The organism is Laceyella sacchari (genome assembly GCF_024927925.1).
Classification (GTDB): domain Bacteria; phylum Bacillota; class Bacilli; order Thermoactinomycetales; family Thermoactinomycetaceae; genus Laceyella; species Laceyella sacchari.
In genome coordinates this window covers 1,129,559-1,360,244 of sequence record NZ_CP103866.1, presented here as the reverse complement: position 1 = coordinate 1,360,244, position 230,686 = coordinate 1,129,559, and the positions used below count along the sequence as shown (strand labels likewise).

The 230,686-nt window shown below is 50.0% G+C and carries 224 protein-coding genes, 1 tRNA gene, 2 pseudogenes, 1 riboswitch and 2 other annotated features (2 of these 230 cut by a window edge); of the genes and pseudogenes, 49 read left to right on the top strand and 178 right to left on the bottom strand.

Annotated elements, in window-relative coordinates; all coding sequences use genetic code 11:
- Positions 1–1,136 carry the 5' portion of an endonuclease Q family protein gene (locus NYR52_RS06765; protein ID WP_246026844.1) on the bottom strand. 70 nt of this gene lie to the left of the window's left edge, so the window shows 1,136 of its 1,206 coding nt (coding positions 1–1,136); it begins with the start codon at positions 1,134–1,136; its stop codon lies off the left edge, out of view.
- Entirely contained in the window at positions 1,106–1,651 is a 546-nt protein-coding gene (locus NYR52_RS06760; RefSeq protein WP_132220135.1) for an NUDIX domain-containing protein, read from the bottom strand. The genes NYR52_RS06765 and NYR52_RS06760 overlap by 31 nt, the downstream gene beginning before the upstream one ends.
- Before the next feature lie 151 nt (positions 1,652–1,802).
- Between NYR52_RS06760 and NYR52_RS06755 the strand changes: the two genes are divergently transcribed.
- The gene (locus tag NYR52_RS06755; protein WP_259436551.1) at positions 1,803–2,003 is read left to right on the top strand and encodes a hypothetical protein; all 201 of its coding nucleotides are present in this window, start codon (positions 1,803–1,805) and stop codon (positions 2,001–2,003) included.
- A gap of 20 nt (positions 2,004–2,023) precedes the next feature.
- Here NYR52_RS06755 and NYR52_RS06750 read toward each other — a convergent pair whose 3' ends face one another.
- From NYR52_RS06750 to NYR52_RS06740, 3 genes are read right to left on the bottom strand one after another with little or no spacing between them, the layout of a single operon-like run.
- Positions 2,024–3,478 carry a reverse transcriptase family protein gene (locus tag NYR52_RS06750; RefSeq protein WP_022736206.1) on the bottom strand — a complete coding sequence of 485 codons (1,455 nt, stop codon included), beginning with the start codon at positions 3,476–3,478 and terminating at the stop codon, positions 2,024–2,026.
- A gap of 21 nt (positions 3,479–3,499) precedes the next feature.
- Positions 3,500–5,134, bottom strand: a complete 1,635-nt coding sequence (locus NYR52_RS06745; protein ID WP_054095387.1) for an SWIM zinc finger family protein — start codon at positions 5,132–5,134, stop codon at positions 3,500–3,502.
- Positions 5,135–5,156: 22 nt separating this feature from the next.
- The gene (locus NYR52_RS06740; RefSeq protein ID WP_259436550.1) at positions 5,157–7,718 is read right to left on the bottom strand and encodes a hypothetical protein; all 2,562 of its coding nucleotides are present in this window, start codon (positions 7,716–7,718) and stop codon (positions 5,157–5,159) included.
- A gap of 480 nt (positions 7,719–8,198) precedes the next feature.
- On the opposite strand from NYR52_RS06740, the gene NYR52_RS06735 reads away from it, so the two are divergent.
- Together NYR52_RS06735 and NYR52_RS06730 are read left to right on the top strand one after the other, a co-directional pair.
- Positions 8,199–8,741, top strand: coding sequence for a hypothetical protein (locus NYR52_RS06735; RefSeq protein WP_132220133.1), 543 nt, complete (start codon positions 8,199–8,201; stop codon positions 8,739–8,741).
- A 31-nt stretch (positions 8,742–8,772) separates the two neighbouring features.
- A complete protein-coding gene (locus NYR52_RS06730; RefSeq protein ID WP_132220132.1) occupies positions 8,773–9,603 on the top strand; it encodes an EcsC family protein in 831 nt (276 codons plus the stop codon).
- Positions 9,604–9,751: 148 nt separating this feature from the next.
- On the opposite strand, the gene NYR52_RS06725 is transcribed toward NYR52_RS06730, so the two are convergent.
- The 5 genes from NYR52_RS06725 to NYR52_RS06705 all read right to left on the bottom strand — a co-directional run bounded on the left by NYR52_RS06725 (position 9,752) and on the right by NYR52_RS06705 (position 15,475).
- Entirely contained in the window at positions 9,752–10,909 is a 1,158-nt protein-coding gene (locus NYR52_RS06725; RefSeq protein WP_132220131.1) for a M20/M25/M40 family metallo-hydrolase, read from the bottom strand.
- Between the two features lie 534 nt (positions 10,910–11,443).
- Positions 11,444–12,988, bottom strand: coding sequence for an acyl-CoA carboxylase subunit beta (locus tag NYR52_RS06720; RefSeq protein WP_259436733.1), 1,545 nt, complete (start codon positions 12,986–12,988; stop codon positions 11,444–11,446).
- Between the two features lie 19 nt (positions 12,989–13,007).
- Complete coding sequence (mce, locus tag NYR52_RS06715) at positions 13,008–13,430, bottom strand: methylmalonyl-CoA epimerase (RefSeq protein ID WP_132220129.1); 423 nt, start codon at positions 13,428–13,430, stop codon at positions 13,008–13,010.
- A complete protein-coding gene (locus NYR52_RS06710; RefSeq protein ID WP_029071794.1) occupies positions 13,427–13,837 on the bottom strand; it encodes a cobalamin B12-binding domain-containing protein in 411 nt (136 codons plus the stop codon). The genes mce and NYR52_RS06710 overlap by 4 nt, the downstream gene beginning before the upstream one ends.
- 12 nt (positions 13,838–13,849) lie before the next feature.
- Positions 13,850–15,475 carry an acyl-CoA mutase large subunit family protein gene (locus NYR52_RS06705; protein ID WP_132220128.1) on the bottom strand — a complete coding sequence of 542 codons (1,626 nt, stop codon included), beginning with the start codon at positions 15,473–15,475 and terminating at the stop codon, positions 13,850–13,852.
- A gap of 152 nt (positions 15,476–15,627) precedes the next feature.
- On the opposite strand from NYR52_RS06705, the gene prli42 reads away from it, so the two are divergent.
- The 3 genes from prli42 (at position 15,628) to NYR52_RS06690 (ending at position 17,556) form a co-directional block, all read left to right on the top strand.
- Positions 15,628–15,720 carry a stressosome-associated protein Prli42 gene (gene prli42 / locus NYR52_RS06700; RefSeq protein ID WP_154987287.1) on the top strand — a complete coding sequence of 31 codons (93 nt, stop codon included), beginning with the start codon at positions 15,628–15,630 and terminating at the stop codon, positions 15,718–15,720.
- A gap of 103 nt (positions 15,721–15,823) precedes the next feature.
- Complete coding sequence (locus NYR52_RS06695; RefSeq protein WP_022736197.1) at positions 15,824–16,000, top strand: hypothetical protein; 177 nt, start codon at positions 15,824–15,826, stop codon at positions 15,998–16,000.
- 410 nt (positions 16,001–16,410) lie between these two features.
- Entirely contained in the window at positions 16,411–17,556 is a 1,146-nt protein-coding gene (locus NYR52_RS06690; RefSeq protein ID WP_132220127.1) for a hypothetical protein, read from the top strand.
- A gap of 58 nt (positions 17,557–17,614) precedes the next feature.
- On the opposite strand, the gene lipB is transcribed toward NYR52_RS06690, so the two are convergent.
- The 9 genes from lipB to NYR52_RS06645 form a co-directional block, all read right to left on the bottom strand.
- Positions 17,615–18,292, bottom strand: a complete 678-nt coding sequence (gene lipB / locus NYR52_RS06685; RefSeq protein WP_246026843.1) for a lipoyl(octanoyl) transferase LipB — start codon at positions 18,290–18,292, stop codon at positions 17,615–17,617.
- 107 nt (positions 18,293–18,399) lie between these two features.
- Positions 18,400–19,722, bottom strand: a complete 1,323-nt coding sequence (locus NYR52_RS06680) for a dihydrolipoamide acetyltransferase family protein (protein ID WP_259436549.1) — start codon at positions 19,720–19,722, stop codon at positions 18,400–18,402.
- A 23-nt stretch (positions 19,723–19,745) separates the two neighbouring features.
- Positions 19,746–20,729 (bottom strand): alpha-ketoacid dehydrogenase subunit beta, encoded by a 984-nt coding sequence (locus tag NYR52_RS06675; protein WP_132220125.1) that lies wholly within the window; start codon positions 20,727–20,729, stop codon positions 19,746–19,748.
- 17 nt (positions 20,730–20,746) lie between these two features.
- Positions 20,747–21,736 (bottom strand): thiamine pyrophosphate-dependent dehydrogenase E1 component subunit alpha, encoded by a 990-nt coding sequence (locus NYR52_RS06670; RefSeq protein ID WP_022736191.1) that lies wholly within the window; start codon positions 21,734–21,736, stop codon positions 20,747–20,749.
- A 17-nt stretch (positions 21,737–21,753) separates the two neighbouring features.
- Positions 21,754–23,178: a dihydrolipoyl dehydrogenase gene (lpdA, locus tag NYR52_RS06665; protein ID WP_259436548.1), complete on the bottom strand. Its 1,425-nt coding sequence runs from the start codon at positions 23,176–23,178 to the stop codon at positions 21,754–21,756.
- Complete coding sequence (buk, locus tag NYR52_RS06660) at positions 23,171–24,280, bottom strand: butyrate kinase (protein ID WP_132220954.1); 1,110 nt, start codon at positions 24,278–24,280, stop codon at positions 23,171–23,173. Before buk ends, lpdA begins: the two co-directional genes overlap by 8 nt.
- 24 nt (positions 24,281–24,304) lie before the next feature.
- Positions 24,305–25,399 carry a Glu/Leu/Phe/Val family dehydrogenase gene (locus NYR52_RS06655; RefSeq protein WP_054095392.1) on the bottom strand — a complete coding sequence of 365 codons (1,095 nt, stop codon included), beginning with the start codon at positions 25,397–25,399 and terminating at the stop codon, positions 24,305–24,307.
- 17 nt (positions 25,400–25,416) lie between these two features.
- Complete coding sequence (ptb, locus tag NYR52_RS06650) at positions 25,417–26,331, bottom strand: phosphate butyryltransferase (RefSeq protein ID WP_022736187.1); 915 nt, start codon at positions 26,329–26,331, stop codon at positions 25,417–25,419.
- Positions 26,332–26,557: 226 nt separating this feature from the next.
- A complete protein-coding gene (locus tag NYR52_RS06645) occupies positions 26,558–28,597 on the bottom strand; it encodes a sigma-54 interaction domain-containing protein (RefSeq protein WP_132220123.1) in 2,040 nt (679 codons plus the stop codon).
- Positions 28,598–28,747: 150 nt separating this feature from the next.
- Between NYR52_RS06645 and NYR52_RS06640 the strand changes: the two genes are divergently transcribed.
- The 3 genes from NYR52_RS06640 to NYR52_RS06630 all read left to right on the top strand — a co-directional run bounded on the left by NYR52_RS06640 (position 28,748) and on the right by NYR52_RS06630 (position 30,391).
- Positions 28,748–29,029, top strand: a complete 282-nt coding sequence (locus tag NYR52_RS06640; RefSeq protein WP_132220122.1) for a DUF2627 domain-containing protein — start codon at positions 28,748–28,750, stop codon at positions 29,027–29,029.
- Between the two features lie 134 nt (positions 29,030–29,163).
- The gene (locus tag NYR52_RS06635; RefSeq protein WP_259436547.1) at positions 29,164–30,129 is read left to right on the top strand and encodes a superoxide dismutase; all 966 of its coding nucleotides are present in this window, start codon (positions 29,164–29,166) and stop codon (positions 30,127–30,129) included.
- Between the two features lie 22 nt (positions 30,130–30,151).
- Positions 30,152–30,391 (top strand): hypothetical protein, encoded by a 240-nt coding sequence (locus NYR52_RS06630; protein WP_259436546.1) that lies wholly within the window; start codon positions 30,152–30,154, stop codon positions 30,389–30,391.
- Between the two features lie 271 nt (positions 30,392–30,662).
- Here NYR52_RS06630 and spo0A read toward each other — a convergent pair whose 3' ends face one another.
- Complete coding sequence (gene spo0A / locus NYR52_RS06625; protein ID WP_022736181.1) at positions 30,663–31,448, bottom strand: sporulation transcription factor Spo0A; 786 nt, start codon at positions 31,446–31,448, stop codon at positions 30,663–30,665.
- Positions 31,449–31,652: 204 nt separating this feature from the next.
- Here spo0A and NYR52_RS06620 point away from each other — a divergent pair, with 204 nt between their 5' ends.
- Both NYR52_RS06620 and gltP read left to right on the top strand, forming a co-directional pair.
- On the top strand, positions 31,653–31,796 hold the full coding sequence (locus NYR52_RS06620) for a hypothetical protein (RefSeq protein WP_022736180.1): 144 nt from the start codon (positions 31,653–31,655) through the stop codon (positions 31,794–31,796).
- Between the two features lie 235 nt (positions 31,797–32,031).
- Positions 32,032–33,297, top strand: a complete 1,266-nt coding sequence (gene gltP, locus NYR52_RS06615; RefSeq protein WP_259436732.1) for a glutamate/aspartate:proton symporter GltP — start codon at positions 32,032–32,034, stop codon at positions 33,295–33,297.
- A 27-nt stretch (positions 33,298–33,324) separates the two neighbouring features.
- Here gltP and NYR52_RS06610 read toward each other — a convergent pair whose 3' ends face one another.
- The 26 genes from NYR52_RS06610 to NYR52_RS06485 all read right to left on the bottom strand — a co-directional run bounded on the left by NYR52_RS06610 (position 33,325) and on the right by NYR52_RS06485 (position 56,164).
- Positions 33,325–34,062, bottom strand: a complete 738-nt coding sequence (locus tag NYR52_RS06610; RefSeq protein ID WP_054095396.1) for an NAD-dependent deacylase — start codon at positions 34,060–34,062, stop codon at positions 33,325–33,327.
- Positions 34,059–35,438, bottom strand: a complete 1,380-nt coding sequence (gene spoIVB / locus NYR52_RS06605) for a SpoIVB peptidase (protein ID WP_259436545.1) — start codon at positions 35,436–35,438, stop codon at positions 34,059–34,061. Before spoIVB ends, NYR52_RS06610 begins: the two co-directional genes overlap by 4 nt.
- A gap of 175 nt (positions 35,439–35,613) precedes the next feature.
- Positions 35,614–37,314 carry a DNA repair protein RecN gene (gene recN / locus NYR52_RS06600; RefSeq protein WP_259436544.1) on the bottom strand — a complete coding sequence of 567 codons (1,701 nt, stop codon included), beginning with the start codon at positions 37,312–37,314 and terminating at the stop codon, positions 35,614–35,616.
- Between the two features lie 16 nt (positions 37,315–37,330).
- Entirely contained in the window at positions 37,331–37,783 is a 453-nt protein-coding gene (ahrC, locus tag NYR52_RS06595; RefSeq protein WP_029071792.1) for a transcriptional regulator AhrC/ArgR, read from the bottom strand.
- The gene (locus NYR52_RS06590; RefSeq protein ID WP_132220950.1) at positions 37,780–38,658 is read right to left on the bottom strand and encodes an NAD(+)/NADH kinase; all 879 of its coding nucleotides are present in this window, start codon (positions 38,656–38,658) and stop codon (positions 37,780–37,782) included. The genes ahrC and NYR52_RS06590 overlap by 4 nt, the downstream gene beginning before the upstream one ends.
- A 27-nt stretch (positions 38,659–38,685) precedes the next feature.
- The gene (locus NYR52_RS06585; protein ID WP_259436543.1) at positions 38,686–39,213 is read right to left on the bottom strand and encodes a hypothetical protein; all 528 of its coding nucleotides are present in this window, start codon (positions 39,211–39,213) and stop codon (positions 38,686–38,688) included.
- A 107-nt stretch (positions 39,214–39,320) separates the two neighbouring features.
- The gene (locus NYR52_RS06580; RefSeq protein ID WP_259436542.1) at positions 39,321–40,133 is read right to left on the bottom strand and encodes a TlyA family RNA methyltransferase; all 813 of its coding nucleotides are present in this window, start codon (positions 40,131–40,133) and stop codon (positions 39,321–39,323) included.
- A 3-nt stretch (positions 40,134–40,136) separates the two neighbouring features.
- Positions 40,137–42,023 (bottom strand): 1-deoxy-D-xylulose-5-phosphate synthase, encoded by a 1,887-nt coding sequence (gene dxs / locus NYR52_RS06575; protein ID WP_259436541.1) that lies wholly within the window; start codon positions 42,021–42,023, stop codon positions 40,137–40,139.
- A complete protein-coding gene (locus tag NYR52_RS06570) occupies positions 42,004–42,627 on the bottom strand; it encodes a hypothetical protein (RefSeq protein ID WP_246026842.1) in 624 nt (207 codons plus the stop codon). Before NYR52_RS06570 ends, dxs begins: the two co-directional genes overlap by 20 nt.
- Positions 42,628–43,380: 753 nt before the next feature.
- On the bottom strand, positions 43,381–44,274 hold the full coding sequence (locus NYR52_RS06565) for a polyprenyl synthetase family protein (RefSeq protein ID WP_246026841.1): 894 nt from the start codon (positions 44,272–44,274) through the stop codon (positions 43,381–43,383).
- Positions 44,275–44,535 carry an exodeoxyribonuclease VII small subunit gene (xseB, locus tag NYR52_RS06560; RefSeq protein ID WP_246026840.1) on the bottom strand — a complete coding sequence of 87 codons (261 nt, stop codon included), beginning with the start codon at positions 44,533–44,535 and terminating at the stop codon, positions 44,275–44,277. It lies immediately after the preceding gene.
- Positions 44,528–45,889 (bottom strand): exodeoxyribonuclease VII large subunit, encoded by a 1,362-nt coding sequence (gene xseA / locus NYR52_RS06555; protein ID WP_132220112.1) that lies wholly within the window; start codon positions 45,887–45,889, stop codon positions 44,528–44,530. The genes xseB and xseA overlap by 8 nt, the downstream gene beginning before the upstream one ends.
- Before the next feature lie 74 nt (positions 45,890–45,963).
- Entirely contained in the window at positions 45,964–46,812 is an 849-nt protein-coding gene (gene folD, locus NYR52_RS06550; protein ID WP_259436540.1) for a bifunctional methylenetetrahydrofolate dehydrogenase/methenyltetrahydrofolate cyclohydrolase FolD, read from the bottom strand.
- Positions 46,813–46,926: 114 nt separating this feature from the next.
- Complete coding sequence (gene nusB / locus NYR52_RS06545; protein ID WP_022736168.1) at positions 46,927–47,361, bottom strand: transcription antitermination factor NusB; 435 nt, start codon at positions 47,359–47,361, stop codon at positions 46,927–46,929.
- Between the two features lie 194 nt (positions 47,362–47,555).
- The gene (locus NYR52_RS06540; protein WP_022736167.1) at positions 47,556–47,927 is read right to left on the bottom strand and encodes an Asp23/Gls24 family envelope stress response protein; all 372 of its coding nucleotides are present in this window, start codon (positions 47,925–47,927) and stop codon (positions 47,556–47,558) included.
- The gene (accC, locus tag NYR52_RS06535; protein ID WP_022736166.1) at positions 47,920–49,281 is read right to left on the bottom strand and encodes an acetyl-CoA carboxylase biotin carboxylase subunit; all 1,362 of its coding nucleotides are present in this window, start codon (positions 49,279–49,281) and stop codon (positions 47,920–47,922) included. The genes NYR52_RS06540 and accC overlap by 8 nt, the downstream gene beginning before the upstream one ends.
- Before the next feature lie 22 nt (positions 49,282–49,303).
- Positions 49,304–49,807 carry an acetyl-CoA carboxylase biotin carboxyl carrier protein gene (accB, locus tag NYR52_RS06530; protein ID WP_132220110.1) on the bottom strand — a complete coding sequence of 168 codons (504 nt, stop codon included), beginning with the start codon at positions 49,805–49,807 and terminating at the stop codon, positions 49,304–49,306.
- Between the two features lie 403 nt (positions 49,808–50,210).
- Positions 50,211–50,771, bottom strand: a complete 561-nt coding sequence (locus tag NYR52_RS06525; protein ID WP_132220109.1) for a SpoIIIAH-like family protein — start codon at positions 50,769–50,771, stop codon at positions 50,211–50,213.
- A gap of 13 nt (positions 50,772–50,784) precedes the next feature.
- On the bottom strand, positions 50,785–51,399 hold the full coding sequence (gene spoIIIAG / locus NYR52_RS06520) for a stage III sporulation protein AG (protein WP_132220108.1): 615 nt from the start codon (positions 51,397–51,399) through the stop codon (positions 50,785–50,787).
- Positions 51,400–51,416: 17 nt separating this feature from the next.
- The gene (spoIIIAF, locus tag NYR52_RS06515; RefSeq protein ID WP_259436539.1) at positions 51,417–52,046 is read right to left on the bottom strand and encodes a stage III sporulation protein AF; all 630 of its coding nucleotides are present in this window, start codon (positions 52,044–52,046) and stop codon (positions 51,417–51,419) included.
- A 10-nt stretch (positions 52,047–52,056) separates the two neighbouring features.
- Positions 52,057–53,247 (bottom strand): stage III sporulation protein AE, encoded by a 1,191-nt coding sequence (spoIIIAE, locus tag NYR52_RS06510; protein WP_132220106.1) that lies wholly within the window; start codon positions 53,245–53,247, stop codon positions 52,057–52,059.
- A 12-nt stretch (positions 53,248–53,259) separates the two neighbouring features.
- The gene (gene spoIIIAD / locus NYR52_RS06505; protein WP_132220105.1) at positions 53,260–53,649 is read right to left on the bottom strand and encodes a stage III sporulation protein AD; all 390 of its coding nucleotides are present in this window, start codon (positions 53,647–53,649) and stop codon (positions 53,260–53,262) included.
- 15 nt (positions 53,650–53,664) lie between these two features.
- Positions 53,665–53,871 carry a stage III sporulation protein AC gene (spoIIIAC, locus tag NYR52_RS06500; RefSeq protein ID WP_022736159.1) on the bottom strand — a complete coding sequence of 69 codons (207 nt, stop codon included), beginning with the start codon at positions 53,869–53,871 and terminating at the stop codon, positions 53,665–53,667.
- Positions 53,872–53,897: 26 nt separating this feature from the next.
- On the bottom strand, positions 53,898–54,416 hold the full coding sequence (spoIIIAB, locus tag NYR52_RS06495; RefSeq protein ID WP_246026880.1) for a stage III sporulation protein SpoIIIAB: 519 nt from the start codon (positions 54,414–54,416) through the stop codon (positions 53,898–53,900).
- Positions 54,416–55,387, bottom strand: a complete 972-nt coding sequence (gene spoIIIAA, locus NYR52_RS06490) for a stage III sporulation protein AA (protein WP_259436538.1) — start codon at positions 55,385–55,387, stop codon at positions 54,416–54,418. Before spoIIIAA ends, spoIIIAB begins: the two co-directional genes overlap by 1 nt.
- Positions 55,388–55,747: 360 nt before the next feature.
- A complete protein-coding gene (locus NYR52_RS06485; RefSeq protein WP_132220102.1) occupies positions 55,748–56,164 on the bottom strand; it encodes a CD1247 N-terminal domain-containing protein in 417 nt (138 codons plus the stop codon).
- Positions 56,165–56,305: 141 nt separating this feature from the next.
- Here NYR52_RS06485 and NYR52_RS06480 point away from each other — a divergent pair, with 141 nt between their 5' ends.
- The 5 genes from NYR52_RS06480 to NYR52_RS06460 all read left to right on the top strand — a co-directional run bounded on the left by NYR52_RS06480 (position 56,306) and on the right by NYR52_RS06460 (position 61,221).
- Complete coding sequence (locus tag NYR52_RS06480) at positions 56,306–57,580, top strand: MFS transporter (protein ID WP_259436537.1); 1,275 nt, start codon at positions 56,306–56,308, stop codon at positions 57,578–57,580.
- Positions 57,581–57,653: 73 nt separating this feature from the next.
- Entirely contained in the window at positions 57,654–58,451 is a 798-nt protein-coding gene (gene comA, locus NYR52_RS06475; RefSeq protein WP_246026879.1) for a phosphosulfolactate synthase, read from the top strand.
- A 119-nt stretch (positions 58,452–58,570) separates the two neighbouring features.
- Positions 58,571–59,026 (top strand): DUF441 domain-containing protein, encoded by a 456-nt coding sequence (locus NYR52_RS06470; RefSeq protein ID WP_132220100.1) that lies wholly within the window; start codon positions 58,571–58,573, stop codon positions 59,024–59,026.
- A 115-nt stretch (positions 59,027–59,141) separates the two neighbouring features.
- Positions 59,142–59,723 carry a DUF1700 domain-containing protein gene (locus tag NYR52_RS06465; protein WP_259436536.1) on the top strand — a complete coding sequence of 194 codons (582 nt, stop codon included), beginning with the start codon at positions 59,142–59,144 and terminating at the stop codon, positions 59,721–59,723.
- 160 nt (positions 59,724–59,883) lie between these two features.
- A complete protein-coding gene (locus tag NYR52_RS06460; RefSeq protein ID WP_259436535.1) occupies positions 59,884–61,221 on the top strand; it encodes a S8 family serine peptidase in 1,338 nt (445 codons plus the stop codon).
- A 75-nt stretch (positions 61,222–61,296) separates the two neighbouring features.
- Here NYR52_RS06460 and NYR52_RS06455 read toward each other — a convergent pair whose 3' ends face one another.
- The 4 genes from NYR52_RS06455 to aroQ all read right to left on the bottom strand — a co-directional run bounded on the left by NYR52_RS06455 (position 61,297) and on the right by aroQ (position 64,625).
- A complete protein-coding gene (locus tag NYR52_RS06455; protein WP_259436534.1) occupies positions 61,297–62,445 on the bottom strand; it encodes a conserved virulence factor C family protein in 1,149 nt (382 codons plus the stop codon).
- 72 nt (positions 62,446–62,517) lie between these two features.
- Entirely contained in the window at positions 62,518–63,075 is a 558-nt protein-coding gene (gene efp / locus NYR52_RS06450) for an elongation factor P (RefSeq protein WP_022736148.1), read from the bottom strand.
- A gap of 21 nt (positions 63,076–63,096) precedes the next feature.
- Positions 63,097–64,167, bottom strand: coding sequence for a M24 family metallopeptidase (locus tag NYR52_RS06445; RefSeq protein ID WP_259436533.1), 1,071 nt, complete (start codon positions 64,165–64,167; stop codon positions 63,097–63,099).
- Between the two features lie 2 nt (positions 64,168–64,169).
- Positions 64,170–64,625 carry a type II 3-dehydroquinate dehydratase gene (aroQ, locus tag NYR52_RS06440; RefSeq protein ID WP_132220942.1) on the bottom strand — a complete coding sequence of 152 codons (456 nt, stop codon included), beginning with the start codon at positions 64,623–64,625 and terminating at the stop codon, positions 64,170–64,172.
- A gap of 343 nt (positions 64,626–64,968) precedes the next feature.
- On the opposite strand from aroQ, the gene NYR52_RS06435 reads away from it, so the two are divergent.
- Both NYR52_RS06435 and NYR52_RS06430 read left to right on the top strand, forming a co-directional pair.
- On the top strand, positions 64,969–65,886 hold the full coding sequence (locus NYR52_RS06435; RefSeq protein ID WP_246026878.1) for a DUF1385 domain-containing protein: 918 nt from the start codon (positions 64,969–64,971) through the stop codon (positions 65,884–65,886).
- A 24-nt stretch (positions 65,887–65,910) separates the two neighbouring features.
- On the top strand, positions 65,911–66,192 hold the full coding sequence (locus NYR52_RS06430; RefSeq protein WP_022736144.1) for a hypothetical protein: 282 nt from the start codon (positions 65,911–65,913) through the stop codon (positions 66,190–66,192).
- A gap of 128 nt (positions 66,193–66,320) precedes the next feature.
- Here the strand turns inward: NYR52_RS06430 and NYR52_RS06425 are convergent, their stop codons facing one another.
- The 3 genes from NYR52_RS06425 to NYR52_RS06415 all read right to left on the bottom strand — a co-directional run bounded on the left by NYR52_RS06425 (position 66,321) and on the right by NYR52_RS06415 (position 68,447).
- Positions 66,321–67,280: a patatin-like phospholipase family protein gene (locus NYR52_RS06425; RefSeq protein WP_132220095.1), complete on the bottom strand. Its 960-nt coding sequence runs from the start codon at positions 67,278–67,280 to the stop codon at positions 66,321–66,323.
- 83 nt (positions 67,281–67,363) lie between these two features.
- Positions 67,364–67,801: a transcriptional regulator MntR gene (mntR, locus tag NYR52_RS06420; RefSeq protein WP_022736142.1), complete on the bottom strand. Its 438-nt coding sequence runs from the start codon at positions 67,799–67,801 to the stop codon at positions 67,364–67,366.
- A gap of 79 nt (positions 67,802–67,880) precedes the next feature.
- The gene (locus NYR52_RS06415; RefSeq protein WP_132220094.1) at positions 67,881–68,447 is read right to left on the bottom strand and encodes an NADPH-dependent FMN reductase; all 567 of its coding nucleotides are present in this window, start codon (positions 68,445–68,447) and stop codon (positions 67,881–67,883) included.
- Between the two features lie 265 nt (positions 68,448–68,712).
- Here NYR52_RS06415 and NYR52_RS16825 point away from each other — a divergent pair.
- Positions 68,713–68,823 (top strand): annotated as a pseudogene (locus NYR52_RS16825) (DivIVA domain-containing protein); the annotation flags it as partial.
- 419 nt (positions 68,824–69,242) lie between these two features.
- Here the strand turns inward: NYR52_RS16825 and NYR52_RS06405 are convergent.
- The gene (locus NYR52_RS06405; protein WP_259436532.1) at positions 69,243–69,974 is read right to left on the bottom strand and encodes a metallophosphoesterase; all 732 of its coding nucleotides are present in this window, start codon (positions 69,972–69,974) and stop codon (positions 69,243–69,245) included.
- Positions 69,975–70,159: 185 nt separating this feature from the next.
- Between NYR52_RS06405 and dat the strand changes: the two genes are divergently transcribed.
- Both dat and NYR52_RS06395 read left to right on the top strand, forming a co-directional pair.
- Positions 70,160–71,014: a D-amino-acid transaminase gene (dat, locus tag NYR52_RS06400; protein ID WP_259436531.1), complete on the top strand. Its 855-nt coding sequence runs from the start codon at positions 70,160–70,162 to the stop codon at positions 71,012–71,014.
- A gap of 189 nt (positions 71,015–71,203) precedes the next feature.
- Entirely contained in the window at positions 71,204–72,037 is an 834-nt protein-coding gene (locus NYR52_RS06395; RefSeq protein WP_259436530.1) for an SDR family oxidoreductase, read from the top strand.
- Between the two features lie 57 nt (positions 72,038–72,094).
- Here the strand turns inward: NYR52_RS06395 and NYR52_RS06390 are convergent, their stop codons facing one another.
- From NYR52_RS06390 to gcvT, 13 genes are all read right to left on the bottom strand, one after another.
- Complete coding sequence (locus NYR52_RS06390) at positions 72,095–73,939, bottom strand: hypothetical protein (protein ID WP_132220089.1); 1,845 nt, start codon at positions 73,937–73,939, stop codon at positions 72,095–72,097.
- A 234-nt stretch (positions 73,940–74,173) separates the two neighbouring features.
- On the bottom strand, positions 74,174–74,986 hold the full coding sequence (gene lipM / locus NYR52_RS06385; RefSeq protein WP_132220088.1) for an octanoyltransferase LipM: 813 nt from the start codon (positions 74,984–74,986) through the stop codon (positions 74,174–74,176).
- A gap of 62 nt (positions 74,987–75,048) precedes the next feature.
- Positions 75,049–76,035 (bottom strand): NAD-dependent epimerase/dehydratase family protein, encoded by a 987-nt coding sequence (locus NYR52_RS06380; protein ID WP_132220087.1) that lies wholly within the window; start codon positions 76,033–76,035, stop codon positions 75,049–75,051.
- Positions 76,036–76,156: 121 nt separating this feature from the next.
- The gene (gene nagZ / locus NYR52_RS06375) at positions 76,157–77,893 is read right to left on the bottom strand and encodes a beta-N-acetylhexosaminidase (protein WP_259436529.1); all 1,737 of its coding nucleotides are present in this window, start codon (positions 77,891–77,893) and stop codon (positions 76,157–76,159) included.
- Positions 77,894–78,113: 220 nt separating this feature from the next.
- Complete coding sequence (gene ptsG / locus NYR52_RS06370; protein WP_259436528.1) at positions 78,114–80,042, bottom strand: glucose-specific PTS transporter subunit IIBC; 1,929 nt, start codon at positions 80,040–80,042, stop codon at positions 78,114–78,116.
- 294 nt (positions 80,043–80,336) lie between these two features.
- Positions 80,337–81,176: a glucose PTS transporter transcription antiterminator GlcT gene (gene glcT / locus NYR52_RS06365; RefSeq protein ID WP_029071785.1), complete on the bottom strand. Its 840-nt coding sequence runs from the start codon at positions 81,174–81,176 to the stop codon at positions 80,337–80,339.
- Between the two features lie 367 nt (positions 81,177–81,543).
- Positions 81,544–82,308, bottom strand: a complete 765-nt coding sequence (gene fadH / locus NYR52_RS06360) for a 2,4-dienoyl-CoA reductase (RefSeq protein WP_132220084.1) — start codon at positions 82,306–82,308, stop codon at positions 81,544–81,546.
- A gap of 93 nt (positions 82,309–82,401) precedes the next feature.
- Entirely contained in the window at positions 82,402–83,889 is a 1,488-nt protein-coding gene (locus NYR52_RS06355) for an IS1182 family transposase (protein WP_375163182.1), read from the bottom strand.
- Between the two features lie 117 nt (positions 83,890–84,006).
- A complete protein-coding gene (locus tag NYR52_RS06350; RefSeq protein ID WP_132220083.1) occupies positions 84,007–84,543 on the bottom strand; it encodes a chromate transporter in 537 nt (178 codons plus the stop codon).
- Between the two features lie 19 nt (positions 84,544–84,562).
- Positions 84,563–85,213, bottom strand: coding sequence for a chromate transporter (locus tag NYR52_RS06345; RefSeq protein ID WP_259436527.1), 651 nt, complete (start codon positions 85,211–85,213; stop codon positions 84,563–84,565).
- 237 nt (positions 85,214–85,450) lie between these two features.
- Entirely contained in the window at positions 85,451–86,911 is a 1,461-nt protein-coding gene (gcvPB, locus tag NYR52_RS06340; RefSeq protein ID WP_259436731.1) for an aminomethyl-transferring glycine dehydrogenase subunit GcvPB, read from the bottom strand.
- The gene (gene gcvPA / locus NYR52_RS06335) at positions 86,911–88,257 is read right to left on the bottom strand and encodes an aminomethyl-transferring glycine dehydrogenase subunit GcvPA (RefSeq protein ID WP_259436526.1); all 1,347 of its coding nucleotides are present in this window, start codon (positions 88,255–88,257) and stop codon (positions 86,911–86,913) included. Before gcvPA ends, gcvPB begins: the two co-directional genes overlap by 1 nt.
- A 38-nt stretch (positions 88,258–88,295) precedes the next feature.
- The gene (gene gcvT / locus NYR52_RS06330) at positions 88,296–89,390 is read right to left on the bottom strand and encodes a glycine cleavage system aminomethyltransferase GcvT (RefSeq protein WP_259436525.1); all 1,095 of its coding nucleotides are present in this window, start codon (positions 89,388–89,390) and stop codon (positions 88,296–88,298) included.
- 164 nt (positions 89,391–89,554) lie between these two features.
- A riboswitch (glycine riboswitch) is annotated at positions 89,555–89,650 on the bottom strand.
- A gap of 167 nt (positions 89,651–89,817) precedes the next feature.
- On the opposite strand from gcvT, the gene NYR52_RS06325 reads away from it, so the two are divergent.
- Positions 89,818–91,542, top strand: a complete 1,725-nt coding sequence (locus NYR52_RS06325) for a DEAD/DEAH box helicase (protein WP_259436524.1) — start codon at positions 89,818–89,820, stop codon at positions 91,540–91,542.
- Positions 91,523–92,335 carry a YqhG family protein gene (locus tag NYR52_RS06320; protein WP_259436523.1) on the top strand — a complete coding sequence of 271 codons (813 nt, stop codon included), beginning with the start codon at positions 91,523–91,525 and terminating at the stop codon, positions 92,333–92,335. Before NYR52_RS06325 ends, NYR52_RS06320 begins: the two co-directional genes overlap by 20 nt.
- Before the next feature lie 91 nt (positions 92,336–92,426).
- Here NYR52_RS06320 and NYR52_RS06315 read toward each other — a convergent pair whose 3' ends face one another.
- From NYR52_RS06315 to NYR52_RS06265, 11 genes are all read right to left on the bottom strand, one after another.
- On the bottom strand, positions 92,427–92,864 hold the full coding sequence (locus NYR52_RS06315; RefSeq protein ID WP_022736122.1) for a helix-turn-helix domain-containing protein: 438 nt from the start codon (positions 92,862–92,864) through the stop codon (positions 92,427–92,429).
- 5 nt (positions 92,865–92,869) lie between these two features.
- Positions 92,870–93,406, bottom strand: coding sequence for a DUF6932 family protein (locus tag NYR52_RS06310; RefSeq protein WP_259436522.1), 537 nt, complete (start codon positions 93,404–93,406; stop codon positions 92,870–92,872).
- 181 nt (positions 93,407–93,587) lie between these two features.
- Positions 93,588–94,334: an amino acid ABC transporter ATP-binding protein gene (locus NYR52_RS06305; RefSeq protein ID WP_259436521.1), complete on the bottom strand. Its 747-nt coding sequence runs from the start codon at positions 94,332–94,334 to the stop codon at positions 93,588–93,590.
- A 16-nt stretch (positions 94,335–94,350) separates the two neighbouring features.
- Positions 94,351–95,040, bottom strand: coding sequence for an amino acid ABC transporter permease (locus NYR52_RS06300; RefSeq protein ID WP_211341886.1), 690 nt, complete (start codon positions 95,038–95,040; stop codon positions 94,351–94,353).
- 134 nt (positions 95,041–95,174) lie between these two features.
- Positions 95,175–95,804, bottom strand: coding sequence for a cyclase family protein (locus NYR52_RS06295; protein ID WP_132220073.1), 630 nt, complete (start codon positions 95,802–95,804; stop codon positions 95,175–95,177).
- A gap of 20 nt (positions 95,805–95,824) precedes the next feature.
- Complete coding sequence (zwf, locus tag NYR52_RS06290) at positions 95,825–97,363, bottom strand: glucose-6-phosphate dehydrogenase (RefSeq protein WP_310795335.1); 1,539 nt, start codon at positions 97,361–97,363, stop codon at positions 95,825–95,827.
- A 274-nt stretch (positions 97,364–97,637) separates the two neighbouring features.
- Positions 97,638–98,432, bottom strand: coding sequence for a transporter substrate-binding domain-containing protein (locus NYR52_RS06285; protein WP_132220072.1), 795 nt, complete (start codon positions 98,430–98,432; stop codon positions 97,638–97,640).
- Between the two features lie 240 nt (positions 98,433–98,672).
- Positions 98,673–100,001 carry an anti-phage deoxyguanosine triphosphatase gene (locus NYR52_RS06280; protein ID WP_259436520.1) on the bottom strand — a complete coding sequence of 443 codons (1,329 nt, stop codon included), beginning with the start codon at positions 99,999–100,001 and terminating at the stop codon, positions 98,673–98,675.
- 814 nt (positions 100,002–100,815) lie between these two features.
- Positions 100,816–102,561: an ABC transporter ATP-binding protein gene (locus NYR52_RS06275; RefSeq protein WP_259436519.1), complete on the bottom strand. Its 1,746-nt coding sequence runs from the start codon at positions 102,559–102,561 to the stop codon at positions 100,816–100,818.
- Positions 102,530–104,314, bottom strand: coding sequence for an ABC transporter transmembrane domain-containing protein (locus NYR52_RS06270; RefSeq protein ID WP_259436518.1), 1,785 nt, complete (start codon positions 104,312–104,314; stop codon positions 102,530–102,532). The genes NYR52_RS06275 and NYR52_RS06270 overlap by 32 nt, the downstream gene beginning before the upstream one ends.
- A 214-nt stretch (positions 104,315–104,528) precedes the next feature.
- A complete protein-coding gene (locus NYR52_RS06265) occupies positions 104,529–105,431 on the bottom strand; it encodes a LysR family transcriptional regulator (protein ID WP_022736111.1) in 903 nt (300 codons plus the stop codon).
- 117 nt (positions 105,432–105,548) lie between these two features.
- Between NYR52_RS06265 and NYR52_RS06260 the strand changes: the two genes are divergently transcribed.
- From NYR52_RS06260 to NYR52_RS06250, 3 genes and pseudogenes are all read left to right on the top strand, one after another.
- On the top strand, positions 105,549–106,808 hold the full coding sequence (locus NYR52_RS06260) for an amino acid permease (protein ID WP_022736110.1): 1,260 nt from the start codon (positions 105,549–105,551) through the stop codon (positions 106,806–106,808).
- Positions 106,809–106,890: 82 nt separating this feature from the next.
- Complete coding sequence (gene typA / locus NYR52_RS06255) at positions 106,891–108,723, top strand: translational GTPase TypA (RefSeq protein WP_132220934.1); 1,833 nt, start codon at positions 106,891–106,893, stop codon at positions 108,721–108,723.
- A 131-nt stretch (positions 108,724–108,854) separates the two neighbouring features.
- A pseudogene (locus tag NYR52_RS06250) lies at positions 108,855–110,204 on the top strand (IS1182 family transposase); the annotation flags it as partial.
- Positions 110,205–110,412: 208 nt separating this feature from the next.
- Here the strand turns inward: NYR52_RS06250 and NYR52_RS06245 are convergent.
- Positions 110,413–111,054, bottom strand: coding sequence for a flavin reductase family protein (locus NYR52_RS06245; RefSeq protein ID WP_259436517.1), 642 nt, complete (start codon positions 111,052–111,054; stop codon positions 110,413–110,415).
- Position 111,055: 1 nt separating this feature from the next.
- Positions 111,056–112,225 (bottom strand): homogentisate 1,2-dioxygenase, encoded by a 1,170-nt coding sequence (locus tag NYR52_RS06240; protein ID WP_259436516.1) that lies wholly within the window; start codon positions 112,223–112,225, stop codon positions 111,056–111,058.
- A 250-nt stretch (positions 112,226–112,475) separates the two neighbouring features.
- Between NYR52_RS06240 and lepB the strand changes: the two genes are divergently transcribed.
- Positions 112,476–113,024, top strand: a complete 549-nt coding sequence (lepB, locus tag NYR52_RS06235) for a signal peptidase I (RefSeq protein ID WP_022736106.1) — start codon at positions 112,476–112,478, stop codon at positions 113,022–113,024.
- A 98-nt stretch (positions 113,025–113,122) separates the two neighbouring features.
- On the opposite strand, the gene NYR52_RS06230 is transcribed toward lepB, so the two are convergent.
- The 9 genes from NYR52_RS06230 to NYR52_RS06190 all read right to left on the bottom strand — a co-directional run bounded on the left by NYR52_RS06230 (position 113,123) and on the right by NYR52_RS06190 (position 123,328).
- The gene (locus NYR52_RS06230) at positions 113,123–113,755 is read right to left on the bottom strand and encodes an FMN-dependent NADH-azoreductase (RefSeq protein ID WP_102992093.1); all 633 of its coding nucleotides are present in this window, start codon (positions 113,753–113,755) and stop codon (positions 113,123–113,125) included.
- 125 nt (positions 113,756–113,880) lie between these two features.
- A complete protein-coding gene (locus tag NYR52_RS06225) occupies positions 113,881–114,513 on the bottom strand; it encodes an FMN-dependent NADH-azoreductase (protein WP_022736104.1) in 633 nt (210 codons plus the stop codon).
- 281 nt (positions 114,514–114,794) lie between these two features.
- Entirely contained in the window at positions 114,795–117,059 is a 2,265-nt protein-coding gene (locus NYR52_RS06220) for a right-handed parallel beta-helix repeat-containing protein (RefSeq protein WP_259436515.1), read from the bottom strand.
- Between the two features lie 90 nt (positions 117,060–117,149).
- On the bottom strand, positions 117,150–117,296 hold the full coding sequence (locus NYR52_RS06215) for a hypothetical protein (RefSeq protein ID WP_259436514.1): 147 nt from the start codon (positions 117,294–117,296) through the stop codon (positions 117,150–117,152).
- 375 nt (positions 117,297–117,671) lie between these two features.
- Entirely contained in the window at positions 117,672–118,187 is a 516-nt protein-coding gene (locus NYR52_RS06210) for an adenine phosphoribosyltransferase (RefSeq protein ID WP_102992091.1), read from the bottom strand.
- A complete protein-coding gene (gene recJ / locus NYR52_RS06205; protein WP_259436513.1) occupies positions 118,126–120,546 on the bottom strand; it encodes a single-stranded-DNA-specific exonuclease RecJ in 2,421 nt (806 codons plus the stop codon). Before recJ ends, NYR52_RS06210 begins: the two co-directional genes overlap by 62 nt.
- A 125-nt stretch (positions 120,547–120,671) precedes the next feature.
- Positions 120,672–121,580, bottom strand: coding sequence for a protein translocase subunit SecF (gene secF, locus NYR52_RS06200; protein WP_259436512.1), 909 nt, complete (start codon positions 121,578–121,580; stop codon positions 120,672–120,674).
- Positions 121,570–122,799 carry a protein translocase subunit SecD gene (secD, locus tag NYR52_RS06195; protein WP_259436511.1) on the bottom strand — a complete coding sequence of 410 codons (1,230 nt, stop codon included), beginning with the start codon at positions 122,797–122,799 and terminating at the stop codon, positions 121,570–121,572. Before secD ends, secF begins: the two co-directional genes overlap by 11 nt.
- 229 nt (positions 122,800–123,028) lie before the next feature.
- Positions 123,029–123,328, bottom strand: coding sequence for a post-transcriptional regulator (locus NYR52_RS06190; protein WP_022736099.1), 300 nt, complete (start codon positions 123,326–123,328; stop codon positions 123,029–123,031).
- Positions 123,329–123,492: 164 nt separating this feature from the next.
- On the opposite strand from NYR52_RS06190, the gene spoVB reads away from it, so the two are divergent.
- On the top strand, positions 123,493–125,067 hold the full coding sequence (spoVB, locus tag NYR52_RS06185; RefSeq protein WP_259436510.1) for a stage V sporulation protein B: 1,575 nt from the start codon (positions 123,493–123,495) through the stop codon (positions 125,065–125,067).
- On the opposite strand, the gene NYR52_RS06180 is transcribed toward spoVB, so the two are convergent.
- The gene (locus tag NYR52_RS06180; RefSeq protein ID WP_022736097.1) at positions 125,064–125,747 is read right to left on the bottom strand and encodes a DUF421 domain-containing protein; all 684 of its coding nucleotides are present in this window, start codon (positions 125,745–125,747) and stop codon (positions 125,064–125,066) included. The two genes, spoVB and NYR52_RS06180, sit on opposite strands and share 4 nt — an antisense overlap.
- A gap of 173 nt (positions 125,748–125,920) precedes the next feature.
- Here NYR52_RS06180 and NYR52_RS06175 point away from each other — a divergent pair, with 173 nt between their 5' ends.
- Positions 125,921–126,313, top strand: coding sequence for a TIGR04086 family membrane protein (locus tag NYR52_RS06175; protein WP_259436509.1), 393 nt, complete (start codon positions 125,921–125,923; stop codon positions 126,311–126,313).
- Positions 126,314–126,373: 60 nt separating this feature from the next.
- Here NYR52_RS06175 and leuD read toward each other — a convergent pair whose 3' ends face one another.
- From leuD to NYR52_RS06100, 15 genes are all read right to left on the bottom strand, one after another.
- Entirely contained in the window at positions 126,374–127,000 is a 627-nt protein-coding gene (leuD, locus tag NYR52_RS06170; RefSeq protein WP_259436508.1) for a 3-isopropylmalate dehydratase small subunit, read from the bottom strand.
- Complete coding sequence (gene leuC, locus NYR52_RS06165; protein ID WP_054095500.1) at positions 127,000–128,403, bottom strand: 3-isopropylmalate dehydratase large subunit; 1,404 nt, start codon at positions 128,401–128,403, stop codon at positions 127,000–127,002. Before leuC ends, leuD begins: the two co-directional genes overlap by 1 nt.
- Positions 128,404–128,407: 4 nt before the next feature.
- Complete coding sequence (leuB, locus tag NYR52_RS06160) at positions 128,408–129,520, bottom strand: 3-isopropylmalate dehydrogenase (RefSeq protein ID WP_054095501.1); 1,113 nt, start codon at positions 129,518–129,520, stop codon at positions 128,408–128,410.
- Positions 129,521–129,530: 10 nt separating this feature from the next.
- Positions 129,531–131,078, bottom strand: a complete 1,548-nt coding sequence (locus NYR52_RS06155) for a 2-isopropylmalate synthase (protein WP_259436507.1) — start codon at positions 131,076–131,078, stop codon at positions 129,531–129,533.
- Between the two features lie 82 nt (positions 131,079–131,160).
- Positions 131,161–132,060 carry a branched-chain-amino-acid transaminase gene (gene ilvE / locus NYR52_RS06150; RefSeq protein ID WP_132220061.1) on the bottom strand — a complete coding sequence of 300 codons (900 nt, stop codon included), beginning with the start codon at positions 132,058–132,060 and terminating at the stop codon, positions 131,161–131,163.
- A 98-nt stretch (positions 132,061–132,158) separates the two neighbouring features.
- Positions 132,159–132,404, bottom strand: a binding site (T-box leader).
- Positions 132,405–132,875: 471 nt separating this feature from the next.
- Positions 132,876–133,169, bottom strand: a complete 294-nt coding sequence (gene yajC / locus NYR52_RS06145; RefSeq protein WP_022736090.1) for a preprotein translocase subunit YajC — start codon at positions 133,167–133,169, stop codon at positions 132,876–132,878.
- A gap of 19 nt (positions 133,170–133,188) precedes the next feature.
- Positions 133,189–134,364, bottom strand: a complete 1,176-nt coding sequence (gene tgt, locus NYR52_RS06140; protein WP_054095428.1) for a tRNA guanosine(34) transglycosylase Tgt — start codon at positions 134,362–134,364, stop codon at positions 133,189–133,191.
- 16 nt (positions 134,365–134,380) lie between these two features.
- Positions 134,381–135,415 carry a tRNA preQ1(34) S-adenosylmethionine ribosyltransferase-isomerase QueA gene (queA, locus tag NYR52_RS06135; protein ID WP_132220060.1) on the bottom strand — a complete coding sequence of 345 codons (1,035 nt, stop codon included), beginning with the start codon at positions 135,413–135,415 and terminating at the stop codon, positions 134,381–134,383.
- 188 nt (positions 135,416–135,603) lie between these two features.
- Positions 135,604–135,822, bottom strand: coding sequence for a DUF2905 domain-containing protein (locus NYR52_RS06130; RefSeq protein WP_022736087.1), 219 nt, complete (start codon positions 135,820–135,822; stop codon positions 135,604–135,606).
- Positions 135,819–136,820 carry a Holliday junction branch migration DNA helicase RuvB gene (gene ruvB / locus NYR52_RS06125; RefSeq protein WP_054095429.1) on the bottom strand — a complete coding sequence of 334 codons (1,002 nt, stop codon included), beginning with the start codon at positions 136,818–136,820 and terminating at the stop codon, positions 135,819–135,821. Before ruvB ends, NYR52_RS06130 begins: the two co-directional genes overlap by 4 nt.
- A 13-nt stretch (positions 136,821–136,833) precedes the next feature.
- Positions 136,834–137,445, bottom strand: a complete 612-nt coding sequence (gene ruvA, locus NYR52_RS06120) for a Holliday junction branch migration protein RuvA (protein ID WP_054095430.1) — start codon at positions 137,443–137,445, stop codon at positions 136,834–136,836.
- The gene (gene ruvC, locus NYR52_RS06115) at positions 137,442–137,948 is read right to left on the bottom strand and encodes a crossover junction endodeoxyribonuclease RuvC (RefSeq protein WP_054095431.1); all 507 of its coding nucleotides are present in this window, start codon (positions 137,946–137,948) and stop codon (positions 137,442–137,444) included. The genes ruvA and ruvC overlap by 4 nt, the downstream gene beginning before the upstream one ends.
- A gap of 102 nt (positions 137,949–138,050) precedes the next feature.
- Positions 138,051–138,911, bottom strand: coding sequence for a YitT family protein (locus tag NYR52_RS06110; protein WP_259436506.1), 861 nt, complete (start codon positions 138,909–138,911; stop codon positions 138,051–138,053).
- Positions 138,912–138,996: 85 nt separating this feature from the next.
- Positions 138,997–139,872 (bottom strand): polysaccharide deacetylase family protein, encoded by an 876-nt coding sequence (locus tag NYR52_RS06105; RefSeq protein WP_132220059.1) that lies wholly within the window; start codon positions 139,870–139,872, stop codon positions 138,997–138,999.
- 35 nt (positions 139,873–139,907) lie between these two features.
- Positions 139,908–140,546 (bottom strand): class I SAM-dependent methyltransferase, encoded by a 639-nt coding sequence (locus NYR52_RS06100; protein WP_259436505.1) that lies wholly within the window; start codon positions 140,544–140,546, stop codon positions 139,908–139,910.
- A 228-nt stretch (positions 140,547–140,774) separates the two neighbouring features.
- Here NYR52_RS06100 and NYR52_RS06095 point away from each other — a divergent pair, with 228 nt between their 5' ends.
- The 5 genes from NYR52_RS06095 to NYR52_RS06075 all read left to right on the top strand — a co-directional run bounded on the left by NYR52_RS06095 (position 140,775) and on the right by NYR52_RS06075 (position 145,820).
- The gene (locus NYR52_RS06095; RefSeq protein ID WP_259436504.1) at positions 140,775–141,695 is read left to right on the top strand and encodes a DMT family transporter; all 921 of its coding nucleotides are present in this window, start codon (positions 140,775–140,777) and stop codon (positions 141,693–141,695) included.
- Between the two features lie 246 nt (positions 141,696–141,941).
- A complete protein-coding gene (locus NYR52_RS06090) occupies positions 141,942–142,865 on the top strand; it encodes a metal ABC transporter solute-binding protein, Zn/Mn family (protein WP_132220057.1) in 924 nt (307 codons plus the stop codon).
- A 21-nt stretch (positions 142,866–142,886) separates the two neighbouring features.
- On the top strand, positions 142,887–143,651 hold the full coding sequence (locus NYR52_RS06085) for a metal ABC transporter ATP-binding protein (RefSeq protein WP_054095436.1): 765 nt from the start codon (positions 142,887–142,889) through the stop codon (positions 143,649–143,651).
- 4 nt (positions 143,652–143,655) lie between these two features.
- Positions 143,656–144,930: a metal ABC transporter permease gene (locus NYR52_RS06080; protein ID WP_259436503.1), complete on the top strand. Its 1,275-nt coding sequence runs from the start codon at positions 143,656–143,658 to the stop codon at positions 144,928–144,930.
- Positions 144,927–145,820 carry a metal ABC transporter permease gene (locus NYR52_RS06075; protein ID WP_132220055.1) on the top strand — a complete coding sequence of 298 codons (894 nt, stop codon included), beginning with the start codon at positions 144,927–144,929 and terminating at the stop codon, positions 145,818–145,820. The genes NYR52_RS06080 and NYR52_RS06075 overlap by 4 nt, the downstream gene beginning before the upstream one ends.
- A 77-nt stretch (positions 145,821–145,897) precedes the next feature.
- Here NYR52_RS06075 and NYR52_RS06070 read toward each other — a convergent pair whose 3' ends face one another.
- The 6 genes from NYR52_RS06070 to NYR52_RS06045 form a co-directional block, all read right to left on the bottom strand.
- Entirely contained in the window at positions 145,898–146,452 is a 555-nt protein-coding gene (locus NYR52_RS06070; RefSeq protein WP_132220054.1) for a DUF1572 family protein, read from the bottom strand.
- A 118-nt stretch (positions 146,453–146,570) separates the two neighbouring features.
- Positions 146,571–147,326 carry a YebC/PmpR family DNA-binding transcriptional regulator gene (locus NYR52_RS06065; protein WP_132220053.1) on the bottom strand — a complete coding sequence of 252 codons (756 nt, stop codon included), beginning with the start codon at positions 147,324–147,326 and terminating at the stop codon, positions 146,571–146,573.
- Positions 147,327–147,349: 23 nt separating this feature from the next.
- On the bottom strand, positions 147,350–148,201 hold the full coding sequence (locus NYR52_RS06060; RefSeq protein ID WP_246026833.1) for an NAD+ synthase: 852 nt from the start codon (positions 148,199–148,201) through the stop codon (positions 147,350–147,352).
- Positions 148,198–149,055: a nitrilase-related carbon-nitrogen hydrolase gene (locus NYR52_RS06055; RefSeq protein ID WP_022736072.1), complete on the bottom strand. Its 858-nt coding sequence runs from the start codon at positions 149,053–149,055 to the stop codon at positions 148,198–148,200. The genes NYR52_RS06060 and NYR52_RS06055 overlap by 4 nt, the downstream gene beginning before the upstream one ends.
- Positions 149,056–149,124: 69 nt before the next feature.
- Positions 149,125–150,069 (bottom strand): phosphotransferase, encoded by a 945-nt coding sequence (locus NYR52_RS06050; RefSeq protein WP_132220052.1) that lies wholly within the window; start codon positions 150,067–150,069, stop codon positions 149,125–149,127.
- An 18-nt stretch (positions 150,070–150,087) separates the two neighbouring features.
- Positions 150,088–150,882 carry a LysM peptidoglycan-binding domain-containing protein gene (locus NYR52_RS06045; RefSeq protein ID WP_259436502.1) on the bottom strand — a complete coding sequence of 265 codons (795 nt, stop codon included), beginning with the start codon at positions 150,880–150,882 and terminating at the stop codon, positions 150,088–150,090.
- Between the two features lie 160 nt (positions 150,883–151,042).
- Between NYR52_RS06045 and NYR52_RS06040 the strand changes: the two genes are divergently transcribed.
- From NYR52_RS06040 to NYR52_RS06030, 3 genes are read left to right on the top strand one after another with little or no spacing between them, the layout of a single operon-like run.
- Positions 151,043–151,861, top strand: coding sequence for a GDSL-type esterase/lipase family protein (locus NYR52_RS06040; RefSeq protein ID WP_132220050.1), 819 nt, complete (start codon positions 151,043–151,045; stop codon positions 151,859–151,861).
- Positions 151,845–152,786, top strand: coding sequence for an ABC transporter ATP-binding protein (locus tag NYR52_RS06035; protein WP_132220049.1), 942 nt, complete (start codon positions 151,845–151,847; stop codon positions 152,784–152,786). Before NYR52_RS06040 ends, NYR52_RS06035 begins: the two co-directional genes overlap by 17 nt.
- Positions 152,767–153,750 carry an ABC transporter permease gene (locus NYR52_RS06030; RefSeq protein ID WP_259436501.1) on the top strand — a complete coding sequence of 328 codons (984 nt, stop codon included), beginning with the start codon at positions 152,767–152,769 and terminating at the stop codon, positions 153,748–153,750. The genes NYR52_RS06035 and NYR52_RS06030 overlap by 20 nt, the downstream gene beginning before the upstream one ends.
- Positions 153,751–153,924: 174 nt before the next feature.
- Here NYR52_RS06030 and pheA read toward each other — a convergent pair whose 3' ends face one another.
- The 7 genes from pheA to NYR52_RS05995 form a co-directional block, all read right to left on the bottom strand.
- Positions 153,925–154,806 carry a prephenate dehydratase gene (pheA, locus tag NYR52_RS06025; protein ID WP_259436500.1) on the bottom strand — a complete coding sequence of 294 codons (882 nt, stop codon included), beginning with the start codon at positions 154,804–154,806 and terminating at the stop codon, positions 153,925–153,927.
- The gene (locus NYR52_RS06020) at positions 154,806–155,267 is read right to left on the bottom strand and encodes an ACT domain-containing protein (RefSeq protein ID WP_029071772.1); all 462 of its coding nucleotides are present in this window, start codon (positions 155,265–155,267) and stop codon (positions 154,806–154,808) included. The genes pheA and NYR52_RS06020 overlap by 1 nt, the downstream gene beginning before the upstream one ends.
- Before the next feature lie 164 nt (positions 155,268–155,431).
- Positions 155,432–156,349, bottom strand: a complete 918-nt coding sequence (gene rbsB, locus NYR52_RS06015) for a ribose ABC transporter substrate-binding protein RbsB (protein ID WP_132220046.1) — start codon at positions 156,347–156,349, stop codon at positions 155,432–155,434.
- Between the two features lie 11 nt (positions 156,350–156,360).
- Positions 156,361–157,296, bottom strand: coding sequence for a ribose ABC transporter permease RbsC (gene rbsC / locus NYR52_RS06010; protein WP_375163197.1), 936 nt, complete (start codon positions 157,294–157,296; stop codon positions 156,361–156,363).
- 37 nt (positions 157,297–157,333) lie between these two features.
- Positions 157,334–158,815 (bottom strand): sugar ABC transporter ATP-binding protein, encoded by a 1,482-nt coding sequence (locus NYR52_RS06005; RefSeq protein WP_132220044.1) that lies wholly within the window; start codon positions 158,813–158,815, stop codon positions 157,334–157,336.
- An 85-nt stretch (positions 158,816–158,900) separates the two neighbouring features.
- Positions 158,901–159,779, bottom strand: coding sequence for a ribokinase (gene rbsK, locus NYR52_RS06000; protein ID WP_132220043.1), 879 nt, complete (start codon positions 159,777–159,779; stop codon positions 158,901–158,903).
- The gene (locus NYR52_RS05995; protein WP_132220042.1) at positions 159,772–160,761 is read right to left on the bottom strand and encodes a LacI family DNA-binding transcriptional regulator; all 990 of its coding nucleotides are present in this window, start codon (positions 160,759–160,761) and stop codon (positions 159,772–159,774) included. Before NYR52_RS05995 ends, rbsK begins: the two co-directional genes overlap by 8 nt.
- A 155-nt stretch (positions 160,762–160,916) precedes the next feature.
- On the opposite strand from NYR52_RS05995, the gene NYR52_RS05990 reads away from it, so the two are divergent.
- Positions 160,917–161,420, top strand: a complete 504-nt coding sequence (locus NYR52_RS05990; RefSeq protein ID WP_132220041.1) for a low molecular weight protein-tyrosine-phosphatase — start codon at positions 160,917–160,919, stop codon at positions 161,418–161,420.
- A gap of 59 nt (positions 161,421–161,479) precedes the next feature.
- On the opposite strand, the gene obgE is transcribed toward NYR52_RS05990, so the two are convergent.
- The 17 genes from obgE to NYR52_RS05905 form a co-directional block, all read right to left on the bottom strand.
- Positions 161,480–162,784: a GTPase ObgE gene (gene obgE / locus NYR52_RS05985; protein WP_132220040.1), complete on the bottom strand. Its 1,305-nt coding sequence runs from the start codon at positions 162,782–162,784 to the stop codon at positions 161,480–161,482.
- 25 nt (positions 162,785–162,809) lie between these two features.
- Positions 162,810–163,553 (bottom strand): Spo0B domain-containing protein, encoded by a 744-nt coding sequence (locus tag NYR52_RS05980; RefSeq protein WP_259436499.1) that lies wholly within the window; start codon positions 163,551–163,553, stop codon positions 162,810–162,812.
- A 115-nt stretch (positions 163,554–163,668) separates the two neighbouring features.
- A complete protein-coding gene (gene rpmA / locus NYR52_RS05975; RefSeq protein WP_022736056.1) occupies positions 163,669–163,977 on the bottom strand; it encodes a 50S ribosomal protein L27 in 309 nt (102 codons plus the stop codon).
- Between the two features lie 15 nt (positions 163,978–163,992).
- On the bottom strand, positions 163,993–164,334 hold the full coding sequence (locus NYR52_RS05970; protein WP_132220038.1) for a ribosomal-processing cysteine protease Prp: 342 nt from the start codon (positions 164,332–164,334) through the stop codon (positions 163,993–163,995).
- Positions 164,334–164,645: a 50S ribosomal protein L21 gene (gene rplU, locus NYR52_RS05965; protein WP_022736054.1), complete on the bottom strand. Its 312-nt coding sequence runs from the start codon at positions 164,643–164,645 to the stop codon at positions 164,334–164,336. The genes NYR52_RS05970 and rplU overlap by 1 nt, the downstream gene beginning before the upstream one ends.
- Before the next feature lie 118 nt (positions 164,646–164,763).
- Positions 164,764–165,702, bottom strand: a complete 939-nt coding sequence (locus NYR52_RS05960) for a M50 family metallopeptidase (RefSeq protein WP_259436498.1) — start codon at positions 165,700–165,702, stop codon at positions 164,764–164,766.
- Positions 165,695–166,465, bottom strand: coding sequence for a M23 family metallopeptidase (locus NYR52_RS05955; RefSeq protein WP_259436497.1), 771 nt, complete (start codon positions 166,463–166,465; stop codon positions 165,695–165,697). Before NYR52_RS05955 ends, NYR52_RS05960 begins: the two co-directional genes overlap by 8 nt.
- 203 nt (positions 166,466–166,668) lie before the next feature.
- Positions 166,669–167,463 (bottom strand): septum site-determining protein MinD, encoded by a 795-nt coding sequence (gene minD, locus NYR52_RS05950; protein ID WP_022736051.1) that lies wholly within the window; start codon positions 167,461–167,463, stop codon positions 166,669–166,671.
- Between the two features lie 74 nt (positions 167,464–167,537).
- On the bottom strand, positions 167,538–168,227 hold the full coding sequence (locus NYR52_RS05945; protein WP_246026832.1) for a septum site-determining protein MinC: 690 nt from the start codon (positions 168,225–168,227) through the stop codon (positions 167,538–167,540).
- A gap of 68 nt (positions 168,228–168,295) precedes the next feature.
- Entirely contained in the window at positions 168,296–168,826 is a 531-nt protein-coding gene (mreD, locus tag NYR52_RS05940; RefSeq protein ID WP_158283214.1) for a rod shape-determining protein MreD, read from the bottom strand.
- A complete protein-coding gene (gene mreC, locus NYR52_RS05935) occupies positions 168,823–169,680 on the bottom strand; it encodes a rod shape-determining protein MreC (protein WP_132220034.1) in 858 nt (285 codons plus the stop codon). The genes mreD and mreC overlap by 4 nt, the downstream gene beginning before the upstream one ends.
- Positions 169,681–169,774: 94 nt before the next feature.
- Entirely contained in the window at positions 169,775–170,821 is a 1,047-nt protein-coding gene (locus tag NYR52_RS05930; RefSeq protein WP_022736047.1) for a rod shape-determining protein, read from the bottom strand.
- Between the two features lie 187 nt (positions 170,822–171,008).
- Positions 171,009–171,713, bottom strand: a complete 705-nt coding sequence (gene radC / locus NYR52_RS05925; RefSeq protein WP_132220033.1) for a RadC family protein — start codon at positions 171,711–171,713, stop codon at positions 171,009–171,011.
- 92 nt (positions 171,714–171,805) lie between these two features.
- Positions 171,806–172,396 carry a Maf family protein gene (locus NYR52_RS05920; RefSeq protein ID WP_132220032.1) on the bottom strand — a complete coding sequence of 197 codons (591 nt, stop codon included), beginning with the start codon at positions 172,394–172,396 and terminating at the stop codon, positions 171,806–171,808.
- A 176-nt stretch (positions 172,397–172,572) separates the two neighbouring features.
- Complete coding sequence (locus tag NYR52_RS05915; protein WP_132220031.1) at positions 172,573–173,796, bottom strand: hypothetical protein; 1,224 nt, start codon at positions 173,794–173,796, stop codon at positions 172,573–172,575.
- Positions 173,797–173,842: 46 nt separating this feature from the next.
- A complete protein-coding gene (locus tag NYR52_RS05910) occupies positions 173,843–174,586 on the bottom strand; it encodes a prepilin peptidase (RefSeq protein ID WP_132220030.1) in 744 nt (247 codons plus the stop codon).
- Positions 174,579–175,592, bottom strand: a complete 1,014-nt coding sequence (locus NYR52_RS05905; protein ID WP_132220029.1) for a type IV pilus twitching motility protein PilT — start codon at positions 175,590–175,592, stop codon at positions 174,579–174,581. The genes NYR52_RS05910 and NYR52_RS05905 overlap by 8 nt, the downstream gene beginning before the upstream one ends.
- A gap of 171 nt (positions 175,593–175,763) precedes the next feature.
- On the opposite strand from NYR52_RS05905, the gene NYR52_RS05900 reads away from it, so the two are divergent.
- Positions 175,764–176,489 (top strand): ABC transporter ATP-binding protein, encoded by a 726-nt coding sequence (locus tag NYR52_RS05900; RefSeq protein WP_132220028.1) that lies wholly within the window; start codon positions 175,764–175,766, stop codon positions 176,487–176,489.
- A complete protein-coding gene (locus NYR52_RS05895) occupies positions 176,486–177,694 on the top strand; it encodes an ABC transporter permease (protein WP_259436496.1) in 1,209 nt (402 codons plus the stop codon). The genes NYR52_RS05900 and NYR52_RS05895 overlap by 4 nt, the downstream gene beginning before the upstream one ends.
- A gap of 81 nt (positions 177,695–177,775) precedes the next feature.
- Here the strand turns inward: NYR52_RS05895 and NYR52_RS05890 are convergent, their stop codons facing one another.
- The 15 genes from NYR52_RS05890 to hemA form a co-directional block, all read right to left on the bottom strand.
- The gene (locus NYR52_RS05890) at positions 177,776–178,354 is read right to left on the bottom strand and encodes an SCO family protein (protein WP_132220926.1); all 579 of its coding nucleotides are present in this window, start codon (positions 178,352–178,354) and stop codon (positions 177,776–177,778) included.
- A 256-nt stretch (positions 178,355–178,610) separates the two neighbouring features.
- Complete coding sequence (murC, locus tag NYR52_RS05885; protein ID WP_132220924.1) at positions 178,611–179,999, bottom strand: UDP-N-acetylmuramate--L-alanine ligase; 1,389 nt, start codon at positions 179,997–179,999, stop codon at positions 178,611–178,613.
- Between the two features lie 20 nt (positions 180,000–180,019).
- Complete coding sequence (locus tag NYR52_RS05880; protein WP_259436495.1) at positions 180,020–181,357, bottom strand: bifunctional folylpolyglutamate synthase/dihydrofolate synthase; 1,338 nt, start codon at positions 181,355–181,357, stop codon at positions 180,020–180,022.
- A gap of 123 nt (positions 181,358–181,480) precedes the next feature.
- A complete protein-coding gene (locus NYR52_RS05875; RefSeq protein WP_132220025.1) occupies positions 181,481–184,138 on the bottom strand; it encodes a valine--tRNA ligase in 2,658 nt (885 codons plus the stop codon).
- Positions 184,139–184,186: 48 nt separating this feature from the next.
- Positions 184,187–184,424, bottom strand: a binding site (T-box leader).
- A 125-nt stretch (positions 184,425–184,549) separates the two neighbouring features.
- Complete coding sequence (locus NYR52_RS05870; RefSeq protein WP_154986126.1) at positions 184,550–184,708, bottom strand: hypothetical protein; 159 nt, start codon at positions 184,706–184,708, stop codon at positions 184,550–184,552.
- Positions 184,709–185,049: 341 nt separating this feature from the next.
- Positions 185,050–186,114, bottom strand: a complete 1,065-nt coding sequence (locus tag NYR52_RS05865; RefSeq protein ID WP_132220024.1) for a YutH/CotS family kinase-like spore coat protein — start codon at positions 186,112–186,114, stop codon at positions 185,050–185,052.
- Between the two features lie 24 nt (positions 186,115–186,138).
- Complete coding sequence (locus NYR52_RS05860; RefSeq protein WP_259436494.1) at positions 186,139–187,239, bottom strand: LysM peptidoglycan-binding domain-containing protein; 1,101 nt, start codon at positions 187,237–187,239, stop codon at positions 186,139–186,141.
- A 242-nt stretch (positions 187,240–187,481) separates the two neighbouring features.
- The gene (gene hemL / locus NYR52_RS05855) at positions 187,482–188,774 is read right to left on the bottom strand and encodes a glutamate-1-semialdehyde 2,1-aminomutase (RefSeq protein ID WP_022736032.1); all 1,293 of its coding nucleotides are present in this window, start codon (positions 188,772–188,774) and stop codon (positions 187,482–187,484) included.
- A gap of 182 nt (positions 188,775–188,956) precedes the next feature.
- A complete protein-coding gene (locus NYR52_RS05850; RefSeq protein WP_132220022.1) occupies positions 188,957–190,186 on the bottom strand; it encodes a pyridoxal phosphate-dependent aminotransferase in 1,230 nt (409 codons plus the stop codon).
- A 298-nt stretch (positions 190,187–190,484) separates the two neighbouring features.
- Positions 190,485–191,459: a porphobilinogen synthase gene (hemB, locus tag NYR52_RS05845; protein WP_132220021.1), complete on the bottom strand. Its 975-nt coding sequence runs from the start codon at positions 191,457–191,459 to the stop codon at positions 190,485–190,487.
- Between the two features lie 57 nt (positions 191,460–191,516).
- Positions 191,517–193,031: a uroporphyrinogen-III C-methyltransferase gene (gene cobA / locus NYR52_RS05840; RefSeq protein ID WP_132220020.1), complete on the bottom strand. Its 1,515-nt coding sequence runs from the start codon at positions 193,029–193,031 to the stop codon at positions 191,517–191,519.
- Positions 193,028–193,954, bottom strand: a complete 927-nt coding sequence (gene hemC, locus NYR52_RS05835) for a hydroxymethylbilane synthase (RefSeq protein ID WP_022736028.1) — start codon at positions 193,952–193,954, stop codon at positions 193,028–193,030. The genes cobA and hemC overlap by 4 nt, the downstream gene beginning before the upstream one ends.
- Before the next feature lie 16 nt (positions 193,955–193,970).
- Positions 193,971–194,618, bottom strand: a complete 648-nt coding sequence (locus tag NYR52_RS05830) for a precorrin-2 dehydrogenase/sirohydrochlorin ferrochelatase family protein (RefSeq protein WP_132220019.1) — start codon at positions 194,616–194,618, stop codon at positions 193,971–193,973.
- A gap of 24 nt (positions 194,619–194,642) precedes the next feature.
- Complete coding sequence (locus tag NYR52_RS05825) at positions 194,643–195,458, bottom strand: cytochrome C assembly family protein (RefSeq protein ID WP_132220018.1); 816 nt, start codon at positions 195,456–195,458, stop codon at positions 194,643–194,645.
- Positions 195,459–195,472: 14 nt separating this feature from the next.
- Complete coding sequence (hemA, locus tag NYR52_RS05820) at positions 195,473–196,816, bottom strand: glutamyl-tRNA reductase (RefSeq protein WP_132220017.1); 1,344 nt, start codon at positions 196,814–196,816, stop codon at positions 195,473–195,475.
- Between the two features lie 262 nt (positions 196,817–197,078).
- On the opposite strand from hemA, the gene NYR52_RS05815 reads away from it, so the two are divergent.
- From NYR52_RS05815 to map, 6 genes are all read left to right on the top strand, one after another.
- Complete coding sequence (locus tag NYR52_RS05815; RefSeq protein WP_132220016.1) at positions 197,079–197,792, top strand: glycoside hydrolase family 25 protein; 714 nt, start codon at positions 197,079–197,081, stop codon at positions 197,790–197,792.
- A 174-nt stretch (positions 197,793–197,966) separates the two neighbouring features.
- Positions 197,967–198,971: an ABC transporter substrate-binding protein gene (locus NYR52_RS05810; protein WP_132220015.1), complete on the top strand. Its 1,005-nt coding sequence runs from the start codon at positions 197,967–197,969 to the stop codon at positions 198,969–198,971.
- 3 nt (positions 198,972–198,974) lie between these two features.
- Positions 198,975–199,757: an ABC transporter ATP-binding protein gene (locus NYR52_RS05805; protein ID WP_132220014.1), complete on the top strand. Its 783-nt coding sequence runs from the start codon at positions 198,975–198,977 to the stop codon at positions 199,755–199,757.
- The gene (locus NYR52_RS05800) at positions 199,741–200,565 is read left to right on the top strand and encodes an ABC transporter permease (RefSeq protein WP_132220013.1); all 825 of its coding nucleotides are present in this window, start codon (positions 199,741–199,743) and stop codon (positions 200,563–200,565) included. The genes NYR52_RS05805 and NYR52_RS05800 overlap by 17 nt, the downstream gene beginning before the upstream one ends.
- A gap of 157 nt (positions 200,566–200,722) precedes the next feature.
- Positions 200,723–201,193 carry a hypothetical protein gene (locus tag NYR52_RS05795; protein ID WP_132220012.1) on the top strand — a complete coding sequence of 157 codons (471 nt, stop codon included), beginning with the start codon at positions 200,723–200,725 and terminating at the stop codon, positions 201,191–201,193.
- Positions 201,194–201,210: 17 nt separating this feature from the next.
- Positions 201,211–201,966 (top strand): type I methionyl aminopeptidase, encoded by a 756-nt coding sequence (map, locus tag NYR52_RS05790; RefSeq protein WP_259436493.1) that lies wholly within the window; start codon positions 201,211–201,213, stop codon positions 201,964–201,966.
- 16 nt (positions 201,967–201,982) lie between these two features.
- Here the strand turns inward: map and NYR52_RS05785 are convergent, their stop codons facing one another.
- The 14 genes from NYR52_RS05785 to NYR52_RS05720 form a co-directional block, all read right to left on the bottom strand.
- Positions 201,983–202,915, bottom strand: coding sequence for an ABC transporter permease (locus NYR52_RS05785; protein WP_259436492.1), 933 nt, complete (start codon positions 202,913–202,915; stop codon positions 201,983–201,985).
- Positions 202,908–203,510: an ABC transporter permease subunit gene (locus NYR52_RS05780; protein ID WP_259436491.1), complete on the bottom strand. Its 603-nt coding sequence runs from the start codon at positions 203,508–203,510 to the stop codon at positions 202,908–202,910. The genes NYR52_RS05785 and NYR52_RS05780 overlap by 8 nt, the downstream gene beginning before the upstream one ends.
- Before the next feature lie 60 nt (positions 203,511–203,570).
- Entirely contained in the window at positions 203,571–203,801 is a 231-nt protein-coding gene (locus NYR52_RS05775; protein WP_259436490.1) for a hypothetical protein, read from the bottom strand.
- Positions 203,802–203,970: 169 nt separating this feature from the next.
- The gene (locus NYR52_RS05770) at positions 203,971–205,068 is read right to left on the bottom strand and encodes a D-alanine--D-alanine ligase (protein ID WP_259436489.1); all 1,098 of its coding nucleotides are present in this window, start codon (positions 205,066–205,068) and stop codon (positions 203,971–203,973) included.
- A 34-nt stretch (positions 205,069–205,102) separates the two neighbouring features.
- Positions 205,103–205,711 (bottom strand): ribosome biogenesis GTP-binding protein YihA/YsxC, encoded by a 609-nt coding sequence (gene yihA / locus NYR52_RS05765; protein ID WP_022736015.1) that lies wholly within the window; start codon positions 205,709–205,711, stop codon positions 205,103–205,105.
- The gene (lon, locus tag NYR52_RS05760; RefSeq protein ID WP_022736014.1) at positions 205,692–208,037 is read right to left on the bottom strand and encodes an endopeptidase La; all 2,346 of its coding nucleotides are present in this window, start codon (positions 208,035–208,037) and stop codon (positions 205,692–205,694) included. The genes yihA and lon overlap by 20 nt, the downstream gene beginning before the upstream one ends.
- Before the next feature lie 151 nt (positions 208,038–208,188).
- Positions 208,189–209,865 carry an ATP-dependent protease LonB gene (gene lonB, locus NYR52_RS05755; protein WP_132220007.1) on the bottom strand — a complete coding sequence of 559 codons (1,677 nt, stop codon included), beginning with the start codon at positions 209,863–209,865 and terminating at the stop codon, positions 208,189–208,191.
- A 106-nt stretch (positions 209,866–209,971) separates the two neighbouring features.
- Positions 209,972–211,108, bottom strand: a complete 1,137-nt coding sequence (locus tag NYR52_RS05750; RefSeq protein WP_246026830.1) for a lipid II:glycine glycyltransferase FemX — start codon at positions 211,106–211,108, stop codon at positions 209,972–209,974.
- Positions 211,109–211,268: 160 nt separating this feature from the next.
- A complete protein-coding gene (gene clpX, locus NYR52_RS05745) occupies positions 211,269–212,537 on the bottom strand; it encodes an ATP-dependent protease ATP-binding subunit ClpX (RefSeq protein WP_022736011.1) in 1,269 nt (422 codons plus the stop codon).
- Positions 212,538–212,553: 16 nt separating this feature from the next.
- On the bottom strand, positions 212,554–213,135 hold the full coding sequence (gene clpP, locus NYR52_RS05740; protein WP_022736010.1) for an ATP-dependent Clp endopeptidase proteolytic subunit ClpP: 582 nt from the start codon (positions 213,133–213,135) through the stop codon (positions 212,554–212,556).
- A gap of 83 nt (positions 213,136–213,218) precedes the next feature.
- A complete protein-coding gene (tig, locus tag NYR52_RS05735) occupies positions 213,219–214,511 on the bottom strand; it encodes a trigger factor (protein WP_022736009.1) in 1,293 nt (430 codons plus the stop codon).
- A gap of 284 nt (positions 214,512–214,795) precedes the next feature.
- On the bottom strand, positions 214,796–215,335 hold the full coding sequence (locus tag NYR52_RS05730) for a hypothetical protein (RefSeq protein ID WP_132220006.1): 540 nt from the start codon (positions 215,333–215,335) through the stop codon (positions 214,796–214,798).
- 466 nt (positions 215,336–215,801) lie between these two features.
- Positions 215,802–216,092: a hypothetical protein gene (locus tag NYR52_RS05725; RefSeq protein ID WP_132220005.1), complete on the bottom strand. Its 291-nt coding sequence runs from the start codon at positions 216,090–216,092 to the stop codon at positions 215,802–215,804.
- A gap of 16 nt (positions 216,093–216,108) precedes the next feature.
- Positions 216,109–216,399, bottom strand: a complete 291-nt coding sequence (locus NYR52_RS05720; RefSeq protein ID WP_132220004.1) for a hypothetical protein — start codon at positions 216,397–216,399, stop codon at positions 216,109–216,111.
- Between the two features lie 289 nt (positions 216,400–216,688).
- On the opposite strand from NYR52_RS05720, the gene NYR52_RS05715 reads away from it, so the two are divergent.
- Positions 216,689–218,029, top strand: coding sequence for a helix-turn-helix domain-containing protein (locus NYR52_RS05715; protein ID WP_158283212.1), 1,341 nt, complete (start codon positions 216,689–216,691; stop codon positions 218,027–218,029).
- A 319-nt stretch (positions 218,030–218,348) separates the two neighbouring features.
- On the opposite strand, the gene NYR52_RS16730 is transcribed toward NYR52_RS05715, so the two are convergent.
- From NYR52_RS16730 to NYR52_RS05670, 10 genes are all read right to left on the bottom strand, one after another.
- A complete protein-coding gene (locus NYR52_RS16730; RefSeq protein ID WP_375163180.1) occupies positions 218,349–218,495 on the bottom strand; it encodes a GNAT family N-acetyltransferase in 147 nt (48 codons plus the stop codon).
- A gap of 44 nt (positions 218,496–218,539) precedes the next feature.
- Positions 218,540–218,698, bottom strand: a complete 159-nt coding sequence (locus tag NYR52_RS05710; RefSeq protein ID WP_259436488.1) for a hypothetical protein — start codon at positions 218,696–218,698, stop codon at positions 218,540–218,542.
- A 310-nt stretch (positions 218,699–219,008) separates the two neighbouring features.
- Positions 219,009–219,085 (bottom strand) — tRNA-Arg (locus tag NYR52_RS05705).
- Positions 219,086–219,241: 156 nt separating this feature from the next.
- Positions 219,242–219,745 carry a metallophosphoesterase family protein gene (locus tag NYR52_RS05700; RefSeq protein ID WP_022736003.1) on the bottom strand — a complete coding sequence of 168 codons (504 nt, stop codon included), beginning with the start codon at positions 219,743–219,745 and terminating at the stop codon, positions 219,242–219,244.
- 5 nt (positions 219,746–219,750) lie between these two features.
- On the bottom strand, positions 219,751–220,383 hold the full coding sequence (locus NYR52_RS05695; RefSeq protein ID WP_246026829.1) for an XTP/dITP diphosphatase: 633 nt from the start codon (positions 220,381–220,383) through the stop codon (positions 219,751–219,753).
- 212 nt (positions 220,384–220,595) lie between these two features.
- Entirely contained in the window at positions 220,596–221,351 is a 756-nt protein-coding gene (gene rph, locus NYR52_RS05690) for a ribonuclease PH (RefSeq protein ID WP_132220001.1), read from the bottom strand.
- A 127-nt stretch (positions 221,352–221,478) separates the two neighbouring features.
- Positions 221,479–222,513: a GerMN domain-containing protein gene (locus tag NYR52_RS05685; protein ID WP_259436487.1), complete on the bottom strand. Its 1,035-nt coding sequence runs from the start codon at positions 222,511–222,513 to the stop codon at positions 221,479–221,481.
- A gap of 112 nt (positions 222,514–222,625) precedes the next feature.
- A complete protein-coding gene (gene racE, locus NYR52_RS05680; protein ID WP_132219999.1) occupies positions 222,626–223,468 on the bottom strand; it encodes a glutamate racemase in 843 nt (280 codons plus the stop codon).
- Positions 223,469–223,632: 164 nt separating this feature from the next.
- Positions 223,633–224,082, bottom strand: coding sequence for a MarR family winged helix-turn-helix transcriptional regulator (locus tag NYR52_RS05675; protein WP_022735998.1), 450 nt, complete (start codon positions 224,080–224,082; stop codon positions 223,633–223,635).
- A gap of 265 nt (positions 224,083–224,347) precedes the next feature.
- On the bottom strand, positions 224,348–224,743 hold the full coding sequence (locus NYR52_RS05670; protein ID WP_132219998.1) for a gamma-glutamylcyclotransferase family protein: 396 nt from the start codon (positions 224,741–224,743) through the stop codon (positions 224,348–224,350).
- Positions 224,744–224,855: 112 nt separating this feature from the next.
- Here NYR52_RS05670 and speE point away from each other — a divergent pair, with 112 nt between their 5' ends.
- Positions 224,856–225,704 carry a polyamine aminopropyltransferase gene (speE, locus tag NYR52_RS05665; RefSeq protein WP_259436486.1) on the top strand — a complete coding sequence of 283 codons (849 nt, stop codon included), beginning with the start codon at positions 224,856–224,858 and terminating at the stop codon, positions 225,702–225,704.
- Between the two features lie 195 nt (positions 225,705–225,899).
- The gene (locus tag NYR52_RS05660; protein ID WP_259436485.1) at positions 225,900–227,054 is read left to right on the top strand and encodes a C39 family peptidase; all 1,155 of its coding nucleotides are present in this window, start codon (positions 225,900–225,902) and stop codon (positions 227,052–227,054) included.
- A gap of 65 nt (positions 227,055–227,119) precedes the next feature.
- Here NYR52_RS05660 and fni read toward each other — a convergent pair whose 3' ends face one another.
- From fni to NYR52_RS05640, 4 genes are all read right to left on the bottom strand, one after another.
- A complete protein-coding gene (fni, locus tag NYR52_RS05655; RefSeq protein ID WP_132219995.1) occupies positions 227,120–228,166 on the bottom strand; it encodes a type 2 isopentenyl-diphosphate Delta-isomerase in 1,047 nt (348 codons plus the stop codon).
- Between the two features lie 166 nt (positions 228,167–228,332).
- Positions 228,333–229,154, bottom strand: coding sequence for a DUF5412 family protein (locus NYR52_RS05650; RefSeq protein WP_259436484.1), 822 nt, complete (start codon positions 229,152–229,154; stop codon positions 228,333–228,335).
- Positions 229,155–229,329: 175 nt separating this feature from the next.
- Positions 229,330–230,142 carry a YitT family protein gene (locus NYR52_RS05645; RefSeq protein ID WP_211341900.1) on the bottom strand — a complete coding sequence of 271 codons (813 nt, stop codon included), beginning with the start codon at positions 230,140–230,142 and terminating at the stop codon, positions 229,330–229,332.
- A 298-nt stretch (positions 230,143–230,440) separates the two neighbouring features.
- Positions 230,441–230,686: the 3' portion of a B12-binding domain-containing radical SAM protein gene (locus NYR52_RS05640; RefSeq protein ID WP_132219993.1), read on the bottom strand. It continues 1,512 nt past the right edge of the window; 246 of the gene's 1,758 nt are visible here — the last part of the coding sequence; its start codon lies off the right edge, out of view — the gene reads right to left on this strand; the stop codon is at positions 230,441–230,443.

The window sequence follows — 230,686 nt, the reverse complement described above, 5'->3', positions numbered from 1 at the left end:
TCGCGCGCCAATTGAATATAATGGGCGATAGCCGCGCCAGCTACTTGGCGGATTTCTTCCACCTCCGCATGATGAAGAACATTCATCTCTGTTCCAAATGCCTGCAATAATTTATCCAGGGTTTTGGGGCCCAGTTTGGGAATGAATTCAAGCGGCACTTGATAAACATAAGGGGGACGGTGTGCCGGGTGGCGACTTGGTTGATCGGCGATCTCCTCGATCCGGTCCTTCACGCCTTTCACCTTTTTCAAGCTGCCGCAGTGTGGGCAACAAGCAACTTGGCTTGACGGCCACAATTCATCACAATTCAAGCAACGGGTTCGATAGTATTTTCCCAGCTTGGGGTTTAAGCCGTAATTAGCCAGGACGCGCCTGCCCCCCTCTCTGGCGAGTGCCCGTTTCAATTCTTGAAAACTAGCATCTCGCACCAACAATTGATTGTATTCGCGACCGATTTTGGGTAGAGAGTGAGCGTCCGAATTGGTGACAAATGTAAAAGGTGCCAACTCAGATAGTTGATCGGCCAAATCCGAATCGGAGCTCAACCCGAGTTCCACTGCCGATACCTTCTTCATGTCAAACAATTGCTCCATGCGAGGTGCGGCATTGCCGTAAACACTTTTAAACGGGGTGAATACATGGGCGGGAATAAACAAACCACCCCACTCCCATACTTTTTCTTGCAGGGCCAATGCCGATTGCCGCAACCGCTGGGTGCTTAACTGGACATTTTTCATATATCTCTTTAACCAGGCGGTAAGTTCTCGCATCTGTTCCAAACCGGGCAGGTACACCAGGACGTGAAACGCACCGGCTCCCTCCCTAAGCTCGATCTCTGCCCCCAACACGCAAGTCGTATCCCCATACGTAATGCCACCGTCCGGATGTTCGCGGTAAAGCCCTTTGTCCAATCCTGCCTGAATCTCTTCCTGTACTGGAGGGGACTGAGCGTCGATGATTCCGATCAGCTGGATGCCTTTGCGGTGAAACGCTTCCTTTATAATCGCTTCAAACGTCATGTTTTTCGCCGCTGTGATTTTTACAGGGAGATTTCCCTGGGTTCTGCCAATATGGATATGCAAGTCGGCGAAAATCTCTTGCAACTTCATCTCCCGCTCGACACCCGGGCTTGCCATAAGTAGACTGCGGCCACCGTTTTGGCGTCCATGATATCGCCACTTTGAATTCGCTCCAAGCACTCATCCAGCGTGCATTCAACCAATTCCACAAATTCATCCTCATCGGGGTTCACTTCCCCTTTTGTTAAACCCTCAGCTTGATAAATGTGCAAACATTCGTCTGAAAATCCGGGTGAGGTGTAAAAGGAAACCACATGCGTCAAGCCCGTAGCCCGGTAACCCGTTTCTTCTTCCAACTCTCGTGCCGCGCAATCCCCGGGGTCTTCTCCCGCTTCCAATTTGCCCGCCGGGATTTCCAGGATCGTCTTTTCCAACGGCTTCCTGAATTGCCGCACCAGCACCATTTTCCCCTCATCCGTAATAGCCAGAACGGCGACGGCACCTGGGTGTTTCACAATTTCGCGTTTGGCAGCGCGGCCATCGGGCAATTGAACGTCATCTACTTGCAGCTGAACCACTTTGCCCGTATATATCGTTCGACTCGCAATCGTTTTTTCTTCAAAATTTCGCATTGTTGTCACTCCTGTCTCAATCTATTCCTTATTATAACTCACATCCATCTCCAAACCGACCATTCTCGTACAAATGGAGACAGCTTTACGCATATGGATAAGATGATGTGTCAATGCTGGTTAAGACAAATAATCTCCGGTGGTGATCCAGATGAAATGCACCTGGCGACAATCAAGTTTCTGCGTGAGCGGCAAAGGCTGGCAAGTGCGTGCCTATCTGCGCCAATTGACCAACCATCCGCTAACCGTAAAACAGCTCATCGAACGAAAACATCGTTTGTTCCGTCCACTGCGGAAAGAGAAGTCCCTCCATCGACTCTTTCCCAATCAACGCACAAAGGCCGAGCCTTGATCGGCTCGACCCCGATACCTTTATGATTGAACCGTTTTTCCAGCCCATCCAGGCAGAGATAAGCGATGTTTCACCGCAATAGCTTGCAACTGCCGAATCAGCTTCTCTTCTAAATCGGGCCGCACCATGCGCACAAAGTTGGCGTACCCTTTGATGTAATCCCAATAATGTGGGTGACCTGTACGATTTTCCGCTTCTAGTCCGTTTTTTTCAACGTTGTGCAACAACGCCCGAAACTGTTTCCATTCTCGGCGGTTGACATTGATCTTCTCGTTAACTACAATGCCCGTCACTGTCTGTCGATTGGTCCGCTTCAACACTCTCGTTTTATCTTCATTGACGGTGAATCCTTCAAATGCCACAATCCGACGTACTTGGTTTATGACGGTGCCGATTTGGCCGATTCCATCCTCTGAACAGGAGAACGTCATGTCATCAGCATAGCGAGAATATTGAAAGCCATACTTTTGCGCTAACCCTGACAACCGCTCATCCAAGCGACGACACAAAAGATTCGTTATGGACGGACTGGTGCAGGCCCCTTGTGGAAGCTGGCGTTCCCCGATCGCCACATGATACACACGGCCTCCAAGCGTAACAGCGCGGCGCGGCGGTTCGGTACACAACAGCGCCAACAGCGTACTGATCATCTCACTGTACCCAAATGATTGAAACAAGCCTCGAACCCGGTAGAAATGAATGCTCGGAAAAAAATCTCGCAAATCCATCTTAATGACTGCCGCTTGGCCAACATGCCGTTTCGCGTTGTCCACGATACTTTTCCCCGGCACAAACCCTTGCGCCGCAGGGTGTACCGGCAGGCGGTCGAGAAGATGAGTCTTAATCCAAGCCTGTGCTTGCCTGAGCGTTTGTTTGGGAGCGGAAATTTCCCTTTCTTCCCCATTTTGTTTGGGGATGGTGAATCGGAAATAATGGGACAGTGTCGCCGTGTTGCGATGATATGTAAGCCATTTGAGCTTGCTTACGGAGATTCCTATCGCCTCTGCTAACTCTTCCGCGGTGGTTACGATGGGCAAGCCAGCTTGGCGCAACATCTCCGTCTGAGTTTCCTTGTTTTCCAATCCGCCTGAAACCCCTTCTCCTGCATACACAACATGGCGAGCGCGGTGCTGTTCCCACGCTTCTTTGGCCTCGCGGCGCTTCTGTTCTCGCTCTGCCTTTTGTACCTCTCGCCTTTTTCTGCTGGCTTCAATCCGTTTTTGGCGCACTTCTTTTAACAGTTGCTGCACCTTGGGCATGCTCATGCCTTTGGACTGCAACCGCCGCAATTCCGCCGCCAAGCGGGCGCGCTCCTCATCCTCTGCTTGTTGCTGCTTCTTCTCTTCCTCTGTCAATGAATCGTTGCTCCAGAAGCCCAAGCGGATCATCTCTTCACGAATGGTCGCTTCCCGCCCATTTGCACTCACTTTTTGAATCCACTCTTCCCTGGTTAAGGGACGTTTTTCCTCCGACATCCTGATCTCCCTCCTCCTTGCTCAGTCGCGGGCTATGGCCACAAGCGCCATCATGTGCTCGCACGGTCCTTGCATCAGCTTGTTCTGTTTGTAGAAATAACACGTGCATTCACCTTGCTCAATCCGCCCGTCATGATCAAGAACCACTTGGGGTTCCACCGACCGGTTGCTCGTCCGGACACTGCCATAGAGCGTTACGCCGCTAGCCGACGCTTCTTTTCGTGAGAGGCTCACATGTCCTTGTTGCACCAATTTTTTCGCTTTTTCCTCACGCGGATTAGCGTACCGCAACTGATCCACTGGCAAGGGGTCGCGCGTCAATTCACGCAGGCGGTAGCGGCCGATCTCCAAATCGAACATCACCCTGCCGGCACTACACAGCTGGCGTAATGCCGCTTGCACCGTAGGCACTGGCAAGCCAGTCCACTCTGCCAATGATTCTGCTGTCGCCGTCTTTTTCCATTTCATCTTGGAAAAAACTTGTTTGCTCTCTTCGGGCGTCACCTGCGCCGAACTGCCGATCAGCAAATCGAAGTTACCGGCACCAGCCCAGTCATTGCGAGTCCAACCAGACAAGCCCAACGTGAAACTGAGATTGCCCAAGTCAGCCACATAAAAACTAGGCAATCCCGTGCCCAACAGGTTGACGGTGATCTTGCGGGACAGCGGCAACAACCTTTCCAATAAGAAGAGGCGGCGGCGCCCCCAAGTGCGAATCTCTTGCTCGGTATCTCCCAGATAAACGGAATCGCTAAAGGTCATCACTTCGTTCCACGGCTCGATGACCACTTGCACCGGTTGACCCGGCTTGAGCAAAAACTTGAGCGAACGAGGGCTGTGCCGTTCTTTGTGCCGTCGCAAAAAGGTGCAGAGATTATACAGATCGATCGGCTTCACATCGAAGGTGACCGCTGGCATCGTCATTGCTGATTGAACTTGGAGAAAACCGCGAATCCAGCTGACAGGCACATCGATTTTCTTCTCTTTGTACACTTCCCGTCCTTCCGTCGCCACTTCAAAGCCCGATGGGTCCACTTGAAATTCAGTGGGACGGTACGAGCGGATGCGTTGGATTTCATTGAGCAACGCATCCGAAAAATCGATGTTGGTCGTACCATAGGCGAAATCCTTCACATCGTCAAACAGTTCGGAATGAACCGCCAACCGTCCGTAGGAGGACTCGTCCAACGAAAAGGCTTCAAAAAAAACTTGATCAGGCGCCACGGTAATGACAGGATCGAGAACAAACCAAGCGTCAGGATCGTTATGATACAACCAATTGAAATACCGGGCCCGCGCTTTGTAATAAGGTCCCATGCGTTTAGTGCGGAGGCGATCCAATTCTTGTATGCGTTCACGGATAAGCAGCATCCTCGCCGCTTCACCCGACTCTTTACCCATCGTGTCGATCAGGTCAAGCACATACTGTTGTTGCACCCACTCTTGATAAGCTCGATGATCCTTCGGTTTAACATTCAAATCTGAAACAACGACATCGCGCAGCGCAATCATGGCGTCGCGGTAGCGGATGGAGTCTTTGATTCGGCCTTGGAAAAACGTAGGCTCCCGACCCAGATCCGGGGCAAAGTCAACCAGTGTACGACCGCCTACATGACTGATGTTGCTTGCTTTGGCATAGGTCTGTTGAAATTGCATGCGTTCTCCTCCTTGCTGTGAATTATTCCAACGCCAACGGTGTCTGAATGTGTGGATAGCGCATTTTGATCTGTGTGAGCAGATGGACGATCCGTTCAAAATCCTGCCGCCCGAAATTGCGTACCATATCATTCAACAGAGGCACCATCGCTTCTGCGCATTCCTGTTTCTCCAATGCCAGTCTCTCCAACAGTGCGAAAGCCATGTTTTTGGCACGCCGTCCCCGATGCACGCGGAAAAACACAGTCCGAAAAAACAACTCTAACTCAGTCATGCGTTGAGCCGTCCAGGTCAGCCGGTCGCCAATAGCTAAAGCGAACTCCTGAACCTCCAAATATGGACTTTCACTGGCTCGCATCATGAGTTCCGTCAAGTCGAGCCGTGTCAGATGGCGGTCAATCAACTCCATGGCCAAAGCACGGATATCCCGGCGGGCGGTGTCCAACAAGCCGTAGATCAATTCCGGGGTCTGTTCGTCAGTGGGAAGAGCGGTCACGATGCACATTGCCCACTCCCGCGTGTCATCCCAATCGGTCTCCATTACATTGACCAACAAATCGGGGGACCAAATCAACCGCAATTTTTCAAGCATCTTCCGCGCTGCCGCACGAACCTCCGCCAAGGGGCGATGTGCGAGATCGACCAGTTGTTGCAATGTGAAATCGTGCGGTTTCGGTTCGATCAGAGCCAGCAGTTGCGCACCGAAAGCCTGCATGGCATGCTCTTGATGCTGTAACAAAGCAAGCGCTTGACTGATTGGGGTCTTCCGTAATTCCTCAAAGAACAATTTCCCCAACAACACGTCACGGATATAATTACGTACCAGCGCACTTTCATTTTCATCCAGCATCATTTCCCACAAGCGGGGCAAAAGAGCGGGATAAAAAGGTACGACCCAAAGTAAACGATCTGACATAAAGCGAGTAGTAAACGCTTGCACTCGGCTGTTCGGTGTTTTGATCAGAGCGAGCAAAAAGTCCAAATCCAGCTTCAGTTTTTCGAAATGCTTCTCAAACAGCGCCTCTGTCTGCTGCTGCACTTCATTATTGGCTGAAGAGAGGAGCGGGAGCAACTCGACACCTGTGACCTCCTGTTGTTCCACATCCAACTCTTCCAACAGCAACGCCAACAAATCTTCCTTCATTCTATACATGTAAGACCAACGGCTACCGCTGTCTTGCAATTGCTTGATCAATGCCATAGTCGCAAATTCACTCACATAGGGCCGGCAATGGCTCCGCAACAAATCGATACAACCCGTAGCCCGCCAATAATCACTTCCATCTTTAATGATGTCGATGATCCGCCGGGTGATTTTCAGGTTAAACTCGCGAGGCAGTTTCTGTGCATTTTCCCCGAACCAATCGGCCGCTTTTTCACGCACCGTTTGATCTATATGGAACAGCAGTTCCTCCAGCAAGACAAGATCCGCCTCGCCGTTGTCCGCCAAGATTTCGTTCTCCAATAGCCATGCCAGTGCGGCTCTGTTGCGTTGATTATGCTCATCATCCAAAAGTTTCATCCATTTTTCACGCGGCACCCTATTCAGATAATCCCGATTTCCATGCAGGAGCGCATTCCAAGCAAAGCTGATCACTGTGCCTGACGAAGCTTTGTTGAATAACCGCCACAATTCGTCCGCATGTTGATCCCAGAGATTGGGGAACGCTTCTTCCCTGCGGTCAAGCCCGTCATACGGCACAAACACATCCTCCCACTGCAAACGCTTAGGCTTAAACGTTTGGCTGCGGTGAAACAGCAGATGGTTGAACAGCCAAAGATGATTGTACTTTTTGCCGACCAACCACTCACCGTTTTCGTACTTTGACACGTACCGGGCATCTTGGTCTTCATATTGCAACAACGCTTCCACGGCAAAGCGAATGTACGCCGGATTCCCCTTTTCCCCAAGTTCTCGCAAATAACGCCAACAGCGGCGACGCAAGTAATAATGCGTTTTATCGGAGTAAACCTCCACTTCTTGTCCAGCGGCGGTTTGAAGCCGGTTATTCCCTTTTCGCTCCAGGTCAAAGCGATGCGCGAGGATCGCCCACGTTTCGGCGTCTCCCTTTTTTTCTGCCAGCTTGAAGATTGCTTTTACATAGCGGAAATACACTGCATCAAATGGTATCAGCGCATTCCGTCTGCCCCCGTGCCATTTCACCTGCAGTTTCCTGGAGATCATATGTCTCTGATATTTAAAAAATCGACGTTGCAGATCATAGATATCGGACTGATAACTCAATAGTTTGCGCACTGCTTTCCGTGCCAGGGGATGCCCCGATACGTACAACGTCCACAACCAAGAGCCGTCTTGCGGATCAAGCTGTGCCATATCTTCTTCTGGCAAACTGAGCTTTTGCCAACCTCCTTTGTTGTAATCCCAAACTTGCACCTCTCCATTCAACAGAAAAGCGAACTTAAGCAGTTCATCAATCACCGCCGGATCATTCCGGTTCAGCATCGCTTGGATTCTTGCGGGTAGCGGGGCCTTGGGTTCTTCTTTTTCCCACCAAGTGTCATGGGTTGCAAATTCTCGCTCTGCTTGGGCTAACATCAAATTCTTTTTCTCCTGGTCAGCCATTCCCCATCCTCCTTAAGTAAAAAGAATGCCCGACTCGGACACTACCCGAGTCAGGCATGAATCACTTTGTCTACTAACAGTCTTCGGATCTGGGTTCGCACTGAAAAAGCCCTAGTGCACCCCTTAGTCGTTAGGTCCGGCTACGCCTGCTTAGGCAGAACCTAACGCACTAAGGGGTGCACTAGGGCTGACTAAGTAACGCGGAGCCGGGTGATGTTTGTTTGCCATCATGTCCCGCACAGCGTATCACCGTGCAATTGGCTAGACAAAGCCTTCTTATATGTACAAATAGTATTATGAATTAATAGAATTGAAATGTCAATGCAAAATTATTTAAGCGATGCAAATCCTTACAATCCTTCATCTATCCCGGCACTTCCTCCAGCGCCCACGCTGGGTTAAAATGATGATGCAACCCAGATTGCGCCAAATCGACACACCTACGACCCATTCGGCTTATAACATCAAGGGAGTGACAACATGAAAGTTCAGCCTTATCAGGCCAAGCTGGACCAACTCACTCCACGTGAGAGGCAAACCTATTTTGAATTGGTCCGGTTGGCTGCTCCGGAGGAAATGATCCATCCAGAGTACCAAGTTCTCATTCCCAAAGGGGCCTGCATCATTTCCTACCGGCAATTGGAAAAATACCTCGACCTGACGCGATCGACCATCCGGCGTGCCTTGGTTCGGTTGGCAGACCGCGATTTCATCGAATTGACCCATTTGGGGCAACTCAAAGGAAAAGACGGAGTACACTATCGCTCCATGGTGAAAATCAAACATTATAAACCACTCCCGGCACACACCGAGGTAAGCGAGCAGGAGCCTTCCCTGGTAGAAGGGCTAATCAAGTTGGAATATGATCATCTCACCCAACGGTTCGACAGCTTGCAAACTTACCTGGCACAGAACCGGACACGCCTCACACTTACGGAGCGGGCCCAATTGGACCGAATCATCGCGGCCTACCAAGCCGCGCTCAATGTAGTTGGCAGCAACAAAGAGACTTTTCAACGGTAACAAGCATTAGTGAATGAGGGATGGAAGTATTATGGAAAACCAGGAAATGCTATTGGAAGCATTAAAAGAAATAGAAAAATGGGAACAAGATCAGAAGGATTTGTGGTTTTGGGAAAAGTTAGGCAGAATTCCCTTCACTCTGCTCGACCGCATCACTCCCAACATCGTGCATGAATGGCTAGGCAAAATTCTCGATGAATTGGGAGGCTACATCCAAACAGGCGGGCAGTATTTGATCAGCGAAAAAGAAATCCTCACTCAACTGGCCAAAGAAGCCCAACTTCGTCCTGATTACCTCACTTTGGATAAAGTGCCGGCTCTTCCGCTTCACACGATGGATAAAGTGGCAGAGGAATTGAAAGAATCACGCAAGCAATTCGCCACCATGCAAGGAGCAACAACGGGCTTTGGCGGAGTATTCACCCTAGCGATTGACATTCCCGCCCTTTTGGGCCTTTCACTGAAGGTTCTGCAAGAGATGGCGCTAAGTTACGGCTACAATCCCAAGGACAAACATGAGCGCATTTTTATCGTCAAATGCCTGCAATTCGCTTCCAGTGACTTCGTCGGTAAGCAAGCGATCATCAAAGAACTAGCGTCGGCCGAAACAGCACAAGTTGGCGAATCCATCTCCAAATTGGAGGGGTGGCGCGAAGTAATCTATACTTACCGGGACAACTATGGATGGAAAAAACTGTTCCAGCTCGTTCCCGTCGTAGGAATCATCTTCGGCGCCTATATCAACCGTTCCACCATCGATGAAGTGTCGGAAGCAGGACAAATGCTCTACCGCAAACGCCGGGTCTTGGAAAAATTAGCCCGCATGGACAGCGATGATGGATTGGCAAAATACAATATATAAAAGCAAACGGCCTCCGACGGGAGACCGTTTTTTGTTCACGTGACTGGGATTGGCCATTTAATGGCCACTTCGATTTTTTCAACAGACAAGGAATATTTTTCAACCCAACCATCCAGAATAATGATTGCGTCAAAAACGGGCTAACAACCTATTTCCCCAAAGAACCGCTACCCGTAGCAGCCACTTCTACCTTCGCCGATTCTTCGATCAAAGCCACCACTAACTCCGCCGCTTTCACCAACTCTTTGATTGGCATCCGTTCACTGGTGGTGTGGATGTTCTGGTAACCGATGCCCAAATTCACTGTGGGAATACCGTGCCCGGCAATCACGTTAGCATCGCTTCCTCCACCGCTGGCGCCAATGCGGGGCGTGCGGCCAATGCGCATAACTGCTTCTTTGGCTTTTTGCACCACCAGATCCTCTTCGGAGAAGTGGAAGGAAGGGTACAAGGTACGTGTTTCCACTTCGGCTTTGGCGTTGAATTCCTCAGCCGCTTCATGAAATGCTTGTACCATGCTGTCCACTTGCCGGCGCAATTTCTCCGGATTGCGGCTGCGCGCTTCAGCCAAGATTTCGACCCGCTCCGGAATCACGTTGGAAGCAGTGCCCCCTTGGAAGCGACCGATGTTGGCCGTCGTCTCTTCGTCAATCCGCCCCAAGCGCATTTTGGAGATAGCCCGACTCGCTACTTGGATGGCGCTAATCCCATCTTCAGGGTTCACACCTGCATGTGCTGCTTTGCCATAAATGGTTGCCAGCACTTTTACTTGCGACGGAGCCGACGTGATGATTTCACCCACCTCTCCATCGGAATCCATAGCAAACCCGAAATCGGCGTCTACCAGAGACATATCCAAATGGCGCGACCCAATCAAACCAGATTCTTCTCCGGCAGTAATGAGCAATTGGATTTGTCCGTGAGGAAGCCCTTTTTCTTTCAACAGGCGGATTCCCTCCAAAAGGGCGGCCAAGCCAGCTTTATCATCCGCACCAAGGATGGTGGTGCCGTCTGACTCAATCACATCGCCGTTGATTTGCGGCTTGATCCCTTTGCCCGGAGCGACGGTGTCCATATGGCAGGTAAAATAGATCTTAGGTGCCCCCGGAACCGTTCCTTTCAGTGTCGCCACCAAATTGCCCGCGCCATGTCCCGTCAATTGAGCAGAGCCATCCTCAACCACATCCAACCCCAATTCTGTCAGTTTTTGGGTCAGAAGGTCACAAATGGCTCTTTCGTCACCTGTCTCACTATCCGTTTTTACTAATTCTATAAATTCATCGATTAAACGCTGTTGGTCTACCACCGTTACTCCTCCAATCACCCGATAAAATTACTACCTATTTTACCATGACTCAATTCAACTTGTTGGCAACCAAAGACCTAAAATCAGGCAAAAAACGTGGATCTTTGGTTATTGACAGCGGTTTGGCGAAAAAAGCCTGTACAAAGCTATAAAATTTGCCATTTTTTTGCCAGTTGTTCGCTTTGTAATCCGAAATTTTTCAGCAACTCCTCATTACTCATTCTATATTTAAATGAAACAATTTTCTAGAGCGTGTCTGATGCATAGGCCAGCGGCTCCAAAACCATTTTCTCATTCGCTTCACGCGTGACGAGGCGCTCCTCGAGAAAAGGTTTTTCCGCCGCTTCTTCCCTACCAACTTGATATGCCAGACACACCCTAGTGCTATTTTCCTCCACTCCGGTAGTTAGAAGATTGCCACATCATGGGAAAACTGGCTTTGCCCCTATTATGTCCAATTTAATTTTTTTTATTCACATACAATAGAAAAAGCACCGGGGCCAGAGACGGCCTCGCCAGTGCTTCTCATCCCTATCACAAAGGGATGTTTCCATGCTTTTTAGCTGGACGGCTTTCCTGTTTCTGTTCCAGCATTTCCAGAGCGCTGATCAGTTTTTGTCTGGTGGCGCGCGGATCGATCACATCATCCACCATGCCATGCGCCGCGGCCACATAGGGGTTGGAAAACTTTTCGCGATATTCCGCGATCCGCCGCTGTCTGGTCTCTTCCGGCTGTTCACTGTCCGCAATCTCACGTTGGAAGATGATATTGGCCGCGCCTTCCGCGCCCATCACCGCAATTTCGGCACAGGGCCAGGCGTACACCAGATCAGCCCCAATCGCCTTACTGTTCAGCGCCACATAAGCGCCGCCAAATGCTTTGCGCAGGATCACTGTAATCTTAGGTACAGTAGCCTCCGAATATGCGTACAAGATCTTGGCGCCGTGCCGGATGATGCCATGGTGCTCCTGATTTACGCCTGGGAAAAAGCCAGTGACGTCGACAAACGTGATCAACGGGATGTTGAAGCAATCGCAAAAACGGATAAAGCGGCTCAGCTTATCCGACGAATCAATATCCAAACTTCCCGCCATCACTTTCGGCTGATTGGCAACAAGGCCCACGGTGCGTCCCGCGATCCGACCAAAACCGACGACGATGTTACGGGCGAAATGACGATGCACTTCCATAAAATCTCCTTGATCCACCACCGCTTGAATCACTTCCCGCACATCATAAACGCGCGTTCCTTCCACCGGCACCTTGTCGGCCAGCTCTTCTACCCAGTCATCTCCTTGCTCCTCCCATTCCCGACGAGGTGGATTCTCCCGGTTGCTCTGTGGCAGATAAGTACACAGACGCCGCACCTCCTCAAGCACTTCCGCTTCCGTAGGCGCAGTGAAATGGACATTGCCGCTCGTAGTAGCGTGCATTTTTGCTCCACCCAATTCCTCCGCCGTGATCTTCTCCTTGGTGACAGCCTCGATCACCTTGGGACCGGTGATAAACATCTGACTCGTATCCTCTACCATAAACACGAAGTCGGTGATTGCGGGGGAATAGACCGCACCGCCCGCACATGGTCCCAAGATCACCGATATCTGCGGAATCACGCCAGAATAAATCGAATTCCGATAGAAGATATGTCCATAGCCATCCAACGATACGACTCCTTCTTGGATACGTGCTCCTCCCGAGTCGTTCAGGCCGATGATCGGCGCTCCGTTTTTCGCCGCCAAATCCATCACTTTGGCAATTTTCAAAGCATGCATTTCTCCCAGCGCCCCACCAAACACAGTGAAGTCCTGGGCAAATACATACACAAGCCGTCCGTGGATCTTTCCATAGCCCGTCACCACCCCTTCGCCGGGAGCTTCCGTGTGCTCCATGCCAAAGTGCGTGGCGCGGTGTTCCACAAACGCATTTAATTCAACAAATGAACCCTCGTCCAGCAAAAGGTCGAGCCGTTCTCGAGCCGTCAGTTTCCCGCGCTTGTGTTGCGACCGAATCCGCAGTTCTCCTCCGCCTAGCTCCACTTTGCTCCGTTTGGCTTCCATCTCTTCAATTTTCTTGTACATATCCATTTATGTCACATCCTCATTCTGCGTTTTCCCGCGCTTCGCACAATTCCAGCAATACGCCGCCCGTTGATTTTGGATGAAGAAATGCGATGTTCATCTGGTGCGCACCGGGTTTGGGCTCTTCATTGATCAGTCGAACCCCTTGCTCGGCCACTTCCCGCAACCTGGTTTTGATGTCACTCACTTCAAGGGCAATATGATGGATGCCCTCGCCGTGCCGCACCAGATATTTGTGAATAGCACTCTCTTCGGACATCGGCTCAAGCAGTTCAATTCGGCTTTCCCCGATGCGCAAGAAACCGACCCGCACCTGTTCACTTTCCACCTCCTCCATGCCTTCCAAAGTTAACCCCAACACTTCTTGATACCAAGCGCACGCCTTTTGCAAATCCCAAACCGCAATGCCGATATGACTGATTTTTTTTGGGGGACACTTCATGCCTGAACCCCCTTTTCCTTGACCACTCGCCGGATGAATTCAGCGGTTTCTGTCGTTGTTGTGCCGGATGTGAACACTTCGGCCACACCTTGCTCTTTCAGGTACGCAATATCTTCTTGCGGAATGACTCCACCCCCGACAACCACTATGTCGTCGGCCTGTTGTTCCCTGAGCAACCGCACCACTTCAGGAAACAGTTCATTATGGGCTCCAGACAAACAGGATAATCCGATCACATCTACATCTTCTTGAATCGCGGTGGCGACGATTTGCGCCGGTGTCTGTCGCAAACCGGTGTAAATCACTTCCATCCCTTCATCCCGCAAAGCTTGGGCAATAATCAGCGCCCCGCGATCATGCCCGTCTAAGCCAGGCTTGGCTATAAGTACGCGAATTGGTCGATTCATATCCGTTTCCCCCTAGACTGGTTTATATTCACCAAACACCGCTCTCAATGTGTTGCAGATTTCACCCACTGTGGCATACGCTTTGACTGCCTCCAGTATGCTAGGCATCACATTTTCCGTTCCCTCCGCAGCCTGTTTGAGCCGCGCCAACGCCTGATTCACCGCTTCTTGATTTCGCGTCGCCCGCAATTCTTTCAACGCCGCAATCTGTTCTTTGGCAAAGGCCGGGTTGACCCGCAACAGTGGCGGTTGCGTTTCATTCTCCAAGGTGAACTTGTTCACCCCCACCACCACTTCTTCACCGCGCTCGATTTTCCGCTGTGTTTCCAGCGCTACCCGGCGAATTTCCCGTTGCATAAACCCTTGCTCCACGGCATGCACAGCTCCCCCCAACTCATCAATCCGCTTGATTAGCGCTTCAGCCTCTTGCTCGATCTGGTCTGTCAGCGTCTCGATGTAGTGGGAACCGCCCAACGGGTCCACTGTGTCAGCCACGCCGCTTTCGTAAGCGATAATCTGTTGCGTGCGCAGAGCGATCCGCGCCGACTCTTCCGTGGGCAAAGCCAAAGCTTCATCCCGCGCGTTGGTGTGCAAACTCTGTGTTCCCCCAAGCACTGCCGCCAACGCTTGCAAGGTGACCCGCACAATGTTGTTGTCCGGCTGTTGCGCGGTCAATGTCGACCCACCCGTCTGGGTATGGAAGCGAAGCTGTAACGAGCGCTCGTTCGACGCATGGAAACGATGTTTCATGATTTTAGCCCATAACCTTCTTGCAGCACGGAATTTGGCGATTTCTTCAAAAAAGTGATTGTGTGCGTTGAAGAAAAATGAGAGTCGCGGCGCAAATTGGTCTACTTCCAAGCCCGCATCCAGTGCTGCTTCCACATATTGAATGCCGTTGGCCAAAGTGAAAGCGACTTCTTGCACGGCGGTGGAGCCAGCTTCGCGAATGTGGTAGCCGCTGATGCTGATTGTGTTCCACTTGGGTACATGCTCCGCACAATACTGAAAAATGTCAGTGATCAGGCGCATCGACGGTTGGGGCGGAAAAATGTAGGTGCCCCGCGCAATGTACTCTTTGAGGATGTCGTTTTGAATGGTGCCGCGCAACTGCTCCGGCCTAACACCTTGCTTTTCGCCAACGGCAATCACCATCGCTAACAAAATCGCTGCCGGGGCATTGATGGTCATCGACGTGCTGACTTGATCCAAAGGAATCCCCGCAAACAATTGTTCCATGTCCCGGAGGGAATCGATCGCTACCCCTACTTTCCCCACTTCTCCCATCGCCATGGGATCATCAGAGTCATAGCCAATTTGGGTCGGAAGATCAAAAGCAACGCTCAAACCCGATTGCCCCTGTTGCAACAAATATCGAAACCGCTCATTTGTTTCTTTGGCTGAACCGAACCCGGCGTACTGGCGCATCGTCCAAAGGCGGCTGCGGTACATGGTCGGGTGTATCCCGCGCGTATAAGGGAATTCACCGGGCCACTCTTCCCGCGCTTCGTGTTCGGTGTATAAGCGTTCCACTTCAATGCCAGAGAGGGTGGTGAATGTTTGCTTGCGTTCTGGCGCTTTCTCTAACCAACGAACAGTTTTTTCTTCCCATCGACTTTTTGCGCTTTTATTTTCCATATGAATGCTATCCCCCTCATCATAATAAAACGCTTTCACTTCTTAATATATCAAATATTACGTTTGTTTGAACGAAGTTTTCGCAAAGAGGTGATTTCATGGACTTTATCCCAAAGGTTGGATACAATAGGATGTTGTGAGGTGAATCAATCGTGAAGCCAAAATGGATCAAAGTGACGGTATATGTGCTTGTCCTCTCGCTTCTCGTTTCAACCCTTGCCACCGGAGCCTATCTCTTTCTATAATTCATAAAGGGTGCGTATGTTAATCAGGAAATGAATCGATTATACTATGTAATGATGAGTGCGCAAGCCCAAGCGCAAACAACAGAAGGCAGGTGAATATGCAATGGAATACTTCATGGTACCTCTTCTTGTCATCATTTCGATCCTGTCGATCCGCGGTGTCATAGACAATAAAAAGATCGGCAACAAACCAGGCGTTATTATCGGGGGCGTCTTCACACTCGCTTTGGTTGGTGTCACCCTGCTGTCCCTGTATGACTTGTTTGTAGGTATTCAGTAATCCCTACATATGCCAAGCTCCCATCTATTGGGGGCTTTTTTCTTCAAAAAGGGGCTACGGTTTTCTGATTTTCATTTATAATAATATTTGGGAACGGTTTATTCAGACTATTTCGCGGAAGGGGGATATCCTGCTTGGATTCTTTCTTTTACCGCCGGAGGAGTCCGAAACAAAAAAAAGGCCGTAGCGTGCCGCCCAGTCCCCGGATCCCCGCAAGGGCTCATCGCAAGCATCCAATCAAAGACGCTAACCGTCGGCTTTTCGTACCAAACGGTAAGCATTCCTTTCTTTTGACTGTGCCCGCATCGCAAAACGAGTGGAGACCCGATGGAAGTTATACTTGGCAAAGGGAGGAACAAATCCGATGGATGGCTTGGCTTCAAGCCGTGTTTACCAGGACGAAGCTCCACATGTTCAAAGAAACAACGGCTTATCAAATCACGTGCGCAGACGGGACTAGCATCCCCCTCCATCGTTTCATCCACAGGATGGACAACCCCAATCTTCCTGCCACTTCCGGCCAGCTCATCACCTTGATCGGACAAGTAACCCGAATTCACAACACTCGCAACACTCACCGTCTCACCCTTTCCGGAAACCACGCCAACCAATCCTGCGAGCTCATTCTTTCCCGCTTCACCCATGCCGAAACCACGATACGTCAATTGCAAGGACGATGGATCGCTTGTTGTGGATACCTGCACACGAAAGAAAATCATCGCCAGATGAATATCCACTCTCTGCCGCACCAACTGACATTGCTCAGCGGCGATCCCTCTATCCCATTACCCTTGCCGTGCATCCAACCGGATGCCATCACGCAAGCAATGATGCGGCACACTCCTTATAAACCGCTTACCCACTCACTTGTTCGGCACACCTATGCCACCGGCTGGCGTTCCCTCGTTTCCGACCTGAACCAAGATATCCGCATTCTCAAAGGAAAATTGGCTCAATTGCAAAAATTAGGCGCCTCCACCGAACGTGAATGGCGGAAGCAACAAGCCAAATACAAAGCGTCCAAAGGAAAGTGGAATCCACAGACCCCTCTGTCGCTATGGTCCAAATTGGGTCTGACCTGTATGCGTAAAAACGCATGCCACGAGCGGGATCAAGCCTTTTTCCACACCTTCGCCCACGAGATTTTGTCCTTGTCCCGGAAACGACGCTTTGTTCAGGAGAAAATCGAGATACTTAAAGAGCAGCTGGCACACAAAGAAGCGGAGTGGATTGAGCTGAACAAGCTAACATGGTTGGAGAAAGATTTTGTCCCTCCTGCTGATGCCATATTGCACCTTCTTCCGCTCACCTCGCAAACCGTCGCGATTGTGGCCACTTGCGTCACCGTGACTGCGGAAGAGATTTCTTTGCGGAGCGAACTGTATGTGTACAAATACCACGGCGATGTGCCCTGCCCTTGCGCCAAACTGTCCGGGCCTTCCGTCAAGTTGACTCACGCCTCGTTCCCGGCTCAACTCCATAGCTACTGGAGCAAAGTCCAGGCGCAATTGCGCTGTTACCGGTACCCAGAACCTCAGCATAAACGCGTCCTTTAACAACGACAAGGAGCCACCCGGCGCGCCGGAGGCTCCTTGCTGTGCAACCATCTTCCGATCATTCCATTTTATCGCCAAACACCTCGTGCGTGCAGGCGATGACTTGCTCCATCACTTCATTCATATCAACGGGTTTTCCCAACTGTTCCTGCATCGAAGTGACCCCATACTCCTTAATTCCACATGGGACAATCATCTGGAAATAACGCAAATCAGTATTTACGTTTAACGCAAACCCATGGCTAGTGATATAGCCGCGACGGTTGCGGCCTCGGTTAAATTTGACGCCGATCGCCGCGATTTTCACATCCCCCACCCACGCACCGGTGTAAGCTTCTTTCCGTCCAGCTTCAATCCCGAACCGCTTCAGGGTACGAATCAATACTTCCTCTAGATCCCGCAAATATCCATGGGCGTTGTTTCCCCGTTCCCCCAAGTGGAACAATGGATAACCCACCAACTGGCCCGGTCCGTGGTAAGTAACGTCGCCGCCACGGTCAATTTCAACCAACTGAACACCTTGCTGTTGATAATAATCAGGCGAAAAAATAATGTTTTCCTGATGGGAACCGCGTCCCAGCGTGATGGTATGAGGGTGTTCCAACAATAGCAATTGGTTGCCTAGTCGCCCCTGATCAATCGCTTGCACGAGTTCTTTCTGTTTGTCCCAGGCCTCCATGTATGGAAACATGCCTAACCGTTGCACCGCAAAGTCCATCTGTGTCACCTTCTCCATGTCGAAAAGGCATCCCCTTACAGGATGCCGTTTATCGTTTGCTGCAAGGAGACAGACGCAACCGTCCGCTCCTTCCAGCTATTGTATCACAAGAAAACGTGGGAATGTCAGATTTGGCTGTCTGGCCCATACGCTTCCAAACGCTCTTTTACACGCTTCAGGAAGCGGCCGGCCATCAGGCCATCCAAGATCCGGTGGTCAAGCGACATACAGATGTTCATCATATCCCGCACTGCGAACATGTTGTCCCCAAACACCACTGGCCGTTTCACGATCGACTCGAACGAGAGAATAGCCGCTTGTGGGGCGTTGATGATCGGTGCTGACAAGACCGAACCAAACGAGCCGGTGTTGTTGACCGTAAACGTGCCGCCCTGCATGTCTTTCAGCTCCAGTTTGCCGGCGCGGGTCTTTTCGGCCAATTGGTTCACTGCTTTGGTCAGCCCCAAAATGCTTTTCTCATCCGCGTTATGAATTACCGGAACATACAAGGCGTCGTCCGTGGCCACGGCGATGGAAATGTTGATATTTTTCTTCAGAATGATCCGGTCTCCATCCCAAACGGAGTTCAGCTGTGGAAACTCTTTCAGGGAGTCAACCACCGCTTTGATGAAGAATGGCATAAAGGTGAGGTTAACACCTTCACGTTGTTTAAACTCATGTTTTAACCGATTGCGCAGGGCAACCAAACCAGTAACATCCACTTCCATCATCGTCCAAGCATGCGGAGCCTCGTGTTTGCTCTGCACCATGCGTTGTGCGATCGTTTTCCGCACTCCCGTCACCGGAATTTCACGGTCGCCATTTTCCAAGACAACGCCCGTTTTTGCCGGAGCCGCCGGGGTGGTGGAAGCAGTCACAGCTTCACGTGCCGGAGCGGCCGCTGGTGTTGCCGGTGCGACAGGGGCCTCTGGCACTGGTACTTGGGCAGCAGTGGCAACAGCTGGTTGTGTACCGCCTTGCTCAATGGCCTTAAGCACATCTTTTCTGGTAATGCGGCCTCCTTTGCCCGTCCCCTGAAGTTGAGTCAAATCAATGCCATGCTCTTGGGACAAGCGCAAAACGGCCGGAGAATAACGATGCTTGTTGGAGTTGTCGCCGGCGGTGTCTGCTTTCGCTTTTGGCGTCTCCTGAGCGGCCGGAGCAACGGAATCAGCGGATGCGGCGGGCTTATTTTCCACAGCACCTTCGCCTTCTGTTTCGATACGACAAATCAATTGGCCAACTTCAACCGTTTCGCCTTCTTGGGCGATAATCTCCACCATCACGCCATCAAACGTCGATGGCACTTCTGCATTCACTTTGTCCGTGGACACTTCGCAGATCGGTTCATATTTTTCTACCCGGTCCCCCGGTTGTTTCAGCCACTTCGCAATGGTGCCTTCCACGACACTCTCGCCGAGTTGCGGCATTTTGATATCAGTTGCCATAATTGTCCTCCTCTGTAGCCAGCCTAGAATTCTGCCAGTTCACGAATCGCCGTTGCGATTTTATCTGGATTCAGCATAAATTCTTTTTCAAGCGGTGGGCTGTATGGCATAGCAGGCACATCAGGGCCACACAGACGCTTAATCGGCGCGTCCAACTCAAAGAAAGCTTCTTCCGCGATAATGGAAGCAACTTCTCCCCCAAAGCCCCCTGTTTTGTTGTCTTCATGAACGATCAAGACTTTACCGGTTTTCGCCACCGCTTCCAGAATGGCTTCCTTGTCCAACGGCACCAAGGTACGCAAATCAAGCACATGCACGCTGATTCCTTCTTGGGCCAATTGTTCTGCTGCTTGCAGGGCGAAGTGCAAAGTCAAGCCGTAAGAGATGACCGTGACATCCGTTCCTTCCCGTTTCACGTCGGCTTTGCCGATCGGAACCGTATAATCTTCTACAGGCACTTCCCCTTTAATCAGCCGGTAACAACGCTTATGTTCAAAGAAGAGCACCGGATCTTCATCCCGAATAGCCGCTTTCAACAAGCCTTTCACATCGTAAGGGGTAGAAGGCATGACGATCTTCAATCCCGGCACACCCGTGAAAATCTTCTCCACACTTTGCGAATGATAAAGCGCACCGTGGACACCACCACCGTATGGAGCCCGAATCACGAGCGGACATTGCCAGTCCCCATTGGAACGGTAACGGATTTTTGCCGCTTCACTAATGATTTGGTTCACGGCAGGCATAATAAAATCAGCGAATTGCATTTCGGCAACTGGGCGCAAGCCGTAAGCGGCAGCACCGATCGACACGCCGGCGATAGCCGATTCTGTCAATGGCGTATCCAAAACCCGGTCAGCGCCAAACTCTTCAATCAAGCCAGCAGTCGCGCGGAACACCCCGCCGCGTACCCCAACGTCTTCCCCCAGCACAAACACGCGTGAATCGCGCTTCATCTCTTCCATCAGAGCCTGCGTTACGGCATCAATATATGAAATAACGGGCATATCTCTCTCCTCCTGCCTTAAGCATAAACATGCTTATACGTTTCTTGCGGATCCGGATACGGCGCCTGCTCCGCGTAATCGGTCGCCTCATCCACTTCGCGATTGATTTCGGCCAAGAGCGCCTGCTCTTTCTCTTCCGTCAACACACCATGTTGCAGCAAGTAATCTTTGAATTGGAGCAAGGAATCTTTCTTTTTCGCTTCTTCCACTTCTTCCCGGCTGCGGTAGGTGCGATCATCGTCGTCACTGGAATGGGGCACCAACCGATAAGCCACCGCTTCGATCAAGGTTGGACCATCCCCGCGCCGTGCACGTTCGACGGCCTCTTTCATCGCTTTGTATACTTCCAGCGGGTTGTTTCCGTCAACGCGTACTCCTGGGAATCCGTAACCTTCGGCGCGTTTCCAGATTTCTCCGCCCGCCACTTGCTTATCCAGCGGAACAGAAATGGCGTATTTATTGTTCTCCACCATGAAGATGACCGGCAAATTGTGTACGCCTGCAAAGTTGCAAGCTTCATGCCAATCGCCTTGGTTGCTGGACCCTTCCCCGCAGGTGGTCAACACAACATGGTCTTTCTTTTCCAATTTTCCAGCGTACGCAATGCCCACTGCGTGCAATACCTGGGTTGTCACAGGGCTGGAGCCGGTCAAAATGCGGAAACGTTTGTCACCGTAATGCCCGGGCATTTGGCGCCCGCCGCTGTTTGGATCTTCCGCCTTGGCAAAAGCGGACAGCATTTGATCTTTAGCCGACTGCCCGAAAGTCAGCACCATCCCCAAATCGCGGTAGTACGGGCAAAGCCAGTCTTTCTCACGATCCAACGCAAAGGCCGCGCCTACCTGAATCGCTTCTTGCCCTTGGCAGGAGATCACAAACGGGATTTTACCCGCACGGTTCAACTTCCACATGCGTTCGTCAATTTTGCGGGCCAAAAGCATCGTGCGGTACATTTCCAGCACTTGCTCATCGCTTAACCCCAATTCTTTATGATTCAATTCGCTCATTGCGGTTCCTCCTTTGATTACCCATGGATTGCTTTGCCGTCAACGGCCAATGCCGCTTCCAGATAAGCTTCGGACAAGGTCGGATGTGGGTGAATCACTTGTGAGATTTCCCAAGCGGTGGCATCAAGCACTTTGGCCAAACCAGCTTCTGAAATCATGTCAGTAGCGTGCGGACCGATGATGTGCACACCCAGCAAGTCGTCCGTCTTCGCATCGGACACGATTTTGATGAAACCATCCGGTTCACCATAAACCAATGCTTTTCCGGCACCGCGGAATGGGAATTTGCCTACTTTTACTTCATATCCTTGTTCCTTCGCTTCCGCTTCGGTGAGTCCGATGCTGCCCACTTCCGGACGGCTATAGGTACAACGCGGAACCTCTTGCGGATTCAACGGATGTACGTCCAATCCAGCCATATGCTCAACAGCCAGAATTCCTTCATGGGAAGCCACATGAGCCAATTGGTAACCGCCGACCACATCGCCGATCGCATAGATGTGCTTCTCCTTGGTTTGCATAAACTCATTGACCTTGATGACGCCTTTTTCGGTTTCAATCGCTGTGTTGTGCAAACCGATGTCTTCAATATTGGCTTGCCGGCCCACGGAAACGAGCATTTTTTCCGCTGTCAAAGTAATAACCTCAGAGCCCGATTCCGCCTGCAATGTGACTACGCCGTCCGCTTTGGATACGCTTTCAGGCAAGACCTTAGTATTGGTCAACACTCTCACTTTGCGCTTTTTCATCAGACGTGCCATCTCTTTGCTGACATCTTCATCTTCAAACGGCAAGATCCGATTGGCGAATTCAACTACAGTCACTTCGACACCAAAGTCGCTCAACATAGATGCCCATTCAATTCCGATAACGCCACCGCCAACGATGATGATCGATTTTGGCAATTCTTGCATCTGTAGGGCGTGATCCGAATTCATCACATACGTGCCGTCTACATCCAACCCTGGCAATATACGCGGCCGGGAACCCGTTGCAATCAGCACATATTGCGGAACCAACATCACCGGATCGCCACCATCTTCGGACTCCACCGAAATCGTTCCCGGTTGCGGCGAGAAAATCGACGGGCCCAAAATGCGGCCGACTCCTTTATACACATCTACTTTGTTTTTTTTGAGCAATCCTTCCACACCTTTGTGGAGTTGGCTGACCACTTTTTCTTTTCTGGCCTGTACGCCGGCAAAGTCAAGGGTGACATCCCCCACGCGGATACCATATTCCTCTCCATGTTTTGCATGCTGGTAGATCTCCGCGCTTCTGAGCAGAGTTTTGGAAGGAATGCATCCTTTATGAAGACATACCCCACCTACTTTTTCCTTCTCGACTACGGCTACCTTCATTCCCAATTGAGCAGCGCGAACTGCGGCTACGTAGCCTCCAGGTCCCGCTCCCAACACTACCAAATCTACGTTTTCAGCCATGCGTTACCCCCACTTTTTCTGCGACAGGTGGATAGTTTTTGGCCGTCTCTTCGCCACGCACAACGCGAAGTGCCCCTTCCACAAGCGCTTGTAGTTCATTTTCTCCCGGCACAAGGTGGACAGGGGCGATCCATTCCACCCGCTCTTGGATCATTTGGGTGAAACTTTTCCCATAAGCCAGCCCGCCGGTCAAAATGATGCCGTCCACTTTTCCTTTCAACACTGCGGCGCACGACCCGATTTCCTTCGCCACTTGGTAAGCCATCGCTTCATAGACGCTTTTGGCTTTCTCATCGCCCTGTGCAATGCGCTCTTCCACTTCGCGCGCATCCGTCGTGCCCAAATATCCCATAAGACCACCGCGGCCCACGATCATGCGCATGATTTCGCTGGCGAAATATTTGCCCGAGAAGCAGAGGGACACCAAATCCCCAACCGGAATGCTTCCCGCCCGTTCAGGGGAAAAGGGGCCATCCCCGTGCAATCCGTTATTCACATCAATCACACGGCCCTTTGCATGCACGCCGACGGTGATGCCGCCTCCCATATGAGCGACAATGTAGTTCACTTGCTCATAGCTGGTTCCGTTCTGTTTGGCGACACGGCGAGCAACCGCCTTTTGGTTTAGCGCATGAAAAATGCTACGCCGTTCGATGGCGGGCATGCCCGAGATCTTGGCAATCGGTTCCATTTCATCGACCACCACCGGGTCGACGATAAACGAAGGGATGTTTAACTGGGACGCAATCTCATGTGCGATCACCGCTCCGAGGTTGGAAGCGTGCATGCCGTATTCACCGGAACGCAAATCGTCCAGCATCGGCCCGTTTACTTCATAAGTGCCTCCTGGAATGGGGCGCAACAACCCACCGCGCGCCACCACTGCATCCAACCGTGTCAAGTTCATCCCTTCCCGATCAAGGGTGTCCAAGATCACTTGTTTTCGAAATGGATATTGCTCAAACAAATCATTAAACTTCGCGATTTCATCTGGGTCATGACGCAACGTTTCAACCAAAATCGCTTTTTCATCATCAAACACACCGATTTTGGTTGAAGTTGACCCTGGGTTAATCGCTAGAACCCGAATCGGCTCCACCATAAACACTCCGTTTCTTCCACGCTTTTATCTGTGACTCAAAATGCTTTGGCCGTTAACGAGGAATGTGCTTCTCGTTTTGCGCATAGCTGCGATCCGCTCTTCTGCCATCCGGTCAGCTGCCTTATAGCTTGGGATGCCGTCGCGCTTTGCAATTTCAAATACTTTAAGCATGTTGTCATAAATGGTTTCTACTCTTTTCATCGCCCGGTCACGATTGTATCCGTACAGTTCATCAGCAACGTTAATCACGCCGCCCGCATTGATAACATAATCAGGTGCGTAGATGATTCCTTTCTGTTCCAACATCTCTCCGTGCTTCTCTTCTTTGAGCTGGTTATTGGCAGCACCGGCTACTACTTTACAAGTCAGGCGCTCAATCGTCTCATCGTTAATGATGGCGCCAAGTGCACATGGGGAAAAGATGTCGCAATCAACGTCGTAGATTTTGTCAGGGCTTACCGCTTCCGCTCCGAATTCTTGCACGGCACGATCCACGTTTGCTTGGTTGATGTCGGTCACGATCAGCTTAGCGCCTTCGGCATGCAGGTGTTTACACAGGTTGTAAGCGACATGGCCAACTCCTTGCACCGCCACAACCTTGCCTTTGAGAGAGTCTTCACCAAAGGCCACTTTAGAAGCCGCTTTCATTCCTTTGTATACGCCATAGGCGGTCACAGGGGATGGATTTCCGCTGGAACCGAATGCTGGGGAAACACCGGTGACGTATTTCGTCTCTTCACGAATGATATCCATGTCTTCCACCGTGGTTCCCACATCTTCTGCAGTGATATAACGACCGTTCAACCCTTGAATGTAACGTCCCAACGCTCTAAACAGTGCTTCGCTTTTATCCTTTTTGGGATCGCCGATGACAACAGTCTTTCCGCCGCCGAGGTTGAGTCCGGCTGCTGCGTTTTTGTAAGTCATACCACGGGCCAGGCGCAATGCGTCTTCAATCGCCGCATCTTCGCTGTCATATGTCCACATCCGGGTCCCGCCAAGCGCAGGCCCCAGAGTGGTATCATGGATGCAAATGATCGCTTTCAAACCAGATTGTTCATCATGGCACAGCACCAACTGCTCATAATCGTATTTCCCCATGTATTCAAAGATTTTCATGTGTAGTTCCCCCTAAACTATGCGCGTTTTTGATTGGCTGCTTGCAGTACCGCCAGAGCGATCGAGTACAGTTTCGCTTCAGGAGAGTCCGCACGGGAGGTTAAAACGACTGGAGCGGCAGCTCCCAGCACCAAAGCCCCAACCTTGCTTTTGCCAAAGTAAACAAGTGACTTGTACAACATGTTGCCTGCTTCAATATCAGGAACAAGCAAGACATCCGCTTGGCCGGCAACCGGGCTTTGGATCCCTTTGTGTTCCGCCGCATGGACAGAGACTGCGTTGTCCAAAGCGAACGGCCCGTCGATGATGCCACCTTTGATTTGCCCACGCCTGTTCATCTGTGTCAATGCCGCCGCGTCCAATGTGGGAGGCATGTTGGGATTAACTACTTCCACTGCACCCAGCACAGCCACTTTTGGTTCTTGGTTACCCAGCGAATGGCAATAGCCGATCACGTTTTGGACGATTTGGGCCTTCTCTGGTAATGTCGGCGCCACATTCAAAGCTGGGTCAGTCACGTGGATGAGACGATCATAACCGTCGACTTCATGCGTTGACACATGGCTTAACACTTTTCCCGTACGCAATCCATACTCTTTGTTGAGAACCGCACGCAAGAAATCAGATGTTTGAATCATGCCTTTCATCACAACATCTGCTTTGCCTTCACGCACGGCGGATACTGCCATTTGAGCGGCTTTAACGTCAGAATCGGCATGACCGATTGCAGCCGCATCGATCTCCAAGCCAACTTTTTGGCTTAAGGAGATGATGGTATCTTTATCTCCAAACAGAAGAAAATCTGCAATGTTGCGCTCTTTTGCCTCGCGTACCGCCTCCAGCACATCCTCATCGGCAGCTTGGGCCACAGCTACGGTGACAGATGGCAAGGTTTCCGCTTTTTTTACTACTTCCTCAAATGTTTTAATCATCCTACACACCTCTTTTTTCCGACTGTATTTGTCTGTTATCAAATCAGATTAAAAATAGTTTTCTCGGATTAGTCGGTCGCAATACCATATATGCAAATGCAGTGCCAACTCATCGACAAATCCGCAAAAGCAAGATGCTTCCTGTTTTTTATTTAAATTGTAAATAAAACTATTTGCAACGGATTGCAAAATATCTGCAATTCTCTTCATGCAAAAAATTGCAGTGTCACAGCACTCCATACCGCTCCAATTTGTAATAAAGGCTGCGGATGGAGATGCCCAACCTCCGCGCCGCTTCCGTTTTGTTTTGGCCACATGCCGCAACCACCTGCAAAATGTAATCCCGTTCCGTTTGTGCCAAAACTTCTTTCAGCGGTTTGCCGACAATTGCATCGGGAACAGAGGGTGTCGCCGTCGGCTGTATCATGCGGGAAAGGTCCAGTGGTGGAATATGTTCGCGCCGCATGCGTCTTTCATTGAACGCCATATTGATCATAGCCCGACCCAGCACATTCTCCAATTCACGCACATTTCCAGGCCAATCGTACTGGGATAGCACATGAATAGCGTCCTCTCCGATGTCTTCAACTTGCCGGCCGTACTCTTGATTAAACTTTTTGATTAAATGCAGGGATAAATCATACAAATCTTCTTTGCGCATGCGAAGCGGGGCGATATGTATAGGCAATACATTCAACCGGTAATACAGATCTTCACGGAAGCGTTTTTCCTGAATTGCTTTTTCCAGATACACATTTGTCGCCGCTATGACGCGCACATCGACAGGAATTGATTTGGTTCCTCCGACCCGAAGCACTTCTTTCTCTTGCAACACTCGCAACAGCTTGGCTTGGGTGCTTAAACTCAATTCTCCGATCTCATCCAGGAAAATCGTGCCTCCACTCGCCTCTTCAAACAAGCCTTTTTTTCCGCCCCGTTTGGCTCCGGTAAATGCCCCTTCTTCATACCCGAACAATTCACTCTCTAATAGCGACTCGGACAAGGTGGCACAATTGACACGCACAAACTGGTTGTATTTACGGTCGCTCGCATTGTGAATCGCATGGGCAAACAACTCCTTGCCTGTGCCGGATTCCCCGCGTAGCAGCACCGTCGCCCGCGTCTGTGCCGCTTGCTTCGCTTGTGCCAGGGAGTGGCACATCGGCTCACTGTTGCCGATGATGTCCTCAAATGTGTATTTCGCCTCCAAGGTGCGAATAATGCGGCGCGCCCGTTCCAAGTCGCGACTCAATTGTTTCAACTCGGTAACATCGTGGATGATGCCCACACTTCCCTTCAACTCATCACCGATGATGATGGGAGCTGCATTTACCACCACTTCTTTGTGGTGCGGACCTACTTTCATGTGCACCCCTCGAGCTGGTTGACGCGTTTTCAACACTTTTTTGTGCAGGCTCTCCCCTTCGGAAATGTCCGTTTCAGCCGGTTTCCCGATCACCTGTTCAGGCGTTAGTCCCGTCAGCCGGGTGTAGGCGGGATTAATCAGTATGCCCATACCATCTTGATCCACGACGGAAATAGCGTCATCAGAAGAGTTGATAATCGCCTGTAACATGCTTTTCATACTCTCCAAATCAAGCACTTGCTGTGTGAGCTGTTTGATCTCGCTGATGTCACGAAAGACGGCGACGGCTCCGATCACTTTGCCGTCCGGCGCCTTGACCGGCACACGGCTGGTGATTATTTCCAATCCATTTTCCAGCGTTTGCCGGCGATTCAATTCACTGATCCCCTCCTTAATGACCACACCCAAACGCGTGTTGGGGATGACTTCAGTAACTGGTTTTCCCAAAGACTTTGCCGGATCAACGCCGGTCATTCGCCCTGCCGCCTTATTGAACAGCGTCACTTCTCCGTGTTGGTTAACGGCAATCATCCCGTCATGTGTCGAATTGACGACCGCTTCCAATTCATTTTGCCGCCGCTTCCACGCTTCTCCTACCAGCTTAACCATCAATCGGGCCACAACACCGGAAATCACATGTGTTTGAGGTGATGCTATTTCTTTCAGCCGCCCCTCCACCTCATCTGTATCCGTCACGTCCAAAATCACATCCGGAGGGGGAGCAAGGAACGTTTGCACATCCGTGGAAGTTGGAATCCCCCGCTTACGTGCCTCCACCATACCGGGGGCATCCGGCGCTGCATCCACCATGCCGACCACAGTAATAAAGTCGACTGAAGCCAACATGTCCAACACCGTTTTGCCGTCTTCTCCGCCTCCAACGATCAAAAAAGTTTGCAACTTGCACCCTCCTTTCAACCATCCGCCCCTTATCTTACCACACTAGGTAGGGACGATTAACTTGTGCTCGGGGCTAATTGGAACGCAGGCTAGCCATCGGCGTCAAAATAAGGTACTATTAGCCTTGACCACAGAAAGGACGGATGCGACATGAAACCGGTATACCAACGGATTATCGCCATCATTATCATGTGCGTGCCCGGCGCTTTGGCCATTTACGGTTGGACCTTGATGCGGGACGTCTTGTTCAACTATTTTGGTGGCCAAGGGATGGCTTGGCTTCCTTTCATTGGCGGACTCGTCTTGCTCATCGCAGGATTAGCACTGATCGGCGGCTTCCTCTTCCACCATGACCGCAAACGGAAACGAATCCAGCCACGCCTGATCGGCAAACAAAACGATCCCACCTACCGCAACAAGCCGGGTTATTGACACACAGGCGTCTTTTCGCCTCATAACTCAAACTTAGTCATCCGCACAACCTGCGGATGTTTTTTTGTGCCGCCATTCACCCTTTACCAACTGGGCACATATCTTGAGAGTGAAGACGCGAGGAGGGAAAACACATGACTTACCCACCATCATTCTGGCTTCCTAGCTTGTCCCGCGAACCGATGGCCTCATCTTTTTCCTTTTTTCGCAAACTGCTCAATCAAATAGAAAAGGCAGCAACAGATCCTGCGCAACGGGAAACCTCGGTTCGGCTTCGAGAACAACTTACGCAAATCGAACACACGCTGTTCAGCCCAGATCCTTATCTCGCGGCAGCGGGGGAACAACAATGGCGGCATTGGTTGCGATCGTTTGCTCGCTTGTTGGAACCGATCGAAACGATAACCACTTCCGCTCGACAACCCGAAGAATCACCGTATAAGGAAGAGACATCTGCTGTCTCCGCTTACCAGCCGGTGCCAATTGGTCAACATCAACTCCCACCGCTTCCCTATCCATATGATGCCCTTGAACCCTACATCGATGAAACCACCATGCGCATCCATCATCAAGAACATCACAGGAAATATGTAGAAGACTTAAATAAAGCAGAAACCCAATTGGCGCACGCGAGACAAACCGGTGATTTCTCATTGATCAAGCATTGGGAAAGAGAATTGGCTTTCAACGGCGCCGGCCATTATCTCCACACGCTTTTTTGGGAATCAATGAGTCCGCGTGGCGGCGGCGAACCCAGCGGAGCGCTTAAAAAGCAAATCATTCACGACTTTGGTAGCGTTGAAGCCTTTAAAAAACAATTTTCTGAAGCAGCCGAAAAAGTGGAAGGAGGAGGCTGGGCCATGCTCGTCTGGAGCCCTCGTGCCCACCGACTCGAAATCCTGCAAGCCGAAAAGCATCAAAACTTGTCACAACAGGACATCGTTCCCTTGTTGCCGCTGGATGTGTGGGAACACGCCTATTACCTTAAGTACCCCAACAAGCGAAGGCAGTATATCGACGCTTGGTGGCATGTTGTCAATTGGCCTCAAGTCTATGAACGCTATTGCAAAGCCCGCCAACTCCGCTGGCACCCCTACTAAATGTTTGAGGCAGGTGGTTCGCATGGTCAAACATAAGGCTTACAACAAAGAGAAAAAACCAAACAATCCTCCAAAACCCCGTTACACCAATCAGGCCAATCTCTTCCATCGAGATGTGATCGCCCCCCTGGAAAGGCGATACCGCCAATGTCTGCAAGCGCGGGAATATGAAAGCGCGCGCGCCCTCCTGCGAGAACTGGAAACAGCACGCCGCGAACATCGAATTTTGATTCACCGCAACGAACGAGTCAAAATCAATTGAACTTGCAAACCGCCTACTGACATTGCACCTTTCCTATGATTACACTCCTGGCATATCAATCGTATAATGCAAGAGGCATCCAGTTGGTATCCTGGTCTTAGTACCAGGTATTATGACCTTATCATAAAACCTTGCACAAATGAAGCCCTCTACATCTACTTCCTTTTTCATCACCAAAAGAAAATAAGCCGCTGATGTTGCCAAAGAATCCTCTCCGGCAACATCAGCGGCTTTAGAACATTGGTAGAATGTTAGTTTTCGAGTACCATCCCTATCCGACCTTGTGCTCGATCCGCAATTTGTCGGCTACCATCGCAATAAATTCACTGTTGGTCGGCTTCGCTTTGGACACATTGATGGTGTAACCGAACAGACTGCGGATGGAATCCATATTCCCCCGACTCCAAGCCACTTCAATCGCATGGCGAATCGCTCGCTCCACCCGGCTTGGGGTAGTATTGTATTTTTCAGCAATCCGCGGATACAAAGACTTGGTAATCGCCCCCAACAGATCGACCTCATTGTAGACCATGGATATCGCTTCCCGCAAATACAAGTATCCTTTAATATGTGCCGGCACGCCGATTTCATGAATTACATTGGTGATGTTGGCGTCCAGGTTGTTTGCCCGTGGTGAAGGCATGCTTACCTGCGACGTTTTCACAAACGACGCCTTGCCGCTGATCCCTTTCATTTGCCGGATGCGATGTGTAAGAACGTCAAGATCAAACGGTTTGAGTATGTAATAAGAAGCACCCAACTCGACCGCCCGCTGAGTGATGTTTTCCTGACCAAACGCGGTCAGCATGATCACTTTGGGCACAGGTTGCAAATTCATCTGCTGAATCTGCTCCAACACGCCCAACCCGTCCAAATGTGGCATGATAATATCCAACACGAGCACGTCTGGCACCCGCTGTTTAATCATGTCTATCACTTCGCCACCGTGATGGGCGACCCCGATCACTTCAATGTCTCCTTGGCTCATAAGATGTTCCTTCAAAAGCTCGGCAAATTCCCGATTGTCATCCGCTAATATGACTCGGATCTGATTCAATGAAAGACCCTCCTAATCATCCATACCAGTTTCCTTTTTTGCATTCGACAAACGTAAAAATCTTCCTGCAATTCCCGGTACTAATTGCGGAAAATTTGTAAATGTCGTGAAAATGAACGTTTGGTTTTTAAAAGATTCCATTTATGTATTCTAGAATATTCATCACCCTATTGAAGAACCCTATATAAAAAGGAGGTGATAACAATGAGACACCAAACTGACGAGCGTAGCTTGGAACAACGGCAAAAAGAGCGGAAAAACAGACAAAGCTCGCCAGAGCAACCCACCGTAGGACCCACCCATGCTGGCAACAAGAAATTGACAAGTCCTGACCGTCCCTCTACATAATCTCACCGGCCGAATGGTATCTCCATTCGGTTTTATTTTACCGAAACAATGATACCATATATTTTCCGATTAATATTATAATTGTTATTCCAGTTGAATTACAACGTAAAATAATTTAACATATTAAGCATGTCAATTATTGACTTAGTCAAATGTTTTGCCTTGCCACCTAAATTTATAAACAAATGATGATCTATCCCTTATATCAGTCATAGCGTGAGGTGATTATATGAAGATGAAAAAAATTGGCTTAGCTTGGCAAATTTTAATCGGACTCATCCTGGGGATCGCGGTTGGTGCCGTCTTTTATGGTAACCCCAGTATTGAACAATACTTACAACCAATCGGCGACATCTTCTTACGGCTGATCAAGATGATCGTCATTCCCATCGTCGTCGCAAGCATCATTGTCGGCGTCGCTGGTGTAGGGGATATTAAGAAACTTGGCAAAATCGGCGGCAAAACCATTCTCTACTTCGAGATCATCACCACCATCGCCCTCTTGGTCGGGCTTTTGGCAGCCAACATTTTCCAACCCGGCGCCGGGGTCGATATGAAAGCGATTCAAAAAACAGATATCCAAAAATATGTGGATACCACCCATGAAGTGGAAAACCATGGCATGGTTGACACTTTCGTCAACATTGTCCCAACGAACCTGTTCACTTCTCTGGCTGAAGGGGACATGCTGGCCATCATCTTCTTCTCGGTGATGTTCGGTCTCGGGGTTGCCGCCATCGGCGAACGGGGCCAACCGGTATTGCAATTCTTCCAAGGTGTAGCTGACGCGATGTTCTATGTGACCAACACCATTATGAAGTTCGCACCATTCGGCGTATTCGCCCTGATTGGTGTAACCGTATCCAAGTTTGGTTTGCAGTCGCTCATCCCGCTCAGCAAACTGGTCATTTTGGTATATGCAGCAATGCTGTTCTTCGTGCTCGTCGTACTTGGTCTGACAGCCAAATTGTTCGGCATCAATATCTTCTCAATGATTCGCATCCTGAAAGACGAACTGATCTTGGCGTACTCTACATCCAGCTCGGAAACCGTGTTGCCGAAACTGATTGAAAAAATGGAGAAATTCGGTTGCCCCAAAGCGATCACTTCCTTTGTGATTCCGACCGGATACTCCTTCAACTTGGACGGCTCTACATTATATCAAGCGATCGCAGCCATTTTCATCGCGCAAATGTATGGAATCGATCTCACCTTGACCCAACAAGTTACCTTGTTGCTCACCCTGATGGTTACTTCAAAAGGGATTGCAGGGGTGCCTGGCGTTTCTTTCGTCGTACTCTTGGCCACGCTCCATGTAGTGGGAATTCCGCCTCAAGGTCTGGCCTTCATCGCTGGCGTCGACCGCATCATGGACATGGCCCGGACCGTGGTAAACGTCATTGGTAACTCCCTTGCAGCAGTGGTAATGTCCAAATGGGAAAAACAATATGATGAGAAACAAGGCCAATCCTATCTGGCTGAAATAAAACAAGCTGCATAATAAATGTACAAGCCCGTTGCGTTAAGTTTAACCAACGGGCTTGTTTTTTATTAACAGTTCGGCATGCACTTGCTGTAGCCAAGCACCAATCTTCTCCCCGTTTACCACCAAATCGGCCTCAGCGTCAAAATCAGTGGGCTCCCAATTGATGATGACCAGCTTGGCCCCTTGTTCCTTTGCACGAACGGGAAAGAAGTTGGCCGGACTCACTTGCAAGGAAGAACCCAGTACAATCAACAATTCCACTCCGTCAATCAGCGCTTCGGCCCGCGCTACCTCCTGCTCCGGCAAATTTTCCCCAAACAGCACCACCTTCGGGCGGATAAAACCTCCACAAACACACATTGTGCCGGCGTCTGTCTCATACTTTTGCGCGGGGTAGGTCTTCTGGCACTCCATGCAAACGAGCTCCCGCAAGCTACCGTGCAACGCAGCCACCCGCTTGCTGCCCGCCGCTTGATGAAGCCCATCGACATTCTGCGTGACAATCCCATCGATCCAACCTTTCTTTTCCCATTCAGCCAACACCGTATGCCCTTCGTGAGGCTTTACCTTGAGCAAGCCTTTGATCCGCTGGCGATAAAACTGGATAAATGGGTCACGGTGATGAGTCAGCGCATAGGTACTGGCATAATAGGTTGGATCTTTGTCCCGCCACATTCCTTGCTTAGCAGAACGAAAATCCGGCAACCCGCTTTCCGTCGACATTCCCGCACCTGTAAAAATCACCGTTTTGTTCGATTGTCTGATCCACTCGCTGATCAATTTCCTCCGCCTTCCTTTCCCAATTTTCCGTTATTGTAACACAAAAACACAGCGGAACCCGAAAGGGTACCCGCTGAAGTTTGCATCACGCCCGCATCCTGCAACATCCATTCGATAAACGTTCCATAACCAGAAGTCGGATCATTGACGAACACATGAGTTACAGCTCCGACTAATTTACCATTTTGAAGGATCGGGCTACCGCTCATCCCTTGTACAATGCCCCCGGTTTTTTTCAATAAACGCGGGTCAGTTACTTTGATGATTAAGCCTTTGGTTGCCGGATACTTTTGCCGTAGCGCATGCAGGATTTGTATATCAAACGCTTCCACCTTTTGCCCTTCAACGACCGTTAAGATTTTGGCCGGCCCTTCTTTCACCTGATCGGCCAAGGCGACAGGAATCGCCTGTTTTGCTTCGCCTGCTCCGGGCATGTCGCCCAATTGCCCGAATATCCCGAATGGCGTGTTCTTCTTGATATTGCCCAAGACCTGATGCTCCTGGAAGAATATCGCCCGTTTTTCTCCAGGCTCCCCTGATTCCCCTTTTTGAATCGATGTCACACTCGATTGCACGATTTTTCCATCACCCACCCGAATCGGCTGGCCGGTGTCCATGTCGGTGATAACATGTCCCAACGCGCCATATACCTGATGAGCCGGGTCGTAAAAAGTGAGTGTTCCCACTCCCGCCGCGGAATCCCTGATGTAAAGACCCAAACGATACATCTGCTCTTTTTCGTCAAACACAGGTCGAATCGACACGGTTCTCTTCTTCCCATCACGCATGACAACCATGTTTAGCACCCGCTTCTCTTTGCCGGCCTGATTGACGGCATCAGCCACATCCCTGATTTCCTTCACCGGTTTGCCATTCATGCGTACCAAATAATCCCCGACGCGAATATCGGCTTGTTCGGCCGGAGATTTCACTTCTTTATTTTTGGTATGCACCACATGATGCCCCACGACCAATGCCCCATCTGAACGCAATTTGACGCCGATGGATTGTCCTCCCGGTACCACTTTTAACTGGGGATAGACCTGGACATCCACCTGTTTAATCGGCAGCTTCCCAAACAACTTCAAAGTCAGTTGCGTCTTGCCGACCGCTTGCGGCGACAAGGTCATTGGCTGCTTGAGATCAAGCGGCACGCGGGCGTTTGCCGCACCATTCACATGAAGAACAGCTGGATTGGAAACATTAGCCGTAGCTGTTACAGGCATGGAGAGCTGAAGCTTGCGCCATTCTCCCTGAAGGAGACGAATTTCCCGGGGAAAGTTGGTAAATTGACGAAATGTCGTGGTGGTACTTCCCAACATGATGAGAAGCACGAGGAGAAAGCCAAAGAACTTTTTTGCTGAAATCCTGTTCATTTTCATCATCACTCTCCTCAAGCTTCCCGCCTACCCCTCCGCCTAATTCGTGGTCTTTACTAACTTTAAGTTAACCGCGCCCTTGGGCTTTTATGTTCGACAAATGCTTCCTCCCCAACATAAAAAATGCCTTTGACCGACCAAAGGCATCCCCCTTGAATTCGATCAACGGCATTTATCCATAACGCTTCACTTTTTCAGCCAAACGGATCATCTCTTCCGCGTGTTGCATCGTGCGGTTGGTCACTTCCACTCCACCTAACAACCGGGCCAACTCCATGGTGCGGCCGCGACGGTCGAGGCGATCCACTTTGGTACACGTTTTATCCTCTTTTAGCTCTTTGGAAATATAAAAATGATGATCTGCCATACAGGCCACTTGCGGCAGGTGGGTAACGCACAAGACTTGATTTTGTCTGGCGACCACCGCGATTTTCTCAGCAATCGCCTGGGCCGCTCGTCCGCTCACCCCAGTGTCGATTTCATCGAAGACCAAGGTGTCCGCACTGTCGGTGGCGGTAAAAATGCATTTTAGTGCCAGCATGATCCGTGACAATTCCCCGCCGGAGGCAATTTTGGTGAGAGGCTTGAGCGGTTCGCCCGGATTGGGTGCGATTTGGAATTCCACCATATCCTGCCCATGTGGCAACAGTTCATTCGCTTGGTATGTTTCAGAATAAAAAGCCACATGAAATACGGTTGAAGCCATATTCAGATCAGCCAGTTCTTGCTCCACTTTGGTTTCCAGTTGGGCAGCAGCTTCTTTGCGCAATTGGGTCAGTGTTTTAGCCAACGCATAAAGGTCGGTTTCCGCGGAAGCAATCTTCTCTTCCAATTCAGCCACAGATTCTTCTCGATGTTCCAGTTGACTCAATTCCTGACGAACCTTGTCCCCGTAAGCCAGAATTTCCTCGATCGAATCGCCGTACTTCCGCTTCAGCTGCTTAATCAAGTGCAAGCGCTCTTCCACCTCATTCAGACGACCCGGATCATATTCAAACGCATCCCGGTAACGACCAATGGCGCGCGCTGCCTCTTCCAGCTGATAATAAGCGGATTGAGCGCTTTCCAACAAACCGCTAAGCGACTCATCCACTTCCGCCATTCCTTCCAAATGCGTCAACGCTTCCTGCACCTGCTCCAATCCGCCTTGTTCGCCGTTTAAGTGTTGATAAGCGTGAGTGGTATGCATCATCAGTTTTTCGGCGTGAGCCAGGCGGCTGCGCTCTTGCTCAAGTTCTTCCTCCTCGCCCGGCACCAATGCCGCGGCTTCAATCTCTTGTGCCTGAAACTGCAACATATCCACACGGTACGCCAAGTCCTGCTGATCCATACGATAGCGAGCCAATTCTTTCTTGAGCGCCTGATATTCTCGGAACCGGGCTTGATACTGCTCCCTGAAGGCGATCACTTCTTTCCCCGCAAACGTATCCAGCCAGGACAAATGCTCTTCTACGCGCAAGAGGGCTTGGTGTTCATGCTGTCCAGAAATGTCCAACAGCGTCTGCCCCATCTGTTTGAGCATGGCAAGCGTGATCATACGGCCATTGATTCGGCAGACGCTTTTACCGTTTGCGGTGATTTCCCGGCGGATGATTAAGGTGTCTAACTCATCAGCGGCAAAACCCCACTCCTGGAGCAACGCATAGGCAGGATGGGAAGCAGATACTTCAAACACAGCTTCGATCTCCGCCTTGTCCGCGCCGTACCGCACAAATTCTGCAGAGGCGCGCCCACCGATCACCAATCCGAGTGCGTCAATCAAAATAGACTTACCGGCACCCGTTTCGCCCGTCAAAACATGAAAACCTTCACTCAATTGCAGCCGAACCTCTTCAATGATCGCAAATTGGCGAATAACGAGTTCTTTGAGCATCTCTTCCTATCGCCCCTTATACCAGATCCAAGAAGCGTTGCACTAGCTCTGGTGCTTTTTCTTTCGAACGGCAAATAATCAATATGGTGTCATCTCCCGCCAGTGTCCCCAATAACTCATCCCAATCCAGATGATCCATCAAAGCAGCGATCGCATGAGCGTTGCCCGGCAATGTCTTCAATACGATCAGATTTTCACTCGCATCAATGGAGACAAACGATTCCTGCAAGGTGCGCTTCAGTTTTTTGAGCGGATTGATCCGCTTGTCTTCAGACGGCACTGAATATTTATAGATTCCCTTGGAGGTGGGCACTTTCACCAACTGCAATTCCTTGATATCCCGGGAAACAGTGGCTTGCGTTACGTTATAACCCGCCTTCTTCAGCTCTTCCACCAATTCGTCTTGGGTTTCTATCTCCTTCATGCTGATGATTTCACGAATCTTAATATGACGCTGAGCCTTCATCACTTTCCTCCTACCCTACTGTCCACACTTTCTCCTTGAAGTTTTTTCCTAACCACTTCAAAAAAAGAACGGTCTTGCCATTTGATCAGGTGTGCGGGAGTGCGGGAGCGTTTCACCCGCACTACGTCCCCTTCCCTCAAACAATATCCGATCTGCCCGTCGATGGTAATCGCCATTTCGCGATGGACGGCGGAAACATGGATTTCCAACACCGCTTCTGCAGGAAGAACCATGGGCCGCGATGTTAGGGTGTGAGGGCAAATCGGTGTCAGCAAAAGCACCTGTATGCCCGGATAAACAATCGGCCCTCCGCAAGAAAGCGAATACGCCGTTGACCCGGTTGGCGTGGACACGATCAAGCCATCACCGGAATATGTCCCCAGAAACATCCCATCCATATAAGCCGTACATTGGATCATCCGTCCGAACGAACCTTTGGAAATGCCAATGTCATTCAGAGCAATTCCCGTTTCGACTACCTCGTTGCCACGCAACACCTCAGCTTCAAGCATCAGCCGCTGTTCAATGGTATAATCCTCATTCAACACACGGTCGACGGTCATAGACAGATCATCCGGCTCCGCTTCCGACAGAAAACCTAGCTGTCCCAAGTTGAACCCCAAGATCGGCAATCCCGCCGCGGCAAAACGCCGGGCCACGCCGAGGAGCGTCCCGTCCCCTCCCAACACGAAAACCAATTGCACGCGTTCGGTAAATCGCTCCAATTCCAACCCAAGATCCGGCCGTTCTAATCGCATGGCCAAAGCGTTGTCCACAAGGACTTCAGCCCCGCGTTCCTCCAAGAGGTGAACCAATCGCTCCGCTACTTGCACACTCTTCGATTTGCTTTGGTTCGCTGTGATGCCGATGGTTTTCAACAGTTCCACCTCTATCTCTCAAATCCGTCAGAATAGTATCAACCACAACAAAAGCGCACCCAAACCTATACCGCCGTACACCGCTAACCCAGCTCGCGACCGTTTGGCGTGAAACGGCAACTCTGGCACATCAAAAAAAATGCGCTTGACCGTTCTTTTTTCACGATCGACGTATAACAAGCCATCAGGTTGACACAACAGATAATACGCGAGGAAAAAGTCGCGCAATCCAGCACCTGACAACCGCAGAGGCTTTCGTTGCCTCGCCACGATTACAATATAACATTCCTCGTCTTGTCTGGCGATATAATCAATGTACAGGCGGCTCTCATATTCCTTGTCATCCATCTCGATCGAAAGAGGGATTCTCTCTTTGCCGCCTATGACTTCATACCCGTTTTCCCTCAACAGATCAGGCACTTCTCCCCGGAATTCCTCCTTTGGCTCCGAGGGAGAATTGCCCCTGAAGCGCGGTATGAATTGGGTGGCGATTAAATACAAGATGGCGCCCAATATCAGAAAAAGAACGAGGGTATCTCCAGGTTGTTGGGCCATTCCCCTCCCCCCTTTTCCTAATTATTCGCATCAAGGGCGCAGAACCCTGCCACCAATAAGAGATTAGCGGGATCTGCCACCCAGCTTATGGGCGCCTCGTGCTTCCTTTAGAATCTGTTATGGGCCGCCGTTACAACTTGCGCGATATCTTCGGACAAGTCGCCTGGCGTCACGGCCTCTTCCAAAACCAAGTAACCGAGAAACTCGATGTTCCCTTCGCCTCCTTTGATCGGAGAAGGGGCCAACCCCCGCACATCAAAGCCAAGCTCAGTGGCCATCTGCACAAAACGGCTTAATACCTGTCGGTGAACGGCTGGGTCCTTGACGATTCCCTTTTTGCCCACTTGTTCTTTGCCGGCTTCAAATTGCGGCTTGATCAGCGCAATCACTTCCCCTTGTGGTTGCAACAGCTTTTTCAGTGTCGGCAAGATGTGTTTAAGGGAAATGAAAGACACATCGATCACCGCAAAGTCAGGAGTCGCTCCTTTGAGGTCTTCTGGTTCAAGGTATCGGAAATTGGTGCGCTCCATCACGATCACACGTTCGTCTTGGCGCAATTTCCAAGCCAATTGTCCATATCCGACATCGATGGCGTACACTTGTTTTGCCCCATTTTGCAACGCACAATCAGTGAAACCACCCGTGGATGCCCCGATGTCTAGCACCACGCGTTGCTCCATTTGAATCGGAAAAACCCGCAGGGCTTCTTCCAGCTTCAACCCACCGCGAGAAACATATGGATGAAGCTCGCCTTTCACCTCAATCACGGCATCAACGGGGATTTTCATCCCCGCTTTGTCCACCCGTTCATTATTCACCAATACAAGGCCGGCCATAATGGAGCGTTTCGCTTGTTCACGACTTGCAAAATGGCCTTTATTCACAAGCAATATGTCAAGACGTTCTTTTTCCACTTGCAACCCTCATGCTTTCTGGATTTTTTGCGCAACGTGTCGCCGCACTTCTTCGGCGATTGCGTCAGGTGTAAGCCCCACCTCGGCGCGTTGCTCGGCAATGCTGCCGTGTTCTACATAATAATCTGGCACACCCAACACTTTTACAACCATCCCAACTTGTTCCTGAGCGGCGTAGTATTCCAATACGGCGCTACCAAATCCACCCGCGATGCAAGCCTCTTCCACCGTAAACACCGGAATCTGCTCCCGCGCCAACTCATCCAGGCACTCCGTGTCGAGCGGTTTTGCAAACCGAGCGTTGATCACGCGAGCTTCAATGCCGTCAGCCGCCAAGCGCTCACTTGCGGCCAAAGCGATGGGCACCATGTTGCCGAACGCCAGAATCGCCACATCATTCCCTTCCCGCACACATTCTGACTTGCCGATCGGAATGGTGCGGAATTCCTCATCCATAGGCACGCCTACCCCAGCTTCTTTGGAATAGCGGACAGCAATGGGGCCATCATGGTTTACCGCCGTATACAACATGTGCTGCAATTCATTTTCGTCTTTCGGCATCATGATGACCAAGTTCGGTTGGTTTCGCAAGAAGCTGATGTCGTAGATCCCTTGGTGCGTCTCACCATCCTCGCCGACAAAGCCGGCCCGGTCAATGGCAAAGACCACAGGTAAGTTCTGGCGGCACACGTCATGCACCACTTGGTCGTAGCCACGCTGCAAGAAAGTAGAATAAATGGCCAACACCGGCTTGATCCCTTGTGTTGCCAAACCGGCGGCAAAAGTGACCGCATGTTGTTCAGCAATTCCCACATCGAAACACCGATCAGGATAAGCCGCTTGAAACTTCTCCAATTTGGAGCCCGTCAACATCGCGGGCGTCACAGCCACAATTCGCTCATCGTTCGCTGCCAAACGAACCAAAGTGTCTCCAAACACCGCTGGGTACGCAGGCGCCCCGCCCGCTTTTTTCTGGAACGCGCCCGATTCGATTTTGTATGTGCCGACGCCGTGATACACAACAGAATCATTTTCAGCGGGTTTGTAGCCATATCCTTTTTTGGTCACGACGTGAACCAACACCGGCCCTTTTGTTTTGCCGGCCAATCGCAAGCTCTCCATCAATTCGTCCAGCTTGTGGCCATTCACAGGACCGATATAGGTAAATCCGAGAGTTTCAAACAGGACACCAGAGACGACTAGATATTTCAAGCTATCTTTGATCCGCTCCACCGTTTTGGCAAAAGGTGCGCCTACCGTGGGGATCTTCATAAGCAGCTGTTCTACTTCTTCTTTGATTTTGTTGTAACTTTTGTTGGTCCGCAAGCGCGCCAAATGGTTGTGCAACGCGCCCACGTTAGGACTGATCGACATCTCGTTGTCGTTCAAGATGACCATCAGATCTTTCTTGGTTTCGCCGATGTGGTTCAACGCCTCCAGCGCCATTCCACCTGTCAGAGCCCCATCACCGATGATGGCGATCACTTTATTGTCCTCGCCTTTGAGGTCACGGGCTGTAGCCATCCCCATCGCACCAGACAGGGATGTACTACTGTGCCCTGTTTCCCACACATCGTGTTCACTTTCCCGCATTTTCGGGAATCCACACAATCCTTTGTATTGCCGCAAGGTGGGAAACATCTCCCGGCGATTTGTCAAAATTTTATGCACATATGCTTGATGCCCCACGTCCCACAACATTTTGTCCCGTGGACTGTCAAACAAATAATGCAGGGCGATGGTCAACTCAACCACGCCCAGATTGGACGCCAAATGGCCTCCTGTTTTGGATAAACTCTCTATAAGAAATTGACGGATTTCCTCTGCTAATTTCGGCAATTCTTCCACAGACAACCGTTTAAGTTGATCCGGAGAATTAATCTGTTCGAGGAGCACGGATAACGCCTCGCTTTCGCTTTCTTTTCTTATTCGATTTCACATGAAACAAAGACAGTCGAAACTGTCGGTTTATCCAATAAAAAAATTTACCAACCCTGAATATGATCTGATTGGAATAATGAATGGATAAGGTCTTGCCGAGCGCCTTTCCCCCAACAGTCAGCGCGGAGATGAGCGAAACCAACACGATATCGACCGCCCCGCTACTTAGCTTTAATTCTGGGAAAGATATCACAAATGAAGCCACCACGGCAACAGCGACTGCACCACTGATCACTCCACTGATATCGCCAACCACGTCATTGCAGAAGTTGGAGAATTGGTCTGCCCGCCTCACGATGCCAATGGCTTCTTTGGCTCCGGGAATCTTTTGGGCCGCCATGGCGTGAAGCGGTTTCTCAGAAGCGGCCGCAGCGGCGATGCCCAACATGTCAAATCCGATCCCGATCGCCACAATCATCAGCAGGACCATCATCCCCCCACCCCAGGACATCCCTCGAAGCACGGTTTGGGAAGAGACGGTCAAAATACAGGCGATAAATGCGGATATCAGACTGACAGTAATCGCCCAGCGCATAGATTTTCGGAGTAATGAAACCATCAGGTAAAAATCCCCTTCATCCCCAACATTCCAGAAAAATGCCGGTCTCATGATGGACCGGTTTTCGCAGCTTAACTCTTCATCCCTATGTAATTTCCCCGGTTTTCAACCCTATATGTGAGAAGAGTGGCGACAACCTAGGTAAACTCTGCGGCTTAGGTCCAGTAGGCTTTCCCAAAGGGGTATCCCGATCGTCGCCGATCTGGCGGTTTCCCTTTACAACCCCTCTCGGCACCGTCACCGAATGCCGGACTGGACTGCCACTCAGTCCGCACTTTAATCCCTAGATGGCCATGCCTTTTTGGCAAACAGTCTAGGAGTTTTCCTCAACAGCCCGTTCCAGTCTCCTAGCCTCTTTTGCAACAGAGCTTTCAACCGCGTTCCGCTTTGAAGCGGAGCACGATATCCCCACCCTGTCACTCAAGGCAGGCTACGCTACACCCAGTTGATCCCGAGATGCAGGTTCATACCCCAAGCCGTCGTTCCCGCATGAGAGCGTACACGACGAACATTGGGCCTCCGCGGAAGAAGGGTCAACGCCCGCATGCCATTGCGGATCGCCCTTCAACCTTAACTCTCAGCATCAGCCCATAGCTGGGCGCCACAAGCCAACACCAAGAACTTCATCGATGTGCCCTTTAGCGGATTTTTAGGCCCGCCTTCAGAGGTGGTGGGCTGACTAGAATACTGCGCCACTCTTCAGTAGTACATTTTATTATAGCATAAGCTTATCGCCTTAGCACCTTGCAGAACTTACCTGTCGCGAGCCAAAAGATAGTCGGCAATTTGAAGCAACCGCTCCGGATTGATCCCATCATGCCCGATGATGGCGTTTTTGGCTTGCTCGGTTATTTCATTGAGTCGCTTTTTAGACTCCTCCAGCCCGAGCAAAGCGGGATACGTAGATTTTTGATTGGCTTCGTCACTACCAACCGGCTTGCCGATCAGCACAGCATCTCCGATGACATCCAAAATATCGTCTTGAATTTGAAACGCCAATCCCAACCGATACGCATATCGGGTCAAAGCCGCCAAAGCCTCTTCATCTGCGCCAGCTACCATCGCTCCTGCACGTACAGAAAACGCGATCAGGTCTCCCGTTTTCCGGTGGTGAATGCTTTCCAGTTCAGCCAGCGTCACCGTGCGCCCTTCGCCTAGCAAGTCGTCCACCTGACCGCCAACCATGCCTTTGGCACCTGCAGCCACGGAGGCTTCATTGATCAGCGCCAAAGCCACTTCCGGTGCAACTCCCGTTTCTCCTGCCGCGCGGGCCATAATCCCGAACGCTTCCGTCAGCAAGGCGTCACCCGCCAATATCGCGTGCGCTTCGCCATAGACTTTATGATTTGTCGGCATACCACGGCGCACATCATCATCATCCATTGCTGGCAAATCATCATGTATCAGGGAATAAGTGTGAATCATTTCAATGGCACAAGCGAAAGGCAACGCTTGCTGAGTGTTTCCCCCAAGCGCTTCCACTGTCGCCAAGACAAGAACAGGCCGAAAACGCTTACCTCCGGCTAAAAGAGAATACCGCATGGCATCCTTCAAAACAGAAGGAATCCCTTCTAATCCGGCTGTGTAATCGTCAAGGGCCTGATGTACGAGCTTGGCTTTTTCTCTCATGTAGCTTTGTATCTGCACCTAATCCAAGTCCTCCTCTGCCACAAACGGTTTTTTTATCCATTCCCCGTTTTCTTGCATCAACATTTCCACCTGTTGTTCGGCCCACTCAAGCTTTTTCCCGCAGAGGTGGGAAAGCTTCATCCCCTCATCGAACAACTGGATGGCCTGTTCCAGGGGTGCGTCTCCCCGTTCCAACAGCTGCACCACTTCTTCCAGCCGCTCCAACGCCTTCTCAAAGGGGAGCGACTCCAGTTGCGTCAGATCGATTGGATCACTCATCGCCATTTGCCTCCGATCTCCAAACTTGACATTTGAGTTGGCCGTCAGCCACCCGTACCCGGATCAGATCTCCAGGCCGGACTTGTTGCCTTGATTTCACCAACTCACCGTTTGCGTGTCGGTACACGAGCGAATAGCCGCGTTGCATCACTTTGAGCGGACTTAGGGCGTCCAATTGAGCCACCAATGCTAGATGCTTCTGGCGCATACCGTTTAACTGTTGCAACATCGCCTGGCGCTGATTGCGCTCCAAGACGGCGACGCGTTCACGCAGTTGTCTGATCCGTTCTTGGGGATGATGCGCGGCCAACCGGACACGCTCATTTGCCAAGCTTTGGCGTTTCTCCCGGACAAGCTGCACCATGGCACGCTCCAATCTAGCCTCCAACTCATCGCGCCGTTGCACGTATTGGTGCAAACGGGCATGGGGATATTTAAAAATCGGTCGATCCACGCTTTTCTCCAACCGCTCACGAGCCCGATCAAGTACAGCCATTTGCGCCCGTAACAACCGTTGAGATAGCAATGCGACCCGCGCTTTCAGATCTTCCACATGGGGGACCACCAGCTCAGCAGCGGCGGTTGGTGTCGCCGCTCGCACGTCAGCCGCAAAATCACTGATCGTCACGTCTGTCTCATGACCCACTGCGGAAATCACGGGTACCTGAGAACGATAAATGGCGCGGGCCACGATCTCTTCATTAAACGCCCACAACTCCTCAAGCGAACCGCCGCCCCGCCCCACGATCAACACATCTGCTTCCAGGTGCAGGTTCATCCGGTCAATCGCCGCTGCGATCTCCGAAGCCGCTTTTTCCCCCTGAACCGACACAGGATGCAACAAAATGCGCGTGAGGGGATAGCGGCGGCGCATCGTCGAGATAATGTCGCGCACCGCCGCTCCATGTGCGGAAGTGATCACGCCAACGGTTCTGGGAAACGCGGGAATAGCTTTTTTCGGGGCATCAAACAACCCTTCAGCAGCCAACTGCTCTTTCAAGCGCTGAAACGCCACATGCAAGTCGCCCACTCCGCTCAAACGCATGTCTTGGGCGTAAAGTTGCAAGCTTCCACTTTTTTGATAGATGGAAACATAACCCTTGACCAGCACCCGGTCCCCATTTTTGGGGACAAATCGCAAGCGGCGATTGTTGCCTGCGAACATCACTGCATTCAGGGTGGCATTTTCATCTTTCAAAGTGAAATACATGTGGCGGCTATGGGTGTGTTGCGAGAAATTGGAAATCTCCCCTTCCACCCACACCCCTTTTAAGCTATCGTCGTCTTCCAGCTTGCGGTAAAGATGTTGAACCAAATCCGTTACCGACCAACGTTCGGGTTCACGGATCATCATCTTCCCTCACTTTGTCTGTAAGAATGAGTAAAACCTTTTCTCACCTTATCATGTTCTGCGGCTACCGTCCATGCCTATTTGCCAATTCTTTTGGCCGCTTCTACCGTGTTGCGCATCAACATGGCAATCGTCATCGGGCCTACCCCGCCCGGAACAGGAGTGATGGCGGAAGCGATCTCCTTAACTTCGTCAAACTTGACATCACCAACCAGTTTCCCCTCATGGCGGTTAACACCAACGTCAATGACTACCGCACCCGGTTTAACATGCTCGGCAGTCAGCATCTCCGGCCGCCCTACTGCCGCGATCACTATATCGGCCTGCTTGGTATGGGAAGCCAAATCAGCCGTCCGGGAATGACACATGGTGACAGTGGCGTCAGCACGTTGGAGAAGCAGGGAGATCGGTTTGCCCACAATATTGCTCCGACCGACGACAACGGCGTGCTTTCCAGCGATTGGTACGCCGCTTCGTTGCAATAAATGCATGATGCCATGAGGCGTGCAAGGCAAAAGTGCTTCTTGGCCAATAACCATGTTGCCAACGTTGACTGGTGTAAATCCATCCACATCTTTGGCGGGAGAAATGGTAGCAATCACCTTGTCCGGATTGATATGATCTGGCAATGGCAATTGTACCAAAATCCCATGGATGGCAGGGTCGACATTGAGCGTTTCGATTAGCTCCAACAGCTCTCGTTCGGAAATAGACGATTCGCGGCGGATTAGCTGGGAGTTGATTCCCACTTCTTCAGAAGCGCGAATTTTCCCTTTCACATAGGATTCCGATGCTGGATGATTGCCTACCAACACCACTGCAAGGCCTGGAATCAAGCCTTTTTCCTTTAATTTAGCCACTTCGATTTTCAATTCGCTACGCAATTCTTTTGCGATTGTTTTTCCGTCGATAATGGTTGCCGTCATTTTATCCACATCCTTATTTCTTAACATTAATAGCAATTTCACTCATTAATGTTCAGTTTATCCTGTTCACTCTTGGATGTAAAGATAAAATGAGAGGGGGGGCACCCCTCCCTCTTATGAGTTGATCTCTTGATTGTCCACTTGCTGTTGGGGAGGGAGATCAGCAACCAACCGCCCTAACACCCCGTTGACAAAACGGCCAGATTCAACACCGCCAAACGCCTTGGCCAAATCGACCGCCTCATTTAAAATAGCGGCTCGCGGCGTGTCCACTTCATGCATCAACTCATAGACCGCCAACCGCATGATCGCCCGATCCACGGAAGAGATGCGGGAGAGTGACCAGCCTTCCTTTAAATGACGTTCAATCATCGGATCAATGGTAGCCTGGTGCTCCCTCACCCCTTGCGCCAGACGGAGGTAAAATGCCTGATCTTCCTGTTCCAGCTTTTCACCTCGCGTCCGGATCACATCCGTCTCTTCATCGGGATGAAACTCACATTCGTACAATGCTTGAATCACTCTTTCACGTGCGATTCTTCTGCTCATTAAAACCTTCCTCCAAAAAGAAGCCCGAGCAGTGTCTGCCCGGTCCCATAATTTTGCGCATCCATATTATCGAGCTTGTTTGATCGGCCGTCGCGCATCAAAGCGGTGCCTGCCTCATTCGTATTTTGCCCAGAGAAACACCGTCTCTTGCATGGTTCTCGACTCTACGCGCGCGGGAAAGAGTGAAAGGATTTTCACTCGGATTTCTCCGGCGGCATCTTGATCCCATCTACGCGAACAATTACTTTATCGACTGTCAAACCGGTCATGCTCTCTACTGCCGTCTTCACTTGCTCTTGGATTTCGCGGCCCACATCTGGAATATGGAAACCATATTGTACCACAACCGCCAAGTCAATCGTAAGTTGGTCTTCCAGATCAACGCGAATTCCTTTCTTCAGGTTTTTACGTCCCAGCAGTTGGTTGATGTCCCCAACAACCCCTCCGCTAAGGGTGATCACACCGTCCACCTGGGAAGCTGCGATGCCCGAAATCAATTGAATCACTTCTGGAGCGATCTCTACTTTGCCAAGTTGGTTCGCGTCGTTTTGGTACAAATCACTCATGCCGATCCTCCTCGTTTAAATTAGTCTTCTCCAAGAATTGGATATGGAAGTCACCTGACACAAAGTTGGGATGGTTCAACACCTTCAGATGGAACGGAATGGTCGTGTGCACGCCATCGATCGCAAATTCTTTGAGCGCGCGGTTCATACGTTCGATTGCCTCCTGCCGGTCTTTCCCCCAAACGATCAGTTTGGCCACCATCGAATCATAAAATGGGGAAATTTGATACCCTTGGTAACAGGCGCTGTCAATGCGCACGCCATTTCCGCCCGGAGGTAGGTAGAATTGGATCTTACCCGGAGACGGCATGAAGTTTTTGTCCGGCCGCTCCGCATTGATCCGGCATTCAATCGACCAACCGTCGAAACGAATGTCTTCCTGTTTCCATTTTAATTTTTCTCCGGCGGCAATGCGAATCTGTTCTTTGACCAAATCGATTCCAGTGATCAACTCGGTCACCGGATGTTCCACTTGAATCCGGGTGTTCATCTCCATGAAATAAAAATTACCGTCTTTGTCCAGCAAGAATTCGACTGTCCCCGCACCGGAGTATTGTACAGACTCCGCCGCTTTCACTGCTGCCTCACCCATACGGGAGCGCAAATCTTCACTCAGCGCTGGAGAAGGCGCCTCTTCGATCAGTTTTTGGTAGCGGCGCTGGATGGAGCAATCCCGCTCACCCAAATGAATCACATTGCCGTAATTGTCAGCCAGCACCTGAATTTCAATATGGCGGGGCTCAACCAAAAATTTCTCCAGATAAACACCGGAGTTTCCGAAGTTGGCTTCCGCTTCCTTTTGCGCCAAGGTGATTGCACGCGTAAGCTCTTCTTCGTTGTAAACGACACGCATTCCTTTACCGCCGCCACCTGCTGTCGCTTTCACAATAACAGGGTACCCGATCTCTGCCGCGGTTTTGGCCGCTTCTTCCAGATCATCGATCACGCCTTCAGTCCCGGGAACGGTCGGCACTCCCGCCTCTTTCATGGTCTCGCGCGCCGTGGTCTTATCCCCCATCTTAACAATCGCTTCTGGCGAAGGGCCGATGAAAGTGATGTTGCATGCCGTACACAATTCCGCAAAATCGGCGTTCTCCGCCAAAAAACCATAGCCAGGGTGGATGGCGTCTGCTCCCACCAAGGTCGCCGTGCTCAGCAGGTTAGTCATGTTTAGATAGCTGTCTCGAGCCGCCGCCGGGCCAATGCAATACGCTTCATCCGCCAAAGTCACGTGCAACGCATCGCGATCCGCTTCTGAATAGACGGCGACGGTGCTGATCCCCAGTTCGCGGCAAGCGCGGATGATGCGAACGGCAATCTCACCGCGGTTTGCGATTAAAATTTTATTAAACATAGCGTAAACCTCCTCCCTTGGCCTAAGTTGTTTTCACCAGGAACAGAGGCTGGCCGAACTCAACCAACTGACCGTTTTCGACGAGAACTTTCACAATCGTTCCACGCACTTCGGCTTCGATCTCATTCATCAACTTCATCGCCTCCACGATGCAGACGACCGTATCCCCATTTACCGTATCGCCTTCTTTCACATAAGGGTCTGCATCCGGAGCCGGAGCGCGGTAGAAGGTTCCCACCATGGGCGAAACGATTTTATGTAGATTGGCATCGTCTACCTCTTCCTCTGCTTTAGCGGGCGCTGCCACTTGAGGCTCTTTTGGAGACGCAGGTACTTCCTGAACGGGCGCCGGAGCCGGAGCTTGTGGAACAACACTTGCCGGAGCTTGTGGCGCAACAGCCATAACAGGAGCCCCTGATTTTTTGATGGTAACTTTTGTACCTTCTTTATCAATTTCAAATTCTTCAATGCTCGACTCATCAATCAACCGAATCAGTTCACGGATTTCATGCATTTTAAATGCCATTGCCTATCACTCCTTGTATTGTCTTGGCAAGGATACTCAAGTATGATAATAACGCTAATAGCATACCGTTTTTTTAGTGGTTTGACCACCCCTTGAGCATAAACGGAGCCCCATCGACCCTCTGCCTTTTAAAGCCTTGCGGGTGAGTTGACAGCTCCACACATTCATCCTACTTGTTTCTTTTCCTAATATCAACTATTAAGACCAGATACTAATCCAAAGCCCTCTCTTTCCCCATATCTCATGTTGTTAATACATTTGTAAAACATTTCACTTGCAACTATCTTCCCCTCAATTTGACCAACGAGTATAATAAAAAAGTCATCCCATTTCCCCTCCAAATGAAAATGTAGCCTTATTGCTAAGAGCCGGTTTCCGTGAAGGAAACCGGCTCTTTTCCACTTTATTTGCGATAGGCGACCGATACATTGAGCGGAGAAACGTTGAGATGTTGTTTCACCAAACTGATCAGTCCAACCACTTGCTTTCTGCTTAGATGCTCAGTCTGTACGACGACATCGACATGCGGACTGTTGCTTACCACCACGGCATCACGGTACCCCTCTTTGCGAATCAGTTCTTCCAGCACCGTTTCCGCATTGTCCACTTTCATCAGTTCTTCAATTTTCGCATTGGCTTCCCGCAGTTCTTTTTCGGAAGCATCTGGATTGGTCAGCACTTTCATGTATTCTTCTACCATCTTCTGGCGCAACGTGCTCCGTTGCAATTGGTATCCGACAAAATAATCGTCTTGGTCTTTCTTGTTCAGTTTATCCTTGGAGCTGTTTGCCGACGCTGGTTGATGGATTGGTTTAATATTGACGTCCACATCACCCGCCGGCTCCACTTGTTTGGCCGCTTGCCGAACCGGCTCCACAGGTCCCGTCACAATATAATAAGCTGACAGTACCACCATGATGGATAACATCGTCACCAACCAAACCGTTTGTTTGTTCACTGACATGCACAATTCCCCCTTATCCTTTTGGCAAAACAGAAATGCGGTGCATGGGAATGTCCAATGTGCGCTGGACAGCCTCGATCACGATGGCCTTGACTTGCAGATTTTCCACTCCGCGCGCTACAACCAGCACACCCCGGACTTTGGGTTTCAACTTCTTCACAACCACTGGCCTTTCACCGTCATCATTGCGATAATACGCAGTCTTTCTGTCCCTCGTGTTTTGGGTGATTGAACGGTTCCCTCCCGTTTTATCCCGTTCCGTCGTCACTTGCTCCGATTGCCGTTCATCGATTTGCACCACTTCCTCCTCCGTGGAATCAAGGTTGACAATCACTGAAACATCATCCACGCCGACGATTTTGCCCAGCACTTCCGACAACTGCTGTTCCACTTCCCGTTCATACTGTTGCATCGACGACATGGGATGGTTCACTTGCGGTTTCGCAGTCGCGGGCATCACCCCCTCCGGCTCCGGTTGGACGGCGCTTTCTTTGACTCCCACAAATGAGGAAACCAACATGATGGCCACGCCGGCCCCTCCCAAGATCACCATCCAGCCCAGCTTGCTTTTTTGCTTGTCGCTGCTCGCCAATTTCTGTTCCAACTGCTTCAGCCATTTGAACAACACGCTACACCTCCCCGCACCTACAATGCATCCACTGTCACCTGAACTTGTTCTTGCCGCACATGCCAAGCATCCGACAAGTAATTGGCGATGTCCTGGGCTAGCTTGTTCCCCGCTTGGTTCTCCTTGGGCGAAGCAGGCTCCCTTTCGCCGACCGAAATGTACACCGGTTGAACCGGTTTGCCTCCCATCTGATGAGGTGAAATGGCAGACGCGCTAGCCCTCACGTGGATGTGCTTGATTTCGGCCATCCCCTTCGGTCCCGTTTGTAGCGTCACATTCGATTCCATCACTTCCACTCCAAACTTTTGCTCCACCTGTTCCTTGATGCTCAGCTCCATTTGCTTTGACGATTGCTCTTGTATCAAGCGATCTTGCGTGGTTTTCAGCCTTTCTCCCTGCTCTCGAATTTGCTGCAACGATGCCAATCTTTCTCCATGCGACGCATGGGTAAACGCCAACGCGGACAAATCGTATTTTTCCGACAACAATTGGAAAATCGGCGTCAGTATCGCCATGATGATCAGCAATCCCATCACCAGCTTGACATAGCGATCCAAGGCGTTGTTGGGCAACAGCAAATCAATAAATGTTGCAATCAGCACCAAGATGATGATTTGTTTGAGCCATTCGCTTATCCATTCGATCACTTTGGGTCACCTACCTCATCATCACCGAGACGTTGCCCGAAGCGACGATTATCGTGATAGCCAAGAAAAACATCAGGCCGACGGTTGCTAAAGCGGCGAAAATGTATATGAGCGTGCGGCCAATGGTACTCAGACTCTCAATGATGGGACTGTTTCCCAAAGGTTGCATCACCGCCGCTGTGAAATTATAAATGAAAGCGAGCGACAAGATTTTCAACGCGGGAAATGCACAGATAAACAGCAAGATCAGCACGCCGGCCAGGCCAATCGTGTTTTTGACCAGCAAAGAAGCGCCCATTACCGTATCCGCCGCTTCGGATATGGTGCGACCAATCACCGGAATAAAATTCCCCGTGATATATTTAGCTGTGCGCAACGTGACCCCGTCCGCAATGGAAGCAGTGGCCCCTTGGATAGAAATCACACCAAGGAAAATAGCCAACAACCCACCCAGTACCGACACACTGATTTTCCGCAACAAACTGGCCAATTGATTCACCTTGTACTTCTCAGACAGACAACTCACTATGCTCAGAATGGCGGATAAAAAAAGCAACGGAAAAACAATGGTGTAGATGAATGTGCCAATCGTATGGATCATGAACACAATCAACGGATGGAATAAAGCAACCGAGCCGATGTTGCCCATGGACACCAAGAGGGTGAGCATCATCGGCACCAACGCTAGCATGAAATCGATCATGCGACCAATTGCCGTTTTAGCCGAATCAACCGCCACATGAAAGCTGTTGGCCGCCAAGATGATCAGCACCATGAACACGATGGCGTAAGCCACCTTGCTTACCTGGTTCTGCTCAAAAGCCGTTTGCAATGTCCTCAACAACATGCTCAATACAGTCAACACCACAATCGTGCCGAGTAGCTTTCCATTGTACAAAATTTCATGAAAGAAAAAGCGGACGAATCCCATCAGCACCTGTTCCAATGACAACTCTTTATTGGGTGACAGTAACAAATCAAACAAACTTTGTCCCTGTCCCCCTCCTAGATATTCACCGTAATCCCCTTTGAGCTGTTTCCAAAAGGTGTCCACTTGCTCCACTTGCGTTTGGTTCAATTGTTTTCGTACCAATTGATCAATAACAGAAGAGCCACTTTCTTCTTCGGCGGCAAAAACCGAAGGGCGTATCAGCAGAAGAAAAAGGCACAGAAATGAAAAGATCCAAGCGATTCGTTTCATCTATCTTCATCCTTACGCAGGCAAAATTCGGATGACCGTCTCAATAATCACCGTGATAATCGGGATTGCCATCACCATGATTAACACTTTCCCAGCCAGTTCGATTTTGGAAGCGATCGCTTCTTGCCCGGCATCCCTGGTCACTTGCGCGCCGAATTCCGCGATGTAGGCGATGCCGATAATTTTGAGAATCGTTTCCAAAAACAGGTCGTTTACTCGCGCTTGGTGAGCCAAACTTTGCAACACCCCCAGCACCTCGGCAATTTTCCCTGCAATGGAGATGAAGATGATGACACCCACAAATGCCGCTAACAGAAAAGCGAAAATCGGCTTCTGTTCTTTGATGATCAGGATGAGAAACGTGGCAATGAGACCCAGCCCCACCACCTGGATGATTTCCAAGCGGATCGCCTCCCATCATGTACGAAACAGAAACACATTCTTTATGGTTTGAAACAAATCTTGCACCAGCATAGCCACCATGAAGAGGACAACAACAAAGCCAAACAGCGTCACCCAGTGGGCAAAATCCTCTTTTCCCATCTGTTTCAGCACGGTGTGGATCATCGCGACAATAATCCCGATGCCCGCGATCTGAAACACCGAATCCAGATGATACGGCATACGCACCCTCCATTCTGAAAATTAGGTCAAATCATGAGGATTACCAACAAGACTCCCGTCAAAACCCCCATGGTTTTATACATTTTTTCATACCGGTCTTGTTCTTCACGGGCGCGGTTTTCTTCCAACTCCAATTGATTGCAGGCCATCGTCAAATGATGCGCTTGGTCTTGGCGGTCTGATGATCCCAGCACCTGACAAAGTTGTAGCAACACCGTTTGTTCCGCTTGTTGTAACGCGGTTCGCTGCCACTCTTGCTCAATGGCTCGCTTAAAACATTCATAGGTGGAAGAGCCGTCCCCCTTGAGCAGCTGATCGGCACTGGCCTGAAACAGCCGGGACACCGCCGTTTCCTCCTGAGAAGCGATGCTAGCGCAAGCTTCAGCGAGCGGCCTTGTCCCATATTCAATCTCTGTTTTCAGGATAGCTAAGTATGAACGGAGTTGTCTCAGCTGTTTGGGGCGGTCGCGTACGCGTCCGGCAAAAGTGAAGCCCAACCAGCTCGTAGCCAAAATCACCAACAATCCGCCGATCAATTTCATCATCACCCGGCAACCACCTCTCTCCGATTTGGGTGAAGAAGCCGTCCCGACGCATCTAGCACCCGCTCTACCGTCCCTGGTCCCTGAGCGCGACTAAGTATCATGATGCGCGAAAACACGCCTTCTCCCAGTAGCGGGACAAACGTGGGCCGGTGCATCAATTCCTCAATCGAGCGCCCGTGAACGGTGGCGAAGACGGAAACCCCCGCATAGACCGCTTCATGAATCGCCTCCGTGTCTTCTGCCCGCCCCAATTCATCAACGACTAAAATATCAGGAGACATGGAGCGGATCATCATCATCATCCCTTCTGCTTTGGGACACCCGTCAAGCACATCTGTCCGTAATCCGACATCATGTTGTGGTACCCCATGCAAACATCCCGCGATTTCCGACCGTTCGTCCACAATCCCCACTTTATATGCCGGATATCCTTGTCCACCTGTGCCGGCCAAACGTGCCAAATCACGCACCAACGTGGTCTTGCCGCATTGGGGTGGGGACACGATCAATAGATTTTCAATTCGCCCCTCGTGCAACACGGTAGAAATCCATCTCTCTCCAACGCCTTTCACTTGTCGGGCAATGCGGATATTAAAGCTGGTAATGTCCCGAAGATGCTTAACCCCGCCTTGTTCCACTACCACTCTTCCCGCCAACCCGATGCGATGGCCACCTTCGATCGTGACAAAGCCGCGTTTAAGCTCTTCCTCCAATGCATACAGTGAATGATTGCTTATCAGGTTAAGCAATTTGACACAATCACCGCGGGTGGGAATCCAAGCACAATCCGGACTTTTGCTCAATGCCCCTGCCTTGTCCACAAACCAAGCATGGGTCGGCGTGATCACTTCCAAGGGTCGCCCTTGACGAACGCGAATTTCTTCGATGGTGGCAGACACTCTCTGCGGCAGGGAATGAATCACCTCGCGCAGCCCTGGGGGGAGAATTTTGTAAATCGCTTGATATGGCATGGAACACCTCCTGTCCCATGGTTCCTCTTTATTCCCATTCATATGTGAGCTTGTATCTTTTATGCCAACCGTTGCCGCAAAAATGGCGCGCTGTTTTTAAGCCACAAAAAAAAGCGCCCCACCTCTTTTAGGGACACTTCGAGTGTATGTTTTAAAAAAATTGATGGATCTTCCTCATCACATATGTGCAACACCCTTTGCCGAATGGAACGACTTCTCAACGATGGATGAAAGGGAGAGCTTTTTCATGACAAACGCCACGCGCTTTCCATGCAATCTTTGCCTATGTCTTTTTTGAACTGCTACAGGCGCAGGCCATTCCGTGTCCATTGTCCGCGCCTATGGCATCCGTGACGCTTTTTAATCTTCACTGATCACGGTTTCGACATCTTCTTCGTCGATCTCCTCTAGATCCAAGACTGTGTGGCACTTGGGGCACAACAGTTCCACATTTTCATCTTCCAAATCGTCCTCGTCGATAGTGACATCTTCACCGCATTCTGGGCAAGTCACCTCAATCTCATGATCCCACTCATCATCTTCCTCATCGTCATCGTAACAAAGCAATTCCAGTTCATTGAGGTCTTCGTCGATGGTCTCCACGTATTCCTCCAGCTCCGACAACCGGCGCTCCAATTGCTCGACGGATTCAACCAGCAAGTCCACCACATCAACCAACCGTGATAACCCACGGTACTCCACATGGTGCTGATGGTTCACATCTCCTTCCAACAAGCCTTGGATGAAGGACAAATCGCGTTTAATGCTTTCGAACATCTTTCACTCACCTCTTTGCGGCTTCGATTTGCTCCTAGTGTGCCACCCGCCTGACCGATCCAATCCATTCAATAAATGGCAAATAGCATCCGGCCTTTCAGGGCAAACTGATGAAGCAGATTGAAATGAGGTGAATTTGGGATGCCACAAGAAAACAACATGCAAACCACGGCAAAGCCAAGCTGGGCTGTCCTTATCACATTAAGTTCCATCCCGTTGATCATGGTTTTGGGAAACTCCATGCTGATTCCGGTTTTGCCCACAGCAGGAAAAGTGTTGGATGTCAACGCCTTTCAAGTGAGCTTGCTCATCACGCTCTTTTCCATTCCCGCCGCTTTGGCTATTCCAATCGCCGGAGTATTGTCCGACCGAATCGGCCGAAAGAAAGTGATCATCTTCAGTTTGATCCTGTATGGAGTCGGCGGGCTGCTGGCTGGATTCTCCGCGGTTTATCGAGGGGGGTCTTACGGGTTCCTGCTCGCTTCGCGCATTGTGCAAGGCATAGGGGCGGCCGGTACCGCTCCCATCGCCATGGTGTTGGTGAGTGATTTATTCACCAAAGACAACCGAAGTAAAGCGCTGGGAATCATTGAAGCTTCCAATGCGTTCGGGAAAGTGCTAAGTCCCATCCTGGGCTCGCTCATCGCATTGATCACTTGGTACGCCATGTTTTTCGCTTTTCCACTCTTATGCATTCCAACTTCACTCGCTTTATGGAAACTAGTCAAAGAACCTACCAAAAAAGAGAAACCGCAACCACTGTCTCAATACCGTGAGCACATTAAAAAGATTTTTAAGCGGCAAGGCAATTGGATGAGTGTGGCGTTTATCGCCGGGGCTTTGACGATGTTTACCATGTTCGGAGTATTGTTTCACCTATCCGATTTCTTGGAAAAAGCGTATCGCATCGATGGCATCAAAAAGGGGGTCATTCTGGCCATCCCCCTGCTAACATTATGTGGAACGGCTTATTTTACCGGTTCGCATGTAAAGGAGAATACCCGGCAAATGAAAAGGCTGATCACCATCGGCCTGTGCCTTTCTGCGGTAGCCGTCGCCGTCATCCCTTGGGCCAAAAACGCCCCCCTGCTTATCACCGCTGCTTCATTCATCGGAATTGGAAATGGATTGGTTCTTCCTTGCTTAAACACGATGATTACTTCAGCGGTCGGTATGCAGGAGCGCGGCATCGTCACGTCGCTGTATGGAAGCGTGCGTTTTTTTGGAGTCGCCATGGGACCACCCGCATTTGGCGCTCTGGCTAACCGTCCCTTTTTGCTATTCATCGGGTTGGGCGTCGTCTTATTCTTTATCGGCTGGCTATGTAATGTAATCATCCACCCACCCAAACGGATCAAAGGGAAGGATGGTCGTTCACGCTTACTCATACGCAAAAAACCGCTCTCTCCAGCTTAAAGAAGCTCTTGCTTCTCCTGCCAATTATGAAATAGAGTGAAGATGAACACGGCGTAAGGGGGAGAAGAGCGTGATGGAAGTGAAAAGCCTATTGCAAGTTCTTGCCGATTTGAGTGGAACGCGTGCGGATAACGCCAAACCCCGGTCAACGGGTTGCACCATGGTGATAGACAAAGGGTTGGGCTTATCCGCCTATCAAGACCTCTTGCAGCTCACAGGCGAATATATCGATTTCATCAAACTCGCTTTCGGGACAGCCACCATTACCCCCCCTCAAATCCTTCAACAGAAAATCGCTTTGAGTAAACAACACGGCATTCATCTTTATTTTGGCGGAACCTTTTTTGAAATCGCATATAGCCGACGGAAAGTGTCTGAGTATTATCAAATGGTACGTGATTTGGGATTGGATTGGGTCGAAATTTCGGACGGCACGGTCACAATCCCGGCTGATACCCGTTACCGCTTGGTTCAACAAGCTTGTCAGATGGGCTTACAAGTGATCACCGAAATCGGGAAAAAAATGCACGGCTACCATCCCACCGTTGACGAATTTGCTTCTATGTTTGCGTTGGACCGCAAAGCAGGAGCTGCCTACGTAATCATGGAAAGCAGAGAGTCCGGGCAAAACATCGGTGTGTATGACCAAGCGGGAAATGCGGATTGCGTCTACCTGGAAAAGCTGGCGGAGCGAATCCCAACACAATATGTGATTTGGGAAGCGCCCCAGGTCAAACAACAGGTACAGCTCATACAATTGCTTGGTAATTCGATCAACTTGGGTAACATCCAGCCCAATGATGTGATGTCGTTGGAGTCTTTACGCCGAGGTTTGCGGGCTGATACGTTATCTCAATTCCTCTCGAGCTAAATTGTTGGAATATTTAAAATCATAATGAGCTTCCTGTTCTGTGTTGGAGAAAAAGATGACTAAAACCACCTTGTCCATCATAAAGTGTAACTAAACAACCTCGGACAGGGGCTATCCATATGAATCCCGATATTTTACTCGTCGTCCTAATCATCATTGGCATCGTGGGTCGATCTCCTCTGATCGCCACCGCCGCAAGCTTTTTACTCATATTAAAACTGATTCATCTAGATCGCTATTTCCCCGCTTTAGAGCGGCGAGGGTTAGAGTTTGGCCTGCTGTTTTTAACCCTTTCGGTGTTGATTCCCTTTGCCTCCGGACGGATCAACACCAAAGATATACTGATGGTTTTCACCTCCACGCCAGGCATTTTGGCCTTGTTGGGAGGGGCACTCGCCACTTACATGAATGGCAAAGGGTTAGACCTATTAAAAGTAGATCCACAATTGATTGTCGGATTAGTCATAGGTTCCATTTTCGGCATCTTGTTCATGCGGGGAATACCGGTGGGACCACTCATGGCAGCTGGCATCACGGCTTTCTTCCTACAAATATTAAAATTCATTTTCCGATGACCCTGCTTCTAAAAAGCAGGGTTTTTCTCATGACTGGATAAATAAAGAAGCGACACTCTCGCAGTGCATGGGCGCACGAATCAGCCCGACCTATTTTTTCGATGGAGGGATCAACATGAAGAAGAATGAAGAACTACAAGATTATATCCAGCGGCTAAAAACCCATCTGAAACCGTTACCGCCTTCTGAACAACAGGAAATTGTCCATGAAATTGAAAGTCATCTCCGCGAGGGAGTTAAACACGGCAAGCCGCTAGACACATTACTCACCTCTTTAGGCTCTCCCGCTGAGCTGGCCAAAGGATATATCGGAGAATATTATCTCAGTCAATCACCTACCCGACCTTCTGTTTGGTTAAAGAAAATGGTTTTCTTCTCGACAGCCGGAATAACCAGTCCTGTCATCACCGTCTTCTTAGGCGGAACCAGCGCCGCGTTTGCCTTGGCAGCAGCCCTTGTATTGATTGCAGGATTGTTACGCCTGTTTGGGGCTGCAGTGCCGTTTAACATCGGTACATATGAAGTTCCCCGCTTGCTCAGCCCACTGGTCGCCATTGTTTTTTCCTTCTTGCTCGGAAAAATAGCCTTTTATTTTCACGGTAAGTTGCAAGCCCATTTTCAAGCAGTGCACCGTCGCTACCGCCGCCTGTTCCCTTTCAGTTCGCAAACGGCAAATACCTCCGCACATGGAGAGTAAACTTCAGAACATTGGTCATAGGCTATTCCAATTGAACCCACTAGATAAAAACAACTTCAGAAAATAATTTAATTAAAAATCTATATAGGAATTCCTGTTTAGTTTGCAGAATATACCTATTGTTATATATATTAATGATTTTGCTGAAGGAGGCATTCAAATGAAGAAGTGGTTTACACTCGGACTTTCTCTCATTACCAGCACTGCATTTGCCATCACCGGAAACATCACTCCTGCACATGCAAACGGTCACAGCCAAACATACACCATCAACTTCAAAGGTAATAGCCTTCCTGCCAACGCCGAACAAATCATTCAAGAAGCAGGAGGTATTGTGCTTAAAAAGGATGCTGCGCTTGCCTATGTGAAAGCGTCTTCATCTCATCCCCAATTTTTGAGCAAGATTCAAGCCAACCAAGAAGTGGAGAATGCCGGAAGGCAACTGAGCATCACAATGGAAAAGGCTGTAGCAAAAGAGATCGCCGTGACGGACGGAGACCATGGTTACTATGACCAATATCAATGGGACATTAAACAAGTAACCCAAAACGGGGCAAGCTGGAATCTTCCCGGAGGAAAAGGTAAAAAAGATGTGGTCGTAGCAGTGATTGACACAGGCATTGATTTGGAACACCCTGACTTGAAAGATAACATCGTCGACGCCAAATCTTTCGTCCCCGGAGAAAGCGCGCAAGATTATGAAGGCCATGGTAGCCATGTGGCTGGTGCAATCGCGGCGAATGGAAAAGCCCTGGGTGTGGGGCCGTATCTAGGCATCGCGGCACTCAAAGTCTTCCCCCGCGATGGCAGCGCTTCGACGGCAACCATCGCTGAAGCCCTGAAATATGCGGCTGACAAAGATTATGATGTGGTTAATATGAGTTTGGGTGATTATCTCTTCTTGCAAGATCCTGCAAGCCATGCCAGCGACATCCGCGCAGAAATGAATCTGTTTAAAAAGGCGATTGCCTACGCGCATAAGAAAGGGGTCACCGTTGTCGGTTCCGCCGGTAACGCAGGAGCTGACATCACCAGTCCGGGCCGCCTGACCCGCTTTTTTGATGAAGAAAATCGTGGCGCCACCCACCGCGACCCGGCCAGCAATCTGCTCATTCGTGTATCCGCCGGTAACAAGGATAAGCAATTAACCTATTACTCCAACTATGGGGTCGGAAAAATCGATGTGATGGCACCTGGAGGAGACCGTGGTCCAAACAACAATGACCAGACTTATCTCTGCTTCAGCACCGTGCCGATTGTGGACGAAAACGACAATGTGACACACGGTTATGCTTGGTACGCGGGCACGTCCATGGCTGCGCCCAAAGTAGCGGCGGTCGCAGGCTTGGTGATCTCCAAACACGGAAAAAAACAGATTTCCCCAACCCAAGTCAAGTCGATCATCAAACAATCTGCCGAAGATATTTATAAAAAAGGTTATGATAAACAATCGGGTTTCGGTTTGATCAATGCAGTTAACGCATTGAACCACCGTTGACCGGACAAGGGCCCTTCCGTGCAGGAAGGGCCCTTGGTGCATGCCAATACCAATTGCACCGGCGTTAATAGGTTGTTACCTCTTATTTCTTTTTTCTTCTTCCATCCGTTTCATCATCTGTTGCCACACCGTGCCGCTTGCTTCTTCTCCACGTTCAATCCGCTCCAGCGCCAATCGCGCCTGCAAGCGCACCTCAAATTCGGGATCATCCACCGCATCGCGCAGAGCCGGCAACGCTGATTCATCTCCCACTTCATACAGGAAACGCGCCGCACGCCAACGCACCAATTTATTGGTGTCCTTCAGCGCAACACACATGGCAGGAATAGCCTCTGGATCGCCAATGTCTGACAAGGTGTCACCCGCTGTCCGACGTACAATTGGCGAAGCATCACGCAACGCCCGCATAACATAAGGCAACACGGCTTTGCCTCCGACAAAACCAAGGTAAACCACAGCCAAGCGGCGAATGGATGCTTTCGCATCATCGAGTGCCCGATCCAAGACATAAAGCTCATCCACATTTGGCTCATACTGCTCCAACGCCGCATACCGTTTCTCCCAATTCTCGTCATTAAACGCTCGCATCACTTCATCCGCAGTCAACGCCTGTTCTTTCCGTTCTTGTTCTGGGTTTAACACCCGTTCCACCATCTGCGACAAGCGCACTTCGTCGTAAGCGGCCGCCAACTCTTCAACGACTTGTTCTCCCACTTCACTCATTTCACCGTATCGTGGACGTTGCTCCACCCACTCCCGTTCAAATACCAAGTTGCTGGTCGCAGTCTGAGCCCGCATCACGGCGGCTTTAAACCGTTCCGGCAGCCCAAATCGCATTTCTTCCCCATTTCTCACGCATTTGACTTGCATCGGGATGCCTTTCAACTTTTGGATAAACACTTGAACCTCGCCAAATGACTCTTGATCCGTTGCTGACTCTTCCTTTTGAGGTGCCGCAGTCATTACCGCATCGCCCAACACTTCCCTCACTTGGGCCAGCACATCGGGCCAGTCCGCTTTGGGATGTCGTTCAATGGAGATAAAATCGAGCACTTGAAACACGCTTTTCACCCCGTCGATCTCCAGCAAGCGCTGTAAGTAATGGGGAGCGTCAGCCATTTGATCTTTGGTAACATTGTAACTCGTTCCGGCGGGCAGCGTTTCATCGACATTGCATTTCATCACGTTGGGGCTCGGCGTCGGTTCAATTGAGACGATTTTCATGGCATTCCCTCCTATTATGAAAGTAAAACCTCTGAGCCACTGGCTTCAGAGGTTTTAGGCAAAACATACGGCTTAAGCCCGGGAAACGTATTGTCCGCTACGCGTGTCAATAATGAGGCGGTCACCGACATTGATGAAGAGAGGCACTTGCACGGTGAAACCGGTGGACAGTTTTGCTGGTTTGCTGCCGCCTGTGGCAGTATCCCCTTTGATGCCCGGTTCTGTTTCCACCACTTCCAATTCAACCGTGTTTGGCAACTGAATCCCAATCGTTTCGTTTTTAAAGGAAACGATTTGCACATTCATGTTCTCTTGCAAGAAGTTTAATTCATATTCCAAACGCTCCCCTGGAAGGGTGATTTGGTCGTACGTTTCATTGTCCATGAATGTGTATTCGCCGCCGCTTTCGTATAAGTATTGCATTTGGCGGGTTTCCACCAATGCTTTTTGCACTTTCTCCCCGGCACGGAAGGTCCGCTCTTGAATGTTGCCGTTGCGCAGGTTGCGCAGTTTGGAACGAACAAACGCCGCCCCTTTACCCGGTTTTACGTGCTGGAATTCAATAACTTGCCAAACGTCTCCTTCCAGTTCAACGGTCAAACCCGTACGAAAATCGTTTACGCTAATCATGTTTTACTTTCCTCCATTTCCTTATTCAATGACAATCCATTCTTTACTTGATTGGTTCAGCGCTTCACAGCCGGTTTCCGTGATGACCACATCGTCTTCGATGCGGACACCGCCCACCTCTGGCAGATAAATCCCCGGCTCCACAGTGACGACCATATTCGGCTGAAGAACCATATCTCCACGGCTGGAGAGCATCGGAAGCTCATGCACTTCCATGCCGAGTCCATGACCTGTGCTATGGCCGAAAAATTCGCCGTACCCATGCGCTCTGATGTAATCACGAGCGACCGCATCCGCCTCTTTCCCAGTCATCCCCGGGCGAAGCGCCGCAATCGTGCGATTACAAGCTTCCAATACAATATCATAAATCTCTTTTTGTTTCTCGCTCGGCCGCCCCAGCATGACCGTGCGGGTAATGTCGGACGCATAGCCTTGATAAAAGGCCCCAAAATCTAGTGTCACCAGATCGCCGAGTTCTAACACTTTATCACTGGCCACTCCGTGCGGCAAGGCAGAACGTTTGCCGGATGCAACAATCATGTCAAAAGACGAAGATGTTGCCCCCAACTCTCGCATATAGAACTCCAATTTAAAGGAAATCTCGTTCTCGCGCACACCGGGCTTGATGTCGGACAAAATTTTGCTGAAGGCTTGATCCGCAATCCGGGCGGCTTCTCTCATCACTGCCAACTCATCCGCGTCTTTCACCATACGCAATTCTTTCACGATGCCGCTGGTCGGTTGCAACTTGATGTCGCCAACAGCTTCTTTCAACTGCAAAAACTCGGCAAACGTCAGATGGTCTTGCTCAAAAGACAAAGCCTTGATGCCCAACTTGCGACACTGCTCACCCACCGTGTGGTAAATGCCTTGGTGTTGCACCAAGGTCATTTGCGGCGCTTGTTCCTGCGCTTGGATCACATAGCGGAAATCGGTCAACAACAGCTGTTCAGTGGCCGTGATCAGCACCACTCCGGCCGACCCGGTAAATCCGGTCAAATACCGGCGATTCACAGGATGGCTGACCAATAGCGCTTCAATGCCGCGCTCTTGCAGTTTTTGTCTCAGTTTCGATAGGCGTTTTTCCAACATCTTCACCCCTTGTTTTCCATGTTCCGGTTCGCCAGCTCCTTGATGGCGGCCAAGGCGAGCTCATAACTCAACGCGCCGAACCCCACAATCTGCCCGCATGTGACCGGCGCCGTCACAGAAGTGTGCCGAAAGGATTCCCGGGCATGGATGTTGGTCATATGCACTTCGATCACCGGCACATCAATCGCAGCAATTGCATCACGCAAAGCATAACTGTAATGGGTATAAGCACCTGGGTTAAAAACTATGTAATCAAAATTCCCTTCCGCGAGATGGAGCTGATCGATCAATTCCCCCTCCATGTTGCTTTGGAAACAAGCAACGCGGAGGCCCCACTCCTCCCCTTTTTTAATCAACCCTGCATTAATATCTTCCAATGTGGTGCGCCCATAAACCGCCTGCTCGCGTTTGCCCAAGCGATTGAGATTCGGGCCGTGCAATACGAGGACGTTTACCATCATGCCCACCTCCCGCAACGCTTTTCGCCAATGTACACTCGGATGGTTATCCTAAATATGATTGCCCAGACAACTATCTATTTTCCCATGAACTTGCCGTTTTGTCCACGGGTCGTACGGTAATCGCTTTCCACCCTGTCAAGCAGGAATCCATCGAAGCAGTGTTCAAATAATACGATACATACGCATGATCCGCACCTCCATCACACTCCCCTCTCACACTTCCCCAACCATTGTGTTAGAATAAAATACACATTATTTGATGCCAATTACAACAAGGTGGTGCGCCTACGTGTCAGATAAACCCATTGCTTACGGCGGGCAAGCCGTCATCGAAGGCGTGATGTTTGGCGGGCAACACGCCCAAGTAACCGCCGTTCGCCGCAAAGACGGCAACATCGAATTATTCGAATGCAAAAAGAAAACCTCGCCAACACTTGACTTCCTGATGAAGATTCCCTTCTTAAGGGGCATTGTCGCGATCATCGCTGCCAGCGCCTCTGGTGCGAAACACCTGCAATTCGCGACCGAACAATACGAGCTGGATCATGCCGATCCAGATGATCCCGAACAAGCGCCCAATTCAAACCAATCCAAATGGATGATGATCTTGGGCGTCACCCTGGTAGGTATCCTGTCCTTCCTGTTTGGCAAAGTATTGTTCACCGCAGTTCCCGCCTTTTTGGCTAGTGTCTTGTTTGACCGCTTCGTGCAAAACTTGGTCATCCAAAGTTTGCTCGAAGGAGTAATCAAAACCTTATTGTTGCTCTCCTATTTGTGGTTGATCTCGCAAACCCCGATGATCAAACGGCTCTTTCAATATCACGGAGCGGAGCACAAAGTGATTACCGCCTTTGAACATGGGGAAGAATTAACAGTAACCAATGTGCAAAAATATTCTACCCTTCATTACCGCTGTGGCAGTAGCTTTATCATTCTCAGCATCATTGTCGGCGTGATTGTGTACTCTTTCTTCAGTTACGACGGAGTGTGGGATCGCATCGTGACAAGACTGTTGTTGCTTCCGGCCGTGTTGGGCATCTCCTATGAATTGTTGCGCCTGACCAATGCCGTGCGGGATGTTCCCGTACTCACCTATTTGGGATATCCCGGCTTATGGTTGCAAAAACTCACAACCAAAGAGCCCGATGACACTCAGGTGGAAGTAGCCATCCACGCGTTTGTCCGCATGCGGGAACTCGACGCCCAAGAAGCTCGACAACATGTTCAACAAGCTTCCCAATTGGTTCACTCCAGTTAGCCCATAAGAAAGAGGGTGTTATGCGTGACCAACCCCGGCTCTAAGCCATATTGGCATTATCTCGTACTGGCTTTTGTCTTGTTCGGCGCCGTGATCGAATTCATCCAACAGCCCAGTCGGTTGCTCTTGCCGGCGCTAGTCATCGGCATCGTCATCTACCTGTACAAATTCCCACCGCGCTGGCTGTTGCGCTTAGGCTCAATGCGCTCACCCCTAGCAAGCAAACAAGCCAAGACCCACCCACGCAAGCGCAAAAAATACCCATTTCGTGTGATTGAAGGCAACAACAATAAAAAATCGCTATAATGAAACAGCCCCCGCCTTCCTCTCTGGTGTAAAGCGGGGGCTGTTTCATATTCTCGGGTGCAATGACAATCGACATAAAACGGGAGAACCAAATGCATTGATATCCATGTTAAGCCAACTTTCGGACTTTATCCTCCAGCTTGGTCGGATGGGTTGATCTTGTATGTGATTTGTTTGCTTTTACCCCGTGCGCTGAGATATTGATCGAAGCTCCATTTGTTGAAGAAAAACTCAGCAGCTTTCACGCCCGACATGAACAATTCCTCTTTCTTTTCCTTGGATAAAGAAAAATCAGTCATTTTCACGCCGCTGATCGGCACTTGAATGGTGCGGATCTCTTCATGCTGTTGTACATACCGGTTGTCCCGCGCATCCAACATCGTATAGAGCAACGATCGGAACATGCTGAGCGGGCCGTCAATCTGATGGATTTGCTCCTCTCCTTCTGCGCAGAGCGAAAAGCCGAAAGTAGGCCATCGCGGATTATCCTTGTCAAATAACCAGACCGGAAAATTGCTTAACACTCCCCCATCCACCACATAAGAGGTTTTGCGGGTAGGATAATGCATCAATTTGACCGGTTCAAAGAAGAAAGGGATGCTACAGCTCATACACACCGCTTTGGCCACTGGGAACGATTCAGGATCATAACCGTACTGTTTCAAATCCTGCGGCAACACCAACAATTGGCTTCGTGAAATGTCCGATGCGATAACGTGAAGCTCCACACCCTCAGGCAAATCTTTAAACGTCTGAATCCCTTTGGCCTTGAGCAGATTGGAAACCCACTTCTCCAACTCTGTCGTCGGATACAACCCTTTTTTCAACCATAACCGCAAGGCCGGACCAACCACGGGAATATAATCATACCAAGACGGAGCCAAAAACTGCAAAAATTCCTGCTCCATCAAAATTTCATATAATTCCTTGCCTGTATAGCCAGCAGCCAGCAAGGCCGCGATGATCGACCCCGCCGATGTTCCGGCTACTTTTTTCCACTTGTATCCCTTGCTCTCAGCGACGGATAAAGCGCCCACCAAACCAATCCCTTTCACCCCACCGCCTTCAAAAACGGCGTCTGCCCACATCAGCGCCCCTCCTTTTCAAATTCTCCCTGTTAAAAAATGTATGTGATAAAGAGCAAAAAAACCCAAGGAGACGAGTCCATGGGTTATTTCATTTCATCCGTTTCTTGTTCATCTGCTTCTTTTAAGGATTGCAAGTGATCCACGATTTCTTTGTTAGCCGTTAAATACTGTACCAGGTTTTCGATGCAAGTAATCGAATCCCAACTCAAATGGTGCTCGATCCCCTCTACATCATGGTATATCTGGTCTTCGCTAACTCCGATCAAACGCAAAAACTCCTCCAGCAACTGGTGCCGATCCATCAAGCGTTTCCCTATCTTTTTCCCTTTAGAAGTTAAAACCAAACCCCGATATTTTTCGTAGACCAGATATTTGTTCTGATCCAGCTTTTGCACCATTTTTGTTACAGATGAGGGGTGCACTTCCAATGCTTCTGCGATGTCCGACACCCTGGCATAACCCTTTTGTTCAATCAATTTATAAATGTTTTCCAAATAATCCTCCATGCTCGGTGTTGGCATCGAAAGTCCCCCTATCTATGTAGCAACTGAAATTCAAAAGTAGTTTATCATATTTTTGCGGATAGAGCATGCTAATCTCCTATCCTTTTGTATTGACACGTAGCTCTGATCCGTACAGTTGGATCATCTTCACCAGACTGGTACCCAAGTCTTCCAGCCGTTGTTGCAGTTTCTCGTCTTTTAATGTGCCGTCCGAATTAAATGCCATGTAACTTTGTGGTACAGAAGGCATGGAAGGCAATGGCCACGCGTGTAGTGAGCGGCAGATCGTGTTGAGTGTATTGAGCGTATTTGTAGCGCCCATCGCACCTCCGGCCGTGCCGAGCAATGCCACCCATTTTCCTTCTAATTCACGCGCTCCGATAAAATCCAATGCATTTTTCAACACACCGGATATGCTGCCATGATATTCAGGTGACGCGAAAATGAATCCATCGGCTTCCGCCATTTTTTGTTTGAACAACCGAACGGTTTCCGGATAAGACGCTTCATCCACTCGCCCATCATAAATCGGCAACGGATCCTTCCGCAGGTCAAACACTTCTACCTCGGCACCCATCTTACGAGCCGCTTCGGCGACAATCGCTACTGCCATATGCGTCGTTGACTGTTCACTCAAACTTCCAGGGACTGCCAGGATTTTCATCCCACCTGCCACCTCTTTCTTGTTTTCGTTTCTGTCGCACGATACAGTATACCGAATATCCCCTGCCAATGCTAGCGCGCATGAAGGAAAACAAAGCACCGTTTTCCATCTTGTCTTCCCTCTGATCTTCTACAGCCGATTCTTGCGCATCCGATCCAATGTCCCAGATTCATGAAAAGATGCCTATGACATGTCTCTTAGGTATTTACCATTCTCAATTGAGTGAGTATACTGAATTTAAAGACATTGTGGAGGAGGGATAGATATGCCTGGTTTGACGGCACGTGATATTCATAACAAGGAGTTCAAACGGAAAATGCGCGGTTACGATGTGGATGAAGTGAATCATTTTCTAGATCAAATCATTAAAGATTACATAGAGTTTGAAAAGACGATTCAAACACAATCCGTGTTGAATGAGCATGAACGGTACAACCAGATCGAGCAGTTGCTCCAACAGTTGCTTTATGACGTGCAACAAATCCGCGAAGAAAACCGCCAACTTCGGGAGCAACTTCGCGAGCAACTGAAGGGAAACTCCAACGGCGCTGACCACTATTCCCAACCGTTTTACCGTTAAGCCGGATCCCATCGGCGAGGCGGACTTTCGGGCAAACTTCGGACTGATGGTTGCCGGCGGAGTTCAGTCACCGATAGTGCCGAGCATGGAAGGTCTGCGGGTCCCTCACACTTGATCGCGACCCGCCCGCCGCCTACCATTGGACAGTGAAGCGCCGATACGTCCGAACGACTCTCCTCGTACGACCATCTCTTTAGCTCACGGACCGCACCTTCTCAATCAAACAACTTGACCGGACAAAAATCAATGGCATCACAAGCGACCAAACGCAAGTCGATTCCATCCACCCGCCCTTGAATCGCTTCTTCTCGGGCCTTGCCATGCATATGCCCATAAACGCACAAAGTCACCCCAAACTCTTTCATCACTTCCATAAACCCAGACTCCTTCGCGGAAGCCGTCAACGGCGGAAAATGGAGCATAACGATCTTCTCTCGTCCAGGTTGCTCCTTCGCGGCTGCTTCCAAAGCAAGTCGTAGCCGGCCGACTTGGCGTTCATAGATCTTGCGATCTTCTTCCTCATTAAAAAAACGCTCCCCTGGCAACATCCACCCCCTGGTGGCAGCCACCACTCGCCCCTCAACCAGCGTATAGTCCGCATCTACCCACTGCATTCCTTCCGGCAACATCTCTCGTACTTTCTTTTTGCTGTGAGCGTAATAACAATGGTTGCCCGGCGACATCACTTTATAGCCCGGCAACTGATTGATCCAGTCAAAGTCGTACCGCGCCACATCCAATTTCATGGCCCAACTGATGTCCCCGGGAATCAGCACAGTGTCTTCCGGACCGACCAAGCGGAGCCACCCGTCGCGAATCCGCTCATAATGCCGCGTCCAGCCAAACACATCCATCGGCTTTTCTATATCTTGATCAGGGTTGACATCATAGAGGGTAACCCGTTTGTTAAATGATAAATGCAAGTCACTTAATGCGTATATTGCCACATTACCACATCCCTCATCGATATTGACGCTTATGTATCGGCAAACAGAAGTTACCACCATTGTTTCAGAAAAAACACCGCTTGGCAAGGTGAGCGAAGTTAGTTTTCAGTCAAGATCAAGCCTTGTACTTTTCAGAACCATCCGGCAAACTAAAAGAAAGATACATAAAGAGGGGATGAAGCAAAATGATTCTGTATGACGAACGTTTGGTTTCCCGTGAAGAAGCGAACATTGACATTGAAGACCGGGCTTACCAATTTGGTGACGGCGTGTATGAAATGATTCGGGTCTACCATGGACGCCCCTTTTATATGGATGAACATCTGGCCCGATTGGAACGTAGCGCCACGGAAATTCGGCTGTCGTTACCTTATCCTATCACGCGCCTGAAACAGCTGTTGCTTGACCTGATCCAACAAAATCACTTGGAAGAAGGCAATGTCTACATTCAAGTAAGCCGCGGCACGGCACCGCGATATCACGGTTTTCCGGAACAGGCCCGCCCGCTAGTGATCGCCTATACACAACACGCCAAACGCCCATTGGCTGAATTGAACCACGGTATTAAGGCCGTCACGACGGAAGATATCCGCTGGCTACGCTGCGACATTAAGAGCCTCAACTTGCTCGGTGCGGTGCTGGCCAAACAGACGGCAATCGACCATGGAGCCAAAGAAGCAATTCTCGTTCGCGACGGGATCGTAACCGAAGGAAGCTCCACCAATATCTTCATCATCAAAGATGGCACACTTCACACACACCCAGCCAACCACTTGATCCTGAATGGAATCACCCGCCAAGTGGTTTTCAAATTGGCTGACGAATGCGAAATACCGATCAGTGAAACCACTTTTTCCAAAGAAGCGCTGGAATCGGCGGATGAAGTCTTCCTGAGTAGCACCACCATGGAGATCTGTCCCATCGTGGAAATCGATGGCCGTCCAGTAGGCCAAGGTGTACCCGGTCCTGTGACCAAACAACTTCAAGAAGCATTTGTCAATGAAATCAAACGCACCACTCTTGCAGAATCATCCTCTTGATGCCTTTGAACCGAATCCATACAAAGCGTGCCTCCACCATCAAAAAATCAACCTATCTGTCATCTTACAGGCTACCGTGAATCGGTAGCTTTTTTTGTATGGATAGCGTTTAAAAAAGATCGCACGATATAAGACAAAGGGTGTCATATATCCATTTTATACTGAACATGTTAAGGGAAGGAGTTGAATATGTTGGCACCATTAACAGAAAAAGTGGCACTTGTCACAGGTGGCAGTCGTGGGGCGGGCCGCGGCATCGCAGTAGAACTGGCGAAAGCGGGGGCGACCGTGTACGTCACGGGCCGTAACCTCGATCAAAACGACCCCGATCAGCCCGGAACCCTCAATGAAACGATATCTCTCATGACAGCCGCGGGCGGAAAGGGCATTCCTGTCCAATGTGATCATACGCGCGATGCTGACACAGAAGCGGTGATTAAGCGAATTCGCCGGGAACAAGGACGTCTGGATATCCTCGTCAACAATGTGTGGGGTGGAAATCAACTCCCCATCACCTCTGAACCCTTTTGGGAACAATCCCTTCAACATTGGGACCATATGTTTACCGCAGGCGTGCGAGCGCAACTGGCTACCAACCATTTTGCAATTCCCTTATTGCGCGAAGGCATGGGAGGAATCATCATCCACACCACCTTTTGGGATCAAGACAAATACATCGGCCATTTATATTATGACTTGGCCAAAAACGCGTTGATTCGCATGGCATATGGGCTGTCCATCGAATTAAAGGCGGACGGCATCGCTGTGTTGGCCGTATCACCCGGATGGATGAGAACCGAACTTGTGCTAAAAGCATTCCAAACGGACGAAGAACATTGGCAAGAAGTCGACGCACTGAAAAACACAGAATCGCCCTATTATATCGGCCGGGCAGTCGCGGCGCTATGTGCCGATTCAGTCGTCATTGAGAGAAGCGGCCAAGTGCTGAGGGTTGGCGATCTAGCCAAAGAATACGGGTTCACCGACATTGACGGTCGCTCGATTCCTCCGTTTACGATGTGACTTCCACCGCAAACGTGACGCAATAGAAAAAGACCGTGCACTTTTTGTCACGGTCTTTCATTGCGTATCGTTAAGTTTCTCTTTCTCTTCCACCAACTCAAACCCATTGCGATTCTGCAAAGTGACATCCCTGATCAAAATCGGTGCTTTGTCGGTGTACTCCAAGGTTGTCTTATTGGATCCGCGCACCAAGTCAATCGTCAGCTTGGTGAATGACGGTTTAATCATGACAGTGTAAAGGTTGTCGCCCTCTCCGTCCAGCGGTTTCTCAGCAACTTTCTCGATTTTTTCATCCAACTTGAACAAGCTTGCCTTTTTCTCTTTCCCCTCCAGCACCAACCGGTACCGGGCGTTGTTGATCGTTTGTATATCGATTTGGAACAAATCATCAGCTGTAATGGGGGCAAAAGAGAATTTGGTGGCATCATTGCCGCCCAAGCGCACCTGAGTAGCTGGGAACACTTTCAACCGCGAGCGTTGTTCGTCGTCCAGCGTCAGGACTGCTTGCCCAAAATCGAGGTGCCAAGGTTGCTGATTCATCCAGACCCGCTCGACCATCTGCTTGTCGGTCACTGGGTTGGGAACAGGATAGTACAAGACTGCTCCTTCTTTCCCTGTGAACCTCATTTTCAACTCTCCTGAAACGGGTGTGATCCCCGTCGCAATCCATTTTTCCGGCTGCCCTTCTTCTGAGAATGCCAAACGAAGCGGCTCGTTGGGATAGTACAAAATCTCAAAGGTGTACTTTTTGCCTGGCTTTACTTTATATCCATCTCCAGAAACACCGACTTTCGTCATTTTGGAGCCCATGGTATGGTAAAGCTCAATCGAGCCTTGCTTGTTGATGTGAATTCCGTATTGTGCATTCCCATCCGAAGACTCCAAGTATCCGAAAAACCCGTTCAACTTGGCCAGTTGAAACTCCCCGCGCAAGTTGGAATTGCCCGTTAAGGTGTACGGCAATGAAAAATGGGTTTTGTCATTGGAGAAATGGATGGACTGCACCAGCGAGTCCCCCGTGTTAATCTGTTCTCCACCTTGCTGTCCTACCGCATTATCCGGATTTTCAAATAATCCCGTATAACTTTCTTCCGGCTTCCATTGTGAAACGGCCAGAGTCACCAACACCAACGCAGCGGCCGCAATGGTAACGGTGGTAACGACACCTTTTCGTTTCGTCTTTTTCGACGCCGCGTTCTTACGGCTGAGACCGCTCCCTTGATTCCCGGCTTTGGCATCGATATAGCTCTCTACCGCGTGCAACACATCCGCATACGGATGCTTGCGATCTAAACTCATCAGCGCCAGCTTCGCTACCCTACTTGGGATTTTTCTGCGCTCCAGCTCGGCTTCACATTGTTTCAATCCACCCATTGGAGCTTGACCAGTAAGTAGATAGTAAAGGAGCTCGCGCCATTTCTCATCAAAACGTGGTGTTTTGGGATCCTTCATATAATAGAACAAAATGAGCGGCTTATGTCCGTTCAACAAAATATTCTTCGGATCCAACGTTGCGCTCAGGGGCAAAGGTAACCGCTCCAAATCCCGCAACGTTTTAAAACATTTCCCCACAATGCGCACAGCCACTTCGGGATCCATTGCCCGCTCTTTATTTACGGTTAAAGGCAAGGGGTCTCCAGCAAACGGCGGGTGAACCAATAACAGTTCGTTTTCCTCTTCGATCAGGTCAAGGATCGGCGCCAAATACGGATGTTGCAACCGACGAAAAGCTTCTTGATAGCCGTTTGGAAGAGGACGGCGGGTGATTTTGATGCTTTGTAGGAAAACTTGGGCACCATCCGAAGATTTCGCCTGCAGAAGTTGACCAGAAAAGAAATTGATCACATCTTCCACTTGGAATCTTTCATAATATCGTCGCTTCACATTTGTATCCTGTTTCAATCTAGTTTCCCCTAACCTTTATGATAATAGATTTGATGAAAGTTAGAATGAATTAGAAAATAATAGCATATAGCTACTAGCACCTTTATGCTATCATAAGCAACCGAAAAATCAAGAAGAAAATTATTCAACAGTATAGAACTAAAAGACAACAGCAATGGTTTATGACATATAAATGTACATTATGTCAAGATAGACACAAACCGTGCAATCGCATTCGCGCCTGAAGGCAAGTTATCTCATGAAATTCCAGTCATCATTGGCATAACGCGTTGTCATGAGTCGCTGGGCAAGCTCCTTTTCCTGGTTGGTCAGTTCCCCGGTCTGGAGCTGAATCCCCATGCCTTCCCCAAATCCCTCAAAAAACGCCTGTTTAACTTCTTCAAGTCCGATTTCCCGATCGGCCAACTGGCGGATCGCCACCGCTTTATCTGTGAAAGCCTGTTTCAGTTTCTCTCTCACCCGGTCCGACGGAAAAAGCAATACTTCAAACAAGGCTTCCACATCCATATCCAATAAAATGGACCCATGTTGCAAAATGATGCCCTTCTGCCTTGTTTGCGCACTGCCGGCGATCTTCCGCCCACTGACGACCAATTCGTAGTCTGAGGGGGAATCGAAGCAGGCTGAAGACATTTCCCCTGTCCGCCCTTTTGGCGGAGCGAGGCTGGCGTCTAATCCCAACCTCTTGAATCCGGCCAACAAGCCTTGGCTGATAACGCGGTACGACTCGCTAACCGTCTTTGGCATCATGGGATGGGCTTCTTCCACGATGACGCTGTATGTCAACTCTTGATCATGCAACACCGCCCGTCCCCCGGTCATCCGTCTGACAAACCCAAATCCTTTGTTTTGCAATGTGTCAAAATCGATTTCTTTGCGCGCTTTTTGAAAATACCCAATCGACAAGGTGGGTTGCGTCCAACCGTAAAAGCGAATGGTTGGGGGGACTTTCCCTTCGCGATGCAAATGTAAGATCGCTTCATCAATCGCCATGTTCATCGCTGGCGCATGCGCTTCATAAGGAAGAAACCGCCAAATATCCATAATTTCACACCTTTTCTCGACATCTCAATAAGCATTACTTCTTTTCATTTAATTGTATTCTATCACACAGCAGGCCGATTGCCTCCTGCACGGTGGCTCGTCTTTACCCAGTCCACACATGCCTGAACCGTTTCCGCCAAAGGAGTGATGGTGTAGCCCAACTCCCGCTCTGCTTTGGCAGAGGAATAATAGACATTGCGTCCACACAATTTGGCCAAATCCCATGCAAAGGCCGGATCTTTTCCGGTAACCATCGCCCCGAGCTCTCCCAATATGGCTGCTGCTTTCGCCCAGCTTTGCGGAACACGGCGAATGGTCAAACCCGTTTGTCCATAATCGGCCAGCTGTTGCAGAAAAGCGTGCAAGGATACGTTGGTTCCCCCCAATATGTATCGCTCGCCAATGCGCCCTTTTTCCGCCGCAGCCAAGTGTCCACGCGCCACATCCGCAACATTACACACATTGATGCCACCTGGCGGGGCGACAAAAAGTTTGCGTTGCAACACGGATTCCACAAACCCGCCCGTATCTGCCCGCACCCCCACGATGACTGTCGGATTAACTACTACCGCCGGCAAACCCTGCTGAACAAGAGCCAACACTTTGTCCTCGCCGGCTCGTTTGGCAATCGCGTATTCCACTTGCAACTCTGCACCATTAAAGTCAAACGATTCATCGATGGCATCTCGCTCCGCCAATCCCACCGCCGCAGCCGAACTCGTATGGATAAATCGCTTCACGCCACTTCTCAACGCTTCATTGGCGATATTTGCGGCCCCTTCCACATTGATCTGGTACATCGACTGTTTGTGCCACTTTCCCCATGCCACTTCTCCTGCCACGTGAAAAACCCAGTCCATGCCGTCACATACGCCCCGAATGCTTTCCTGGCAAGTGATATCCCCTTCCACAAAGGATATTCCCGGTGGCAAACCATCCAGAGAAGAGGTTCGCCTGTGTAACACAGTCACCTCCAATCCCGCCTCCACCAGGCAATGGACGAGATTACGCCCCAAAAACCCTGTTCCACCGGTTACCAATACCTTCATCCGCGCACTCCCCTTTCTCGGTCATGTTTAACTTCTCTACTATACCATGGCATAAACCGGGCTACAGCCTTAATAGGCTGCAGCCTGGCAATGGGTCGCTTCGTGGCGAAGGTTCTTCCTTTCACTTGGTCTGCGGCCATACTTGTGCTGAATGAGAATAAGACAAACCATGGCCGTATGGATACAAGTCTGGGATGGTAACAGGCAATTTCCCTTGGGGTTGATTTGCTCCAAATACCGTATCTACCGCCGCTTGCAAGGAAACCTTGCGGAATCCGTAAGCGTTCAGATATGCATTCACTTCTGGAAATTCTTTGATGTCATAAGGATTGCGGAGACCGACCACGATGAGTGGTTTTTGCAGTGCTTGTAATGCTTGAACCAATTTTGCTTGCTGCGGATACAAGTTGGCACTGTAGGTCCCGACCAACAGCACATCCTTATCCCTGGCCATGGCCACCGCTGCTTGAATCATGTCATCACTGGGGTTGACCTGGTTGAGGTACAACTCTTCGGCCTCTGCGTGATACTTTTGAACATACTCAAGTAGCGAGTAAGGGCTGATAATTCCCACTTTTTGCCCTTTATCCAAGTGAAGCGGCAACAGATTGTCATCATTTTTAACCAGGGTAATTGCTTGCTGGGCCATTGCCAAGGCACGCGAGTGATGCTTGCGAATGCCCACCTTTTTGGACACTTGATGCAACGGAACATAGCGATCAGTGAAAACACCGACTTTCCATTTTGCCCGCAAAATGCGCAACACCGACTGGTTGATCCGCTTTTCGCTCAATTCTCCCCGTTTCACCGCTTGCACAATCGCCTTGTGCACATCCAGCTGCTCTTCCGTATCCAACTCCGGTGTAAGTAAAATGATATCCGCCCCGGCCTGTACCGCTTTTATCGCCGCTTGAGACACCCCGCCAAAATATCCAGCCACCCCCGCCATCGCCATACTGTCGGTGATGATCAAGCCGTCATACCCCAGCTTGTTACGCAGAAGCCCCGTGAGAATGGGCTCAGACAATGTCGCCGGCAGATCGGGGGTTGGATCGAGGGCGGGCACATGGATATGGGCCGTCATGATCGCATCCACTCCCGCAGCGATCGCGCGTTTAAACGGCACCAACTCCACTTGTTCCAACTCCTGCCGACTTTTATCAATCACCGGCAAGCCCAAATGCGAGTCTACATGGGTATCCCCATGACCCGGGAAATGTTTTGCGGTTGCAATGACGCCATTTTTCTGTAAGCCCTTGATTTGCTCCGCTCCCAACTCAGCCACCAGCTTTGGATCCTCGCCGTAGGAACGGACACCAATCACCGGATTGGCCGGATTCACATTCACATCCACATTGGGCGCCAAATTCATCTGGATGCCAATCGCTTTCAATTCCTTGGCTGTGATTTCAGCGGCCTGTCGAGCCAGTGACGGGATGCGGGTAGCTCCCAGTGCCATATTGCCCGGCAACTCCGTCGCTCCAGTCGTCAGCCGGGCGACCACTCCCCCTTCTTGGTCGGTGGCGATCAGAAGCGGCAAGCCCAGACGTGTCTTTTGCGCCATGGCTTGCAAGCTGTTGGTCAACCGAGCTGTTTGCAAAGGTTCCTTCACATTGCCGGTATAAGAGAACAATATCATCGAACCCACATGACCTTGCTGTATCAGTTTGCGCGCCTCTTCCGTCGGTTTCTCTCCATAAAAACCAGCCATGATCATTTGTCCCACTTTTTCTTCCAATGTCATACGCGCCAATTGCCCAGTCGGCGCCGTGGAATCATTCACCGGCATAAATCCTGTCTGAAATACCACCGCCAAAGCCAGAGCCAAGGATAACCATCCACTTGCCGATCTCGCCATCCAAACTCCTCCTCGCAGGATGTAATGACATGACATGTCGTGTGGAAAAGGTGCGCCTTATGACAAACCAACCCTGTCAACTCCATATTAACTGATGATTGCTAATTTTTTAAGCAAAACCATACGCTACAGCTAATAAAAAAGGGCCAGCGACAACGTTTGAATTAAGCCGTTGTCACCGGCCCCGTCAACACGTTTTCCTTATGGGGCGCCATGCCACCTACTCAATCGCAAGGATCTTTTCGTCTCCGCTTTTGCACTCGTCCTTATTCAGCTTCACGCCAGCTCCTTCCGGCAAATTGGTAAAGATGACTGGTGTGATGATCGAGGTAGCGTGTTCCTTGATGTAAGCCAAGTCCACTTCCAGCAGTTTTTGTCCTTTCTCCACTTTGTCCCCTTCAGCAATAAAGGAGGTAAATCCTTTTCCTTCCAAGTTCACTGTGTCAATCCCCACATGAATCAGCACTTCCCGGCCATCAAGGGCGCGAATGCCGATAGCGTGTTTGGTTGGGAACAAGTTGACAATCTCGCCGTCCACCGGGGAAACCACTGTTCCCTCTGTCGGTTCAATCGCAAAGCCGTCGCCCATCATTTTTTGAGAAAATACTTGATCCGGCACTTCGCTGAGCGGCAACAGCTTCCCGGTCATCGGAGCTGCAAACTCGCCTTGCTCTACCGTTGTAGCCTCTGTTTTCGCCGGCTCGCTCGTTTCAACAGGCGCGGAGGTCGGTTTCTTACCCATCATCAATTGCTTCATTTGTTCTTTAATGATATCTGATTTAGGACCAAAGATGATTTGCAAATGGTTATCCATTTCCAGCACACCCGATGCTCCCAATTGTTTCAACTGTTCCTTGTCCACTTTTTTCACATCATTAACCGAAATGCGCAAGCGGGTGATGCAGGCATCCAGGTTGGAGAGGTTTTCTTTACCACCCAGTGCTTTCAACACATTTTCAGCCAAATCGCCCGTTGCCGCCGTTTCGTTGGTGTGTTCCAGCTCATCATCTTCCCGACCCGGTGTACGCAGGTTCCACTTCTTGATGGCAAACCGGAAGCCAAAGTAATAAATGACTGCAAACGCCAAACCGACTGGAATGATGAGATATGGTTTGGTATCGATGTCCCAGAACATGATCAAGTCGATGATTCCGCCGGAGAAAGTCATTCCCGCTTTCACGCCCAGCACATCCATCAACATAAACGACAGACCTGCGAATATGCAGTGAACTGCATACAAAACCGGAGCTACAAACAAGAAGGAAAACTCAAGCGGTTCGGTAATCCCCGTCAAAAACGAAGTCAGAGCCGCAGATGCCATGATACCGCCGACCAGCTTCTTTTTCTCAGGGCGAGCTGTATGGTAAATAGCCAAAGCCGCCGCTGGCAAGCCGAACATCATAAACGGGAATTTACCAGACATAAATGTACCCGCTGTCGGGTCACCTTGGAAGAAACGCGTTTGGTCGCCCTTGATAATCTCACCCGCCGCATTGGTCCAGGTACCAAATTCATACCAGAACGGATTGTAGAAAATGTGATGCAGACCAAAAGGAATCAATCCCCGTTCGATCACACCAAAGATAAACGCGGCCACTGCAGTATTTTGCGCCGTCACAATATGGGACAGCTTGTCGATCTGCGTTTGGATCGGAGGCCAGACAAAAAAGAACAACAAGCCCATCAGGAAGGCGGCCACTGCCGTGATGATCGGCACAAAACGCTTGCCGCCGAAAAAGCCGAGGTACTGCGGCAATTCGATATCATGGAATCGGTTATATAGCAATGACGCCACAATCCCGATAATTACCCCGCCGAAAACCCCCATATGCAAGCTCGGTATCCCCAACACATCTACCGTTTCCACTCCGTTGAGCTTAGCCATCTCACCCAAGGTTGTATTCATGATGAGATAACCGACAACGGCTGCCAAACCAGCGGTTCCTTCGCCATTGGACAGACCGATCGCCACCCCGATCGCGAAGATTAAAGCCAGGTTGGAAAATACAATACCCCCGGCGTTTTCCAAAATCCCAATCTGCAATTTATTCCCGATCGCGAGCAGCAAACCGGCTGCCGGCAAAATGGCTACCGGCAGCATCAGCGACTTACCGACGCGTTGCAGGATGCCAAAAAGTTTTTTAAACATCTTAGACGTCTCCTCCTATCATGGTTTGTCAAAACATGAATAAGTGCAAATCCGTGAGAACTTTTCGCTCCACGCAATCATTTCTTGTTTTGCCCAACCCGTCAAAAAATAAATAAGGCATGAGCAAAAAAAGACAGATGGGAGCGCTTGCAAAAGGGGACAAATCCCTTTGGCCACGCTGATCATCCAGCCTTTTTTCACTCATGCCTGATCGAATCAGTAACACGTGAAAACAAGAGCCACAAAGCTGTTTCGCACCCTTTTTATTGGGACGGGGATTGAAACAGCCCTTATTCAGTTGCTGATAATTCGCTGCAAATGTAATGTCAAGTAACTCACTTCTGCCAAGGGAACCGCTTTCTTCAATTCCCTCTCCATCACTTTTGACAGCTTCCATGCTATATCATAACACATCGGATATTGAGAACGCAACAATTCTGTGAACCCTTCCGGTTCGGTAATATCTTCCTCTGCCACTGTGCGCTCGATGGCAAAGCGCAGATGGGTAACCAAGCGCAAGTAGGAGATGCTTTTGCGATCCACTTCTTTGTTCAGTGCCGTTTCCACCATGCGGATAAGCCGGAGGATCAGGCGTGAATACTGGTGGATCTCCGACAGGCGTCTGCGGGTCAAAGCGCTGTGAATGTGCATGGCGATGAAGCCCGCTTCCGCTTCTGGCAAACGAATTCCCATCTTCATTTCGATCATGTCGACAATCTCTTCCGCCACTTCATATTCCCGTTCGTACAGCGCGCGGGTTTCAACCAAAAACGGATTGGTGAACGCAATCCCTTGCTCCAACCGCTTGATAGCAAAACCGATATGATCCATCAGCGCCGTATGAATATGTTCATTTAGGGGTGTCTGAAAACGCTTATGAATATGAAGAACCACATCATTCATCACCTCAACTAAGCGCTCATCCACTTGCGATAACAGCTGTTTGTATTGTTCTTGCTCTTTTTTGTCTTGCAGAACAAAACATTTTTCCACGGTTTCCTCTTGGATCAGTTCGCCCACTTTTTTTTGGAACCCGATGCCCTTGCCAATCAAGACCACTTCCCGCAACGCTGGATGCACCGCGATAACGACATTATTATTGAGGACCTTTTTGATGCGAAATGGCTCACTCATGTTTGCTTCGACCTCTCTCTCAAGCACTGATCCGATAACAAGCAATATACGATAAAAAGCCGTGAGAAATCAATCCCGAATTATTGATGTGGAGCATGTGTTTGCAATCGTTTTATTTACATTTGAAATAGAGGTCTCCCATTTCAAACATCTCAACCACCCTTATACAGCGTCATCTCTCAGCAGGCGCGGCTTCTCACTTATAATCTCATAATATTTAAAATTATTACATAAATCTTTAGATAAAACAGGTCATGCAAAATATTGGCATGACCTGTATCGCGGTCTAAGCTAAGTTTAATGTCGGTCACCACTTCGCGATCAATATGACGTTTGGAGCACTTTCACCCACACAGCCATCCATGTCTTATAAAAAACGACTTCCATTCATCCACATGCCGCCATCCATGGTAATGCAGTCCCCGTTGATATAACTAGCTTCGTCCGACAACAAGAACTTGGCCAGTGCAGCAATCTCTTCGGGCTTCCCGAATCGTTGCAACGGCACCGCACGTCTGACAGCCTCATACGCACGCTCATCGGCGATCAATTTCTCTACACCGCCTGTGTTTTCAATCGGTCCGGGAGCGATGCAATTGATGCGAATCCCTTTGCTTCCCCATTCCACTGCGAGCGACTGGCTCATCGCCAATACCCCCGCTTTGGCCGCGGCGGAGTGAACAACTCCGGCTGCTCCGGTCCAAGCGTAAGTAGCTACTATATTGACAATGGAGCCCGCTTGCCCATTGGCGATCCAATCTTTTGCCACCGTTTGCGTGAAAAACCACGTACCATGAAGGACAATGTCGACGACTGCTTTCCAACCATTGGGAGACAATTTCTCTGCCGGAACCACAAAGTTGCCCGCCGCATTGTTGACTAAGTAATCCACCCGACCAAATACTTCTTTTGCCTTTTGCACTGTGGCCTCTACTTGATCCAACTCCCGTACATCCATCGGAACCGCCAACACTTGCCCTGAAAACGTTTCCATTTCTTGGCGTGCCGCCTCCAAGCGCTCTTCATTGCGCGCGGTGATAACGACGTTCGCACCTTCTTGACACAGACGAGCGGCAATCGCTTTGCCCATTCCATTGCTGCCACCTGTGACAATCGCTGTTTTCCCTTTCATATCGACACGCTCCTTTTATATTGATTGAATACTCATTCATTATTTTATAATAAAATGTATTCGCTAACATCATTTAATTAAAAAAACTCTTCACTATTTATAAGTGAAGAGTGAGAATGTTGACAAACCCTGCGAATCAACTTTGTTGATCGCAGGGTTTTTGTATATAAAAGGGATATAAACAATTAATGGATGAATATCAACCCATATAAACTTAAAACCACCTCCCTTACCTGCTCTCGAAAGCAGCATAGCCAACTTTTTTATGTTTTGAGCCACAGCAGTTAGGAGGCATTGCTCTTGAATTTTTGCAAGCCCCCTGTAGCGTGCGTATCGAAGACCATGAAGTTCCTTCGCGTCAGCGAAGCTACGTTCAATCGTTTCTTTTCGACGCTTATATAAAGTTTTTCCACGTGGGCTCAAGCGATTTTGTCTAACCCACTCTTTTGCATCTTCCCATACATGACGTGTTAGGATTTTTGTGTGGTTCTTTGACTTTGTGCAATTCTTAAGAAAAGGACATTGCTTACAAATCTCGGGATTGGATTTGTACTGTCTGTATCCTTCACGGTTGGTCGTTCGATATGTAAGTTGATGCTTTGCTGGACAAAGATATACATCTTGCTCAGGAATATACTTAAATCTCCATTTCGGAAAGAGGTCTTTATCTGGTCGAAAACTCCGATGTGCAATAACCGTAAAGATTCCTTGTCCTCTCAATTCACGACAAATAGGCATAGTTAAATAACCAGAATCCAGAGCAACAGCTTTCACCGAAAAGCCGAAGCGGCTTTTCTGACGATTTAACCTTTCTAAATAAGGAACTGAATCATGGACATTTCCTGGTGTAACAAATACATCTGTAATGAAGTTATGTAAACCATCGACAGTACGATGATCGAGATAGAAAAAGCCTTCGGGTTTTCCATCTCGAACCATATAACCACTATCTGGATCGGTCGTACTTACACGAATTTCTTTCGTTTCAACCTTTATGGGCTTTTTTTTTAAAGGCTTCTTTCCGTGCTCTTCTCGATCTTGCTCAATTGCTTGTTCTAAATCATCCATATATCCTTTGGGAGTAACTTTAACTAATTGTTTTTTGAACTTTCCTTTATTGGCATTGGCTTTAAGAAAAGTGGAGTCACTAAAAAGCTCTTTTCCTTGAATAAATCCATGTTGGATCGCCTGAATGACAATTTCATCAAATATTTCCTGATAAATAGTGGAGCTTTGGAACCGTCTTCGACGGTTTTGACTGAAAGTAGATGCATGTGGGACTGGGTCGGTTAGAGATAACCCTACAAACCAACGGTAAGCGATGTTAACTTTAATCTCCTCAATGAGTCGGCGTTCGGAACGAATGCCGAACAAATATCCAATGAGTAGCATTTTAAATAACATAATTGGGTCAAGACATGGACGCCCATTATCTTGGCAGTATAATTCTTTACATTTCTCAGCAATGAAGGAGAAGTCGATCGTTTCATTAATTTTCCGTAACAAGTGATCTCGTGGAACTAATTCTTCTATGTTAACTAGTTCTGGTTGATGTTCTTTACTCGGATTTGTTCTAAACATAGAAAAAACTCCTTATAGAGTGTTTTTTATTGATTCGACAAAAAAGGCTGCTGACCCTGCCTTTCAAGGCAGTTTGTCAGCAGCCTCACTCTTCACTATTTATAAGTGAAGAGTGAATCATTGATATAGAAAAACGCCCACCATACCAGACAGAGCCATCACCATGACCGGATGGAGTTTAAACCGCATCAAGGCCAAAAGCGCGCACAGGCTGATCACAATCAAGCTTATGGTATGCCCGTCCCATGGTCCGACGAACAGGCTGCCATCCGCAAAGCGAATCGCCGCATACACGATCAGGCCGATGATGATGGGCTTTAATCCATACAATGCCGACTTGTACAACGGGTGTTTGTGCATACGAAAGATTAACGCTGTAACCAACATCACCAAAATCAACGAGGGCAACACCATGCCTAACAAGGCAACGATCGCACCAAGCACTCCTCCCACATGATAGCCGACAAACACCGCGCTGTTCATCGCCAGAGAACCAGGTGCCATCCCTGCCAACACGATCATCTCTGAAAAATCCCCGGTACCCATCCAACCATGAAGCCCCACTTCATGTTCAATTACTGGAATCATGGCGTATCCCCCGCCAAACGAAAATATGCCGATCTTAAAAAAAGTGACGAACAACTCGATGAGCATGCCCATATCCCCCTTCCCATTACTCACTTTCACTCTGCCTAAGTGCCGCCAACACTCGTTTTCCACTGGCAAAACCCATCCCAGCCAGGGCCCCTGCCACCATCACAAGCAAGGGATGAACATGTAAAAAGAGCAATCCACCGACCGCTCCACCCATGATAACCCAAGTCCACTTGTCACAAAGTGCCGATTTGCCCATACGAATCGCCGCGTAGACGATCAAGGCGACAATGGCGGCTTTCACGCCTTCCAATGCGCCATTTACCCAATTCCAAGTATGAATGTGATAAAACCCGAAACACATCAACAACACAATCGCAAACGCAGGCAACACAATGCCCACCGTCGCGCACAACACCCCCACCATGCCTGCCAGCCGATAGCCGATCACCATGGCCACATTCACCGCAATGGCCCCCGGGATCGACTGGGCAATGGCAGTCGCTTCTCCAAACTCCCGCTCATCCATCCACTGGCGTCTGTGAAGGATCTCTTTTTCAATCAACGGCAACACAGCAAATCCCCCGCCAAAAGTGACGGGGCTGACTTTGCAAAAAGAAAGAAAGAGTTGCCACCATTTTCCCCTGCCCTGCTTCATGGGTTTCTCCCTTTCCCACATTTTCTTTTGTAATTGTACAACATTCATAACCGCAATGGTATAAAATTTCATATATCCTCCCTAAAAAAACCTACTCTTCTTCCTGCTTAAACCCAAGAAAAAAGGTAGGATTAAATGGAGTTAATAACATAAATCACGCTATTTTTCTTATACCAATTTAACGCAGGCGCCTATCATACTAAGCCTATCCCATTTTTAAATATGGATATATTTTTATTAATTTTATTAACGCCAATAAAAAAAGCGGATGAGAACCCTTGCCCATCCGCTTTTAAACCATTTACATTTTTAATCTTGCTTGTACCAACGCAACACCGGTTTGCGGGCCGCAGTCACTTCGTCCAAACGATTCACCACCGTATGGTGCGGCGCCTCCTGAACCAATTCTGGCTTTTCTTCCGCTTCTTTCGCGATTTGGATCATGGTGTCGATAAAACGATCCAGCGTTTCTTTGGATTCCGTCTCAGTCGGCTCGATCATCAGACACTCCTCCACAATCAGCGGGAAGTAGATAGTTGGCGGGTGGAATCCAAAGTCAAGCAAGCGTTTGGCGATATCCAGCGTCCGAACGCCCAACTTCTTCTGTCTTTTGCCCGACAATACAAACTCATGCTTGCAATGCTGCTTGAACGGCAGATCATAATACGGCTCCAACCGTCGCATCATGTAATTGGCGTTCATCACAGCGTTTTCGGACACCTGCCGCAATCCCTCAGGCCCCATGGTGCGAATGTACGCATACGCGCGAACCAAGATGCCAAAGTTTCCGTAATACCCTTTGATACGGCCAATTGATTGTGGCAGGTCATAATCGAAGTAGTAGCTACCATCCTCAGCCTTGGCCACCATCGGCTTCGGCAAAAACGGCAACAGCTCTTTTTTCACGCCAACCGGTCCAGCTCCTGGGCCGCCTCCGCCGTGCGGGGTGGTAAACGTTTTATGCAGATTTAAGTGAACGACGTCAAACCCCATGTCTCCCGGACGGGCGATTCCCAAAATAGCATTGGCGTTGGCTCCATCGTAGTACAGCAGTCCGCCCGCTTCGTGAACCAAGTCGGCGATCACATTGATCTCTTCTTCAAACAAGCCCAAGGTATTTGGGTTGGTCAGCATTAACGCCGCCGTATCGTCACCCAACACCTTTTTCAATTCCTCTACATCCACCAAGCCTTTCTCATTGGAGGGGATGGTGATGGTTTTAAAGCCTGCCACCGTCGCACTCGCCGGGTTCGTTCCATGCGCCGAATCAGGCACAATGACTTTATCGCGCTTAGACTCCCCGCGGGATTCATGATATGCACGAATCATCATCAACCCGGTCCATTCGCCTTGGGCACCCGCCGCGGATTGCAACGTCACCGCATCCATACCTGTGATTTCGGCCAAATCCCGTTGCAATTCGTACAACAATTCCAGTGCCCCTTGCACCGTCTCTTCCGCTTGATACGGATGAATCTTGGCAAACCCAGGGAAACGGGCCACATCTTCATTCACTTTGGGATTGTATTTCATCGTGCAGGAACCCAATGGGTAAAATCCATTGTCTACCCCATGGTTGCGACGGGACAACTCCGTGTAATGGCGCATCAAGTCCAATTCGGATACCTCGGGCAATTCAGCCGGAGTTTCCCGCATCAGTTCCGGCGGCAAAAAATCCCCATCTGGTACATCCGATTCTGGTAAGCTGTATGCTACACGTCCTGGCTGGCTCATTTCAAAAATGAGTGCTTTTTCTTCGGTTGTTTTCATCACAGCAGACCCTCCAAACCATTCGCCAACATGTCAATTTCTTCTTTCGTCCGTACTTCCGTCACCGCAATCAGCATATGGTTGGCCAGCTCCGGATAATCACGTCCCAGATCATAGCCGCCGATGATGCCCTGTTCCAACAGCTTGCGATTTACTTCACTTACGGGATGAGGCAATTTGACCACAAACTCGTTGAAAAACGGCTGGCTGAATGCGATCTCAATCCCTTCAACCTGGCTGAGTCGCTCTTTGGCATAATGTGCTTTTTGCAGATTGAGGCGCGCCACGTCTTGCATCCCTTGTTTTCCCAACGCTGACATGTAAACCGATGCTGCCAGGGCCAACAGCGCTTGGTTGGAGCAGATGTTTGATGTCGCTTTGTCGCGGCGGATGTGTTGTTCACGCGCTTGCAAAGTGAGTACAAACCCGCGCTTGCCGTTTTCATCGACCGTCTGTCCGACGATCCGGCCCGGAATGCGGCGCATCAGCGCTTTGGTCGTCGCAAAATAGCCGCAGTGCGGTCCACCGAAGGACGGTGCAATCCCCAATGGTTGAGCATCGCCAACCACAATGTCGGCGCCGTATTGCCCCGGCGGCTTCAACAGGCCGAGCGACAAAGGATTAGCGCTGACGATAAACAGGCCTTTGTGAGCGTGGGCGATGCGCTCCACTTGCGCCAAATCTTCAATATTCCCGAAGAAGTTGGGTGATTGCACAATCACCGCCGCCGTCTCTTCATCCGCCTCAGCGGAGAGCGCAGCCAAGTCCGTTACGCCATCTTGATGCGGCACTTCGACCACTTGCAGTCCCAAGCCCTTGGCGCTGGTCAACAGGATTTGCCTCGCCTCGGGATGGACGGTTTGCGAGATGACGATTTTCCGTTTGCGGGAGGTGGCAGCTGCCATGCTCGCTGCTTCCGAGAGCGCCGTATGGCCATCGTACATGGACGAGTTCGCCACATCCATGCCTGTCAATTCGCAGATCATGGTTTGAAACTCAAAAATGGCTTGCAATTCCCCTTGGCTGATTTCTGGTTGATACGGGGTGTACGCGGTGTAAAATTCCGAGCGCGATACAACATGCCCGACCACGCTTGGGATGTGATGTTCATACACACCTGCCCCCAAGAACGAAACGGCCTGATCCATTGAAGTGTTGCGTCCAGCCATACGATTCATGTGCTTCACCAATGTTGGCTCGCTCATCGGCGCCGGCAGGTTCATTTTCCCTTTAAAACGCACGCTTTCAGGGATTTCGGCAAACAATTCATCAACAGAGTCTACGCCAATCATTTCCAGCATTTGCTTTCGATCTTGCTCCGTCTGCGGCAAATAGCGAAATTTCATCTTCAGTTCTCCCCCTACCATCTTCAGCTGTACGGCGCTTACTTCGGCCGTTTATAGAAAGGCACTTTCACCACGCGCGCTTTTAAGCGTTTACCGCGAATCTCCACTTCGACCACTTGATCCAAGTCAGTGAACTCTGTCTTCAGAAGAGCCAAACCAACATTCTTCTTCAAAGTGGGAGATTGCGTTCCGGTGGTCACTTCACCGATCCGTTCATCGCCTGCGTAGACCGGATAGTGGCTGCGCGGAATGCCGCGGTCGATCATTTCGATGCCGACCAGCTTGCGGGCAAGTCCCGATTCTTTTTGTTTTGCCAACGCATCGCGGCCAATGAAGTCGCCTTTGTCCAACTTGACAGCAAATCCCAGACCTGCTTCAAGCGGTGAAATTTCCGGCGACAATTCCTGGCCGTACAAAGGGAGGCGCGCTTCAAAGCGGAGGGTATCCCGAGCTCCCAAACCGCACGGCAATACTCCCTGCTCCTTGCCAGCTGCGAGAATCTCCCGCCACAGCTTGGGCGCTTCGGCACGTGCGAAATACAGCTCAAACCCATCTTCCCCCGTATAGCCTGTCCGGGAAACCAACGTGGGAACGCCAGCGACATTCACATTTTGCTTGAATTTAAAAAATTTGATTTCCGACAAATCGGTCTCCGTCAGTGTTTGCAGTACGCTCTCCGCCAACGGACCTTGTAAAGCGAGTTGTGCGATGTCATCCGAAATGTTCTCGATCTTAACTTCGTCTGTTTGGTGCTTTTTCATCCAAGCGACATCTTTCTCGATGTTGGATGCGTTGATGACAAGCAGATACTCATTTTCTCCGGTGCGGTAAACAAGCAAGTCATCAACTGTACCTCCATCGGGATAGCACATGATCGCGTATTGCGCATCCCCGATTTGCAACCGACTGGCGTCATTGGTGGTTATCTTTTGGATAAAGGAGAGCGCGCCCGAACCGCTGATCCGCACTTCACCCATATGGGACACATCAAACAGACCCGCTTTCGTTCTAACCGCCTCATGTTCTTGCTTGATGCCGACAAATTGCACCGGCATTTCCCATCCGCCAAAAGGAACCATTTTTGCCTCGGTGCAGTACGTCTCATAAAGCGGCGTTCGTTTCAACTCAGACATCTGTTCCACCTCGCGTTCTTCAACAAATATAAAAAAGACAGAAACGTCCCTTGATGAAGCTACATCGGGATTGCTCTGTCCTGATTACCTGAGAGTTGCTCCATTCCGTCGGATGGAGTTGCCCCGTTGGTGGCCCTTGATAATACGGGCTCTCTCCAGAGTGGCGTCCAGCGGGCCTCCTTTTGCCTGAGAGATTCACCTGTGACTGGCTTGCTCCTTCGGCGCCATACCAATGGCATGGTCTCTCCTCCCGCATTCAACCGCCGAACAATATGAACTTGTCACAACCACATTGTGCCACATTTCCCGATGAATTTCGATACCTTCGACCAAAAAAGTTCGTTTTTTCTCCAGACACATGATTTTCCTCATTTTAACCCATACTGTAATGGGAACTCATGGCCGAAGAAAGGTGGGTAGATTTACAATGAAATCTCTCCCAATTCGCATGGATCGTACTTGGGTGGACGAATTTCAAACAAGAGTCGACCGTGACAGCGACTGGGCTGATTGGGAACGCTTCCAGCTCGCTGTCGAAGCAGCCGAAGCAGAAATTGTCCCTACGTTTGAATCTATCCAAAGTTTGAAACAAATTCAAGGGTTTGATCCACTTCCGCATCAAATTGATGTAACCAAACGCGTTATCAATGAGATGCGCGGCCGGGCCATCCTGGCTGATGAAGTCGGCCTGGGTAAAACGATCGAAGCGGGCTTAATTCTAAAAGAATACATCATCCGCGGCTTGGTGAAGCGTGCGCTGATCCTCGTCCCCTCTTCGCTTGTGCTACAGTGGACACGCGAACTGAATCAAAAATTTCAAATTCCGGCGGTCGCACAAAAAAAGGGATGGATGTGGGATCAATACGATTTTATCGTCGCTTCCTTGGATACTGCCAAACGGGACCCGCACCGCTCCTGCGTCCTCAGCAAACATTATGACATCGTCATCGTCGACGAAGCTCATAAGCTGAAAAACAGACGCACGAAAAACTGGCAGTTCATCAATGAATTGCGAAAAAAATACTGTCTCCTGCTCACAGCGACACCGGTGCAGAATGAAATGGCCGAATTGTATAATCTGGTCACTTTGCTAAAGCCGGGACAACTCGGAAAACAGACCGATTTTCAGAGCGATTATGTAGCGGGCAAGCGAAAAGCGAAGAACGAAGCCCAATTACGGGAAGAAATCAGCCGGGTGTTGATCCGCAACCGGCGTCGCGACAGTCACTTGAATCTGACGAAGCGGAAGGTGAAAACAATCACCATTGAGTTGTCGCCGGAAGAACGGGCTCTATACGACGGCATCACCCAATTCGTACGTTCCAAATACCGAGAAGGCACCGATCTGAAAAGCATGCTGTCGCTCTTGGTGTTGCAGAAAGAGGTTTGTTCCAGCCGTGATGCAGTCTTCCACACGTTATTCAAATTGGTCAAAAAAGCAGAAGAACAAAAAGAGGAAGTTTCGCCCGAAGTAGCGCATTTGATCCAGTTGTTGCGGAGTGTTCGCTCCTCTTCCAAAGTGGAGCAAGCGCTTCGCCTCATCAAGGAATTGTCGCCCGAAAAAGTGATTCTCTTCACCGAATTCCGGGCAACCCAAGACATGTTGTTGCGCGAGCTGACCCAAGCGGGGATTCCAGCGGTACCCTTTCGCGGCGGTTTCAATCGGAACAAAAAAGATTGGATGATGGAGCTTTTCCAAAAACGAGCCCAGGTGATGGTTGCGACAGAGGCTGGCGGGGAAGGGATCAATCTCCAATTCTGCCACCACATGATCAATTTTGACATGCCTTGGAACCCTATGCGTGTCGAACAACGGATCGGGCGCATTCACCGGTTGGGCCAGCAGCATGATGTCTCTATCTACAACTTTTCCACCCTCAACACCATCGAAGAACATATCATTTGGTTGCTACAAGAGAAAATCCAATTATTTGAAACAGTCATCGGCGAGCTGGAAACCATTTTGGAAAAGATGGAAGACGAATCTTTGGAACACAACCTCATGCGCATCATGCTGGAAACGCACGATGAAGCACAAATTCGGCAACACCTGGATCGCTGGGGTGACACATTCCATCAGGTGCGCCATGCCGTCACCATCGAAAACGAAGCGAAAGAGGAATTGTTGCGCTATGAACCAACAACAAATTAGGTCGTTTACCGAACGGTATCTACGATTGCAAGGATGCCATATCATCGAGTCTGGGCCAGCGCATATCACCACCCGGCTCTCGATTCAAGCAGACAAAGATTTGCTAAACCGCCCGTTTTATTGGATGTATGTAGAAAAGATGAACATCGAACCGCAACCTGTCACACTTAACCTGGTGTTTGATCCAGCAAATCAACCGCCAGGGTTGAAAGGAGAAACCCTCTTTTTCGGCGCACCCCGATTTTCGCAAATGTTGCGCTCCGCCCAAAAACACGGACGTTTTGCCCGTTTGTATCAAGTGCCCAAAGGCAAAGAAGCTTTCGCCTCCCAAACCAAGGCGTATACCCCGTGGTTGGGGGTCAATTACAAACTTTCTTACATCTGCGACCAAAAAAAAGACCGCTTGCTGTCGCTGGGCATCAATCTGATCAGTGGGGAAATCACCCCTGACTTTTACCAACAAGCCCAGTCCTATGAGTGGCAAAGCAGACTACCCGCCCACCGCCATCTATTGCCGCCGCGGCTTTCTCTGAATGAAGCGGTCGGTGAATTGGAGTATTATGTCCATGAACAGATTCAAAACGAAGACCTGAGCTGGGCCGAGCAAGCACAAGAACGGTGTGAAGCGGAATTGGCCCAATTGGATTCGTTTTATCCAGACTCGTTATCTGAAGAAGCAGAGCGAGACAAAAAACAGCGCCGCGAGGAAATCGTGTGGCAATACGCTCCCCGCGCAGAGCTAAATTGCATCAACGCCGGCCTGTTTTACGCTGAAACCCAAACATTTTCTTAAACAAAAAAAGAAGCGACACGCTTGCCCCACGTGCCACTTGCCTTTCCCTTGTCCTAGCTCATTCAACCCATTATGACCATTCGTGGGGCCGTTAACCCGACACCTGTTCCAAATCACTCGGCACAATCCACACTTCCATTTCCAGCGCCTTCAACACCTGTTTGATTTTCTCCATGCTAGCGCCACCGTACTCATTACGCTCATCGCGGGACACTTGTGGCGGGGAAACGCCCAACCGCTTGGCCAGTTCCGCCTGTGAGATCCCTTTGTAGATGCGAAAAGCGATCAATTGGCGGCCGATATTATCCAATGTGCAGCGCATATCGAACTGACCAGACTTATAGCTTTCATACTCATGGATTTCCCGCTTTAATCGTTCTCCAAAGAACCGCGCCGGCGCCAATCCCCGTTCGATTTGCTCTTTTGTCAATCCCATCTTTTCCAGTTCGGCCCTTTGCTCCGCCAAGAGCTGTTCCTGTTGCGCAACTTGCGTCATGCAACGCTTATACTCCTGCTCCGTCTTAATCATCGCAATCATCCTTTCATCAACTTCACGATCCCCTTGACCATGTTAAAATCGCGGTCCCGGCGAAAAAACTCATCAAATTTCATGTTCTGCCCTAGGCCGTTTTTAACCCCGGAGTACACTCCCTTGCAGTGAGGGTACAATTCCACCCGGTAGCGGTGCCACATCTCCAATTGCAGATTACCGTATGCATCAAAGCGATTACGATCCCATCCCCAGCATTTGTGGGGATCGAGGCGGTTCAATTGCTCAATTAACTTTCCGTTAAACACCGCCTGGGGATCAGGGGGGATAAAGTAGCCATCAATATCGTTAGGCTGATATTTATCAGTACAGAAAGAACCGTCGATATAAATTTCCTCCACCCCACAGGCCCACAGCTGCTTCACACAAATCTCCAGATTTTCGACCAAACGGCTTCGCCAGTATCCATCCCAAGGAAGCAGGGAATTTTCTTCCCCTTTGACAAGGATCGATTCTCTTAGTTGCTCAAAAGTAAGTGGATAATCGCCTGGTTCCAATAAGCCGTATTCATTAAATCTCATCAGTCAGGATATCCTCCTGTATTTTATCCTATTCAACTGCTTAGCCAAACTTTACAATCACCCTTAACACATATGTTAACATAAACGACAAAAAAGAGGAAACCACGAGCACCGCTCGCAAGTGGCCGCAAAGCGCAAAAAACCGCCCGCCACTTGGCGAACGGTTCGCTGCTACTTCTAATCATTGTTTGACGAGAAACTTGCTTAAAAAACGCCGGGTACGCTCTTCGGCGGGATGCGCGAACACCTGCTCAGGCGGGCCAGACTCAACCACGACCCCTCCATCCATAAACACAATGCGGTCGGCTACATCGCGCGCAAAAGCCATCTCATGGGTGACAATCACCATCGTTTGACCTTCTTGTGCCAATTCCTGCATCGTTTTCAATACTTCCCCGACCAGCTCTGGATCTAGCGCGGATGTCGGTTCATCAAATAAGAGTACGCTTGGTTCCATAGCCAAAGCGCGGGCAATCGCCACCCGTTGTTGTTGGCCACCGGACAATTGGCCCGGAAACAAATCTTTTTTGTCCGACAAGCCTACCTTCGCCAGCAAAGCTTCCGCAGACCGCTTTACTTGCTCTTTGGGATGCCCTTTAACCACCAGCGGCCCTTCCATCACATTTTCCAGTGCGGTCATGTGAGGAAAGAGGTTAAAGCTTTGAAACACCATCCCTGTTTTGGCCCGCAACTTCCGCATTTGCTTCACAGGCACGTCTTTTCCGGTGAACTGCAACACATCTCCGTCCAATTCGATCTCCCCGGCATCAGGGTGTTCCAGCATATTTAAACAGCGCAGGAAAGTGGATTTACCGGACCCGCTCGGCCCGATCACACAGATCACTTCTCCCGGCGCCACTTCCAAATCAATGCCCTTAAGCACTTGATTTTGCTTAAACGCCTTTTGCAATCCTTTGACCCGAATCATCCGACTTTCCCCCTTCCTACGAAGCATAGCGCCCATAACGTTCTTCCAGCTTATCTTGGGCAAAACTTAACAAGGTGCACACCACCCAATAAAACAACGCGATCATGATGAAGACCGTCATGTAATCCCATTCCCGCGCACCGATCACTTTCGCTTGATAAAACATCTCTTGCACCGTGATCATCGCCAACAGGGACGTATCTTTGACCAAACTCATAAATGTGTTGGCCAGGGAAGGCAGGGCAACTCTGGTCGCCTGCGGGATAATCACACGCCGCATCGTCTGCCAATATGTCATATTGAGTGACGCTGCCGCTTCCCATTGCCCTTTCGGAATGGAAAGAATGGAACCACGGATCGTTTCGGCTGAGTACGCCCCTACATTGAACGACAAACCGATGATCCCGGCCAAGAGCGGCGTCAAGGTAATCCCGATCACCGGCAGGCCGAAATACAAGATGAAAATCTGCACCAGAAGCGGGGTACCACGGATGAGCGAAATATAAGCCCGCGCCGGATAACGGAACAGCGGATTGTTCGACATGCGCGCCATCGCGGTCAACAATCCCAAGACGAGCCCAATCGCCATCGTCAATAAGCTAATCCAAATCGTATCCATAAGTCCAATCAACAGTTGTGGCGCCGCTTTGATAGCCAATTCGACATCAAACAAACTTTCCCATCGTATTGCTCGCAATATCTCCATTCATCCCACCCCAAATTGATTCCAACCGCTTACCATTTCATAGTTAATAATTTCTATCATATATCTCGGATTTATTATTGTCAAACAAAAGAACGACTTCTATTCACACCAATAGAAGTCGCTCTCGGCTAAAATCAAACCGTTAAGCCCTCAAACAAGATGACACGCGCCGGCGCAGCTTCCGTGGTGAGCAATTTGATAGGCGCTGCCACCATGAAATACTCACCTTCTGGCACTTCTTTTAGACGCAGTCCTTCCATGATAACGACATCTGCACGGAAGAGAGTCTTATGCGTGGGGTGACCGGCTTGCGCGCGTTCGATACCCAACGCATCGATCCCTACTCCGCTAATCCCCTTACTGGCGAGATATTCGGCGCCGTCTTCAGCCAGAAAAACAAAATCAAAGTCAAAAGCTTCCTGGAAAGAGTTTTTGGTTTTGAGCAGGTAAAACCCACCCTGGCGAATGTCGAACTTTTCCAGATCAGCGCGGGTGATCCCCCCTGTGACGTCCGTCAGGTCAAGCACTTGGCAGGGCCCCACCAACCGTTCCAACGGAATGCTTTCCATCGTGCCACCATCAGGCAACATGTGCAATGGCGAATCAACATGGGTTCCGCAATGGACATCCATATCTACCCGCGATTCGCGGCATGGCGCAGTGTCAAAGTCCTGTACAACCGAGATGCGGGGTTGCTTGGACTCTTTATTTTTGTATACTTGCATCCCTTCCGTGATCGTCATGGACACATCATACATTTTCATGGTTTGTTCTCTCCCTGCTTCTATGTAGTAATCACTTCCGTTGCTCTAACAACGCGGTGCTGCCGTTCCTTGGTGACCGACCACCAGTGGTGCCCTTCTTCCGCCAGCAATGCATGGGCTGACGCCGGCCCCCAAGTGCCGCTTTCATAAAAGTCGAGCTTGTGCAGGTTCCGGTCCCACGCCCGACGAATCGGATCGATGAATTCCCAGGCCAAGGCCACTTCTTCCCAATGTGTGAAAAAGGTTTGGTCACCGACGATCGCATCGTGGATCAAGGACTCATATGCTTCCGGTGTGCCTTGCTCACAATTGTTACAGAACTCCATCGCAATCGGCATAATCTGATTGTCAGAGCCGGGCTTCTTCGCATTCAACACCATATGGATGCCTTCATCAGGATTGATGGTGATGACAAGCAAGTTGGGGCCCAGATCGTTATTCTTATTGAAATACAAGTTCTTAGGCATCTCTTTGAATTGTATCACAATCTCAGTTGCCTTCGCGCCCATCCGCTTGCCGGTACGGATATAGAAAGGAACTCCCGCCCAGCGCAGGTTGTCCACATACAGCTTGGCCGCCACGAAGGTTTCCGTTTCAGATGCCGAATCCACATTTTTCTCATCGCGGTATGCCGGGACGGCCTTGCCGTTCAAGATACCCGCTTGATACTGCCCGCGCACCACATATGCACCAACTTCCTCTTCTGAGTATCGGCGCAACGAACGCAATACTTTGATCTTCTCGTCGTGAATCGCTTCCGTTTTCAAGCGGCTTGGCGGTTCCATGCACACCATCATCAGCATTTGTAGCATATGGTTTTGCACCATATCCCGCAAAGCGCCTGCACGGTCGTAATAAGCGGCGCGCTCTTCCACACCTACCGTTTCGCTGGCGGTAATTTGGACGCAAGCAATATGATGGTGGTTCCAAAGTGGTTCAAAAATGTTGTTGGCAAAACGGATCACATTGATGTTTTGCACCATTTCCTTACCAAGATAATGGTCAATCCGATAAATTTCTTTTTCTGTAAATGTCTGTTTGATCTGTTCATCAATCTCTTTGGCAGAGAGGAAGTCATTGCCGATTGGCTTTTCGATGATCAATCGCTTGACTCCACGTGTATCGCCAAGGCCAATCGCTTTCAGATTGTGGGAAACCGTAGCGAACAGATCCGGGGCTATCGCCAGGTAGAACAAGCGACAAGGCTCTACCCCATGCTCTGTTTCAAATCCTTCAATCAATGACTTGATTCCCTCGTAATCCGAAGGATTTGTCACATCGGCAACCGTATAAGTGAAGTTTTTAATAAATTGTTGCCATGATGCCTCATCAGCCACCTTAATGCGAGAGAATTCATCCACTGATTTGCGGACAGCTTCCCTAAATTGTTCATGGGTTCGCGGCCTGCGTCCGACACCGATGATTCGGAAAGCCGGAGGTAATAACTTATTCATATAAAGACTGAAGAGGGCAGGAAACAATTTCCGCTTGGCCAAATCCCCAGTCGCACCAAAAATGACCATGGAAAACGGTTCACTCACTCGGGCATGGTGGGACACATGGTTTCACTCCTTTGAATAACATAGCTCGAACACGTCTTTGCGCTTAATATGTGTTTGAGCACCTATGATCATTCGGTAAGATAAGTAAACTCGCTCTAAATGAAACAACTTCAAAACAACCCTATTTTGCTTCAAGATGAAGAAATGCGCAAGATTTTCGGCAGAATTTTTTTCCATGCCCTCCATTTTTGGCGATCTCCAGCGCCTTCAAGGTATGAAAAAACTCTTCCTCTGATAAAGGAAGAGTCCTTACTGCCAGCAAACGATCCCATTACTTCGTGATATCTTGCCCAAACCATTTTTGGGATATTTTGGATAGTGTACCATCTTGGCGCATGCTATCCAATGCTTTGTTGATTTCATCGACCAAGGCCTTGTTCCCTTTGGGCACCGGAAACGCGCTTTCTGAACGATCAGCCTTTACGTCGATCGTTTTCAAAGGCATATTCACAGACTTGAGCATTTCGGCCACTGCCAAACGGTCATTGATGCTCAAATCAACCCGTTTTGCGGCCACGTCTTTCATCGCGCCCATCATGTCTTCATAAGCAATGAGATTGGCACCAGCGTCACGCGCCATTTGTCCATAATTGCTTGTCGGCGTTTGTCCCGCTTTTTTCCCTTTTACATCTTCAATGCTTTTAATATCCTCATTGTCCTGATGGACAACGATTTGGGAAAAAGACACCGTGTATGGCTTGGAAAAATCAAAGACCTTTAGGCGATCCGGCTTGACGCCCACCTGATTGGCCACCATGTCAACTTTGCCCGTTTTCAAGCTGGTGAGCATCCCTTCCCACGGTGTTTCTACAAACTCCGCTTTAACACCGATTCGCTTGCTTACTTCTTCGGCCACTTCAACATCATATCCGGTCAATTTTCCGCTTTTCTCATCATGAAAAGTAAACGGCTTATAAGTCCCCTCAGTCCCAATGCGGATGGTTCCGCGCTCTTTGATCTGGCTCAGCAGATCTTTTTCTTGTGTTTGCACGCTGCATCCTGTGGCCAACACGCCAAACAGTGCAGCCGACAAGATGGTAGCGAACATGCGTTTCATCTTTTTCATCTTAACCAACTCTCCTATCGGCATAATACCAAGTTAGCAGGTATGCATTAACGATTTTCTAAGATTGATCTTACTCATACCATAATCCTGTTGTCAATTACTATTTTTGCCTGTTAAAACAAAATCACTCTGCTTCTGACAAATTCACTTACTAAACCAACAGCAAAACCCTTATCTGAATATAAATAATATTCGATAAAATAAGTCGAGAAGGGCTTTCTGCCGAAAGCCCAACCAAGCCTATATATCAAAAAAGCTGCGGGATTGCCCGTACAGTCGGTCATACATGCGCAACGCAAAGGAATCAGTCATCCCTGCAATATAATCACATACGATCCGGGCACGTTGTTCATCGGTAGAAGCCCGGCGGAATAGGTAGCGGTCATGTTCCGTCAGCAGGCGTTCTTCATTCATGAACGCTTGGAACAATTGTTTGATGACATAAGCCCCTTTCCATGAGATCGTTTGTACCCGCTGTGCATCAATTACCTTGTCTGAAACCAATTGCTTCAACTGCTCCAAAAGCGCCTGCAACTCGGGCGGAAGATACACACGGTATTTCAAACGGGGCGAGTGAAAAGATCGTTCATTCAACTCCACCTGAATGTGGGTGATGAAGGTGGAAATCAATGCCGTAATCACTTTTTTCAATTTGTATCGCAAATGATTATGCCCTTGATGCAACGGGTTCAACACATTCCAAGCTTCTCGCAACTCTTGGTATTCTTCAGAACGGGCAAAGGGGCGAATGCACTCCTTCAATTGCTCCAACTGGATGAAACCCAGATGGACAGCATCTTCGGCATCATGAGTTCCATAGGCGATATCGTCCGCCAATTCAATGATAGAGCACTCCAACGTTTTATGCTTGGTCTGCCGGTGCCGATCCGGATAATCCGTCGTAGCTAGAAAATGACGGGTCTCTTCTTTGGTAAATGAAGAGCACACCCATGCAAACACCTGCCGGTCACAAGCAAAGACGCTCGCCTTTGGGGGTAAGACTTTGCCCGTTGTGCGATACTGTTCTTCATTGACCGCTTCATCCAGCACAATGGGATATTTCATGATTGCCAGCAACAATGCTCTAGTCAGATTCAGGCCGAATTCCTCTTCTCCCTCCAACCGGGTGAGGATACGGAATGTATGGGCGTTCCCTTCAAATCCGCCATAATCTCGCATGCATTCATGCAAGGCTTCTTCCCCCCGATGTCCGAAAGGGGGATGTCCCAAGTCATGCGCCAATGCGGCCGCTTCGATCAACGACACATCCAGGGCGTTCTCTTGATTGAACAACGGGTGATGGGCATTGAGATGGATCACGATTCCTCGCGCGATCTGTGCCGCTTCCATGGAATGGGTCAGCCTGGTGCGGTGAAAATCGCCAGCCACACTACCGATCACTTGCGTTTTAGACTGCAAGCGCCGGAATGCGGCACTGTGCACAATCCGCCCAAAATCTTTTTCAAACGAATCACGGGCATCTGAGAGGTGGCGTGAAGAAGACGGCTTCCTCCGTTCCATGTCCGATGGATAATACAAATGATTTTCACGAGCGCGATAAATGATCAAAACACTTGACCTCCTCTGCTGTTCCGTAACCGACAGGGCGATAAACCGATGCGTCGGATACAAGCCCGTCTGACTGGCAAACCGCCGATGATAGCCCAAAACCTTTTATGAAGCAGGCATGGGCTGTGTCTGGTTGACAGATCATACAGCGGAAAAACCATCTTCCAATGAGCTCCCGCATCACAAGTGGAGCCAATGGGAAAACGGCTTTGGAATCACCAACACATGGATCGGGCTCATCCTTGCTTCCGTTTTATTGCGCCTCAAATCGCCAACCCATCCTTTTTTAACTATATTACCGTATGATTGCGTAAAAAAACATTTCATCCAAGAAAACTTCCCTCGACCCCACTGCATATAAAACCATCAGCCCCAGCAATCGAAAAGCGATGTGCTGAGGCTGGTCACGTCCTTAATCTATCAGCTTCCGATGCATCAGGAGCGCAATGCAACAAACTCCTAATGTCATTAACGAACAAAACCCATAAATGAATATTTCTTGCAATTCTCCCAAGATGTTCCACTCCTTTCTTGATGGCGAAATATATAGAATTATCATACTTAAAAATGTACAAATTGCAACTGGCTCTTCATGGCTTATTTGTTATTTTCCGGCGAACATCCCGCTCCTGTTACAAAACGAAGACCTCCACTTTCGCTGTGTTTGGCGTTGTGAAGGTCTTTGATTTCATTTTTTGAACACGATCGGAGAGTATGAACGTGTACTTGCCAGATGAATAAACCGAGTCGGGACTCGCCTGGGCTGGACAGTTTCCAACCCCAGCATTCCGCTCAGTGGGATACAGGACCCGATTCAGACCGTCTTCACCGTACCGTGCGCTTGCAACATGTACATTTTATGATACAATCCTTCTTTAGCCAACAATTCCTGATGGGTGCCGCGTTCGACTATCTCCCCACGATGCAACACCAAAATAAGATCGGCGTCTTGAATCGTAGACAGGCGGTGTGCAATGGCAATTGTAGTCCGTCCTTTGCGCATCTTTTCCAAAGCGGTCTGAATCGCCTCTTCCGTTTCGGTGTCAACGCTGGCTGTCGCTTCATCGAGGACCAAGATTTTGGGTTGGAAGGCCATGGTTCGTGCAAAAGAAATCAATTGGCGCTGGCCGCTGGAAAAAGTAGCTCCCCGTTCCACCACAGGCTCTTTGTACTGTTGCGGCAACTTTTCGATAAATGCGTCTGCTTGCACAAACGATGCTGCCGCTTTCACCTCTTCATCTGTGATCGTTTTGTTATGCAATCGAATATTGCTTTTCACGTCGCCAACGAATAAAAACGGATCTTGTAACACTAACCCCAGCTTCGACCGCAATTCCGCCTCGTCAAAATGGTTTAACGGCTGGCCATCTATACGAATCTCGCCCTGGTTGACCCGGTAAAAGCGCATCAACAGATTGATAATGGAGCTTTTACCGCTGCCCGTGTGCCCGACCAACGCCACCGTCTGCCCCGGTTCGGCGACAAATGAGATATTTTTGAGCACGTTGGTCTTCCCATCATAGGAAAACGTAACCTGGTCAAATTCGATCCGCCCTTCAGTGATCTTGGGATGGTCATCCCCTTCCTTGACGGGTGCGTACTCCGTTTGATCCAACAATTCAAACACCCGATCCGCTGATACCACGGATTGTTGCAATTGATTCAACCGCAACATGATTTGGGTGATCGGTTCGAATAAACGGCTAAACAAGTCAACGAAACCGTACACTACCCCCACTTGAATCGATTGGGAAAACGAGAGGGAGCCAAAATAGTTCAATACCAAGACAACTGCCAACACACTCAATACTTGAATCGCTGGGCGCAACATCAACCCGTACAGCCGGATATTTTTCATCTGTGCTTGGTAGTAATCTTCGTTTAACTTGCCAAATTCCGCACGCAACCGCGCTTCCTGCCTCAATGCTTGAATCATGTTCATTCCATTGATGGACTCATTGATCTTGGCATTTATCTGGCTTAGCTGGCTCCGCAAAAACCGGTACACTTTGGAGCTCAGGTAACGATACCCCTGCATCAGACCGAGCACAATCGGCAAAAAGAGCATAGCCCACAAAGCAAGCTTCCAATCGAGGATAAACATAGCGATGAACACGCCTGCAACCATCAAGAAGTTTTGCAAAAAGGAGGAAAGGACGTAAATGAACAACTCTTTTACGGCTTCCGTGTCATTGGTGATGCGCGACACCAGCGATCCGTCGGGAATACGGTCAAAAAACGAGAGACCCAGATGTTGCACCTTGCCGAACACATCTTCGCGTAGCTGGCGCACGATCCACTGCGCGACGGTTTGAAATGAAAGCGACTGATAATAAAGCAAAACCGCCGTGATCACTTGTAAGAGCAAGATCATTGCCGCAAACACCAGCAGTATCTTTATATCGATAGGCTGATTGGGAACCAGATAATGATTCAAATAGTAGCTGACCAACAACGGTACTGCCACTTCTGCGCCGGTGGCGGCCAATAGCGCGGCAAAAGCAACCCAAAAGCGGGTTTGATACGGTTTAAGATAGTGGAGCAGACGTTTCGGTACCACCTTCTTCCCCCCCTTTCAATACCTGTGACTCCAATTGTTGCTGTAAAAACATGTGACGGTACCATCCATCTTGTTGCATCAGCTCTTCGTGGGTTCCTTGTTGAATGATCCGCCCCTCATCCAACACGATGATGGTATCTGCATGTTCCACGGCACTCAAGCGGTGCGCAGAAATCAACGTCGTTTTGCCAACCCGATTTTGGCGCAATGCTTGCAAAATGGCATGCTCGGTCTTGGCATCGACCGCGGACAGGACATCATCCAAAATCAGAATCTCCGGATTTAATAGCAAGGCGCGGGCAATCGACAACCGTTGTTTTTGCCCACCTGAGACGGTGACGCCCCTTTCGCCGATGATGGTGTCATAACCTTCTGCAAATTGGAGAATATCTTCATGGACGCAAGCGATTTTGGCAGCAGCTTCAATTTGTTCTCTTGTCGCCTTCGGGTTCCCAAACGCGATGTTTTCTGCGACAGTGGCCGAAAACAATACATGGTCTTGCGGCACATAACCAATCGCTCCCCTTAGCGCCGACAGGGTGTAATCTGTGATAGGATGGTTGCCGATGCGGATCTCTCCCTGGGTCACGTCAAACTCACGCAACATCAAGCGCAACAACGTGCTTTTGCCGCTGCCTGTCTTTCCGACGATCCCCAGCGTCCCTCCCCGCTTCACACATACGCGAATTTGGGTCAACGCCGCACTCTCGGCATCGGGATAGGTAAACGACTCCACGTCGAACCGAATGTCCCCCACGGGTTGCACATCGATCGCATTGGGGCGATCTTCAATATCGGGCTTGATGTTTAATAGCGATTGGATCCGTTCATAGGAAGCACGCCCTCGCTCGACGATATTGATGAGGATTCCATAAGCTAACATCGGCCACACCAGCTGACCTAGATATAGCGTGAATTGAAGCAATTGACCGATCGTCAACCGCCCGTCCGCTACACTGATCGAACCGAATACTATCGCCAATAGCATCGACAAACCCACAGCCATCACAATCGTCGGGTCAAACAGGGCATCCACCCTCGCTACTGCCAGGTTTTTCTCTACCACATCATCCAACCGCCGCTTGAATTCCTGTTTTTCGGCTTCTTCTTGACCAAAGGCTTTGACCACCCGGACTCCAGCGATATTTTCTTGCACCTTGTCATTGATGCGTGAAAAAGCTTCTTGCGCCAAGTGGAATCGTTGATGAAGCATCTTGCCGTACCGTTGAGTAGCCACGGCGATCAATGGCATGGGAAGTAGTGAAATCAGGGCCAATTGCCAATCGATGAACACAAACATCGCCACGATGACAACCATACCGGACACGAAGGAGTCAGCCAAGGTCAGCACACCTTCCCCGGCAGTGACGACCACGGCTTGAATGTCGTTGGTCGCATGGGCCATCATATCCCCAGTACGCCGCTGATGATAAAATCGCGGGGACATGCGGGTGAATTGTTGGTACAAGCGATCTCGCAACAACCTTCCCATGCGGTAGCCAGCGCCAAACAGCATCACGCGCCAAGTATAACCCAGCCCATATTTGCATAGGGCGACAAGCACGTTAACCACCGTCCAAAAAACCAGCAGACGCCAGGTTAAAGCATCGGCGGTAATGGCATCCACCACCACGCGCACGGTGTAAGGGGTTACGAGGTGCGTCAGGGACAACAGCATCAGTGTGCTGATCCCGATCAGATAACTCTTTTTCTCCATCTTGAAAAACCACCAAAGTTGACGAAACATCATCATTGACTCCACCCCCGTTCTCTGTACAATCCCCAAATACTTTGCAAGCCAAATATTTCGGTAATCACAATCTTACCTTACCAATTTGCCAATGTAAATACTTTTTAAAACTTTTTTAATAAAAAAGTTTAATTAATAGGCGGACTATTAGGTATATGAAGCTTCCTAGCTTATCAAGACAAAGCCGCTTCCACGTAAAGAAAGCAGCTCCATTCCATCACCCTTCGCCACCCCAACTTTGCGCCCTTTGCCGAACCAGATCGATCCACGCTTTCAAGGCGGGAGAAAGCCATTTGTCTCTGTGATAGATCATCTGCGTGCAGACTCGACATTCTTGGTCGTCCCAATTTAACCGCACCAATTTCCCACTCAAAAGCTCTTCCCTGACAGTGATCATTGGCAATAGCGCGATACCCAATCCGGCGTAAACTCCGTTCTTGATGGCTTCAATACTCCAAAACTCTTCTCCCTTTGGCACAACACCATGCTTGCGTAACGCAAGTTCAAACGAGCTACGGTAACTACACCCCGCCTCGGTGTGCAAAAACGACTGGTCGATCAAATCACTCGCTTCTACCCGCTCCAATCGCGCCAGTGGATGGTCAGGTGCCGCGACCAAGGCCATCTTTTCCCAAACCAACGTTTCCAAATGCATGTCCGGTTCAACCAGCGGTTTTTGTAGCATGGTGAAAGCAACATCGATTTCCCCAGAGCGCACCAAATGGCTCATCTCCAAGCAAAGACCGGGCTTAACCACCAAATTCACTTGGGGATATTTACGCTTGTATGTCAAGATCACGTCAGTCAGCCGAAAGGCGGCAATCGATTCCGGCGAACCGATGGTCAGCTTGCCACGCGGCTCCGCATACGAACGGACACGGTCAATTGCTTCATCATGCATGCGCAACAGCTCCGTCGCATAAACGAGCAAGCGTTTCCCCGCTTCCGTTAAAACGATTCGCTTTCCCAGCCGGTCGAACAGCAGCGTGTCCAATTCTTCCTCCAACGCCTGAATCTGTGCAGTCACACTGGACTGGGCGTATCCCAATTCCTCCGCCGCCCGCGTGAACCCTCCCCGTTCTGCGACGGCCTTAAACGTTTTTAGTTGCCGCATCTCCATGTTGCCACCACCCATCGATGTATTCGATCCATTTCATTATATCTATCTATTTTACTGATGTTAAATTAACGAGTAAGCTTAAGAAAGCCAAATTGAAACGAATAGGAGAGAAATCCGATGCATCCTTTTCGAAAAACCATTCGTTTGCCACAAGCTATCGCCCTGTATATTGGTGCTGTATTAGGATCAGGTATTCTACTCGTTCCCGGGCTGGCCGCTTCCATGGCCGGACCGGCCTCCTTGCTCGCATGGGGGCTGATGCTGTTATTGGTGTTGCCCATGGGGCTATCGATGGGACTTCTTTCTGCCAGACATCCTCATTCCGGCGGAGTAGCTCATTTCGTGGAGCTGGCATTTGGTGAGAAATGGAGCGTGATCGTGGGTTGGTTCTTTCTCATGTCTGTCGCCATCGGCGCGCCTGTCGCGGCTTTGACTGGCGCCGGATACTTGACCGCGGCGTTTGGCTGGGGGGAGTGGCCACGTACCGCCATCGCCTTGTTCATCTTGGCGCTCTCCCTTTTGATCAATGGGTTGGGTATGAAGTTGGGCGGCAACATCCAGGTCTTGCTGGTGATCGGCATTATTGCGGTGTTGCTCGTCGTAGTCATCAGTGCGTGGCCAATGTTGGAGCCTATGCACTTCACCCCATTTCTGCCCCATGGATGGTTTCCTGTGGGAGAAGCGACTACGATCTTGTTCTGGTGTTTTATCGGCTGGGAAGCGGTGTCCCACCTGTCTAGCGAATTTGTCAACCCTAAACGGGACACGGTGGTGGCTGTATCTGTCGCCGCAGTCATCGTGGGCCTACTTTATTTTCTGGCCGCTTTGGTCACTGTAGGCACGGGCCACGCTGGGGCACAAGCCTTGAGCGCCTTGGTGCAAAAAGCGATCGGTCCGGCGGGCAATGCGTTTATCGGCATCGCTTCGTTTCTCATCTGCACGGCCACAGTGATCGCTTATATTGGGGCGGCTTCGCGGCTCGCGTTCGCACTGGGGACATCGGGCCACGCCCCCCGTTTCTTTACTGGACGTTTCGCCCATGGCGCGCCCAGCGGTGGTTTGCTCTTTCTGGGAGCCTGTTTCGCAGCAGTGCTGACGGCTTACGGCACCAAATGGATTTCGCTGTCCCAGTTGCTTCAGCTTCCCAATGCCGCCTTCATTTTGACTTACTTGGCCGGTTGCGCCAGCGGAGTTAAACTGTTGCAGGACTCGAAACTGGGCACGGCATTTTGCTGGCTATCGTTCATCTTCACACTGGCCATCATCCCATTTATCGGCTGGGCGCTTCTCTATCCGCTCATCATCGCCTCATTGGTAAGCCTGCATTTTGCGCTACGAAAAAAGAATCGGGCCGAGCCTCCCCTCCCTCTAGCGTAGATTCCCTTATTTATGGTACGATTCCGTTTGGGAATCCGAAACGAAAAGGAGGGTAGGGGCCCGCGTGGCTCCTCACCATAACATGAGCAAAGAGAATAACATTCGCAACATTGCTATCATCGCACACGTAGACCACGGCAAAACCACTTTGGTGGATGCCATGCTGAAACAAAGCCGCATCTTCCGTGAAAACCAGCATGTGGAAGAACGCGTGATGGACTCGAATGACTTGGAACGTGAGCGTGGCATCACCATTCTTTCGAAAAATACCGCGATCCAATATAAAGGATTCAATATCAACATCGTCGACACACCCGGACACGCCGATTTTGGCGGTGAAGTGGAGCGGGTGATGAATATGGTAGACGGTGTGCTGTTGTTGGTCGATGCGGTGGAAGGCCCCATGCCGCAGACGAAGTTTGTTCTGAAAAAAGCACTGGAACGCGGGCACAAAGCCATCGTAGTCGTCAACAAGATCGACCGGCCTCATGCGCGCCCGGATGAAGTGGTCAACACCACTTTCGATTTGTTCGTCGACATGGGTGCCAGCGAAGAACAATGTGAATTTCCTATCATTTACGCGAGCGGATTAACCGGTTCGTCTGGTTATGCTCCAAACGAACTAACCCCCACGATGGAACCGCTCTTCGAAACCATCTTGGAATACCTCCCCGCCCCCACCGTGGATCATCAAGGGCCGACGCAAATGCAGGCCACCTTGCTCGGTTTTGACGAATACAAAGGGCAAATCGTGATCGGTCGCTTAAATCGAGGTTCCATTCGGCGCAATCAACCTTTGTTGCTGATGACGGCCACCGGCGAAACCAAGCAGGTGAAAGTAGGCCAAGTGTTCACACATCAAGGGCTAGCCCGGGTAGAAGTAGAAGAAGCTTTCGCCGGAGACATCATCGCCCTCACTGGCCTTGGCAAAGTGGGGATCGGCGACACCTTGTGCGATATCAACCATCCCGATCCACTGCCGCCCATCAAAGTGGAAGAGCCCACGTTACGCATGATGATCGGCATCAACACCAGCCCATTCGCCGGTCAAGACGGGACATACCTCACTTCCCGCAAAATCCGTGAACGCCTCTACAACGAAGCGGAAAAAGATGTGGCTTTGCGTGTAGAAGACACTGATTCAGCTGATCATTTCATGGTGTCTGGCCGCGGAGAATTGCATCTGAGCATCCTGATCGAAAACATGCGCCGCGAGGGATATGAATTCCAGGTGAGCAAGCCGGAAGTAATCATTAAGGTGATCGACGGAAAGAAATACGAGCCTTATGAACAAGTGGAAATCGAAGTGAGCAGCGAGCAACAAGGTGCGGTCGTTGAGCTCTTGGGCAAACGCAAAGGGCAATTGCTGGACATGACAGTGTTAGATAGCGGCAACATCCAGTTTGTCTACAAAGCGCCATCTCGCGGCTTGTTGGGTTTCCGCCTCCAGCTTTTGACGGCGACACGTGGAGAAGCGTTGATGAACACCTTGTTTGCCGGATACGAACCTTATGCGGGTGAAATAGAGACACATGATTTTGGTTCCCTGATCGCATGGGAATCGGGCACAGCTACCACCTATGCGCTCCACTCGGCGCAAGAGCGGGGCCAACTCTACATCACACCTGGAACAGAAGTGTATGAAGGGATGGTCGTCGGTCAGCACATCCGCGAAAACGACTTGGAAGTAAACGTCTGCAAAAAGAAACATCTCACCAGTATTCGCCGCGCTACCGCGGAAGAAGCCCTGCGTCTCGACACGCCCCGTCAACTTAGCATCGATGATGCCCTGGAAATTATGAAAGAGGACGAACTGCTTGAGATCACGCCCAAAACCTTCCGCCTGCGGAAAAAATACCTCGCCAGAAACGAACGAGCACGCCATCAAAAGCAGAAAAAATATGAAGCAGAATAACAGCGCAATAAAAAAGGTGGGTTAAGTTTATACTTAACCCACCTGAGGCTGCTGACAAACTGCCTTGAAAGGCAGGGTCAGCAGCCTTTTTTGTCGAATCAATAAAAAACACTCTATAAGGAGTTTTTTCTATGTTTAGAACAAACCCGAGTAAAGAACATCAACCAGAACTAGTTAACATAGAAGAATTAGTTCCACGAGATCACTTGTTACGGAAAATTAATGAAACGATCGACTTCTCCTTCATTGCTGAGAAATGTAAAGAATTATACTGCCAAGATAATGGGCGTCCATGTCTTGACCCAATTATGTTATTTAAAATGCTACTCATTGGATATTTGTTCGGCATTCGTTCCGAACGCCGACTCATTGAGGAGATTAAAGTTAACATCGCTTACCGTTGGTTTGTAGGGTTATCTCTAACCGACCCAGTCCCACATGCATCTACTTTCAGTCAAAACCGTCGAAGACGGTTCCAAAGCTCCACTATTTATCAGGAAATATTTGATGAAATTGTCATTCAGGCGATCCAACATGGATTTATTCAAGGAAAAGAGCTTTTTAGTGACTCCACTTTTCTTAAAGCCAATGCCAATAAAGGAAAGTTCAAAAAACAATTAGTTAAAGTTACTCCCAAAGGATATATGGATGATTTAGAACAAGCAATTGAGCAAGATCGAGAAGAGCACGGAAAGAAGCCTTTAAAAAAAAAGCCCATAAAGGTTGAAACGAAAGAAATTCGTGTAAGTACGACCGATCCAGATAGTGGTTATATGGTTCGAGATGGAAAACCCGAAGGCTTTTTCTATCTCGATCATCGTACTGTCGATGGTTTACATAACTTCATTACAGATGTATTTGTTACACCAGGAAATGTCCATGATTCAGTTCCTTATTTAGAAAGGTTAAATCGTCAGAAAAGCCGCTTCGGCTTTTCGGTGAAAGCTGTTGCTCTGGATTCTGGTTATTTAACTATGCCTATTTGTCGTGAATTGAGAGGACAAGGAATCTTTACGGTTATTGCACATCGGAGTTTTCGACCAGATAAAGACCTCTTTCCGAAATGGAGATTTAAGTATATTCCTGAGCAAGATGTATATCTTTGTCCAGCAAAGCATCAACTTACATATCGAACGACCAACCGTGAAGGATACAGACAGTACAAATCCAATCCCGAGATTTGTAAGCAATGTCCTTTTCTTAAGAATTGCACAAAGTCAAAGAACCACACAAAAATCCTAACACGTCATGTATGGGAAGATGCAAAAGAGTGGGTTAGACAAAATCGCTTGAGCCCACGTGGAAAAACTTTATATAAGCGTCGAAAAGAAACGATTGAACGTAGCTTCGCTGACGCGAAGGAACTTCATGGTCTTCGATACGCACGCTACAGGGGGCTTGCAAAAATTCAAGAGCAATGCCTCCTAACTGCTGTGGCTCAAAACATAAAAAAGTTGGCTATGCTGCTTTCGAGAGCAGGTAAGGGAGGTGGTTTTAAGTTTATATGGGTTGATATTCATCCATTAATTGTTTATATCCCTTTTATATACAAAAACCCTGCGATCAACAAAGTTGATTCGCAGGGTTTGTCAACATTCTCAGGTGGGTTAAGTTTATACTTAACCCACCTTTTATTATCAGGTGGCACTCCGCGCTCAAACTCGGCCTCGTTCTAACAATCACACCTACTTATATGCTTTTTTTCTTCATCCATTCCTCATAACTCATACGTGGTATATCAAACAATTCTCCTAACTTAACATAAGTGGCTCCGGCCATCCTTCCCACCGGCCGCAGTCCCATGGTATCAATTCGCCCACGATCGACGAGCTCGTCGGCAACATGAAACTGCATCACTTCGCCGATCAGCAAGTCGCTATTAGGTTCCTTTTCGGTTCCACCCAGCGCCAAATGTTGATGTAAACGACATTCCATCTGGATTTTGCACTCCGCTAATCGGGGCACGGACACCACTTCGCTGTCGACAAAAGTAAACCCGACTTGTTCCGCTTCGCCAACTTCAGCCGGAAATTCGACTGCCGTTTCGTTCACCATCGTCACAATGCTCTCATCTACAATGTGAACAACATATTCCCCATGATTTAAGATGTTGCGTGCCGTATCCTTCATGACACCGCCCGGCTTGCGTGTGCATGAGAAAGCCAATAATGGCGGTTCGGTGGCGACCACATTAAAAAAGCTAAAGGGCGCCGCATTGACTGTCCCGTTCGGCCCTTGGGAGGTGACAAAAGCAATGGGCCTCGGCAACACGCTACCTATCAGCAATTTGTAATTGTCAGTCTTTGAAAGCTTCTTAGGATCAAAGCGCATATCAACCCTCCGTCTCTTCAGGCAACCAACTCGCCATATACTCTGCTACTTCGCATGAGAGGGCAGCCTTGGTCACCCGCAATGGACGAAATGTATCTACCATGACAGCCAGTTCTTCCGTCCGGGTTTTGCCGATGCTCGCTTCCATTTTCCCTGGATGGGGCCCATGGGGAATCCCGCTGGGATGCAGGGTGATTGAACCTTCGTTTATGCCTTTTCGACTCATGAAATTCCCCTTAACATAGTAAAGTACCTCATCACTATTCACATTGCTGTGATAATAAGGAGCTGGAATGGCCAAGGGATGATAATCGTACATCCGCGGCACAAAGGAGCAAACGACAAAGTTGGGACCAGCAAAAGTCTGGTGAACTGGCGGCGGCTGATGGATAGAGCCGGTAATCGGTTCAAAATCTTCAATATTAAAGGCCCATGGGTAAAGATATCCGTCCCAACCAACTACATCAAACGGATGAAAATCGTAGAGATAGGAATGTAAGCGATTTCGCACCTTGACACGAATTTCAAACGTTCCTTTTTCCTCATGTGTTTGCAGCTTTTCAGGAACCCGTATATCCCGTTCACAATAGGGGCTGTGCTCCATCAGCTGGCCCACTTCGTTTTGGTACCGCCGGGGCGGAGTGATTTCCCCTGTCGTTTCAATAACCAACAGACGGGTTTGCTCGCTCTTCATGTTCAAACGGTAAGTGGTTCCCACCGGGATCACCAAATAATCACCAGGGCGGTAGGGGAGATCACCAAAAATAGTTTCCAAAACCCCTTCCCCCTCATGGACGAAGAGAATTTCATCACCATCGCTGTTGCGGAAAAAATAAGACATCGCTTCTGTCGGATTGGCCGTAGCGATGGCCACATCTTCATTCACCAACCAATGGACACGCCCTTCAATCGGGTCTTTTCCCTTCGGAGCCTCAAACGTCAAAAAATGCCGATGGCGATTGGCTCCTTCTTCCTCCAACGGCACCGTCCAGTCTCTCAAAAACCGAGCCTCCCGCACCTGTGTCGGCGGATGGATGTGATACAAAATGGACTGAATGCCAGAAAAACCTTTGGTGCCCATCACCTGCTCGCGATACAAACTCCCATCAGGCTGTCGAAATTGAACATGTCGCTTGGCTGGGAGATTTCCCAGACGATGATAAAACGGCATGGCTCTCCCTCCTAATGATTCATCTATTCACTATTTTAACAAAATAACAAATACATTTCTTGAAAAGGTTTTCTCTCCTCTAAAAATAACGACGGATGTTATCACCAGCAAAGACGAAAGCAACCACCCTATGCAAAAACGATTTGCTCCAACAGTACCATATTTGAAAGGATTTTCTGCATAAGCATTGAATTAGTTAACATCCAAAACCTCTTTTTTCCAAAATCAAGTAAGGAGATGTACGTGAATAATGAGGATTGCAAAAGAGCTATTGGCCTGGGGTGGTTCAATCTTCTTCGGCATTGCCTTCGCACTTTTTATCAGTATTTTTGTATTTCAACCCACCAAAGTTCTCGGTAGCTCAATGGAACCTACATTAAAACCCAACCACCACATCTATGTATCCAAACTTCCCCGGACGTTCACCTACAAGCCCCGGATCGGTGACATCGTGATCATTGACAGCCGTGTAAATCGTGCGCGCACATGGAAGGACGATTTACTCGATACCCCGCTGTTCTCCATGTTTAAAGAGCGCCATAGCCACGATGTCTGGGTCAAGCGCGTCATCGGCCTCCCCGGCGATACCATCATGATCAAAAGCAACCAAGTGTACCGAAACGGACAACGTCTGAAGGAAGATTACATCAAAGAGGCGATGATCGATACGCCCGACGCCCATTTCGTCATTCCGGAAAACCAGATCTTCGTCATGGGCGACAACCGCAACAACAGCCGGGATAGCCGGGAAATAGGCAGCATCCCCATCGATCATGTGCTAGGGGTTAAAATATTCTAAATGTCGCCATGAACCAAGTGGATGACGCTGTCCCCTTGCAGTGTAGTTGGAGGCAAAAATGAAAAGCTAGGATGCCTTTTGCATCCTAGCTTTCTTTATTATTTCGCAAATTGCACCGCTGCGTCTTGCGCTTTGGCGATGGCATCCTTCAAGATGGCTTCTGCTTGATCCGGTTGTGCAGCCATTCCTTCAGCGACAACCGTGGTAACATCCGTAATTCCAATGAAGTTCATCACCGCATGGATATAACGATCAGCGAAATTCAAATCCTGCGCCGGACCATGGGAATAAACGCCACCGCTGGCATGCAGGTGAATCGCTTTTTTGCCTTCCAACAAGCCGACCGGTCCTTGTTCAGTGTACTTGAAGGTTTTGCCCGCGATGCAAATGGTATCAATATACGTTTTCATGCGTGGTGGGAACAAGAAGTTCCACATCGGCGTAACAAACACATACTTGTCCGCTTCCACAAATTGATCGGTCAATTCATTGATCCGAGCGACTTTGCGTTGCTCGTCTTCAGTCAGACCTTCACCTTTAGCCAGTTTGCCCCATCCGCTGAACACATCGGCGTCAAGGTAAGGAAGATCCATTTGGTATAAGTCAAGATGGATGATTTCGTCTTGAGGATTCAATTCTTTATATTTATCCAAGAATCCTTTCCCCAATTTGAGACTGAATGATTCGTTTTCTGCTTTGGGATTGGCAGTGATGTACAGTACTTTGGCCATTCGTGTCTTCCCCCTAAAAAATAATCAACTAATCTTTTGTAAGTATATTAAACAGATGATCTTTTGTCAAGCTAGGCGGTTCCTTTATGTATTATAAATAACCATGCCAATTCTCATTCATCCATTCAACTTTGCGCAAATTGCACCGCTTGTTGTTTGGCAAGCTGAATCCCCTGTTGGAGGATTTGCGAGAACCGTTGCGGATCTGATGTACCCTCGGCAATGATGGATTGCACATCGGTGATTCCCATCAGCCCCAAAACCAACCGGACATAACTGTCGGCATACTCCATCGCTTGCGCCGGACCCTGTGAATAGATTTGCCCCCGCGCTTGAATATGAACCGCCTTTTTGTTCAGCAACATCCCGACCGGTCCGGCCGCGGTGTACTGGTAGGTTTTTCCTTGCATGCAGACCAGGTCGATGTAAGCTTTAAACATGGGTGGCAAACCAAAATTCCACATGGGTGTGACAAAAATATACTTGTCGGCGTGGATAAATTGTTCAACTAACTCACTGATCCTTCCCAACTTTTTCCGCTCTTCCAAAGTAAGAGGGGAACCTTCATTCAACTTACTCCATCCGCTAAACACATCGAAATCCAGTAAGGGAATCGGATCGCGGTACAAGTCCAGCTCTACAATTTCATCAAGCGGATTGGTCAATTCATACGTTCGCAAAAACTCCCGTCCCATACGTAAACACACAGATTCCGACTCTGGTTTAGGATTAGCGGTGACATATAATACCGTTGCCAAAGACTCATCTCCTCGCCTAAGGCCTTATAGCCATGAATGTTTCTCTATAAATTGAAAAAAACTGCCCGATCTGTTACCTGTTATAGGACATATCGATAATTAAATAACATACAACATGCTTTTATTACCCTATATGGATAACAATTATAACCTAAAATCAAATATTTGGTCGATTTAAAGACGACAGAAAAAAATAAGAAGTGGATCATATCCACTTCCACTTCGGGCCATTGCATTATTTTCAAACGAAACGACATTCCTTGCCAAGCCATTTGGGCCGGTCAATGCAAATAACGCTCGATTTCCGCCAGCCAGTCCGGATTGCCGGGTCGGATGTCTGTCTCTTCATTTAAAAAGTCTTCAGGCATCAAGGTGACCAATAACTCTTTGTTCCGTTTTTCTTTCGGCAATCGGACACATCTGCGTCCATGGTTAAACTTCACCTGCTGGAAAAATTCCCGCAGGCGCGCAAGTTGGCCCTCTGGGCCGTACCTGTGCAGGTGAATCATCGCTTTGACGCAGTCATCTTTGGCACTGGGATGGATCACATATTCTTCTGCGCGCGCCATCTGTTCAAAGTGCTCGGCCAACTCATAAGGCGTGTAGGGAACAAAAGTGAAACGGTTTTTCACCAAATCGTTCCATTGCTCCCCCAACCATTCCTTTAACAATGACTCCTCTCCAACTAAGATCAGGGCGCTGTCTGCCTCCCGCTGCGCCAGCATCTGCTTGATATGGCGTATGATGCTTTGACCGCTTTCTGTGTTAGCCAATAGCGGCAGGCGTTCAATGAGCAGGATCCCGCCTTTCCCTTGGTCTATTAATCGGTGCCACTCCCGCAACATGGCCTCCTCCGACTGTTGCGCCAACAAGCCAGCATCCATGCGGATAACCTGATCCGAAGGGAGGATGCCTATTCCTTTCAACGCCCGGCCATACCCCTCGGCCACCTCTACCTGACCGGTGTCCGCAGTGCCGCAGAAAACGGCGTGGATGGGCATCTCATCAGGCAAAGGCAAGCCTAGTCGTTTGCGCTCTTGTTGGTAATCCAAGTAGGTTACCACGTCTCTCATTTGTTGCTTCACTTTCTCCTGCCCGATCACCCGCTCCCACTCGGCCGCATACTCGCTTAACGGTTCGCTTTCCTCTTCTGCTGACTGCGGTTCGGCAGTCGTAGAGGGGATATCTGTCAGGCAGCGCTTGATGATGGGATGGCCATTTTCCACTGACCACGCTTCATCGCATTTCGTCAAAGTGCACTCCTCAAACGTTCCTCGGCCGTTGTCGATCACATGAACCCCCACTTTGGATTGGGACACATGACAACGGACAAACGTAGGATCGGCAGCATGGGCGATACAGACTGCCCCGCGGTCGGGAAACTGCTTGATCTCCGTCTCCTGTACGATCCCTTCCGCTTTCTGCGCATAATAAATCCCGTACTCTTGCCCATGGTAGACCTTGGATCGCAGAATATCCAACCGCCCATCATCCAGCACCGTGACGATGTTGCGATTGAACCCAAATAGCTCGCAGCTTTCGACGATACCTTTGCCGCTATGGTAACAGGCTATAGCCCCTTGATCCCCGTCATGTATACGCGTCCGCAAAAATTGGGGGTTCGCCTCCGTCCGGATCACCACTGCGGGCTTATCGATAAACCCATACAAGTCGCAATTTTCTACAATGCCACCTGCTTCTTCCTCAAACAAAAATGCACCACCCGGACAATTTTTGATTTCCGTGTGATGAAATCGGGGCAGGGCTCGTCCGGCCACCCGAACCGCCGCTCGTTCCTTGCCGAGGGCATAAAACTTACACTCTTCAAAAACCCCTTTTCCCCCTTGGAAAACGATGCCCGTGGCTTTGCCATCATGGATCTGCGTTCGGAGGAATGTGGGGCTCCCGCCATGAACGCCCACGGCTGGACTGTGGTGGAAGCCATACACATTGCACTCCTCAAACCGGCCTTGGCCCAACTCTTCCACAAACACTCCGTAACCCAATGTACCTGTGATCTTGCACTTGCGAAAAAAGGGATTCCCTTGCGCAATAAACACCACTGCCAGTTCTCCGTGGCTGAGAAGTTCGCATTGCTCAAACAAGATTTTCCCCGCGCTTTGACACTGGACAGCAACATTTTTCTCACTGAAAACCGATGACCTGCGTACAATGGGCTCCGCATCATCATGCAAAATGGAGATCGCCGGACTTTTAGAGGCCATGACGCGGCAATCTTCCAATACCAAGGAACCTTTATTCATCAACACGGCAGGGGCTTGGGCCATGCGCGATTTCTTGATGGTCACGTTCTTGATCACCGCATAACCGGTTCCCATCTCGATGGTGGCAAACTTTTTACCTTGGATCACCACTTCCTTATCATCGCCGAGCCCTACAATTTCAATATATCGATCAAGCCATAAATCCTCTTGGTAGACGCCAGGCTCAACCTCAATCGTCGTGCCTGGTTTCGCATCCATAATGGCATCTTGAATATTGCGATACTTGGCGAACCACCTACGCGAAACGCGGATTTTTGCCATCGATAGTCAAACCGCCTTTCCAACCCGTTACTTCTTTCTTCACTATATCATGCCACAATGCAAAGAAAAAAGTCGGCATTGGCCGACTTGTTACCTGTTGCCTCTGTTATAATATTCAAACAAATGGTCGCGAATGATTTTTTCCGGTGATTCTGTTGGTTCTTCGTTTTCAATGCGGTTATTTTCTGCCTCGTTCACTGAATCAGGCACTTCATACGCCAGGGAATGAGAAATCACGAAGAACTCCTCCCAACTTGTGAATGGATTTATTTATCTAAATTATATTATAACAATAGAAACATATCAACATCTGTATTAATACAGAAAGACAAAAAAATGAACCACTGTCGATGTCACTCTTAGGGTGTGTCTGGCAAATCAAGTTGGTAGGGAAGAAGCGGCGGAAAAAGCTTTTCTCGAGGAGCGCCTCGCCACGCGTGAAGCGAATGAGAAAATGGTTTTGGAGCCGCTAGCCTATTCATCAGACACGCTCTAGAAGCAACATCAACAGTGGTTCAGTGCGCTGGAGCTCGAATCAATTGCCAACACCCTGCCACCACTACCTGCCCCCCTCTCAAAAAAAAGCCACCCTGCATATAGGGTGACTCTCTATCAATCATATTGCACTAAAGAAACCACATTAAGCCCATCTAACTTCTTGCGGCCTTCCAGATAGTTCAGCTCAATCAGGAAAGCGGCAGCCACCGGCACTCCCTGCAACTGTTTCACCAAATCGAGCGTGGCGGAAATGGTTCCACCGGTAGCCAGCAAATCGTCCGCAATCAGCACTTTTTGGCCCGGTTTGATCGCATCTTTGTGCATAGCGAGCAAGTCCTTGCCATACTCCAAGCTGTAGCTGGCTTCAATCGTTTCACCGGGCAACTTCCCTTTTTTGCGAACGGGTACAAACCCGACTCCCAAAGCGTAAGCAAGAGGCGCGCCCACGACGAAACCGCGCGCTTCAGGGCCCACGATCACATCAATCTCTACGTCTTTTAACTGCTCTTTCAATTCGTCAATCGCCGCCCGGTATGCCGCGCCATCTTGCAAAAGGGTGGTGATGTCTTTAAACCGAATCCCCGGTTGCGGATAGTCTGGAATCACTCTGATTTTCTCTTTGAAGTTCATTTGCTAAGCCTCCTATATGTGTGAAAGCAATCGTTGACACCAAGAACTGGCACAATTCCAGATATGTCGAGTACACAAGGGTGCGAAATACTTCTTCTCGCTCTATCTGTTTTTGATACAGCACCGACTCAGTTAATGGTTTTTTGTTTGGATTGGGATGGATCTTGATTTCACCTTGATTGAGCGAAATAAAGCCACACTCCGCAAACACTTGAATCATAAAGGAAAGCGCCCGTTTTTGCAATCCCGTGACGCGAGCCAAAGACGAAAAATGTTTGGACAATGAAATTTTCTCCTTGCCGACCAATGCGCCGTACAGCTTCTTAAATTCTTCCCGGGTCGGGGTTTTGACCAGCATATCGTCAAATTCCTTATCACCGAACAACAAGTACAAGCGTTCAGCATCGGCAAAATAAGGCAAGCTCTTTTTGCAGACCGACATGGTTGGCGGAGCTTGCACCCATACGACGCGCTTCGCCCGCTTGACCAGCTCCCCATCGCAGTTGCCTTGCCCTAGCGCTTCCCACGAAACCACATGATACTTGGCTCCCCGCAACAGCTCCTCATCTTCAGAACCGGCTCCGCAGACGAAGAGGCACTCCTCCGCATCCATATCCAAAAAGCGATCCAGTTGTTTACGGTTACTGCGCCAATCAAATATTTGCAAATGGGGAATGGCCACATCCTTGATAATCAACTGTGGCGAACGTTTGCCATTCCACTCGTTTACCTGCAATTCCCCCAATACGCGCAACCGGGCGCAAGGGGAAATTTCCTTCTCCATACCTCCGGCTCGGAAAGCAATGCCTTCTAGCAAGTGTTCCCCATCCTGCAAGATCATTTTGACATGCTCATTATCGCGCCCCATCAGTTGCAATCGCAACAACTTCAGATTGTCAAACGCGAACAGGGGAGTAGGGTTTCCCATGCCGTATGGAGCGAGCGCTTCGATTTGCTCGATCAAGTGCAATTGCACCCGCTCCAAACGCAACTCATCTTCCAGTGTAGTTTGCGGCACATAATCCTCGTCCGTCAACCATTGCTTTGCCAGTTGGCTGAGGTGTTGATGAAAAGGAACGATGTTTTCGACGGGCAAAGTCATCCCCGCTGCCATGGCGTGTCCCCCAAAATGCGGCAACCATTGCTGGCATTCCGCTAGCGCGCGGTACAAATGAAAAGCGGAAATGCTACGCGCGGAGCCTTTGGCTGTGCCTTTTTCCTCATCAATGCTCAACACGATCGCCGGACGGTAGTATTTTTCCACCAAGCGCGATGCGACAATGCCCACCACACCCACGTTCCACCCTTTTTTGGCAACGACGATGACATGTTGATGTCGCTCCTTATCCTGCTCCACTTCAGCAATCGCTTCTTGGGTCATCTCTTCCACTAATTCTTGCCGTTCCCGGTTCACCTCATCCAACTCTTCTGCCAACATCCGCGCTTCCTCTTCATTATCGGTGATCAACAACCGCACAGCCGAATCAGCCGAATCCAAGCGGCCGCTGGCATTGATCCGTGGTCCCAACGCAAAGCCGACATGGCCCGCCGTCACTTCCCGCTGGATGCCGGCAACTTCTAGCAATGCCCGCATCCCGGTCAATTCCCGTCGATTCATTCGCTCCAAGCCAAACGCGGCCAAAATTCGGTTTTCATCCGTCAACGGAACCAAGTCTGCAATGGTGCCCAGTGCCACTAATTCCAACCACTCTTCCGGAATGCGTCCCATTAGTGCCGTCGCCAGCTTGAACGCCACCCCGACTCCGGCCAACATCTTAAATGGATATGGGCACCCCGGTTTCTTGGGATTGATCACCGCATATGCATCCGGCAATTGCTCCGGCGGCTCATGGTGGTCAGTGATAATCAGATCGAGTCCGAGCTGTTTCGCCACCTCTGCTTCCATCACCGCGCTGATCCCCGTATCCACCGACACCACCAAGCCAAAACCACGCTCTTTTGCCAAGGCCAGCGCCTCTTTATTTATGCCGTACCCCTCCCGAAAACGATTGGGGATATAATAGTCGACATCCGCCTGAAGCGTTCTCATCACATGGAGCAACAAACTGGTGCTACTCACTCCGTCTGCATCATAATCGCCGTAAATGAGGATTTTCTCTTTGTCCGCTATCGCTTGCTTGATCCGCTCCACAGCAGCCTTCATTCCGTCCAGCAGATAAGGGTCGTGCAAATCTTCCAATTTTGGCTTGAGAAATTTGTTGGCTGCTTCACTATCATCAATTCCCCTTCGCACCAAGAGCCGGGCGATCAAGGGGTCTATTCCGCACTCGGCGGCCAGCTTGGCGACCACTGCCTCGTCCGGCTCCACTTTATGCCAACGCGTTTTTGCGTGCAACACGTTCACGTTCACCTCGCTTCGCGTCATTCATTATATCACAAAGCTCACAGAGGGCAGGAGAAACTTATTGTCATGAAAAGAGGCCGCAAGCATATCGCCACGGCCTCTTGAAGCCAGATTGGCGGTTATTCCGCCGCCACCGGCTCCCCTTTTTTCTTTTGCATCGCTTTCCATTTCCAGCCAATCCACAATGGGCTCGCCACAAAAATGGAAGAATACGCTCCGGAAATCAGACCAAACAACAGAGCCAAAGAGAAGTTTGCGATGCTCTCCCCGCCCAACAGCCATAAGGCAAAAGCGGCGAAAGCCACCGTTAACACCGTGTTGATCGAACGCGTCAAGGTCTGGTTGATGCTGACATTGACTACCTTCGCCAAGTCTTCCCAATTCTTCGGCTTCATCGTTTCCATATTTTCACGGATCCGGTCAAAGATCACGATGGTGTCATTGATTGAATACCCGATAATGGTCAATACGGCGGCGATAAAAACAACGTCCACTTCCAAACGCAACAGTGAAAACATCCCGATGGTAAACAGCGAGTCATAAAGCAAGGCGATCACCGCCGCTACTCCAAACCGCCACTCAAAGCGGAATGCCACATACACCACGATACAGAGCGACGCGATCACGGTAGCCTTGATCGCATTGCTCGCCAATTCGCGTCCGATGATCGGATCTACTCTTTGTTCTTGTACTTTCGGAGTCAGGTTGAACGTTTCTTGGAATTTTGCTTTGATCTTTTGAATATCTTGCCGTGACAGGGGCTTGTCCACACGGAAGATGACAATCTCATTATTCGTGCCGCCAATGCGGATGTTGGGATTCTTGTAACCCATTTCCTCCAGCGCCTCGCGCGCCTTTTCAATCTTTGCATTGGGTGCCAGCGAGATGTCCAAGCGGGTTCCGCTTTTAAAATCGATTCCAAGGTTAAGTCCTTGCCACACAAGGGACACAACACACACCACCATCACAGCCAGGGCGATGAGCAGATACGTTTTGCGGTGCTTGATGATGTCAAACTTATAGGTCACTGATCTCATCCTCCCTTACGCCAAACAATCCTGGCCGCTTAAGCAAATTGGATCGAACCAAGAGCGTCATCATGATCCGTGACAGCGCCACGGCAGTGAGGAAGCTGACGATAATCCCCACAATCAGCGAAACCGAAAAGCCCTTGACTGCGGAGGTACCGAAGATAAACAGCACAACCGCGGCGATAATGGTGGTAATGTTGGCGTCGAAGATGGTCAGGAAAGAACGCTTGGAACCCGCTTTGACCGCACCGGCGATGCTTCGTCCGATCCGGAGTTCGTCGCGAATCCGTTCGTTCATGATGATATTGGCGTCGACCGCCATCCCGATCCCCAGGATAAACGCGGCGATTCCTGGCAACGTCAGGGTCACATCAAGCAACATGAATGTCAACAGCACGAGGTATGAGTAGGAGATAATCGTAATCACGGCGATAAAGCCGGGCAAGCGGTACACACCAACGACGAAAATAAAGATGGCGATCAACGCGTACAATCCAGCAATCAAACTGTCACGCAACGAATCAGCACCAAGCGACGCGTCAACGGAGTAGCTTTGCACTTCTTTCAACTTCAGCGGAATCGCCCCGGCATTGAGCAAATCGGCCAATTCCTGTGCCTCTTTCACGTCTTTTTGCCCCGATATCTGTGCATCTCCGCCTGCAATGACCGTTTGCACTTGCGGCGCGCTGAGCAGATGATCATCCAAATAGATCGGAATTTGTTGTCCCAAGTAGGTGCGCGTGATGTTTTCAAATTTCTTCGGGTCTTTCAACTTTAGCGTCACCACGGGACGGTTTAATTGGTCATAACCCACGCCAGCCCCGTTTTCCTTGAGGTCTTTCCCTTCCATTAATATCTTTTTACCGGTCGGGTCACGAAAGGTGAGCTTCGCTTGTTTTCCAAGCATTTCACGCGCTTTGTTCTGGTCTTTAACCCCAGCCAGTTGCACGCGAATGCGGTTGCCCCCTTCAATGGTAATCTCCGGTTCGCTCACCCCCAACACGTTGATCCGGTTGTTCAACGCGGCAGCGGTGTCCTTCAGAGCATCCAGGCTTACATTTTTCTGTTCCGTTTCATACAGCACTTCAAATCCGCCCTGAAGGTCAAGGCCTTTGGTTATGTTATTCCATACATTGAGTGTGGTTGTGGCGACAATGCCCAGTATCACCACCACCATCAGGCAAAAAGCCACCAGTTTGCCCTTGCGAATCTTCATGGTTGCTCCTCCTTTTATGTATCACACCAACATTCTCATTATCCGGCGCATCTGGAGGAATGTCAATTTTCAAGGAGCGCACGAATAATGACAAATGGGCAAAGCCAATTTATATTTTCTCAATACTCTGTCTAACGAACGTCTAGTCTGATTGTAATGAATGTTTCCAACCCTGTCAAAAAAAACAGGGCGAACATTTCCAACTCGCTAGAAAATGTTCGCCCGTTTTTTATTTTTGCTCATCATCTTTATATACCGACAGCATCAGCCAGTTCATAAACCGATTCGCTTTTAGCGACATGATATCATTAACCAGGCGGTTTAACCGGGGCCAGCCGCGTCGATAATTTTCGGAGACGCAAGCCCAAATCTGTTCACCCGTCACATTCTCATAACCGTACATACGAAATTCGGCCGCTTTACTGTTGCAGAGATCCTCGATGCATGTCATCAATTCCTGCTCGCTCATGAATTCGCGCTGTGATTGCTTCTGCCGACTGACTGATTTTAACGATCCTTGTCTTGCCATGGTGTTCCTCCTCGCTCTGCGTATCAAAAACCTGCCTTTTGTTCATATCCTCTTTCGGTTTTTAGAATACAAAATCCTACCCGTACATTCCACAATTTTTTTGGCATGAGTCGCACGGACAAGTCATACGTTTTAGTAAACTTTTGTGAAAGAGAGGCCGAACTATGAAAAGCAAGGGATTTTTATACGGGACGCTGATTTTAGTCGGCGCAGGCCTTATCACTAAAATCCTTGGTTTTGTTTATCGGATCGCTCTTTCCCGCATCATCGGGGACGAAGGCATGGGGCTGTTTCAAATGGCGTTTCCCATCCTGGTTTTCACCATTGTGGTCACCACTGCTGGATTGCCGGTGGCCATCTCCAAATTGGTCTCCGAAGCTGAGGCAAAAAACGAAACGGAGCGGGTTCGCTCCATCCTCATTGTATCGATATTCATCGTCGTTATCACTAGTGTATTGATTACCAGTTTTGTCCTGCTGTTCGCTCCATGGATTGCCAAAACGCTACTTACGGACCAACGGGCAGTTTATGCGTTGCTCGGCATCGCGCCGATCATCCCTATCATTGCCATCTCTTCGATCTTCCGCGGATATTTTCAGGGGCGCCAAAACATGAGCCCTTACGCCATGTCCACCATTATTGAACAAACCGTGCGCATTTTTACGGTGTTGATATTAGCCACCATCCTGCTCCCTTACGGTGTTGAATACGCGGCAGCGGGGGCTATGATCGGCATGGTAATCGGCGAATTTGCCGGGCTTTTGTATCTGCTATATTCATTCAAACGAGATGATGGGCGTCCAATATTGCGTAAGCTCTCGTTTACCAAGAAACAACATTCGCAACAATGGCGCGAAAGCTTGCGCGATCTGTTGCGCTTGGCCATTCCTGTCACCACCAGCCGCTTGGTTGGTTCGTTTTCTTATGCGATCGAACCGATTGTCGTTTCGCAAAGTTTGGCTCTCGCCGGCATCGCCACAGCCGCGGCAACTGCATTGTACGGCCAATTGGAAGGCATGGCGATCCCGCTCGTTTTTTTTCCTTCATTCATCACTTATGCGCTGTCCGTTTCCCTCGTACCCGCGATCAGTGAAGCGGCAGCGCAAAACAATGCTCGCTTGGTTTCTCACCGCCTACAACAGGCCGTCCGCTTAAACCTGATCGTGGCCTTGCCAAGCGCCTTGCTCATGTATATGCTGGCGGAGCCACTATCCATCCTGCTCTACCGTCAAACCGATGTAGCACGGCTAATCCAAATCATGGCTCCCTTCACTGTGTTGCATGCCATGCAAGGCCCTTTCGCATCGGTGTTGCAAGGATTGGATAATGCAAAAGCACCCATGCGCAATTCCATCATCGGAGCGGTAGTTAAGACCATCTTGATTTTTGCCCTCGCTTCTCAGCCGGCTTTGGGAATTGATGGGGTCGCCTTGGCCATCAATTGCGGCATTGTCATCGTCACGACCTTGCATTTCATCGATATATTGAAAGTCGTTTCCTTCCGTCTTCCTTTGAAAGAGCTGGGCAAGCTGTGCGTCGCCACCGCAGCCGCAGGCTTGGTCACCTATACCTGCATCCATATGGAACACTGGCCCTTATTGGCCCAAACCGCGGCAGGCTTTTTCGGCAGTTTGTCCATCTACGCACTGTGCCTGGTGTCGCTCTCACTGATCCGCAAAGATGACGTGCGGCGCATTCCCTATGTCGGCAAATGGATGGCCAAATGCCTGCCCCATTAACGCGTTGGGCGGTCCTTCCGGTCAATGTACAACCGCCCTTCGTAGTTCACCGCCGCATAAAACACCTCTTTAAAATCTTTCAATCCCCGCTTTTGGATTTCCGCCTTGAGCCAAAAGCGGTTTTGTCCCAACTTTTTGAGCCCTTCTTCCTGCACCTTCCCGTCGATGATCACGGGGATAGGCATCCGAAACTGTTTGAGATCCTGTCTTACATCCTCCTTGAATGCAGGCCGTTTCTCCTCTTTAGGAAACACGCTCAGCTTCCCTGTTGATTCCAACACCGCAAATTCCACATCGGAGACATCGGGAATGTTTTTTTCCCGCAACTGGGTGAGCAAGTCATCCAGATTGTATCGCAACTTAGCCATATTCTTGTCGACGATCTTCCCATTTTCAATCAACGTCACCGGCCGACCGTCTACCCAATTTCGAATCCGTTCGCTTTTAAGCGAAATGAAGGATAACAGTATTTGCAAAAAAGCTAACAGGATGATCGGGGAAATCCAGGTAATCAGCGGTTCCTCTTTGTTTTCGATGGCCATGGACGAAATATCGGCGATCATGAAAGAAACGACCAAATCAAAAATCGACAACTTGCCGATCTCACGCTTCCCCATGACACGCATGATGACTAGGAGAAACACATAAATGAATACGGTGCGCAAGAGGATGGACCCCATGTTTCGGCAACCTCCTTTCATCCAAGACTTACAGGCTCCCTGACATCGCTCCGCATGAGGTAATTCACCGGTTAGTTTCCGCAGCGCGATCCGTTTTTATGTCTGGCGCGGACAGTGATATTTTGGACTCGCCTGTCATAACATGTACCAACTTGCCCAAAGGAGGTCAGAGGATGAAAGAAGCTTTGTTTGACACTGCAAAAAAGGGATGGCAATCCCCTTGGCTTGTGGGCCAATGTTGGATCTGGGGAATCATTTTGTTCTGCTCTTTCCTCGCCGCGTTGGGCCTCAGATATACGTCGTTGCCGTCAGACAATGTAACAGTTATTTCCTACATTGTGAACGCAGGTGCTCTCTTCGCCGGCGGACTGGCTTCCGGACGCCGCGCAGGACGGAAAGGATGGATGATAGGCGGAATTCAAGGCGTGTTGTTCGTGTTGTTAGTCTGGCTACTGAGCTTCTTGGCGTTTGATGCGGCCCCGACCATCAACCCGTTGGCTTTTCTCTGCTTTGCCTTTGCCGTCGGTGGGTTGGGCGGCATGATCGGCGTAAACACCAAACCATGACCAAAACACAAACCGCCTTCCTCCGTCCAATGGAGAAGGCGGTTTGTTGTGCTAGGTTACCTATGTTACTGATTCCGTGGTGGGATACACTTTTTGATACGGTTTTCTCACTGACTGTTCATAAGCGGTGATGTGATCGGCGTGAAGCAGCGTAGCACCGATATCATCCAAGCCTTTCAGCAATCGCTCGCGCCGGTAAGGGTCGACTTGGAATTTCCATGTCGTGCCTTCATCATCCCGCACCAATTGGTCTTCCAAATTCACTTCCAAGCGGCACTGCCCCTGCCCCGCTTGTTGGAAAAGATACTCCACGTCCTTTTCTGGCAACACAATGGGCAACAAGCCATTTTTAAAACAGTTGTTGTGAAAAATGTCGGCAAATGAAGGGGCGATGATCACTTTAAAACCGTAATCAGCCAGTGCCCAAGGTGCGTGCTCGCGCGATGACCCACACCCGAAATTGTTGCGGGCAAGGAGGATGCTTGCTCCAGCATAACGAGGCTGATTCAAAACGAAAGTCGGGTCTGGTTCCCCATTGGGCAAAAAGCGCCAATCATAGAAGAGAAATTGTCCAAACCCGGATCGCTCCACCCGCTTCAAAAACTGTTTGGGAATGATTGCGTCCGTATCCACATTAGGCCGATCCAACGGTGCAACAATGCCTTGGTGACGAACAAATGCCTCCATCAGTTAACCTCCTCCAGCTTCTGTAATTGCCCTGGCTCCACAAACCGACCAGCGATCGCTGCGGCGGCAGCTGTGACCGGAGACACAAGATGGGTGCGCGCTCCCCGCCCTTGCCTTCCTTCAAAGTTTCGATTTGAAGTGGAAGCACACCGTTCCCCCGCCGGCACCACATCGGGGTTCATCGCCAAACACATGCTACAACCCGGCTCTCGCCATTCAAAACCCGCATTGATGAAAATCTCATGCAATCCTTCCTGTTCCGCTTGCCGTTTAACTTGTTTTGAACCGGGAACCACGATGGCCCGGACATTAGGTGATACCTTATGTCCTCGTACCACTTGTGCTGCAAGACGCAGGTCTTCAATCCGCGAGTTGGTACAAGAACCGATAAAAACGTGCTGAATTGGGATGTCCGAAATCTTGGTGCCGGGTTCCAACCCCATATAAGCCAACGCTTGCCTTGCCGCAAGCCGTTCCATTTCTGTGGGGAATGTATCAGGATCAGGTACGGTTCCATTGATACTCGTGCCCATACCGGGATGGGTTCCCCATGTGACCTGGGGTTCCAAAGCAGAAACATCAAACTGGATCACCCGATCGAAGACCGCATCGGGATCTGAAGCCAATTCCCGCCATAACTTTACACAGGCGTCGAAGTCCTCTCCCTTCGGCGCGTAGGGACGACCTTTCAAATAAGCAAACGTCGTCTCATCCGGTTCGATCAGTCCTGCCCGCGCCCCGGCTTCAATCGACATGTTGCAGATGGTCATCCGTTCTTCCATCGACATGGCTCGAACTGCTTCACCTGCAAATTGGATCACATGGCCAGTGCCAAAATCAACCCCATATTTCGCGATCAAACCGAGGATCACATCTTTGGCGGTCACACCTGGGCGTGGTCGGCCAGTTAATTCAACCAGCAGCGTTCGAGGCTTTGTTTGCCACAAGCATTGAGTCGCCAGTACATGTTCCACTTCACTGGTACCAATGCCAAAAGCCAGTGCACCAAATGCGCCATGCGTCGATGTATGGCTATCTCCGCATACAATCGTCTTGCCTGGTAGCGTCAACCCTAATTCCGGTCCGATGACATGGACAATCCCTTGTTCTTCGCTATGCAAGTCGGCCAAAGAAATCCCAAACGCCTCACAGTTCATTTGCAAGGTTTCAATCTGCTTGCCTGCTATCGGGTCTGTCACAGTAAATGGATTGTCGGTCGGCACATTGTGATCCATGGTCGCAAACGTAAGCTCAGGCCGTCGCACTTTCCTGCCAGCCATGCGCAACCCTTCAAACGCTTGCGGAGAAGTGACCTCATGCACTAAATGCAAATCAATATACAGTAGATGCGGCTTGCCTTCTTCCGCGACAACCACGTGTTGCTCCCAAATCTTATCAAACATTGTTTTACCCGCCACATCTGATCCCCCCTCTTTTTACACATTGTGCCAAAGCTTCACGCACCTTGGCGCCCATCTCCGACGTGGTTAAACGAGCCGTTCCCGGTTCACCCAAATCATCCGTTCGCCATCCTTCAGCCAGTACGGACTCAATCGCGGATTGGATGGCATCCGCCTCTCTGGCCCAACCTGCCGTTTGGCGCAACATCATGGCGACGGACAAAAACATGGCCAATGGATTGGCTTTGTTTTGACCCGCGATATCGGGCGCAGAGCCGTGAATCGGTTCATACAGCCCCGGCCCCGTCTCACTGAGGCTGGCGGAAGGCAACATCCCGATCGAACCGGTAATCATCGCGGCTTCGTCACTCAATATGTCCCCAAACATGTTCTCCGTCACGATCACATCAAAACGGCTTGGACATTTGATCAATTGCATCGCCGCATTATCCACCAACAAGTGGTTCAAAGTCACATCGGGATATTCAAGTGCCAACCGTTCCGCCGTTTCCCGCCATAATCGGCTGGTTTCTAACACGTTAGCTTTATCCACCGAAGTCAGGTGGCGACGACGCTGGCGGGCCATCTCAAACCCGAGCCGCAAGATTCGCTCGATTTCCGCTTCTGTGTAGTGCAAGGTGTCAACTGCTTCCCATTCCTGCCCGCTCTGGCGGCGTTCCTTCGGGGTGCCAAAATATAAGCCACCGGTTAACTCCCGCACGATCACCATGTCCACATCCTGCAATAGCTCCCCCCTCAATGGGGAAGCTCCCTCCAAGCCGGCAAAAACGGTAATCGGACGCAGATTGGCGTAAAGACCAAGTTCTTTGCGCAAAGCGAGTAAGCCCGCTTCGGGACGCAAATGACCTGGTTGCTCATCCCACTTGGGACCGCCAACCGCCCCTAACAAAACGGCATCGCTGGTGCGGCACAATTGAAGCGTCGCATTTGGCAACGGTATCCCTTCTTCATCAATCGCTGCCCCACCAATTTGCCCGTACTGAATCTCAATGTTCCGTTGAAAGAGGCGAACAATTTCTTCCAGCAAATTCACTGCCTCTCTCGTGATCTCGGGACCGATTCCGTCACCCGGTAACACGGCAACGCGCATACTTCCCACACCCTTTCTGTTAATGATGGTTCGTCGCAAATACAGCTCCTGCCCGCACTTTTACCATGATGCGGTTGATGGCATCCAACAACGCTTTGGCCGAAGCGCCGAGCACATCATTGTCGATGCCACGCCCTGTTCCAATATGGCCTTGGTGCTTCACTTTGACATAAACTTCTGCCAGCGAATCGATGCCAGACGTGGTTGATTGGATACGATAGTCCATCAGCTCAATCGGTTCGGGAAGCAAGCGCTGGATCGTCTGATAAATCGCTTCAACACTGCCGTTTCCGGTAGCCGCTTCTTGGACGAACTCCCCTTCTGGCGTCTTGATTCCAATCGTGGCCGTAGAAACGCCTTGCGCGCCGTAATGCACTTGCAGAAAAACAAGTTCATACGCATCGGCTCCCTTTTCTTTGCCAGTCAAATCAGCAGCCAGGGCCAAGATATCCTCATCCGTCACCTCTTTGCGCTTTTCCGTCAACTCTTTGAAGTGTTTGAACAGAAGATGGAACCGTTCATCGTCCAATTGAATCCCCAGCTCTTCACACTTATTTCGGAACGCATGGCGGCCTGAATGCTTGCCGAGCACGATAGCATTGGAAGAAAGGCCGATCATTTCTGGGCGAATGATCTCATACGTCAGCTTGTTTTTTAGTACCCCATCTTGATGAATGCCAGATTCATGCGCAAATGCATTGGCTCCGACCACCGCTTTGTTGGGAGGAACAGCCAAACCGGTATACTTACTGACCAAACGGCTAGTACGTACTATTTGGTTTAGTTCCAACCCTGTTTCGGCTTGGTACACTTGTTTGCGAATGGCTAGCGCAATGGCAATTTCTTCGAGTGACGCGTTGCCGGCCCGTTCACCAATGCCATTAATCGTGCACTCGATCTGCTCCGCCCCTCCCGCGATCGCTGCCAAGGAATTGGCCACCGCCAAGCCCAGATCATCATGACAGTGAGCCGAAAGCTTGGCGCGGTGAATGTTGGGCACTCGCTCCCGCAAATAGCGAAACATCCCGGCATATTCTTGTGGTGTGGCGTAGCCGACCGTATCGGGCAGATTGACCACTGTCGCACCCGCATCGATCACTTTCGTCACGATCTCGACGAGAAAATCCCAATCGCTTCGCGTCGCGTCTTCAGCCGACCATTCCACATTGCCGGTGAAGTTTGCGGCATATCGGACTGACTCGACCGCCTTTTGCACCACTTGTTCTGGCGTCATCCGCAACTTATGCTCCATATGGATCGGCGATGTTGCGATAAATACATGGATGCGGGGGTTAACCCCCTCTTTAATTGCCTCCCAGGCCGCATCGATGTCATTTTTCGTGGAGCGTGCCAAGGCGGCGACAGAACATTTTTGAATCGTACGGGCGATTCTTTGTACAGATAGGAAATCACCTCGTGAGGAAGCCGGGAAGCCCGCCTCCATCACATCCACACCCAATCGCTCCAATTGGCAAGCGATCTCCAACTTTTCATCTGCGTGCAGATTGACTCCGGCTGATTGCTCCCCATCCCGCAACGTGGTGTCAAAAATCTCGATTTTTCCCATTTTTCGCTCTCCTTTGCATCCTTAAATCTTGAAAGCTCCACCCTCGCCATCGCCAACTTTTCTAATCATGTTTCTAGCTGGTTCACACGCTTGCCGAAAATATCCCTGGCACTTTTGTGCCCCGCTGAACCGTAAGTTGGCGGAATGCTTTGGTCAACTTTGCTGTAAGGGGTCCCGGCTTTCCACTGCCGATGATGCGACCGTCCACATTCACGACCGGAATCATTTCTGCCGCTGTGCCCGTCAGGAAGACTTCATCGGCCACATAGACATCGTGACGTGTAAACGGAACCTCCGCACAAGGGATTTGAAACGTCTCGCACAACTCCATCACCACATTGCGCGTAATCCCTTCCAGCGCGCCCACATAGGTCGGCGGTGTGAAGATTTTGCCGTTTTTCACAATAAAGATATTATCGCCAGAACCTTCGCACACATATCCATCTTGATTGAGAGTCAACGCTTCAAGCACTCCCGCCCGTGCTGCCTCAAGACGTACCAAAACGTTGTTGAGGTAATTTAATGATTTGATTTTGGGGTTGAGCGCATCCGGGACATTGCGACGAGTCGGAACAGTGACAATCTCCAAGCCCTCATCGTAATACCGCTGCGGAAACAAACTTAATTCTTCCGCAATGACAATCACGCTTGCCTGTTTACAATTGCGAGGGTCCAATCCCAAGTCACCTACCCCACGAGATACAACCAATCGAATATAAGCATCAGGCAGACCATTCTTTTCAAGCGTTTCAACGACGACCGCTTCCATTTCCTCGGGTGTAAGCGGAATGTCGAGCATGATCGACTTGGCCGACTCATATAGCCGGACAATGTGTTCTTTCAGACAAAAAACGTTGCCGGAATAACAGCGAATCCCCTCAAAGATCCCATCTCCGTATAAAAAGCCATGGTCAAACACGGAAACCACTGCTTTCGACTTGGGGACAAATTCACCATTCAAGTAAACCCATTTTTCCCTCATGTTAAGCTCCCCCTTGTGTTTTATTAATAAGGAAATGAAAAAACCCCCGACTCAACAATCAAATGGCGCGCATTCCTGTCAGGTGCGGCAGATTCGATTGCTGAGGCGAGGGTTTCGCGGTACCACTCAGCTTCTCCGCTTTCTCGCGAAAACGGACTCGGCGAGTCCAAACGACTCTTGCCCGGTAACGGGGGCAACCGTCGCTTTTTACTCGGGGGCTGGGCCCTTTTCAAAAGCGCAACTCCAAGGTGAGATTCGAAGTGGGAGGGTGACCGTCTTTTCAGCCTAGAGACAGCTCTCTGTACACACTCTGCACCTCTACTGGTCCTCTTCATCGCTTTTTGGTCTGAGGTAATACCCACTATGTTATTATTTAAGCAGGAACATTCCCACTATTCTATCAATTTATTATGGGTATTATAAAACTTCACTTATCCTTTGTCAACAACCCCATCCGCATGGACAATACCAAGCGATCCAAGGATTAAAAATCATACAAATCTGTTGAAAAATAGGATTTGTCAGATGATATGCTTTGTTTAATGGGATTGCCGCTTACTTATTAAAGACGATTATAAGAAGTCTTCTCTACCTTGTCAACAAGAATTTTTTAATCCGTATTCTCCGTTTTTTATGCCTGATGTTACTTGGCTGAAGCGACCTCCTCCGTATCTGAATAGGGGAGTTTCATAATCAAGTACCCTTTTACCAATATTGACAATGGTTCGCATAAAATAATTTATAAATCCAATCGAATTTATCGGAATTAGTCGCAAGAAAAAACCCTTGACCTGTTTCCAAGGGTTTCCCGAATCTTATTCCGCTGATTTGGTAGCAGCCGCATCGTCAGCGGTAGCCACACTGTTGATGGCCGAGCGCTCAAACACCAAGCGGGTGTTTTCGTTTACTTTCAGCGTAACTTTCTCTTCACTCAAATCCACAATGGTGCCGTGCAGCCCACCGATGGTGACAACCTTGTCCCCTTTTTTCAAATTGCTCAGCATCTGGGTGCGCTCTTTCTGCCGTTTTTGTTGTGGACGGATCAAAAAGAAATAGAAAGCGACAAACACCAATAGCATAGGGAGTATTCCCATTAATTGTTGACCCATGATTTACCCTCCTGTTCAATTAAAAAGCAGCATTCGGATTCAACGATCCATAATACTTCATCATGAACTCATCGCGGAAATCAAGCAGGCGATCTTCGCGAATCGCTTGCCGCACTTGCTCCATCAGCTTAAGCAGGAAATACAGGTTGTGATAGGTCGTTAAGCGCAACCCGAATGTTTCATCCGCTTTGATCAGATGGCGCAAGTATGCACGTGTGTAATTGCGGCAGGTGTAACAATCACATGCCGGATCAAGCGGGGTGTAATCCCGCGCGAATTTGGCGTTGCGCACCACCAATCGACCTTGGCTGGTCATGGTGGTTCCGTTGCGCGCAATACGCGTCGGCAATACGCAGTCAAACATGTCAATCCCCAAAATCGCCCCTTGGATGAGAGCATCCGGCGAACCGACACCCATCAAGTAGCGTGGTTTGTGCACAGGCAGATGTGGTGTGGTATAAGATAACACTTCATACATGACCTCTTTAGGCTCGCCTACGCTCAAACCACCAACCGCATACCCCGGCAAGTCCAACTCCACCAATTGCTTGGCACTCTCTTCGCGCAAGTCTTGATGCATGCCGCCTTGCACAATCCCAAACAGCGCCTGGTCATGCGGTCGTGCGTGTGCTTTGATGCAACGCTCCAACCAGCGGTATGTACGTTCGGTGGAAGCTTTGACATACGCTTTTTCAGCCGGGTGTGGCGGACATTCATCAAAGGCCATAATGATATCCGCTCCGAGCGCGTTTTGAATTTCCATCGCCTTTTCCGGGCTGATGAACAGCTTTTCCCCGCTTAAATGCGAACGGAATGTTACCCCTTCTTCTGTGATGTTGCGCAGCTGGCTCAGGCTGAACACCTGAAATCCACCGCTGTCGGTCAGGATGGGCCGATCCCAATTCATGAAGGAATGAAGGCCACCCGCTTCTTTGACAATGTCATGCCCTGGACGCAGAAAGAGATGATAAGTGTTGGACAAGATAATTTGCGCATTCATCTCTTTCAATTCTTCCGGGCTCATTGTCTTAACGGTGGCTTGTGTTCCCACAGGCATGAAGATCGGCGTCTCGATCGTCCCGTGCGGTGTATGTAAACGGCCCAAGCGGGCACCAGACTGCTTGCATGTTTTAATCAGTTCATACCGAACAGCCAAGATGTTTCCTCCTACCAAATTTGCGTCGCTAATAACCATTATAGAGATGATCGCATCAAATAATCAACATCGCATCTCCAAAACTGAAGAATCGGTAACGCTCTTTCACCGCTTCTTCGTAAGCCTTCATGATCAATTCCCTTGTCGCGAAAGCGCTCACCAGCATAAGCAGTGTGGACTGCGGCAGGTGGAAATTGGTGACCAAGCCGTCAACTACCTGATAAACATAACCAGGATAGATGAAGATATCCGTCCAACCGCTATCCGCCCGCACCTCTCCACCGTGACGGGAGGCCACCGTTTCCAGCGTGCGCACAGAAGTGGTACCGACCGCAATCACCCGCTTCCCTTGCCGCTTGGCCTCATTGATGAGATCGGCTGTTTCTTGGCTCAGCTCATAATACTCAGCATGCATGTGATGGTCTTCCACTCTTTCCACCGTCACCGGCCGAAATGTGCCCAAGCCGACGTGAAGAGTTACAAATGCCAGTTTTACCCCTTTTTGCTGGGCTTGCTCCAGCAACTCCGGAGTAAAATGCAATCCCGCCGTGGGCGCCGCCGCCGATCCTATCACCCTGGAAAAAACAGTCTGATAACGCTCCGGATCGTCCAATTGCTCATGAATGTAAGGAGGCAGAGGCATTTGGCCCAATTCTTGAAACAGCGACTCCACATCGTCTACCTCGTATTCCAAGCGAAACACACGGCCGCCCGCCACCTCAGTAGATGCCTCGGCCACTGCTCGCAAACGCCCGCCGCCAAAGGAGACCACCGTTCCTTCCTTTACTCGCTTGGCTGGTTTGACCAACGCTTCCCAACGGTCTTCTCCAAGCGGCTTGAGCAAAAGCAGTTCGATTTTGGCGCCCGTCTCCTCTTTGACACCGATCAATCTGGCCGGCCGAACCCGGCTGTCATTCAGCACCAACACGTCTCCCGCTTCCAAATAATCAAGCAAATGCGGAAACCGGGTGTGCTCCCATGTCTGACGCTTGCGGTCAACCACCATGAGGCGGGAACCCGTCCGGTCCTTGATCGGTGTTTGGGCGATTAATTCTTGCGGCAATTCAAAGTGATATTGTGCTACGTCCATCTTGATCCCTTCTCTCAAACAATTCAAACCTTCCACTTGTCCCTGTTTTGTTTAAATCCCAAAGGAACGGGACAAGCCCAACCCACTCGAAAAGTGGCAACCATTCGGCCATAACTCCCCGCTTCCGGAGAAACGAAAAGGCGGGTGGCTGTTGAAACGGTTCGCCACCCACCCCCGCTGACTGCACACTAACGAAAAAAACGAATCAGATAACTAATCAACGACAAAATCACACTGATGAGAATGCAAGTCATGATCGGAAAATAAATCTTCACTTGCTCCTTTTCCACCACGACATCCCCGGGTAAGCGGCCCAGAGGCAAATACTTGCCGCCCACTTGCCAGATCAGGCCGACCACAACCAGGATGACGCCGATGATGATGAAGGTTTTTGCCACAGGATTCATTTAGGCCACTCCACTTGTAAATGTTCGCAACAGCGCATGGTGACCATCCGCCCGCGCGGGGTGCGTTGCAAAAAGCCGATTTGCATCAAATACGGCTCGTACACGTCCTCAATCGTGTGCGATTCCTCACCGATCGTCGCCGCGAGCGTTTCCAGACCAACCGGGCCACCGCGAAACTTTTCGATGATTGTCATCAACAGCCGATGATCCACATGATCTAACCCCATTTTATCCACTTGGATGCGATCCAATGCGTCACGGGCTCCCGCTTCGGTGATGATTCCTTCTCCACGTACTTGCACGAAATCGCGCACCCGTTTCAGCAAACGGTTGGCAATCCGCGGCGTCCCCCTCGCTCTGGAGGCGATTTCAACCGCTCCCGCTTCCTGGATCGGCACCTGCAACAAATCAGCCGCCCGGGAAACGATCAAAGTTAACTCTTCCACTGTATAATACTCCAAGCGGCTCATCACGCCAAACCGATCCCTGAGCGGCGAAGATAACGAACCGGCTCGCGTCGTCGCCCCCACCAGCGTAAACGGGGGCAAATCCAACCGGACAGAGCGCGCGCTCGGTCCCTTCCCGATCACAATATCGAGCGCGAAATCTTCCATCGCCGGATAAAGCACTTCCTCCACCGACCGATTCAAACGGTGGATTTCGTCGATAAACAACAGGTCATGCGGTTGCAAATTGGTCAAAATGGCCGCAAGGTCACCCGGTCGCTCAATCGCCGGCCCTGAAGTGGTGCGTATGTTAACCCCCAATTCATTGGCAATGATATTGGAGAGCGTCGTCTTCCCCAATCCGGGAGGCCCGTACAACAGCACATGATCCAACGCCTCGCCACGCATTTTGGCCGCTTCGATATAAACTTTAAGATTCTCTTTGACCCGCGACTGCCCGATATATTCACTGAAAAAACGGGGGCGCAGACTAAATTCGGCCATTTCTTCGTCTTCGTTGGTCACTTTGGCCGAGATGATGCGGTCATCCATCGTCCGTCCCCCCTCATCGCTTCATCATCGCCTGCAACGCTTTTTTGATCCACTCTTCCGTGGACACGGACGCGTCAATCGTTTGTCCGCTTTCGCGCACCGCCCACTCCGCCTCTTCCTCATTATAGCCAAGGGCCAACAGGGCATCAATCACGTCACGCTCCGCGTTTGGCACCACTGGTGGCAACGATGCGGTTTCGGCAGCCAGATCCAGACCGGGCTCCCATCCCAGTTTGGCCAGCTTGTCTTTCAGGTCAAGCACCAACCGTTGCGCCGTTTTCTTGCCGACCCCAGGGAGCTTGGTCAAGGTTTTGACATCTTCAATATGTATTGCTCGAACCAAAGCTTCTGGCGACATATGCGTCAACATGGCCAAGGCCGCTTTCGGCCCGACGCCGGACACCTCCAACAGCAGGCGGAACAGGTTGCGCTCTCGCTTGGTTTTGAAGCCATAAAGCAACTGCGCGTCTTCCCGCACCACAAAATGGGTGTACAACATCACCTCTTCCCCGTCAGCAAACGCAAACGGATTGGGGACAAACACTTGATGACCTAGCCCACGCACATCAACCGCCAGATAATCGGCTTCATGGTACGCGACTTCCCCTTTGACAAATTCAATCATGATTTCATTCCCCACTTGCTTATCTTATGTATCGATTGCGATGAATGCGCTTCGCAGATGGCAATGGCCAACGCGTCGGCAACATCGTCCGGCTTGGGCGCGCGCGGCAGATTTAATAGCATTTTCACCATCTCCTGCACCTGCTTTTTTTCAGCCTGCCCATACCCGACCACCGCCATTTTTACTTGCAACGGCGTGTACTCCGTGATCGGCACGCCGGCTTCCTCCGCGGCCAGCATCATCACTCCACGTGCTTGCCCTACCGTGAACGCCGTGGTCACATTGCGGTTGAAAAACAACTTTTCAATCGCGACCACATCGGGTTGAAAAACGCGAAACAGCTTGGAGCACGCATCATAAATCTGTTTCAACCGGGTTGCGGTCGGCAAGCCGGCTTCCGTTTGGATACTGCCATATTCAACCGCCTTCAAATGATTTCCCCTCCGGTCCAACACACCAAACCCAACGATGGCGATCCCCGGATCAATTCCCATGATTCGCATGGTTTGAAGCCCCTCTCCATAAAGCGAACATTCATTCTCAGCAAATTATACCATACCCGGACAAAAAAAAGAGCCCTGCACGAAAGAACGTGCACAGCTTGGCTAATGAATATCTTTCTTTTTAAACCGGCCGCCGCGCACATCATGGACATGCCCGATGGCCAAAAAGGCTTCATGATCGATCTCTTCAACTATTTCTTTAAGTTTGGCTTCTTCTAGACGGGTCACAACGCAGAAGATCACTTCCTTATCCTCTCCCGTGTAAGCGCCTTCAGCATTAAAATAAGTAACCCCTCGTCCCAATCTGGTCAACAGGGCATCTCCGATAGCTTTGGATTTCTCGCTAATAATCCAAACCGACCGCGTTTCATTAAATCCTTCGATGGTGATGTCAATCATTTTGAACGCGATGTAATAAGCGATCAGCGAATACATGGCTCGATCCCAGCCAAACACAAAGCCGGCGCTACCCAGAATGAAAAAGTTGAAAAACATCACAATCTGGCCCACCGAAAACGGGGACTGCTTAGTGAGCAAGATAGCCATCACTTCTGTGCCGTCCAACGATCCGCCGTACCGAATGACAATCCCGACGCCAATCCCTACGATGATCCCACCGAATACGGCAGCCAACAGCGGATCATTCGTCACCTTGTCCACATGATGAAACAAGGAAGTGCTGACCGCCATAGTCAACACACCCAATAAGGTGGACAAAGCGAACGTTTTTCCGATCTGCTTATATCCGAATAAAAAGAAAGGCAGGTTGAGAACAAGCAAGAACAGTCCCAGATTCAACCCTGTCAGATAAGATAAAATGATGGATATCCCCACGATGCCGCCGTCGATGACGTTGTTGGGCACCATGAACAGTTCCAAACCGGTGGCAACCAGAACGGCGCCAATCATAATCAAAATGATGTGCCTAAACAGATACCAAGACCTGCTTTTCTTCTTCTCCATGCTCCTCAGCGTCCTCCATTTATAAACCCATTTCACGATTTGCTACCGCATGACGGCATCACTCGCAAGAACTGACCCCTGTATCTTACGGCTTTCCTGTTTCTGAATATGCTTGGATATCGTACAATTGGTCGATGGTGACAAATTCATATCCGTTCTCTCTCAAATAAGCGATAATCCGGGGCAATGCTTTAACTGTGTTTTCAATTTGTGGTCCACCGAAGGAATGCTGCAAAACGATGCCACCTGCTTCTATATCCTTTTTCACTTTATCGACGATGTCATCGGAAGAGTTTCCTTCCTGCCAATCCAGTGTGTCCACATTCCATGGGATCATTTTGTATCCCTTTTTAGTTAGATGGGCCGTGATTTTCTCATCAATCACCCCAAATGGCGGACGGAAGAAAAGGGGTTTCTTGTGGATGGCGCGGTAGATCAAAGCGTCAGTAAGTTTGATCTCAGTATCCAGCTGATCCATGGTGAGCTTGGTGAGTTCCCGGTGAGAGTAAGAATGATTTCCCACCACATGCCCTTCCCGCACCATCCTTCGTACCACTTTCGGGTACTTCTGAACCATCTTGCCCACTACAAAAAACGTAGCCGGCACCCGTTCTTTCTTCAGGACGGACAACACTTGGGGGGTGTATTTCAAATCAGGGCCATCATCAAACGTCAATGCTACTCGTTTGCGCAAACGTGGATGTGCTTGTATAGCTGTCTTCTTTGCGTCGGCTACCATCGGCGGTTTGCCCAACATCACATCCTTGGCCCCGCTCAAACGATGCAGTTCGACCGGCTGGCGCGGTTGCTGAACGTTTTCAGAAGATGACTTCTGTTCCTGCCGGGCATTTTGCACATAGGTTGCCGCCGCGAAGAGCGCCTCATCATTTAGCATGCAGCCGATCAGGCAGGCCGCACACAATCCCAATATCCTCCATTTCATTTTCCGTTGATCTGGCATTCCATTCACTCCTAATGTGCGCAGAAATCTCCAAATCAATCGATGTTTGCGCAAAGGTGTGGGTCCTGTACAAAACAACTACTTTTACTGTCTGCACTTTCGGTTCGGCAAGTATAAACAAATGCCGGGGGCAGATTTATTGGTACGAACTCCAAGGACATCTCTGCAAACCACTCGGAAAACTGGCGCTTCATCTGCCACGAATATTGAAAAGCGACAAACACCCCTCCAGGTTTCAACGCTCCCGTCACTTGTTCCATCAGCGCGTCTCTCAAATCCTGTGAAAAACAAGCGAACGGAAGACCTGAGACAATCACGTCAACCTGATTTCTTCCCAACTTGTTCTGTTCAAGCACCCGGAGCAACTCCAATGCGTCAGATTCGATCTGAAACTGCGGAAAACGCGCTTGCAGTGACTTTCGCAATGGTTCATCCTGCTCAAAAATAATCACCTGTGATCCTGGATGCGCCAATTGAGCTAGCGCCTTGGTAAATACTCCCGTGCCCGCTCCCAATTCCACAATGGTCGATGCAGAAGAAAACGGAATCTTGCTCATCATCGCCCTGGTCAAGTAGCGGGAACTGGGAGCCACGCTTCCCACCAGATGTGGGGTTTTAATAAATGTATGAAAAAAACGTAACCGATCTACCCATAGTTGAGACAAAATGGTCATACTCGCCATTCCCTTCTTAATACCGATTAATCCAATTGGATTTATAATATTATTCTATCCAGTTGTTGTTTCTTCTACAAGCGTCCCCTTGACCCACCTTTTGTATAACTGAGAAATTTGGGCAATGGCGCCAGCCATTCGCGCCCGAAGCGACTGGAAAGTGGTCACTTCCACTCGCAATAAATGGTAGGATAAAAGGCAAACGCCAAGAAGAAAGAAGGGTTGGTCATGAAGAGTCGTGTGTCCACCGACTTCATTTTGTTGTTTATTGCCTTCGTCTGGGGCGCCACTTTCGTCATCGTGCAGGACACTATCCACACCTTGCCTCCATTTTGGTATCTCACCATCCGCTTTTCGCTGGCAGCCGCCGTGTTGCTCATCTTCGCCTTCCGGGCAGATCACACGAAATATTCAATAAATTGGCAACACCATTTGCTGTCCGGTTCGATATTGGGTTTCTTTTTGTTTGCCGGCTACGCACTACAAACGTTCAGTCTGTTTTACACCACTTCGGGCAAGTCAGGGTTCCTCACCGGCATTTCCGTCGCCTTGGTTCCTTTTTTGGCCAAACCGATCTTAAAAACCGAAATTACGCCGAACGGGCTCATCGGTGTGACCATGGCCGTCATCGGACTATACTTGCTTGCTTTCACGGATTTCCAATCCATTAATGCCGGTGATCTGCTCGCTTTTCTCTGCGCCATCTTTTTCGCTTTGCAAATCGTCTACACCGGCAAATACTCTCCCCACGCTAACCCCCTCCTCTTGGTTGCGATTCAGTTGAGCGCCGTTTCCTTATTAAGCTTCGTCTCTGCGCTCCAGTTCGAACCGTGGCAGGAGGTGTTGCACGCGGACATTCTCTTTAATCCCCTAGTCTTAGTGACATTGTTGATCACTTCTTTGTTGGCAACCACCTTGGCATTCATCGCGCAAACCCATGTGCAGAAAGTAGCCCACCCCACCCGCGTCGCCCTCATATTCGCCATGGAACCGGTTTTCGCTGCGCTTGCTGATTATGTTTGGTTTGGCACCAAACTAAGCTGGCGTGCAATGCTGGGCTGCCTATGCATCTTAGCTGGCATGATCGTGGCCGAATTACCGCGGTCTCTACTTCATCGTCACAAGCGAACCCAATCACGCTCACCCTAGATCCATGATGAACACCCTGCCCCTTTGGGCACGATAAAAGTGCACCAGGGTGCAGGTTGGTCGGTTTTGAAGGACAAACGCACTTTTGAGCAACAACTTATTCATTGACAATATAGAAAGACTTTAACTAGAATATAATTAATTCAAGTTTTGCACTAAGCCAACTTATATGCATTCGCGCATAATCTATGCATATGGACAAAGATTGAAGAAAACATTGGAAATCGTTCTCGGGAGGAGACCATCATGAACCGGATTCGCGCGAGTTTGATTGTTCTCTTTATTTTGCCGTTATTGTTCATAAGCGCTTGCCAACCGGCAAATAAAAAAGAGACGCACTATCCTCTCCGCGTAACCACGACCACCGGTATGATCGCCGACATCGTGAAAAACGTGGGAGGAAAGCACGTTCAAGTCACAAGCCTCATGGGCCCCGGGGTAGATCCACATTTGTTTAAAGCATCCCAAGGTGATCTTCAGAAACTGGATGACGCGGATCTGATTTTTTATAACGGACTCCATTTGGAAGGAAAAATGGTTGAAATACTAAAGAAAATCGGAAAAACAAAGTTCGTGGTAGCTGTTGCCGACCATCTTCCCAAAAGCAAGCTGCTCACTGCTGAAAAAGATCAACTAGATCCCCACATTTGGTTTGATGTCCAACTGTGGATGGAAGCAACCAATCGGGTCAAACATACGTTGAGCCAAATCGACCCCCAGCACCGGCAAGATTACGAGCGTCAAACGCAACAGTATTTGGAGCAGCTGGAACAATTGCATGAATACGCTCGCCGGCAAATCGGCTCCATCCCCAAAGGACAACGTGTGCTGGTTACCGCGCATGACGCATTTGGCTATTTTGGCCGCGCTTACGACATGGAAGTGGTGGGCTTGCAAGGGATCAACACCACGTCTGAATATGGCATTGCCGATGTTTCCGGCTTGGTGGACTTGCTCGCTTCGCGCAAAATCAAAGCGGTATTCGTGGAATCAAGCGTGCCGAAACGCTCTATCGAAGCAGTCGTGCAAGGTGTCCGGCAACGGGGGCATCATGTGCGCATCGGGGGACAGCTGTTTTCGGATGCGATGGGCGAAGCCGGAACGCCAGCTGGAAACTATATCGGCATGGTGCGGCACAATGTCGATGTCATCACGGAAGCATTGAAATAAATGAAAATGGGGTGAACGACAATGAAACAAAAACATGCGGCACCCGTTTCTGTGGAACGTTTATCCGTCGCATACCATAAAAAACCGGTGTTAAGAGAGATCACTTATGCTTCACCTGAAGGAGAGCTGATTGGAATCATTGGCCCTAATGGCGCAGGCAAATCCACCTTCATCAAGGCCGTATTGGGCTTGTTGCCTCTCACCGGAGGCTCCGTCCACATCTATGGGCAGCCCTATCGATCCTCGCAGCAACTGATCGGCTATGTTCCCCAACGCGAATCCGTCGACTGGGATTTCCCGACCGACGTTCTCGATGTGGTGATGATGGGAAGATACGGGAAGTTGGGATGGTTTAAGCGCCCTGGAAAGTCAGACCGTGACATCGCCATGGCTTGCCTCGATAAAGTGGGGATGGCCGACTTTGCCAAACGGCAAATTAGCCAACTGTCAGGCGGACAGCAACAACGGGTGTTTCTGGCACGGGCGCTCGCCCAAGACGCGACCATCTATTTTATGGATGAACCATTCACAGGCGTGGATGCGGCTACGGAAAAAGCGATCATCCAGGTGTTACAAGAGTTGAGAGCCCGTAACAAAACGGTGTTTGTCGTGCATCATGACTTGCAAACGGTCACCGATTACTTTGATTCGGTCATCCTTCTTAACATGCGGCTGATCGCGGCGGGTCCCACCAAAGAAACATTCACCGTGGAAAACCTGCAAAAAACTTACGGCGGACGACTCGCTATATTGCCTAGACAGTTTGATTTGACAATGATGGGGTGAAATCATGTTCGAACCTAATGCATTATGGGTTGTCGTGGGCACCAGCGTCTTAGGCCTGACCAGCGGCATCATCGGCAGTTTCGCCTTTTTGCGAAAACGGGGTTTGATGGGGGATGTTCTTTCTCACGCCGCGTTGCCGGGCATCTGTTTGGCATTTATGGTCACAGGCACGAAAAACATGTTTGCGTTTTTAATCGGTGCACTGCTCACCGGTCTGGTCGCATCATTTGCGATCAACTTCATCACGGCACGCTCGCGCATCAAAGAAGATACCGCCTTGGGACTCACTTTGTCTGTTTTCTTCGGGTTGGGCATTGTGTTACTCACGCAGATCCAACACAGCCCTAACGGAAACCAAAGCGGTCTGGACAAATTTTTATTCGGGCAAGCTGCGGCGATCATCCAGTCGGACTTGTTGTGGTTGGGCATCATATCACTTTTATTAATCACTCTTTGCGCGCTGTTTTTTAAGGAGCTGAAACTTCTTGCGTTCGATCCGGCCTTTGCCGAAAGCATCGGGTTTCCTTTGCGCCCTTTGGAATTCCTGTTCATGTTGCTGTTAGTCACCACGGTGGTCATCGGCTTGCAGGCGGCAGGCGTGATCTTGATGGCCGCGCTCCTGATCACCCCAGCCGCCGCTGCCCGTTATTGGACGGAAAGGCTAGGGCGGATGGTTATCATCGCCGCATGTTTTGGCGGACTCTCAGGTCTGCTCGGCTCTTGGATCAGCACATTTGGCGCGCAATTGTCCACCGGTCCGATCATTGTGCTGTCGTCTACTGCGCTGTTTTTCCTGTCGATGTTATGCGCACCCCAGCGTGGTCTGATTGCTAAAAGCTGGCGTGCAGCCCGCCTGAAAACGAAGTTGGCCGAAGAAACGGCTTTGACCGCCTTATACAACTGGATGGAGCGGAATCAACAACCCACGATTCCCGAGTCGGAGTTATCAGCCATCTTGCTTGAAGCCAAGTTGTCTTCCAAACAGCTGGACAACTTGGTGCGCAAAGGGTGGCTATGCAGGCAGGATGGGGCGCTCACATTTAGCGAAACCGGTTGGAAAGAAGCATACAACACCACATTGTTCCAACGGTTGATGGAAGTGTGGGCCATGTACGAGACCTCCATCGACAGTCCGGTTCCCTTGCAAGAGATCGGGCGCAAAGAAGAGTTCCCCGCGCAATTGCGGCGCACGTTGCTCGCATTGTTGCACAGGCACCAGCATGCGCCTCAATACCTGCCAGATCATCTCTCTCCATCTGATCAGGGGGAATTCTTATGAACGAGCTATGGATCATCCTCACCGGTATGTTGGTAGCCTCCAGTTGCGCACTACTCGGCTGCTTCCTGATTTTACGAAAAATGGCGATGGTGGGGGACGCCATCAGCCACGCGGTCCTACCGGGGATCGTCGTCGCGTTTCTCGTCACCGGCGACCGCCATTCGCTTCCTATGCTTTTGGGGGCGGCCGCATTTGGATTGGTTACAACCTTGCTGATCGAGTCGTTGCGCAAATCGGGAGTGCAAGCCGACGCAGCCATCAGCGTCACGTTCACCTCCCTGTTCTCGGTCGGAATCATTTTGGTTTCACTGTTCGCAAGACAAGTCGACTTGGATTTGGATTGCGTTTTGTATGGTGAGATCATCTATGTTCCTTGGGATACCATCATCTGGAACGGTTTGGACTGGGGGCCCAAAGCGGTATGGATTGTAGGAACAACTCTCGTGCTAAACGCACTGGCCATCCTGCTTTTTTATAAACAACTAAAGCTAAGTGCCTTTGACCCCGCCATGGCGGCAGCCCTCGGCATTCCCGTCGCCTTTTTTCACTACCTGCTGATGGGATTGGTATCGGTGACCACCGTCGCTTCATTTGAAAGCGTAGGAGCTATTCTGGTCGTCGCTATGCTGATCGTTCCAGCGGCAACTGCCTATCTCCTGACCGACCGCTTAAGTCGGATGCTATTATACAGCGTTCTGGCTGGTTGCCTCAGTGCGGTCACCGGCTACTTCTTGGCCGGCGCCTTGGACGCTTCGGTTGCTGGAGCCATGACAGTGATGGCAGGTGTCTTTTTCATCCTCGCATTGATCCTGTCTCCACGCCACGGTCTAGTTACACGCTGGTGGCAACGCAAGCGATTGCGGCGTGATCTGGCATCTCACGGCGAATAAAGGGCGACGCCTCTTTCCCCTGATGAAGAGAAAGGGGCATCGCCTTTTCACATGCATAGCCAAGATATAAATCGCATTTATTCTTTATCCAGTTTTTCTTTTTCCGACCGCTTCAACATTTCTTCCAAATACGCCTGGGATTGTCCGCGCGGAATCGACAAACTCTGCCAGCGATCTCGTTTGAGCCATTTTCCGATGTAAACCATCTGCCCGATATGGACAGAATAATGAACCACTTGTCTCTGTATGGCTTGCATCACCGTATGTTTCTCCCCTCTGATCGTCACTGTCTTCAACAAATCGTCGGGCGTTAAAGACTCGACCGTTTCCAAAACCATTTGCCAACCTTGTTCCCACTCTTCTTTCAATGCAGCCCGTGTTGGATAACCTCCTTCAAATTCGGCCTCTCTGTTCCGTGTAGGCTTCTCCCCATCCGTAGTCAAAAAATCGGTCCACCGTGATCGCATGTTACCGACCAAATGTTTGACGATGATCGCAATGCTGTTTGATTCATCGGCTGGAATCACATTGATCTCTTCATCATTTAATTGAGCCAAAACCCGCTCTCCCATCCGCTTGATGTCGCGAAAATTTTCCAGCGCGACAGCTAAATATGCCTGTTCCATGTCCATCTGGATCACCCCATTCCTCAAGGTAGAAAATATCGATTATTCAATCTATTCCCTCTGCACTGCATGACATATACAAATAAACCCAGGATGGCAAGCTCCTGGGCTTAGCGATGCGTTGTCATTCTGCGAAACCAGCCAATTCTTCTTCATCTACATCAATATTGGCGTACACGTTTTGCACATCATCGTGTTCTTCCAGCGCATCGATCAACTGAAACACTGCTTTCGCTGCATCTCCTGCCAGATGCACTTTGTTAGATGGCACAAAAGTCACTTCTGCGGTGGTGAAAACCGCTCCGGCTTCCTCCAGTCCCTTTTTCACATCTTCAAATGCGTCGGGCGAAGTGGTGATTTCAAACGTTTTGTCCGTGGCTTCCACATCATCGGCCCCGTACTCCAACGCGATCAACATGCATTCTTCTTCATCCATGGACACAGCTTCGCGATCGATCACCAAGTAACCTTTGCGTTCAAACATCCATGACACACATCCGCTTTCCCCCATGTTTCCTCCACGTTTGGAGAAAATGTGGCGAATGTCGGCGGCGGTGCGGTTGCGATTATCCGTCAAGGTCTCAACCATGATCGCTGTTCCGCTTGGACCGTATCCTTCATATGTGATGGCTTCATAATCTTTACCATCTCCGCCTCCGGCCGCTTTTTTGATCGCGCGCTCAATATTATCATTCGGCATGTTTTGTGCGCGTGCTTTGGCAATGGCCAAACGCAACTGATGATTGTTGGCCGGATCTTTGTCGCCCATACGGGCAGCCACATAAATTTCCCGTGCCAATTTGGCAAACATCTTGCCCCGCAAGGCATCTTGCCGACCCTTGCGGTGCTGGATGTTTTTCCACTTAGAGTGTCCTGCCATCAGCTTCACTCTCCCAACTTTGTTTATAGACCCCAGTCACGCAAATACCGGAAGTCGACACCCACCGTCCGGTTGCCCACCTTTAAGATTACGGGCATGGTGCGCTTGTACTGGTTTTGAATGATCCGTTTGCTTACTTTAGCGATGAATTCATCCTCAAACCCTTGGGCCCGCAATTGGTCCAACGTATAACGTTGATCCACCATATAGTGAAGCAAACAATCCACATCCAGGTAAGTAAAGCCCAATTCTCCTTCATCGGTCTGCTCTTCCCACAAGTCGGCGCTTGGTGGCTTGGCGATGATCTGCTCCGGCACTCCCAAATAGACCGCCAACTGACGCACCTGCGTCTTGTACAAATCCCCGATCGGGTTGACGGCGGAAGCGGCATCGCCAAATTGTGTGCCATATCCCAACAACAATTCCGTCCGGTTGCTCGTACCGATGACCAAGGCATTGTAATGGGCCGACAAATCATAAAGAATCGTCATCCGCTCGCGCGCCATTTTATTACCCCGACGTAGCGGTGTCGCATCTGGCATCATGTCAAAGTACGCATCGATCTGCGGCGTGATATCGATCGTGAGCGCCTCTACCCCGGTCGCCGTAATGGCCGCCTCAGCGTCTTCCAGACTGCTTGGACTGCTTGTCTTATAAGGCATTCTGACAGCAATCACATTCTCCGGGCCAAAGGCGCGCACGCTCAAGTAGAGGGACAAGGCCGAATCGATGCCGCCGGACAAGCCTAAAACCACTTTGTTGAAACCGGCTTTGGTCACCTCTTCGCGAAGGGCGGTCGTGAGCAACTCGGTGGTTAACTCTTCATTCAAACGCAGGAAAGGCGCTTGTTCCAACATATCGGCCACCATTTTCATAACCAAGTTCCCTCCCCGCTCCGTTTGCGTTTGATACGGGTCAATTCCCGCAAGCTGATGTCTACGTCTTCATCTCGTAACATTGGCATTTGGAAACGCGCTTTCCGCACTTTGTCCAAATCAAGGTCAGCGATGAGCAACTCCTCTTCAAACAGGGAAGCGCTCTTTTCCACTTTCCCGAACGGGTCCACGACAGCAGAACCTCCAAAGAAGGTTACACCGTCTTCCGTCCCCACACGGTTAGCGAACAATACGTAGCATCCATGCGCCATCGCTTGGGCTTGTAAAATGGCATGCCAAGCTTCTTGTGAACCCAAGCTCTCGCCGTGTGGTTGACGCGCAGGCGAATTGGAAGGGACAATCAGGATTTGCGCCCCGTCTTGGGCCAACAGATAAGCGGTGGAAGGATGCCAAGCATCTTCGCAGATTTGGATGCCCACTTGACCGAAGCGGGTTGGAATGCTACGGATCATTTGACCCCGTCCAAAATAACGGGCCTCATCAAACATTCCATATGTAGGCAAATACACCTTCCGATACAGATAATGAAGGCTTTGTTGGGTGACGTATGCAGCGGAGTTGTACAAAATGTGCTCAGGGCTGTGTTCCACAAAGCCGAACACGAGATCCATCTCACCCGCTGCCTGAATCAATTGCTGAATGTCGGGGCTGAAAGGATCTCTAGCCATTTCGTAGGTCAAATCCATCAGATTGTACCCCGTCACACTCAGCTCAGGGAAGATCAAAAGATCCACCTGCTCCTCTCGGGCCCGGTGGATCATTTCCTCGTGCAATTCCAAATTAATATCCACTCGCCCCAAGCGTGGTTTGATCTGTGCAAGTCCTATTCTCATGCTTTGGCCTCCTCAGGCAAAAACAAGGCTATATAAAATCAATCTACATCATACCATAAGCTTTTCCATCTACCAATAGAATAGTTGTTTCGATTGTGATTTCCATTTGCTTCGGCATTCGGCTATTTTATGCAAGTACGGCAGGGAATATTTCATCCGGTACCCTCGTTTTTGCTCTGCCAAACCAATCGCTTCCCTCATGAATTCATTGGGGAAAGCGAGCAACACGGACAGGACTTTTTTTTCAAACGAAGACAGGAGGCGCTCTTTTTCATACTGAACCAAAAACATGCGCAACCATTCTTCCGACCATTCATTCTCTACCAAAATGCGTGAAACCATTTGCCACACATCACCAATCTGGGCATCGTATGACGCTGTTTCAAAATCAATCAACCAGACGCGCCCCGCTTTATCAACCATCCAATTGTGGCTGGCCAAATCGCGATGGCTTAGGGCGTGCAAGCGGCGCTCTTTCAATGAAAAGCGGGTCAGAGGAAGTTGACGCAATCGCTCCCAAGCCGCCAAACCATCAAGATAAAAATCCCGGCCGTGCGCCAAAAGAAGCTCTCGCAGGGGCGCTTCCAATTGATCCACCTTTTGGAGCACGCGGTAAAATTGATTTAAACGATCGGCAATCCGTTCGGACAAGAGAAAGGCCGCCTCATCTATCGGCGGCGTCATCAATCTCCGACCCAAACGATGGAAAATCGCCAATGTCTCAACCATTTTCTCGACATCTTCTCTAATGGAGTACCGGCCCGTCTTTCCTTCAATAAACGGCATGAACAACCATTCTCCGCCATCTGAGCGGATGGGTTGCATCGAAGTGAATCCCCTCAGGCGCAACTCATAATCTACTTGAACCCACCACCTGAGCCAAGTCGGATGCACATGTTTGGCGATCCACTTCTGATGATCCGTTTCGATACACCAATTTTTGCGATAAGGCTTCATCTGGTGTACGTTGCTATGTAGGACGGTTTCCACAAGGGATCGGTGGGGTTGTTTCATCGCTCCTTTCCTTTCTCTTCAAGCTAGTGTAGAAGAACTTTCTTTCAATTTGGCCGGATGTACTTGCGCCGCCTGCGGTTGATACCAAGCTTGGTATGCCGGTTTGCCCGGTTCAGGATCATGGGAAAGTGGCGAATTCGAGGAGGATGGGTCGTACATAGCATCACTCCCCACGCTTCCGCCGCCATCCACTTCCGTTTCCTCTTGAATCATCGGGTAAGCGGCCGAAGCAAGCGGTGCCTCTACGGGCACGTGTGCCTCATGTGCCGGTGGATAAAAGGCCGGATATGCCGGTTGATACGTTGAAGGATAAGCTACCGGATAGGGCGAAGGATATGCTGTCGGATAATAGGGGGCAGGCGAAAACGCAGGCCAATGCCCATAGACAATAGCGGGATAAGGCGGCATCGGCGGGGGATAATATCCCGGCGGCCCATCTTCCCATTCTCCTTCAAAGAACGAGGAATCCCAGGGTGATGAAGACCCCCATTGAAACACTTCCGGTTGCTGTATGTCGGGCACTTGGGGGGGTGTCGGCAGAGCGGCAAAAGGCGCACCCGTTTCTTCCCGCTCCTGTTCGACAACTGTCTCTCCCTCCTCCAAGCTGGGGGACGCGGCTTCTTCCCATGTTTTGCTTTGTTGCGTCGAAACCACCGGCACTTTGCCTGTGGGAATGCGTATTTTTTCGCCTGCTTTCAGTTCATCCGTATCCGCTAACGCCGGATTGGCTTCACGTATCCGTTCGATTGGAATGTTATACTTTTGAGCTAGTTGCCATAACGTATCGCCCGCGCGGGCAATATGGATTTTCATGAAACAACCCCCTTATCTATGGTTTGTTAATTTTAACCTATGCGCCAATTGGCGCGATCTTGCTTAGCAAACATTGAAACATTCGGTTTCCTGCCATTTTTTTTGACTCTGATTCAATTTAAAATAAAAAGCAAAACCGTGGTGGAAGAGAGGCACACCTATGCGCAATAGAAAAAAATTCTATCAACTCTTTCTATATGCCCTGGCCGTGTGTTCTTTTGTCTTGCTCGGCGCCGGATTCACGATGGCAGTAGATGCATTGATTCGCCCCGGCAAGAGCAATATCACCGGCCAACTTGCGGTACAAACAGACGCTCCGCCAGCCACTGACAACATGTTATTAGGGTTGGGCGACTCGTTGACCCGGGGCATTGGGGACAGCAATGGACAAGGCTATTTCGGCTTGGTCAAACAAAAACTGCATGCCAAACATAATCGACTCAGCGCCATCAACTTAAGCGTCAGCGGCCAGACTTCAACCCAATTGGCTGAGCAAGTGAAAAAGGCCCGCACCAAGCGGTTAATTCAACAAGCCCGTTGGGTAGTTATGACAATTGGTGGAAACGATCTGTTTCGAAGCACCGACCGTTTGCAACAACTTAACCCAAAGGAAATCGAGCAAGCCCGAATTCGTTACGAGCAGAATCTGCGAGCCATCCTGAGCGACGTGAAAGGTGCTAATCCGCATGCGACCGTTTTCTTATTCGGATTGTACAACCCTTTTGGCGACGTAAACATCCAAGGCGCCGACGAGCATGTGCTCAAGTGGAACGAGTCTATCACCCAGATCGCCCAATCTTTCAATGGCGTTGTCGTCATTCCGACATTTGATTTATTCCAACTATCACCTGGGCAGTATTTGTACAGGGACCACTTCCATCCAAATGGAGAGGGATACCAAAGAATGGCAGACCGCCTGCTACAGATCATTTCCGATCAGCCAAGAGAGGGGAAAACAGCCAATGAAAACGAATCATGATATCGTACTCTCTGTTGAAGACTTGGGCAAAAAAATCGGCAAACGCGAGATTGTCCGCCACATTTCCTTTGATGTCAAAGAAGGGGAGATTTTCGGTTTCCTCGGTCCGAACGGTGCGGGTAAAACCACGACAATCCGCATGCTCGTCGGTTTGATCAAACCGACTTCGGGCACAGTTCGCATCTGCGGACACTCGCTCAGCGCAGACTTTATGAATGCCATTCGCCATGTTGGTTGTATCGTGGAAAATCCTGAACTTTATCCCTACCTTTCCGGGCGGGAAAATCTGGAGCATTTCGCTCGCATGCTTCCCGACATCCCTTCTGAGCGCATTGACGAAGTCGTGGATTTGGTTGAATTGACCTCCCGCATCGATGACCTGGTCAAAACCTATTCCTTGGGCATGCGACAACGTTTGGGCATTGCACAAGCACTGTTGGGCAACCCAAAGTTGCTCATTTTGGACGAGCCTACCAATGGTCTTGATCCAGCGGGCATTCGCGAATTGCGCATGTTCATCCGCCGTCTCGCCAAGGAAAAAGGCATCAGCGTGTTCATCTCCAGCCATATCTTGCATGAAGTACAACTGATGTGCGACCGGGTAGCTATCATCAATCAAGGTACCATCGTCCAGACGGCAGCCGTTCAAGACATGATGCAACAGGAAACCCTGGTGGAATGGGAGCTACAACCGGCAACAGACGGCCGGGATCGGTTGGGACAACTCCCCTATGTCTCTCGAGTCGAACTGCGTGAGCCATCCAAAGTCATCGCACAAATGCCGCGGGACAAAATCGCCGAAGCTAACGCCCATCTCACCGGCGGGGATATCCAAGTCTCAGGAATACGCACGCACCAACCGACACTCGAAGATATTTTCCTTGAGCTGACAGGAGGTCCCGCCCATGACGAAACTCATTTATAACGAAATGGTTAAGATGATCCGCAAGAAACGGCTGTGGGTTATCGCCCTTATCTTATTGGTATTGATCCCGATCTTCACTTATGCGCAATATCGAACAACCGAAAACGCAATCAAACAATTGGGCACTTCCAATTGGCGCGCTATCTTGCAACAGCAAATCGTCGATCAACAAAACCGCTTAGCCTCGGCCCGCGTTCCAGAAGAATGGAAAAGTTACATCAAGCTCAGCATCCAACAAAACCAATATTACCTTGATCACGACATCAATCCCGCCGCACCGGGGGCTCCCACTTTTGTCCGCAAGTTCGCTGAAGACGCCGTCTCATTGTTTTTCCCATTGCTGGTCGTGATTCTGGCGGCGGATATCGTCTCCTCGGAGCATGCTGGCGGCACCATCAAACTTCTGCTCACCCGTCCGGTAGCGCGTTGGAAGATTTTGCTCAGCAAATACATCACTTTGCTCTTCAGCGTGTCATATATGCTGATCTTAACGATTGTGTTTGGTTATCTGCTCTCCGGCATCATTTTTGGCTATGACGGCTGGACACTCCAAGTCATGATTGGCTTCAACCAACAGGGGGAGCACCTCAATGTGGATCATGTGCAACTGATCCCGCAATGGAAATATATTTTGATGGCTTATGGCTTGGCTTGGTTTTCCTGCATCACGGTGGCCACCATCTCATTTATGGTGTCCGTGCTGGTTAAAAACACCGCCTCCAGCATGGGAATCATGTTGGCAGCGGTCATCTCCGGCAGTATCTTGTCGCAGTTTGCCCCCAACTGGAGCGCACTGAAGTATTTGGCATTCACGCATCTCAATTTGACCGAATATCTGGAAGGGCAACCGCTCATGCTGGACAATGTCACTCTTCCGTTTTCATTGGCCGTTTTAACGGCGTGGTCGGTTGTTTCCCTCATCATCGCCTTCGTGACGTTTTCCAAACGGGATGTACTGGCATAATGCTGTTTCTCTCTAAATGCGCGGCAAACGGCAACCTCGGCAATAAAAAAGCACCTGCCCTCAGGTGCAGAAGGCTACTGGCAATCAAACTGTGCCAGTAGCCTTTTTAATTGGTGAAGCATTCTCCACCGCTGGATGTGCTCTACTTGGAACATACCAGCTTCCGCGAGACGCTTAATTTCGCAGGGCCGTTTGGCGTTCTCGATAGTAATGATACGGGAACGACCCCAACACCCGCACTTTGCAACCAAGGGCGGTAACTTCCTCAATCGCTCCCTGCAACAGCACATGCCGGATCGGCAACTCCGCTTCGATCAGAAAAAAATAATTGCCCAACCCCGTCTTGGTTGGACGCGATTCAATACGACATAAGTTGATCTTGCGCCAAGAAAAAGCGGCCAAAACTTGGTATAACGCCCCGGGATAATCTGCCGGCAAAGTGACCTGCAAACAGGTTTTGTGTTTGCCGTCCACATCTTCAACCGCAAACGCGGGCCGCCCCACCGCCCAGAACCGGGTGAAATTGTTGGGCTGATCCTGCACATCTGCTTGACGAACTTTCAGTTGATGGCATTCCGCTGCTTGAGTGGTACCAATCGCCAACCATTTTTCATCAGCTCGTTCTCCAACTTTGGCCGCGGCCAAGGCGGTACTGTCAGTATGAACGAATGTCACACCTGGGATCAGCTTGCGCACTGTGTGATAACATTGGGCAATCGCTTGAGGATGAGACAAAACATGCGTAAATTCAGACAGTTTCGTCGCGGCTTGATTTGGGTGCGCCAACAAACAGTGGGAAATGGGATAGATCAGCTCCCGCCATATCGGCAAATCGACATGATGCACAAGATGATCCAAAGTCATGTGGACAGAGCCTTCTAACGCGTTTTCGATCGGCACCACGGCCACGTCCGCTTTTTTCTCCGCCACAGCCTGCAAGGTGTCGACAATCGTGGGATACGGTTCCAACTGCACTGAATGCCCTTCGAAGAGCGAGCTGGCGGCGGCATGCGTAAACGTTCCGATCGGACCCAAATAAGCCACTTTGTTATTCATCACACTTTCATCCCTTCGTCTTTTTCCCCCGTTCCGACTACGAGCGCCCGTCGCACACCGCTTAATTCACGCAACCCGGCAAGCACTTCTTCAAAGGCTTCCACTTGCGAAGTGTCAATGGACATCGACACATTGGCTTCCCCTTGAAGAGGAATGGTTTGATGAATCGTCAGGATATTGGCGCGAGCCTGAGCTAAAAAAACAAGCACGCTTGATAAAACCCCTGCGATATCGGCCAAAGTGAGCGACAATGTGATGATTTTTTCTTTCACCATGGCGTTGAAGGGGAATACATGATCCTTGTATTTATAAAATGAACTGCGGCTCAGCCCTACTCGTTTGACCGCCTCCTGCACATTGCCTACTTCGCCCGCCGACAGCATTCGCTTCACTTCTAATGTCTTTTGCATCGCTTCCGGCAATGTGTCTAAACGCACCAACACAAATGGTTCACTGCCCATCCCGTCACGTTCCTCCATCAATCCAACCTAATTGTAATATTGCGCACATTTTACCCTTTGAAAGCGCTATCAATCAAGTTTTTTTTGCTTTTTATTCCATGCAAACGCCAAAAATGGGCTTTAGTAAAAAACAGCCCCCATTTTCAAACGGGAGCTGTCTACGCTTATTCCTTTGTCACCAGCTTTAAAGGCACGGGTATTTTTGCAGCGGTTTTCTTTTTCTGCAAGACGTCGGCCGCTGCTTTCACACCTGCTTTGCCAATCGCTTCCGGTTGTTGTGCCACGGTAGCGGCAAGCTTACCCGCTTTCACGGCATTCAGGGCATCCGCATTGCCATCAAACCCGACCACCAAAATCTCTTTTCCAGCGCTTTCAATCGCTTCGATCGCCCCCAACGCCATTTCATCATTATGGGCGAACACCGCTTGGATGTCGGGATTTCCTTGCAAGATGTTTTCCATGACCGTCAATCCTTTGGTGCGATCAAAATTTGCGGATTGCTTGGCCACCACATTGAGCGAGGTATCGGCAACCTGATGAAACCCGCTTCCGCGCTCCCGTGTTGCCGAAGCACCTGGCACCCCTTCCAATTCAGCCACTTTCGCACCCTTGCCCAACTGCTGGACAATATATTCAGCAGCCATTTTTCCACCTTTGACATTGTCAGAAGCGACAAAAGTGGCCACCGTTCCTTTATCTGCAGAACGGTCAAGCGTCACCACCGGCACCCCAAGATTATTGGCCGATTGCACCGCTGTCGAGATGGCCGATGAGTCCGTCGGGTTGACGAGCAACGCGTCGATTCCCTGTTGTAGCAAATCTTCCACATCGTTGATTTGTTTGGATGTGTCATTCTGCGCATCCACCACAATCACTTCCATTCCCTTCGCACGGGCCTCTTGTTGGACTCCGTTTTTGAGAGACACAAAAAATGGGTTGTTCAGCGTGGACACGGACAATCCGATTTTAACGTCGGCCAAGTTCTTTTTTTCCGCCGGCTTGGCCCAGTCCGGAGGTGTCAATGAACATGCTTGCAATAGCAGAAAAGAGAAAGCGATGATAGACAGAGCCGCTTTTTTCAATGTGAACCCTCCTATGCCGTTTTTTTGCGGTCAAGCCAAACAGCAATCAGAATTACGATCCCCTTGATGACCATTTGATAAAAGGAAGATACTCCCAACAAATTAAGGCCATTGTTCAATGTACCGATAATCAAGGCACCGATGAGCGTGCCAATAATGCGTCCACGGCCACCTGACAAGCTGGTGCCTCCCAGAACAACAGCCGCGATCGCATCCAGCTCATAAGAGGTACCTCCGGTCGGTTGCGCCGAATTCAGGCGGGAAGTCAGGATCGCCCCCGCCAGAGCGGATAACGTACCGGCCAAGGAGTAGATGATCACTTTCACGCGCGACACGTGAATCCCTGAGATGATTGCTGCTTTTTCATTCCCACCGATGGCGTAAGTTTGGCGGCCAAACGGCGTGCGGTGGAGAAGCAACCACAATACCGCGAAAGAGATGAGCATGGTGATCGCGGGAACAGGAATGCCTAAGAAGTATCCGCGCCCAAACAATTGGAACCAAATATTATCCCCAAGCCCCGTGATGGGGTTGCCATCGGTGTAAACGAAAGTCAAGCCGCGGTAAATCGTCATCGTGGCCAAGGTCGCGATGAAGGGGGCCATTTTCCCCTTTGTCACCAGCAAACCGTTGACCATACCCAGTACTGCCCCGATCAGGCAACTGAGCAAAATAGCAAGAATCGGGTCCACGCCAGACACAATCATGCCGGACATGAGCACACTGGACAATGCCAAAATAGAACCCACGGACAAGTCAATGCCCCCCGTCAAAATGACAAAGGTCATACCAAATGCGATCAAGGCATTGATGGCTACTTGTCGCAACAGATTTAAAATGTTCAATGGAGCCAAAAAGCCGGGGTTTAATACGGATACGATAATGACCAAGAAAGAAAGTCCCAACAACGGCCCCAATTTTTTGGCCAAATGCCCCGCTCGATCCATGCAATTGCCGCTAGCCTGTTCTCTCCTCGTTTGCATGTCACTGCCCTCCCGTTGCCAATGCCATGATTTTTTCTTGTGTAGCTTCCTGACCGCTCAACTCACCGCTAATCCTTCCCTCGCGCACCACCAGAATTCGATCGCTCATTCCCAAGATCTCTGGCAGTTCGGAGGAGACCATGATGATGGCCACACCGCGGTCCGTCAGCTCATTCATGAGTTGGTAGATCTCCCTTTTCGCTCCTATGTCAACTCCCCGTGTTGGTTCATCCAGGATGAGCACACGCGGTCCGATGCCGATCCATTTAGCGATGACGACTTTCTGTTGGTTGCCTCCAGAAAGGTGACCAGCCTTTGTTTCCGGTGATTCAGTTTTGATCATCAAGCGTTTGATAAGCATATCTACAAAAGCCAGCTCGCTATGTTGATCGATGAACCCCTTTGGTGCAAAACTACGCAGGCTGGGCAAGGATACGTTTTCCCGAATGGAAAAGTCCAAGGCTAGCCCCTCGCCTTTGCGGTCTTCGGTGATGAATCCAATCCCCAGGTTGACGGCTTGGCGCGGCGTTTGGATCGCTGTTTTCTGCCCATTGACCCATATTTCTCCGCTGTCCAACGGGAGCAAACCGAAAATGCCACGCATGATTTCCGTTCGTCCAGCACCCAATAAGCCTGCCACACCCAAAATTTCACCTGAACGGACGGAAAAGCTGACATCTTCAAACACACCGGCACGTGTGATTTCTTTCACTTCCAACACCGTTTCTCCCGGATGGGCATGGCGCTGCGGGAAACGCTCTGTCAATTCGCGTCCGACCATCTTCCGCACCACTTCATCCATACTGGTTTCCGGGATCGGTTTGCAATCAATGGTTTTGCCGTCTCTCATCACGGTGATCCGATCGCAAATCTGAAAAATTTCTTCCATGCGGTGGGAGATGTAAACAATGGAGACACCTTCTTGTTTCAGCCGGTTGATCACATCAAACAAGCTTTCTATTTCCCTCTCTGTCAAGGCCGCTGTCGGCTCGTCCATGATGATAACTTCGGCTTGGATCATCAGGGCTTTGGCGATTTCAATCATCTGTTGTTGTCCCACCGAACAAAGCCCCGCTTCCTGATCCAAAGGAATCGATACATTTAGCTTTTCAAACTGCCGCGCGGCTAACGATCTCATTTTTTTCACATCCAACAAGCCCAAGGACGTGCGCGGCTCTTTTCCCACAAACAGATTTTCTAATACCGTCATATCAGGCCAGATATTTAATTCTTGATGGATGAAAGCGATTCCATTTCGCTCGGCTTCTTTGGGATTGGAGAATGACGTCTTTCGCCCGTCAACTTCAATCGTCCCCCGGTCACAACGGTGCAGACCGGTCAAAATATTCATCAGGGTTGATTTGCCGGCACCGTTTTCCCCCATCAGCGCATGCACTTCCCCAGCCTTCAGTTCAAAGTCGACTCCCGTCAACACCTGATTTTTGCCAAACGCTTTATGAATGCCAGACATTTTGATGTGCATGATCCGCCACCCCTTTCTAGAAGATTGTACCCGCATGGGCGTCAGGCACCCATGCAGCATGTTTTGGGAATCGGCCTCCCTGAAGTCACAAACTTTCCTCTACTTCTTGCCTCGTTGGCATACCGCCTTGGGCGCCAAATTTCATCACCGATAGAGAAGCGGCCCGATTGGCGAAACGCAAGCTCGCAGCGATGCTTTTTCCCTCGGCCAGGGCTACCGCAAAAGCGGCATTAAATGTATCCCCCGCTCCCGTCGTGTCGACTGCCTTCACTGGATATGCGGGAACGGTCATTTCACGCGTTCCATCATGATAACGGACACCTTGCTTGCCCACAGTGATAAACAATTTGTTTGGATATTGTTTTAACGCCTCTTCCGTCGTCAACCCCGGAAACAGAATCTCCGTCTCATGTTCATTGGGGGTAAGATACGACGCCCGTGCAATCACCTCTTGGCTCACCTTTCGCGCCGGTGCCGGGTTTAATAGCAACGGGACACCGCTTGTATGACACACTTGACTTACGTATTCCACGGTTTCTTCCGGGATTTCTTGTTGGATCAACACCATATCTGCTTCATGGATGGGGTGAAGCGCTTGTTGCACATAGGATGGGGTGACCAAATCATTCGCCCCTTTAACAACAACAATACTATTATCTCCTTCTGCCAGCACAATGTGGGCCGTACCGCTCTCCATATGTGTAACCGGTTTCATAAACGATGTGCAAACACCGTTTTCCTCTAAATTTCGGATAATGATTTCTCCATAATGATCATCTCCTACACAACCGATCATGGTTACTTCCGCTCCCAACCGAGCGGCTGCCACCGCCTGATTCGCCCCTTTGCCACCGGGAACCGTCTTAAACGATTCTCCAAGCACCGTTTCGCCAGCGCCCGGCCTTTTGCTCGAGGTGACGACCAAATCCATTGAAGCGCTTCCAACCACAACAATCTTAACCACGCGCATCCACCTTTCTTGTCGTGAATCTCTCCACAAATGTCACCGGCATTAGCACATTTCTTTGATCTATCTTCTCTTTCTTTATGAGCTTGAGCAACAACCGGGCAGCTTCTTTCCCCATATCGTATGCGGGTTGTCTGATCGTGGACAACGGCGGGAACAGCAAGCCGCTCTGGGGAATGTCATCAAATCCAATGATTTGAAGTTCATCCGGTATACGTTTACCCAACCGCAACGCTTCATGCAAAATCGCGGTAGCCACGACGTCATTGCTGGCGATGATCCCATCTGTATCGGCGTATTTGGCAAACAGCTCGGCAGCCCATTGTGTGGCGTCTTGAAAGGAAAACGAATGGGTGTTCATCACGTAAAAGTCGACATTAGAGTTGCTCAACTCTTCCAGCGCACCCCGGAAACGGTCTTGCGCTGGTCGGATATGTTCTGGCCCTTTCAGCAATGTCACCCGTTTGCTGCCTCGCCTGATGATTTCACGCGCCGCAATTCTTCCCCCTTCCACCCCATCAGCATAGACGGAAGGATTCCCGTCCGGTGTGCGGTCAAGAAACACCATCGGGATGGGAAAACCTCGATAATCTGTCTTCCCCAACTGGTTTGTTGCCATAATGATGCCCATCACATGATTTTGCATAAATGTATTGATATAATGAAGCTCTTTTTCAGCATTTTCGTCACTGTTTCCAAATATCAAGTGGAAGCCGTGCTTCTGTAACTCATCTTCCACTCCGCGAGCCAACTGCGGAAAGAAGGGGTTGGTGATGTCTGGCAACAGGAGCCCAATCCATCTCGATTCGCCTTTGAACAAGGATCTGGCCACTTCGTTGGGGCTGTAATCCAATTGTTCTATCGCCTCAAGTACGCGTTTTCTCGTGTTTTCATGGACATAGCCCGTTTCATTCAATACGCGGGACACGGTGGCAACGGATACACCCGCTACTTTTGCCACATCCCTGATGGTAGCCAATGCTTTCCCCCCTTTTTCGGCCTCATGTAACCGGTTACATAAAAAATAACACAATCTCTTTCTAATGACAACTGTTTTCCATCCGTTGGTCCCTACTCACAACGGCCGTTTATGTTAAGATAGCATTACTGTATTAAAATAAAGGAGGCTCCACCATGCAAATTTCCGTACTTTTCGTCTGTTTAGGTAACATCTGCCGTTCTCCCATGGCGGAAGCCGTATTTCGTCACCTGGTGAGACAAGAAGGCTTGGAAAACAACATCCTCATCGATTCCGCGGGGACAGGAGACTGGCATGTTGGCGAACCGCCCCATCACGGAACGCGTAAAAAGCTGGATGAGATGAACATCTCCTACGAAGGTTTGCGCGCGCGCCAATTCAAAGCGGAAGACGTTGAGCGATTTACCTATATCATCGGGATGGATGACAACAATATCGCTGATATGAAGGCCATCTACAACCGCCATGCCGCCGGGACAGAGGGCTCCACTCGCAACTTGGACACATGCTTGCGCCGGTTTGTCGACTTCATCCCCGGTACTACTTACACCAAAGTGCCTGACCCGTGGTATACCGGCGATTTTGATGAAACTTACCGCTTGATCTCCAGCGGTTGCCGTCATTTGCTCACCCTTATCAAACAGGAGCACGGCTTGTAAACATCAACAGCCCCACGCATCCTCGCGTGGGGCTGATTTATATTGCCTTAGCTATACAGTTATAAATCGAGTTCATCATTAAACTCAAATTCCATTCCGCCGATAATGACGGTGTCCCCGTTTTCTGCACCGCGTTTACGCAGGGCGTCCTCCACTCCCAATGTCCGCAAAGTACGGGCAAATCGCAACACGCTGTCTTGGTATTGGAAGTTGGTTTTCTGCACTAGGCGCTCAATTCGTTCCCCTTCAACCACATACAACTCATTTTCCCGACGGATGGTGAAATCAGGCGCATCCGCCTCTGCTTTGTACACTTTCCGCTCCGCAGCAAACTGATGCTCCACCACCGGTGCTGGCGGTGTTTCCCGTTCTACTTTGTCCAACAAGTCAGCCGCTGCATACATCAATTCCTTCAGTCCTTGCCGCGTCGCGGCTGAGATCGGATAAATCGGAATGTCTGCGTCGAGTTGCTCCTTAAATAATTCCAATTGCTCTTCCGCCTCCGGCAAGTCCATCTTGTTTGCGGCGATAATTTGAGGCCGGTGTACCAAATCTTGCCGATACAACTTTAGCTCTTCGTTGATCTGCAAATAATCTTCATAGGGATCCCGTCCCTCCGAACCGGCCATGTCAATGACATGGATGATCACTTTGGTCCGCTCGATATGCCGCAAAAACTGATGCCCCAAGCCGACACCTTCGTGTGCACCTTCAATCAGGCCAGGCAAATCGGCGATCACAAAGCTACGTCCATCGTCAATGCGAACGACACCCAAGTTGGGCACCAAGGTGGTGAAATGATAGGCGGCAATTTTCGGTTTGGCGGCGGAAACAACCGAAAGCAAGGTGGATTTTCCCACACTGGGATACCCGACCAAGCCGATGTCCGCCAACACTTTTAATTCCAGTTCCACCCACCGTTCTTCACCCAAATCCCCATTTTCGGCAATTTCCGGAGCAGGGTTGACCGGCGTGGCAAAACGGATATTCCCCCGCCCTCCCTTTCCGCCACGGGCCACGATTGCGCGCTGGCCGTGTTCAACCAGATCCGCCAACAATTCACCTGTCTCCGCATCGCGAACCACGGTGCCCGGCGGTACTTTCACGACAAGATCGTCCGCTCCAGCCCCATGCTGTGATTTGGACCGTCCATTCTCACCGCGCTTGGCTTTAAAATGGCGTTGGTAACGGAAATCCATCAAGGTGCGCAACCCTTCTTCGACAACGAAGACTACATCGCCTCCTTTGCCTCCATCCCCACCGGCAGGTCCGCCATACGGAACGTATTTTTCACGGCGAAACGCCACCATTCCGTTACCGCCATCGCCGCCTTTCACATAAACTTTGACCTTATCTACAAACATGGTTCTGCCACCTTCCTGCACCTGTCTATTTCTTCTGCTCCGTCTTCAATTCCAGCTTCAATCCTTTGCCATGCGGCATGAGATTGCATGAACCTTTCCAGCGGCAAACGGTTCGTTGTAATTCTCTCCAATCCTCTGCCGAACCAAACAAAGTGACCGTATCATCCCCGTCCGCAGTCACTTCAACCTCCAAAACGACGTTGTCCATTTCCTGCATCAATGACAGGGTCACGCTTAAATAGTTTTTCTCATGCGCCAATTTCTTTTCCATCCATGCCAACACCGCATTCATCGCCGACAAAAGTTGCTTTTCATCTGCCTGGCTCATCGCCTTCATCTCTTCGCTCATGCTCACATGCAGATCCCAGTGTTTAAAACGGTGTTTCAGCGTCAATAAGGCCACTGCCAACGGCGCATATTGAAACTCCGACAGCATCCGCTCCTGTTTGGCTCGTTCTACCCACTGTTCCAAGTATGCCTTGATCCGGTCCATTTTGTTCAACATGATGTAACCCATCATCACTTGAATGTGATTTAAAGCGTCATGCCGCTCGTGGCTCAACAATCGTTTGATCTGTTCCGCTTCTTCTTCACATGCTTGTTTTTTAGCGTGTATGTATGAGAAACAGCCACTCCCCAACAGCGAAATCAGGGTGGCCAAAAAGAAAATGAGCTCCCCCGCCTTTCCAAATGGTTGCATGAACCAACCGCCCATGAGCAGGATGGTCAGCCAATGGGTTTTGAGCATTTGAAACAGGGTCCGCCCCAATGAAAATCTCTCCCATCTCGCTAGTTATCATTTAATTTCTTATTTTACATTACTTTGTGGGAAAATAAAAACCCCGGCAAGGTGCCAGGGCTTGTGGTTTCGCTTAACTATCCGATTAAGCTTGTGCTGCAGCTGCTTCTTTATCAGCTACAGGAATGATGCTTACACGCTTTTTGTCGCGACCAAAACGCTCAAAGCGTACTACACCATCTGCTTTTGCAAACAAGGTGTCGTCTCCACCACGGCCTACGTTCAGACCTGGGTAGATTTTGGTTCCGCGTTGGCGAACGAGGATGTTACCAGCCAATACGAATTGGCCATCTCCACGTTTTACGCCCAGACGTTTGGAAATGCTGTCACGACCGTTCTTTGTGGAACCTACACCTTTTTTAGATGCAAAACATTGCAGGTTAAGTTTTAACATGTTGTCCACCTCTTTTCATTTTCTTTTGCGTTCTTGTATTGTAACATATTTGGGAAACTCATCAGCCACATTTTTCAGTGAAACGGCCAAGGCTTCCAGCAACAAGTGAATCTTCCCCCGCGTCTCGGGGTCGCGCACTTCACGCGGCAGATGGCAATCTACTTTGCCATCCCCATCGCCGGCGCTGTGAACTTGCACACCAAACATCGTTTCGATGGCGTTCACCATCCCGATGGTGATCCCTGAAACCGCGGCGCAAACCAGGTCTTTTCCGTGTTCAGCGAAATTCGCATGCCCTTTGACCATGACTCGTTCCACTTGCCCAGCCGTGTTCCGCTCCACCAAAATCCGTATCATTAGCCCTCGATGCTTTCGATCACAACTTGGGTAAATGGCTGACGATGACCTTTTTTACGTTTGTAGTTTTTCTTTGGTTTATATTTAAACACGGTCACTTTTTTGCCTTTGCCGTGCTTAACTACTTTACCAACTACTTTGGCACCCTCAACTACAGGAGAGCCAACTTTGATTTCACCGTCTTTGTTCACGAGCAATACTTTGTCAAAAGTTACAGTTTCGCCTTCATTTGCATTCAGTTTCTCGATGTACAAGACACTGTTTTGCTCCACGCGGTATTGTTTACCACCGGTTTCGATTAAAGCGTACATCTACAATCCTCCTCTTGATAGAGACTCGCCACGATCAGGAAAGGCACAAGCCTTTTTGAGATCCTGTCATGTGCGGTAATGACAACAGAACTTATGTTAGCACACCTGCATGTTCTTGTCAAAAACTTTTCCGGTGGCAAGTATGCCCAATCCGCCTTGGCGTATGAATGGGCTGTCCCCATCCGCTCTTCGGCAACAACTCTTTTACTTTCAGATGGTGCAATCCTTTGTTTACACACGCGTCCAACAGCAGTTGCTCCGACACGCAACCCAGCACCCGGCCATGGCGATCACGCACTTCCCATTCGTGGACAGTTTCTTTGTACAGCTGTTTGACAGCCCCCTTCAAGGTGAGATCCCCCTGCACACTCCGTTTCCGCCTCCGACCGGCTGTTGGCGTGCGGTTGCCTGCGCGGCTCAACAAGAAGCGAATGTATTGGAAGTTTTTCTGCCGCCAAGCCATGATATTGGAGAATAGCAGAAATAAGGCAATACCGGCGAGGTGAATCCAAACCCCTGATTCCGGAAGGATAAAAGCACATGCCAACAAACATGCGGACAGCCCCATGCCCAACAACAGGGTGAAAGTGATGCACTTCCGATAAGGAAAAAAATAACTCATGGTGGCCTGCAACACCTTGCCGCCGTCCAGCGGATAAATCGGCAACAAATTAAAACCGGCGATCATACAATTAGCCTGGATGAAATAACCCGTCCAATGCTCGCTCCAAAAACCGGCGCGATAAAAGAGCAGACTGAATAAGATCATAAACAAATGCTGAAAGGGACCGGCCAGCGCAACCACCACTTCATCCCGCGCTGGCGCCGTCCCCCATTCATCCACCCGCAACACGCCGCCGAAGGGAAGCAGCTCCAGCGAACCAATCCGCCATCCCACTGCCCGAGCAGCAGCGAGATGGCCCAGTTCATGGACTAACACAACGACGAAGAGCGTCAATAATTCAATGAAGTAGCCTGTCCACACCCCTGAGCCAATCACCAGCCAAAACAGCGGATGGATCTGGAAGCGAACCCATTTGCCTCCCGCCCTATTCAAGCGGTATCACACCCGCAGGATCGACGAATTGTTGCTTCTGTTTCAGCGCAAAGTAAAAATAAGCTTGTTCTTTCAGTTCCGGAACGGTTCCCAACGCTTGTCCCCGCTCGACCCGGTCCTCTGGCTTCACTTTGATTTCCTGCAACCAGCCGTACCATGTCTCATCTCCATTGGCATGTTCCACGATGACCAACTGCCCCATCCCTTTTTTCTCACCCACAAATGTCACTTTCCCATCTCGGGCCGCTTTGACGGAAGCGCGGGGAGCAGTACGGAGGATCAGCCCTTTGCGTTTTTCATCAAACGGAAGCACCAATTCCCCCCGCACGGGAACGAGCCATGGCTCTTCCTGGGGCTGTGATGTGGTTTTTTTGGGCATAAACGCCGGCAAAATCGCTGGCGAGCCACCCACATGCCGCTGATACCACTCCGAAATGCTGGCGAACGACGTTTCCTTGGTCAATGATTTGGTCAGCCAGGTTTGCACCGGTTGCATTGCTGGAGACTGGGATTGAAACACCAGGAAAGTTAGCACAAACAGCATCATGGCCAAAATCAACTGTGTCTGTAGTTTCTTAGACCCTTTGTTAGCAACCCGCTGTTTCCAAGCGGGCTGATTCCACGGGGCAAGATCGGGGTTCGGCTGTTCTTTGTAAAAATCAAACTCGCTTCCCCAGACGCGTTCAGCCGGCAACCCTTTTTTCAACCACCGCATCTGTTCTTTTCGCCGCTTTTTATGCTGGAACGACCAATCATTGCGCATAGTCATCACCTGTTTGCCCGATTTTTGCAAGCACCTGTCGTCGCGCGAGCCAATGTCTGGCGCTCACGCTTGTCCCCCATCGTTGCACTAAAACGCGCGCTGGCCAGATTGATGGTGCCTGTAACAAGATATGAACGGTCAAGCGATGATATGCAAAAAGCAAAAAAGGAATGGTTCCACCTATGGAACCATTCCTTGCACTGTCACGCGAATCCTAACCATCGTTTCATCCGCATGACCACACTCTGTTCCTTGTCCAGTGCCATCAGCGGTACCATCTCGCCCTGGATGCGGCGAGCGATATTGCGGTAAGCTTTGGCGGCAAGGTTTTTGTTGTCAAAGCTGATCGGCTCGCCTAGATTACCGGAGCGGATCACTTGTTCATCATCTGGCACGACGCCCAGCAGATCGATGGCCAGCACCGCCACCACTTCATCCACATCCATCATGCCTCCGTCCCGTACCATCTGTTTGCGCATGCGATTAATAACTAGCTTGGGCGGGGCGATCTCTTCTTTCTCAAGCAACCCGATCACCCGGTCAGCATCGCGAATCGCGGCGTTTTCCGGGATGGTCACGACGATCGCTTGGTCTGCACCAGCCACGGCATTCTTAAATCCATTTTCAATGCCTGCCGGGCAGTCGATGATGACGTAGTCAAACTGCTCTTTCAACTCCGCCACCAACCAGCGCAACTGATTGCTTGACACGGCTGTCTTATCTTTCGTTTGCGCCGCTGGAAGCAAATACAGCTCTTCACAACGCTTATCCCTGATCAATGCTTGCTCTATGCGGCACGTTTTTTCAATCACATCAACCAAATCATAAATAATGCGATTCTCCAAACCCATCAACACGTCGAGATTGCGAAGACCGATATCCGTATCGACCAAACATACCTTTTTGCCGGTCAAAGCGAGCGCGGTCCCAATATTGACTGAAGTGGTGGACTTGCCCACGCCCCCTTTTCCGGACGTTACAACGATACTTTCCCCCATCCATAACCTCCGTCTAATCCTACACTCTCATGAACCACATCGGTATATTTCACCAAGCAATGACTGTAAGATGGTTATAAATTTAATCGCCTGCGATTCTCATTCCACTCGAGTTCAGGACGCAATTGTCCAAGTTGAGAAATTTTTTCCACGATAATCTGGTTGTCCGCCAGATAAGCAAACCGCATCCCTACTTCTGAGTCATCCCATTTGTCCGGCGGGCGGGAAATGACATCAGCGATACGAAGTTGAGTTGGACGCAGTGTGGAGGCGACGATCACCGCATTCTGATCACCTTGGCTGCCTGCATGAGCCAATCCGCGTAGCGATCCCAACACGTAGATACTGCCGGTGCATTGGATCGTTCCTCCCGGGTTGACATCACCTAAAAACAATAAATTTCCGCTATGTACTAACACCTGTCCAGAACGCACCGTCCCGGCCTTCGTCGCCAGATCTGTCTCCGCTCCGCGCAAATACGGCATGCCATCCGCCTCAAACCGATGAATAATTAAATTCTGGCGGATAGAAAACAACTCCCGCACCGCCAATTCTTCTGTGCGGGTAATCTGCCGTTGGCCCAATTTGATGGTGACTTTCATATCCGGGCCATCCCAAATCTGGGCCGCCTGCGTATTTTCCAACTTATGCTTCAATTCCTCCAAAACATAAGAAAAGGGTCGCGAATCATCGAGAATAAACAGCAGGCCTTCTTTGTTGCCCTTAATTGTAACGCCCGGTTTCATCACTTTCCCCATACTCATGTCACCCCGCCTCACTAATGATTTCGCTCCTCCCCTTTATTTTCCTTCCTTTTCCATTATAAGGCGCATCAGCGAATGATCGTATCAAACACGACCTGCCGGTTCCGCTTTTTCATGTAAACATAATGTATGAACCGGAAAATGGGATAGGCGCTGATGGCGTTAAAGACCAACGTTGGCACGATATGTGTCATGAAAGAAAAAAGGAAAGGCATGTTTGTAAACCCAAACAAACGATACCAACCATACACCAAGAGCGTATAACAACATTGCCCCAATACGATCGCCACGCCGACAATCCACACAAAAGGCGGAAAATGATTGGCCAACAAATACGTGCCATAGGCTACCGCCGCCAATGCGAAGGCTGTGACCCCCCACGCAGGGCCATAGACGATGTCATGCAACAATCCGAAGGAGAAGGCGAACATCAGCACATAACGTTTAGGCAAATACAAAGAAATGACAAGGATCCCACTAACCACCAATTGGGGGATAACGACAAAAGTGCTCCCCCACGCCTGAGGGAGCAACAACTGGAAGACAGACCCTTCTAACAAGAAGAGGATCAAGAGGAAAGCGACGAAACCCTTTTTCACCGTTTGTCCCCTCCCGTCTTCGATTGAAGCTCGTTCTTGTGTTGTTGCAACTGCAACTTTTCCGGGTCTCTCACGACCATCACATAATCCAGCCGTTCAAAAGTAGCAGACGGTTTGACATACGCGATTTGTTCAGCCCCGCTTTCGCCGGGTTTCACTTCAGCAACCGTCCCAATCAGAATACCACCTGGATAAATATCTGACAATCTCGATGTTACCACCGTTGCACCTGGCTTAATTTTGGCGGTCACCGCAACTTTTTTCATGATCAACCGTTTCTTCACCGCATCATATCCTTCGATGATGCCCAACACCTCTTCATTCTCCCCTTGGATCATCGCGGCGATCCCAGGGCCGCCACCCGTGTCAGTCAATAGTTGCACATCCGCCATATGGCTGGTCACTGACTGCACTCGACCGATCAACCCCTGCGATGTGACGATAGGCATTTTTGGCTCCACGCCATCTGCCTTGCCCCGGTTAATGACCACCTTGTTATGCCAACGGTCGGTATTTCGGAAAACGACGCGTGCCGCAATGTATTCGATAGGGTTTTCTTTTGCGTATCCCCATTGTTTTTTTAATTCTTCATTCTCCCGCTTCAATTCTTTCAACTCCGCTTCCATGCGAGCCAACTCCGTCTTCGGGGAGGCAGCTTCCGTGGAAGAGGAAAGGGCCAGCGCCGAATGCACGGGGGTATAAAAGATGCCTTCTACCACCGCCGCTACATTCTTTAGCCAACTTTCGGGACCGATGAGAAGCCCGCGCTCACCGCGCGTCATCCCCACCGAAATAAACAATAAAAGCGACAAGCAAACAAAAATGAGAATGTGACGAGCGTCATTGCGTCGCATGGCTTCACTCCTTCGGGGCGATTTTCATTTCTCTTCCGGCTAGCCCACGAAAAAGGGGCGCCGATCCGCCCCCTTCCGAGCCAACCGACGACTGCTAGAAAAAGCGCTTGCGCCGAAAGCGGTCAATCGCCGAAGTCGGTTTAAACAGCCCGATCTGCTCCAGGGCCGAACCGGTACCGACGGCCACGCAATCCAACGCGTTTTCCGCCACATGGCATTCCATATGCGTCTCTTCACTCAAGCGGACGTTCAAATTGCGCAACAAAGCTCCACCACCTGTCAACATGATGCCCCGGTCCAAGATGTCCGCCGACAATTCCGGTGGCGTCTGTTCCAATGTCTGCTTGACGGAGTCGATAATCGCCATGACGGTTTCATTTAGAGCCTCGGCAATTTCACTCGTCGTAATCTCAATCATGCGCGGCAAGCCCGTAATCAAGTCCCGGCCTTTGATCTCCCGCGAGTCGCCGCCCTGATCATCAGGGATAGCTGAGCCGATTTCCAGCTTCAGCGTTTCCGCCGTGCGCTCTCCAATCAGCAAATTATGTTTGCGACGGATGTATTGGATAATGGCATCATCCATTTTGTCACCAGCGACCCGCAACGAATGACAAGTCACGATTCCCCCCAAAGAGATCACGGCTACCTCCGTCGTCCCGCCGCCAATATCAACTACCATGCTTCCCGTCGCTTCCCACACGGGCAAACCGGCGCCGATCGCAGCCGCCAACGGCTCTTCAATGGTGTAAGCATCCTTGGCCCCGGCTCTCACGGTCGCCTGCTCCACCGCCCGCTTTTCGACCGCGGTCACTCCTGACGGCACGCACACCATCACATTGGGTTTGCGCGGTAAAATGATGTGTTGGTCAGAAGCCTGCTTTAAAAAGTATTCAATCATCGCCGCTGTTGTATTGTAATCGGCGATCACGCCATCTTTCATCGGCCGGATAGCCACGATATTACCAGGTGTACGCCCGATCATCGCTTTCGCTTGGTTCCCTACCGCTTTGATTTCTTCCGTTCCTACTTCCATCGCCACCACAGACGGTTCACGAACCACAATCCCTTGCCCTTTCACATAAACGAGGGTATTGGCCGTTCCTAAATCCAACCCCATATCTTTCACAAATCCGCCAAACACGGCAAGCCCCCCTTTCATTCATTCAAAATCAACATATTATCAAACAGAAAACCTCTCCACATAAGCTACTGGTAAATACCGCCCTCCACACCCAAGCAAATTCCGATAATTTCGTCAATAGGGAAACAGCACTAAGAAAACGGCTGTTCGTCTGGCGATGGCTTGCGCATGACAAAGGGCTTAAAACCTACTCGGCAATCAACCCTTTCTCTTTCATGCTGAAATACGTTTGGTCCCCGATAATCAGATGATCCACAACGTCAATACCCACCAATTTGCCGACTTCCACCAACCGTTCTGTAACCAAAAGATCCTCCGTGCTAGGTGTGGGGTCGCCGCTGGGGTGATTATGTACACAAATGATTGCGGCGGCGCTACAGCGGATCGCTTCGTGGAAAATTTCGCGCGGATGCACAACCGAGGTGTTAAGACTTCCTTTAAAAATGCATTTTTTGTCAATGACATGATATTTCGTATTCAAATATAGGCAGATGAAGTGTTCCTGTTGCAGGAAGCGGAGTTCATCCATTACGTAACAAGCTGCATCATCCGGCGACCGAATCGCATGGCGGTCTTCCGGCAACATACGTGAAATCCGCTGTCCCAACTCTATACCGGCCATCAATTGTATGGCTTTGGCCGGCCCGATCCCGTGAATGCCCATTAGCTCTTGCAACGAAAGTCGGGTCAGTCCCTTGAGCCCGCCCCCCTTGTTCAACACCCGCTGGGCCAACGTCATCACAGATTCACCCGTGCTGCCCGTGCGCAACAACAAGGCAATCAACTCCGCATTAGAAACATGATTCGGCCCTAACCGAATCATGCGTTCACGCGGCCGCTCCTCTTCTGGCACATCGCGCAGCAACATGTCCTTGCGACCGGTTTCATCCATCATCTATTCCTCCTCTGCCTCTCTCCACTTCCATTTAGGAATTTGATCCCCACGGGTGTGCTCGGCAGAGTTGTTACGTTTGCATTTATCTTCTATGGTACCAACGAATAGCCCATGTCTTGGAACATTTGATCCAATTCGACCAATGAAAGTCCGACAACATTGAAATAACAGCCGTCGATCTTGTCGATCAGACATGCGCCCAAGCCTTGGATTCCATATGCACCCGCCTTGTCGAGCGGTTCTTTCGAATCCACGTACCATGAGATTTTTTCATCTGAGAGCGACCTCATCCACACATGGGTCATGCGATGGCTGACACGTTCACGCACCACGTGGCCATCAGCCACTTCAACCAAGGCAATGCCCGTGTATACTTGATGCGCGCGGCCTTGGAGTCTGGAAAGCATCTGAACCGCTTCCTGCTCATCCCGCGGTTTGCCCAAAATCTCACCGTCACAGACTACGATCGTATCCGCGCCGATGACAAGAGCGGCATCCAACTGCCGGGCCACATCCTTGGCTTTGCGGTGCGCCAATTCCTCAGCCACTGCGTTCGGAGGGGACGAAGGGTCAAATGTTTCATCGACCTGACTCGTCTTCACCTCAAACGGAACGCCCAAGCCCGCAAGTAACTCTCGTCTCCGTGGAGAACCGGATGCCAAAACAATTTTTGGCCGCATATCGCGTACACACCTTTCAGTAATAAGTAAAAAATAAAAAAGAAGGATGTTCCTTTAAGTGGAGTGCATCCCGTCCACGGAAAAAAGCACCTCTGTGAGTAAGGTGCCTTCCAACCTTGGAACAATTTAAGTTTAGCAGATGAAGAACCGCCCAACAAGCGATGGTCAACGCTTTGTCAAAATTTGTTTTCCCCGCCTTCTGCCGCCGCTTTGGCCACCCGTTCATAAGCCAATGCATATCGAACCAACCCTTCTTGAATCTGCCACAGCAACGCTTGATTAGGATGTTTGTCTGCCGTTTCTCCACTTTGAATCGCCAGATCCAATGCGCTGAGGCATTGGTTGAGCGACGACCGTAACGCTGGTGGCAACCCCTTTTCCATCGCGTGAAAGTCGGAGAGCATCTGTTCATATTCTTTTTTCCAAGCGGATTGAAATGCGAATGCTGGCGTTTCCGTTTGGGGATTGCCCTGTATATTGACGATGGCGGCATTCCCCAACTGTTGGATCAGGTGGTTTCCGCGCACAAGCAAGCGGGCTAGCTGTTCCCGCTGCTTCCATTTCTCAGGCAATGTTCCGGTCATCTGCAATTCCTTTAAATACACTTCCACATCTTTTTTTTGATAAATAGCAGAAAGTTTCAACGCTTCATCCCTTGTCCAACCCATTCCCAAGAAGATGCGGTAAGGAGGGTGATCTGACATCACCGCAGCCATCCCTTGCGTGCGGTATTCCTGCACTTTCTTCTGGGCATGTTGCTTGTTTTGAAAATTCCCCGCTTGCAACATCACGACCTTTAGCGCTGGAAGGGGTCTTCCCACTTCCTTGCCCTTAGCTTTGTTCCCATTGGCGTCCGTGAGCGGAATCTCGGCCACCATATTACTCTTGGGCAAGTGATCATCGATCGACCGGGCCGAATGAGAGGCGTTTTCCATAAAGAATATCCGCAAGATGGAAAAGCCCATAATCAGCCCCACCACGATAGCAGCGGCGATCGACAGCAGGAGTTGTCCCAATTTCACGTTTGATGGGCGCATTTTCAACCGTCTTTGCACAAAGGGATTGTTGGGAGAGCTCCACTCAATCACTTGTTGCTTTTTATCGGCGCGCCCCAAGGTAAAAGAAGGCGTTTGTCGAATCGGCCCGGCGATTGCTTCCTGCGATGCCTGCCGCCCTTCCTTCTCTTGTGGATAAGCAGTGGTGGAGACGGGCGTGGTTCTCACCTTTTCCCATGTCACTTGTATACCACGGGCATTGGCTTTTTCCTGCCGCTTTGCAATGGTGATCGCTTGCCCTGTAGGTTTATCCGCTTTGACGGAAGACGTTTGGGATGGATGGGGTTGGATGGTGACTTTCATGCCAGACTGCCGGGAAGAGATTTTTGGTTTTGTGTTCTCCATCGCAATGATCCGCTCCTTCAAAAATCTATTACTAGAGTTTATGAATTCATAGAAAAGATAGAACCTGAATTTCCGGCCAATAAGCAAACCAGCTAAAACCAGCGCACCATCCATTCAACCAATGACTGGCCACGCCATCAAACAGCAGGGCAACGATCATCCCTGCCGCCAGATGAGGGGCGTACGGCAACGGAGAACGGCCCATCCACTGGCCACAGGCGAGCGAGCGTCCGACCACCGTCAAGAAGGCACTCCAACTCGACAACCACAAGGCGAAGAACAAATCCAATCCCAACAGCCAGACCGCCATCACCAACAACTTCACATCTCCCATGCCGATCCCTTTGGTCTTCCGCCATACGAGATAACCGACACCGTAAATGCCCAGTGCCGCCAAGCTGAGCCATCCAAACGAATCTGGCCGTTCAAACCAACTATGCATAGCAAAGAAGAGGCTTCCCCCCAAAGTGAGGGAATTGGGTATCAACCAAGCCATCAAATCGGTCAGAACCACGGTGAACAAAATGGACAAAAATATGACCATGGCAAACTTGTCATGCAAAGAACGCGGCTGCTGCACCACCCACCAGACTAGTCCTGCGTAAAGCGCCATGATCCCCACCCGGGCATAGGCGAAAAACAATCGTTCCACCATCGGTCGCATCCGACGGTAAAACACGCGTACCAGTATGTCTTCCCTCCTGCGTTGCAAAAAGCGTTCCGCACATTCCGGCAGCCAATATGCGCCCATTCCCGCCGCTAACACCGCCAACTCTTCCCACTCAACCATGGGGCAACAGCCACTCTTCTTTCACCGCTGCATGTTCCACTTCCTTGCTTTTCAGCAGAGCCTGCACGGCCATGTCCATCGTTTGCATCCCTGCTTGTTGGCCCGCTTGCATAATAGAATCAACTTGATGAATTTGTTCAGCCCGAATCAAGTGTTGCACCGCTCGGGTGTTTATGAGCACTTCAAACGCCGCGATCCGGTTGTTATATCCATTACCAGGAAATAAACGCTGGGCGGCGATACCTAACAAACTCATAGACAATTGCGTGCGGATCAGGGTTTGCTCTTCGGCCGGAAACTGATGAATAATCCGTTGGATGGCTTGCGCAGCCCGAGCAGCGTGCATGGTGGCCATGACCAAACGCCCCGCTTCCGCCGCATACAGCGCGGCCCGAACCGCCTCTGGCTCCCTTAACTCCCCGATCATCAGCACATCGGGATCTTGCCGTAATGCCGCCTGAACACCTGATTGATAACTGGCCGTGTCCAGGCCAATCTGCCGTTGGATCACCAACGATTGTTGGGAACGGTGCGTATACTCGATCGGATCTTCCAACGTGATGATCAAGGAGGAGCTTGTCCGATTTTTCAGCTCCAACAGCGCGGCCAGTGTCGTCGACTTGCCACTACCCGTAGGGCCGGTCACCAGTAAAATCCCTTGCTTCTTTTGGCTTAAGTTGAGGAGCGCTTCCGGAAGGCGCAATTCCTCAGGGCTGGGAATGTCACGCGGAAACAAACGAATAGCCAACCCTACGCCTGTCTGAAGTCGATATGCATGAACACGCAAGCGAATTTCGTCAAACTGAAAGGCAAAATCCAATTCCCGGTCACGGATCACCTTTTTATGTGCAGCCAAGAATGCCCATATCATCTTCCCTTCCACTTGTTCCTCTGCCAACAACTCCATCTTGCCCTGTATGCGTACCCGTGGAGGCTCTCCTTCCACCAGATGAAGATCAGAAGCTTCATTTACGATAGCCAAGGATATCCAATCAGTGATTTGCATGTCTAGCTCCTCCCATGTTCCATTTGTAACCAATTTCCATTGTAAGAAAAAAACAACAAAAGAAACGTGTCTATATCAAGAAAATTTGGGCAACAGTGATGTTCCCCTTGCCGGACGCGGCGTAATCGAGTAGATTAACATAAGAATCCATCCAGCTAAAGGAGCGGACTTATGCTAACTGTTCATGAATTGACTGGCGGCTATTCGCGGGTGCAACCCGTCATCCATGACTTGTCTTTCGATGTGAACCCGGGTGAAATGGTCGGCTTGATCGGTTTAAACGGAGCCGGTAAAAGCACAACGATTAAACATATCCTCGGCCTGATGACCCCCGTTGCCGGGAAAGTCACCCTCCATGGGAAAACATTGCAGGATGATCCCAGTGCATTCCGCTCACAAATCGCCTACATACCGGAAACCCCACAATTTTATGAAGAACTTACCTTATGGGAACATCTGGAGTTGACGATCCGCGCATATCGATTGGACGAAGCTGAAGCCAGCCGGCGCGCTCATGAGTTGTTGGAGCAATTCCGTATGAGCAAAGCAAAGCATTGGTTCCCTCACACATTCTCCAAAGGCATGCAACAAAAAATCATGATCTTATGCGCATTTCTCGCGCAACCGGCCCTGCTGATCGTCGATGAACCTTTCGTCGGCCTCGACCCACTGGCCATCCAGGCGTTACTCGATCTGTTGCAGGAAGGTAAACAGCAGGGGATGGGCATTCTGATATCGACTCATATCTTGGACATGGCAGAAAAATACTGCGACCGCTTCATCCTTCTGCATGATGGTCGCATTCGGCTAAAAGGGGATTTGCCAGCGATGCAACATACGCTCAACAAACCCGGGGCCAGCTTGGAACAGCTGTTCATTCAGGTCGTGAAAGGGTGAATCGTTTGGAAACCTCCACTCTATTTTGGAGCCGCATGCGCAGTTCTTGGACAAAAGCATTGCGACTGATCCGCATCATCGCAGGCGGGGGAGGCACCCCGATCATCTTGGGCATCACCATCATCGCTTTCTCATTCGGATACAACCAATTGCTGGCTTGGTTGCCTGAATCGTTTCCCATGGCGCACGTTTTGGCCGTCATAATCGGTCTTTTCCTGACCCACCAACGCATTCGCACCTGGATTAAGCCGACTGACGCGGTGTTTCTGTTGTCCTTGGAACCTCAAATGGGTAAATATTTTCGGGCGAGCTTGCTCTACACCGGCGCGGTAAAGCTCCTCCATTTGGGAGTGATCATGGGCATTTTGTATCCGTTATACCGCGCCAACCTGGGTACACTGGGAACCTATGTCGTTGCTTGCTTTCTCTTGGCGGGAGTCCTTCTTCTCAATCTTGTGCAGGAATGGCAGGCAACGAGACTGACTGTCAACTCTGACACGAGCGACTTGCGCTTATGGAAAATTTGCCGTTTCGCCTTGAACTTAATGTTGGCCTACGACATATTGGCATCTGAATGGGAGCTTATGCTCATGACTCTCACTGCGCTGGCCGTCTGGTGCTGGCGAGGGGTTCAACTGATTCCACAAGCCCCTTATCCCTGGCAACATTTAAGTCGACTGGAGCAAGAAACCTTGGCCCGATATTACGCCATCGCCAATTGGTTCGTAGATATGCCCCGCTACAAGCGCCCATTGCGCCAACGCAAATGGTTGATCCGCCTCGTCAACCGCTTGATCCGCGACGATGCAGTTTACCCTTACCTCTATTGGCGCACATTGGTGAGGCAGAGCGACCTGTTGGCGATTTTTACCCGCCTTTTGGTATGGGTACTCCTGCTCTCTTTCTGCGTGCCCCATCCGTGGGTCGTCACCCTGCTCACTCTCTTGGGCAACTGGATGTTTACTGTACAATTGCGGAACATTGAACATGCAGCGCATTACCCCGTCTTGTTCAAGCTTATGCCCCGACCGGCATGGGAGCGGTCACAAGCACTTCAGCAAATCACACGGCTGTTATCAACCGCGTTTGCGTCACTCATCGCACTGGTCGGCCTTTTGGTCGGTTGGCTGGACGGTACGGGATTGGTCATCTATCTGATCATCAACGGTGTGGCGATTCTCTTCTTTAGCCGTACCAAAAGATAAAAGACGGGCGGCTACTGGCCAATCCCGTCTTTCTCATGTCAAACAATGAAAAACGACTCCGTTGTTGCGGAGTCGTTTTTTTCACTTTCCTTTACTCAGAGATGCAATATCTTTAGCAATTTGCGCCGCATCAGGTTGTAGGCCGTTGTAGAAACGAACCACTTTTCCAGTGCCGTCAATCAGGTAAAACTGCGTAGGATGGGTGACCAACAGCGGAACATCAGGGGAAGTTCCTTGTTGATGCGCGATTTGCGCCTTGAAAGTATCTTTGGTCACCTTGGTTATTTCTTCCAATGAATAGCCTGTTAAGAGATGCCAATTGCTAAAATCAGCACCATGTTTCTCCGCATAGGCCTTCAACACTTCAGGTTTGTCATACTCGGGGTCCACGCTAAAGGAGACCAGTTCAACCTGTACGCCCGCCTTTTTCAGCTCCTGTTGTAGCTTGGCCATGTTGGCCGTCATCGGCGGACACACATTGGGACAACGGGTGAAAATAAAATCTGCCAACCAGAGTTTCCCTTGCAAATCCTTCAGCCCAAATGGCTTGCCCTCCTGGTTGGTGTACGTAAAATCTGGGACACGCCAATTGAGAGCGGATACATCATTATTATTGGCGGCCGCATCTTGGTTTTGGCTCGAGTCAGGAGACTCCGTCATTGTTGGAGCACAACCGGCTACCAGCAAGAACGCACACAAGATCAGGGAAAGTCGTCTGAATGTGAATAAATTCACAAAAAGTCATCTCCTATCTGCATCACATCGCGTTGGATGCTTCTTAGTTCAACGTTTGGCAAGCTGCACCATCAGACGTCGCACAATCTTACTATATCGCGATTAAATGGAACAGGGCAACCCGCATTTAAGCGGATCGCCCTGAAAGGGAATCAGGCAAAGGGGATGGATAAGTGCAAATTCATTTTTTCACGGTCCGCTTCTCCAACTCAGGCACCAAACCGTGCGAAACGCGCCAGATGTCTCCCGCGCCCATGGTCAAAACGAGGTCACCCGGCCGGACGTGATCTAAAAGATAGTCGATTACATTTTCTTTGGTATCAATGAAGCGGGTATTGGGGTTGCTATTCTTTGTGATCAATTCGGCCAAGCGCTCGGCAGACACACCCGGAATCGGTTGTTCACCGGCCGGGGCATACAAGGTATTGATAATAACCTCGTCGGCCAAGGCAAACGCCCGGCTGAATTCATCCATCAACAGATGCGTGCGGGAGTAACGTTGCGGTTGGAACACCACAATCATTCGCCGCCCCAGCGCTTTAGCTCCTTTCAAGGTCGCTTCGATTTCAGTCGGATGGTGGGCATAGTCATCGACAACCACAATGTCGTCCACTTCGCCAATGACTTGGAAACGGCGTTTGGCCCCTTGGAATTGATACAGGGCAGCTGCCGCGCGTTCAAATGGCACGCCCACTTCCAAACAAGCGATGATGGCCGCCAAGGCGTTGGCCACGTTGTGGCGCCCCGGAATACGAAGGGATACATCTCCCAACTCCTGACCATTTTTAACCACCGTAAACGTCATTTCGCGCTCTTGTTCGCGGATGTTGGTCGCCATATAGTCAGCTGGATGATCCAACGCATACGTGATGTAACGGCCGCGCACTTCTGGAGCAATGGCTCGAACATATGCGTCATCCCAGCACAAAATCGCCGCGCCCTCCGGGCGAACTTGGCTGGCAAATACGCGATACGCTTGTTTTAGCTTTTCGAAGTCACCTTCATAATTCTCCAAATGATCGGGCTCAATGTTGGTTACTACCGCCAAGTAGGGGAAGTATTCCAAGAAAGAACCGTCGCTCTCATCGGCCTCGGCCACCACATAATCGCTTTGCCCTGCTTTGGCGTTGCCTTTTAAACTGACGATTTCCCCGCCGATGATGTATGTTGGATCCACATCGCACAATTCCAACGTTTGTGCGATCATGGAAGACGTCGTTGTTTTACCGTGTGCGCCAGCAACAGCGATCCCTTTCTTGTCGTTTAACAAACGAGCCAGCATTTGCGAACGGTGCAACACTTCAATCCCCTGCTCTTGGGCCGCGATGCGCTCCACATTGTTTTCCGCAATGCTTGTGGAGAATACAACCATATCTGCTCCGTTGACATTGTCGGCATGATGGCCGATAGTCACTTTAGCGCCGCGTTCAATCAGCTTTTGCACCAATGCGTTTTCTGCGACATCAGACCCGGACACTTCATACCCCAAATCCAGCAACACACGCGCGATCGCGCTCATCCCATATCCACCGATTCCAACAAAATGCACTCTTTTCTTATCCAACAGAATCACCAGCCTTTTTTAATACCTTATTCGTCTTCTGCTTGTATCAGTAATGAGCGGGCTTCAGATACGAGATAGAGGGAACCGGCGATCACACCCAGATCGCGTTCACCCAACTCAGCCCGTAACAACGCCAGCGCCTCTTGCACAGAGGATGCACTTGACACCGACGCGGAAGGATGCAGGCGCCGTGCCACTTCGGCCAATTCGCACCCCGTCATGGAGCGCGGTTGATCTGCCACTTGGGTGGTGATCACATGGTCGGCTACGTCCAACAAGGGGGCCAACATATCCTCCACCCGTTTGTCATTCATCATCGCCAAGATCAACACCAGGCGATCATAAGTATAGTGGTCACGAAGTGCGTTGACCAATGAGTGAACCCCGTCGACGTTGTGTGCACCATCCAATAAGATACGTGGATGTTCACTCACTTGTTCCAACCGGCCCGGCCAATAAACGGCCGCTAACCCGCGTTGGATATGTTCATCTTCAATTACCGTGGCATAGGCTTGGCGCAACACATCCAGCGTCATCAAGGCTGTGCCTGCGTTTTTCAGCTGGTGTTCCCCCATCAGGGACACATTGGCCGAAAGACGACGATAAACATTGGAAAAAGTAAACGCTTGTCCTGTCTCAGCCGTCTGTTCTGCTGGCTCTATCCGATAATCGCGGCCCGCTTGGTAAACCTTGCAGTTTTTCAATTGTGCCGCTTCATGAATCACAGCTTGCACTTCCGCCCGTTCCGCGCCGCACACGACAGGTACCCCCGCCTTGATGATGCCCGCTTTTTCCTGCGCGATGTCCGCGAGGGATTCCCCCAACCACGCTTGGTGATCCAAACCAACCTCGGTGATCACCGAAACCAGCGGATAGCAAACATTGGTGGAATCGAGACGGCCGCCGAGGCCAGTTTCCCACACCACAAACCAAGGCACGGCGTCCTTGGCAAAGTATAAAATCGCCACAAGCGTCCAAAATTCAAACGGAGTAAGCGGTCCAGGACCTTCCGTTCTAATCTCTTCCGCCAATGGACGCAACTGATTGGACCAATGCACGAACGCCTCATCGGAAATCGAGTTCCCATCCACTTGAATCCGTTCGCGCCATGAAAGGACATAGGGGGAAACAAACAAACCAGTCGAATATCCCGCTTCCTTAAGCACCGATGCAATCATCGCCGCTGTCGACCCTTTGCCGTTCGTGCCAGCGATATGAATAAATTTGCATCTTCTCTCTGGATGGCCCAGCCGCTCAAGCACCCACTCCATTCGCTCCAAACCGGGCTGGATCGCTTGCGCACAAGTTTGTTCCATCCAGTCGAACACATCACTTGGTACAGCAAATGAAGTCATTCGATCCATGACCTTCTTCCCCTTCATTAAACAATAAAAAAACTACCTCTGTACATTTTGCATTTAAACGGACGCTCCGTCAACAATACGGGACGGGAGGAATCTTTGGTCGTTCCTCCCGTCAACCGCTTTTTATGAACCTTTGATCTCCTGAATCCGTGCCAACACTTTTTCGCGTTTTTCCTTGTACTCTTCCCCTTTTTGCCGTTCCGCTTCCACCACATGTTCAGGTGCTTTGGCGACAAATCCCGGAATGGACAATTTCTTTTCAACGCGTTCCACTTCGGCGTTTAACTTTTTCAACTCCGCCTCCAAGCGTTTCACCGTCTGTTCCACATCCACCAGCCCCGCGAGTGGCAAGAACAGCTCAGCACCGGTCACCACCGCAGCCATCGATTTGTCAGGCCGTGCCAATGCGGGATCGATGGTCAATTGGTTCACTCCGCACAAACGCTTGATAGCCGCTTCGTTCCGTTCAAACGCCTGCCGGGTTTCCCCATCAGGACACACCATCAACGATACTTGATGCTTCGGAGGCACTTCCATTTCAGCACGGATGTTGCGCACTGCACGGATCGTTTCAATTAGCACTTGCATTTCATGAACCGCTTCTGGCGCATCAAACGCTTCATTTGCCTGAGGCCAAGCGGAAACGGTGATGCTTTCCCCTTCCACCGGCAGATGCTGCCAAATCTCTTCCGTGATGAAAGGCATCATCGGATGCAACAACCGCAATGCTTGATCCAGCACATGGGTCAGCACCGAGCGGGTCACGCGTTTGGCCTCTTCATCTTCACCGTACAGCGGTAGCTTGGCGAATTCAATGTACCAATCGCACAGTTCATCCCAAATGAAGTTGTAGATCACACGTCCCACTTCACCAAATTCATACCGTTCCAACAGGCGAGTGGTGTCTTTCACCGTCTCGTTAAGTCGATGCAAAATCCATTTGTCGGCGATGGAGAATGGCCCTTTGAGTTCCAGCTCTTCAGCCGACACCCCTTCCAAGTGCATGAGCGCAAACCGGGACGCGTTCCAGATCTTGTTGGCGAAGTTGCGTGCCGCCTCCACCCGTTCAAAACGGAAGCGAATATCATTCCCCGGAGTGCAACCAGTTGACAGCATATAGCGCATTGCATCTACGCCATACTGGTCGATCACTTCCATCGGGTCAACGCCGTTCCCCAGAGACTTGGACATCTTTCTGCCTTCTGCGTCGCGAATCAAACCGTTCATCAGCACATCTTTAAATGGAATCTGATCAGTGAATTCCAACGCCGTAAAGATCATGCGCGCTACCCAGAAGTAGATGATGTCATAGCCTGTCACCAACACATCCGTGGGGAAATAACGCTTGAGGTCGTCCGTTTGCTCAGGCCAACCGAGCGTGGAGAAAGGCCACAACGCTGAGCTGAACCATGTATCAAGCACATCCTCGTCTTGGCGTAATGCGTTGCTTTGGCAATGCGGACAAGTGGTCGGTTCCTCTCTAGCCACAGTCATTTCACCACACTCGTCACAATACCACGCCGGGATGCGATGCCCCCACCACAATTGGCGCGAGATGCACCAATCGCGCACGTTTTCAATCCAATTCAAGTAGATTTTCTCAAAGCGGTCAGGCACAAACTTTACGCCTTGCCCCTGCTTTTGCGCGCTGATGACTCGTTCGGCGAGAGGCTTCATGGAAACGAACCATTGTGTGGACAGATACGGTTCGACTACGACTCCCGTCCGTTCACTGTGACCCACAGAGTGAACGTGCTCCTCGATTTCAATCAACAATCCCGCCGCTTCCAAGTCTTTGACGATTTGTTTGCGACATTCAAAGCGATCCATACCTTGGTATTTCCCAGCCAACTCATTCATCCGCCCCTCTTCATTCATCACGAGGATTTGCGGCAATTGATGGCGTTGTCCCATCTCAAAGTCGTTCGGATCATGGGCCGGCGTGATTTTCACCGCTCCACTGCCGAATTCCGGCTCAACATACTCATCGGCAATGATCGGAATCTCCCGCTCCACGAACGGCAAGATCACCGTTTTGCCGATAAGCCCTTGATACCTCTCATCATCGGGGTGAACAGCCACCGCCACGTCACCCAACATCGTTTCAGGACGTGTCGTCGCTACACGGATGTAGCCTGAACCATCTTTGAGCGGATATTTTAAGTGATACAACGCGCCTTTGACTTCTTTATGGATTACTTCAATATCAGACAAAGCCGTGCGTGCTTTGGGATCCCAGTTGATGATATATTTACCGCGATAAATGAGCCCCTTCTCATACAAGCGCACAAACACTTCTCTCACGGCGGCAGACAACCCATCGTCCAATGTAAACCGCTCGCGGCTGTAATCCAAGCTCAACCCCAATTTGCGCCACTGGTTGGCGATGTTCTGGGCGTATTCATCTTTCCATTTCCACACTTCCGCCAAGAATTTTTCCCGACCCAAGTCGTGTCGGCTGATCCCTTGCTCCCGCAACTTCGCCTCCACCCGCGCCTGAGTGGCGATGCCAGCATGGTCCATCCCCGGCAACCACAGGGCGTCATACCCGCTCATCCGTTTGAAACGAATTAAGATATCCTGTAGCGTTACGTTCAGCGCATGGCCGAGGTGCAGATTGCCAGTGACGTTTGGCGGGGGAATAACAATCGTAAACGGCTGTTTGCTTTGGTCTTTCCCCGCTTCGAAAAACTTCCCTTCAATCCAATAGTTGTACCATTTCGTTTCCGCCTGTTTCGGGTCGTAGGCGGATGGCAGATTGCTTTTCACTGGTTCACCCATCTTACATCCTCCTCACTGTTAGACAAAATAAAAAACCTTCCGTCCCATGCAAAGGACGAAAGGTTGTTTCGCGGTACCACCTTTGTTCACCGAACCCAACTGGTCGGTTCAGTGCACTCTAGGGCCAGGTATCGGTTGGCGCCGGAACATCTTACACAGCAACACCCTTCAGATGTTCAGCTCAAGGGCGACGTTCAACGGTGTAACCTGAAGAAGCCTTCCAGCCGTGGGCTCCTCTCTCTGACAGGCCTCTATCCCGCCTACTCTTCCCTCTCATAGCTTAATTAATCATTTATTGATTGTTTTATTATATTACAACCTTTGCATGTGAGAGTCAAACAAACGTCCAAACAAAATAAAAACGGCGATGGAGATCGCCAATGAATCGTATGAGTCCAGTCCTGCCATATATCAGCGAACACCAAACGTTTGTCTGATGTGATCATACATTGCCTGAGGATCGGCCAAGAAGGTCATCAACAATACGGTCACCAGCATCAGAATACTGAGAAACACCAAAAACAAAACACCGCGATATGCTTTTTTCACCATGGTTTTTACCATACTCAACTTGAAAATCCCCTTCCTGTCAGCATTCGCATTTGGTCCCTATAACATATTCCTATTCTCCACGTTTCGTTCACTTCTGTCTAGTCTTTCTCCCAAATCTCCAAAAAAACAAGCAACCACGCAACCTGCAGCATATAATTTGGTCATAAGCAACTTTTTTTCATCGGGCAACAAAAGGTGAGAAGACGCTTGTCCCTACCATTTCTATGCCATCATCTATGTAAGTGAGGAGATTCTTGATGTGGGAAGTGATCTTATGGGTACTTGCCCTTAGTTTACCATTAAAAGCCCTGCACAAACTTTTACAAAAAATAAAAAACCGGGGATAACCCCGATTAAAACTAGCGATTTGCCCTTTTCCTTTTCTTCTTGCGTCCGGGTTGGTGAGAGGCGACCTGGACTTTTTCCCGTTCTTCTTTTTTCTTTTTGGACGGCCACAAACTTTTCACCAGCTCCTGCATCTGTTCATGCTGGCTGATCTCGCGCTCGAAACGCTTGGTGAATTGCGGCTCTACCATGGCGGTACGCGGTTTGTCGAAATACCGCCCCAGTGTTTTCAATATTCGCTCGGGGTATGACAAATACAAGGCCAACAACCGCTTCTCTTTGGGCTCCAACTTCCACACCCGTTCATAAGCCTCTAACAGCTTGAACGGATCTGCCCCATCATGGAGCGAAAAACGCTGAATGGCAAGAGCCACATCACGGGCTGGCGTATCCACTTGCGCGTGGTCAAAATCAATCAGATAGACTTGCTCTTCGTCCTGCACCACATTGCTGGGATGAACCCTGCCATGGCAGAGAACGGCGCGCGGCAGGGAGGCGTTCTCACTTTCGCGGTAGCGTTCCAATCCTCGAATGGCAAATTGGAAACTACGTTCCAGCTGTTCTTTGGCGCTTGCGAAGGCTCGCTCAAACGGGGAGATAAATTCGCGATCCTTCCCTTGGTTCGCATATTGATCCAACATCTCCATCTTGCGCTTCCAAGACTCGATCTCTTCTTGCCGGATGGACGGCGCCAACTCATCCAATTTTTTGCAACCTGGTTCCGTCGCCTGATGCAACCGGGCTAAAGCCCCCATCGCTTCCTCAGATGACCAGCGCTTTCCATCTGGGACAGACCGTCGCTTCCAAGGAACCATATACCAACAGGTGCCTTCCACTTCGGCTACTGGCTCCCCTTGCTTGGTCTCCATCCAAGGCAACAGATGGTCACATCCGGATTGAATTGCCTCATTCAACAGTTGGTGCAAGAGGTACAATTTTTCACGCGGGGCTCTGGAACGCTTCAGCGCATATTCCCCTTCAGGCAAAGCCAGATAGATTACGCCACCCACTTTTTCCATATACGCATCTTCATAACCGTATTGCCGCAACACTTCCCACACTAAAGCTGATCGGTCCACTGCCGCTCCCCCTTTCCGTGGGCATCAACCTTTTTTGCCGTACCAACCAAACGAAGAAATCTCTGCATGCGAACTTGGCTGTTCAGGCTGCTTGGGCACATTCAAAATCTGCCCTTCAACCAGCACATCTGTCTGCAATCGATTTAGCCTGATCAACTCATTTGCCGACACGTTATATCTGTTCGCTACTGTGTCAATTGTGTCATCTTTCTGGACAATAACCATTTTCATCGGCACAAACGCTTCTTCTTTTTCCCGCAACAACCAGCCGATCCAGGACGTGTTTTCCTGTTTCTCATCGGGTTGTGCGCCATCCGTTTGTTCCTGCTCCACATCGACTCTTTCCGAGTCAGCCGAATCCGACATTTCCACTGGCTCAGGCGGCTGTTCCCCTTCCTTGATCGACTCGGCCGTCTGAGCCTGTTTGCTCGCCTGGCGTTCACGCCAGAAGTCTTGGGGATCGACTGTCAGCGCCTTTTGCTCTTCGGAATTGGCTTGCATCGATTCGATCGACTCTACCGGTTGAATCAGATGTACATCTTGCTCTTCATGCTCAGCGTCACCCTTCTGCGGATCATCAGGTGTCTCTAATTCAATCTCCACTTTGGCGTCATCAAAATCATGCTGGTGCGCAAGCGAAGCCATCGGTTGAGCCGACTGTCCCGAAAAGACCGGCAGGGCTTCCTCCTTATCGGGCGGTGCCACTTCGCCAGGTATCTCCGCTTGCCTTTCAGGCAGCAAGCCGTCGATGATCAGAATCGCATCGATTTTCAATTCAAAAGGGGACAGCACTTGATAATCAAATGCCTCCACCTCCGCCGAGATCTGATCTTCTTCCGCACGGTCACGCGGGAGCGTAATCTCAACCGGAATGACATAAGCCAGTTCTTGCTGATCTTCCTCTCCATTCGTATGTACATCTGGCTCACTTTCGCCTTCCCGTTGCTTGAGATAAGACCCATTTAACCGCAGATACCCCTGGATCTTCAAATGTTGCCCTTCATCCTTGATTTCGATGTCGGGATACAAGTCCAGCTCCAGGAGGGTGTCAATGCCGGGTTGCTGTGATTGGAGACGAACATTTTCCGATATGTCGAAACGGAGTTGGGTGAAACTGCTTTCCATATACACAATCCCTCCTTGTGAGGTTCGTGCCGTACCGCTTGACCCAACATTCAAACACGTGGGTCATCGGTTAAGACGTTACTGTATCTATATGCGGTCAAAATGGAGTTATAACCCAACCCAGACAAGACCAGGTCTTTAAGCGAAGAGCTTGCAGTGGAAACTGCCGGAGTGATGCCGCGTAACAGAGAAAAGCCTTTCTTTTCGCGTTGGCGAAAAGAAAGGCTTTCATTACAGCAAATTTATTTTTTCAAGCGAGCCAGTGCGCGGCGGTTTGCTTCCAACGTACGGTTCAAATCCTCATCCTGATGAGCCATCGAAATAAACATGCCTTCAAATTGCGAAGGAGGAATCAGAATGCCTTCCTCCATCATCAGGCGGAAATACTCGGCAAAACGCTCCGTATCTGCTTGCTTCGCTTGGGTGTAGCTCGTAACCGCCTCTCCGGTGAAAAAGAGACAGACCATCGAACCAACACGGTTGATATGGTGTGGGATGCCCGCTTCTTCCGCATTGCGGCGCAACCCCTCCTCCAAAATCCGTCCTTTGCGTTCTAACTCTTCATAAGCAGCAGGTGTCATCTCTGACAAGGTGGCATAACCGGCGGCCATGGCCAACGGATTGCCCGACAGCGTTCCCGCTTGGTACACCGGACCAACGGGTGCGACCTGTTCCATGATCTCCTTTTTGCCACCATATGCCCCCACCGGAAGGCCGCCGCCGATCACTTTACCCATCGTCGTTAAATCGGGGGTGATGCCGTAGCGCCCTTGGGCTGAGTGATAACCAACCCGGAAACCGGTCATCACTTCGTCAAAAATGAGCAATGCGCCATGCTGTTCCGTCAACTCACGCAATCCCTCAAGGAACCCAGGCTGAGGAGGAACGACGCCCATGTTTCCAGCCACCGGTTCCAAGATGACGGCGGCGATTTCTTCACCCACTTTTTCAAATACCAGCTTGACGCTATCCAGATCATTGTATGGTACCGTCAAGGTGTGCTGAGCGATATTCTCGGGCACACCCGGGCTGTCCGGCAAACCCAAGGTGGCCACGCCGGAGCCAGCTTTAATGAGCAGGCTGTCGGAATGTCCATGATAGCTTCCTTCAAATTTGAGAATCTTGTTGCGTCCGGTGTATGCACGAGCCAAACGCAAGGCACTCATCGTGGCCTCCGTTCCCGAGTTGACCATCCGCACAATCTCAACCGACGGCATGCGTTCAACCACCGTCTCAGCCATCAAGGTCTCCAATTCGGTCGGGGCACCAAAGCTGGTTCCCTTCTCCGCAGTCGTTTTGATAGCTTCCACTACTTTAGGATGAGCATGCCCCAAAATGAGAGGCCCCCATGAACCGATGTAATCGATGTATTCGTTGCCGTCTACATCCACTACTTTGGAACCGAATCCGCGCTCAATAAACACCGGATTCATCTTCACTGATCTAAATGCGCGAACCGGACTGTTCACTCCGCCTGGAATCACTTGTTGGGCTTGGCGATAATTCGCGATGGAACGATCATATCCTTTATGCATCCATATCACTACCTTTTATGTAAAACTCTTCACAAGCATATTGTACCTCAAATAAAGCAAACCCATCTAATGGGAAAGCGACTTTTTTGAGAAAATGGGAGCTTCGCCCGTAAATCGGCCGGCTCCCATCTTGATGTAAGTCTGATCCTACGATGGAGGAATATCGGGCACAGCCGATCACCTTACTCTACCAGATTGACCGGCATTCCTGCGCTTGTCTTCACCTCGTCCCCGCTGAAAAACGCCCGCAATTGGCAAAACACATCTTTAGAACGCTGGATTTGTTTCAGTGGCACACTGAAGGACACGCGGAAATGACCTGCTCGGCCAAATTGGCTGCCCGGCACAACCAAGAGATGGAACCGCTCCATCGCTTCCATGCAAAAAGCCACGTCATCAGGAATGGGCGACTTCGGAAAGATAAAAAATCCCCCTTGCGGCGGGAGAAACGAAAAGCCCGCTTCCCGTAGGATGTCTGACATCATCTCACTGCGAAGCCGATATGGAGAGGCATCCACTTCCAAGCTATCCATACCGGCGATAGCCCGTTGCATCAGCATCGGAGCGTGCAAAAATCCCATCACCCGGTTGCAGTAAGCCAGCGCGGCCGCAAGCAACTCCTTGTGCTCAAATGCTTCATTGAGTGCAATATAACCGACCCGTTCCCCGGCAAGTCCCAATTCTTTGCTGAAAGAACCAACAAAAATCACACGGTCGCTGTCGGAAAACGGGTTAGCGTATGTACCACCAAAGGTCAATTGGTCATAAGGGGAGTCATACACCATAAACAGCCGGCGCCCTGTCTCGGTTTCCCACTCAGCCATCATCCGGCCCAATTGCGACAAGTTCTCCTGTGAAAACACTTTGCCGGTCGGATTGTGGGGTGAATTGACCATGATCGCTTTCGTCTTGTCCGTAAGCGCCTCTTTCACGCCGTCGATGTCGATATCAAAAGACCCCTCCTTCAGCGGAACGATGGTGCAGGCTCCACCGAAGTTGGTCACATACCGCTCGTACTCCAGAAAATACGGAGCCAGCAATACCACTTCATCACCGGGATTCAATATACTTCTAAACACCAGGTTCAGCGCTCCCGCCGCTCCCGATGTCATTACTACATGTGCCGGTGAGAATCCAGTTTGATAGCGGTTGGCCAAGTAAGAGGCAATGCGCTCCCGGGCTTCATACAACCCTTGATAATCACCATAAGAATGCTTGCCAGCCAGAGGTTCATCCACAACCTTGCGCAAGGACTGATAAAAGGCTTCCGGTGGCTCCAAGGCAGGGCCGCCAATGGAAAAGTCAAACACATGCTCCTCACCATGCAACTGTTTCAATCTCTTCCCTTCTTGAAACATGACGCGAATCCAAGAATGCTCATTTAGTGAATTGGCAATGTCATGGGAAATCATCGTATTCTCCTTTTACCTTCTTTTGCGGATAGGTATGGGCAGGCAACCGCACAACATCGCTCATCCCACCCTCTTACCACTAGCAGAATGGTCAGACGAATCCGACTTAATATCAAATCATACCGCATAACCATCTGCTTATCCAGAACCTCTTACAAAAAATATCCCCCCTTGTGATCTCGCCGGCATCCCCCATAAACCGTGCAATGAAAAAACGAGCCCCCTGTTTCCGGGAGGCCCGTCATGCAACTGGACGCTTGGCTAAAGTCCAGCCATCCTTTATGCGTTTTGCACTGGCTTATCCTTTTCGCAACCAGCGAGCGATGTCTTTGGCATGGTAGGTGATAATGAGGTCTGCACCAGCACGTTTAAACGAAAGCATGGTTTCCATCACTACTTTTTCCTCATCAATCCAGCCATTAAGCGCGGCAGCTTTAATCATGGAGTACTCCCCGCTCACATTGTAGACAACGACGGGTAAATCAAACCGCTCTTTCACCCGATAGATCACATCCATATAAGACATCGCTGGCTTGACCATCAGCATATCGGCACCTTCAGCGACGTCAGATGCCGCTTCCCGCATGGCTTCACGGGCGTTGGCCGGGTCCATCTGATACGAACGGCGGTCACCAAATTCCGGTGTGGAATGGGCTGCATCACGGAATGGACCATAGAAGTTGGAAGCATATTTCACAGCATAAGACAGAATCGGAATATGTGCGTAACCCGCCTCATCCAAGCCTTTCCGAATCGCGTAAACAAACCCATCCATCATATTGGAAGGAGCAATCATGTCAGCGCCCGCTTCCGCTTGCGACACGGCGGTCGCCGCCAACCGGCGCAGGGAAGGATCGTTAAGCACTTCCCCATTTTCCACGATCCCGCAATGGCCGTGCGAAGTGTATTGGCACAAACAGGTGTCGGCAATCACGTAAAAAGAAGGATGCGTTTCTTTAATCTGGCGAATCGCTCGTTGCACAATGCCATGATCGTGGTCTGCTTGGCTACCCACCTCATCTTTCTCAGCGGGCACACCAAAAACCATCAAAGATGAAATGCCCAATGCCTTGAGTTCTTCCAATTCTTCTTCAAGCCGGTCTAGCGACAGGTGGAACACACCAGGCATTGATGGCACTTCATTTTTAATGTTCTCCCCTTCAACCACAAACATGGGGTAAATCAAATCCTCCACATGCAGATGGTGTTCGCGCACCAAGTTACGGATTACTTCGTTGGCGCGTAAACGACGATGGCGCATGAATGGTTGCATTGCAACTACTCCTCTCTGTTCCTTGAGCCTGAGTAAACTTTCAGCATTTCGGGTGCGTTACAATTGTTTCATTGTCTCCACAAGCCCGTCAATTGTGTATGTTTCAGCGGTTGCATCAACTCGCACTCCAAGTTTCCGCGCAGTTTGTGCGGTAATGGGGCCGATGCACACCACTTTCGTTGACGCCAGCAATGCCTCGGCTTCTTCTGTGACTGATCGCACTGCCTTCAAGAAATTGCGTACGGTGGAAGAACTTGTGAAAGTGATCACATGAATGGCGCCTTCTTGCAACAGTTTAACTACTTCAGATGCCTCCGTTGCATCCGCTACCGTATCATAAGCATCCACTTCCGTCACATGGCATCCCATGCGCGCCAGTTCGTTCGGCAACACCTTGCGAGCGATATTCGCGCGCGGCAACAAGATTTCCTGCCCTGCTTTCACCAAGGGACGCAAATGCTCAACCAACGCTTCTTGTTGATACTCCCCTGGCAATGATTCAACCAACAATCCTCTGTCAAGCAAGGCTTCCGCTGTTTTAGCGCCTACCGCCCCGATTCGCGCCTTGGCCAATGTCCGGATATCGATGCGCAACTCGCGTAAGCGTTTGAAAAAACAGTCCACCCCGTTGACGCTGGTGAAGATGACCCAATCATATTTATCCAGTTGCTTGACGGCATCATCAAACACATCCTGCCGTTTGGGCGGAGTAATCCGAATCACCGGGAACTCGATCGCTTCCCCGCCTAAGGCCTCGATTTTTTCAACCAGCGCACTGTTCTGGCTACGCGCTCGGGTCACTAAGATCCGTTTGCCAAACAAAGGCTTTTTCTCAACCCATTGCAAGCGTTCGCGCAATTTCACCACTTCACCGACAACAATGACAGCAGGAGAGCGTAATCCGGCCTCCTCTACCTTCTGCACAATGTCTGCAAGGGTGCCGACAATAGTGCGCTGTTCCGCCCGCGTGCCCCAGCGAACCAATGCGATCGGTGTGTCCTCGGAGCGTCCGTGCTCCAGCAAGCTGCTCACGATATACGGCAGGTTACTCACACCCATCAAAAACACCAGTGTCTCCGAAGCCAGTGTCACCTTATCCCATCGAACCGACGACTTAATTTTTTTTGGGCACTCATGTCCTGTCACCACTGTGAAAGACGTATTATAATTACGATGTGTCACAGGGATACCCGCGTATGCAGGCACTGCAATGGCAGAAGTGATACCGGGAACCACCTCAAAAGCGATGCCCTCTTCCACACAGCATTCCGCTTCTTCGCCACCTCGGCCAAAGATAAAAGGATCGCCTCCTTTGAGGCGGGTAACCACCTTGCCCTCTTTCGCCTTTTCCACAATTAGCTCATTGATCTTTTCTTGTTTCAGCGTATGGCGATCAGGAAGCTTCCCCACGTAAATCAATTCTGTACCGGGGCGTGCATGCTTTAACAGCTGGGGATTCGCCAGACGGTCATAGATGATCACATCGGCTTTCTTGATGGCTTCCAAGCCTTTCACTGTGATAAGACCTGGGTCTCCGGGGCCAGCACCCACCAAATACACTAAGCCGGTCATCCGACTAACCCCTCTCGCACCTCACTCAACAATTCCCCTGCGCCCTGTTCCTTGAGCTCCGCAGCCAATTCTCGACCTACGGCTTTTTCATCCGACCCCTGTTTGATTCCTTTGATCACTCTGGTTCCGTCCGGATGCGCGACTAACCCGGTCAGGCGCACTTCATCACCGAGTACTTCCGCATGCGCGGCCAGCGGCAAATGGCAACCTCCTTCAAATGCACGCAAGAAGGCCCGTTCCGCTTGAACCGCCCGCGCCGTCTCTACATGATGGATTTCCAACAGCAAGGCCAGCAGTTCATGGTCGTCTTCACGGCACTGGATCGCCAAAGCCCCTTGACCCACCGCCGGCAACAAGATATCCTTCGACAGGGTTTCCGTCACCTTCTCCTGCCAACCCATACGGGCCAGTCCAGCCTGCGCCAACAAGATCGCATCAAATTGCCCTTCTTCCATCTTGGCAATGCGCGTATCCAGATTGCCACGCACCGGTTTTACCTTCAAGTCGGGACGATAAGCCAATATTTGTGCTTGGCGGCGCAAACTGCTGGTGCCGACCACCGCGCCAGATGGCAATTCAGCCAAAGAAAGACCGTTCCGCGACAACAGGCTGTCACAAGGGTTTTCCCGTACAGGAATCGCTCCGATCACCAATCCCTCAGGCATTTCTCCCGGAAGATCTTTCATGCTGTGAACCGCAAAGTCAATCCGCCCATCCAACAGCGCCTGTTCAATCTCTTTGACAAACAGTCCTTTGCCGCCCACTTTTGACAAGGTCACATGAAGAATCTTATCCCCTTTGGTCACAATCTTTTCCAATTGGACGGTCAGATCAGGACGTACCTTCTTCAATTGTTCGACCACCCAATTGGTCTGGGTTAAAGCGAGCAGGCTCTTTCTCGTTCCTACCGTAATCGTGCGCACGCGTCCAACCTCCATTCTAGGTTTGCGGGGACAAGGCGTGATCCAACCACTGATACATCTTGTTCCGCACTTTCTCCGGATTGGCCCGGCACTCTTCCAACCATTCTTCGCCGGCCAATTCTTTCATCAATCGGTACCGTTCTTTGGGTACCGGTACGCGTTGTTGAATGATCCCGCGCATTTCTTGAAGCAACTCCAAGTGCAATTCATACTCTTCCCCATACATCGACGCCAATTGGTCGCGTATTGTTTGGGCCAGGGAAGGGCTGGCCCCGCCGGTGGAAACGGCAATGCAGAGCTTGCCCCTCGTCACCGTCGCGGGAACGGTGAACGTGCACAGCTCTGGATGGTCGATTACATTCACCCACTGGCCGCGCGCGTCGGCTTCGTGGCGGATCTGCACGTTGACCTCCGCTTGGTCAGTCGCAGCGATAACCAAACGGCATCCCTCATGGTCTTCCCGCCGATAAAGGCGACGCCGCCACTCAATCTCACCGGTGTCCGCCCATTGCGCCAACTGAGGAGTCAGCTTTGGACTCACCACGGTGACCAAAGCTCCCGCATCGAGTAGCCCTCGCGTTTTTCTTTCGGCCACCTTGCCGCCCCCTACCACCAGACAGCGCAATCCGTTGATGTCTACCATCATGGGATAGTATTTTTTCATCTCCTGAACCCCTTATCGCCCGAATCATATCCAGTGATGAAATGAAAAACCGGCGCGTGTGATGATATAATTGCTCAACACGGCAAACAGGGATAACAGCGTCCACCAAGCCAACTTGCGACCGTGCCACTGGCGCCTCGCCCACTTCCACAAGATGAATGCGTACAGCGCCAACACCCAGAGCGAACTCCACACCTTGGCATCTTCCCAAAACTGGGCGCCGATTGTTTGGTACGCGTAAATCGCCCCCAACGTCATGGCTGTCAACAACAGGCTGGTGCCCAATACTAACAGCCAGGCCGACATCCCTTGTAAACGATCGAGACTGGGAAGACGCCGCAACAAATCATTCCATTTTTTTTGTTTCAACAAATAATTGTTCACCAAATAAAGCCCCGCTCCAATGCTGGCCAAAGAGAAAAACGCGTTGGCCATCATTGCTAGCGTCACGTGCAAAAAAACCAATTCCGACAGCAGCAGCTTCTCCATCACGGGTGATGATGATCTCACAAAAAAAAGATGGATGGCCAGCATGATAAAACTCAAAGAGTTGGCGATAAAGAAAAGAATGGACATCCGATACACAAAATGCATGACCAGGGTAAAGCTGATCAATACCCAACTATAAATGGACAAAGCGTCAATACTTGCAGAAATGGGAATCAGCGCCAATCGCTGTACGACCAACACGATGGTCTGTAAGACCCACACCCCTGACAAAAAGAGGATGGACAATTGTTCCAACCGCTTGCTAGGGCGCAACAAATCGGCAAATGAAAACGCCAAGCTGATCGCATAGACGTACACCATGAAATCGACGATCCAACGCTCTTGGAACAAAGGCGCCTCCCCCTTTAAGCGTTTCCGCTGGCAAGCGCTGCCGTGTTAGGAAGCTCGACAGAATCAGACTCTTCTTGTTCCTGCTCCGCATTCAGCTGTTTTTCAAGCGCGAACAATGCGACGAACATCTCTTGCGCCAACTCTTTTTGAGGGGACGTTGCCAACTCCTTGACACGCACAATGGGATCACGCATCAATTGGTTGACAATGCTTTTGGTGTGCTTGCGGATCACACGCTTCTCCTTCTCCGTCAATTCCGGAAGTTTGCGTTCGATCCGCAACACTGCCTCTTCTTGGATGGCAAGTGCCTTATCGCGTAAAGCAGTTATGAGCGGAACCACCCCAAGTGTGTCAAGCCACTCGTTAAACTGCCGCAATTCTTCTTCGATCCACAGCCGCACTTTGGCCGCCTCTTGTTCCCTGATCGCCATATTGGCGTCAACGATTCCGTTCAAGTCATCAATGTCATACAAAAACACTTGGTCGAGCTCATGGATCGCCGGATCGATGTCCCGCGGCACCGCAATATCAATCAGGAACAAAGGGGAGCGGCGCTTCTTGAGCACAGGTTCTACCATCGCTCTAGTCAATACAGGTTCCTTGGCGCCGGTCGAGCTCACAACGATATCCGCCTCTAACAGAGAGGGAATCAGCTCGTCCCATGTCCGGGCCTCACCTTGAAACTTGCGCGCCAATTCCTCCGCTTTGCTGAGCGTGCGGTTGACCACCAACACCCGATTGGCACCGATTGCATGAAAATGCTTGGCGGTGAGCTCACTCATCTTTCCGGCTCCGATCAACAGAATCGTTTTGCCGGAAAAAGAATCAAACATTTTCTTGCCCAATTCAACCGCCGCATAACTGACGGACACGGCGTTCTGTCCAATTTCGGTCTCCGAGTGGACACGTTTTCCAAACGTGACCGCTTGTTTGAACAACGAATTAAACAGTGTTCCCGTCGTCCCCGTCTGCTGGGCGGTCAGGAACGCTTGCTTCACTTGCCCCAGAATCTGCGTCTCTCCCAACACGAGCGAATCCATTCCGCACACAACGTGGAACAGATGACGCACAGCTTCTTGATTCGCTTTCACATAAAGGTGTTCAACAAACCCCTCTTTGGGCAACCGGAACCAGCTTTCCAAAAAGGCTTTCGCATAATACTCTCCTGTGTGCAGTTGGTCAGCGACCACATACAGTTCCATGCGGTTGCAAGTGCTGACAATGACACATTCGAGCACACTCTTCATGTCCCGCAAACTCTTTAGCGCTAGCTGAAGCCGGTCTTCCTGAAACGCAAACTGTTCTCTGATCTCCACTGGAGCTGTTTTATGGTTTAAACCAATTACTAGCGTATGCATGCTTTGTCACCCCGAACTTCAGTTTAGCCGCTTTTCGGGCTAAGCTGGTCGAAAAAATCATTCTTAATCAAATTACATTATAGCACAACCTTTTTCAATCCCAAGTTCTGGGCTGTGAACAGATTTTGAAGGGCCGGACAGCTGGCGGCATCGCAATCGGAGAATTTGTCGGTCATTGTTCATCTTTTTGCTCCCTTGCCAACTTGTTCAACAAGTACTTCTCTTTACAATATAAGTTGACATCATAGAGAGGGAAACTGCTATGAGATCTTATCTACGCTACATCCTCATCCCAATCGCTTTTGTTCTGTTGGCCCTCGCCGCCGCACTCGAATACTTTGGAATCATTTGGCACAATGACCTGTTTGCGTGGCCTTATCAAGTAAAAGGCTTAGACGTTTCCCATCACCAGGGCGTCATTGATTGGCAAACGGTCCGGGCCGAACATGATTTTCGCTTCGTGTTTATCAAAGCCACTGAAGGCCAAGACTTCATTGACAAACGCTTTAAGGAAAATTGGCGGGAGGCGAAAAAACAGGGATTGCTCGTAGGCGCTTACCATTTTTTCTCCATGCAAAGCCCAGGCGCGCGGCAGGCGGACAATTTTATCCGTACCGTCCCCAAAGAGCCTGACAGCCTGCCCCCTGTGATCGATGTGGAAATTCACTTAAACCACGACCGACAGAAAGTGCATCAGGAGTTGATGGTGCTCTCCCAGCGCTTGGAACAACACTATGGCCAAAAACCAATCCTTTATGTGACGTATGATACATACGGGCAATACATCGCGTCGAGCTTCCCGACTCATCCCATCTGGATCCGCGACATCAAAAAATTCCCTACCTTAAACCGGGATTGGCTTTTCTGGCAATACTGCAACCGCGGACGTATCCGAGGCATCGACACATATGTGGACATCAATGCCTATCATGGGGAACTTGACGAGTTTCTACAACAATTCACCACCGCGAAGTGAAACCTCCTAAACTGGCTTGGACGGGGAAGAGGACAATGTTAATCTTTCGGCATCGCCTTCCCCTTCATTTAAGCTATGAAAACGGATTAAACAGCAGAATATTGCCAATTTCTTGTCAAATTTCGCCGGAAATGTCAAAATGAAATTAATCCAATGAAAAAGAGGTGGCGTTTGATGGCAAAGAAAATCAAACCGTTTTGCATCCGGTTGTTGATAATCTGCATCGCTTGTCTGCTCGCCGCCTGTTCCCCCTCTGCCCCGTCGAATCAAATCCGACTGGTCGAGGTGACGCATTCCCTCTTTTATGCCCCACAATACGTCGCTCTGAGCAAGGGCTTTTTTAAACAGGAAGGGCTTAACATCGAGTTAACCAACGGCAACGGTGGCGACAAAACGATGGCGACCCTGCTCTCTGGTGATGCCGATATTGCTTTGGTCGGTGCTGAAGCAGCCATTTATGTGACCGCCCGCTCCACCAACCAACCCGTCAACGCCTTTGCTCAACTGACACAAACCGATGGGACATTCCTCGTCTCGCGGACACCCATTTCCTCATTCAAATGGAGCATGTTAAAAGGAAAAAAACTGCTCGGCCAGCGGCGTGGGGGGATGCCCCAGATGGTGAGCGAATATGTACAACGCATCAATGGCTTAGCCCCTCATCAGGATGTTAACATCATCCAGAATGTAGACTTCAAAAACTTGGGCAATGCGTTTCTCGCAGGAACTGGCGATTTCGCCCAACTGTTTGAACCCACTGCCTCCAAAATCGAGCAAGCCGGCAAAGGAACCATTGTGGCTTCTTTCGGCAAAGACAGCGGACGCCTGCCATATACCTGTTATCTCGCCAAAGAGAAATGGCTTGCGCAACATCCTGATTTGGCCCGACGTTTCACCCGCGCCATCTATCAAGCACAACAATGGGTCGCTTCCCACTCCGCTGAAGAAGTGGCCACCGCCATCCAAAGTCATTTCCCCGACACCAGCAAAGACATCCTGATCCGCGTCGTAAAACGTTATCAAGAGCAACAGTCCTATGCCACTTCCCCGATGATTGAGGAGCCAGAGTACAATCACCTGTTACGCATTATGAAAGAAAGCGGGGAACTGCCCAAATCCATTCCTTACAGTGAGCTGGTCAATACGGAAATCGCTAGCCACGTGGTAAAGGAGGGATAAAACATGGTCTCGGACTACGCGGTACAGATTGAAGACCTCACGCACACTTACTTTACCAAGACGGAAGAGGTAACCGCCATCCGCTCGCTCTCCCTGACCGTCCAACGCGGGGAATTCGTGGTCTTGGTCGGCCCTAGCGGATGTGGCAAGAGCACCATCCTCTCTCTGATCGCAGGATTAATTACCCCCGCCAGCGGGCGCATTCAGTTGTTCGGTGACCCGGTGAACAGCCCTTCTCCCCGAATCGCCTATATGCTGCAAAAAGACGGACTGCTGGCATGGCGCACCGTCGCACAAAACATGATCCTCGGCTTGGAACTTCGCCGACAAGCCACCGCCGCGGCGATCGCCGACACACACCGGCTTCTGGATGAAATGGGCTTATCCCATGTAGCCCACCACTACCCCCACCAACTGTCAGGAGGCATGCGGCAACGCGTGGCCCTCGTTCGCACCTTGGCGGTACGCCCCGATCTTCTGCTATTAGATGAACCCTTCTCTGCACTGGATATCCAAAACAAAATCCACTTGGAGCACCTGCTGACAAACGTGTTGAAAGAGCAACAGAAAACGGCCATATTGGTCACCCACGATCTGGAGGAAGCGATCGCCATCGGAGACCGCGTCCTCGTCATAGGCGGACGACCGGGGCAAATCAGGTACACACTCCCGATTCCGGAAGACATCCGCGCGCTTCCCCCTCTGGAAGCGAGAGCCCATCCATCCTTCCGTTCGTTGTTTAGCGAGTTGTGGCGGGAGGTGAATCGCATTGAAAAGCTGGCTTGAGCGCGGTGCGGCAAGTCCCCATCACGCCCTTTACCTGCGTCGGCTCCGCATCCGGCAAACATGGGTATGGGTCCTTCGCATCCTGCTCTTCATCGCCTTTGTGGCAGTGTGGGAAGGGGCGGCCCGTGTCGGCTGGATTGATCCGTTTCTCTTCAGTAGTCCGTCTCTCATCTGGTCGCAGGCGGTACAATTGGCAACGGCAGGCGAACTGTTCCATCACATCGGTTTGACATCATTGGAGACAGCCGCCGGATTCATCCTGGGCACTGTCGGTGGGATTAGCTTGGCCACATGCATTTGGGCATCTCCGTTTCTGTCACGCGTGCTTGACCCTTACCTCGTCATCTTAAACAGCATGCCCAAAGTGGCCTTAGGTCCTTTGTTTATTGTGACATTGGGTGCCAATGGCGCCTCCATCCTGGCCATGGCCGTCGCTATCACGATCATCATTACTACCTTGGTCATCTACACCCGCTTCCAGAGCGTGGATGAGAGCTATCTGCACCTGGCCCGCTCGTTTGGCGCCACCCGCAGCCAAATCTTCCGCAAAATCATCTTCCCTGCCTGCATCCCCGACATGATTGCCGCTTTAAAAGTAAATGTGGGATTAGCCTGGGTGGGAGTGATCGTCGGCGAATTCCTGGTGTCCAAAGCAGGACTTGGTTATTTGATCATTTATGGATTCCAAGTGTTCAATCTCAATCTGGTCATGTTGAGCTTGGTGGTAGTGGCCATCATCGCTACTGTAATGTACCAATTGATCGCTTGGTTGGAAGCCCGGTTGTTGCGCCACCGTCAGCGCGGTTGATGTAGTGGTCGCCGGCAACCAAATTATCGGATAAAAACGGGGGGGACGTCTGACACCGACGCCACCTCGTTTTTCATTTTTCTGTCCTGACTCGTCTCTGAATTGTGATAAGATGGAAAAGGAAAAATCTACTGATCTTCAAGGAGAGACGCTTTTCATGCAATCAAAGCTGATCGGATTTATCCTGATCCTTGGCGGAGCCTTGTTGTTGGTAACCAAATTTGAACTCGCTCCGCTCCAATCATTTATTACCTGGCCCTTTATCATGTTTTTAATCGGAGCGATCTTGCTATTTGTCGCTTTTCTAAAACGAATCGGCTCCTTGGCCTTATGGGCTGGGTTAATTGCCTTTCTCGGATTGTCGGTCTGGGGCATAAAATATGTAGATGGCTGGCCCAACCACTGGAGTATCCTGCTCGTCTTCGTCGGTTTGTCCGTCTTGTTACAGTACCTCCTTACCAAACACAACATGAGCGGGATCGTGGGCGGCATCTTGGTCTTGACAGGTGTGGTCGCTTATCCGGGTGTCACGGAACTGCCGATCGTTTCCCCTGTCACCACCGTTTTGCACAACTATTGGCCGGTTTTTATTGTCGTTTTGGGATTGATCTTCTTGTCCAAAAAATAATGCGAGGAGTCAAGCCAATGAGCAAATCATCGGAAGGGATTCGTCACATGCGAACAGCCGGCCGAATTTTGGCTGCCTGCCACCGGGAAATTCGCAAACGCATCCGCCCGGGCGTTTCCACTTGGGACATCGACCAATGGGTAGAATCCTATTTAAAGCGGCACGGGGCCACCCCAGAGCAAAAAGGATACATGGGCTATCCTTATGCCACTTGCGCTTCCATCAATGATGAAGTCTGCCACGGATTTCCCCGCAAAACCCCACTCTCAGAAGGAGATATCGTAACTATCGACATGGTGGTGAACTATAACGGCTGGTTGGCCGATTCGGCTTGGACTTACCCCGTCGGCACGATCAGCGAAGCTGCGCAACGGTTGCTAGAAGTCACCAAAGAATCACTGTACCGCGGCATCGCCCAAGCACAAGTGGGAAACCGCGTCGGAGACATCTCCCACGCGATCCAAACTTTTGCTGAATCTAAAGGGTATGGCGTCGTTCGCCCGTTTATCGGCCACGGGATCGGGCAGCGCATCCATGAAGAGCCGGAAGTGCCCCACTACGGGCCACCCCACCAAGGCCCATTGCTAAAAGAAGGCATGGTGATCACAATTGAACCGATGCTGACGTTGGGCAACCATCATGTCACCATTGCAGCAGATGGCTGGACAGCCAAAACTGTGGACGGCAGTCTCGCGGCCCAGTATGAACACACCATCGCCATCACCAAAGACGGCCCGGAGATTCTAACTGATCAAGGCGAAGCGGGCGCCTGACAAAAAAGCGCCCGCTTCACACGTATGGATATTCCTCTCGCTCCCGCTGGTAACCCCGCTCCAGCCCCCGCGACACCAAATATAATGAAAACAGCAACAACAGAAACAATCCAACCGGGATCAGGATAATTTCCGGATAAGAAATGACAAAGCTTTTGTTCTGCGTCAACAATCCCGCCCACTCAAATGAACGAGTGATCGCATGTTCCCGTTCAAACACATTTTCTATGCGAATCATTCCGCCGACAAAAACCCCCAACACCCCCAGTTGTCCCAACAAATTTAACACCAGGATACATTCCTGAAACATAAACAAAGCACACACATCTTTCAACCACGGCCACAAGTGCTTACGCGCTAGCCACCATTTGCTGCCACCCATGAGTTTCGAGGCCTCCACAAACGCTTGCCCCTTCCATTCAATCACATATGCTTTAAAAATATGTGCCACCTGTGGGATCCCGATCAACACCAACACCGCCAGTTGAATCAAGGCGATGGTCAGCACCTCCACACTTTCCATTTGGTTGATGTTAAACAACAGAAAAAAAGCAATGAAAAACACTGGGAATAGCCGGGCTACCCGCATCAGCGTACCATCCAGGCGGCGCTTCCCTGCCTGCGGGGACAATCCTTTTAGTACGCCAATCATCCCACCAAACAAGATGCGAAGCCCCGCTACCAACAAAACGGTCAGCAATGTGTAACGCAGCCCCAACAGAACCAACGTCAACATATCGCGACCAAACGCATCCGTCCCGAACCAATGCCTCTCCGAAGGAAGTTCTGGCGGCCCGACGATTTCCCCAGCCCTGACGGGGAGCAAAAACATTTGATGAGGAGAGTAGGGAATCACCCACGGCCCGATGAGCGCCACCAGCGACAATAATAAAAGCAACCCCATTCCTGTATAAAAAGCGACTGGACGGCGTAATTTCCGTTTAATCATGAGCTACCCCCCTGACAATCAGCGAAAATGCCAGCCGCATCAAGCCGTAAAGGCACATAAACAAGATGACCAACAGGAACAGCGAATTGACCAACACTGGATAGGTAAGCAGTGGCGTAATCTCAAACTTATGCAGAATAAACCAACCCACACCATTAACGTTCATCCACTGCTCCACAACAATCATACTTCCGATCATCGCGGACACCAATTGGGGCAAGTGTGCCCTTACCTGTGGCAACACATTGCGCAAGACATGCCTGTTGAGAATGGCCGAGCGCGGAATGCCTTTTGCTTTGGCTAACAATACATACTCTTTGCTCAATTCGGCATAAGTGAGATGGGAAACCAGACGCACAACGTAGACAAAAGGCAAGATAAATAACACCAATATCGGCAACAACACCGCCTCTTCTTGCTCGATGGTCATCACATTGGCGAGCAGCACTCCTGTTCGCTTATACACCCAGATGACCAATAATTGCAATGTCATGGCCATCATGAGATCGGGAACTACATTGCAAAACCCCACCACTTCTTTCAACCAACCTGTGGAACTGGCAAACCGCACTCCCACCCAGATCCCAAGAAACAAGGCGATCACCCCGGCTCCGCCCACATAAGCGCAAGAATACCAAAACAGCGGCCAAACCACCTACAAGAAATTTTCATGCACCAGCTCCAAGTTATGTAATCGGTTATACATCAAACTTTCGCCACTATAAATGCAAGCGAAATAGTCAACCACCGAGTGAATTGCTTGACTAACCGATTGAATCTGCTTAGTTGGCTCCACTATCTCTCCAAACGGCAGCAAAGGGCACAGCGCCAACAAAAAGACCAGCGCCAGCACGGCAAAGAAAGACGAACTCCAACGGCGTATCATAAGATCGACTCCTGCCTTTATTGTTATAAATATCAAACAATTCCAATATAACATATAAATTCTTTTTCATTTTTTCAAATAGCCTTTCCACTCGGCCGCTTGCCTCCCTTGTATATTGCAACAAAACACAAAAAACCCCCTTTCCAAATGGAAAAGGGGTCTCTTGTTGTTATTCAGCGGCAAAGTCGGTGCGAAGCTGGCTTTTTTCCTCATATCGTTCCAGGGCCAGCTGGATCAATTTGTCTACCAGTTCCGCGTAGGTCAAGCCGGAATGCTCCCACAATTTTGCATACATGCTGAATTGGGTAAACCCTGGCATCGTGTTGATTTCGTTCAACAAGATCTCACCCGTGTCTTTGCGGATGAAGAAGTCCACCCGCGCCAGTCCGCTACCATCAATGGCCTTAAACGCGCGAATCGCCATTTCGCGCAGTTGCTCGGCGGTGTCTTGAGGCAGTTCAGCGGGAATGCGCATGACCGATTTGCCATCAATATATTTTGCTTTGTAATCATAAAACTCATTGGACGAGACAATTTCTCCCGGCACAGAAGCTTCCGGTTCGTCATTGCCTAATACCGCAACTTCCACTTCATGAGCCGGCACAAATTCTTCGACCACGATTTTCCGGTCATACGCCGACGCCAAAGCGAGCGCCTCGATCAGTTCCTCACGGTTTCTCGCTTTGGAAATCCCCACACTGGAACCGAGATTAGCCGGTTTGACAAAACAAGGGTAACCCAATTCCTTTTCGATGCGCGCAAGCACCGCTTCTTGATTGCGCACCAAGTCAGCCTTCAAGAAAGAGACATAGTTGGCCTGTGGCAAGCCGGCTTCGGCAAACACCTTTTTGGAAACGGCTTTATCCATACCAACGCTGGAAGCCAGTACACCAGCACCTACGTAAGGGATGTTGGCAATCTCCAGAAATCCTTGAATCGTCCCGTCTTCCCCGTAAGTACCATGCAATACCGGAAACACGACATCGATCTCTTCTCGCTGAAACGCAGGCAATGCATGCGTCCCGGTCGTCACGGCGGGCATCAGCTGTTGCAAGCGGTTGATCTCCGCCTGTTCCGCCTTTCCTTCCAACATCGGCAATGCAGCTTGCCCCAAGAGGAACGATCCTTCTTGAGTGATACCGATGGGTATGATGTCGTATTTCTCGTGATCCATCGCTTTCATCACTGAAGAAGCCGAAGCCAAAGAGACCTCATGCTCTCCCGATTTTCCTCCAAACAGTACGGCCACCCGTAATTTCTTGCTCATCCTTCCCCACCCCTTCTTCTGTTATGACTCATGTTTATGTGGTTAGCTCTGCATTCTGTTCTTCCATTCGTTGGGTGATTTCCCGCCACACTTCATCGCGCCCTTGTCCCGTTTCGGAAGAAAAGCAGATGAGTGGATCTCCTTTTTGAAGCTCAAGCCCTTCTCTGATTACTTTCAAATGTTTCTGCCATTGCCCTTTTGAAATCTTATCCGCTTTGGTTGCCACAACAATGGTGGGAATGCCGAAATGCTTCAAGTATTGATACATATTGTAATCATCATTGCTTGGCGGGTGGCGCAAGTCAACCACCTGAATCACCGCCTTGAGCTCGTCGCGCTGACTCAGGTACGTTTCCATCATCTTTCCCCAAGCATTGCGCACGCTCTTAGGCACTTTGGCGAAGCCGTAGCCCGGCACATCAGCAAAATATAAGGCATCATTGATCTTATAGAAGTTGATCGTCTGCGTTTTGCCAGGCTTGGAACTTGTACGGGCCAAGTTTTTGCGCCGAATCAGGCAGTTGATCAACGAAGATTTGCCCACATTGGAACGCCCAGCCAGCGCGAATTCTGGCAGGGCGTCGTCTGGATACTGCGCCGGCTTCACAGCGCTTATCACAAATTCAGTTGTTTTCACGATCATAAGGATCCCTCACTAACGCCAACTTCAACACCTCATCCATTTGGCTGACCGCGGTGAAAACCAAATCTTTGCGAACGCTTTTTGGAATTTCCTCCAGGTCTTTTTCATTGTCTTTTGGAATGATCACATGTTGAATGCCGGCTCGATGAGCGCTGAGCGCTTTCTCTTTTAATCCACCAATCGGTAGCACCCGTCCGCGCAACGTGATCTCCCCAGTCATCGCCACAAAGCGGGATACCGGAATGTTGGTCAAGGCCGACACCAATGCGGTAGCCATGGTAATCCCGGCGGATGGCCCATCTTTGGGAATCGCTCCTTCCGGCACATGAACATGAACATCCATTTTCTCATGAAAATCGGGGTCGATGTTGAGCGCTTCCGCCCGGGAACGAATGAAGCTGAACGCCGCTTGCGCTGATTCTTTCATCACGTCCCCCAGTTGACCGGTCAAGGTCAATTTTCCTTTGCCCGGCAAGAGTGAGACTTCAACCGATAACGTATCGCCGCCTGTCTCCGTCCAAGCGAGACCGGTGGCCATGCCGACTTGATCTGTCTCTTCTGCCCGACCATACCGGAATTTTTCTGGGCCGAGGTATTCTTCCAAATTCTTGGCCGTGATAACAACTTTGTTCTTCTTACCTGACACAATCTGCTTGGCAGCTTTGCGGCATAATGTACCAATCGTACGTTCCAGGTTGCGTACGCCCGCTTCCCTGGTATAATGGCGAATCAGCTTCAATGTAGCCGCACCCTGAATTTGCAATTGCTCTTTGGTCAGCCCATGTTCTTTCAGTTGCTTGGGAATCAGGTACGATTTGGAAATTTGCTCCTTTTCCAGCTCAGTGTACCCGGAGATGTAAATCACTTCCATCCGATCCAAAAGCGGGCGTGGAATGTTGTGCACAGCGTTGGCCGTGGTTACGAACATCACTTTGGAAAGGTCAAAAGGAATTTCTATGTAATGATCGCTGAATGTGTTGTTTTGGTTCGGATCTAAAACCTCCAACAACGCCGCTGATGGATCACCACGGAAATCCATTGACATTTTATCAATTTCGTCCAACAAGAAGACGGGGTTCGCGCTACCGGCTTGCTTCATCCCCTGAATGATCCGTCCGGGCATCGCACCCACGTAGGTACGCCGGTGGCCGCGAATTTCCGCTTCATCGCGCACGCCGCCTAGGGAAATCCGCACAAAATGACGATTTAATGCCCGTGCGATGGAACGTGCCAATGACGTTTTCCCCACTCCGGGAGGACCCGCCAAACAGAGGATTGGCCCTTTCAACTGTTTCACCATCTGCTGCACGGCCAAGTATTCCAAGACCCGTTCCTTTACCTTTTCAAGTCCATAATGGTCTTCATCCAAGATGGTTTCCGCTTTGGCCAAGTCCAGATCGTCCACAGTCACCCGCTGCCAAGGCAGATCAAGCAACCACTCGATATACGTGCGCACCACGCCGCCTTCAGCAGATGTGGTCGGGATTTTCTCCAAACGATCGATCTCTTTTTCGATCTTCTCTTTGACCTCTTCCGAAGCCTCTAATTCTGCCAGCTTCTCACGCAACTCTTCCGCTTCGGCGAGGCGCCCTTCTTTTTCTCCCAACTCTTTTTGAATGGCTTTCATCTGTTCGCGCAGATAGTATTCTTTTTGCGTTTTTTCCATTTGTTTTTTCACGCGCGAACTGATTTTCTTCTCAAGCTCCAGCACTTCTTTCTCGTTATGGATGATGGCGAGCAATTTTTCCAAACGTGCTTTGACATCAATCGTTTCGAGAATGGACTGTTTGTCGGAAATCTTGAGGGGCAGATGAGAAGTGATCACATCGGCAAGGCGTCCCGGTTCTTCAATGTCAGACACGACAGAATAGGTTTCAGGAGAGACTTTTTTGGACAGACGCAAGTATTGTTCAAAATGGTCCAATACGGAGCGCATCAGGGCTTCCGTGTCCATATCTCCCTCATCTATGCCTGCCAACTCTTCATAAGTGACGATATAACATTCTTCTGAATCTACATATTCCTTGATACGGGCTCTTTTTAACCCTTCCACCAGAACCCGAATGGTGCCGTTGGGCAATTTGAGCATCTGCCTCACTTTGGCGACCGTGCCGATCTCATAAATGTCTTCGGCCAAAGGTTCTTCTATTTGAATTTCCTTTTGTGTCGCAAGTAAAATATGATGTTCATCATCAACCATTGCCTTTTCCAAAGCTTGAACAGAGCGTTCCCGCCCCACGTCTAAATGCAAAACCATTGTCGGAAAGACAATCAACCCTCTTAAAGGGAGCAAAGGCAATGTGCGTTCCTCTTCTTTTACAGCCATACATGCACCTCCGTTGCTGACACTCAAGGAACTGAATAACTTTGTACGATTTTATCTTATTCGATTTGTTTTGTCTATGACATAACCAAGTCGGATTCCCACTGCGGGAGGCCGACTTGGCACGTTTGTCCAGGCCAATTCCGCACTTACATCACACTGGCGCCGAGGTGGGGGCAAACACGGACGGCACTGTCGCGTCCTCGGTCTGCTTTTCCTCCTCTACAAGTGCCAGATCCAATACCGCTTCAATCCGTTCTACGGGAATCACTTCAATCCCTTCCATGTGCTCGAAAATGGATTGCATATTCTCACGCGGTATCAATACTCTGGTCGCACCTGCTTGTTTGGCCGCATCAACTTTGGCTATGATCCCTCCCACTGGCTTGACATAGCCGTGTATGCTTAATTCACCCGTCATCGCCAACCGATGATCTACGGGTTTCCTTTTGATTGCCGAATAAATAGCCGTGGCGATCGCCACCCCTGCCGAAGGGCCATCAAGCGGCATACCGCCTGGGAAGTTTATGTGCAAATGATAAGCATCGGGATTCAGGTTCGTGCTTTGCCTCAAGACAGTGATCACATTTTCAACAGAACCCCGAGCCATGCTTTTGCGACGGATGGTACGCTCGCGTCCGGCCATCTCTTCTTCTTCGACCACTCCGGTGATCTGGATGCACCCTTTGCCTGATTCTGCAGGTGTAGCTGTCACTTCAATCTCGATCACGGTGCCCAGATGAGGGCCGTACACCGCCAATCCCGTCACCAATCCCACTTGCGGAGCAACCGGCATTTTCTGCTCTGGCCGCGGATTGAGCTGACTGCTGTGGACAACCCATTCCACATCTCTCGCCTCAACCACTCGGCGATTTTCCGACAAGACAAGCCCGACAGCTGTTTGAACGATGTTTACCGCGTCACGCCCGTTCGTCGCATAACGGGTAATCACTTGAACCGCTTCCGGCTCGTAGTCAAAATTGATGCGTTTTAACGCTTGTTCGGCCACTTGTTCGATCTCATGGGCTAACAAGGGACGGAAAAAGATCTCCATGCACCGGGAGCGTATGGCCGGCGGGATTTCGGCAGGCGTGCGAGTGGTGGCACCGATCAGTCGGAAATCAGCAGGCATCCCATTTTGAAAAATATCATGGATGTGACTGGGGGTGTTGCTATCTTCAGAGCTATAGTAAGCGCTCTCGAAGAAAACTTTGCGATCTTCCAACACTTTCAGGAGCTTATTCATCTGCACCGGATGCAATTCACCGATCTCATCGATGAACAAAACTCCCCCATGCGCTTTTGTTACCGCTCCGGGCTTGGGCTGGGGGACGCCGGCGACTCCCATCGCCCCCGCCCCTTGGTAGATTGGGTCATGCACAGAACCGATCAGCGGGTCTGCGATGCCCCTTTCATCAAACCGTGCCGTCGTCGCATCGATCTCCACGAATTTGGCGTCCCGGGTAAAGGGCGAAGCGCTATTTTTAATGGCTTCTTTCAAAATAATGCGCGCCGCAGCCGTTTTGCCCACCCCTGGCGGACCATAAATGATCACATGTTGGGGATTGGGGCCGCACATGGCCGCCTTCAACGCGCGTATCCCTTCTTCTTGCCCGATGATTTCGCTCAATTCCGAGGGCCGGGTCTTTTCCGCCAACGGTTCCGTAAGGGAAATCTTGCGCATGGATTGCAATTTCTCCAATTCCCTCTTGGCTTCGCGATCCACGGCGCTACGGTGTGTCTGTTGGCTTTTAAGCAAGTTCCAAAAGTATAACCCGATGACGATGGAGAAGAACACTTGTAAAAACATGAGTAAAGCAGTCCAACTCATTTGACGCCCATTCCTTTCTGCTTCGCGGAACTCACCGTTTCTTTGTTTTGTATTATGACCGCCAACATGAAGGGCTACTCATGTTTTTATTTCCTTCCCCACTGTCCTAGCGCCGCTTCATATACATGTCAAACGCCCAGTGCAACATCGGAATCACCGGGTAATCCCATTCGCCGACCATTTCGCACGCTTCGCCCCCAAAACCCATTTTGAAATGCAACAATTCAAAATTGGGGTGGTGCTCGTCCAACGTGGTGCTGATCCCACGGAAATCAAAGATGCGGTCTCCCTGCTGATAGGCATCTTGGATCATTTTCCAACGCAACAGATAAGGAGAAGGCTCTTCCATGGTTTCACTCAACCGGGCGTTATATAAATCCCAGGTGTGGCCGTCGACGCGCACGGCAAGCGATGTGCTCAACAGCTTGTCCCCCTTACGGGCCAAATAAAGGCGAACGCGATAAGGGTCTTCCAATATCAACGTTTCAAACATTTTTTCAAAATAAGACACATCGCGAACTTGCGATTTTTCGCGTTTTGCCGCTAAAGCCAGTAGCCGGTGAAATTCCGGCAAATCCCGCTCCGTGCCCAATTGGACGCGAATCCCGTCCTGCTCCGCATTTTTGATACGGTTTTGCCAGTAAGGATGGAACCCTTTATACACTTTTTCCAGCGTCTTGTTTTTCATGTTGAGCCGATACACGAACTGCGGCTGCACCGTTTCAAAACTGTCTTCCACCACATGCTTCCGCCATCCCATGTCAGCCAATTCCTGCTGAACGTATTCTACCGCGTTAAACACCTGATCCGGACGGATATCCGTCAACCGTCTCCCACGCAAACCGTGTGATTTGAATTCTTGGATGGATTGATTGATCGTATCGCAAGACCATTTCCGGCGCACCAGCGGGGGATCCATTTTGACGCTAAATACTTGACGTTGTTTCAAATGATTGAACAAAGGAACAAACCATTCTTTCATGTTGCGGTCAGAAAACCAGTCGATAATCGGACCACGAGGTATGTATGCCAAAAATTTATTCATGCCTGGCACTTTGCGGTACAGCACAACCGCGCCGCCAACCATCTTGCCATCTTTGTTTACCCAGCCTAAGAAATCGCTATTCCATTGCCATTCCCGCTTGAGATCCGCCCATGAAGGGTATTGCAAAAAATTGCGATAAGGTTGGGTTTTGACAAAATTGATATAGCGTTCACGATCAATTGCAACAATTTTCAACATATCCCTTTCACCTCTTTCTTTATCGAAAAAGCAGCCCTACCATACAAGCAGTAGAACCGCTCCATTGTCGAATGGAAACTCCTACATTTTAACATATCACGACTAAATGAAAAAAGCATCTGCCTTGGAAAAGCAGATGCCAAATTTCGCGCTTTTATGGCTAAGCAGTTTCTTCTTGTTTGTTGTTGAGAACGTGTCCTTCTTTTGTCATCAATTTGGGGGACACGCCATGGACTACCGTTTCTTTGGTAACCACGCACTTGATGACATCATCCCGGGACGGCAGCTCAAACATGACATCAAGCATAATCGACTCAATGATCGCTCTCAAGCCGCGCGCACCCGTTTTGCGTTTGATGGCCTCTTGAGCAATCGCCTCCAAGGCCTCCATCTCGAACTCCAACTCAACATTGTCCATTTCGAGCAGTTTTTGGTACTGCTTAACAAGAGCGTTTTTGGGCTCTGTCAAAATGCGCACCAAAGCGGTTTCATCCAGCGGTTCCAAGGTGGAAATGACCGGCAGACGACCGACGAATTCCGGAATCAATCCGAATTTCAACAGGTCTTCCGGCAGAACCATCCGCAAGAACTCGCCCGGCTTCATGGTGACCGTTTGCGTATCCATGCCAAAACCGATCACTTTTTTACCGATCCGGCGCTTAATGATGGTCTCCAATCCATCGAACGCGCCACCACAGATGAACAGGATATTGCTGGTGTCAATTTGGATGAACTCTTGATGCGGGTGTTTACGACCACCTTGCGGAGGCACACTCGCAACAGTTCCTTCCAAAATCTTCAGCAGTGCTTGTTGCACCCCTTCTCCTGAAACATCACGGGTGATAGATGGGTTCTCCGATTTGCGAGCCACTTTGTCGATTTCATCGATATAAATGATGCCGCGCTCGGCCTTTTCAATATCGTAATCGGCAGCCTGAATCAGTTTGAGCAGAATGTTTTCCACATCTTCCCCAACATATCCCGCTTCCGTGAGTGAGGTTGCGTCGGCAATGGCGAAAGGAACATTCAAGATGCGAGCCAGCGTTTGGGCCAGCAAGGTTTTCCCGCTCCCCGTGGGACCCAGCATCATGATGTTGGACTTTTGCAATTCCACCTCATCCGACTTGGCCGTATGTGAGTTGATGCGTTTGTAGTGGTTGTACACCGCGACAGACAGCGATTTTTTCGCATGTTCCTGGCCGATGACGTATTGATCAAGGATTTGGCAAATCTCTTGCGGTTTGGGCAAGTTCGCCAGATCGATATCCTCTTCGTTCCCCAGTTCTTCTTCAACTATTTCGTTGCACAGCTCAATGCACTCGTCACAGATGTAAACACCCGGACCTGCGACCAATTTGCGCACTTGATCTTGCGATTTGCCGCAAAAGGAACATTTGAGCTGCCCTTTTTCTTCGTTGAATTTGAACATGTCTCTCACCCCTTTCCTAAGTCCGTGCCATCACCTGATCCACGAGGCCGTATTCTTTCGCTTCTTCGGCACTCATAAAGAAGTCACGATCTGTGTCGCGCGCAATCTTATCTAATGGCTGCCCAGTGCGTTCAGCCAAAATTTTGTTAAGTTGGTCTTTGGTGCGCAAAATCCAATCCGCGTGGATCTTTATGTCGGAAGCTTGCCCTCTGGCGCCACCCAGTGGTTGATGGATCATCACTTCACTGTTTGGCAGGGCATAACGTTTCCCTTTGGTTCCAGCCGCTAGCAGGAAAGCACCCATGCTAGCCGCCAGGCCCACACAAATGGTGGATACATCGGGCTGGATATGGTTTATGGTATCGTAGATAGCCAAGCCAGCCGTCACGGAGCCGCCGGGAGAATTTATGTACAAATGAATGTCTTTTTCCGGGTCTTCTGCGCTGAGAAACAACAATTGGGCTACAACGAGATTTGCGACGTTATCATCAATCGGACCACTCAGAAAGATGATCCGGTCTTTCAATAGCCGGGAGTAAATGTCGTACGCACGTTCGCCCCTGTTGGACTGCTCCACGACCATTGGGACTAAAGGCATAGGAAACACCTCATTTCGGAGTTACAAATTTTAAAACAAGGCACGTAGTTTCACGTGCCCCGTTCCCTGACTCCCTATCACCATTATGCCTTATTTTTACTTTCGGATACAAGTAGATCAATCGTTTTCTTAACGCGAAGTTGTTCTTTGACGGACTCCAGCGCGTTTTGTGCCTCCAAGATACGGCGAACTTCATCCGCCTCACGGCTCATCTCTTTAGCCATTTCTTGGATTTCCTGTTCGATGTCTGCTTCAGTTACTTCGATGTTTTCTGCTTTGGCGATCGCTTCCAACACCAAGTTGGCACGTACACGTTTGCCTGCATCATCTTTGAATTGCGCTTTCAGTGCGTCTTTATCCTGACCAGTGAATTGGGCGTACAGATCCAAGTTAAGCCCTTGTTGCATCAGGCGTTGTTCAAATTGGTGCAACATGTTTTCGGCTTCATTTTCGATCATGACTTCCGGAATTTCCACTTCGGCTTTTTCCGAAGCCAGCTCTACCAATTCATTACGGATATAGTTTTCTTTCTCTCTTGCCGCTCTTTCGTTCAGGTTTTTTTCGATGTCAGCTTTCAGCTCAGCCAATGTGTCAAATTCGCTCACATCTTGCGCGAATTCATCATCCAGCTCCGGCAGGTTGAGACGCTTGATTTCATGCAATTTCACTTTGAAGGTGGCTGGTTTCCCTTTCAACTCTTCCGCATGGTACTCTTCTGGGAAAGTGACGTTAACGTCTTTCTCTTCGCCGACTTTCATTCCAACCAATTGGTCTTCAAACCCAGGGATGAATGTGCCAGAACCTACTTCCAAGGTATATCGTTCGGCTTTGCCCCCTTCAAAGGCTTTACCATCAACAAATCCTTCAAAGTCGATGATTACACGGTCGCCGTTTTCCACTACGCCGTCTTCAATCGCTTCCAATTGGCCTTGTTGCTTGCGCATTCTCTCCAATTCAGCATCCACATCTTCCGGTTTGACGGAGAAATCTTTGTCTTCTACTTCCAGTCCTTTGTATTCGCCCAGAGTTACTTCCGGCTTCACCGTCACCGTCGCTTTGAAGATCAGAGGCAATCCTTTTTCCAATTGCTCGATGTCGATCTCCGGACGATCCACTGGCTCGATGCCGGTTTCGTTTACCGCTGCTTCATAAGCTTCCGGCAGCAGAATATCCAACGCGTCTTGGTAGAGGGCCTCTACACCGAAACGCTTTTCAAAGATGGGACGTGGAACTTTCCCTTTGCGGAATCCTGGGATGTTTACTTGTTTCACGACTTTTTTAAATGCTTGATCCAATGCTTCTGCCACTTTTTGTGCATCGGCTTCTACTGTAAGTACGCCTTTGTTTGTTTCTGTTTTTTCCCAACTTGCCTTCATTAACTGTACCCTCCTGCAATCTATGAATGATTGACATCAGTCCGATTTCAAAGTAGTCAATAAAGCCACAATAACCCTTTCATTATAACACAGCGCGCCCGCTTTGCAAGAAAACAACGTCAACAGGCGTAACCCCTTGGGCAAAGGGGGAGAAACAAGTTGTTATGTAGCCTTCTTGCCAACTTACTTTATGTTACTTCAGGAGCGTCGGGATGTAAAGGATGAACCAAGATATACCATGCCACTCCACAACCCGATCCCGCTGGAAAAACAGCAGCGGGGGGTCAAGATCGCTTTGGCGCAAGGTTGACATGGACGATGTCCTCCGTGATCATCTCTTTCAAAAACTCCAAGACATCATCCACAATGTAGACGATCCCGCTCACCTCTTCGCTGCTCCATACTTTTTTCAGCCGCTTTCCATAACTGTTCAGATCCATGTGAAGCGATTCTAGCGCGGCCAATTCCTCTGCTGAGATGATTTCTTGGTAGCGCTTTCGCTCGATGTGCTTGGCCACTTCATCTTTCAGCCCGATCAAATCCCGGTAAGCGTCATCCATATCGGTAATCGCCAGGAAGTTTTCGATAATTTCTTTAATTACCGTGCCCAAGTGGAAACTCTGCACCTCAATCCCCGAATTTTGTAGCGTATGCTCTAGCTCCACCGCTCCCTGCAACGCCTTCATTGCCTTCTGTTTGTTCGCCTCGATGTACTTTAACGACCACTCCAGCTTTTCAATCACCTGCTCAATCCGTCGCGTCCAGTCTGTGATATCCACAGCGCATTTCTCTTGCAAGTGCATTTTGTGCAAATGGCGGATCATCCGTCAATCCTCCTTTGCGACGTTGATTAGTTATCCCTATCATATCAGTAATCAGAATGATCTGCATTATCATCTTGACCGGGGTCTGTCAGGCAAATCAAGTTAGTTGGGATGTACTATTCATCAGACACGCCCCGGAAGTCCATCCTGACGTTATACAAGCACACGATGCTGGAACGTAGAAACGCCTCCGTTTCACCGAAAACGAAGGCGTCTGCTCACATTCGTACTGCAAGCGTGAAAGTGACTCCACGTGCTTCGCTCCGCTTGCTCCCCTCTCATGTGACACTATGCACAAGCCAAGGCTGACCGTCACCGTCTTCATCGATCTATCTGATTCCACTCCATCCTCCTAAGGCCGTTTTGCATCGTCTTCGCCCGCGCGCATTCCATTTCCATCCAAATCATGTTATAATAAGGGCAAACTAACATCGCATAGTTCAGAGCCGTTTTGTTGGCTCTTTTTTTATTCCCTGCGTTCATAGCGACTCACCGTTATGGTCCCCACCTCAAGTTGCTGCACCTCGGCATGGTTAAATGGCGTACAACTCAACATCCGTCCCATCTCTTCCACATCATCAATCATCTGGGTACGCCAGTAGCGAATCACACGTTTCTTTTGATCGTGACAGTGGGGACACTGATGAACTTGCCCCATTCTCGGCATGACCGTCTGGCAATGATGCCGCGTGACAAAACGGTCGCAGTCCTGGCAATATATACGGGACAAGTACAATCTCATCGTTTCGCAAAGCATTCCCTCACACCCATTGTTAAGAGAATAGGTCATAACAGCGGCCGGTCAACACATACTTGCCATCCTCCAACTCCGCACACACCAGATCGAGCATTGGAATCGCAATCTCACAACCGGAACGATCTTGCAAACGGACAACACTCAATTTGCTTGCCGGCTGATGTTGCACATCGCAGGTTACCTCTCTCTCCTCCGCATCTGTCACTTCCACTTCCTCTGGAATCAGTTTTAATTTCATAAGTTGGCTTAACTCATAAAGGAAATGATTTACTTTATGGGCATTCCCCTTCACCGTGATCGATAGCATCCCCCTTCACCTCCCTCGATTTCAGCTCGAACCATTCATTTTATAAATGAATAGCTTATCTATATAAATTGTAATATAATTTAATATATTCATACAATACAAATTTGATTTAATATCATTCCTTTAAATCATTTCTTTTTTCATTGGCACAAGCACGAAAGGACGCCTTCTTCGTACCCCCATCCGCATTGATTTAAGCCAATTCCGTTAAATGGACACTCTCTTGCTCTCCCTTGGCCTCCTTTCACAGCGGCACGCCGACTCATTACCAACAAAGCGAGGGAAACGCATGGTATATGGACTTGACCCACATGTTGTTCGTTACGTCATGCGCAAAGTGAGAAAAGAAAACGGCTATCGTCAAGAGGACATCGCCGACGCCACCATGTCGTACGGCACCATTTCCAACATTGAACGCGGTGTGGGGAATGTGGATGTGAAAACCGTAACCAAATACCTCACCAAACTGGGACTTAATGAAGCGACACTGAAAAATTTGGTCAAAAAAGAGTTGGAACGCATGGAAGAACTCTCTTTTCAACTTCAGTTGATCGAAGCCATGCTGGACAACAACAAACTGGTAGAACATGCGGAGCAATTGCTCAAAAGCATTGCCATCGAACGTTACCACCCCCTCGCCCCTTTTTATACATACCTGGAGGGGCGGTGTTTCCACGCGAAAAAGGCATACACCAAAGCCGAGAAGCATTACAAACTGGCAATCCGCTTAAACAACCAATACAAATTGTGCTCCAGAGACAACATCGTCTCCATCTGTTACAACGAATTAAGCATCTGCCACTATGTACAAAACAACATGAGCAAAGCCCTCCATTACGTGGAAAAGGGGCTGGATGCATATTCGGAGCGCAATGGCGGGCGGGACGTGAAACACCCCATGCTATGTAACAAAGCGCTTTATCTCCTGAACATGACCCGGTTCGAGGCAGCCAAACAAATCGTCGATGAGTTGTGGGCCAAGCGCTTTCACATCAGAAGCAGTTTATATACTTTGCTCAACATATACAAATATCGGGCCATCCTGTTGCGCAGAATGGAAAAATACAGCGAAGCCATAGAGATCTGCAAAGAAGGCATCAACATCGGCATCTGCAATAAAATCCAAAACCGCTATCTTGATATCATGAACATTTTAGGCAGTGTTTATCTGCTTCAAAAACAATGCGACAAAGCTGAAAACTGCTTCCAAATGGTGCTCAATTATGATTATGAACGCAATCATCCCCGTAGCCATATTGACGCCTTGATCTATCTATCCATCATTTATTCCCATGAAAAAAATTGGCCCAAAGCGGAACAGCACATCGACAGCGCGCTTCAGATCGCCCGGCGTGCCACCCGAAACCAATTGTCCAAAGCATTGATTGTCGCCGGCAACATCTACGCGGCGCAACACAAATTTGCGGAAGCGATTCCCTGCTACCAGGAGGCTGAGCAAGCCGCGCTTCAGGCAAACCTGCCAAAGCGTCAGTACACCGCATTATTGCAGATGGCCAAGTGCTTTGATAGTATGAAGGCAGAAACCGAATGGAAAGTCACGATCAAAAAACTTCTCAATCTTCAGCAAAAATTGAATTTACAAAGTGAGGAGGAAATTTATGAGGTATGACATTTCCGCCTTAGTGCGCCTGCCAAGAGAAGACAACGATGACGAGCCCGATCGCCAATAAAACAAATTTCTGTGAACGTGAAGCCATTTTCCCACTCGGTTGAATGGAAAATGGCTTATGTTTATTTACAAAAAAACCGCCCTTTAGGCAGCTTATCCGTTGTTTGATATTGATTCATGCAGCACAACACCGACATGATGCTATATATATTCTGATTTGGCGTATGCCGCTGATCGGCACCTGTATCCGATCATCGCCTATACGAATGAACATACCGTCGATTTTAGACTTCAGAAAATTTTTCGGCCGTCATCCTGATTAGTCCAGTATTTTCACATATTTAATCGTTTCCTCTGTATAATTCATTTTTTCATACAGACTACGCGCCTTTTTGTTATTTGCGAAAACATACAATACAATTGTTCCATATCCTTGTTCTTTTGCCCACTTCTCAGCAAAGCGCATTAAAGACTTGCCGACTCCTTTCCCTTCGGCTTCTTTGGCTACTGCTATTGAATCAACCCTTGTTTAGTCTTAGTGAACGAGTCCGTAAATTCTCCGAGCTGGATATATCCCAAAAACAAACCGTTTGAGTCTTCGGCAACAAAAATGTTAGATTCAGGGTTATTGACAGCTTCTAAAGATGCTTGTTTTTGTGCATCTTCCATAGCTTTTCGATCTCTCTTTATCTTGCTCTTCCATTGGTCGAATATTAACTTGCTCAGTTCTCACGAGAATAGCCCCATGATTTATTTTAAAACGTACTTTAAATAAAATTATTTTAACTCATTCGTCATTTAAATACAGAGTTTTGAACTGACTACTTCATTAATCATATTCACTTGTGGCAAACGAATCCGTCCATCTGTTTACGATCATTCCGTCTGGTTACTCGCCAGCTTTTCTCGACATAAAAAATACACTTACCTTAGCAACATGCAACACACGGCTAAGGTAAGTGTATTCGGTAAACTGATTTGGCGTCCCAGGGAAGATTCGAACTCCCGACCGACGGCTTAGAAGGCCGCTGCTCTATCCAGCTGAGCTACTGGGACATGTTGAATATCAATGATATCGCATCAGCGACATAATTATATTAACTCATCTAAGAACACTTCGTCAAGACTTTTTTTTTGCTAATTTTTCTTTTTCCATTCCAATTTATGCGCAAAGCCAGGCCATGGTTCCTGCAAAGCCCGGCTCTGCTTCATTTATGCCCAAGATTCCTCATAGCCGCGTGCGGTAATCAACGTCCCGTCCGTTTTATAATAGGTCACTGCCAGCTTTTTGTCGGTTTTCTCCAACACGGCGTAGGTGGCATGTGGAAACCCTCGAGGGTAAGAAATGCTTCCCGGATTGATCAGCAACACCTCGCCCACTTTTTCACAAAATGGAAAGTGGGAATGTCCAAAACAGCCAATCTGCGCTCCCACCTCTTCCGTCCGGTAGCGCATGGGCAATGGCGTCGTTTTCACTTGGTATTTATGACCGTGGGTGATGAAAAAACGCACTCCTTCACCTTCCCAGATTTGTTCTTGGGGAACCTGCTCCCAATCGCAATTCCCACGCACCACGGTGAGCGGCACTTTGGGCAACTCCGCTTCATCCGTACAGAAATCCCCGCAGTGAATCACATGATCGGCTTTGACCCGCTTGACGATTTCGTTTAACAGCTTCGCTTCGCCGTGAGAATCGCTTATGATTAGCACTCTCATCAAGCTCACTCCTCACCGTCAAAATCATATTGAGCCTTCAATAGCTGGATCAGTTTTTCCGTCGCTTTGGCGCGGTGGCTGATCCGGTATTTGCGTTCCTTGGGAAGCTCAGCCATCGTCTTCCCTTCTTCCGGAACATAAAACAGCGGATCATAGCCAAACCCCTCCTGCCCGCGAGGTTGACGCGTGATGACACCGTGACACTCCCCGCGCACCACTTGGCTCTCCTCACCCGGAACAGCCAGCGCCATGGCGCAAACATACTTGCCCTGTCGTTGCTCATCAGGCACCTCGCTCATCTCCGCCAGCAATTTCTCGTTGTTGGCTTCATCTGTCGCACCTTCCCCGGCGTATCGGGCAGAGTAAATACCAGGTGCACCATGCAAAGCGGGGACAACCAACCCAGAATCATCGGAAATGACAGGCGCCTGCAGGGCAGCAGCAATGGTTTCCGCTTTTTTAAGGGCGTTTCCCTCAAAAGTGTCCCGATCTTCCACGATTTCCGGTAATTGCGGAAACTCATCCAATCCTTTTACCCTGAGATGGAGATGATCTTGAAAAAGGTCAGCAAATTGTTTCAACTTACCTTTGTTTTTAGTTGCGATGATGATATAGGGAAACGGCCATCGTTTTTTCACTCGGCGCCACCCTTTCTTCTTTATTTTTATCAAGAAAAAGCCCATGCCCCATGTTCATGGACTCACCCTTGCCGAATGCATGGCCGGAAGCGACCTCTCTCCGCACCACCATGGTGGAACCAATCGCATGTGCCTAACTTTCCTTCTCTTACCTATGCCACGCCGATTGGCCCCACCGCGGTTTGCGAACCTTTTGAGAAACAATCAAACCGCTAGGATTTGCTTGTTTTTTGAGCCCCGATCAACTGCGCGTCTTCTCCCAACAGCTCGCTTTGCAACGCAATCAATTCATCTGTCCCTTTTTTTGCCAATGTCAAAAGCTGGTTCAACTCTTCGGGCGAAAATGGGGCTTCCTCTCCCGTACCTTGCACTTCCACATATTTGCCTTCACCAGTCATAACAATGTTCATGTCGACAATCGCACTGGAATCTTCTTCATAACAAAGATCAAGGCATGGCTGCCCATCGATGATTCCCACACTGGTGGCCGCCAAGAAATCCTTGATCGGTAACACAGGGAGTGTGCCGTTTTTAACAAGGGGAACCAATGCGTCAACCATGGCTATGAACGCGCCGGTAATCGATGCTGTTCTGGTTCCGCCATCCGCTTGAATAACATCACAATCAATCCACAGCGTCCGTTCACCCAACGCGTTCAAATCGACTACGGAGCGCAAAGCCCGGCCGATCAAGCGCTGGATTTCCATGGTGCGGCCACCCAGTTTTCCTTTACTGGCCTCACGGATCGTCCGGGTTTGGGTCGCGCGGGGCAACATAGAATATTCAGCGGTGATCCAACCCTTGCCGGAGTTGCGCAAAAACGGAGGCACGCGATCTTCAACTGTAGCAGTGCACAGTACGCGCGTATCCCCAACAGATATGTAGACAGAGCCTTCCGCGTGTTTGATGTAGTGACGCTCCATCTCTACTTTTCTTAGCTCATCAAGTGCACGTCCATCTACTCTCAATGATGTCCCCTCCTGTGTGAAGTCCCTTAAGTATAGCATACCCGATGTTCAATTTCCGAATGTGAAAACAAAAAAGGAATGACGTTGTGATCATTCCTGTGTAAATCTCTCTGGTTCCTATGTTTTTTTACATCGATTGCGGATTGATTTTTTCCGGCCGCATGACCGGCTTGGTCAAATCCCCTGCGCTCCCGGAGACGCTCACATTTTGTTTGCCGTTGACAGTCAACTTCACTTGCTTTAACCCTGTGTTCTCCGTCAGGGACAGAACCAGCGCACCGACGGCGTCTTTGGAGGCGCGATGATCCGCGCTGTATTGCAACAACTGTTCACCCACATCAGCGACAACCATGTTCTTGTTGACACTCACCTTGTTCACTTGCAATGTTTGATCGATGGCGCTGGAGAGGGAGGATTGTTGACTTGGACCCTTGATTAATTCAGAAAGGGTTGCCTGGGCCACATTTTCCGTCCGATTAACCATCCGGGTGACGGGGACATAATACACCTCATTGTCTGGTGTTTGCCCCAAGAAATAAAGTGTCACGGGCATGCTGTTCGAGATGTCAATCCCTTCAGCCCTTTCCAGGTTGATGCCACGGTTACGGGTGAGACGGAGAGCGGGCGTTTTTTTCTTCGGCATCTCAGCCAGCGGTTTTCCCTCTACCCAGATGTTGACTTCTTTCACTTTTGGGAAACCGGTCAATGTCCAAGTGACCGCACTCAATACCTTTTCTTCCAGGTCGGCGGGATAATTGAGAAATTCTTTCGAAAAATCGACTGTCGCCGTGCCATCTTCAATGTTTAGGGCCTTGATCTTGGTGTTTTTCGGCAATATCGGCTCAAACCCCGCAGGCAGCATTTGTTCACCGGCTTCGCCTTTCACCATCAGACGCATCGCCGCTTTAGCCACTTCCTTGGTAGCCGGCACCTCCACTGTATAGGGTACGACATAGCCGGCATCCGTCAAGAAATAAAGCTCAGTCCCCCGCCCTTTTTTCACCTCAGCCCGCTTGACGACGACCGGTTCAGCATCCAGCTTGGCGTTGGTCGGCGGAGGATCAATCGCTTGGGAAGCGGGTTTGTCCCCCCAAGTACAGCCAGTGAGCATCAACGGCAGAATCAGCCATGCGAACGACCTTTTTATCAGTGAATTCGACATTGCATATCCCTCCAGGACAAGTCATGGTAGTAACATGTATACGGTCTTGGAGGGATTTTAGCACTCTCTTTTCGTAAATATTTGCGCGAATGGCAGGCGTCAGGCTGAAAAATCACCAGGTTTGCGTTTTCATGCCAGCCGCATCGGACTCACTCAGCGTGATCTGCTCCACTTCAATCGGGTAGCCAAACCAATCTTCGGCGATCCGGGCAAACGGTTCAGCTTCTCCGGTAGTGAAGAAACGATGGCGCGGTGCTTTCATCATGGTCAATAACCCCTGATGTTGCAAGATGGTGCTTAGTTCAACCGCAGTTTCTTCTGCCGAACTGATGATATTAACATCCGGCCCCATCGCCTTCTGCACCGCGTCAGCCAACAACGGATAATGGGTGCACCCCAAAATTAACGTGTCCAGCCCTGTTTTATGTAGCGGTTGCAAGGTGTCATGCACAATCCGGTCAGCCAGCTCCGTACGCCGATATCCACTCTCCACCAACGGGACAAAAGCTGGACAGGCCAAGCTGTGCACTGTCAAGTGGGGATGGATGCGGCGGAGGGCTTGCTCATACGCCCCGCTTTCAATCGTTCCTTGCGTTCCGATCACTCCCACCACATGGTTTTGGGTCACTTTGATCGCAGCACGCGCCCCTGGCTCAATCACTCCCAGCACGGGAACAGACACTCTTTCTCTCACTGATTGCAGGGCTGCGGCCGTTGCCGTGTTACAAGCGATGAGGATCGCTTTTAGCGGCTGGCTCATCAAAAACTCGACGATTTCCAGGGTATAACGTCGTACTTCTTCTGTACTGCGCGGTCCATATGGGCAACGCGCGGTATCCCCCACATAATAGATTGTCTCGCGAGGAAGTTGTCTCATCACCTCTCTGGCGACCGTCAAGCCCCCAACTCCCGAATCCAGAATACCAATGGCACGCTCCGTTGCTGAAACTGTCATGTTCACATTCATCCCCAATCATCGCTACACTGTTCTTTTTGCAATAAACAGTATATCGGTTATGTCAAAAGCCTTTTTCAATGAACGCCCCGCCTTACAAGAGCGTGGGAAAACGGGCATCGCATCAAAAAAAATCTCCCTCTTTGGCACAAGAGGGAATGGATTTAAGACTTTTTCATCTCTTCATGCAATACAGACAGATACTTTTTCATATGCAATGCCTCTTCGTCGGACAGATGGGACAAAATCTCGGAAAGATATTGGCGTCGCGTTTTCATCACTTCATCGATAATTTCTCTACCTTTTTCCAACAGATGGATCCGAACGACGCGCCGATCCCGTTCATCCCTCACACGCTCGACCACCCCGTTTTTCTCCATGCGATCAATCAGATCGGTCATTGTGCTGCATGCCAAAAACATCTTCTGGCTCAATTCGCCGATGGTCATGTCGCCGTCTTCATACAGCCACAACAGCGCGTTAAATTGCGGCGGGGTGATCGGAAAATGATTTAAAATGTCTCTGCCTTTTCGCTTCACAATCACGCTGATCTCGCGTAAGAGCCGCTCAATCTCGTTTACCGTTTCTGGTGACAAGGGTTGATGTTTATTCATAAAGCACTCCTTTAAAGCCCCACGTCAAGGGTGTTGACATAAATGTTAGTTGTGAGTGGAGGCAGGTTTGAATCTGCCCCTCGGCCCATCGGCTCTTTCGCTTTCATCGCTGACATCCACTCATCGATTCGCGGCCGTTCAACAATGACACTAAATAGGTTCCATTGACAAAAAGTATATTAAAAAAATGGGCGCGTGACAAATGCGAACAGTTTTTCGCACCGGGATACGGTTCAATGTGCAAAAGCGAAACGATCCTTCCAGACTAATATCGGCTTCTCACATACTTAACCCAATCCCCTTCTGGAATTACCATCCCCCTTTCTTTCAACCCATCCGCATCAACATAGACGTAAGTGTATGCGGTATATTGCCTATCCGGCGACCTCACTGTCACAGTGATCCGCTCATACAGATTATCGGGATGGCCGGTTCCGTGATAATCCTCCAACTGATCAATCCATCTCAACTCTTGATTGGAGACTTGGTACACTTCTCCCCATACGCGTTTGCTACCTGTGACCAATCCCGGATATCCGTAGCCGGTGTCATACAGCGTGCCGCTTATCCAAGCTTTTTCCGCGATCAAGCGTGCCTTGCGCAAAAGGGAAGCATTTCGCATCCCGCGCCGCAAACTGCCGTATACAAATAGCAATATCACTCTCTCTTCACTCCTTTTGACAGTGCTTTCTCAATCTCCCCTGCAAAAAAGGCATCACATCTGCTAAAATGTCTTTTTGTAACCTTGCATCACCCAAGGAGGTTGTATCCACATGAATGATATGCCAAAATTCTTGCAGCGCATCAATCAAGATCTGTGGCTCGTGGAAGATGAGCGGGAAAACATGAAAATCAGTTACCGCATCAAAGACGTGATCTTCTCTTCCCAATCAGAATTCCAACATGTCATGATTTTGGATTCCTATGATTTTGGCCGTATGCTGGTGTTGGATGGGGTCGTACAAACCACTTCTTTGGACGGACACATCTATAACGAAATGATTACACACATTCCATTGTCGATCCATCCCAATCCCGAGCGCGTCCTCATCATCGGCGGTGGCGACTGCGGTGCAGCCCGGGAAGTAGCCAAGTACGACGGGGTCAAACACATCGATATGGTGGAAATCGATGAAATGGTGGTCAAAGTATGCAAAGAGCATCTTCCCGCCGTCTCCGGTAATTTGGCTGATCCGCGGGTTCATTTCATTTATGCCGACGGCATGGTGCATGTGAAAGAAATGAAAAACCATTACGATGTGATCATCGTCGACTCTTCCGATCCCATCGGACCGGCCAAACAATTGTTTGAATATGATTTTTATCGGAACATCCACGATGCATTAAAAGAAGACGGATTAATGGTATGCCAAAGCCAATCTCCACTCTTCCACCGCGAAATCATGGAACAAACCGTGAAACACATCAAACAATTGTTCCCCATCCACAAAATTTACACGGCAACTGTACCAACCTATCCCGGCGGATTTTGGAGTTTCACACTTGGTTCAAAAAAACATCAGGCATTGCCGGAAAAACCATTCGACAAAAAGACCAAGTATGTAAACGACGCGATCTTGCGCACTTGTTTCGAATTGCCAGAGTTCTTACGCACAAAGTAACCGTCGATCCCTGGAGGAACTCGTCCTACTCACCGCGCCTCCAGGGATCAAACCCTCTTTCCAGCAAAACCCTTCCTAAGAAAAAGAAAGAATCATAAATAGATTATATTTTCATAATAGATTCAATTAACAATTAATTTATTATACAATAATATCGCATCACCACACATCTCGCTGAAGGAAGGGGTTTTTGCCATGCGCACGTGGATCGTTCGTGTTGTTGCGACGATGGTGCTCAGTTTACTTTTTGTCCCCCATTCAGCCAACGCCCACGCCGCTTCAAGCAACAAAAAGTATGTGGAGACAACCCGCTTCATCTTCGGCTCTTTCAGCGGCACTCGCACCAAAGGCGGTCGATTGCTACTGGATGCAAACCGGCTTCGACAAGGTACCGATTCAACCGGGCGATACAATCAAGGCACTTATTACTACGGTCAATGGCTTTCTCCAATTTCCCATCACCGTTTCAATGAAGCCATTGTCTCTTGGCAAGCCAACACCCCGGTCAACACTTGGATTGAGGTCGAACTTCGCGCCAAGGTGAATGGTTACTGGACAAAGTGGTATTCCATGGGCGTCTGGCTTGAACACGATCAGCCTTTTAAGCGCCATTCCGTTTCGGGACAAGGGGATGATCACGGTCGCGTCGCCACAGACACACTGATTTTAAAAAGCTCGGCCACAGCTTATCAGACGCGGATCAAGCTGTTTACAACAGACCCTGCAAAGACGCCAAGCTTGCGCGCTTATGGGGTGGCCTTCTCCAATGGACAAGACGAACCTGGCACATTCCCCAGCCGCGGGATAAACAAAGCCTTGGATGTGCCGACACGCTCACAGATGGTCTTCCCAGATGGCGGCGAAGTGTGGTGCTCCCCCACTTCCACGTCCATGGTTATGGCCTATTGGGCAAGGGTGACCGGCCATACGGAATGGGACCAACCCGTTCCCCATGTCGTCAGCAAGGTGTGGGATTATGTATATGACGGAGCGGGCAACTGGCCGTACAACACGGCATATGCTGCATCCCAGGGCTTAGATGCCAAAGTAGTCCGCTTCAGAAGCTTAAGCGAGGTAGAACCTTGGATTCGAGCGGGTATCCCCGTAATTGCCAGCATCGCTTTTGGACCAGGTGAGTTGCCAGGCGCCCCCATCTCCCGTTCCAATGGCCATCTTTTGGTCATCCGTGGCTTCGATCGTGATGGCAATGTGCTCGTCAACGATCCTGCCGGTCCCGCCGATGACCAGGTACGCTTCACCTATGGACGAAAGGAGTTTGAAAGCGCTTTCCTAAAGCATTCCAATGGAACCGCCTATCTCATCCATCCCCACGGATGGAAAACACCATAATCTCATGCCGCTCGTCTCAGAGCGGCATCCTTTTAGCAACGCATCCCTCTCGTCCGGCCATGGATTCAACCATTGACTTTCTCCAATTTTTCCGTGTGTTTCAATTCCGTGACAGCACGGATGCCTGAGGCGAACATGCAAATGCGCATTTCCAATTCAATCTGTTCCAATCGCTGCATCAGCGCATCCAAATCCATGTCTGCGGCCGATTTCAACAACGTTCGTCCAAATCCAGCCAAATCAGCCCCCAACGCAATGGCTTTGGCCGCGTCTACACCATGATGAAGCCCTCCGCTAGCAATAACCGGAACGTCGGGGACGTGGTAGCGCACATCGATGACACACTGCGCTGTGGGAAGCCCCCATTCGCGAAAAGCATCCGCTGCGGCAAAGCGGACCGGGTTATACGATCGATATTTTTCCACTTGGCTCCACGACGTGCCACCAGCGCCGGCCACATCGATAAACGCTATTCCCCGCTCAACTAACGCTTTGGCTAATGAACCGTGAATGCCCCACCCCACTTCTTTCACGCCGACCGGAAACTCCAACTTCCGGCACAGGTGTTCAATCTTTTGCAACAGTCCGCTGAATTGGGTGTCCCCTTCCGGCTGAAATACTTCTTGCAAAGGGTTTAGATGCAACACCAATCCATCCGCCTTAATGAGGTCAACCAAGCGACGGCAATCGTCCACTTGCAATCCTTTGTTCAATTGCACGGCGCCGATATTGGCCAGAATCGGAATGTCCGGGGCGAATTGACGCACTTGAAACGTCTCCAACGCTTCCGCACTCTCCAAAGCAACCCTCATCGAGCCCAGCCCTAACACCCATCCCCGAGCTTGAGCCGCCTGCGCCAACCGGCGGTTGATTTCTCCTGTCTCCTTTGTACCTCCAGTCATGGAGCTAATGAGCAAGGGCGCTTTCACCTGTTTGCCCAAAAAAGATGTCGCCAAAGAAACCGTGTCGAAATCGATCTCCGGCAAGGCTTGGTGCCGAAAACGATACTCTTCAAAGCCGGTGGTGATCGTTTTGCCCGTCACATCTCGCTTTAGCACAATATCGATATGTTCCGCTTTGCGGCGTTTCGTTTCATCAGGCCGCTCAAGCATCGCCTTCATCCTTTCGTCACGCTGTCCGTTATCAATAATATCTCCCACCCGGCCGTTTTTGTATCCTGGCAGGCAGATCATCGCTTGGGCACACGTGCAAAAAAAAAAGCGGCAACGCGCCGAATAACGGTTTTAGAGGCACCGGATAGAATGCCTCAAACGCACTCTAACGCCGATCCGGTACCACATCTGCCTCTTCTTTTCTTCCCCTCACCTGATCGGTGAATATATCGAGTCTTCTCCCTTCGATTCGAACCGTACGGTTATTCAGCCAGGTTCCATCCGGCCAGCATTCATTTTCTTTAATATATATTTCTTTTGAAGGGCGAAAGGGATTCTCATTGCTCGATACTTTCACCCTGGCCAAACACTTGGTCGTGAGGCTGGAAGCATGATTGACGGCGATGGTCAAGCGATACCTGCCGTCCGGGGAATCCACTTCCTTGATCACATCATCATGGGCGATGAGAGTCAACACAAAAAAAGGCTGGGTGAACAGGAACACAGCCCCCATTCCGACCGCCCCCAAGACGGTGATCGCTTTCGTCACCCGCCGATCCCAGTCCTCCGTCCGTTCTTGAATCCATTGGGAGAAAGGAATCCTGAAGCGGTAATCGGCATACCAATATCCCATGAATCCGACCAAAAATAACATTTTCAGCAAGAAATCCCCTTGGTACAAAACCACCAAATAAAAAAGGGACACCACCAGATGCGTCGCCAAGGACAGGATGGCTCGATTGGGACTTAGCTTTAACAGAATCAAGTAGTCGATCCAAAACGTAAGTGGAAATATCACGCCATAGGTAAAGAAAAAATAGGACAGGATGATGACACTCCAGTGAATGGAGTGTCCCGGATATGCGATAATCATCAGACTCAAAACCAGCCACAAGAAAAAGCAAAAGAATCCTTTTCTGATCATATGAAGACCAAAGGATGAAAACCCTTTTGCTTGCCGACTGCTTTGTGTGTAAACTGCCTCCACGGGTCGCCCTCCTTTGACAAAATTGTCCGATCAATCTTCACCATTCACCATTTTTCGCCCCGCAGTTGGCATATTCCTTTTTTTGCAAGTTGCAAATATCTCTGCCGCGTCGGCTGACGGCAAAGAAAAAACCCCTTTGATGCCCTGGGAACGGGACTGAAGGGGTTGTCTCACGCTATCCGTCTCTGCGAAAATATCCCATCACTTCAACGGTCTCCATAACGTTGACAAATGCTTTGGGATCGATTTCTTTGATCAAGCGCTTCACACCCGCCAGTTCGTAGCGGGAAATGATCATGAACAACACTTTCCGCCGTTCACGTGTATAAGCGCCTTCACCATCCATGATCGTAATGCCTCGAACCAATTTAGAAATAAGGTGTTCTCTAACCTTTTCACCGTTATCAGTGATGATCATCAAGGTTAATTTAAGGTGTTTGGTATGAATCGCATCAATAACTTTGCCGGAAACGAAAATAGACAGCATCGTGTACAATGCACTATCCCAATCAAATACAAAGCCAGCCACAAAGATGACAATCGCATTTAACGCAAACATGAGCATTCCCGCCGGAAGCTCTTTTTTTCGCGTCAACATAAAGATGATAATGTCGAATCCACCAGTCGAACCGGAAGATTTAAAAATCAAACCCGTGCCGATCCCGGCCAGCACGCCGCCGAAAACCGAAGACAAAATAGGGTCTGACGAAATCGGCTTGATGGGAATCAACAATAAGGCAATTGATGTGACAGTTACCGAAAAAATCGTGTAAAACATAAACCGCTTGCCCAACTTGCAAAATCCAAGCACCATCAGCGGAAGATTGAGGGCGTAGTTGATAATCCCCGTATTGATTGGCGTAATTAGCGCCAACATCATCGCAATGCCGGCAACGCCGCTACTCAGAATCTTGTGTGGCAGCAAAAACATATTCCAAGCGAAAGCGATCAACACGGACGACAGAAAGATGTTCACGAAATTAATCACACGCAGTTTAACCATATCCACCACTTTTTCCAATCCATTTGTTATCAAATCCATCCATGAGTATACCACCGGCACGGCACCATCGACATGTCACATCGTACACATTTCCGCAGTCATTTCTCTGACACCTTGTATGAATACAGCCACATCTGCGCCGCGCTATACTATCAGGTTTCCTACATGCGTTGCCGGATAAACATGAACACCGCGCTCAACAACAAAGCCCCTCTTTTCCGTTTAGAGGGGCTTTGTTGTTGATGTTAATTGTATTAGAAACTGCTGTAGGGAGCTAAGCCAATCATTCCGCGCCTTCATCCAATTTCATCGTGTAGCAACGCACTGGCTCCCCGCCTTTTGGCCGATATACCGCAAACAAAGCGGTTCGTTGCTCCAACACGCGGCCAGTGGCGAGATAAGCATCCAAATCAAAAGGCAATATCTCCACTACGGCATGCTTATGCAAGTCCCGTTCGTTCAAGCGGATGGAGGCAAATTCGTCCGACAAGCGCCCCGGCTGTTCAGCCGCCTGACGCAACAAGGCGGC

Bases quoted from the DNA above. Each gene is read 5' to 3' on its own strand.
- NYR52_RS06730 (WP_132220132.1), top strand. From the start codon at position 8,773: ATGGAAAACCAGGAAATGCTATTGGAAGCATTAAAAGAAATAGAAAAA.
- NYR52_RS05900 (WP_132220028.1), top strand. From the start codon at position 175,764: ATGCTAACTGTTCATGAATTGACTGGCGGCTATTCGCGGGTGCAACCC.
- NYR52_RS06345 (WP_259436527.1), bottom strand. From the start codon at position 85,213: ATGAAATTTTATACCATTGCGGTTATGAATGTTGTACAATTACAAAAG.
- gcvPA (WP_259436526.1), bottom strand. From the start codon at position 88,257: ATGAAATTTCGCTATTTGCCGCAGACGGAGCAAGATCGAAAGCAAATG.
- lon (WP_022736014.1), bottom strand. From the start codon at position 208,037: ATGGCTGTAAAAGAAGAGGAACGCACATTGCCTTTGCTCCCTTTAAGA.
- mce (WP_132220129.1), bottom strand. From the start codon at position 13,430: ATGAAGTGTCCCCCAAAAAAAATCAGTCATATCGGCATTGCGGTTTGG.
- NYR52_RS05700 (WP_022736003.1), bottom strand. From the start codon at position 219,745: ATGAGAGTGCTAATCATAAGCGATTCTCACGGCGAAGCGAAGCTGTTA.
- NYR52_RS06100 (WP_259436505.1), bottom strand. From the start codon at position 140,546: ATGACCATTTTGTCTCAACTATGGGTAGATCGGTTACGTTTTTTTCAT.
- NYR52_RS06480 (WP_259436537.1), top strand. From the start codon at position 56,306: ATGCCACAAGAAAACAACATGCAAACCACGGCAAAGCCAAGCTGGGCT.
- NYR52_RS06300 (WP_211341886.1), bottom strand. From the start codon at position 95,040: ATGGAGATATTGCGAGCAATACGATGGGAAAGTTTGTTTGATGTCGAA.
- NYR52_RS06435 (WP_246026878.1), top strand. From the start codon at position 64,969: ATGTTTGGCGGGCAACACGCCCAAGTAACCGCCGTTCGCCGCAAAGAC.
- NYR52_RS05990 (WP_132220041.1), top strand. From the start codon at position 160,917: ATGCAAATTTCCGTACTTTTCGTCTGTTTAGGTAACATCTGCCGTTCT.
- ptsG (WP_259436528.1), bottom strand. From the start codon at position 80,042: ATGTTTAAAAAACTTTTTGGCATCCTGCAACGCGTCGGTAAGTCGCTG.
- NYR52_RS06065 (WP_132220053.1), bottom strand. From the start codon at position 147,326: ATGGCAGGACACTCTAAGTGGAAAAACATCCAGCACCGCAAGGGTCGG.
- NYR52_RS06720 (WP_259436733.1), bottom strand. From the start codon at position 12,988: ATGTACAAGAAAATTGAAGAGATGGAAGCCAAACGGAGCAAAGTGGAG.
- NYR52_RS06630 (WP_259436546.1), top strand. From the start codon at position 30,152: ATGGTCAAACATAAGGCTTACAACAAAGAGAAAAAACCAAACAATCCT.
- clpP (WP_022736010.1), bottom strand. From the start codon at position 213,135: ATGCCTTTAGTCCCAATGGTCGTGGAGCAGTCCAACAGGGGCGAACGT.
- NYR52_RS06180 (WP_022736097.1), bottom strand. From the start codon at position 125,747: ATGGGGTCCATCCTCTTGCGCACCGTATTCATTTATGTGTTTCTCCTA.
- tig (WP_022736009.1), bottom strand. From the start codon at position 214,511: ATGAAGGCAAGTTGGGAAAAAACAGAAACAAACAAAGGCGTACTTACA.
- NYR52_RS05725 (WP_132220005.1), bottom strand. From the start codon at position 216,092: ATGCTTTGCGAAACGATGAGATTGTACTTGTCCCGTATATATTGCCAG.
- cobA (WP_132220020.1), bottom strand. From the start codon at position 193,031: ATGACCGGCTTAGTGTATTTGGTGGGTGCTGGCCCCGGAGACCCAGGT.
- NYR52_RS06690 (WP_132220127.1), top strand. From the start codon at position 16,411: ATGTTCAAAGAAACAACGGCTTATCAAATCACGTGCGCAGACGGGACT.
- leuC (WP_054095500.1), bottom strand. From the start codon at position 128,403: ATGTTTGATAAGATTTGGGAGCAACACGTGGTTGTCGCGGAAGAAGGC.
- NYR52_RS06070 (WP_132220054.1), bottom strand. From the start codon at position 146,452: ATGGACATGGAACAGGCATATTTAGCTGTCGCGCTGGAAAATTTTCGC.
- NYR52_RS06675 (WP_132220125.1), bottom strand. From the start codon at position 20,729: ATGCCCGTTATTTCATATATTGATGCCGTAACGCAGGCTCTGATGGAA.
- NYR52_RS16730 (WP_375163180.1), bottom strand. From the start codon at position 218,495: ATGCGCTTTGCTGAGAAGTGGGCAAAAGAACAAGGATATGGAACAATT.
- NYR52_RS06735 (WP_132220133.1), top strand. From the start codon at position 8,199: ATGAAAGTTCAGCCTTATCAGGCCAAGCTGGACCAACTCACTCCACGT.
- leuD (WP_259436508.1), bottom strand. From the start codon at position 127,000: ATGGAGGCATTTGTTCGTCACCAAGGCATTGTTGCACCGTTGGATCGG.
- NYR52_RS05955 (WP_259436497.1), bottom strand. From the start codon at position 166,465: ATGCGCAATGATTGGTCGTTCCAGCATAAAAAGCGGCGAAAAGAACAG.
- NYR52_RS06380 (WP_132220087.1), bottom strand. From the start codon at position 76,035: ATGAAGGTATTGGTAACCGGTGGAACAGGGTTTTTGGGGCGTAATCTC.
- lonB (WP_132220007.1), bottom strand. From the start codon at position 209,865: ATGAGTTGGACTGCTTTACTCATGTTTTTACAAGTGTTCTTCTCCATC.
- rplU (WP_022736054.1), bottom strand. From the start codon at position 164,645: ATGTACGCTTTAATCGAAACCGGTGGTAAACAATACCGCGTGGAGCAA.
- NYR52_RS05775 (WP_259436490.1), bottom strand. From the start codon at position 203,801: ATGATACGCCGTTGGAGTTCGTCTTTCTTTGCCGTGCTGGCGCTGGTC.
- NYR52_RS05720 (WP_132220004.1), bottom strand. From the start codon at position 216,399: ATGCTATCGATCACGGTGAAGGGGAATGCCCATAAAGTAAATCATTTC.
- NYR52_RS05905 (WP_132220029.1), bottom strand. From the start codon at position 175,592: ATGCAAATCACTGATTGGATATCCTTGGCTATCGTAAATGAAGCTTCT.
- NYR52_RS05785 (WP_259436492.1), bottom strand. From the start codon at position 202,915: ATGATTAAACGGAAATTACGCCGTCCAGTCGCTTTTTATACAGGAATG.
- NYR52_RS06035 (WP_132220049.1), top strand. From the start codon at position 151,845: ATGAAAACGAATCATGATATCGTACTCTCTGTTGAAGACTTGGGCAAA.
- yajC (WP_022736090.1), bottom strand. From the start codon at position 133,169: ATGGGTCAACAATTAATGGGAATACTCCCTATGCTATTGGTGTTTGTC.
- recN (WP_259436544.1), bottom strand. From the start codon at position 37,314: ATGCTCAAAGAACTCGTTATTCGCCAATTTGCGATCATTGAAGAGGTT.
- NYR52_RS06710 (WP_029071794.1), bottom strand. From the start codon at position 13,837: ATGAATCGACCAATTCGCGTACTTATAGCCAAGCCTGGCTTAGACGGG.
- NYR52_RS05730 (WP_132220006.1), bottom strand. From the start codon at position 215,335: ATGATCCGCCATTTGCACAAAATGCACTTGCAAGAGAAATGCGCTGTG.
- NYR52_RS06315 (WP_022736122.1), bottom strand. From the start codon at position 92,864: ATGATTAAGACGGAGCAGGAGTATAAGCGTTGCATGACGCAAGTTGCG.
- xseA (WP_132220112.1), bottom strand. From the start codon at position 45,889: ATGATGATCCGTGAACCCGAACGTTGGTCGGTAACGGATTTGGTTCAA.
- NYR52_RS06415 (WP_132220094.1), bottom strand. From the start codon at position 68,447: ATGAAAATCCTGGCAGTCCCTGGAAGTTTGAGTGAACAGTCAACGACG.
- spoIIIAE (WP_132220106.1), bottom strand. From the start codon at position 53,247: ATGAAACGAATCGCTTGGATCTTTTCATTTCTGTGCCTTTTTCTTCTG.
- NYR52_RS06425 (WP_132220095.1), bottom strand. From the start codon at position 67,280: ATGTGGGCAGACGCCGTTTTTGAAGGCGGTGGGGTGAAAGGGATTGGT.
- NYR52_RS06095 (WP_259436504.1), top strand. From the start codon at position 140,775: ATGAAGAGTCGTGTGTCCACCGACTTCATTTTGTTGTTTATTGCCTTC.
- NYR52_RS06395 (WP_259436530.1), top strand. From the start codon at position 71,204: ATGTTGGCACCATTAACAGAAAAAGTGGCACTTGTCACAGGTGGCAGT.
- spoIIIAB (WP_246026880.1), bottom strand. From the start codon at position 54,416: ATGATGAAATTGATCGGCGGATTGTTGGTGATTTTGGCTACGAGCTGG.
- NYR52_RS06525 (WP_132220109.1), bottom strand. From the start codon at position 50,771: ATGTCAGTGAACAAACAAACGGTTTGGTTGGTGACGATGTTATCCATC.
- dat (WP_259436531.1), top strand. From the start codon at position 70,160: ATGATTCTGTATGACGAACGTTTGGTTTCCCGTGAAGAAGCGAACATT.
- folD (WP_259436540.1), bottom strand. From the start codon at position 46,812: ATGACGGCAACCATTATCGACGGAAAAACAATCGCAAAAGAATTGCGT.
- NYR52_RS06470 (WP_132220100.1), top strand. From the start codon at position 58,571: ATGAATCCCGATATTTTACTCGTCGTCCTAATCATCATTGGCATCGTG.
- NYR52_RS06755 (WP_259436551.1), top strand. From the start codon at position 1,803: ATGAAATGCACCTGGCGACAATCAAGTTTCTGCGTGAGCGGCAAAGGC.
- NYR52_RS05710 (WP_259436488.1), bottom strand. From the start codon at position 218,698: ATGGAAGATGCACAAAAACAAGCATCTTTAGAAGCTGTCAATAACCCT.
- NYR52_RS06320 (WP_259436523.1), top strand. From the start codon at position 91,523: ATGAACCAACAACAAATTAGGTCGTTTACCGAACGGTATCTACGATTG.
- NYR52_RS06640 (WP_132220122.1), top strand. From the start codon at position 28,748: ATGAAACCGGTATACCAACGGATTATCGCCATCATTATCATGTGCGTG.
- nusB (WP_022736168.1), bottom strand. From the start codon at position 47,361: ATGAGCAGAAGAATCGCACGTGAAAGAGTGATTCAAGCATTGTACGAA.
- spoIIIAA (WP_259436538.1), bottom strand. From the start codon at position 55,387: ATGCCATATCAAGCGATTTACAAAATTCTCCCCCCAGGGCTGCGCGAG.
- buk (WP_132220954.1), bottom strand. From the start codon at position 24,280: ATGGTGGAGCCGATTCGGGTTCTAGCGATTAACCCAGGGTCAACTTCA.
- NYR52_RS05920 (WP_132220032.1), bottom strand. From the start codon at position 172,396: ATGCGGCCAAAAATTGTTTTGGCATCCGGTTCTCCACGGAGACGAGAG.
- NYR52_RS06745 (WP_054095387.1), bottom strand. From the start codon at position 5,134: ATGCAATTTCAACAGACCTATGCCAAAGCAAGCAACATCAGTCATGTA.
- NYR52_RS06005 (WP_132220044.1), bottom strand. From the start codon at position 158,815: ATGCACATCAAAATGTCTGGCATTCATAAAGCGTTTGGCAAAAATCAG.
- NYR52_RS05795 (WP_132220012.1), top strand. From the start codon at position 200,723: ATGCAATCAAAGCTGATCGGATTTATCCTGATCCTTGGCGGAGCCTTG.
- NYR52_RS06105 (WP_132220059.1), bottom strand. From the start codon at position 139,872: ATGCCAGATCAACGGAAAATGAAATGGAGGATATTGGGATTGTGTGCG.
- NYR52_RS05660 (WP_259436485.1), top strand. From the start codon at position 225,900: ATGCGCACGTGGATCGTTCGTGTTGTTGCGACGATGGTGCTCAGTTTA.
- NYR52_RS06230 (WP_102992093.1), bottom strand. From the start codon at position 113,755: ATGGCCAAAGTACTGTACATCACTGCCAATCCCAAAGCAGAAAACGAA.
- NYR52_RS05675 (WP_022735998.1), bottom strand. From the start codon at position 224,082: ATGAATAAACATCAACCCTTGTCACCAGAAACGGTAAACGAGATTGAG.
- NYR52_RS06260 (WP_022736110.1), top strand. From the start codon at position 105,549: ATGCATCCTTTTCGAAAAACCATTCGTTTGCCACAAGCTATCGCCCTG.
- NYR52_RS06090 (WP_132220057.1), top strand. From the start codon at position 141,942: ATGAACCGGATTCGCGCGAGTTTGATTGTTCTCTTTATTTTGCCGTTA.
- NYR52_RS06355 (WP_375163182.1), bottom strand. From the start codon at position 83,889: ATGTTTAGAACAAATCCGAGTAAAGAACATCAACCAGAACTAGTTAAC.
- NYR52_RS06455 (WP_259436534.1), bottom strand. From the start codon at position 62,445: ATGAAAATCGTCTCAATTGAACCGACGCCGAGCCCCAACGTGATGAAA.
- minD (WP_022736051.1), bottom strand. From the start codon at position 167,463: ATGGGGGAAAGTATCGTTGTAACGTCCGGAAAAGGGGGCGTGGGCAAG.
- nagZ (WP_259436529.1), bottom strand. From the start codon at position 77,893: ATGGCGAGATCGGCAAGTGGATGGTTATCCTTGGCTCTGGCTTTGGCG.
- NYR52_RS06305 (WP_259436521.1), bottom strand. From the start codon at position 94,334: ATGATTCGGGTCAAAGGATTGCAAAAGGCGTTTAAGCAAAATCAAGTG.
- NYR52_RS06620 (WP_022736180.1), top strand. From the start codon at position 31,653: ATGAGACACCAAACTGACGAGCGTAGCTTGGAACAACGGCAAAAAGAG.
- NYR52_RS06445 (WP_259436533.1), bottom strand. From the start codon at position 64,167: ATGTTGGAAAAACGCCTATCGAAACTGAGACAAAAACTGCAAGAGCGC.
- spoIVB (WP_259436545.1), bottom strand. From the start codon at position 35,438: ATGAACAGGATTTCAGCAAAAAAGTTCTTTGGCTTTCTCCTCGTGCTT.
- NYR52_RS06265 (WP_022736111.1), bottom strand. From the start codon at position 105,431: ATGGAGATGCGGCAACTAAAAACGTTTAAGGCCGTCGCAGAACGGGGA.
- NYR52_RS06020 (WP_029071772.1), bottom strand. From the start codon at position 155,267: ATGGGCAGTGAACCATTTGTGTTGGTGCGTTTAGACACATTGCCGGAA.
- NYR52_RS06175 (WP_259436509.1), top strand. From the start codon at position 125,921: ATGAAAGAAGCTTTGTTTGACACTGCAAAAAAGGGATGGCAATCCCCT.
- NYR52_RS06350 (WP_132220083.1), bottom strand. From the start codon at position 84,543: ATGCTCATCGAGTTGTTCGTCACTTTTTTTAAGATCGGCATATTTTCG.
- glcT (WP_029071785.1), bottom strand. From the start codon at position 81,176: ATGAGTGAGCCATTTCGCATCAAAAAGGTCCTCAATAATAATGTCGTT.
- NYR52_RS06245 (WP_259436517.1), bottom strand. From the start codon at position 111,054: ATGCGCTTTGATCCTAAGAAGCTTTCAAAGACTGACAATTACAAATTG.
- NYR52_RS06085 (WP_054095436.1), top strand. From the start codon at position 142,887: ATGAAACAAAAACATGCGGCACCCGTTTCTGTGGAACGTTTATCCGTC.
- NYR52_RS05880 (WP_259436495.1), bottom strand. From the start codon at position 181,357: ATGGATCGAATGACTTCATTTGCTGTACCAAGTGATGTGTTCGACTGG.
- NYR52_RS06285 (WP_132220072.1), bottom strand. From the start codon at position 98,432: ATGAAAAAGATGAAACGCATGTTCGCTACCATCTTGTCGGCTGCACTG.
- NYR52_RS06240 (WP_259436516.1), bottom strand. From the start codon at position 112,225: ATGCCGTTTTATCATCGTCTGGGAAATCTCCCAGCCAAGCGACATGTT.
- NYR52_RS05915 (WP_132220031.1), bottom strand. From the start codon at position 173,796: ATGGAGAACACAAAACCAAAAATCTCTTCCCGGCAGTCTGGCATGAAA.
- NYR52_RS06060 (WP_246026833.1), bottom strand. From the start codon at position 148,201: ATGAAAATGGTGGCCGATATGTTGGAACAAGCGCCTTTCCTGCGTTTG.
- NYR52_RS05910 (WP_132220030.1), bottom strand. From the start codon at position 174,586: ATGGTTGAGTGGGAAGAGTTGGCGGTGTTAGCGGCGGGAATGGGCGCA.
- NYR52_RS06055 (WP_022736072.1), bottom strand. From the start codon at position 149,055: ATGAGAATAGGACTTGCACAGATCAAACCACGCTTGGGGCGAGTGGAT.
- NYR52_RS05810 (WP_132220015.1), top strand. From the start codon at position 197,967: ATGGCAAAGAAAATCAAACCGTTTTGCATCCGGTTGTTGATAATCTGC.
- NYR52_RS06080 (WP_259436503.1), top strand. From the start codon at position 143,656: ATGTTCGAACCTAATGCATTATGGGTTGTCGTGGGCACCAGCGTCTTA.
- NYR52_RS06760 (WP_132220135.1), bottom strand. From the start codon at position 1,651: ATGCGAAATTTTGAAGAAAAAACGATTGCGAGTCGAACGATATATACG.
- NYR52_RS05850 (WP_132220022.1), bottom strand. From the start codon at position 190,186: ATGATTTCCCATGACATTGCCAATTCACTAAATGAGCATTCTTGGATT.
- NYR52_RS05805 (WP_132220014.1), top strand. From the start codon at position 198,975: ATGGTCTCGGACTACGCGGTACAGATTGAAGACCTCACGCACACTTAC.
- NYR52_RS06210 (WP_102992091.1), bottom strand. From the start codon at position 118,187: ATGAACTTCAAAGAGAAAATCAGAGTGATTCCAGACTATCCGCAACCG.
- NYR52_RS06570 (WP_246026842.1), bottom strand. From the start codon at position 42,627: ATGGTTTCATTACTCCGAAAATCTATGCGCTGGGCGATTACTGTCAGT.
- queA (WP_132220060.1), bottom strand. From the start codon at position 135,415: ATGGACGTAGCACAATATCACTTTGAATTGCCGCAAGAATTAATCGCC.
- hemL (WP_022736032.1), bottom strand. From the start codon at position 188,774: ATGCATAAAGGATATGATCGTTCCATCGCGAATTATCGCCAAGCCCAA.
- accC (WP_022736166.1), bottom strand. From the start codon at position 49,281: ATGTTTAATAAAATTTTAATCGCAAACCGCGGTGAGATTGCCGTTCGC.
- clpX (WP_022736011.1), bottom strand. From the start codon at position 212,537: ATGTTCAAATTCAACGAAGAAAAAGGGCAGCTCAAATGTTCCTTTTGC.
- NYR52_RS06220 (WP_259436515.1), bottom strand. From the start codon at position 117,059: ATGGCAAAAATCCGCGTTTCGCGTAGGTGGTTCGCCAAGTATCGCAAT.
- typA (WP_132220934.1), top strand. From the start codon at position 106,891: ATGAGCAAAGAGAATAACATTCGCAACATTGCTATCATCGCACACGTA.
- ruvA (WP_054095430.1), bottom strand. From the start codon at position 137,445: ATGATTGAATTTGTCAAAGGGGAAGTCGCGTACCATGAAGCCGATTAT.
- NYR52_RS06750 (WP_022736206.1), bottom strand. From the start codon at position 3,478: ATGTCGGAGGAAAAACGTCCCTTAACCAGGGAAGAGTGGATTCAAAAA.
- NYR52_RS06465 (WP_259436536.1), top strand. From the start codon at position 59,142: ATGAAGAAGAATGAAGAACTACAAGATTATATCCAGCGGCTAAAAACC.
- xseB (WP_246026840.1), bottom strand. From the start codon at position 44,535: ATGAGTGATCCAATCGATCTGACGCAACTGGAGTCGCTCCCCTTTGAG.
- fni (WP_132219995.1), bottom strand. From the start codon at position 228,166: ATGCTTGAGCGGCCTGATGAAACGAAACGCCGCAAAGCGGAACATATC.
- NYR52_RS06485 (WP_132220102.1), bottom strand. From the start codon at position 56,164: ATGTTCGAAAGCATTAAACGCGATTTGTCCTTCATCCAAGGCTTGTTG.
- comA (WP_246026879.1), top strand. From the start codon at position 57,654: ATGGAAGTGAAAAGCCTATTGCAAGTTCTTGCCGATTTGAGTGGAACG.
- NYR52_RS06295 (WP_132220073.1), bottom strand. From the start codon at position 95,804: ATGAAAATGTATGATGTGTCCATGACGATCACGGAAGGGATGCAAGTA.
- NYR52_RS06635 (WP_259436547.1), top strand. From the start codon at position 29,164: ATGACTTACCCACCATCATTCTGGCTTCCTAGCTTGTCCCGCGAACCG.
- hemB (WP_132220021.1), bottom strand. From the start codon at position 191,459: ATGCAACCATTCATGCGCCATCGTCGTTTACGCGCCAACGAAGTAATC.
- NYR52_RS06585 (WP_259436543.1), bottom strand. From the start codon at position 39,213: ATGGCCCAACAACCTGGAGATACCCTCGTTCTTTTTCTGATATTGGGC.
- NYR52_RS06310 (WP_259436522.1), bottom strand. From the start codon at position 93,406: ATGAGATTTAATGAATACGGCTTATTGGAACCAGGCGATTATCCACTT.
- yihA (WP_022736015.1), bottom strand. From the start codon at position 205,711: ATGATCGTGAAAACAACTGAATTTGTGATAAGCGCTGTGAAGCCGGCG.
- NYR52_RS06155 (WP_259436507.1), bottom strand. From the start codon at position 131,078: ATGGGAAAAATCGAGATTTTTGACACCACGTTGCGGGATGGGGAGCAA.
- ruvC (WP_054095431.1), bottom strand. From the start codon at position 137,948: ATGCGAATCATGGGAATTGATCCGGGGATCGCCATCGTTGGGTTTGGT.
- NYR52_RS06740 (WP_259436550.1), bottom strand. From the start codon at position 7,718: ATGGCTGACCAGGAGAAAAAGAATTTGATGTTAGCCCAAGCAGAGCGA.
- gltP (WP_259436732.1), top strand. From the start codon at position 32,032: ATGAAAAAAATTGGCTTAGCTTGGCAAATTTTAATCGGACTCATCCTG.
- ptb (WP_022736187.1), bottom strand. From the start codon at position 26,331: ATGATTAAAACATTTGAGGAAGTAGTAAAAAAAGCGGAAACCTTGCCA.
- NYR52_RS05685 (WP_259436487.1), bottom strand. From the start codon at position 222,513: ATGTCGAATTCACTGATAAAAAGGTCGTTCGCATGGCTGATTCTGCCG.
- lipM (WP_132220088.1), bottom strand. From the start codon at position 74,986: ATGGATATTTGGCGGTTTCTTCCTTATGAAGCGCATGCGCCAGCGATG.
- gcvT (WP_259436525.1), bottom strand. From the start codon at position 89,390: ATGTCTGAGTTGAAACGAACGCCGCTTTATGAGACGTACTGCACCGAG.
- NYR52_RS06670 (WP_022736191.1), bottom strand. From the start codon at position 21,736: ATGAGCGAATTGAATCATAAAGAATTGGGGTTAAGCGATGAGCAAGTG.
- NYR52_RS06075 (WP_132220055.1), top strand. From the start codon at position 144,927: ATGAACGAGCTATGGATCATCCTCACCGGTATGTTGGTAGCCTCCAGT.
- rpmA (WP_022736056.1), bottom strand. From the start codon at position 163,977: ATGTTAAAACTTAACCTGCAATGTTTTGCATCTAAAAAAGGTGTAGGT.
- NYR52_RS06540 (WP_022736167.1), bottom strand. From the start codon at position 47,927: ATGAGTGATTTGTACCAAAACGACGCGAACCAACTTGGCAAAGTAGAG.
- NYR52_RS05860 (WP_259436494.1), bottom strand. From the start codon at position 187,239: ATGGAAAGCAGTTTCACCCAACTCCGTTTCGACATATCGGAAAATGTT.
- NYR52_RS05830 (WP_132220019.1), bottom strand. From the start codon at position 194,618: ATGAAAAAATACTATCCCATGATGGTAGACATCAACGGATTGCGCTGT.
- speE (WP_259436486.1), top strand. From the start codon at position 224,856: ATGAATGATATGCCAAAATTCTTGCAGCGCATCAATCAAGATCTGTGG.
- NYR52_RS06680 (WP_259436549.1), bottom strand. From the start codon at position 19,722: ATGGCAACTGATATCAAAATGCCGCAACTCGGCGAGAGTGTCGTGGAA.
- spoIIIAC (WP_022736159.1), bottom strand. From the start codon at position 53,871: ATGCCGTATCATCTGGATTCGGTGTTTCAGATCGCGGGCATCGGGATT.
- NYR52_RS05715 (WP_158283212.1), top strand. From the start codon at position 216,689: ATGGTATATGGACTTGACCCACATGTTGTTCGTTACGTCATGCGCAAA.
- map (WP_259436493.1), top strand. From the start codon at position 201,211: ATGAGCAAATCATCGGAAGGGATTCGTCACATGCGAACAGCCGGCCGA.
- NYR52_RS06030 (WP_259436501.1), top strand. From the start codon at position 152,767: ATGACGAAACTCATTTATAACGAAATGGTTAAGATGATCCGCAAGAAA.
- NYR52_RS05970 (WP_132220038.1), bottom strand. From the start codon at position 164,334: ATGATACGGATTTTGGTGGAGCGGAACACGGCTGGGCAAGTGGAACGA.
- aroQ (WP_132220942.1), bottom strand. From the start codon at position 64,625: ATGGTAAACGTCCTCGTATTGCACGGCCCGAATCTCAATCGCTTGGGC.
- gcvPB (WP_259436731.1), bottom strand. From the start codon at position 86,911: ATGAAAACAACCGAAGAAAAAGCACTCATTTTTGAAATGAGCCAGCCA.
- NYR52_RS06695 (WP_022736197.1), top strand. From the start codon at position 15,824: ATGGAATACTTCATGGTACCTCTTCTTGTCATCATTTCGATCCTGTCG.
- NYR52_RS06190 (WP_022736099.1), bottom strand. From the start codon at position 123,328: ATGGCAAGACAAGGATCGTTAAAATCAGTCAGTCGGCAGAAGCAATCA.
- fadH (WP_132220084.1), bottom strand. From the start codon at position 82,308: ATGAAAGGGAAAACAGCGATTGTCACAGGTGGCAGCAATGGAATGGGC.
- NYR52_RS05815 (WP_132220016.1), top strand. From the start codon at position 197,079: ATGAGATCTTATCTACGCTACATCCTCATCCCAATCGCTTTTGTTCTG.
- lpdA (WP_259436548.1), bottom strand. From the start codon at position 23,178: ATGGCTGAAAACGTAGATTTGGTAGTGTTGGGAGCGGGACCTGGAGGC.
- radC (WP_132220033.1), bottom strand. From the start codon at position 171,713: ATGGATGAAACCGGTCGCAAGGACATGTTGCTGCGCGATGTGCCAGAA.
- NYR52_RS05750 (WP_246026830.1), bottom strand. From the start codon at position 211,108: ATGTTGAAAATTGTTGCAATTGATCGTGAACGCTATATCAATTTTGTC.
- NYR52_RS05770 (WP_259436489.1), bottom strand. From the start codon at position 205,068: ATGAGCAAGAAATTACGGGTGGCCGTACTGTTTGGAGGAAAATCGGGA.
- ruvB (WP_054095429.1), bottom strand. From the start codon at position 136,820: ATGGATGACCGCATCATCTCGGCCAAAGTGACCAACGAAGACGAAGAA.
- rbsC (WP_375163197.1), bottom strand. From the start codon at position 157,296: ATGGATCGAGCGGGGCATTTGGCCAAAAAATTGGGGCCGTTGTTGGGA.
- NYR52_RS06050 (WP_132220052.1), bottom strand. From the start codon at position 150,069: ATGAAACAACCCCACCGATCCCTTGTGGAAACCGTCCTACATAGCAAC.
- NYR52_RS06270 (WP_259436518.1), bottom strand. From the start codon at position 104,314: ATGATGATGTTTCGTCAACTTTGGTGGTTTTTCAAGATGGAGAAAAAG.
- mntR (WP_022736142.1), bottom strand. From the start codon at position 67,801: ATGCCAACACCGAGCATGGAGGATTATTTGGAAAACATTTATAAATTG.
- tgt (WP_054095428.1), bottom strand. From the start codon at position 134,364: ATGGTTATTAGCGACGCAAATTTGGTAGGAGGAAACATCTTGGCTGTT.
- efp (WP_022736148.1), bottom strand. From the start codon at position 63,075: ATGATTAGCGTAAACGATTTTCGTACGGGTTTGACCGTTGAACTGGAA.
- ilvE (WP_132220061.1), bottom strand. From the start codon at position 132,060: ATGAGGGAAAAATGGGTTTACTTGAATGGTGAATTTGTCCCCAAGTCG.
- secD (WP_259436511.1), bottom strand. From the start codon at position 122,799: ATGAAGATTCGCAAGGGCAAACTGGTGGCTTTTTGCCTGATGGTGGTG.
- lepB (WP_022736106.1), top strand. From the start codon at position 112,476: ATGAGGATTGCAAAAGAGCTATTGGCCTGGGGTGGTTCAATCTTCTTC.
- NYR52_RS05875 (WP_132220025.1), bottom strand. From the start codon at position 184,138: ATGGGTGAACCAGTGAAAAGCAATCTGCCATCCGCCTACGACCCGAAA.
- NYR52_RS06040 (WP_132220050.1), top strand. From the start codon at position 151,043: ATGCGCAATAGAAAAAAATTCTATCAACTCTTTCTATATGCCCTGGCC.
- lipB (WP_246026843.1), bottom strand. From the start codon at position 18,292: ATGGAGAAGGTGACACAGATGGACTTTGCGGTGCAACGGTTAGGCATG.
- NYR52_RS06705 (WP_132220128.1), bottom strand. From the start codon at position 15,475: ATGGAAAATAAAAGCGCAAAAAGTCGATGGGAAGAAAAAACTGTTCGT.
- NYR52_RS06655 (WP_054095392.1), bottom strand. From the start codon at position 25,399: ATGAAAATCTTTGAATACATGGGGAAATACGATTATGAGCAGTTGGTG.
- mreC (WP_132220034.1), bottom strand. From the start codon at position 169,680: ATGCGACGCAATGACGCTCGTCACATTCTCATTTTTGTTTGCTTGTCG.
- NYR52_RS05945 (WP_246026832.1), bottom strand. From the start codon at position 168,227: ATGAGTATGGGGAAAGTGATGAAACCGGGCGTTACAATTAAGGGCAAC.
- obgE (WP_132220040.1), bottom strand. From the start codon at position 162,784: ATGTTTGTAGATAAGGTCAAAGTTTATGTGAAAGGCGGCGATGGCGGT.
- NYR52_RS06325 (WP_259436524.1), top strand. From the start codon at position 89,818: ATGAAATCTCTCCCAATTCGCATGGATCGTACTTGGGTGGACGAATTT.
- NYR52_RS06130 (WP_022736087.1), bottom strand. From the start codon at position 135,822: ATGAATCCTGTGGCAAAAACCTTCATCATCATCGGCGTCATCCTGGTT.
- spoVB (WP_259436510.1), top strand. From the start codon at position 123,493: ATGAAAAGCAAGGGATTTTTATACGGGACGCTGATTTTAGTCGGCGCA.
- NYR52_RS05890 (WP_132220926.1), bottom strand. From the start codon at position 178,354: ATGACGGAGTCTCCTGACTCGAGCCAAAACCAAGATGCGGCCGCCAAT.
- NYR52_RS06045 (WP_259436502.1), bottom strand. From the start codon at position 150,882: ATGAAAATCCATATTGCCCGCGCGGGCGATACGTTATGGCAACTAGCT.
- NYR52_RS06110 (WP_259436506.1), bottom strand. From the start codon at position 138,911: ATGGAGAAGAAGAAAAGCAGGTCTTGGTATCTGTTTAGGCACATCATT.
- hemA (WP_132220017.1), bottom strand. From the start codon at position 196,816: ATGCATACGCTAGTAATTGGTTTAAACCATAAAACAGCTCCAGTGGAG.
- racE (WP_132219999.1), bottom strand. From the start codon at position 223,468: ATGACAGTTTCAGCAACGGAGCGTGCCATTGGTATTCTGGATTCGGGA.
- accB (WP_132220110.1), bottom strand. From the start codon at position 49,807: ATGGCATTTAAAATGCATGAAATCCGTGAACTGATTCGGTTGATTGAT.
- NYR52_RS06460 (WP_259436535.1), top strand. From the start codon at position 59,884: ATGAAGAAGTGGTTTACACTCGGACTTTCTCTCATTACCAGCACTGCA.
- pheA (WP_259436500.1), bottom strand. From the start codon at position 154,806: ATGAATAACAAAGTGGCTTATTTGGGTCCGATCGGAACGTTTACGCAT.